The organism is Lewinellaceae bacterium (genome assembly GCA_020636135.1).
Taxonomy (GTDB): Bacteria; Bacteroidota; Bacteroidia; order Chitinophagales; family Saprospiraceae; genus JAGQXC01.
Genome location: JACJYK010000001.1, coordinates 2,674,017 through 2,904,702 on the forward strand (window position 1 = coordinate 2,674,017; position 230,686 = coordinate 2,904,702).

Annotated in this window: 171 protein-coding genes, 1 other RNA gene, 1 pseudogene and 1 riboswitch (2 of these 174 only partly in view); of the genes and pseudogenes, 83 read left to right on the forward strand and 90 right to left on the reverse strand. The window is 47.3% G+C overall.

Annotated features, from left to right (window positions below; genetic code table 11):
- Nucleotides 1-18 carry the beginning of a glycoside hydrolase family 65 protein gene (locus H6570_10265; protein MCB9319657.1) on the reverse strand. It extends 2,016 nt beyond the left edge of the window, so the window shows 18 of its 2,034 coding nt (coding positions 1-18); it begins with the start codon at nucleotides 16-18; the stop codon falls past the left edge of the window.
- Between the two features lie 127 nt (nucleotides 19-145).
- On the opposite strand from H6570_10265, the gene H6570_10270 reads away from it, so the two are divergent.
- The 3 genes from H6570_10270 (at nucleotide 146) to H6570_10280 (ending at nucleotide 4,813) form a co-directional block, all read left to right on the forward strand.
- Entirely contained in the window at nucleotides 146-2,455 is a 2,310-nt protein-coding gene (locus H6570_10270; GenBank protein MCB9319658.1) for a PSD1 domain-containing protein, read from the forward strand.
- Between the two features lie 5 nt (nucleotides 2,456-2,460).
- The gene (locus H6570_10275) at nucleotides 2,461-3,918 is read left to right on the forward strand and encodes a DUF1501 domain-containing protein (GenBank protein ID MCB9319659.1); all 1,458 of its coding nucleotides are present in this window, start codon (nucleotides 2,461-2,463) and stop codon (nucleotides 3,916-3,918) included.
- Between the two features lie 103 nt (nucleotides 3,919-4,021).
- A complete protein-coding gene (locus H6570_10280; protein ID MCB9319660.1) occupies nucleotides 4,022-4,813 on the forward strand; it encodes an arginase family protein in 792 nt (263 codons plus the stop codon).
- A gap of 41 nt (nucleotides 4,814-4,854) precedes the next feature.
- Here the strand turns inward: H6570_10280 and H6570_10285 are convergent, their stop codons facing one another.
- A complete protein-coding gene (locus H6570_10285; protein ID MCB9319661.1) occupies nucleotides 4,855-5,649 on the reverse strand; it encodes a polysaccharide deacetylase family protein in 795 nt (264 codons plus the stop codon).
- Between the two features lie 93 nt (nucleotides 5,650-5,742).
- Here H6570_10285 and H6570_10290 point away from each other — a divergent pair, with 93 nt between their 5' ends.
- The 3 genes from H6570_10290 to H6570_10300 all read left to right on the forward strand — a co-directional run bounded on the left by H6570_10290 (nucleotide 5,743) and on the right by H6570_10300 (nucleotide 8,696).
- Nucleotides 5,743-6,579, forward strand: a complete 837-nt coding sequence (locus tag H6570_10290; protein ID MCB9319662.1) for a serine acetyltransferase — start codon at nucleotides 5,743-5,745, stop codon at nucleotides 6,577-6,579.
- Entirely contained in the window at nucleotides 6,579-7,460 is an 882-nt protein-coding gene (cysM, locus tag H6570_10295; protein MCB9319663.1) for a cysteine synthase CysM, read from the forward strand. The genes H6570_10290 and cysM overlap by 1 nt, the downstream gene beginning before the upstream one ends.
- Before the next feature lie 102 nt (nucleotides 7,461-7,562).
- Nucleotides 7,563-8,696 carry a hypothetical protein gene (locus tag H6570_10300; GenBank protein MCB9319664.1) on the forward strand — a complete coding sequence of 378 codons (1,134 nt, stop codon included), beginning with the start codon at nucleotides 7,563-7,565 and terminating at the stop codon, nucleotides 8,694-8,696.
- Nucleotides 8,697-8,833: 137 nt separating this feature from the next.
- On the opposite strand, the gene H6570_10305 is transcribed toward H6570_10300, so the two are convergent.
- A complete protein-coding gene (locus H6570_10305; GenBank protein ID MCB9319665.1) occupies nucleotides 8,834-10,570 on the reverse strand; it encodes an APC family permease in 1,737 nt (578 codons plus the stop codon).
- A 259-nt stretch (nucleotides 10,571-10,829) separates the two neighbouring features.
- Here H6570_10305 and H6570_10310 point away from each other — a divergent pair, with 259 nt between their 5' ends.
- The 3 genes from H6570_10310 to H6570_10320 all read left to right on the forward strand — a co-directional run bounded on the left by H6570_10310 (nucleotide 10,830) and on the right by H6570_10320 (nucleotide 13,681).
- Entirely contained in the window at nucleotides 10,830-11,741 is a 912-nt protein-coding gene (locus tag H6570_10310) for a sugar phosphate isomerase/epimerase (protein ID MCB9319666.1), read from the forward strand.
- A 7-nt stretch (nucleotides 11,742-11,748) separates the two neighbouring features.
- A complete protein-coding gene (locus tag H6570_10315) occupies nucleotides 11,749-12,006 on the forward strand; it encodes a hypothetical protein (GenBank protein MCB9319667.1) in 258 nt (85 codons plus the stop codon).
- A gap of 277 nt (nucleotides 12,007-12,283) precedes the next feature.
- The gene (locus H6570_10320) at nucleotides 12,284-13,681 is read left to right on the forward strand and encodes a metallophosphoesterase family protein (protein ID MCB9319668.1); all 1,398 of its coding nucleotides are present in this window, start codon (nucleotides 12,284-12,286) and stop codon (nucleotides 13,679-13,681) included.
- Nucleotides 13,682-13,793: 112 nt separating this feature from the next.
- On the opposite strand, the gene H6570_10325 is transcribed toward H6570_10320, so the two are convergent.
- Nucleotides 13,794-14,762, reverse strand: a complete 969-nt coding sequence (locus H6570_10325; protein ID MCB9319669.1) for a helix-turn-helix domain-containing protein — start codon at nucleotides 14,760-14,762, stop codon at nucleotides 13,794-13,796.
- Nucleotides 14,763-14,855: 93 nt separating this feature from the next.
- Here H6570_10325 and H6570_10330 point away from each other — a divergent pair, with 93 nt between their 5' ends.
- The 8 genes from H6570_10330 (at nucleotide 14,856) to H6570_10365 (ending at nucleotide 26,056) form a co-directional block, all read left to right on the forward strand.
- Nucleotides 14,856-15,218, forward strand: coding sequence for a DUF1304 domain-containing protein (locus H6570_10330; protein ID MCB9319670.1), 363 nt, complete (start codon nucleotides 14,856-14,858; stop codon nucleotides 15,216-15,218).
- A gap of 242 nt (nucleotides 15,219-15,460) precedes the next feature.
- Nucleotides 15,461-16,519 (forward strand): T9SS type A sorting domain-containing protein, encoded by a 1,059-nt coding sequence (locus H6570_10335; protein ID MCB9319671.1) that lies wholly within the window; start codon nucleotides 15,461-15,463, stop codon nucleotides 16,517-16,519.
- Between the two features lie 140 nt (nucleotides 16,520-16,659).
- Nucleotides 16,660-18,132 (forward strand): sulfatase, encoded by a 1,473-nt coding sequence (locus tag H6570_10340; GenBank protein ID MCB9319672.1) that lies wholly within the window; start codon nucleotides 16,660-16,662, stop codon nucleotides 18,130-18,132.
- Nucleotides 18,133-18,220: 88 nt separating this feature from the next.
- Nucleotides 18,221-19,774, forward strand: coding sequence for a long-chain fatty acid--CoA ligase (locus tag H6570_10345; GenBank protein MCB9319673.1), 1,554 nt, complete (start codon nucleotides 18,221-18,223; stop codon nucleotides 19,772-19,774).
- Between the two features lie 17 nt (nucleotides 19,775-19,791).
- The gene (locus tag H6570_10350) at nucleotides 19,792-21,231 is read left to right on the forward strand and encodes a sulfatase (GenBank protein ID MCB9319674.1); all 1,440 of its coding nucleotides are present in this window, start codon (nucleotides 19,792-19,794) and stop codon (nucleotides 21,229-21,231) included.
- Nucleotides 21,232-21,470: 239 nt separating this feature from the next.
- Nucleotides 21,471-24,158, forward strand: a complete 2,688-nt coding sequence (locus H6570_10355) for a histidine kinase (GenBank protein ID MCB9319675.1) — start codon at nucleotides 21,471-21,473, stop codon at nucleotides 24,156-24,158.
- Nucleotides 24,140-24,889, forward strand: a complete 750-nt coding sequence (locus H6570_10360; protein ID MCB9319676.1) for a response regulator transcription factor — start codon at nucleotides 24,140-24,142, stop codon at nucleotides 24,887-24,889. Before H6570_10355 ends, H6570_10360 begins: the two co-directional genes overlap by 19 nt.
- Nucleotides 24,890-24,985: 96 nt before the next feature.
- Nucleotides 24,986-26,056 (forward strand): Gfo/Idh/MocA family oxidoreductase, encoded by a 1,071-nt coding sequence (locus tag H6570_10365; protein ID MCB9319677.1) that lies wholly within the window; start codon nucleotides 24,986-24,988, stop codon nucleotides 26,054-26,056.
- 187 nt (nucleotides 26,057-26,243) lie between these two features.
- On the opposite strand, the gene H6570_10370 is transcribed toward H6570_10365, so the two are convergent.
- Together H6570_10370 and H6570_10375 are read right to left on the reverse strand one after the other, a co-directional pair.
- Nucleotides 26,244-26,597: a LytTR family transcriptional regulator gene (locus H6570_10370; protein MCB9319678.1), complete on the reverse strand. Its 354-nt coding sequence runs from the start codon at nucleotides 26,595-26,597 to the stop codon at nucleotides 26,244-26,246.
- A 116-nt stretch (nucleotides 26,598-26,713) separates the two neighbouring features.
- Nucleotides 26,714-27,061 (reverse strand): LytTR family transcriptional regulator, encoded by a 348-nt coding sequence (locus H6570_10375; GenBank protein MCB9319679.1) that lies wholly within the window; start codon nucleotides 27,059-27,061, stop codon nucleotides 26,714-26,716.
- Nucleotides 27,062-27,446: 385 nt separating this feature from the next.
- Here H6570_10375 and H6570_10380 point away from each other — a divergent pair, with 385 nt between their 5' ends.
- Nucleotides 27,447-29,111, forward strand: a complete 1,665-nt coding sequence (locus H6570_10380; GenBank protein MCB9319680.1) for a formate--tetrahydrofolate ligase — start codon at nucleotides 27,447-27,449, stop codon at nucleotides 29,109-29,111.
- Nucleotides 29,112-29,367: 256 nt separating this feature from the next.
- Here H6570_10380 and katG read toward each other — a convergent pair whose 3' ends face one another.
- The gene (gene katG / locus H6570_10385) at nucleotides 29,368-31,581 is read right to left on the reverse strand and encodes a catalase/peroxidase HPI (GenBank protein ID MCB9319681.1); all 2,214 of its coding nucleotides are present in this window, start codon (nucleotides 31,579-31,581) and stop codon (nucleotides 29,368-29,370) included.
- A gap of 336 nt (nucleotides 31,582-31,917) precedes the next feature.
- Here katG and H6570_10390 point away from each other — a divergent pair, with 336 nt between their 5' ends.
- Nucleotides 31,918-33,216 carry a Gfo/Idh/MocA family oxidoreductase gene (locus H6570_10390; protein MCB9319682.1) on the forward strand — a complete coding sequence of 433 codons (1,299 nt, stop codon included), beginning with the start codon at nucleotides 31,918-31,920 and terminating at the stop codon, nucleotides 33,214-33,216.
- A gap of 169 nt (nucleotides 33,217-33,385) precedes the next feature.
- A complete protein-coding gene (locus tag H6570_10395) occupies nucleotides 33,386-34,294 on the forward strand; it encodes a sugar phosphate isomerase/epimerase (protein ID MCB9319683.1) in 909 nt (302 codons plus the stop codon).
- 883 nt (nucleotides 34,295-35,177) lie between these two features.
- On the opposite strand, the gene H6570_10400 is transcribed toward H6570_10395, so the two are convergent.
- Both H6570_10400 and H6570_10405 read right to left on the reverse strand, forming a co-directional pair.
- Nucleotides 35,178-35,657, reverse strand: coding sequence for a DUF4440 domain-containing protein (locus H6570_10400; GenBank protein ID MCB9319684.1), 480 nt, complete (start codon nucleotides 35,655-35,657; stop codon nucleotides 35,178-35,180).
- Nucleotides 35,658-35,735: 78 nt separating this feature from the next.
- Nucleotides 35,736-37,082: a c-type cytochrome gene (locus tag H6570_10405; GenBank protein ID MCB9319685.1), complete on the reverse strand. Its 1,347-nt coding sequence runs from the start codon at nucleotides 37,080-37,082 to the stop codon at nucleotides 35,736-35,738.
- Between the two features lie 298 nt (nucleotides 37,083-37,380).
- On the opposite strand from H6570_10405, the gene H6570_10410 reads away from it, so the two are divergent.
- On the forward strand, nucleotides 37,381-38,256 hold the full coding sequence (locus H6570_10410; GenBank protein MCB9319686.1) for a hypothetical protein: 876 nt from the start codon (nucleotides 37,381-37,383) through the stop codon (nucleotides 38,254-38,256).
- A gap of 78 nt (nucleotides 38,257-38,334) precedes the next feature.
- Nucleotides 38,335-39,003, forward strand: a complete 669-nt coding sequence (locus H6570_10415) for an SDR family NAD(P)-dependent oxidoreductase (GenBank protein MCB9319687.1) — start codon at nucleotides 38,335-38,337, stop codon at nucleotides 39,001-39,003.
- Between the two features lie 479 nt (nucleotides 39,004-39,482).
- On the opposite strand, the gene H6570_10420 is transcribed toward H6570_10415, so the two are convergent.
- From H6570_10420 to H6570_10465, 10 genes are all read right to left on the reverse strand, one after another.
- Nucleotides 39,483-41,387 (reverse strand): cellulase family glycosylhydrolase, encoded by a 1,905-nt coding sequence (locus H6570_10420; GenBank protein ID MCB9319688.1) that lies wholly within the window; start codon nucleotides 41,385-41,387, stop codon nucleotides 39,483-39,485.
- A gap of 318 nt (nucleotides 41,388-41,705) precedes the next feature.
- Nucleotides 41,706-42,260, reverse strand: coding sequence for a hypothetical protein (locus H6570_10425; protein MCB9319689.1), 555 nt, complete (start codon nucleotides 42,258-42,260; stop codon nucleotides 41,706-41,708).
- A gap of 190 nt (nucleotides 42,261-42,450) precedes the next feature.
- Nucleotides 42,451-43,083 carry an RHS repeat-associated core domain-containing protein gene (locus H6570_10430; GenBank protein ID MCB9319690.1) on the reverse strand — a complete coding sequence of 211 codons (633 nt, stop codon included), beginning with the start codon at nucleotides 43,081-43,083 and terminating at the stop codon, nucleotides 42,451-42,453.
- Nucleotides 43,084-43,313: 230 nt separating this feature from the next.
- Nucleotides 43,314-43,577 carry a hypothetical protein gene (locus tag H6570_10435; GenBank protein MCB9319691.1) on the reverse strand — a complete coding sequence of 88 codons (264 nt, stop codon included), beginning with the start codon at nucleotides 43,575-43,577 and terminating at the stop codon, nucleotides 43,314-43,316.
- A 16-nt stretch (nucleotides 43,578-43,593) separates the two neighbouring features.
- Complete coding sequence (locus tag H6570_10440) at nucleotides 43,594-44,559, reverse strand: RHS repeat-associated core domain-containing protein (protein ID MCB9319692.1); 966 nt, start codon at nucleotides 44,557-44,559, stop codon at nucleotides 43,594-43,596.
- 155 nt (nucleotides 44,560-44,714) lie between these two features.
- Nucleotides 44,715-44,918 (reverse strand): hypothetical protein, encoded by a 204-nt coding sequence (locus H6570_10445; GenBank protein ID MCB9319693.1) that lies wholly within the window; start codon nucleotides 44,916-44,918, stop codon nucleotides 44,715-44,717.
- A gap of 124 nt (nucleotides 44,919-45,042) precedes the next feature.
- Nucleotides 45,043-45,366 carry a hypothetical protein gene (locus H6570_10450; protein MCB9319694.1) on the reverse strand — a complete coding sequence of 108 codons (324 nt, stop codon included), beginning with the start codon at nucleotides 45,364-45,366 and terminating at the stop codon, nucleotides 45,043-45,045.
- Between the two features lie 59 nt (nucleotides 45,367-45,425).
- Nucleotides 45,426-45,584, reverse strand: coding sequence for a hypothetical protein (locus H6570_10455; protein ID MCB9319695.1), 159 nt, complete (start codon nucleotides 45,582-45,584; stop codon nucleotides 45,426-45,428).
- A 720-nt stretch (nucleotides 45,585-46,304) separates the two neighbouring features.
- Nucleotides 46,305-47,174: a hypothetical protein gene (locus H6570_10460; protein ID MCB9319696.1), complete on the reverse strand. Its 870-nt coding sequence runs from the start codon at nucleotides 47,172-47,174 to the stop codon at nucleotides 46,305-46,307.
- Nucleotides 47,175-47,315: 141 nt separating this feature from the next.
- Nucleotides 47,316-50,954: a fasciclin domain-containing protein gene (locus tag H6570_10465; protein ID MCB9319697.1), complete on the reverse strand. Its 3,639-nt coding sequence runs from the start codon at nucleotides 50,952-50,954 to the stop codon at nucleotides 47,316-47,318.
- Between the two features lie 353 nt (nucleotides 50,955-51,307).
- On the opposite strand from H6570_10465, the gene H6570_10470 reads away from it, so the two are divergent.
- Nucleotides 51,308-52,537, forward strand: a complete 1,230-nt coding sequence (locus H6570_10470) for a beta-lactamase family protein (protein MCB9319698.1) — start codon at nucleotides 51,308-51,310, stop codon at nucleotides 52,535-52,537.
- Nucleotides 52,538-52,573: 36 nt separating this feature from the next.
- Nucleotides 52,574-53,545, forward strand: a complete 972-nt coding sequence (locus H6570_10475; protein ID MCB9319699.1) for a threonylcarbamoyl-AMP synthase — start codon at nucleotides 52,574-52,576, stop codon at nucleotides 53,543-53,545.
- 31 nt (nucleotides 53,546-53,576) lie between these two features.
- Here the strand turns inward: H6570_10475 and H6570_10480 are convergent, their stop codons facing one another.
- Nucleotides 53,577-56,132, reverse strand: coding sequence for a glycoside hydrolase family 95 protein (locus H6570_10480; protein ID MCB9319700.1), 2,556 nt, complete (start codon nucleotides 56,130-56,132; stop codon nucleotides 53,577-53,579).
- A gap of 110 nt (nucleotides 56,133-56,242) precedes the next feature.
- Between H6570_10480 and H6570_10485 the strand changes: the two genes are divergently transcribed.
- From H6570_10485 to H6570_10495, 3 genes are all read left to right on the forward strand, one after another.
- A complete protein-coding gene (locus H6570_10485; protein ID MCB9319701.1) occupies nucleotides 56,243-57,658 on the forward strand; it encodes a TIGR00341 family protein in 1,416 nt (471 codons plus the stop codon).
- A gap of 44 nt (nucleotides 57,659-57,702) precedes the next feature.
- The gene (locus tag H6570_10490) at nucleotides 57,703-59,076 is read left to right on the forward strand and encodes a tryptophanase (GenBank protein MCB9319702.1); all 1,374 of its coding nucleotides are present in this window, start codon (nucleotides 57,703-57,705) and stop codon (nucleotides 59,074-59,076) included.
- Between the two features lie 84 nt (nucleotides 59,077-59,160).
- Nucleotides 59,161-60,105: a phosphoribosylaminoimidazolesuccinocarboxamide synthase gene (locus tag H6570_10495; GenBank protein ID MCB9319703.1), complete on the forward strand. Its 945-nt coding sequence runs from the start codon at nucleotides 59,161-59,163 to the stop codon at nucleotides 60,103-60,105.
- Between the two features lie 426 nt (nucleotides 60,106-60,531).
- On the opposite strand, the gene H6570_10500 is transcribed toward H6570_10495, so the two are convergent.
- The 3 genes from H6570_10500 to H6570_10510 all read right to left on the reverse strand — a co-directional run bounded on the left by H6570_10500 (nucleotide 60,532) and on the right by H6570_10510 (nucleotide 62,624).
- Nucleotides 60,532-61,731 carry an alanine dehydrogenase gene (locus tag H6570_10500; GenBank protein MCB9319704.1) on the reverse strand — a complete coding sequence of 400 codons (1,200 nt, stop codon included), beginning with the start codon at nucleotides 61,729-61,731 and terminating at the stop codon, nucleotides 60,532-60,534.
- Between the two features lie 178 nt (nucleotides 61,732-61,909).
- On the reverse strand, nucleotides 61,910-62,308 hold the full coding sequence (locus H6570_10505) for a hypothetical protein (protein ID MCB9319705.1): 399 nt from the start codon (nucleotides 62,306-62,308) through the stop codon (nucleotides 61,910-61,912).
- A gap of 127 nt (nucleotides 62,309-62,435) precedes the next feature.
- Nucleotides 62,436-62,624: a hypothetical protein gene (locus H6570_10510; protein MCB9319706.1), complete on the reverse strand. Its 189-nt coding sequence runs from the start codon at nucleotides 62,622-62,624 to the stop codon at nucleotides 62,436-62,438.
- Between the two features lie 181 nt (nucleotides 62,625-62,805).
- On the opposite strand from H6570_10510, the gene ssrA reads away from it, so the two are divergent.
- Together ssrA and H6570_10520 are read left to right on the forward strand one after the other, a co-directional pair.
- Nucleotides 62,806-63,175: a transfer-messenger RNA gene (ssrA, locus tag H6570_10515) on the forward strand.
- A gap of 287 nt (nucleotides 63,176-63,462) precedes the next feature.
- Nucleotides 63,463-65,661: a beta-galactosidase gene (locus H6570_10520; protein MCB9319707.1), complete on the forward strand. Its 2,199-nt coding sequence runs from the start codon at nucleotides 63,463-63,465 to the stop codon at nucleotides 65,659-65,661.
- Nucleotides 65,662-66,068: 407 nt separating this feature from the next.
- Here the strand turns inward: H6570_10520 and ppsA are convergent, their stop codons facing one another.
- Nucleotides 66,069-68,465, reverse strand: coding sequence for a phosphoenolpyruvate synthase (ppsA, locus tag H6570_10525; protein MCB9319708.1), 2,397 nt, complete (start codon nucleotides 68,463-68,465; stop codon nucleotides 66,069-66,071).
- 372 nt (nucleotides 68,466-68,837) lie between these two features.
- Nucleotides 68,838-69,536 carry an NUDIX hydrolase gene (locus H6570_10530; GenBank protein ID MCB9319709.1) on the reverse strand — a complete coding sequence of 233 codons (699 nt, stop codon included), beginning with the start codon at nucleotides 69,534-69,536 and terminating at the stop codon, nucleotides 68,838-68,840.
- Between the two features lie 295 nt (nucleotides 69,537-69,831).
- Here H6570_10530 and H6570_10535 point away from each other — a divergent pair, with 295 nt between their 5' ends.
- The 9 genes from H6570_10535 (at nucleotide 69,832) to H6570_10575 (ending at nucleotide 80,953) form a co-directional block, all read left to right on the forward strand.
- Nucleotides 69,832-71,832 (forward strand): glycoside hydrolase family 127 protein, encoded by a 2,001-nt coding sequence (locus H6570_10535; GenBank protein ID MCB9319710.1) that lies wholly within the window; start codon nucleotides 69,832-69,834, stop codon nucleotides 71,830-71,832.
- Nucleotides 71,833-72,427: 595 nt separating this feature from the next.
- Nucleotides 72,428-72,976, forward strand: coding sequence for an RNA polymerase sigma factor (locus tag H6570_10540; GenBank protein ID MCB9319711.1), 549 nt, complete (start codon nucleotides 72,428-72,430; stop codon nucleotides 72,974-72,976).
- Nucleotides 72,977-72,985: 9 nt separating this feature from the next.
- The gene (locus H6570_10545; protein MCB9319712.1) at nucleotides 72,986-74,308 is read left to right on the forward strand and encodes a hypothetical protein; all 1,323 of its coding nucleotides are present in this window, start codon (nucleotides 72,986-72,988) and stop codon (nucleotides 74,306-74,308) included.
- Nucleotides 74,309-74,499: 191 nt separating this feature from the next.
- On the forward strand, nucleotides 74,500-75,420 hold the full coding sequence (locus H6570_10550) for an SMP-30/gluconolactonase/LRE family protein (GenBank protein MCB9319713.1): 921 nt from the start codon (nucleotides 74,500-74,502) through the stop codon (nucleotides 75,418-75,420).
- 16 nt (nucleotides 75,421-75,436) lie between these two features.
- A complete protein-coding gene (locus tag H6570_10555) occupies nucleotides 75,437-76,675 on the forward strand; it encodes an amidohydrolase/deacetylase family metallohydrolase (protein MCB9319714.1) in 1,239 nt (412 codons plus the stop codon).
- Between the two features lie 5 nt (nucleotides 76,676-76,680).
- Nucleotides 76,681-77,766, forward strand: coding sequence for a bile acid:sodium symporter family protein (locus H6570_10560; protein MCB9319715.1), 1,086 nt, complete (start codon nucleotides 76,681-76,683; stop codon nucleotides 77,764-77,766).
- 24 nt (nucleotides 77,767-77,790) lie between these two features.
- A complete protein-coding gene (locus H6570_10565) occupies nucleotides 77,791-78,267 on the forward strand; it encodes a RidA family protein (protein ID MCB9319716.1) in 477 nt (158 codons plus the stop codon).
- Between the two features lie 30 nt (nucleotides 78,268-78,297).
- Nucleotides 78,298-79,518 (forward strand): selenocysteine synthase, encoded by a 1,221-nt coding sequence (locus H6570_10570; protein MCB9319717.1) that lies wholly within the window; start codon nucleotides 78,298-78,300, stop codon nucleotides 79,516-79,518.
- A 214-nt stretch (nucleotides 79,519-79,732) separates the two neighbouring features.
- On the forward strand, nucleotides 79,733-80,953 hold the full coding sequence (locus H6570_10575; GenBank protein ID MCB9319718.1) for a pentapeptide repeat-containing protein: 1,221 nt from the start codon (nucleotides 79,733-79,735) through the stop codon (nucleotides 80,951-80,953).
- 59 nt (nucleotides 80,954-81,012) lie between these two features.
- Here H6570_10575 and H6570_10580 read toward each other — a convergent pair whose 3' ends face one another.
- The 4 genes from H6570_10580 to H6570_10595 are packed head-to-tail and all read right to left on the reverse strand — an operon-like array spanning nucleotide 81,013 to nucleotide 86,227.
- Nucleotides 81,013-81,999 carry a hypothetical protein gene (locus tag H6570_10580; protein ID MCB9319719.1) on the reverse strand — a complete coding sequence of 329 codons (987 nt, stop codon included), beginning with the start codon at nucleotides 81,997-81,999 and terminating at the stop codon, nucleotides 81,013-81,015.
- A gap of 13 nt (nucleotides 82,000-82,012) precedes the next feature.
- Nucleotides 82,013-83,527, reverse strand: coding sequence for a glycoside hydrolase family 28 protein (locus tag H6570_10585; GenBank protein MCB9319720.1), 1,515 nt, complete (start codon nucleotides 83,525-83,527; stop codon nucleotides 82,013-82,015).
- A 46-nt stretch (nucleotides 83,528-83,573) separates the two neighbouring features.
- Nucleotides 83,574-85,613: a hypothetical protein gene (locus H6570_10590; protein ID MCB9319721.1), complete on the reverse strand. Its 2,040-nt coding sequence runs from the start codon at nucleotides 85,611-85,613 to the stop codon at nucleotides 83,574-83,576.
- 50 nt (nucleotides 85,614-85,663) lie between these two features.
- Entirely contained in the window at nucleotides 85,664-86,227 is a 564-nt protein-coding gene (locus H6570_10595) for a hypothetical protein (protein MCB9319722.1), read from the reverse strand.
- Nucleotides 86,228-86,335: 108 nt separating this feature from the next.
- Here H6570_10595 and H6570_10600 point away from each other — a divergent pair, with 108 nt between their 5' ends.
- The gene (locus H6570_10600; GenBank protein MCB9319723.1) at nucleotides 86,336-87,460 is read left to right on the forward strand and encodes an esterase; all 1,125 of its coding nucleotides are present in this window, start codon (nucleotides 86,336-86,338) and stop codon (nucleotides 87,458-87,460) included.
- Between the two features lie 37 nt (nucleotides 87,461-87,497).
- Complete coding sequence (locus H6570_10605) at nucleotides 87,498-89,459, forward strand: sulfatase-like hydrolase/transferase (protein MCB9319724.1); 1,962 nt, start codon at nucleotides 87,498-87,500, stop codon at nucleotides 89,457-89,459.
- A gap of 34 nt (nucleotides 89,460-89,493) precedes the next feature.
- Here the strand turns inward: H6570_10605 and H6570_10610 are convergent, their stop codons facing one another.
- Complete coding sequence (locus tag H6570_10610; protein MCB9319725.1) at nucleotides 89,494-90,048, reverse strand: hypothetical protein; 555 nt, start codon at nucleotides 90,046-90,048, stop codon at nucleotides 89,494-89,496.
- A gap of 222 nt (nucleotides 90,049-90,270) precedes the next feature.
- On the opposite strand from H6570_10610, the gene H6570_10615 reads away from it, so the two are divergent.
- Together H6570_10615 and H6570_10620 are read left to right on the forward strand one after the other, a co-directional pair.
- The gene (locus H6570_10615; GenBank protein ID MCB9319726.1) at nucleotides 90,271-91,899 is read left to right on the forward strand and encodes a DUF5597 domain-containing protein; all 1,629 of its coding nucleotides are present in this window, start codon (nucleotides 90,271-90,273) and stop codon (nucleotides 91,897-91,899) included.
- Between the two features lie 144 nt (nucleotides 91,900-92,043).
- Nucleotides 92,044-93,360: pseudogene (locus H6570_10620) on the forward strand (glycoside hydrolase family 140 protein).
- A gap of 32 nt (nucleotides 93,361-93,392) precedes the next feature.
- Here the strand turns inward: H6570_10620 and H6570_10625 are convergent.
- Entirely contained in the window at nucleotides 93,393-94,724 is a 1,332-nt protein-coding gene (locus H6570_10625; protein ID MCB9319727.1) for a hypothetical protein, read from the reverse strand.
- A 380-nt stretch (nucleotides 94,725-95,104) separates the two neighbouring features.
- Between H6570_10625 and H6570_10630 the strand changes: the two genes are divergently transcribed.
- From H6570_10630 to H6570_10695, 14 genes are all read left to right on the forward strand, one after another.
- Complete coding sequence (locus H6570_10630; protein MCB9319728.1) at nucleotides 95,105-95,428, forward strand: winged helix-turn-helix transcriptional regulator; 324 nt, start codon at nucleotides 95,105-95,107, stop codon at nucleotides 95,426-95,428.
- A 6-nt stretch (nucleotides 95,429-95,434) separates the two neighbouring features.
- Nucleotides 95,435-95,905 (forward strand): SRPBCC domain-containing protein, encoded by a 471-nt coding sequence (locus H6570_10635; GenBank protein MCB9319729.1) that lies wholly within the window; start codon nucleotides 95,435-95,437, stop codon nucleotides 95,903-95,905.
- A 45-nt stretch (nucleotides 95,906-95,950) separates the two neighbouring features.
- Nucleotides 95,951-96,319, forward strand: coding sequence for a DoxX family protein (locus H6570_10640; protein ID MCB9319730.1), 369 nt, complete (start codon nucleotides 95,951-95,953; stop codon nucleotides 96,317-96,319).
- Between the two features lie 64 nt (nucleotides 96,320-96,383).
- Nucleotides 96,384-96,944, forward strand: a complete 561-nt coding sequence (locus H6570_10645) for a DUF4256 domain-containing protein (protein MCB9319731.1) — start codon at nucleotides 96,384-96,386, stop codon at nucleotides 96,942-96,944.
- Nucleotides 96,945-96,971: 27 nt separating this feature from the next.
- The gene (locus H6570_10650) at nucleotides 96,972-97,547 is read left to right on the forward strand and encodes a YdeI/OmpD-associated family protein (protein ID MCB9319732.1); all 576 of its coding nucleotides are present in this window, start codon (nucleotides 96,972-96,974) and stop codon (nucleotides 97,545-97,547) included.
- Between the two features lie 193 nt (nucleotides 97,548-97,740).
- Entirely contained in the window at nucleotides 97,741-99,654 is a 1,914-nt protein-coding gene (locus H6570_10655; protein MCB9319733.1) for a monovalent cation:proton antiporter family protein, read from the forward strand.
- A gap of 28 nt (nucleotides 99,655-99,682) precedes the next feature.
- Nucleotides 99,683-101,605 (forward strand): beta galactosidase jelly roll domain-containing protein, encoded by a 1,923-nt coding sequence (locus H6570_10660; GenBank protein MCB9319734.1) that lies wholly within the window; start codon nucleotides 99,683-99,685, stop codon nucleotides 101,603-101,605.
- 93 nt (nucleotides 101,606-101,698) lie between these two features.
- A complete protein-coding gene (locus H6570_10665) occupies nucleotides 101,699-101,836 on the forward strand; it encodes a hypothetical protein (GenBank protein MCB9319735.1) in 138 nt (45 codons plus the stop codon).
- A gap of 80 nt (nucleotides 101,837-101,916) precedes the next feature.
- Nucleotides 101,917-102,447 (forward strand): hypothetical protein, encoded by a 531-nt coding sequence (locus tag H6570_10670; protein MCB9319736.1) that lies wholly within the window; start codon nucleotides 101,917-101,919, stop codon nucleotides 102,445-102,447.
- Nucleotides 102,448-102,526: 79 nt separating this feature from the next.
- Nucleotides 102,527-104,932 (forward strand): TonB-dependent receptor, encoded by a 2,406-nt coding sequence (locus H6570_10675; protein MCB9319737.1) that lies wholly within the window; start codon nucleotides 102,527-102,529, stop codon nucleotides 104,930-104,932.
- A 57-nt stretch (nucleotides 104,933-104,989) separates the two neighbouring features.
- Nucleotides 104,990-105,865, forward strand: a complete 876-nt coding sequence (locus H6570_10680; protein ID MCB9319738.1) for an ABC transporter substrate-binding protein — start codon at nucleotides 104,990-104,992, stop codon at nucleotides 105,863-105,865.
- The gene (locus H6570_10685) at nucleotides 105,849-106,883 is read left to right on the forward strand and encodes an iron ABC transporter permease (GenBank protein MCB9319739.1); all 1,035 of its coding nucleotides are present in this window, start codon (nucleotides 105,849-105,851) and stop codon (nucleotides 106,881-106,883) included. The genes H6570_10680 and H6570_10685 overlap by 17 nt, the downstream gene beginning before the upstream one ends.
- Before the next feature lies 1 nt (nucleotide 106,884).
- Complete coding sequence (locus H6570_10690) at nucleotides 106,885-107,658, forward strand: heme ABC transporter ATP-binding protein (protein ID MCB9319740.1); 774 nt, start codon at nucleotides 106,885-106,887, stop codon at nucleotides 107,656-107,658.
- Between the two features lie 98 nt (nucleotides 107,659-107,756).
- Nucleotides 107,757-108,275 carry a hypothetical protein gene (locus H6570_10695; GenBank protein MCB9319741.1) on the forward strand — a complete coding sequence of 173 codons (519 nt, stop codon included), beginning with the start codon at nucleotides 107,757-107,759 and terminating at the stop codon, nucleotides 108,273-108,275.
- An 861-nt stretch (nucleotides 108,276-109,136) separates the two neighbouring features.
- On the opposite strand, the gene H6570_10700 is transcribed toward H6570_10695, so the two are convergent.
- From H6570_10700 to H6570_10750, 11 genes are all read right to left on the reverse strand, one after another.
- Nucleotides 109,137-109,502, reverse strand: a complete 366-nt coding sequence (locus tag H6570_10700) for a hypothetical protein (GenBank protein MCB9319742.1) — start codon at nucleotides 109,500-109,502, stop codon at nucleotides 109,137-109,139.
- A gap of 118 nt (nucleotides 109,503-109,620) precedes the next feature.
- Nucleotides 109,621-110,511 (reverse strand): helix-turn-helix transcriptional regulator, encoded by an 891-nt coding sequence (locus H6570_10705; GenBank protein MCB9319743.1) that lies wholly within the window; start codon nucleotides 110,509-110,511, stop codon nucleotides 109,621-109,623.
- A gap of 188 nt (nucleotides 110,512-110,699) precedes the next feature.
- Nucleotides 110,700-112,106, reverse strand: a complete 1,407-nt coding sequence (locus H6570_10710) for a RagB/SusD family nutrient uptake outer membrane protein (GenBank protein ID MCB9319744.1) — start codon at nucleotides 112,104-112,106, stop codon at nucleotides 110,700-110,702.
- Nucleotides 112,107-112,151: 45 nt separating this feature from the next.
- On the reverse strand, nucleotides 112,152-115,154 hold the full coding sequence (locus tag H6570_10715; GenBank protein MCB9319745.1) for a TonB-dependent receptor: 3,003 nt from the start codon (nucleotides 115,152-115,154) through the stop codon (nucleotides 112,152-112,154).
- A gap of 386 nt (nucleotides 115,155-115,540) precedes the next feature.
- Complete coding sequence (locus H6570_10720; GenBank protein MCB9319746.1) at nucleotides 115,541-117,004, reverse strand: RagB/SusD family nutrient uptake outer membrane protein; 1,464 nt, start codon at nucleotides 117,002-117,004, stop codon at nucleotides 115,541-115,543.
- Nucleotides 117,005-117,024: 20 nt separating this feature from the next.
- Nucleotides 117,025-120,003: a TonB-dependent receptor gene (locus tag H6570_10725; GenBank protein ID MCB9319747.1), complete on the reverse strand. Its 2,979-nt coding sequence runs from the start codon at nucleotides 120,001-120,003 to the stop codon at nucleotides 117,025-117,027.
- A gap of 37 nt (nucleotides 120,004-120,040) precedes the next feature.
- Nucleotides 120,041-122,314, reverse strand: coding sequence for a beta-glucosidase BglX (gene bglX / locus H6570_10730; GenBank protein MCB9319748.1), 2,274 nt, complete (start codon nucleotides 122,312-122,314; stop codon nucleotides 120,041-120,043).
- Nucleotides 122,315-122,376: 62 nt separating this feature from the next.
- Entirely contained in the window at nucleotides 122,377-123,762 is a 1,386-nt protein-coding gene (locus H6570_10735) for a Tat pathway signal protein (protein MCB9319749.1), read from the reverse strand.
- A 70-nt stretch (nucleotides 123,763-123,832) separates the two neighbouring features.
- Nucleotides 123,833-126,565, reverse strand: coding sequence for a T9SS type A sorting domain-containing protein (locus H6570_10740; GenBank protein MCB9319750.1), 2,733 nt, complete (start codon nucleotides 126,563-126,565; stop codon nucleotides 123,833-123,835).
- A 31-nt stretch (nucleotides 126,566-126,596) separates the two neighbouring features.
- Nucleotides 126,597-128,462: a T9SS type A sorting domain-containing protein gene (locus H6570_10745; protein ID MCB9319751.1), complete on the reverse strand. Its 1,866-nt coding sequence runs from the start codon at nucleotides 128,460-128,462 to the stop codon at nucleotides 126,597-126,599.
- A gap of 256 nt (nucleotides 128,463-128,718) precedes the next feature.
- Nucleotides 128,719-131,469, reverse strand: coding sequence for a hypothetical protein (locus tag H6570_10750; protein ID MCB9319752.1), 2,751 nt, complete (start codon nucleotides 131,467-131,469; stop codon nucleotides 128,719-128,721).
- Between the two features lie 146 nt (nucleotides 131,470-131,615).
- Here H6570_10750 and corA point away from each other — a divergent pair, with 146 nt between their 5' ends.
- Nucleotides 131,616-132,662: a magnesium/cobalt transporter CorA gene (gene corA / locus H6570_10755; protein ID MCB9319753.1), complete on the forward strand. Its 1,047-nt coding sequence runs from the start codon at nucleotides 131,616-131,618 to the stop codon at nucleotides 132,660-132,662.
- 4 nt (nucleotides 132,663-132,666) lie between these two features.
- Nucleotides 132,667-135,156, forward strand: coding sequence for a cation-translocating P-type ATPase (locus H6570_10760; protein MCB9319754.1), 2,490 nt, complete (start codon nucleotides 132,667-132,669; stop codon nucleotides 135,154-135,156).
- A gap of 38 nt (nucleotides 135,157-135,194) precedes the next feature.
- Here H6570_10760 and H6570_10765 read toward each other — a convergent pair whose 3' ends face one another.
- Nucleotides 135,195-136,031, reverse strand: coding sequence for a DUF1080 domain-containing protein (locus tag H6570_10765; protein MCB9319755.1), 837 nt, complete (start codon nucleotides 136,029-136,031; stop codon nucleotides 135,195-135,197).
- Nucleotides 136,032-136,053: 22 nt separating this feature from the next.
- On the reverse strand, nucleotides 136,054-136,671 hold the full coding sequence (locus H6570_10770) for a hypothetical protein (protein MCB9319756.1): 618 nt from the start codon (nucleotides 136,669-136,671) through the stop codon (nucleotides 136,054-136,056).
- Nucleotides 136,672-136,910: 239 nt separating this feature from the next.
- On the opposite strand from H6570_10770, the gene H6570_10775 reads away from it, so the two are divergent.
- The gene (locus H6570_10775; GenBank protein MCB9319757.1) at nucleotides 136,911-137,423 is read left to right on the forward strand and encodes a hypothetical protein; all 513 of its coding nucleotides are present in this window, start codon (nucleotides 136,911-136,913) and stop codon (nucleotides 137,421-137,423) included.
- Between the two features lie 165 nt (nucleotides 137,424-137,588).
- Here H6570_10775 and H6570_10780 read toward each other — a convergent pair whose 3' ends face one another.
- The 4 genes from H6570_10780 to mazG form a co-directional block, all read right to left on the reverse strand.
- Nucleotides 137,589-138,458 carry an RNA polymerase sigma factor RpoD/SigA gene (locus H6570_10780; protein ID MCB9319758.1) on the reverse strand — a complete coding sequence of 290 codons (870 nt, stop codon included), beginning with the start codon at nucleotides 138,456-138,458 and terminating at the stop codon, nucleotides 137,589-137,591.
- A gap of 374 nt (nucleotides 138,459-138,832) precedes the next feature.
- A complete protein-coding gene (pnp, locus tag H6570_10785; protein MCB9319759.1) occupies nucleotides 138,833-141,142 on the reverse strand; it encodes a polyribonucleotide nucleotidyltransferase in 2,310 nt (769 codons plus the stop codon).
- Between the two features lie 103 nt (nucleotides 141,143-141,245).
- Nucleotides 141,246-141,518, reverse strand: coding sequence for a 30S ribosomal protein S15 (gene rpsO, locus H6570_10790; GenBank protein ID MCB9319760.1), 273 nt, complete (start codon nucleotides 141,516-141,518; stop codon nucleotides 141,246-141,248).
- Between the two features lie 92 nt (nucleotides 141,519-141,610).
- Nucleotides 141,611-142,393, reverse strand: a complete 783-nt coding sequence (gene mazG, locus H6570_10795; GenBank protein MCB9319761.1) for a nucleoside triphosphate pyrophosphohydrolase — start codon at nucleotides 142,391-142,393, stop codon at nucleotides 141,611-141,613.
- 59 nt (nucleotides 142,394-142,452) lie between these two features.
- Between mazG and H6570_10800 the strand changes: the two genes are divergently transcribed.
- Nucleotides 142,453-142,674, forward strand: coding sequence for a hypothetical protein (locus H6570_10800; protein MCB9319762.1), 222 nt, complete (start codon nucleotides 142,453-142,455; stop codon nucleotides 142,672-142,674).
- Between the two features lie 458 nt (nucleotides 142,675-143,132).
- On the opposite strand, the gene H6570_10805 is transcribed toward H6570_10800, so the two are convergent.
- Genes H6570_10805 through H6570_10820 form a run of 4 tightly spaced genes read right to left on the reverse strand, consistent with a single transcriptional unit; the run spans nucleotide 143,133 to nucleotide 147,068 of the window.
- On the reverse strand, nucleotides 143,133-144,221 hold the full coding sequence (locus tag H6570_10805; GenBank protein MCB9319763.1) for a bifunctional 3-deoxy-7-phosphoheptulonate synthase/chorismate mutase type II: 1,089 nt from the start codon (nucleotides 144,219-144,221) through the stop codon (nucleotides 143,133-143,135).
- 6 nt (nucleotides 144,222-144,227) lie between these two features.
- On the reverse strand, nucleotides 144,228-145,073 hold the full coding sequence (locus H6570_10810; GenBank protein ID MCB9319764.1) for a prephenate dehydrogenase: 846 nt from the start codon (nucleotides 145,071-145,073) through the stop codon (nucleotides 144,228-144,230).
- A complete protein-coding gene (locus H6570_10815) occupies nucleotides 145,070-146,242 on the reverse strand; it encodes an aminotransferase class I/II-fold pyridoxal phosphate-dependent enzyme (protein MCB9319765.1) in 1,173 nt (390 codons plus the stop codon). The genes H6570_10810 and H6570_10815 overlap by 4 nt, the downstream gene beginning before the upstream one ends.
- Nucleotides 146,232-147,068: a prephenate dehydratase gene (locus H6570_10820; protein ID MCB9319766.1), complete on the reverse strand. Its 837-nt coding sequence runs from the start codon at nucleotides 147,066-147,068 to the stop codon at nucleotides 146,232-146,234. Before H6570_10820 ends, H6570_10815 begins: the two co-directional genes overlap by 11 nt.
- A 558-nt stretch (nucleotides 147,069-147,626) precedes the next feature.
- Between H6570_10820 and H6570_10825 the strand changes: the two genes are divergently transcribed.
- Complete coding sequence (locus tag H6570_10825) at nucleotides 147,627-153,152, forward strand: S8 family serine peptidase (protein ID MCB9319767.1); 5,526 nt, start codon at nucleotides 147,627-147,629, stop codon at nucleotides 153,150-153,152.
- A gap of 139 nt (nucleotides 153,153-153,291) precedes the next feature.
- On the opposite strand, the gene H6570_10830 is transcribed toward H6570_10825, so the two are convergent.
- The 6 genes from H6570_10830 to H6570_10855 all read right to left on the reverse strand — a co-directional run bounded on the left by H6570_10830 (nucleotide 153,292) and on the right by H6570_10855 (nucleotide 158,773).
- Complete coding sequence (locus tag H6570_10830; GenBank protein MCB9319768.1) at nucleotides 153,292-153,669, reverse strand: DUF3088 family protein; 378 nt, start codon at nucleotides 153,667-153,669, stop codon at nucleotides 153,292-153,294.
- 92 nt (nucleotides 153,670-153,761) lie between these two features.
- On the reverse strand, nucleotides 153,762-154,130 hold the full coding sequence (locus H6570_10835; GenBank protein MCB9319769.1) for a DsrE family protein: 369 nt from the start codon (nucleotides 154,128-154,130) through the stop codon (nucleotides 153,762-153,764).
- Between the two features lie 199 nt (nucleotides 154,131-154,329).
- On the reverse strand, nucleotides 154,330-154,806 hold the full coding sequence (locus H6570_10840) for a hypothetical protein (GenBank protein MCB9319770.1): 477 nt from the start codon (nucleotides 154,804-154,806) through the stop codon (nucleotides 154,330-154,332).
- Nucleotides 154,807-154,915: 109 nt separating this feature from the next.
- A complete protein-coding gene (locus H6570_10845) occupies nucleotides 154,916-155,026 on the reverse strand; it encodes an AraC family transcriptional regulator (GenBank protein ID MCB9319771.1) in 111 nt (36 codons plus the stop codon).
- Nucleotides 155,001-155,768: a helix-turn-helix transcriptional regulator gene (locus tag H6570_10850; protein MCB9319772.1), complete on the reverse strand. Its 768-nt coding sequence runs from the start codon at nucleotides 155,766-155,768 to the stop codon at nucleotides 155,001-155,003. The genes H6570_10845 and H6570_10850 overlap by 26 nt, the downstream gene beginning before the upstream one ends.
- Before the next feature lie 590 nt (nucleotides 155,769-156,358).
- Nucleotides 156,359-158,773, reverse strand: a complete 2,415-nt coding sequence (locus tag H6570_10855) for an ABC transporter permease (GenBank protein ID MCB9319773.1) — start codon at nucleotides 158,771-158,773, stop codon at nucleotides 156,359-156,361.
- Nucleotides 158,774-159,161: 388 nt separating this feature from the next.
- Here H6570_10855 and H6570_10860 point away from each other — a divergent pair, with 388 nt between their 5' ends.
- The 4 genes from H6570_10860 (at nucleotide 159,162) to H6570_10875 (ending at nucleotide 161,289) form a co-directional block, all read left to right on the forward strand.
- Nucleotides 159,162-159,641, forward strand: a complete 480-nt coding sequence (locus H6570_10860; protein MCB9319774.1) for a hypothetical protein — start codon at nucleotides 159,162-159,164, stop codon at nucleotides 159,639-159,641.
- Nucleotides 159,642-159,669: 28 nt separating this feature from the next.
- On the forward strand, nucleotides 159,670-160,047 hold the full coding sequence (locus tag H6570_10865) for a VOC family protein (GenBank protein MCB9319775.1): 378 nt from the start codon (nucleotides 159,670-159,672) through the stop codon (nucleotides 160,045-160,047).
- A gap of 80 nt (nucleotides 160,048-160,127) precedes the next feature.
- Nucleotides 160,128-160,799, forward strand: coding sequence for a hypothetical protein (locus H6570_10870; protein ID MCB9319776.1), 672 nt, complete (start codon nucleotides 160,128-160,130; stop codon nucleotides 160,797-160,799).
- Nucleotide 160,800: 1 nt separating this feature from the next.
- Nucleotides 160,801-161,289: a GNAT family N-acetyltransferase gene (locus H6570_10875; GenBank protein ID MCB9319777.1), complete on the forward strand. Its 489-nt coding sequence runs from the start codon at nucleotides 160,801-160,803 to the stop codon at nucleotides 161,287-161,289.
- Between the two features lie 56 nt (nucleotides 161,290-161,345).
- Here H6570_10875 and H6570_10880 read toward each other — a convergent pair whose 3' ends face one another.
- From H6570_10880 to H6570_10895, 4 genes are read right to left on the reverse strand one after another with little or no spacing between them, the layout of a single operon-like run.
- Nucleotides 161,346-162,866 carry a DUF3570 domain-containing protein gene (locus H6570_10880; GenBank protein ID MCB9319778.1) on the reverse strand — a complete coding sequence of 507 codons (1,521 nt, stop codon included), beginning with the start codon at nucleotides 162,864-162,866 and terminating at the stop codon, nucleotides 161,346-161,348.
- A gap of 11 nt (nucleotides 162,867-162,877) precedes the next feature.
- Nucleotides 162,878-163,090 carry a DUF4266 domain-containing protein gene (locus H6570_10885; GenBank protein MCB9319779.1) on the reverse strand — a complete coding sequence of 71 codons (213 nt, stop codon included), beginning with the start codon at nucleotides 163,088-163,090 and terminating at the stop codon, nucleotides 162,878-162,880.
- Entirely contained in the window at nucleotides 163,080-164,075 is a 996-nt protein-coding gene (locus tag H6570_10890) for an FAD:protein FMN transferase (protein ID MCB9319780.1), read from the reverse strand. Before H6570_10890 ends, H6570_10885 begins: the two co-directional genes overlap by 11 nt.
- On the reverse strand, nucleotides 164,072-164,497 hold the full coding sequence (locus H6570_10895) for a thioredoxin family protein (protein MCB9319781.1): 426 nt from the start codon (nucleotides 164,495-164,497) through the stop codon (nucleotides 164,072-164,074). The genes H6570_10890 and H6570_10895 overlap by 4 nt, the downstream gene beginning before the upstream one ends.
- A gap of 125 nt (nucleotides 164,498-164,622) precedes the next feature.
- Here H6570_10895 and H6570_10900 point away from each other — a divergent pair, with 125 nt between their 5' ends.
- The 3 genes from H6570_10900 (at nucleotide 164,623) to H6570_10910 (ending at nucleotide 166,086) form a co-directional block, all read left to right on the forward strand.
- Nucleotides 164,623-164,772 carry a hypothetical protein gene (locus H6570_10900; GenBank protein MCB9319782.1) on the forward strand — a complete coding sequence of 50 codons (150 nt, stop codon included), beginning with the start codon at nucleotides 164,623-164,625 and terminating at the stop codon, nucleotides 164,770-164,772.
- Nucleotides 164,773-164,857: 85 nt separating this feature from the next.
- On the forward strand, nucleotides 164,858-165,286 hold the full coding sequence (locus H6570_10905) for an META domain-containing protein (GenBank protein ID MCB9319783.1): 429 nt from the start codon (nucleotides 164,858-164,860) through the stop codon (nucleotides 165,284-165,286).
- Nucleotides 165,287-165,288: 2 nt separating this feature from the next.
- Entirely contained in the window at nucleotides 165,289-166,086 is a 798-nt protein-coding gene (locus H6570_10910; protein ID MCB9319784.1) for an META domain-containing protein, read from the forward strand.
- Nucleotides 166,087-166,122: 36 nt separating this feature from the next.
- Here H6570_10910 and H6570_10915 read toward each other — a convergent pair whose 3' ends face one another.
- The 11 genes from H6570_10915 to H6570_10965 all read right to left on the reverse strand — a co-directional run bounded on the left by H6570_10915 (nucleotide 166,123) and on the right by H6570_10965 (nucleotide 182,777).
- Entirely contained in the window at nucleotides 166,123-169,581 is a 3,459-nt protein-coding gene (locus H6570_10915) for a pyruvate carboxylase (protein MCB9319785.1), read from the reverse strand.
- A 111-nt stretch (nucleotides 169,582-169,692) separates the two neighbouring features.
- Complete coding sequence (metX, locus tag H6570_10920; protein MCB9319786.1) at nucleotides 169,693-170,775, reverse strand: homoserine O-acetyltransferase; 1,083 nt, start codon at nucleotides 170,773-170,775, stop codon at nucleotides 169,693-169,695.
- Between the two features lie 69 nt (nucleotides 170,776-170,844).
- Entirely contained in the window at nucleotides 170,845-172,167 is a 1,323-nt protein-coding gene (locus H6570_10925; protein ID MCB9319787.1) for an O-acetylhomoserine aminocarboxypropyltransferase/cysteine synthase, read from the reverse strand.
- A 230-nt stretch (nucleotides 172,168-172,397) separates the two neighbouring features.
- A riboswitch (SAM riboswitch) is annotated at nucleotides 172,398-172,497 on the reverse strand.
- A gap of 128 nt (nucleotides 172,498-172,625) precedes the next feature.
- On the reverse strand, nucleotides 172,626-174,230 hold the full coding sequence (locus H6570_10930; protein ID MCB9319788.1) for a family 10 glycosylhydrolase: 1,605 nt from the start codon (nucleotides 174,228-174,230) through the stop codon (nucleotides 172,626-172,628).
- 98 nt (nucleotides 174,231-174,328) lie between these two features.
- Entirely contained in the window at nucleotides 174,329-174,886 is a 558-nt protein-coding gene (locus tag H6570_10935) for a hypothetical protein (protein ID MCB9319789.1), read from the reverse strand.
- Between the two features lies 1 nt (nucleotide 174,887).
- Nucleotides 174,888-175,862 carry a YHYH protein gene (locus tag H6570_10940; GenBank protein MCB9319790.1) on the reverse strand — a complete coding sequence of 325 codons (975 nt, stop codon included), beginning with the start codon at nucleotides 175,860-175,862 and terminating at the stop codon, nucleotides 174,888-174,890.
- A gap of 148 nt (nucleotides 175,863-176,010) precedes the next feature.
- Nucleotides 176,011-178,014 carry a T9SS type A sorting domain-containing protein gene (locus H6570_10945; protein MCB9319791.1) on the reverse strand — a complete coding sequence of 668 codons (2,004 nt, stop codon included), beginning with the start codon at nucleotides 178,012-178,014 and terminating at the stop codon, nucleotides 176,011-176,013.
- A 73-nt stretch (nucleotides 178,015-178,087) separates the two neighbouring features.
- The gene (locus H6570_10950) at nucleotides 178,088-178,579 is read right to left on the reverse strand and encodes a hypothetical protein (protein ID MCB9319792.1); all 492 of its coding nucleotides are present in this window, start codon (nucleotides 178,577-178,579) and stop codon (nucleotides 178,088-178,090) included.
- Nucleotides 178,572-178,865, reverse strand: a complete 294-nt coding sequence (locus tag H6570_10955; GenBank protein ID MCB9319793.1) for a hypothetical protein — start codon at nucleotides 178,863-178,865, stop codon at nucleotides 178,572-178,574. Before H6570_10955 ends, H6570_10950 begins: the two co-directional genes overlap by 8 nt.
- A 10-nt stretch (nucleotides 178,866-178,875) precedes the next feature.
- Nucleotides 178,876-179,391 (reverse strand): RNA polymerase sigma factor, encoded by a 516-nt coding sequence (locus H6570_10960; protein ID MCB9319794.1) that lies wholly within the window; start codon nucleotides 179,389-179,391, stop codon nucleotides 178,876-178,878.
- Between the two features lie 269 nt (nucleotides 179,392-179,660).
- Entirely contained in the window at nucleotides 179,661-182,777 is a 3,117-nt protein-coding gene (locus H6570_10965; GenBank protein ID MCB9319795.1) for a DUF5107 domain-containing protein, read from the reverse strand.
- 210 nt (nucleotides 182,778-182,987) lie between these two features.
- Between H6570_10965 and H6570_10970 the strand changes: the two genes are divergently transcribed.
- From H6570_10970 to H6570_10980, 3 genes are read left to right on the forward strand one after another with little or no spacing between them, the layout of a single operon-like run.
- Nucleotides 182,988-183,485: a sigma-70 family RNA polymerase sigma factor gene (locus H6570_10970; protein MCB9319796.1), complete on the forward strand. Its 498-nt coding sequence runs from the start codon at nucleotides 182,988-182,990 to the stop codon at nucleotides 183,483-183,485.
- Nucleotides 183,466-183,732 (forward strand): hypothetical protein, encoded by a 267-nt coding sequence (locus H6570_10975; GenBank protein ID MCB9319797.1) that lies wholly within the window; start codon nucleotides 183,466-183,468, stop codon nucleotides 183,730-183,732. Before H6570_10970 ends, H6570_10975 begins: the two co-directional genes overlap by 20 nt.
- A 23-nt stretch (nucleotides 183,733-183,755) precedes the next feature.
- Nucleotides 183,756-184,406, forward strand: a complete 651-nt coding sequence (locus H6570_10980) for an ATP-dependent Clp protease proteolytic subunit (protein MCB9319798.1) — start codon at nucleotides 183,756-183,758, stop codon at nucleotides 184,404-184,406.
- Here H6570_10980 and H6570_10985 read toward each other — a convergent pair.
- On the reverse strand, nucleotides 184,403-186,100 hold the full coding sequence (locus H6570_10985; GenBank protein MCB9319799.1) for a sulfatase: 1,698 nt from the start codon (nucleotides 186,098-186,100) through the stop codon (nucleotides 184,403-184,405). The genes H6570_10980 and H6570_10985 overlap by 4 nt on opposite strands.
- Nucleotides 186,101-186,585: 485 nt before the next feature.
- Between H6570_10985 and H6570_10990 the strand changes: the two genes are divergently transcribed.
- A complete protein-coding gene (locus H6570_10990) occupies nucleotides 186,586-188,148 on the forward strand; it encodes an alanine:cation symporter family protein (GenBank protein MCB9319800.1) in 1,563 nt (520 codons plus the stop codon).
- Nucleotides 188,149-188,323: 175 nt separating this feature from the next.
- Here H6570_10990 and H6570_10995 read toward each other — a convergent pair whose 3' ends face one another.
- On the reverse strand, nucleotides 188,324-190,840 hold the full coding sequence (locus H6570_10995) for a PIG-L family deacetylase (protein MCB9319801.1): 2,517 nt from the start codon (nucleotides 190,838-190,840) through the stop codon (nucleotides 188,324-188,326).
- A 257-nt stretch (nucleotides 190,841-191,097) separates the two neighbouring features.
- On the opposite strand from H6570_10995, the gene H6570_11000 reads away from it, so the two are divergent.
- The 4 genes from H6570_11000 to H6570_11015 all read left to right on the forward strand — a co-directional run bounded on the left by H6570_11000 (nucleotide 191,098) and on the right by H6570_11015 (nucleotide 195,252).
- On the forward strand, nucleotides 191,098-191,382 hold the full coding sequence (locus H6570_11000; protein ID MCB9319802.1) for a TfoX/Sxy family DNA transformation protein: 285 nt from the start codon (nucleotides 191,098-191,100) through the stop codon (nucleotides 191,380-191,382).
- A 67-nt stretch (nucleotides 191,383-191,449) separates the two neighbouring features.
- Complete coding sequence (locus H6570_11005; protein ID MCB9319803.1) at nucleotides 191,450-191,884, forward strand: DUF2007 domain-containing protein; 435 nt, start codon at nucleotides 191,450-191,452, stop codon at nucleotides 191,882-191,884.
- An 86-nt stretch (nucleotides 191,885-191,970) separates the two neighbouring features.
- Nucleotides 191,971-193,170 (forward strand): MFS transporter, encoded by a 1,200-nt coding sequence (locus H6570_11010; GenBank protein MCB9319804.1) that lies wholly within the window; start codon nucleotides 191,971-191,973, stop codon nucleotides 193,168-193,170.
- A gap of 45 nt (nucleotides 193,171-193,215) precedes the next feature.
- Entirely contained in the window at nucleotides 193,216-195,252 is a 2,037-nt protein-coding gene (locus tag H6570_11015; protein MCB9319805.1) for a S9 family peptidase, read from the forward strand.
- Nucleotides 195,253-195,346: 94 nt separating this feature from the next.
- Here the strand turns inward: H6570_11015 and H6570_11020 are convergent, their stop codons facing one another.
- The 13 genes from H6570_11020 to nagB all read right to left on the reverse strand — a co-directional run bounded on the left by H6570_11020 (nucleotide 195,347) and on the right by nagB (nucleotide 217,246).
- Nucleotides 195,347-197,470: a gliding motility-associated C-terminal domain-containing protein gene (locus H6570_11020; GenBank protein MCB9319806.1), complete on the reverse strand. Its 2,124-nt coding sequence runs from the start codon at nucleotides 197,468-197,470 to the stop codon at nucleotides 195,347-195,349.
- A gap of 61 nt (nucleotides 197,471-197,531) precedes the next feature.
- Nucleotides 197,532-198,092: a hypothetical protein gene (locus H6570_11025; protein ID MCB9319807.1), complete on the reverse strand. Its 561-nt coding sequence runs from the start codon at nucleotides 198,090-198,092 to the stop codon at nucleotides 197,532-197,534.
- Between the two features lie 491 nt (nucleotides 198,093-198,583).
- Nucleotides 198,584-200,644 (reverse strand): gliding motility-associated C-terminal domain-containing protein, encoded by a 2,061-nt coding sequence (locus H6570_11030; protein MCB9319808.1) that lies wholly within the window; start codon nucleotides 200,642-200,644, stop codon nucleotides 198,584-198,586.
- A gap of 92 nt (nucleotides 200,645-200,736) precedes the next feature.
- The gene (locus H6570_11035) at nucleotides 200,737-201,312 is read right to left on the reverse strand and encodes a hypothetical protein (GenBank protein ID MCB9319809.1); all 576 of its coding nucleotides are present in this window, start codon (nucleotides 201,310-201,312) and stop codon (nucleotides 200,737-200,739) included.
- A gap of 622 nt (nucleotides 201,313-201,934) precedes the next feature.
- Entirely contained in the window at nucleotides 201,935-203,740 is a 1,806-nt protein-coding gene (locus H6570_11040) for a gliding motility-associated C-terminal domain-containing protein (protein MCB9319810.1), read from the reverse strand.
- An 82-nt stretch (nucleotides 203,741-203,822) separates the two neighbouring features.
- On the reverse strand, nucleotides 203,823-204,377 hold the full coding sequence (locus H6570_11045) for a hypothetical protein (protein ID MCB9319811.1): 555 nt from the start codon (nucleotides 204,375-204,377) through the stop codon (nucleotides 203,823-203,825).
- A 25-nt stretch (nucleotides 204,378-204,402) separates the two neighbouring features.
- Nucleotides 204,403-205,383 (reverse strand): IS982 family transposase, encoded by a 981-nt coding sequence (locus tag H6570_11050; GenBank protein MCB9319812.1) that lies wholly within the window; start codon nucleotides 205,381-205,383, stop codon nucleotides 204,403-204,405.
- A 521-nt stretch (nucleotides 205,384-205,904) separates the two neighbouring features.
- On the reverse strand, nucleotides 205,905-206,309 hold the full coding sequence (locus tag H6570_11055) for a gliding motility-associated C-terminal domain-containing protein (GenBank protein ID MCB9319813.1): 405 nt from the start codon (nucleotides 206,307-206,309) through the stop codon (nucleotides 205,905-205,907).
- A 361-nt stretch (nucleotides 206,310-206,670) separates the two neighbouring features.
- Nucleotides 206,671-209,982, reverse strand: coding sequence for a glycosyl hydrolase (locus tag H6570_11060; GenBank protein ID MCB9319814.1), 3,312 nt, complete (start codon nucleotides 209,980-209,982; stop codon nucleotides 206,671-206,673).
- A gap of 222 nt (nucleotides 209,983-210,204) precedes the next feature.
- Nucleotides 210,205-212,478, reverse strand: coding sequence for a DUF4838 domain-containing protein (locus H6570_11065; GenBank protein MCB9319815.1), 2,274 nt, complete (start codon nucleotides 212,476-212,478; stop codon nucleotides 210,205-210,207).
- 82 nt (nucleotides 212,479-212,560) lie between these two features.
- The gene (locus H6570_11070) at nucleotides 212,561-213,568 is read right to left on the reverse strand and encodes an SRPBCC family protein (GenBank protein ID MCB9319816.1); all 1,008 of its coding nucleotides are present in this window, start codon (nucleotides 213,566-213,568) and stop codon (nucleotides 212,561-212,563) included.
- A gap of 129 nt (nucleotides 213,569-213,697) precedes the next feature.
- Nucleotides 213,698-215,236 carry a carboxypeptidase gene (locus H6570_11075; protein MCB9319817.1) on the reverse strand — a complete coding sequence of 513 codons (1,539 nt, stop codon included), beginning with the start codon at nucleotides 215,234-215,236 and terminating at the stop codon, nucleotides 213,698-213,700.
- Between the two features lie 99 nt (nucleotides 215,237-215,335).
- The gene (gene nagB, locus H6570_11080) at nucleotides 215,336-217,246 is read right to left on the reverse strand and encodes a glucosamine-6-phosphate deaminase (protein ID MCB9319818.1); all 1,911 of its coding nucleotides are present in this window, start codon (nucleotides 217,244-217,246) and stop codon (nucleotides 215,336-215,338) included.
- Between the two features lie 1,546 nt (nucleotides 217,247-218,792).
- Between nagB and H6570_11085 the strand changes: the two genes are divergently transcribed.
- The 4 genes from H6570_11085 to H6570_11100 all read left to right on the forward strand — a co-directional run bounded on the left by H6570_11085 (nucleotide 218,793) and on the right by H6570_11100 (nucleotide 225,239).
- On the forward strand, nucleotides 218,793-219,533 hold the full coding sequence (locus H6570_11085) for a hypothetical protein (GenBank protein ID MCB9319819.1): 741 nt from the start codon (nucleotides 218,793-218,795) through the stop codon (nucleotides 219,531-219,533).
- A gap of 201 nt (nucleotides 219,534-219,734) precedes the next feature.
- Entirely contained in the window at nucleotides 219,735-221,426 is a 1,692-nt protein-coding gene (locus tag H6570_11090) for a hypothetical protein (GenBank protein MCB9319820.1), read from the forward strand.
- 229 nt (nucleotides 221,427-221,655) lie between these two features.
- Nucleotides 221,656-223,878 (forward strand): carbohydrate binding family 9 domain-containing protein, encoded by a 2,223-nt coding sequence (locus tag H6570_11095; GenBank protein ID MCB9319821.1) that lies wholly within the window; start codon nucleotides 221,656-221,658, stop codon nucleotides 223,876-223,878.
- A 260-nt stretch (nucleotides 223,879-224,138) separates the two neighbouring features.
- A complete protein-coding gene (locus H6570_11100) occupies nucleotides 224,139-225,239 on the forward strand; it encodes a DUF5009 domain-containing protein (GenBank protein ID MCB9319822.1) in 1,101 nt (366 codons plus the stop codon).
- 44 nt (nucleotides 225,240-225,283) lie between these two features.
- On the opposite strand, the gene H6570_11105 is transcribed toward H6570_11100, so the two are convergent.
- Together H6570_11105 and H6570_11110 are read right to left on the reverse strand one after the other, a co-directional pair.
- The gene (locus tag H6570_11105) at nucleotides 225,284-226,360 is read right to left on the reverse strand and encodes a fatty acid desaturase (GenBank protein MCB9319823.1); all 1,077 of its coding nucleotides are present in this window, start codon (nucleotides 226,358-226,360) and stop codon (nucleotides 225,284-225,286) included.
- Nucleotides 226,361-226,492: 132 nt separating this feature from the next.
- Nucleotides 226,493-227,605 (reverse strand): ATP-dependent 6-phosphofructokinase, encoded by a 1,113-nt coding sequence (locus H6570_11110; protein MCB9319824.1) that lies wholly within the window; start codon nucleotides 227,603-227,605, stop codon nucleotides 226,493-226,495.
- Between the two features lie 186 nt (nucleotides 227,606-227,791).
- Here H6570_11110 and H6570_11115 point away from each other — a divergent pair, with 186 nt between their 5' ends.
- The 3 genes in view from H6570_11115 to H6570_11125 are tightly spaced (at most 8 nt apart) and all read left to right on the forward strand, a layout consistent with a single transcriptional unit that may run on beyond the window.
- The gene (locus H6570_11115; GenBank protein MCB9319825.1) at nucleotides 227,792-228,523 is read left to right on the forward strand and encodes a glucosamine-6-phosphate deaminase; all 732 of its coding nucleotides are present in this window, start codon (nucleotides 227,792-227,794) and stop codon (nucleotides 228,521-228,523) included.
- Nucleotides 228,520-230,190, forward strand: a complete 1,671-nt coding sequence (locus H6570_11120; protein MCB9319826.1) for a sodium:solute symporter family protein — start codon at nucleotides 228,520-228,522, stop codon at nucleotides 230,188-230,190. The genes H6570_11115 and H6570_11120 overlap by 4 nt, the downstream gene beginning before the upstream one ends.
- A gap of 8 nt (nucleotides 230,191-230,198) precedes the next feature.
- Nucleotides 230,199-230,686, forward strand: partial view of an amidohydrolase family protein gene (locus H6570_11125; GenBank protein ID MCB9319827.1) — the beginning only. 850 nt of this gene lie beyond the right edge of the window; only the first 488 of its 1,338 coding nucleotides appear in the window; it begins with the start codon at nucleotides 230,199-230,201; the stop codon falls past the right edge of the window.

Below are 230,686 nucleotides of genomic sequence, written 5' to 3' on the forward strand. Positions count from 1 at the left end.
AAAAATCAGTCTATGCATGGTTCCACACTATTTATAAAACAGAAAGATATTAATCCCGGTACAAAATGTAATAATCTGGAGTTCAACACACCAGTAGGATGATGAAATTATTGCTTGCTTCGCGCTGAAATTTTACCTTTAAACCATGCGCAAGGTATTTTTCATTGCTGGACTTACCGTCATAAGCCTCTTGTTTTATGTGACGGCGTGCCGTACGGATACAAACCAGATGGCTACCGGCACCATTGATTTCAATTATCAGGTCAGGCCCATCCTGTCGGACAAATGTTTTAAGTGTCATGGACCGGATGCCAATAAGCGTGAAGCCGGCTTGCGTCTGGACCTGAAGAATGCTGCCTTCGCGGAATTGCCGGAAGATTCCGGCAAATATGCGATCGTTCCCGGCAGTCTCGAGACCTCCGAACTCTACCACCGCATCATGACCGCGGACAGTGCAGAGATGATGCCCCCGCCGGAATCCAATCTTGCATTGACCGAAGAAGAAAAAAAGATCCTTACCCGCTGGATTGAGCAGGGCGCCGTCTACAAACCGCACTGGGCATTTATCCCGCCAGAATCACCGGAAGTACCCGGCATGCTCGGAAACACCTGGGCTGTAAATGAAATCGATGACTTTGTGCTGGCTAAAATGCAGACGGTAAAGCTAAAACCCAATGATCAGGCTGATAAAGAACGCTTGCTGAAAAGAGTCTATTACGACCTGACCGGGCTACCACCGGATATCGCAGCCCAGAATGCTTTCCTGGCCGACGATTCTCCTGATGCTTATGAACACGTGGTGGACCAGCTGCTGCAAAATCCCCATTATGGAGAAAAAATGGCTATGCACTGGCTTGATGTAGCGCGATATGCAGATTCGCATGGTTACCAGGACGACGGCCCCAGAACGATGTGGCCATGGCGAGACTGGGTTATTCATGCATTCAACGACAACTATCCCTACGATCAATTTGTCACCTGGCAGCTGGCGGGAGACCTGATGCCACATGCGACCAAAGAAATGATCCTGGCCACCGGATTTAACCGCAATCACAAGATTACCCAGGAAGGTGGCGTCATTGATGAAGAATACCGGGTCGAATATGTAACCGACCGGACCAACACTTTTGGAAAAACGTTCCTTGCCCTTACCTATGAATGCGCGCATTGCCATGATCATAAGTACGACCCCATCTCCATGGACAGTTATTATGGTACGTTCGCATTCTTCAATCAGGTCCCGGAGAAAGGATTGTACGGGGATATCTCTGCTAATTCGCTGGCAGACCCGCCCTACATGACCATCACCGCCGCAGACCGGGATTCGTTGCTTAATTTCATCGACAATCAGGATTCAGTAGATGTACGGGTGATGATCATGAAAGACTCCTCCGTAATCCGACCGACCTATATTCTGGAGCGTGGCGTCTACAGCGCACATGGCAAAGAAGTGGAGGTATCCACTCCCAGGGCCATCCTGCCCTTCGACACCCTGGCCTATCCTAAAAATCGCCTGGGACTCGCCGAATGGCTGTTTAATGACGACAATCCTTTGACTGCACGTGTTTTTGTCAACCGGATCTGGTCCCTATACTTCGGCAGGGGCCTGGTGAAGACCAGCGGTGACTTTGGCATGCAGGGTGAACTGCCTACTCATCCCGAACTGCTGGACTGGCTTGCTGTGGACTTTCGGACTCACGGATGGGACATCAAACGGCTGGTACGTCAAATGGTGTTATCCGCCACTTATCGGCAGTCCGCCCAAATCAGCAAAGAAGCACTGGCCACAGACCCGGAAAACATCTATTTATCACATGCGCCACGCATACGCTATGCCGCAGAACTGGTCCGTGATATGGTTTTGGCATCCGGAGGATTGCTCAACGATAAGATTGGTGGCCCCAGTGTGAAAACGTATCAACCGGACGGAATCTGGGAAGCAGCAACCTCTGGCAGAGGTCCGTTGGCTACCTATGTCCAGGACCATGGCGAATTGCTCTACCGGCGCGGTATGTATCAGTTTATCAAACGCACTGTGCCTCCGCCGGTCATGCTGACCTTTGACGCATCCAACCGCGATCAATGTGAGGTACAGCGCATAAAGACCAATACACCGCTGCAGGCGCTGGTCATGCTCAATGATCCGCATGTGATAGAAGCATCCCGGGTAATGGCAGAGCGGTATGTAACCCAAAATGAGCCTGTCGAAACCAGCCTGAGTGATGCCTTTCAGCGCATCGTTTGCCGGAAAGCAAAGGATAAGGAACTCACAGTTTTGAATGAAATTTACCAGGAGCAGGTCAAGCGGTACCAGCAGGACTCAGCCGATGCAAAGGTATTTCTGGATAGCGGTGAGTACCCACATCTGGAAAATGCAGATCCTGCCCGCGTAGCTGCTATGATGGAAGCCATCCAAACGATTTACAACATGGAAGAGTCCATAACCAAAACCTGAGCCTTATGTCCAATCCATTTTTTGAAAACCGGATGCAAGTCACCAGAAGGCATTTTCTGGGTCAGATGGGTGCCGGACTGGGCACCATCGCCCTGGGCTCGATCCTGCAGCCTAATTTAGCCAAACAGGCAGCTTCTCCAGTGGGAAGTATGGGTCTTGCGGGCATTCCCCATTTCGCCCCCAAGGCCAAACGGGTAATCTATCTTTTCCAGAATGGTGCTCCTTCACAGCTGGAGACCTTTGATTACAAACCATTGCTGAATAAAATGATCGGTGAAGATCTGCCGGAGTCGATCCGGCAAGGTCAGCGACTCACTGGTATGACAGCAAACCAAAGCCGGTTTCCACTGGTAGGATCCTATTTTAAATTCCAGCAATATGGTAACTCCGGTGCGTGGATCAGTGAACTCTTTCCGCATATGGCACAGGTGGTAGATGATCTTTGCATTATCAAGACCATGCACACCGATGCCATCAACCACGATCCGGCATTGACATTTATGCAAACCGGAGCTCAGCAAGGCAACCGTCCCAGCATGGGTGCCTGGCTAAGCTATGGATTGGGTAGTGAGAATGCCGACTTACCGGCCTTTTGTGTTTTACTTTCCCGTGGCAAAGGGAATGGTCAGGGTGTGTACTCCAAGCTCTGGACCAATGGATTTCTGGACAGCATCCATCAGGGCGTTCAGTTCAGCAGTGGTGAAGATCCCATATTATACCTGAACGACCCGAATGGCATGAACCGGGAAAGCCGCCGTTCCATGTTGGACAAGCTGAATGTCCTCAACAATATGACCTACGATGAATTTGGCGATCCGGAGATCCAGGCTAAAATCCAACAATACGAACTGGCCTACCGGATGCAAACCGCTGTACCGGAAATTACAGATATCAAAAAGGAACCGGACTACATCCTCCAGATGTACGGGCCGGATGCCCTGGTTCCCGGTACTTATGCGGCAAACTGTCTGCTGGCGCGTAAACTCTCCGAAGCCGGCGTTCGGTTTATACAGCTTTATCATCAGGGTTGGGATCAGCATGGCAACCTGCCGACAGAAATGCCGATGCAAGCAAAAGATGTGGACCAACCTACCGCCGCCCTTATTCGTGATCTGAAACAAAGAGGCCTGCTGGATGAGACGCTGGTGATCTGGGGAGGTGAATTTGGACGTACCAACTACTGCCAGGGCACATTAATGGCCAATAACTACGGTCGCGATCATCATCCGAGAGCCTATTCCATCTGGGTTGCCGGAGGAGGCATCAAACCGGGGATCGTTTATGGAGAAACCGATGACTTTGGCTACAATATCATCGAAAATCCGGTGGACATCCATGACTTTCACGCCACGCTGCTGCGGTTACTGGGTATCGATCATGAACGCTTAACCTACAAACATCTGGGACGGCGGTACCGCCTGACTGACGTCTCCGGACAGGTGATCAATGGCATCATGGCATAAAGTAGAGTTAATCTGTAACAGGCATTTGACCTAACCAACAATCCTCCATCGACATCATTGGAATGCGAGAATAGCATTACTTTCAGCCGCAACAATCAAAAGCATGGTACGTATCCTGCCAATACCTCATGATGTAAACAGTTCTTACCTCCGTGGCACAGCCGGGGGACCGCCACGGATCCTTGCCCAGGAACATACCGGATCCGCTAATGTCTATGCAGAGGGCGGTCGCGCAATCCGCCTGAATGAGGACTACCGTGTATTACCGGAAATTCAGGTATCTGGCCTGCAAGGCGATGAGGCTTTCACCGTAATCCGCGATCGCGTCCGTCATGAAATGACTCAGCCGGATGGATCGCTGTTCTGTTTCGGTGGGGACCATTCCATCACCTATCCGGTCCTGGCGGGTTATGCAGCAGTCCAGCAACCGGTACATGTGCTTCAGCTGGACGCCCATAGTGATCTGTATGCCAACCTGGATGGGAATCCTTACTCACACGCCAGTCCTTTTGCCAGACTCCTGGAACAAAATTTAATCGCCTCTCTGACACAGGTGGGCATCCGGTCACTTACTCCCCATCAGCGAGAACAGGCCGCCCGGTACCAGGTCCGAATCATTGAAATGAAAGAACTGAATCAACCGTGGATCCGCGATCTGAGGCATCCTCTGTATTTATCGCTGGATCTTGATGTATTGGACCCCGCATTCGCTCCAGGCATTTCGCACTATGAACCAGGGGGTATGAGCAGCCGGCAATTGCTGGACATTATCCAGGCGCTCCCCTCGCTGACAGGCGCTGATATGGTGGAATACAATCCTGACCGCGACATCCATGAAATGACCGCTATGGTCGGCTACCGGTTGATGAAAGAGATTATTTGCAAACTGGTCTGATCAAATGCCCGGAAAGCAGGTGATGATTTTCCAACAAAAGATTAGAATCGATATCCCATTCGTTGTAATTCCGTAATCATCGTATCCAGCTCCCAGTATAGCTTATTGGTGCGGTAAGGACTACTGCCAACATGAATAAGTATAAAAGCTCCATTCAGGGCACCGTTTCGCGCATCCTGCAGTGTCTTCCCCACAATTTCCATGGTAGACCGGTAATTTTTATCATCCGGCACAGTATAATCTGCCTGGGTGATCAATCCCGGGGTGAAATTTATTAGGGTTAGTCCTTCCTCTTTACACCATTCACTGATGGACTGGTTGTACCACTCGTAGGGAGCCATAAATAAGGTGTGTTCTTTCCGCCCAATCCCGAATGGTTTAAGCGCCAGGTAGTTGCTGTCCAGATCCTTTTTCCACGCATCATGAGTCACCAGCAATGAGTCCCTCTTCGACCAATCCGCATACAACAGGTGACGATTGGAGTGGCAACCAATGTAGTGGCCAGCATCCTTTATCTTTTGTATAGCCAATGGATAAGCCCTGATAAAATCTCCGGTAAAGAAAAAATACCCTTTGATGCTGTGGTTGTCCATAATGTGGAGTATGCTGTCAACCCCATCCGCATATTCATGTCCGGTGAACAACAGTCGAATACGCGCTTCGGTGCTATCACCCCGGGTGATCGCTCCCCAGGGATCTACGGTGTAATTCTCCAGAGTGTCTCCTGCCCAGAGTGCTACTGCGGGTTGGTGGGGTGTCTCCATCTGCTGGCAAGCCGTAAGCAGAAGCAGAACCAGTGAGATACCTGAAAAAAAAGAAACCCGATTATTAACCATAGTTGGAAAAATATTTGTTAAATATATCATAGGAAAACTTAACCCCGCATCCATTTGCAGGGAATATTGTTTCGGTGAAGAAGTATTGTTGCTATGAACAAAGCATTTTTACAAAAGATATTTGAACTCCATCAATCGTGTGACCGCTGCCCGTCACCACAGGTGGTCGCAGAATTTTTCAATGATCTCCTTGGTTCTTTATTTCCGGACTATACGCAGCATGCATACCGCAATGTGAAGGAACTCGAGATGCACCTGGAGAAGTTGCAGCTTTCGCTGGAAGAGTTGCTCTACTTCAACATTGGCCCTGAAAGGGATCATGCCGAAGCCCTGGCAAATCATTTCTTTAATGCACTGCCTAATGTCCATGATTTGCTGGAAGGTGACATCCAGGCCATGTTTGAAGGAGACCCCGCCGCTCGGTCAAAGCATGAGATCATCCGGAGTTACCCCGGTTTCTTTGCTATTGCTGCCTACCGGCTGGCGCATGCATTACACGACCTGGGGGTCAAAACCATACCCAGGATCCTCACCGAGCATGCACATGGCAAGACCGGGATCGATATTCACCCGGGAGCCGAGATTGGACCCAATTTCTGTATCGACCATGGTACCGGAGTGGTTATCGGTGAGACGTGCATCATCGGGAGTCATGTCAAAATATACCAGGGGGTAACCCTGGGTGCATTGAGTGTAGATAAAGTCGATGCTGATTCCAAGCGGCATCCTACCATCGAAGATCATGTGGTCATTTATGCCGGCGCTACCATATTAGGTGGGGAGACGACCATCGGACATCACTCCGTGATCGGAGGTAATGTGTGGCTTACCCGGAGCATACCTCCCAACAGTAAAGTCTATTACCAGGCTCAGATGAATATGGGGGATTCCGGAACCTCTGACATGATGGTATTCAAACAATACAAGTAATGAAAAAACTGACGGAGCTGATCGGCAATACCCCACTGGTGGAGATCCAGCATATATTTCCATCCCGCCAGGTAAAGATCTATGGCAAGCTGGAAGGCAATAATCCGGGAGGAAGCGTGAAAGACCGGGCTGCTTTTGGTATGATCACCGGGGCACTGTCACGGGGAGAGATCAAACCAGGCGATCAATTGGTTGAGGCAACCTCCGGAAACACCGGGATAGCACTGGCCATGATTGCCCAGCTGATGAAGGTCGGCATGACCCTGATCATGCCGGATAACAGCACGAGGGAACGGGTCCTGGCGATGGAAGCCTATGGCGCAAAAGTCATCCTGACACCTGCTGCAAAAACGATCGAATATTCCCGCGAATTAGCCGAAGACATGGCCTCCAATCAGGGTTATTTCATGCTGAATCAGTTTGCCAATCCCGACAATTACGGAATGCACTACCGTACCACCGGACCTGAGATCTGGAATGATACGCATGGTCTTGTCACGCATTTCGTATCCTCCATGGGAACCACCGGTACAATTATGGGTGTATCCCGGTCGCTTAAGGAGCATAATCCGGACATACAGATCGTGGGCACCCAGCCCACCGAAGGTTCTTCGATTCCGGGTATCCGGCGCTGGTCTCCGGAGTTTCTCCCAAAAATTTACGAACCCAGTCGTGTCGACCGGTTGATTGATGTGAGTGAAGACGATGCACGAACCATGACCCGGAGAATGGCCAAAGAAGAAGGCATACTTGCCGGAATGAGCAGTGGGGGCGCATTGTACGCTGCTGTCAAATTAGCACAGGAGCTGAAATCCGGTCTTATCGTGTTCATCATTTGTGATCGTGGAGACCGCTACCTGAGTTCTGATCTTTTTGGTTGAACCATACAGGCTGAAATACCCGGTATGCAGGGGATTCACAGTGAAAATCTGGGTGCATTACCACTTTCATTTTATCTTTGAGCAAACCAAAAACCGGAACCAATGAAGCTTTGGCATCTTCTACTTATGATCTCTCTGGTTGCATTTGTACAATGTAAATCCGGGAAAAAAGCGCTGCGGAAAGGCAATTACGAACATGCCGTATATGACGCTCTGGATCGCCTCAAAAAAGCACCTAATAATGATAATGCCCGCGAAACACTGGCAAAAGCCTACCCAGCCCTGGTCAACTATTACCTGAATCAGAATGATCGTTCAAAGGCATCATCCGATGTGCTGAAGTGGGATAAGATCTATGACAACCTGACTGCACTATCATCGGTTTATGATGAGATCCTGCGAACACCGGCAGCTCAGGAGGTCATCACCCCGACAGATTATACCCGGGAGCAGGAGGAGGCAAAAATAAACCTGATGGCTGCACGGTATAAATTGGGTACCGATGAACTGGCCAAAGGATTCAGGGAAAACGCTAAAATTGCCTACGACCATTTCCTGAGGATCTACTCCCTTGACCCTACCTATAAAGATGCCGAGGACAAAATGTATGAAGCCCAGAGTGCGGCCACGATCTACGTAGAGGTCACTCCAATCCCGATGCAAAGGGCCTATTCCCTGTCCTGTGACTTTTTCCAGAACCAGATCCTGGAGTTTGTGCGAGCCGAGAACCTGAGTCCATTTGTCCAATTCGTTTCCAGTGCTGAAGCCAGAAGCCGCAACCTGCGTATTGATCATGTGCTGCACATGGAATTTGATGATTTTGTGGTTGGTAATGGCTATGAGAAAGAAGTCATCAACAATGTTACCAGGGACAGCGTCATCGTAGGCACTGTCAAACAGGCTGATTCCACAATAAACGTCTATGGCACCGTCAAAGCGGAAGTCCATACGTACCGGCGCACAATAAGCTCCAATGGAACACTGGACCTGAAGGTTATGGAAAACAACACCAATAATCTCTTGACCCAGCGCAAGTTCAGCGGGGGGTATGACTATGTGGATGAATGGGGCTATTTCAATGGTGACGAACGAGCTCTGGACAAAACGCAAAAAGACATCTGTAAGCGCAACAAGCGACTGCAGGACCCAACCCCGAACGATCTTTTTATCAAGTTTACCGTTCCCATCTATGACCAGGTAACCCGGTACATCCGTGATTACTACAAGGCTATTTAAAAGTACCCAGGTTAAAAGCTGGGGCTATGGGGTGTTATGCTCCTATTTTGGGGTCCCCAAATTAAAACCTGGGGTTATGAGGTGATATGCTTTTACCTTTGCTACCTCTTTTACCTCTTTTACTTCTTCTACCTCTTCTATATGATCAACCGCACCCCGCCCAGTTGTTCGATGCGATACGGGAACCGGTCGGTAGGAGAACCGATGAACATAAAATTGATGGGTATCCTCCATTTTTTAGAAAGGTCCTTGATGATTTCCGGCCCGAACGTGCCAGGGATCTCGATGTATTCGATCTTCACTTCGGGGTATTCGCGGTCCAGGACTTCAATATCGGTCTTAAGTCTGTCAGGAGCCGTTTCACCATTTTCAACGATGGTGACGATCTTCAGTTTGCGGGTATGTTCATTGCGGGTAATGTATTGCATCACTTTGTTCAGAACCGATACGTCATCACCTTTTGCGAAGAATACAAACTCCTGAGAGTTGATTTCATCGATCAGGTTCAGGATGCCCTGATTGGTCCTGCGGACGAATTTTTGAATGGGGGCAAACAGGTATTTGATCACTTCCAGGACGCCCCAGAGTATTTTGGTTCGGTTTAGCATGATTGTCACCAGGATCAGCGCCGGAATGAAATACTCCAGGAAGACACCGAGGTACTGTGGATTCATGATTGCATTACCCACAATGGCCGCTCCCACTGCGGCAACCGCGATGATGATGGAAATCGGGGAAGCGCGCTCCGGACGCGGCAGTTTGCGCCGTTTTATCTTCAGCAGTATATTACCAAAACCGAAGAGAGCCATGACCAGCAGGAAAGAAATTGTGTAAACACCGGCTAAAGCTCCCAATTCTCCACGGGTGATCGTGAGAATCGAAACACACAGCAGAAAAAACAGGATGATAATGCGGTAAGCCGCACCACGGCGGTTCTTGCTTAACAGAAAATTGGGCAGGATACGGTCCAGCGTCATCCTTTCGAGCAGTCCGCTTACCCCTACATAAGCAGTAAGGACTGCACCGCTAAGCACCAGCGCTGCATCCACGGATACCAGAGTCGACAGCCAGTTACCTCCAATTTTACTCCCCATAAAGGACAATAAAGCTTCCTGGTTAGCATTTACCTCAGCGACCGGGATGATCGATAAAGCCAGGAAGGCCATCAGCGGATTAAAGATGCTGACGACTATCCACATATTGCGTAGCGTCTTTGGAAAGACCCCTTCTGCCTGTTCTTCCACAAAATTCGCAGAACTTTCAAAACCAGAGATCCCTAACATGGCGGCGGCGAAACCAAAGAATAACGCCTCTTTAATTCCGCCCTTGACAGGCAATTGGTAGTTTGCAGAAAGGACATCAAATCCATTGGTTAGCAAGTAATATCCACTCACCAGAACCAGGAGTGTCAGGGAGAATAAATGGAACACAAAAATGCCGATGGCCACTTTGGAGGACTCTCCGATCCCCAGGATGGTCAGACCCATAAATAAAGCCAGCAAAACGATGGTGGCTATGATCACCGGAAATCCATGCCAGATGCTGTGTACATAATGCATGGCTTCACTGGCTGAAATGACCGCCGTTGCCATATAAGACAACAGGGTCAGCGTAGCAGCCAGGGAGGCAGTGGATTTCCGGGTCGTGTTCAGAAGTGCATTGTATGCACCACCATTCAGGGGGAGCGCCCCAACGACCTCACCATAGATCCTGCGAAACAAATACAAAACGCCGGCTACAATGAGTAATGCAAGCCATGCATATTGTTGTGCATAAATGATTGCTAACGCTGAAACATAAAGACAAGAAGAACTGATATCATTCCCGCAAATAGCCGTTGCAGCTATTTCATTCAATTTCTTAGTAGTACTCACTTTCGATACTTATTTCCTCAATTTAAAACAAGATGTAAGCCGTAATGATCTAGAGATCAGGCATATTCTTCAAACCTGGATTATTTGGGATGTAAAATCCGGATATGGATTTTTACCAGAATTCGATTAAATATAAGGGCTTTGTATCTATTTCATTTGCTTTCAAAGCCTGGTTGATAAATTTCCGAGGATTTTTCGCAGTTTTTCCATGCCTACCCTCTTCCATTTTTTACTTTTAATCGGAACAAAGTAAAGTCACATGCAATTAGGGTTTGTTTCAGCCATATTACCGGATCTCAGTCTTAAGGAAATACTGGAATTTGCTGCTTTCAGTGGCTACGATTGTGTGGAAGTCATGTGCTGGCCACAGGGTCAGGACAACCGGCGATATGCCGGCGTTACGCACATCGATGTAGCCGGACTTACCAATGCAGAAGTCAGCAGTATTAAAAATCTGCAGGCATCGACAGGGGTCTTGATCAGTGGTTTGGGTTATTATCCAAACCCCCTCGCCCCGGATCCGGTAGAAGCAAAGGTCTATACTGATCATCTGTACAAGGTTATGGACGCTGCTGCTGAACTGGATATCCGGAACGTAAACACTTTCATTGGCAGGAATCCATCGCTTTCGGTAGAAGAAAACTGGCCCCGGTTCCTGGAAGTCTGGCAGCCGCTGATACAATATGCAGAAGAACGCAAGATTTACATTGGCATAGAAAATTGCCCCATGTCTTTTGGCCGGGATGAATGGCCTGGTGGAAAGAACCTGGCTACCAGCCCTGCGATCTGGAAACAGATGTGGATGGACATTCCCAGCCCCTATTTTGGTCTGAACTACGATCCGTCCCATCTGGTGTTGCAATTCATGGACTATACCTTGCCCATTCGAAATTATCCGGACAAATTATTCCATGTACATGCCAAAGATATGCGTATCGATCAGGACAAACTGGACCGGCACGGTGCATTCAGCTACCCTCATTTCTGGCATACGCCTAAAATACCGGGATTGGGAAGCATTGACTGGGGAAGATTCTTTTCCTATTTGACGGATTCCGGATATCAGGGAGCCGTTTGTGTTGAGGTGGAAGACCGCGCTTTTGAAAAAAGCCCGGAACTGCGAAAATTGTCACTTGAATTGAGTGCGCGTTATTTAAGGCAATTCATATAATCCAGATATGACCTTAACGGACTGGATAGGATTTATTGGAGTGGCGATATTGGTTGCCGCGTATTTTCTGAATCTTATCAATGTGATTCAGAAAGAAAGTTATGCTTACCTCCTGGCAAATACCTGCGGAGCTGCCATTGCATGTTTCGCTTCCTACCTGTTGCATTACTGGCCTTTTATCCTGCTAGAAGGGTGCTGGACGGCTGTATCCTTTGTCGCCTTGATTCGTTTTGCTTTCGCCCGGAAATCAAGCCTTGCGGAATAATGACGCAATCAATTACCAGTCAATAAATAGCTCCTTAGCACCGAACAAGGAATACACCATCGGATACTATAACTACAAGTCACTGGTTTACAGAATATTAGATCAACAAACGGGTACTTATTTTTAAGCAGGCCTGCTTTGCTGGACAATTTGATTTTGTACCAGGCAACTTCCTGAGGCTCAAGTGATCAAGTCAAAATTAGCGTGGATACTTCCTATGAATTGCTAACTTTAACCTTTGTGTTCCGAATTTTCTGCTGCAGCCAATAAAACAATAATGAATCGTCTGTCAGGGATTTTCATTGGTTTACTTTGCTTTGCCGGAGCAATTGCTCAGGAGTATGATCCATTTCCACCTTCGGGCGTACCGGACCGGATCATGTTAAACCTGACCAGTTCGCCTGCCACCAGTATGGCTGTTAACTGGCGGGCTGCCGTCTATGTTAAAGAAGGTTATGTAGAAATTGCTCCTTCTGATCCGACACCTAACTTCCCTATCAATTCCTGGTCCATCCAGGCTGAACGAACTACGTTACTCACCAATCAGAATGCTGCCAATTTTTTCTCTGCTACCATGGATGGACTGCAACCGGCGACGACCTATGCTTATCGTGTGGGGGACAGCCTGAACTGGAGTGAATGGAATCAATTCACCACGGCCTCCACCGAGGCAAAACCCTTTTCATTCATTTACTTTGGGGATGCACAGAATGATGTTAAATCACTCTGGTCCCGCGCAATACGGGGAGCATTTCAACAAATGCCCAAAGCCCAGTTTATGTTGCATGCCGGAGACCTGATCAACCGCGCCAATAATGATGATGAATGGGGTGAGTGGTTCTATGCCGGAGGCTGGATGTATGCCGTTATTCCCAGTATCGCCACTCCCGGCAATCACGAATACCTCCGTACCAAGGAAGGAAATTATGTTGTAAGCGATCATTGGCGGCCGCAATTTAATCTGCCCCTTAATGGCCCGGAGGGTTTTGAAGAAACCACCTATTACATTGATTACGAAAATACCCGGATCATTTCTTTTGATGCGCCGGCATTTTACCGGTCGAGGGAAGACAGCACAGCACTGGTCCACTGGTTGCGGGAAGTCCTGGAAAGCAATACGCAACAATGGACCGTCCTTACACTGCATTATCCACTTTATTCCACAAAATATGGCCGGGACAATGCCGAATTGCGTAGCGCATTACAACCCATGATCGAGGCCAATCATGTCGACCTGGTCCTGCAGGGCCATGATCATACCTATGGACGGGGTACCAATATTCCGATTGGAATGGAACACATTCTGGATGGTCCCATTTATGTGGTAAGTGTAAGTGGACCTAAAATGTATGACCTGGGCTTTGACGGATGGATTCAGCGTGCCGGATCAAACATTCAACTTTATCAGACCATTTCCATTGATGGGAATCACCTCACCTATCAGGCCTATACTGCTGACAACAGGTTGTATGATGGCTTTGAATTGTTTAAGGAAGACGGCCACAATCTCTTCTTTGACCAGGCGCCTGCAGACCGCCCGGAAATACTTGCCCCTCCACCCCACTTCGAACGCATCTGGAATCGTGAATCGAAAAAAGATTATGAAACCCGCTTCAAAGCCTATATTAAGCGCCAGGGCCTAGACGTTAAGAAATCCGGTGGTAAAAATCGATAGGTTACTTCAGCCTTCCATAATTGCATTGGCAATCTTTCTCTGATGGTCAGATCCCCCTATTTAGGTTGATTAAGCCGGGTATTGCTGCCGGTAGATGTTCAGTTAAAGTCAATCAACCTGTCTTCTGGTATTTGTTGCGGTATTCGATGGGCGTTAATCCGGTGATTCGTTTGAATAACGAACGGAAAGCCTTTGTATCAGAATAGCCAACATCATACATGACTTCGGAAATGTTTTTCCGGGACGTTTCAAAATCACGCTTAGCCGCTTCAATCTTTATACGTTGCAGATATTCCAGGACGGTATTGCCGGTTGCCAGTTTAAATCTCCGTTCAAAACTGCGTCTGCTCAGTGCGACCTTCCGGGCCAGGTCATTGACAGTCAGCTTTTCGGTGAAGTTCAACTCGAGGTATTCCTGAATTTGGAGAATCTCCGGATCGTTGTGGTCTTTCTGACCCGTAAAAATGGCAAAAGCACTTTGATTATCGCGGTCAATGTCTATGGCGAAATATTTGGCAGCTAATATGGCGACTTCACGACTGGTATATTTCTCCAGTAAATACAGCAACAGGTTCCAATAGGAATTTGCACCACCACTGGAATAAATCCCCTGCTCATCGGTAATGATCGTCCCGTCCTGTACATCAACATCGGGATACGTATCCCTGAATTCCTGGTAATAAGCCCAGTGGGTAGAACATTTCCTCCCATCCAATAATCCTGTCGATGCCAGCAGGAATGCTCCGACACATAAAGAAGCGATCTCTGTTCCCTGCTCGACCTGATTGAGAATCCAGGGGATAAATGCACGATTGAGGTTGACAGCCCGCTGCATGTCACCAAATAATGCCGGAATGATAATCAGATCGGAAGGGTCCGCCTCTGTCAATACCCGATCCACATGAATGGTATAAACTTCATCCAACCGCACCTCAGACCTCAACCCAACCAGTTGAATCTCAAAAAGTGCCGGTTTACCCTGGGAGACAAGAAAATGGTTGGCCATATTGAACAGGTAGCGAGGATCTGCTATTGCCTCCATGACTGCATGTTCGGGAACCAGAATAGAAATTCTTTTCATGATTTAAAGATAAACAGATCATAATGACAATGTTCCAAAGATCCTTGGATCCAATTTCTGATATTTTATCTACCTTCCTCTAAAAGGAGGCTGATGAAAATAGCTATTGATCTGATAACAGCATTGGTCGGGATACTGCACCTGTATTTCATGTATTTTGAAATGTTTGCCTGGATGACAACCGGAAGGCGTATTTTCAAAAAATACCCCACTGAATTTTTTAAACAGTCCAAATCCTTGGCTGCCAATCAGGGATTGTACAATGGCTTTCTGGCTGCTGGTCTGTTCTGGACCTTTCTGATCCATGACGACAACTGGCAATCGAACATCCGGATATTCTTCTTAAGCTGTGTTGCAATCGCCGGAATTTACGGGGCATTGACCGCAGACCGGAAGATCTTTTTTGTTCAGGCATTGCCAGCGCTAATTGGCCTGATTCTACTCGCATTTAATTGATTGTTCAAAAGCTGGTTCCCCCCGCCGACCATCGAATTACCACAGATGGCAGTTCAGTATATACATATATTAAATACAGATCAGCTAATATTTACCCCTGAAGGAGGAATTATTCTTTGGAATTATAATTATCTTTTGATTTCCTGGTACTAAGCATGCGTTTTTTTCACCGACCAATACACACAAAATCGGACTCCTCAATTTCCATTTTGCCTGAATTGGTCCACTAAAAATTTAACCCGATGAAACCATCCAAATTACTGTTGTCTTTATGCTTATTATTTGCAGGACAAACGCTGAAAGCCGGTTGTGATGCTGAAGATGTCACACTATTTGTGGATTGTGCAGCCATTGGTGATCATTTTACCGTATCAGATGATGTTGCTGAGCTGGTGATACTGGATGAAGATGGTAACCACGTACCGAATCCGATTCCTCTGGTTCCACTGTATTTTTGTAAAACCCTCACTGTACTGGCTATTGTAGGAGATGACACCTGCTCTTCTACCATATCCATTCAAACTACCGGTCCCGAGATCCAGTTAGCGGAATTTGAGTCCGTAACTGCCCAAAATTATGCAGCAGATAATGTACCGCCCCCCATCATCATGGATTGCACCCAGGGTATCCGCGTTTATGATTATCATGATGACATTATCGGTGCCTGTGATGAAGTTCCACGGGTAAAACGGACCTACACAGCCTATGATAAATGTGGAAATACTTCTACTGCCGTCAAATATTTTAATGTAATTCCAGAGTTAGCCTGCACCATCATCGGGCCTTCCCGGATCTCTGCAGGCGTGCCGGTTGAATTCAAATTGCAGAAAGACCCGAAAGGAATATTTACAAATCCCGTGTGGAATATCAAAGGGAAAGACTGGATAATTGATTTTGACAAACTCAACGATGGCGAATCAAAAATCAGGGTTTTGGCTGGCCCGAATGCTGCTCCGGAAGCTGAGCTTGAATTGGACCTTTTTGATCTCTTTGGTTGCCAGCGGTCTTGCTACAAGGTCATCAACGTCATCCGGAACAACCGCTTCCTCGGCATGCAAGAAAATAGTGCGGATAATTATCAAATTAGTTTTGGTAATGAGTACATCCGATTGGCTGACCTCAAGCAGAATTTCGTCAGTGCATATCGCATATTCGATCTCTCCGGACGATTGGTAAGCTTTAACCGTACGCTTCCCGGCGGCAATATTGATATCAGTCTGGCAGGTATTCCACAGGGACTTTTCCTGATCTCATTACAAACGCAGGATGGCCCGGTGACTTATAAGTTTACCCGGCTCTAGACCACATTGTGACGTTTTAATGCAGGCCGGCCGGTCATATTTCGCAAAATAAAATGATAATGACTTGAGAATGTTATCTTAAATCCATGAAGTCAATGGTCAAGGTCTTTCGTCCGCTTAAGGTCTGCATCTGCTGTGCTATGACCTGGATAGCACTCTTAACTAATTCCTTACCGGCATCCGGGCAAAGTACATCTTCCAGGCCCAATATCCTTTTTATCCTCTCCGATGATCACACCTCGCAAGCGTGGGGTATCTACGGTGGTATCCTAGCGCCCTATGTCAAGAATGATAACATCAAGCGATTGGCAGCAGGTGGATCTACCCTGGACAATGCCTTCTGCACCAACTCCATCTGTACACCTAGCAGAGCTGCCATCCTTACCGGCCAGTACAGTCACCGCAACGGCGTCTATGAGCTCGATGATGCACTTGACCCGGATACCATCAGTGTTGCCAAACTTTTACAGCAAGCCGGGTATGCGACTGCATTATTTGGTAAATGGCACCTGAAGAAAAAACCAGCTGGATTTGATGAATTTCTGGTTCTGCCCGGACAGGGTCGCTATCACAATCCTTTGTTGAAAGGACCGGATGACTGGCAGGATGCCAATGCGGGAGGCAAGGAATATCCCGGCTATGTCGATGATGTCATCACCGACAAGGCGCTTAACTGGCTGCAAAACCAGGATCACCGGAAGCCATTCTTCCTCTGCACGCAGTTCAAGGCGACTCACGAACCATTTGATTACCCTGACAGATACCGGAATTTCCTGGAAGGGGTGGAACTGCCTTACCCGGATAACCTCATGGAATGGGGAGCCGCAGCTACCGGCCGCACCCATGATGGATGGCCTCTGGAAATTCTTGGCCAACGTTTTGAACAACATGCCGGCACGACTTATCCCGGGCCTCCCTTCAGTCTTGAGGGACTGGATTCGGTGGAGGCCAGAAAGAAAATCTACCAAAAATTCGTGCACGACTTTCTTCGCGCAGGAGCCGCCATTGACGACAACATTGGCAAGCTGATCGACTACTTACAAAAGGCCGGACTATGGGAAAATACCGTCGTCATCTACACAGCTGACCAGGGATACTTCCTGGGTGAGCATGCCTATTTCGATAAACGATTCATCTATGAGCAGTCCCTGCGCATGCCCTTTGTCATCAGTTATCCTCCGGAAATACCAGCTGGCTCGCGTCTGGAAGACATGATCCTCAATATTGATTTTGCTCCATTAATGCTCGATTATGCCGGTTTGCCAACGCCGGAAGCCATGCAGGGAAGGAGTTTTAGAACCAACCTTGAGGGAAAGACTCCGGGCGACTGGCGCAAAGCCATATACTTCCATTATTGGAGCAACCAACCGGAACGCCCAGCACATTACGGTATCCGCACCGAACGTTACAAACTGGCCTACTTTTATGGAAAAGCCCGCCCGGGTAAACACCAGGATGTCATGCCCTACCCTCCCGGATGGGAATTTTATGACTTAAAGAAAGACCCCGGTGAATCAAACAATTTGTACCTTAAAAAGTCGAGTACGCGAATTGTGCAAAAATTAAAAGGGCAATTAAATGCCCTGCAAAAAGAAACCGGTGATATCTGGTAACACAAATGGATTAACCAACTCATGATAAAATTGAGATCTCCCGTATGAAATATTTTATTGATCAATAACCAAAAAACCTTTAGAGTCAATGTTAAATTTAGCTGTCATCCTGGAAGATAGTGCCCGCCGGTACCCGAATAAAATGGCCTTCCAATTTATGGACACCGCACTCACCTATGCACAAGTCAATGCAGCTGCCAACCAGGTAGCGAATGGCCTGAGAAATCAGGGTATACAACCAGGAGATAAGGTCGGATTAAGCTGTTTGAACCTGCCCTATTTCCCAATCATCTATTTTGGTATCCTTAAAGCTGGAGCTGTCGTTGTGCCATTAAGTGTATTATTGAAGCAGGATGAAATCGCCTATCATCTGAGTGATTCCGAAGCAAAGGCTTATTTCTGTTTTGAAGGCAATGAAGCTTTGCCCATGGGTACAGAAGGAAAAGCCGGATTCGATCAGGTCGCCGGTTGCCAGCAATTTTACCTGATCACGGCTAAACCTACCGATCCACCCTCCATACCAGGAGTTTCCACCCTGGGAATGTTGATGAAGGGGCAGGCACCAACCATTGAGACAGCTCAAACCTCTGCGGAAGATACGGCCGTGATTATTTACACCTCCGGAACAACAGGCCGCCCGAAAGGCGCTGAACTTACCCACTCTAATTTATTATTGAATGCCATCTTGTCCGGTGACCTGATTAAGGCAGATCATACTGATGTTGCATTAACGGTTCTTCCGCTATTTCACATCTTTGCGATGACCGTGTGTATGAATTCAGGGATCTACCGGGGCGGCAGCAATATCTTGTTGCCCAAATTTGACGCTGATACCGTACTCAAATTGATGATTAAGCATCAAGTGACAGTCTTTGCCGGCGTTCCTACCATGTATTGGGGTCTGTTAATGCATGATGATCCCACGGTTGACATTGATCAGATCACCAAAACACTGCGGATCTGTGCTTCCGGTGGAGCTGCTTTACCGGTACAGGTATTAAAAGATTTTGAAGCTAAATTTAATGTGCCCATCCTGGAAGGTTATGGCATGTCAGAAGGATCACCAGTCGTCACATTTAATCACCTGGACGTAGGCCGTAAACCGGGTAGTATTGGTACTCCAGCCTGGGGAATTGAAGTAAAATTGGTTGATGAACACGACCAGGAGGTTCCCATCGGAGAGAAAGGAGAACTCCTCTACCGGGGGCATAATGTGATGAAAGGTTATTACAAAAAACCAGAAGCCAATAAAAGCACCCTTAAAAATGGTTGGCTGTATTCCGGAGATGTTGCGATCAAGGATGAGGATGGATTTTATTACATTGTCGATCGGACCAAAGACATGATCATCCGCGGTGGATTTAATGTATATCCCAGGGAAGTGGAAGAAGTCATGATGAAAAATGAAGTCATCTCGATGGTTGCAGTCATTGGTGTACCGGATGAAAAGCTGGGTGAAGAAGTAAAAGCCTTTGTCGTATTGAAAAAAGGTGCAGCCATAGACACGGATACGTTGATGCAATGGACGAAAGACCATATTGCTTCGTATAAATACCCCAGAATCATTGAATTTGTTAACACCTTGCCGATGAGCGCAACTGGGAAAATCCTAAAGAAAGAATTGCGCACTCGCCAAGCTTAAATCATCAACACTTACCTATGAATCGTAAGATCCTGGCCCTTGGCTCCTGGTTGCTAGTATTCGCTACCGGAAGCTTGTTTTATGCTTTTCATGATCGCCATTCTACACCGGTCGCAGACTCGCCCAATATCATCCTGGTGTATTTTGACGATATGGGATTTGGAGATCTTGGTCGTACCGGCGCGGTGGGCTACCAGACACCCAATCTGGATCAGATGGCAAAAGACGGCATGGTCCTTTCCCAGTTTCTCTCACCGCAGGCTGTTTGCTCTGCATCAAGGGCTGGTTTACTGACCGGCTGTTATCCCAATCGGATCGGCTTCAGCGGAGCCCTGGATCATACCGCCAAAGTCGGGATCAGCGACAAGGAGGAAACCATTGGTCAAATGCTCAAGAAGCAAGGATATGCGACTGCCGCCTTCGGGAAATGGCACCTGGGACATCTGCCTCAGTTCTTACCACCAAGACACGGCTTTGATGAATTCCTGGGAATCCCTTATTCGCATGATATGTGGCCGAATCATCCCACTGCTAAAAATTATTACCCTCCATTGCCATTGATTGAAAATGAGACGGTGATCGAAACCAATCCGGATCAGAGCCAGTTCACCACGATGTTTACCGAGAAGACGATCGATTTCATCAAACGACACCGGGAAGGTCCGTTCTTTGTTTATCTGGCTCATCCCATGCCCCACGTACCACTGGCCGTTTCGGATAAATTCAAAGGTAAGTCCGAGCAGGGCATGTACGGTGATGTGATCATGGAACTCGACTGGAGCATCGGTCAGATCCGCAAGACCCTGGATGAAATGGGACTTGCTAAAAACACCCTGATGATCGTCACTTCCGATAATGGTCCATGGATCAACTATGGCAATCATGCAGGCAGTACCGGTGGTCTGCGTGAAGGTAAAGGCACCTCCTTTGAAGGAGGACAGCGAGAGCCCTGTCTGGTAGTATGGCCTGACCACGTACCCGCCGGAGTGATTTCCAACCGGTTAAGTTCTGCCATCGACGTGTTGCCGACCATTGCAGAGGTTACCGGCGCAGAACTACCCGCGCAACACATCGATGGTGTGAGCATCTGGGATGTCCTTAAAGGCGATCCGGATGCCAACCCTCGCACGACATTCTACTATTATTACCGTCGCAACAACCTGGAAGCCATCCGGCACGGAAACTGGAAACTGGTATTCCCCCACCCCGGGCGCACCTACGAAGGATTCACGCCGGGTAAAGACGGTATGCCGGGCCCCAACAATGAGAATTTTAATTTCGAAGGGGGGCTTTATGATCTACGCAGAGATCCGGGAGAGCGCTATGATGTAAAATTTGCCAATCCGGACATCGTAAAGGAACTGGAACGGCTCGCTGATGAAGCCAGAAAAGATCTGGGTGATGAACTTACCGGAGCGGAGGGTGAGAACCGGAGGCCGATCGGAAGAGTGGAATAGGGGGAAAAAGGAGAAAGGACAAGGGACAAGGGAGAAGGGAGAAGGGAGAAAGGAGAAGGATGGAGGGAGAAAGGAGGTGTAGGTATGAGGTTTGAGGTGCGGGATGGTTGGGATGCGGGGCATAAAAAATACGTAATCTGAGGGCCTTACCAGATTCTCGATAAGGCGTACCGGCTTCTCATCGGTGCTGGACAACCCGAATGGAATTTTGTAGATTAGGGATACCTAATCACTCAATTATGCGGAGTACATTATCCATTATTACTGCAATTCTGATTATCGGTTTTGGAAATGCTCTTTCTGCAAAGGCACCAGTATTCCCATTGCTGCCGGGGATTAAATACGAATTGAACATCACATTTTACCAGGGATCGATTTCTTCGGAGAATGCCATTCCTAACGAAAGGGATTTGAAAGATTTTGAAACCTTCATCCTGACCTATCGCGTCGAGGTGAATCAACTGGATGCATCGCAATTTGAATTGATGGCAACCTGGCAGAATCTAATTCCTACACAAATAAATACTCGACTATTCCGACAGAACCACCAGTACACCTTCGCCCGCGAAATAGGGATGCATGAAACAGTACGTATAATCATCGATTCATCGGGCAAGTTGATCTCTGGCGACCCGCTCCTGCTGGATACAATGACCCGGCAATATTTGTCCGGTTTTCATACGCGTATGCCAAATCAATTGCTTCCCTTTTCCCTGGATTTATTCAATCCATCCAACGCTACCAATTGGAGTTCTCCAGCAGAAGCAGGTAAAGAGTGGCAACGGTCATTACAATTAATTACAGAGAACAATCTGTTTCCAAGCCAAAAGCTATACATACGATTTGACTATCAATTTAAACCTCTGCCGCAACAGGCGTTAACCCTTAACATCCAGGAAACGGAAGAAAATTATCAAATTCAGTTATTTAAAACAGACCCAACCCTGGATGGTCAAAATCTGGAGATCAGTCACAGTTTACAGGCTACTTACGCCATTGAGGATCCATCGCTAATAAATATTAAAATTTATAACCAAAATAAAACATTACTGCTAAAACGGCTCTTTGTCAGACCTGGAGATCATTGGGATATTACCTGGGAAGGAATACAACCTTCCGTACATACCCCTTACGATCCATGGAATTCAGTACAACTTGGGCAATTCTGGACTAAATACAGGGGCAATCAATTTATGTCCATTTCAGGTTATTATCGAGTAAAATTAAACGCATTGGGACCGGGGAATTTTCTCAATTGGGTTGCAAAACAATACCGGCTGGAAATGAATTGGCTTGAAGAGAATCCTGCTCCTGATCCCTTGGCTCAAAAGTTGGTTTGGAATGACAGCTATTATACACATGCCCTCTATAGCCAATTCCCTTTTAATGACATAATACGTTATCAGGACTTTGGCTCTCATTATAGCGACTCCACAATGCTTTACCAACCCCATTCGGAAGAAGTGGTTGTTTATGCTCAATACCTGGAAGCACTTGTAAATCATAAAATCCAAAACAGGGGTTTAAATTTTAATCCCCTAAACAATCTTCCATCCTATCAGCCACTTACAGGCTTTTATTATGCCATTGAAAACTTTAAGGATTATGCACGAAATCATTTGATGTTTAAATACGCACGAATTATTTTATCCAACACCCTATTTGATATAAACACCTGTCAACATGTACTCCGGATATTCCAGGATTTAGTTCCCGATTCGGTTCAAAATAGTGCATTAAATGCGCTTTATGAGAAAAGAGAAAGTCTGGAGAAAGGCCAGTATTTTACCAACCTCCTGGTCAAAACACCGGAGGGTAACCGGAGCTTACAATCTATTATTCCCGGCCCACTATTGATTTACAGTCAATACCGCGATTATCCGATAAACCCTGATCTTATCATCAATTTGGACAAAGAAGCGTTGGCAGACCTCCGAATCGTCATCCTGTCCAAAATGAATAGCCCTAAATTAGCCGCCATAATATCCAACCAAACCGGGATACCCGTAGAACATATTTTTGTTTTCCAACCGGCAGGAGGAGAAACCATTTTAGACACATTATTCATTGCTGAGAATGACGTGGAAAGCAGTGTTTTTTCGATGTTGCTTGATAATCATCAAAAAATTTATTACGCTGGCCCTAATCGGTTTGCCCCATTATACAGGGGATTACAGGAATTAAAGCAGGATCTGGAACTTCAAAATTCAAAATTGCGGCAAAATTTGATTCGCTACTCGTTGATGGGGTTTGTATTGCTTTTGCTAATCACATTAATTGTCAGGGCCCGGGAGCGATACATTCTTCAGGCTAACGCAAGAAAATATCAACAATTGAATCTAAAATGGCAAGCCCTGACCGGGCAATTAAACCCTCACTTTTTATTTAATAGTCTGGCATCTATCCGAGAAATGATCAGCCAGAATCATACACAACAAGCTGCCAATTATATTCAGACCTTTTCAAATTTCCTTCGTAACATTCTCAAAGCAAACCGATTGAAGCGGATTTCCCTGCAACAAGAAATTGAATTTTCACGTAATTACCTTGAGCTCGAACAAATGCGGTCCCCTTTTCTGGTCAAATGGAATATTGATCCGGACCTCGATCTTCCGAGCATTGAAATTCCACCACTATTAATCCAACCCTATCTGGAAAATGCCATCAAACACGGCATCTCTGGTCAGCAGGATGGGATAATAACGCTAAATTTTACCCGAAAAAACCAATGGGTCCATATTATCATAACGGACAATGGACGTGGCCTACCTGCAAATATGAATCCTGGCGGTGTGGGAATGGCATTGGGTAAAGAAAGGATGGAGACATATTATTCACACCATGCACGCATGCATTATGCAACGGCTTTCCCTGAGCGGAAAGAAAACCCAGGAACAATGATTGAATTATGGTTACCGATCGAATAATTCGTGCAGCCTGGGTGGATGACGAAGTGTTTAATCTGGAGTTTGGCAAGCGTCAGATGAATACCCATTTCAATCATCTTCCGTGCCAGTATTTCGAACACCCTGCACATGCACTGGAAGCTTTTCAAAACGATCCTTTTGATTTATTATTTCTGGATATTCAGATGCCTGAATTAAATGGGTTTCAACTGCTGGAAAAACTCTCCCCTCCCTTACCAGTGGTAATATTTATTACTGCTTATGACGAATATGCTATCAAAGCCATCCGTTTCTCAGCACTGGACTATTTATTGAAACCAGTTGAGGTCCCCATGTGGAAGGAGGCAACGGAAAAAGCCATTAAACTTATCAATCTAAACAGACAAACACTGCAGCTTCAATCCATGATTGAACAGCACCGCAGGAATAAACTTGAGACGCTGGCGTTACCATCCCACGATCGGATTGACTTTGTAGCTATCCATGATATCATACGTTGCGAAGGTCAGAACAATTATACTCATATCTACACAGCAGAAGGCCATTACCTGGTCAGCAGAACATTAAAAGATTACGAGGAATTGCTCGCCGACTCCGGATTTATACGGGTACACCTTTCACATCTCATACAGATCAGACAGGTCAGAACATTAAGGCGCAAAGACGGGATCCAGCTGATCCTGAATGACGGTACTCGTATCCCGGTAGCCCGTTCGCGCCGGGACGAAGTATTAGCTGCACTTGGATTATGATGAATTGACAAACCTTGTTCCTGTCGGTTCATTTAGAGGATTAATAGACAATTCTTTACCTTCACCACTTTAGAGACCAAACAAAATAAGACAGTCATGAAGCCTTTACGTGTCCTGGTAGCGGGATGTGGAAATATGGGAACTTCCCACGCCCGAGCTTATCACCAAATGCCGGAATTTGAAATTGTAGGGTTGGTAAGCCGTACACCGGCCAGCCGGGAGCGTCTGTCCAAGGAGTTAGGCGGATATCCCACTTTCGGCGATTTTCACGAAGCCCTAAAGTCGATTCAACCCGATGTTGTATCCATCAACACCTATCCGGAAACACATGCCGAATATGCCATTGCCAGTCTGGAAGCAGGGGCACATTTGTTCATGGAAAAACCGCTGGCAAATACGGTTGAGGAGGCTCAGGCCATAGTCGACCTGGCCAAAAGTAAAAAACGTAAACTGGTCATCGGGTATATCCTGCGGGTCCATCCCGCCTGGACCAAATTCATCGGCATTGCACAATCTCTGGGTAAACCTCTCGTGATGCGCATGAACCTGAACCAGCAGAGTTCCGGAGACCAGTGGAAGACTCACAAAGAATTAATGAAGACGATGTCACCGATCGTGGACTGCGGCGTACATTATGTGGATGTTATGTGTCTGATGACCGGAGCAAGCCCGGTCAGGGTGAGCGGCATCGGCGCGAGGCTGACGGATGAAGTAGCACCGGACATGTACAACTATGGACACCTGCAGGTGACTTTTTCGGACGGGTCTGTCGGTTGGTACGAAGCAGGATGGGGTCCCATGATGAGTGAGACAGCCTTTTTTGTCAAGGATGTGATCGGCCCAAAAGGCTGTGTCAGCATCGTAGACCAAAGTGGTGAGCGCTCTGATGATTCAGCAGATATTGACAGTCACTCCAAGACCGGAGGCTTGCTGGTACACCATGCAGATCGCGGGTCTGACGGTCAGTTCAGCAAAAAAGACGAATGGTTCAGCACCAAAGATGAGCCTGATCACGATGCATTGTGCAAACTGGAACAGGAAGTATTATTGGATGCCATTGTCCATGATAAAGACTTGAGTCAGCATATGGAAGATGCCATCAATAGTCTGCGTATCGTACTCGCAGCAGATGAAAGTTTTAAGACCGGAAAGACGGTGGAGCTGTAAAAAAAATTTAGCCACAGTAATCGGGTAGATCACTATGGCTTTGTTCATGAATTATCTAACTGACATGGGTACAAGAATCTAGCAGTTGACATTTTCATGTCAACCCTATAGGAGTAAGCTCCACTACTTAAATAAACACCATTCTAAAATTCTTAAACAAGTTGTTTATTAATCAATATTTCGAGTTCTACAATATGATATAATGATCTAGCAAGGACCTTTTTTTTCGTCGGCTCACATTAATACGGGAGCCATTGCGCAATTCCACAATTGGTTCAGGTTCAACCAATAATCTGAGTACATGATCCAAATTAACCGCATAGGAATGATGGATGCGTACGAATTCTTCAGAAGGTAATAGATTTAGTATCTGCTTGATGCTCTTGGCAGTTGAGAGTCGCTGACCATCATCAAGGTATAGGTGTGTATAATTACCTTCTGCCTCACAATACAAAATATCTTCGGTAGCGATAAAACGGTAGCCAGTACTCAAAGCAACGGCTACCGTGTTATTGGGATTGTTTGGCAATATTGATCTCAATGATAAATGGTTGTTCCGTTTAGTAAATTAGTTGTCCTTCATTTACTTTAAATCCAATTTTGGATAATTGGATGTATTTATTAGATTTGTGGTATAAATTCTCCACAATCGGTAATTCATTCACTTTTCACTCTCTGAAAGTAATCCAGGATTTCCTGTTTTTTATTCCTGCTGTAAGTTAGTTCTTCCCCATTTTTCATTACCACCTGGTGTCCGGTTAGATTGTTTACCTCCTTGACATACAACATATTTACCAGATGGGACTTGTGAATACGGATGAAGTTTGCCTCTGAAATCAATGCTTCAATTTTGCCTAACGACTTTGTACTCATGTACTTGCCTTCGGGATGGAAATACAACCGGCAATAACTACCATCTGCCACACAATACATCAAGTCACTGGATGACTTGAACACATATCCATTTCCATTGGTGAGGGCTATTCTGACACTGGGTACCGGCATTCCATAGTCTTTGGTGTTTGTATTTTATGCAAGGTCCGCTAAAAGGTAACCCCCTACTTGACCCTAAAAGAGTTTCTTCAGGCGTAATTCCAGGTATTCCTACATTTTCAACCAGGTGGTCAAAACCAGATTAATACACCTGAATTCCACATCACATGGTGTAGTTAAAAAGTATTTTCCGCATAAGGTCCCCAAATTGATATCAGATTGATCACATATTGATCTTCACAGAAATAACCGACCCGATTGAGTCTCCTGAGGTAGCTACAGAAGCCCCTCGTCAAAACAATAGCGGCATCATCTTTGCCCCTGACAGAGATTATATCCGTCAAGACATGCCTCTACTAAAATGTCTTTATCTTAGCAAACCAAAATAAACATAGCCATGACCGATCTGGAAATCGCCCGTCAGATTCCCCTTAAGCCTATCCGGGAAATCGCACAAAAACTATCCATCCCGGAATCCGACCTGGAATATTACGGCCACTACAAAGCCAAACTGCCCCTGTCACTTATCAATCCGGAAGCTTACCGGAAAAACAAGCTGATCCTGGTTTCTGCCATATCTCCCACGCCGGCAGGTGAAGGAAAGACAACCGTGACCATCGGGCTTACCGAAGGGCTGAACCGGATCGGCAAACAGGCGACTGCTGTGCTGCGGGAACCGTCCCTTGGCCCGGTCTTTGGCATCAAAGGTGGAGCTACCGGAGGCGGCTACTCACAAGTGGTACCGATGGAAGACATCAACCTCCATTTTACCGGTGACTTCTCAGCAGTGGAGAAGACTCACAATCTCCTGGCAGCACTGCTGGACAACAACCTGCAAAACAAAAAATTCAGCCTGGGCATCGACCCGCGCACCATCACCTGGAAGCGGGTCATGGATATGAATGACCGAGCCCTGCGTAAGATCGTGATCGGACTGGGCGGCACCACCATGGGCGTACCCAGGGAGTCTGGTTTCGACATTACCGTGGCTTCCGAGATCATGGCCATCCTGTGTCTCTCCGATGACTTCGAAGACCTGAAACGCCGCATGGGCAATATTTACATCGGCCAGACATTCGATGATCAGCCGGTATTTGCCCGCGACCTGAAAGCCCCCGGCGCTATGGCGGTACTTATGAAAGATGCCATCAAACCCAACCTGGTGCAGACACTGGAAGGGAACCCCGCCATCATTCACGGAGGTCCTTTCGCCAACATTGCCCAGGGAACCAACACCGTCATCGCCACTCGCATGGGCCTTTCTCTGTCTGAATATGTGGTCACGGAAGCTGGTTTCGGTTTTGACCTGGGAGGAGAAAAATTCCTGGATATCAAATGTCAAAGCGCTGGACTGACACCATCTGCCGTAGTGTTGGTGGCCACGGTCCGCGCTCTGAAATACCACGGTGGAGCTTCTTTGAAGACCCTGACAACGCCTGATACAGGGGCTCTGGAGAAAGGGCTGCCCAACCTGCAAAAACATTTGGAGAATGTCCGCCAGTTTGGCCTTACTCCAGTGGTAGCCATCAACAAATTTATCAGTGACAGTGATGAAGAATTAAACCTGATCCAGACGTTCTGCGCTTCCATTGGTGTGAAAGCCATCGTAGCCAATGTCTGGGGAGACGGCGGTGCCGGTGCCACCGGACTTGCTGAGGCGGTCCGGGATGCCGCTGAACAGCAATCTACCTTCAAACCGCTTTATAACTGGACTGATCCGGTGAAGAAGAAAATCAAAACCATCGCCACCAGGATCTATGGCGCCGATGATGTGGAATATACCTCTCAGGCCAGGAAGGACCTCAAGAAGATCGAGCAACTTGGCCTTTCTGACCTGGCCGTCTGTATGGCAAAAACACAAAAGTCATTGTCCGATAATCCGGCGCTCATTGGCCGGCCGGAAAACTTCAACATCACCGTACGGGAAATCGAAATCGCCGCAGGTGCAGGATTTATTGTGCCCATCACCGGGGATATGATGCGCATGCCGGGATTACCGGCTATTCCCGCTGCCGAAGGTATGGACATCGACAAGGACGGCGTGATCACCGGACTATTCTGATTATATCAAATACCACTGTCAATCGGGTCAGTCTACAGATCTGTTCTCTATAGATTAAAAGGATGGGCTTGGGTTATCGACAGCAGGCTGAACTTTACGTACGCCCTTGTCTTGACTTCTGTTGAATAATGGTCGTTGCGAATGACCCGCATATCACACACCTGGAGATCCGTATTACCCATCACAGAACACACCAAACAAAAAGCGGCCCTTTCGGACCGCTTCATAATTAATTATTCTCTGATCTTAATGCAGATCACTTTAGATCAAACCGGTCTAAATTCATCACTTTGGTCCAGGCAGCAATGAAATCTTTCACAAATTTCTGCTTGCCGTCTGCACTTGCATAAACTTCTCCGATAGCACGAAGCTCTGAATTTGATCCGAAGATCAAATCTGCCCGTGTAGCGGTCCATTTTTTAGCGCCGGTCTTACGGTCTCTGCCTTCAAATACCTCCTGCTCTCCTGAAGTATCAGCCCATACGGTTCCCATATCCAGCAGATGGACAAAAAAGTCGTTCGTCAACTGGCCGGGATGCTTCGTAAATACTCCGTTTTGGGAATGATCGTAATTCGCACCCAATACACGCATCCCACCGACCAGCACCGTCATTTCGGGAGCTGTTAAGGTCAGGAGTTGGGCACGGTCTACCAGTAATGCTTCCGAAGGAACGGCATATTTGGTTTTCAGGTAATTACGGAATCCATCGGCCACCGGCTCCAATGGTTCAAAGGCTTCTACGTCGGTTTGTTCCTGGGTAGCATCTGTGCGGCCAGGAGTGAATGACACCTTTACGTCAGATCCGGCATCCTTTGCGCCTTTTTCTACAGCTGCGCAACCGGCCAGGACGATCAGGTCCGCCAGGGACACTTTTTTACCACTGGTCTGAGCCGCATTAAACTCCTTCTGAATTCCTTCGAGAGCGGTCAAGACTTTAGCCAGTTGCTCGGGGTTATTCACTTTCCAGTCTTTCTGCGGTGCCAGGCGAATGCGGGCGCCATTGGCTCCTCCCCGCATATCTGATCCTCGGAAGGTAGATGCTGAACCCCAGGCTGTTGCGACCAGTGTTCCCACGGGAATGCCAAGACCCAGAATTTTATGTTTCAGGACATCGATATCCTGTGCATCGATCAATTTGTGATTGACTTTAGGTACCGGATCCTGCCAGATCAACGCTTCTTTGGGAACTTCCGGTCCAAGATAACGGGCAATCGGTCCCATATCCCGGTGTGTCAGTTTGAACCAGGCACGGGCGAAAGCATCTGCAAACTCATCCGGGTTCTCATAGAACCGGCGTGAGATCTTTTCGTAGATCGGATCAAAGCGCAGCGACAAGTCGGTCGTCAGCATGGTAGGCACATGCTTTTTGGATGCATCAAAAGCATCCGGGATCTTACCGGCGCCAGCACCACCTTTAGGTCTCCATTGATGGGCACCTGCCGGGCTTTTCATCAACTCCCACTCAAATCCGAAGAGATTTTCGAAAAAGTCATTACTCCATTTCGTCGGCGTCTCGGTCCAGGTAACCTCAGGTCCGCCGGTAATGGCGTCGGCGCCCTTACCAGAACCGTAACGGCTTGCCCATCCGAGTCCTTGCTCTTCAATACCGGCAGCTTCCGGCTCCGGGCCAACGAGTTTAGCGTCCCCGGCACCGTGGGTCTTACCAAATGAGTGTCCTCCGGCAATGAGAGCAACTGTTTCTTCGTCGTTCATCGCCATACGTTTAAACGTCTCGCGGATGTCAATGGCTGCAGCTACCGGATCCGGATTTCCGTTGGGACCTTCCGGGTTTACATAGATTAGTCCCATCTGAACGGCTGCCAGGGGATTTTCCAGGTCGCGCTTTCCACTGTAACGCTTATCGCCCAGCCATTCGCTTTCAGCACCCCAATACACATCCTCTTCCGGTTCCCAGATATCTTCCCGGCCGCCACCATATCCGAAGGTTTTGAAGCCCATGGATTCGAGGGCAACATTACCAGCCAGGATCATCAGGTCGGCCCAGGATATGTTCTTGCCATATTTCTGCTTGATCGGCCACAGCAACCGGCGCGCCTTATCCAGGTTGGCATTATCGGGCCAGCTGTTAAGCGGAGCGAAGCGCTGGTTACCGTTTCCTCCTCCTCCACGACCATCACCGATACGGTAGGTTCCAGCACTGTGCCAGGCCATCCGGATAAATAACGGTCCGTAATTTCCAAAGTCTGCCGGCCACCAATCCTGTGAGTCGGTCATCAGGTCACGAAGGTCTTTTTTCAACCCTTCATAATCCAGTTGCTTAAATGCTTCAGCATAATCAAACTGCTCATCCATCGGATTGGACAATTTGCTGTGCTGACGCAAGATGTTCAATTTCAGCCGGTTTGGCCACCAATCCTGATTGTTGGTTCCTCCTCCCGCTGTGTGGTTAAATGGACACTTGCCAGCTCCATTGGTAGAAGCATGGTGTGCATGTGATGTATTATCCATAATTTATTATTAAGCTTTAGTTCAATTAACAACCCAAGTTACGACAAATCGACTGTTAACTTTCATCAATATATTTTATGTATTGATCGATGCCGTCTATATCGTACTTCAAATTCCTTACCGCGTTTGAAAAACCAGAATGTGCACTATTCAAGAAAGAGACTGGAGTGCAGGATAATTACCACATCATTCGTCCTCATCTCTAAATTCCAGACACCAAATGTTCGCGCACACATTTTTCCATACTATTCAAGACTTTTTCATGCCATTTGTTTACTCACGGACTAAAATCCTTTAAATTGGATGACTTAATTTTTTAAACCCTAATCAAACAACATGCAAGGTTCAAAAACCGATCGCCGGACATTCGTAAAAACTTCCGGTACCCTCCTGGCAGGATCTACTCTTGGTTTTCAGGTTTTGACATCCAAAAACCAACGACTTTTCAACAACAGTGACACGCTGAAGGTCGGTTTGATCGGCTGTGGCGGCCGGGGTTCAGGTGCTGCCCTACAGGCCACCCGCGCCGACGACAACGTCCTGTTGACCCACATGGCGGACCTGTTTCCGGATAACCTGCAAAAATCACTGGAAAACCTGCAAAAGGAAAATCCATCAAAAGTGCAGGTTCCCAAGGAAAATCAATTCCTCGGATTTGATGCCTATAAAAAGTTATTGGCCACCGATGTAGACGTGGTCATCCTGGCTACCCCACCCTGCTTTCGCCCCGGTCATCTGGAGGCCGCTGTAGCAGCCGGGAAACACATATTCACGGAAAAACCGGTAGCCGTAGATGCGCCCGGTGTCCGCAAGGTGATCGAAGTGGCCAATCAGGCCAAAGCCAAAGGCCTGGCCATGATGTCCGGTTTTTGCTGGCGACATGATGATCCCAAGCGTGCCACATTTTCACGCATCCTGGATGGTGACATAGGGGATATCAACTCCATCTACAATACCTACAATACCGGGAATGTCTGGTACCACGAACCACAAGCCGGCTGGTCCAAATTCGAAGAGATGATGCGCAACTGGATCTACCGTAGCTGGATGTCGGGTGATCACATCGTCGAACAGGCGATCCACAGCCTCGATATGATGTCCTGGGCCATGGGTGATGTACTTCCGGTAAAAGCTACCGGCACCGGAGGCAGACAAAGCCGGACAGGAGAAGAATACGGCAATGTATTTGACCATTTTGCAGTAACCTATGAATACCCCAATGGAGCCCGCGGGTTCCACTTCTCCAGACAACAGGAAGGTTGCTCCCGGGCATATGGCCTGGAGATTACCGGCACCAAGGGACGCTGTGACATTGATGTCTGGAATCGCCACGAGATCTCCGGCAAGAAAAACTGGAAATGGGAAGGCGAAGGCAAGGACATGTATCAAAATGAGCACGATGAGTTATTTGCTTCCATCCGCAGTGGCAAACCATTTTTTGATGGAGTTCGCATGGCACATTCAACCATGCTGGCGATCTGGGGAAGAATGGCCGCCTATACCGGCAAGACACTGACCTGGGATGAAGCGCTCAATTCGCAGGAGGTATTAGGCCCGACGCTGGATGAATACCATTGGGATATGACCTGGCCGCTGGCCCCGGTACCTCAACCCGGCAAAACGCCATTCGTCTAAAGATTTATGTTATTGAGTTAAATCAGGCATCGCGTATAGCATATACAATAATTGCTATGGCTTGAGCATGCATACTCTATTCAACGCATTAACTTATGAACATGAGGTGATTAAGGTGTGTGGTTAGAATAAAAGCCTAATAAACAGATCTACAAATAAACAATTTTGAATGAAACAACCTCGTCGTACGTTCATCAGGCAATCCGCTTTGCTTACCGGAGGAGCCCTGGTACCCGGCTGGTATCGCGGTAAAAATTTATTCACCCAGGATCAGCCGCTTCGGTTTAAGAGCCTGAAATACGGCATGATCCAGGCCGGAGATTCCGTGCTGGAAAAATTCCAGATAGCCAAGGATGCCGGATTTCAGGGTATCGAATTAGATTGGCCCAACGATCTGAATACCGATGAGGTGCTCGAGGCCAAAGCAAAAACCGGTCTGCAGATTCCCGGCGTGATCAACTCTGTGCATTGGAAACAACCGCTTTCCGATCCGGACCCAGCAGTGCGGCAGGCATGTGTGGACGCGACCATTGAGGGTCTGAAAATGTGTAAAAAATATGGAGGCACAACCGTTCTTGTCGTACCAGCTGTAGTCAACGATCAGGTACGCTACGATCAGGCCTGGGACCGGTCCATTCCGGAAATCAAAAAAATGTTGCCTACTGCCCATGAGACCGGAGTCCGGATTGCCATTGAGAATGTATGGAATAACTTCCTCCTGAGCCCTCTGGAAGCAGCCCGGTACATTGATACTTTTGATGATAACATGATCGGCTGGTACATGGATGTCGGCAACCTGGTACGATATGCATGGCCGGATCAGTGGATCTCGATCCTGGGTAAACGTATTTTAAAGGTAGACATCAAAGGCTATAGCCGCAAGAAACAGGTTGAGGAAGGCATCTGGAAGGGCTTTGAGGTTGAGATCGGTGACGATGACTGCAACTGGGCTGCCGTAAACAAGGCACTAACTGCTGCAGGATATACCGCCGGCTGGGGCAGCGCCGAAGTGAAAGGCGGTGACCTGAATCGCCTGAAAGACATCAACCGCAGGATGGACGACATCTTTGCGAGATGATATAGGTGCGTGGGGCATGGAGCATGGGGCATGGAGCATGGAGCATGGAGCATGGAGCATGGAGCATGGAGTAGAGAGCATGGAGCATGGGGCATGGAGCATGGAGCATGGAGCATGGAGTAGAGAGCATGGAGCATGGGGCTTGGGGCTTTTGTACCTTGGTGGTTACTCTCCCACGCTATAGCCATTCCTTGTTTGGTAAATGTAGATTTGTTAGTGACATCCACCATTTGCAGCAGCAAATCCCTACTGCTCTTCGTGTCCTTCGTGCCTTAGTGGTTACTCTCCCTCGCTATAGCCATTCCTTGTTTGGTGTATGAATGTAGATTTGTAAGTGACATCCACCATTTGCGCAAGCAAACCCCTACTGCTCTTCGTGTCCTTCGTGCCTTAGTGGTTACATATGCGCAAGCAAACCCCTTAGTGCTCTGCGTGTCCTTCGTGCCTTAGTGGTTACTCTCCCACGCTATAGCCATTCCTTGTTTGGTATATAAATGTAGATTTGTTAGTGACATCCACCATTTGCACCAGCAAACCCCTACTGCTCTTCCTGTCCTTCGTGCCTCAGTGGTTACATTTGCGCCAGCAAACCCCTTAGTGCTCTTCGTGTCCTTCGTGCCTTAGTGGTTACATTTGCACCAGCAAACCCCCTAGTGCTCTTCGTGTCCTTCGTGCCTTAGTGGTTACATTTGCGCCAGCAAACCCCTTAGTGCTCTTCGTGTCCTTCGTGCCTTAGTGGTTACATTTGCGCCAGCAAACCCCTTAGTGCTCTTTGTGTCCTTCGTGCCTTAGTGGTTACATTTGCACCAGCAAACCTCTTAGTGCTCTTCGTGTCCTATGTGCCTATGTGGTTACCCTTTCAACACGTCAACACCTAAACACGTCAATGCGTGCTATCCATCACGATCTTCCAGTCACCCTGGAAGCGCTGCAGGACCAGGACAAACAGACCCTCGAGGTTGTCCAGCCCCTCCCGGTCCAGATGATACTTACCGACGAGGGTGATGATATTCTTCGAACGACGATCGGCACGGTTCAGTGTAAAGGTTAGTTTACCCATCGCTTGCCGGTCCGGATAGGTGCGATGGTACCGCTCTATCGTTGCTTGCCATCCCTGAGCCATGCCATTGCTGCTGATAAACTGCAGGTCCGGTGATTTCCAGTAGGTCTTCATAAATGAATCGATATCTCCCTGGTTCCAGGCATCTGCTTGTACATTTAGCACGGACTGTGCGATGGATAGCGCATCATTCTTTTGCCCATAAACAGGCTGAACCAGGGTCCACATAATCAGCAGCAAACTTCCACTACGCGTTAGACCCTTCATGCAATGATTCAATATTTCCATTATTATATACTTCATGGTGAAGAAGTTAAATAAAAAAGTGGTTTCCAGTACGAGACCAGAAACCACCGTATTCTATCGGGATTACATGTTCACTTAATTACACCCAATATCCTGTTTCGACCATAGGTCATTATTTGGAAAACAATTGCCGGACATGACCTGATCGGGGACAAACCGCTGAAATTCAGGATCAAACAAGGCCGTTTTCAGGAAAGCGGTCAGGTCTTCGATCTCCTGATTCGTCAGGTTGAGTGGTATGAAATTGGATGACAGTTGATCAGCCGGGACATTGGGATTTTCTGCTTTCCCGGCATTAAAGTATTCGACGACTTCCCGCAACGTATTTTTACTGCTGCCATGGAAGTAGAAGTTCGCATCACGCAGGTTGTACAGTTGAGGCACTTTAAACCGGTAATTGTCGCGCTCATCTTTGGTAAATCCACCACGACCGCGGTTGCGCTTATCGGCAGATCCGGTATTGAGTGACCCATCAATTTCGTACAAATCTTTCACCCCTACAGCCTGGAAGGTATTGGCATTAAATGCTGGTCCGTTGTGGCAGGAGGTACAGTTTGCTTTGGTAAAGAAGAGCATGGCTCCTTTCTTTTCCTGGTCATTCATCGCGGTCTTCTCGCCGCGCAGATAGCGCTGGAAGGGAGCCTGATTGGTGATCAGTGACCGCAGATAGGAACTCAACGCAAAGCTACCACCGATGGGTGAGTACCGTTGTTCTTTCGGCAGATCCGGAAAAGCATTATCAAACAGTTCCTTGTAACCCAGCTTGGTAATGGTTTCCTCATTGATGGTCATCCGGTGGATGGTATAGTTCTCGATGTTCTGTGTCTCCAGGGTTTTGTAGCCAAAGTCGTTGACGTAGGCTATCGTGTCGGCTCTCCAGATGGCTTCCAGCCCGATGTTGTTATCCTGGCTGCCGAACGTGCCGCTCCACAAGGAATTCGTTACGTAGGCCGTATTGAACATACTTAAAGCGCGTACTCCCTGGGCATCAACATCCGTACTTCCATATTGATCTTCCTTGCGACGCATCTCTCCGGAATAGCCGAAACCGATGCCACCATCTGCAATCCCCTGAAAACGTCCCGGGGTAAATCCGGCGCTGGGAACGTGGCAACTGGCACAACTGTAGGTGCCGGTTAGTTCATTGTACCGGGGCTTCAAGCCAAATCCGGTCTCAAAAAACAACATCTTACCCAAGGCGATTTTCTCCTTGGTCAATGGATTTGCAGGGTCAATATTGGGTAAGGATGTTAACTGGTTATCGGCAGGTAATACATAGTGCTGGTAGGATCCTGTAATAGAAGTCTTGCTGATCGCAGCAAGGAGCTGCTGATCCAAAACATCTTCGTCACTGATTTGCTGATCAAGACATCCTACCAATAGGACAGTCACACACAATCCGAGAATATGCGTATACTTCATAACCTTTCGTTTCGTTCCGTTGCCACAACAAAGATATAAAGAGACCTGTATTCTCTTTCCTTGTCATCGCCATTTAACAAAAAAAACGCGTTAGCAAACATATGGAATAAATTTTTAATTTGTATTTAACTGAATGTTAAAATTATACACTCCACATTTGGTATTAACATCTCATTCAGGCACCACCTCGATTCATCAGCATCCAGTAACTGGTATGACCGTACCATACCTGATCCCCTTAAAAAAATGTGCCAATCCATTTGTTATCATGTGATTTCGCCGCAAATTAGCGGAGCTTATGAAAGCACATCTTCAGAAAACAGGATTCATTCTGGTTGCTTTGGTATTTCTATCGCAGGGCATCCGGGCTCAGCGATTGGTGTACGGCACCTTCCGGGACACCCGGGTGATCAATGCCCATTCGGTGGAGGTCCTGCCTTTCCGCAAGATGGATGTACGCATCAGCCATCGCTTTGGGGATATGTTCGGCCCTGATGGTGGATGGCCTACGCTGTATGGCATCGAAAATGCAGCAGACATCTTATTTGCTTTTGATTTTGGAGTGAGTGAGCGTACCACCGTTGGCATCAGCCGCTCCAAGGGAGCCGGACCACTGCAAAAATTGGTCAATGGAACGGTAAAGATCAATTTGACCCAACAGACGGAAGATGGGGAAACGCCATTTACCTCTACGATCCTCGGTCAGGTCTCTGCATCCACCATGGCTAAAAGCAACAGCCCGGAAGACCTGAATTATTTCAACCACTTTTTACAACGATTTGTATTCCACACGCAGCTGATGGTGGCCAGGCGTTTCTCCCCGCGCTTTTCATTGCAGCTCAGTACGGGTTACACCTACCGCAACCTGGTACCGACCGGTGATGCGAACGGCTTGATCTCCCTGGGTTTGGTCAGCCGCTTGCAGGTCACGCGCAGGATGGCCTTCCTGGTAGACTACACCTACCCCATCTCCTCCTTCCGCACCCCAACCAACGGATTTTATCAGCCCCTGGGATTAGGCCTGGAGTTTGATACCGGAGGGCATATATTCCAGATCAATGTGACCAACTCCAAGGCGATCATCGAAGCGGATTACATCCCTTACACCTATTCCAACTGGATGGACGGCCAGTTCCGGCTGGGCTTTACCATCAACCGATTGTTTAACATTTGAGCCGGGCGTCACAGCGGCGGCAAGGAGTCACGCTCCGAATTGCGAAAAGCGAATGGCGTATACCAAAAAAATTAAACGATGACTAAAAACTGTCTCATCACGGGCATCAACGGTAACCTGGGCCATGCGGTAGCCAAAACCTTTACCGATGCCTCCTATTCGGTTTGGGGTACAGCCCGTCCCGGCGAATCCACGGATAATAACCCTCAGATCATGACCGGAGACCTGACCCGACAGGATGCGGTCGAAGATATGATGATGACATTAAAGAAGAAGCTGGACCATATGGATGTCGTGGTCTGTACCGTGGGCGGTTTTTCGGCACGGGATATTGCAGATGTCCAGATCGATGATGTCCAGCGGATGATTGAGTTGAACTTCCACACTGCCTTTTACATCTCGAAAGGCATCTACGACTGGATGCATGGCAGGGGACCGGTACATTTTTTCTTTATCGGCGCCAAACCGGTATTGGAGCCGGATACGGGTACTGGAGCCTCCTCCTATACGCTCTCCAAGTCTTTGCTTTTCCATTGGGCTGACCTGCTCAACGCCAAAGGCAAGACCGACCAGATCCGCGCTACGGTGATTGTGCCAGGTGTTATCGATACCCCGCAAAATCGCCAGGCTATGCCCAATGCCGACACCAGCAAATGGGTCACTCCGGAGGCGATCGCGGAAACCATCCTCTTTACCACCCATTCTGCCGGCGAACGCATGGCAAACCGGGTGATTCGGATGTATTGAGATAGTATTCAGTATGGAGTATTCAGTATGGAGTATTGAGACAACTTCTGATTACTAACTACTGACTACCGATTACTGACTACCGATTACTGACTACTGATTACTAACTACTGATTACTAACTACTGATTACTGACTACTGATTACTGATTACTGACTACTGATTACTGACTACTGATTACTGATTACTGACTACTGATTACTGATTACTGACTACTGATTACTGATTACTGACTACTGACTACTGACTACTGACTACTGATTACTGATTACTGACTACTGACTACTGATTACTGACTACTGATTACTGACTACTGACTACTGATTACTGACTACTGATTACTGATTACTGACTACTGACTACTGACTACTGATTACTGACTACTGATTACTGATTACTGACTACTGATTACTGACTACTGATTACTGACTACTGATTACTGACTACTGATTACTGACTACTGATTACTGACTACTAACTCACACCTTCTGCATCTTCACCATATTCCACCGTGAGCCATCCGTCACCTGGATGAGGTAATTTCCGGCAGGTAGATTGCTGACATCGATCTGGCGCTGGTTTGTATTTTTCTTCTCGATCCAGAGTTTGCCACTGAGGTCCCAGATCTGAAAAGATAGCAGATCATCTCCAGGAGTTTGGATCCGGATTTGATTGGCAAATGGATTTGGAGTCACCCGGATTTCAAGCGGAAGGGTGAAAACCACATTGGCTGAAGTCGCCTGATCATTGGTGACCTGCAACTGATCCACCGTCAACACTCCCTGATCCAATGGCTCGATGTCCGTGACAATCTCGAAGCGGTCAATGCTCGTCCAGTCAAATGCCCCGATGGGGTTATGCCATTCCCCGTCCCAGGCGCCCTGTTCGTAAAAATTGGTCAATGGAATGTGTACATGGTACCAACCATTTTCCTGAGGCCAGTTTGCTGGATTGATCTCATAAATGTCGCGCCAGGGTAGGTCCTCCCCACCCTCGTCGGTATCGACAAAACGCACCACATATTTGAAGCCCGGCTGCGTACACTGATAATAAAAGTCGAGTGCGAATCCGCTGGAAGCAAGCCGGCTCAAATCTTTATCGGGAACAAAATCAAATCCGATGGCACTATACAATACGGCGTCCTGCCAGGTCAGGGCATATTCGCCATTCCAGATGGATCCGGTGGCATAAAAGTTTTGTTCGCCACCGTAGCCCCCATCGATAATATTAGGCCCGATGTAATCGGTATAAACCGGAAATCCCACACTATCAGGACGAATCACCAGCGGTGTCTGCGGTGGAACGTTGAGTCCCATGGCCTCTAACAATCCGACATTCAGATCGTGATCAAATAAATCATTGCCTCCTTCCTGAAACAGACCAAAACCACCGTGATAATCCCAGCTGGTCCAGGGGATACCGTGGTCTTCCAGATATTTCCTGACCACCTCATACCAGGAGATCCGGTCATCGTTATTGCTGTTGGGTATAAATACACCGTATTCACCACAGAAGATCGGCACCTGCCGCTGGTCCCGGAAGTCTATGGCGATATCCAGTAATTCTTTGACGTGCGCCACCGTCCCGTCATTGGAATAGCCGTTGTAGGTATCGTTGACCCAGCTACCCTGTAAACTGGCCGGCAAGGCGGGCATCGATGCAGCATTATAGGGAAAAGGTACCCCTGCCAGCGGTGCCATGGATGGCTCTACCCAGGTCGCTCCCTGATGGGTGAACAGGAAAGGATCGTAGAAATGAAAGGTGTAGACCAGCTTGTCGTCCCCCAGATCGGGAATAGCACCGAGGTTCCAATAACTATTGAAACCAGAACCGCCTACCACGATCCAATGGCTATTGTCTTTAGCGCGGATGGTCTGGATCACCTGCTTCTGGATGGCATTCCAGTCTGCATCGGATATGCCGTGGGGTTCATTCAAGATTTCGTACAGGATGTATTGGGAGGCGCCGGAATAATGATCTGCCATCTGCGACCACACCTTCTGGAGTACAGGCCCCACCGACAATTCCGTATTGGCTAGCGGGTCAAAGGTATGATTGTCCAGGATGAGATACATCTTGAGTTCGCTAGCCCACTGCACGACCTGGTCCAGGAAATTCAGGAACAACGGGTCCAGTGTATAGTCCGGCGCTCCGGACGTCATATAATGCAGATTGATGGGCAACCGGACCACATTGCAGCCCAGGCTCCGGATTTGCTCAAAATCGGTTTTGGTATAGCGTGTAAACTGGATGGAATGGGCCGACCCGGCCTGAAACCAACCGGTCAGATTGACACCACGGGTGAAATCGGGCGCCTGTGCAAAAAGAGCAGCAGAAACTCCTGCTATCAAAAGGCTCAGGAGACAGCGTCTTGTCGTTATCATAGGGTAATCGTTTAAGCATTGAAGTCATTAGGATAACGCAAGGATGCAGGAAAAAAATATATAGAAATGTTGAATTTTGAAGGTTGAAAATTCAAGTCACTGATTAATATTACTGATGTCCTTGCAGGTATCTGTTCTCAGATTGCCATTGGCATCGTAGGTGTAGCCGGTGCCGCCGGATCATACCAACTCGCCCGAAACAGATAGGCAAGGCATTCTCTTCGCCCTTGATGCACTACTCAGATATGCTAAGGCTAGATTGGCGTACTCTTAATCATTATTCGGAGCAGGAGGAGTAGCTGGAATTGGCCATAGTTCTCAAAAATCTACATCTTGTTTAATCTCTTTGATTAGTTTGGGTTTCCATCCCTCAGCCACTAGATATCTCCCTTGATTTAGTTTAACCATGATAATTCCATGGTTTTGTACCCAAAACATAGTTGAACTCTTTAGGTTAGAGACTCCTATCTCGTTAAATATTTTAAATATTGTGTATTCATAATTTTCAACAATATATTCTTTTTTATCAAGTATAGTGATCCTTTCGCCTATGAATGGATACATTGGTTTGCAATTAATGTCCTTGACCTCTCCAACTTTAAGGGCTATTATTGTACCATCACTGCAGTTTTCTGGAATGAAAATTAGGGACCCAATGTCTTCACGAATTTCAAAATGAATATTTGTGTTAACATTTCCAATATTGATAAAATACTCGTCCTCTTTAACATCAATTTTCATTGAGTCAATTGCAACAGGGTCACCAATTTTATATTCCAATAATGTATAGCTGCAAATCTCTTCAGTATTGCACCCAACTATGAGCATATAGGCAGCTACTACAATGATCATTCTTAATTCGAGAAACTCCATATCTTATTCCATAATTCAGTTCTTGAATAACCTAATTTGTATTTATTATTTACGCTTTCTAATAGTCTTAGTCCTTTTGTCGCTAAAGGATGAGTTGATGACGCATCCGATTTATTATGAAACATCAGATGATGTCGACTGCTCGGACTTATAGTTGTTGTGTTATTGTAAAACGGATCACTTGAATAATCTACTTATTGTTCGAATAATCCGAAGAATATTCTTGAACATGTAAAAATGACTCGTGAGTAACGGCAGTGACCTTGTCTATGAGAGAAGATTCTCCTGCTGTAGTGTTTATTGAAACACCAAGTTTAAGTCTTCCATCAGAAATAGTCCCACCTTTGTTGCCACCTGTTGTTTCTGCCCCAGTATTTTCCTTCCCACCACCAAAATCACGATCACTATAAGCTAGATCAATTCCATTACTATGATACTTGCCATCAGTCTTGTAGGTGTAGCCATTGATTGTTTGACCTTTGGCTGCAAATTGTCCAATAAATTCCTTTCCTTCATCGGTTGCAAAAAAAGCATTAAATGCTTCTTGAGATGTAATATTCAATATGTTTACTCCAATATTATCACCGTTGACATCCAGAAACTTAACTGGATTGTTAGCAGCATATGAGTACGGAGATTGGAAAGCATATTTTTCAGCAAATGCATCAATTGTCGTAAACCTCCCTACACTCGGGTCATAAAACCTCGCCCCATAATTATACCACCCCAATCCATGATCCGTCAACTGTTCCTTACCATTATACTTATATCGATTGTCAATATCCGATGCGTCATTGATCCAGACCGGCCCTTCGTAGGCCATCCCGAAGGGATAATAATGATTTTCGGAGAGTATCTCGTTAGCACTCGTATTGGTAATGTCGGATGGACTCAGTAGATATCCCAGTATTATTTTTTGCTAGTATAACAATTGATAAGAAATTATCTCACTTATTGTTTGACAAAGGATTTATTGAATCTTTTGATTATGTAGGTGATGAAACTTCCTTTAACATCGTAAATTATTACTGCCACATTTAAAATCTCTGTAAATCACTCTTCTTCCCATTCCTCAGGTTGGACACCAAACTCAAAATCAGCTTGCTCCAAGGCATCTTCAATTGTCTCGTGATAAGTATCAGTCATCTCCTTTCCTTCTTTATCGATATGCAGCAAATAATATCCACTACAATCTTCATACTTTGCTATAATTAGTTGTGTAGGTTTATCAACCTTAAGTCCAGCATTGTAGTGTATGGTTTTTCCGGTTCTTTCATGAAGAAGAGTTAAATACACTCTTTTAATTTTTTTTAACATCATAATTTTTTGCTTTCTAATCTTTGATAATAATTGCTAAGGCATTTTCAATTACTCTGCCTCCAGCTTTATCATAAGCTTCAAAATGGGCATGGTGTGATGCACTTCTTGTTTCATGGGCACCATATCTCACTTGACGTAATCCATCAGCAGACAAGTACCTGCCATTAGAGAGGGACCTGTATCCCGGCCCAAGAAATTTATCAGCAGCTGATAAAAACTGTGTTTCAGTGAGCTTGCCACTTAATATTTCAGGAGCACGTTTGGAAATGGTCCTTAATACTTGAGAAAGATTTATCGGCGTTTTCGCAAAAAATGCTGCAGGATCATTGCCTCCAAGGAAAAGACTAGAAACACTTAATACATCTGCACCATTCTCAAGTAAACCTTGTAAAAAACTAGCTTTACCAGCTATTGTGATTTCTCCATCTACCTTTCGTAATTTAACATTATCTAGCAAGTTATCATTGCTAATTGCAGAAAAGTCTAAACCTTGTGAAATAGCTAATTTCCTAATTAATTTGACCTTAACACTTTCGGGTAGTAATGGTAGAAGAAATAAGTTTCCAACACCATCCTCAATGGATGTCCAAATACTATATCCAATTTTAACGCCAATTAGTGGATCATCTATCGGGTCTCCAGGATCACCACCCCCCGCATTATACTGACCTTCTAAAGATGCTTGGAGGTCTCCAAAGAAATTCTGAGCAGCTATTCCAGTATAGGTTATTGCGAGTGCACCATCAGGATCAATTACTCGTACTGGATTATTTAACCCATAATTAAATGGACTTAAACAATTAAATTTATCAGACTTGGGGTCGACACTTGTCCACCTCCCCACACTCGGATCATAAAACCTCGCGCCATAATTATACCACCCCAATCCATGATCCACCAGCTGCTCTTTCCCGTTGTACTTGTAGCGATTGTCAATATCCGTACCGTCATTGATCCAGACCGGTCCTTCGTAGGCCATGCCGAAAGGATAATAATGACTTTCGGAGAGTATCTCGTTAGCACTCGTATTGGTAACGTCAATGCCCACCCTCCTGCTGCGCGGTTCCTTCACTTCGATGTCCCCCGGACATCGACCCTGCGGGATCGCTCAGGAATTGTTTTTGTCAGTGAAAGTTATTCTTCCCTCCCACCCGCTGCGCGGTTCCCTCGCTCACATGTCCCCCAGACATGTGGCACGAAGTGCATCGCTCGCTCATCAATGTGATCCCGGATGGCATATTCGATACGGATGGACTCCGTAGAGATTCCCGTGTTCACATTAATATTATAGCCACCCATCCGCTTCGCGGTTCCCTCATTCCGATGTCTCCCAGACATCGGCCTCGCTTTGCTTCGGAACATTCAGTCACCTTCAGCATGAGCGATGGACTCCAGCTTACGGGTTGCTCCCACGGTACGGTATTCAACTCCGTGCTAACCCACCCCTTACGGGTTCACTACGTCAGGTGTCCATCGGACATCTGGTGACCAGAGTCACTACACTTCGTTCATCCTGTTGATAGTCGAGCGTAACGCCGGTGTACACTTTCCGGGTCAGTAAGGTACCCTGCGCATCGTAGGTAAATTCGATCTTTTTGGTCGTACCCCACTCGATGGCTGACGGCAGGTTCAGATAGTTGTAAGCGATGTTGGTGATGCCTTTGTAGGTATCTGTCTTAAGATTGCCATTGGCATCGTAGGTGTAACCGGTGCCGCCGGCGCCCGGGTTGAAGCCGAAAGACTTTTGATTATTAGTCGCTGTAGCTGCATCGGCGATACTGGCCAAACGATTGGTATTTATTCGAGATAATTCGGGAAATTCGTGGCTACCTTAAAAAACATTACTCAAAACCCCAACCCCTGCTTCGGCTTTTTGTGTTTCTTGACCTTAGTGGTTTTCTGATTTTCAGCGGGGCAGCCGTACTTGGGGGAGCAGGAGGGCAAGGTGGTGGCTACCAGGACGAGGATGCTGGCGCCGATAAACCATTTGATCAGTGACTTCATTGCAAATACATTTATACCTACGAACGAGCTTTTACCGTACTCCGGGTATGGCTTGATCCAATTTAACCCGTTATTAACCGAAAATACCCGATTGATTTAAGGAAACGCAAACATCTTGCCATACTGACGCTCGCCTGAACGGACGGGCAGGCTCTACTGACGCTCTACTGACGCTCCTTTAAGTCTACTGACGCTCTACTGACGCCCGCCTGAACGGACGGGCAGGCTCTACTGACGCTCCTTTCAGTCGGTCAGCATTCGGTCAGCATTCGGTCAGCGCTATAACCCTACTTACATCTACCTACTTACCGAAGATACCTATAGGTTTCTCCATTCTGGAGCATCGTAGGTCTTTAATGCCGGCTGAGGAACGAGCGTCGGCACGAAATGGCAGCACGTTATGGAAAGCGATCTTCCGGATAGACTCACTACTGTGTACTACATAGTGATTACTGCCTACCGATTACTGATTACACATAGAGATTTCTCCATTCTGGCTTATCCTACGCTTTCAATTCATTTATGCCGGACGAGGAACGAGCGTTGGCACGAAATGACAGTACTTTTTGAAAAGCGATCGTTTGGATTGACTCACTACTGTGTACTACATACTGATTACTGTCTACTGATTACTGCCTACTGTGTACTGCCTACTGTGTACTGCCTACTGTGTACTGACTACTGACTACTCAAAAAATCCAGACATCGCGAATGCGATCGTTAGTGCTTTCTCTTCGTATAAAACGGAAACGTAATCCCCAGCCACGGGATCAGGATAAACCGGTCAATCTCCGGGCTGATGGGTAAAATCCCCCCGTAATCCAACCCAATGCGGCGGATCAGGCTCCTGCCTCCCAAAGACATCAGGAAGAGCGACTCATCGCCGGTGGAGAGGTAATAGTTTTCGGAGAGGAGGAAGCTACGAGGTCCCGTCTGGATCATACCACTCAGGCTGATCGCCGGCCGGTCAGCCCAGGAACCATCGGCAAATCCGTAGCCCAGGCCCAGCGTTAGATTCTTCGAACGGCTGCCTACCGTACCGGTACCATAAACGATCCCAAAGCCGGAGTTTGACTCGCCGAGTATCGTACCGATGAAACCACCGGCCCCCACCTGAAATTTATCGCGGACAACCGGTACCGACACCTTGGGCGTCATCCATACCGGCGTCGCATCCGCACCAAAAAGGAAAAGAGGCACCACCCCCACCCCAAGGGAGACGTTATTGGTTATTCCAAAACTGACCTGATTGTAGAGCACCCACACGTTTTGGTAATAAGCCTCTCCCGGGTGCAGCCCATATCCGTTGGGACTGAAAAAGTATCGCGCGGACTGGGTATTGTAGAAAGGCATCGAGCCAGGGGTTTTGATAATGGGCTCCAGAATGGCCAACTGGTCATTGCGGACTACAATGCGCCCCAACTGATCCGTCTGCATCACGATGCCCAGGGAGTCACGCGATAGTACCGTTCCTGTAAATACGTTACCATCCCGCATTTCCAGGCGGTAACGGGTGGTGTCCACCGTCTGCCCGTGCAGAATACATGAGAATCCCATCAGTAATAGTGCGATTCCAACGATCTGTTTCATCCCAATGATTTACTTGAAAAATAAGGTAAATCATTCTGACCGGTTTAATTATTCGACAAGTACCCTCCTAAAAATGCAGAAACCCGGTCAATAATTCGACCGGGTTTCTATTACAGATTCGTAAATGATGTGCTAAAGGATTTAATGGGTTACCAGCAAACGTTGCTGATAGGTTGTTTCTCCTTGCCGGATCCGTAACAGGTATGATCCTGCCGGCAATTTGGTGACCGGTAACTGCTGTGCTCCTGTTTGGCCAGACCAGGCCCCTACCTGTTGTCCCAGCTGGTTGTAAAGTCTCAATTCGGCACCATTTCTCCAATCCGCAGGCCAGGTAATAGTCACCTGGTCGTGAACCGGGTTCGGAAAAATACGGATGCCCCGCTGCCCGGCATCGATGGCGTGAACGGCAACCGTTCCTTCCGGGAGTAAAACCTGGTCGATCACGTGAACGACACCGTTATCGGTAAGGATATTGGCAAAGGTGATGCTGGCCTGGTTGACTTTTAATCCCTGTGTGTTGACTGTGAAGTTAACATTTTGACCTTCCAGCGTCATTTCAGAAGTGCCGTTCATAAGACTCCCGGTGCGGAATTCTCCATTAAGAATATGATATAACAACACATCCCGCAATAAACCCTGAGGATCCGCTGCCAGGCTGTCCATGACCGCTGTCGGCAAGGCAGCAAAGGCTTCGTCCGTCGGGGCAAAAAGTGTATAAGGTCCTAGCCCATCCAATTGTGCATCCAAACCAGTCAGTTGAAGCAAAGAATCCAGCGTCTTGTGCACAGGACTGGCCTTCACTGCATCGAGGATTGTGAAGGTATCCTCAACCATGACCGGTAACAGGACAGCGTCGATAACCTGTACGACCCCATTCGTCGCTACCAAATCCGATACGGTGATCAGCACGCCATCGACCAGAAACGAATCCATAGTGTTGGTCACCTGCAATGAATCACCCAATAACGTACGCACTTTCTGGTCCGGGCCAAAACCAGCACGCAGGTAATTACCGTTCACGATGTGATGACGCAATACATCCGCAAGTGCACCGGCCGGGTCCGATAAAAGCGCCAGCAAGGTTGCCGAGGGTACTTTTGCAAGGGCAGCATCTGTAGGAGCGAAGACCGTGTATGGCCCTTCCTCTTCCAGAATAGCGGACAAACCGGAATCATCCAGCGCCGCCTCAAGGCCCTGATGGTCCGGGCTCTTGCGGATCAAATCCATTATTGTGGTGGTATCCTCAGGAATCCTGAGCACGACATCGATGAGATGGACAATGCCATTACCGGCAGTGAGGTCCGCCATGATGATCTTGGCGTCATTAACCCAAATGCTCGAATCCACCCGGGTGATGGACAAGACATTCCCCTCCAGACTGGTGAGCAGGTCGCCATCCATTAATGACGATGCAGGATGCAACCCTGCCGTGGCGTGGTACCTCAACAGTTGACTTAAAACCTGCGGCAGCTGCATCAACGAATCCAGGGCACCGGAAGAAAGAGCCGCAAAAGCGGCATCCGTGGGGGCAAACACCGTCAGTTTCGAGGCCCCGGCCAGGGAGCCCGCCAATCCTGCCGAGTCTATCAACTGATTGAGGATCAGCAGTTCCGGGCGCTCGCGTATCAAGCCCAGGATCGTCGTCGTATCTGCCACCGGCGCCATCAGCACCTCGTCCAGGTAATGCAACAGGCCATTGTCAGTCTGGATGTTGGCCATGGTGATCAGCGATTGATTGATGTAAATGCCGGTATCCGTGCGGGTTACATATAGTGTATCCCCGCTCAGGGCAACCAGCTTCTGGCCATTCTTGAGGGTGTTGGTAGGCCAGGATCCGTTTACTACATGATAAGCCAGGAAGTTGTATAGTTTTTGCTCCGGGTCGGCATTCAGGCTATCCAGAAAGCCAGCCGGCAGGTGAGCAAAGGCCGAATCATTGGGTGCGAAAAGTGTAAATGGCCCATCGCCATCCAGAATGGTATTTAATCCGGCAAGGTTAATCTCTTCCAGCAAGGTTTGATGCATCGGGCTGTTCTCCAGCATATCGACCAGGGTGACACGCGTATCGGCTTTGGGTGGAAACAGCACGGCATCCAACACATGGACAACCCCATTCGTTGCGACCAGATCGGTTACGGTCAGGGCAACATCATTGATCAGCACCATACTCCCGGAAATCTGGATCTGGAGCAATCCGCCCTGTCTTGTCGACAAGAATCCATTCACAAAATCGGTGGTGCCATAAGTGCCGGCCACGATGTGGTAGAGTAATACATTGGCCAAATCACCGGTTGGATCCGCATTCAATGAGTCCAGTACTCCGGGTAGCAAGGCCGCAAAGGCGGCATCCGTCGGGGCAAATACCGTATACGGCCCGCCGTTTTCCAGATCATTGTCCAAACCAGCCAATTGCAGTTCCTGGGTCAAGGTATTCAGTTCCGTACGGCCGGCAATCAGGTCCCACACGGTCGTGGTATCCTGTTCTACCACCTCTGGAATCAGCACTGCATCGATGCCATGTATCACGCCATTGGAAGCCATCGAGTCCATAGCAATGATCAGGGCACCATCGATGTGAATACCACTGCTATCCACCTGGACCTGCAGGGCATCACCCGCCAGCGTAGTTAGCGTCTGGCCATCAAGCAAACTGGCGGAGGGAAGTTGTCCGCTGACCACATTATGACGAAGCAAGTCTTTTAAAGCGCCATTGGGGTCGGCAAACAAGGAATCCAGCATGGTGGACGATAATGCGGAAAAGGCAGCATCCGTTGGAGCAAATAAGGTGTATGGACCCGGCATGGCCAGTTCTGCGTCCAAACCAGAAGCGGTTAATGCCGAATCCAGCAGACTGTATTGGGCATTCCTGCCGACCACATCCACGATGGTAACCGGCTCCACCATGGTATCCACCGCCGGCAGCTCTAAAACGGCTTCCAGGAGATGGATGACGCCATTATTCGCGGTCAGGTCCGTCATCATAATGCGGGATCCGTTGATGGTGATACCAAGACTGTCCACAGCCACTTCCAGAGTAGCTCCCTGCCAGGAAATCAATTGTAGACCATCAGTCAGCTCGGCAGCCGGCAAAGAATCGCTTACCAGGTGCAGATCCAGTAAACTCTGGAGGTAACCGGCTGAGTCGGTAATGAAGCTCCAAACTTGCGGGCTCAACGACGCAAATGCTGCATCGGTTGGAGCAAAGCAAGTAATGGGACCCATCCCGTCCAACGATGCATCCAATCCGGCCAGGGTGATCAATGAATCCAGCACCGTCGTCTGCGCATTGCCGGCAATCACATCACGGACCGTAGTCGTATCCGCAGGAAGCTGGAGTACCGCGTTGATCACATGCACGATCCCGTTACTTCCCCTCAGATCCTGGATGATGATCCTGGCCTGGTTGATGTATATACCCGTAGAGTCCATTTTTATGGATAGCTCCTGACCGGCTAGTGAGAGCACCATGGATTTGGTTGCCAGCTGCATGGCAGACAAACTGTCATCAACCAGGTGATTCCGCAGGAGAGGCCCCAGCTTCATGGTATCCAGCAACCATGCCTCCAGCACACCCGGTGGCAGGTTAGCAAATGCACTGTCCGTCGGCGCAAAAACCGTTACTGGTACCGTATCGTTCAACCGGGCATCCAGTTGGGCGGTGAGTAATGCGGTCTCCAGGGTGTCGAGATCCGGATCATTGGCGATCAGGTCCCACACTGTCTGGGTTCGTGCCGTAAAAAGGGTGATAAAAAAGAAAATCGGTATTAATAATGTTCTCATAAGGCAAGGATTGATTGCTTTTGAAGTGTGTTATTAGAAGACCTTGGCATTCAACACGTAATACATGCGAATGATTATTCAAGTCCAGATAAAGCCTGGAAATCAGGAAATGCTTGGGAATGCTTCAACAAAAAAATTGGTACGGAAAATGGTAATGAAGTATTACCTCGGGGTGTCGTCGGAAGTATAACGGGAATTACATGGGTAAATTGTGTCATATACTGCCGGAAGCATCTGCACACATGAAATGGAGCCTGTAACACAGGGTATTCCGTGGCGAAAAAGAATTAAGATTTGGAATGCAATGCAGGTATAATAGAACGCGTTTAAAGTTATTCTTATATATTTAGGTCATGGCGGGATTAAAGAAGGGTGTTAAACGACTGATTTTTGCGGGGGTTATCGGTGTCTCAGTTTTCCTGGCCAGCAGCTCCAAAACCTCTACCGTTGATGCACCACCGCCGGTTGAGCCTTTACCCAGTATAGAATCTCTGCATCTACCTATCGCAGATTTTAAGCAAGAGGTCAGTTCCTGGCTCGATTCCGTCTTTGTGGCTGAAAAATTGCCGGGTATGGCCGTTGCCGTTGTATATCGGGACTCGGTCCTTTTTTCCGGGACCTGGGGTTATACTTCGGTAAAAACAGAACAACCACTGAGTCCCGACTCTCCTTTCCGGCTGGGATCATTATCCAAAGGTGTTACTGCTGTGCTGACCGCACGGTTGGTGGCCGCCGGGTTGCTGGATTGGGACGATTGTGTATCGGATTATGTGCCACATTTTCAAATCGGTAAATATGGCGATATCACGATCCGGCAGTTGTTGTCCCATACCACCGGATTACCTTATCACGCGCATACCTCTCTGATCGAAAGCCGCTGGTCACTGGAAAAATCATTGCCCTACCTGGCGCAGGTCAAGACCATCTCAAAACCAGGTCAGCTTTACAGCTATCAGAATCTGGCCTATAGTGCCATCCAGCCAGTGCTGGAAAAAGTGACTGGTAAACCGATGCCCGAACTACTGAAAGAATACGTTTTTGACCCTATGGGCATGCAGCGTGCCAGTTGCGATCAGGCTTCGATGCTCGAAGACAGCCTTGCCGCCCTGCCTCATGTGCACACCCGCCGGGGCTGGGTGCCCAAAAAGATCAGCGAAAAATACTACAATGCCATACCCGCTGGCGGTGTAAATGCAAGCATCAATGACATGGCCTCCTATGTCAAAAACCTGATGGGTTACGGAGACCTGAATGTTGCTGAATTCAAACCGCTCTTCAAGCCTGAGATCGTCACTCCCATCGAACGCCGTTATTTCCGGGACTGGGACCATCTGGATGAAGCCTATTATGGCATGGGATGGCGCATCGTGGTTAACCAGCAGGACACAGTGTATTATCACGGAGGATTTGTCAATAACTTCCGTAGTGAGATTGCCATGCGTCCCTGTGATGGGTTAGGCGTTGTGTTTCTCTTCAATGAATTCACCCCTTTCGCCAAAACTGCCGTACCTGAATTCTGGCGTCTGTCCAACCGCTACCGTTTCGCTCTCGAGCCATGGCCGATGCCCATCGCAAAATCCTGAAATCTCTGACCCCGCGAAAGTGTTACTTTTGCAGCCATGCAAGGTTTTAACACGCTGATATCGGACGATATTGATCAGGCAGTTTATTGGCTGAGAAAAGGTGAGCTGGTGGCCATACCCACCGAAACCGTCTACGGATTAGCCGCGAATGCCTTGAACAGCATTGCTGTACGAAAAATATTCAGCACCAAAGGCCGGCCCGACTATGACCCATTGATCGTACATACCGACCAGGTGGATAAAATAGCCCATTGGGTTACATCCTTCCCTGCACCTCTCCGGCAATTAGCAGAAGCTTTCTGGCCTGGTCCCCTGACCTTGTTACTCCCTAAAAATGAGTCCGTACCGGATCTGGTGACGGCCGGATTGCCCCGGGTTGGCATCCGGATCCCCGATCATGCGCTGACCAGGTCATTATTGTCCCGTCTGGAGTTTCCACTGGCGGCCCCAAGCGCCAATCCCTTTGGGTATGTTAGCCCGACCACTGCACAGCATGTTGACAATAACTTTAACGGAAAGATCCCGATGATCCTGGATGGCGGCGCTTGCACCAGAGGCATCGAATCAACCATCGTCGGGATGGAAGGTGAAGACCTGATAATTTACCGGCTGGGTGCGTTGGTAAAAGCGGAAATCGAATCCGTGGTGGGCCCGGTACAGCTTCGTCCCCACTCTACCTCCAAACCCCTTGCCCCGGGCATGCTCACCAAACATTACGCCCCCAGCAAACAGGTCATTGTCATCGGCAGTCTCGATGAAGCCATTCCGCTTATAAAGTCGCCAAATGTTGCCTTGATCACTTTCAGCCATGCACTGGACCAGGGATACCGGTCAGTTTGGCTGTCAACCAGAGGTGATCTGGACGAAGCCGCTGCAAGATTTTATGCCACCCTGCAGCAGTGGGACCACGATCCGGCCATCGAAATCATCGTAATCGAGCGGTTTCCAGATGAGCACATCGGCATGGCTCTGAATGATAAACTGCAGCGAGCATCCAGTAAATCATAGGGATCAGGAACCCTGCTTTGACACTAAGTCCTCAGGGATGGATACGATAAGTCTGTCCTTTCTCAACCGGGAATCCAATCAGATAACCGGCATCCGGAATTACGACTGCCAAGGAATCTACGGCAAGTATGACGGGATCCCCTACTTCCGGAACATGGAATACCGGATCATCGGGAAATTCACTCTCATTGGTGACTACTTGTACACCATCGACCTGCACCGGAATCCATGTCCGGATCCGGCAGAATCCATCTTTCGCTGCGGTAATCCAGGCATCCTGAAGCTTTCCATCCCGCCAGGAAATATCTACCGTATACGCCCCGCGTGCTTTCAATCCAAGGACATTCCCTTCCTTCCACGACGAGGGCAAGGCAGGTAGTAGCTCCACGGCACCGGAATGGCTCTGTAACAACATCTCTGCGATCCCTGCTGTAGCACCGAAATTCCCGTCGATCTGGAAGGGAGGATGGGCATCCAACAAGCTGTGGTAGACGCCGCCTCCCGGTCCGTAGCTGTACCTTCCGCTGGCACTCGGCTCCACTGGATTTAATTCATTGTTGATCAGGAGCAACGTGTGGTCACCATCTTTCTGACGTGCCCAGCAATTGATCTTCCAGCCCATGGACCACCCGGTGGATGGATCGCCGCGTCGTTCCAGGGTCTTTCTCACAGCAGAGAATAACTCAGGTGTCCGGTAGGGATCAATTTGATTCCCAGGATAAAACCCATACAAATGGGAAATGTGCCGATGGTGTACGTCGGTTTCCGGGAAGGGCTGGCTCCACTCCAGCAACTCACCATGATTGCCGACCTGGTAAGGAAACAAATGAGCTTGTATCTCTGCCCAATCTTTTGGAGGCTCAATCTTCAATATCCTGGCTGCAAGCAGTGACCGGTCCAGTAGTTCACGGGTGATGGCCATGTCCATGGTAGGACCCATACAAACCGCCGTGGCCGTATCGTGCCATAAAAATTTATTCTCGGGTGATGTACCAAAGCGGGTCAACCAGTGTCCCTGATCGTCCTGGACAAGCATGTCCTTTACAAAAGCGAGCGCCTCAGACATGATCGGGTAGACCGTGGTCCGCAGGAAATCTTCATCCCGGGTGAAGAGGTAATGTTCCCACAAATGGGATACCAGCCATCCGGCTCCCATATTCCAATTGGCCCAGACCGGATCCCCTTTCCCGTAATCTCCCACCGGCCAGGTCTGTCTCCAGATATCGGAATTGTGGTGTGCAACCCAGCCATCCGCATGGTAGTTTGTACTGGCCGTTTTTTTGCCGGGATCCACCATTTCCCGGATCATACGGATGAAAGGCTCGGTGAGTTCAGAGAGGTTGGTATTCTCGGCCGGCCAATAATTCATTTCTGCGTTTATATTGATCGTATAATTGGAACTCCATGGCGGTCTCAACTCCTGGTTCCAGATACCCTGGAGATTGGCCGGTTGGCTTCCCGGCCGTGAGGAGCCTACCAGCAAATAACGCCCAAACTGGAAGAGCAGGGTGACCAGGCCGGGATCTTCGGCTCCTGCTTTGTAGTCTCTTAACCGTTCGTCAATGGGCTTATCCTTTTGCGGTGTTTCACCCAAATCAAGGACCACCCGGTCCATCAGGCTCCGGTGGTCTTCCTGATGCCGATTCCACAATTCGTCAATGGAATGAGTGGAAGCTGATTGCAAGATCTTGCTTGCCTGGTCAGCAGGGTTTAACCCATCCGCTGACGGTGACTTGAAAGGCCCGTTGAAGCTGGTTGTCGCAGTAAATAAAAGCACAATCCGTTCGTCGCCATGCACCTGCAGGACCGAGTCGGTCACCTCACCCTGTCCATCAAGGACCGTAAGCCAGCTTTCAGCCTCCATTCCTTTTCCTCCCCATTTATCAAATCGTACCGGATCCGGCATATTACCCCGGTAACTGGGCTCTGCGTGGTACGGCGCTTTACAGCGCATCACCAGCGTTTTAGCGCCTTCCTGCCGAATACGATGAGGAGTTTGACTGGTCATTGATGCAGCCATGCGAATGCCAGCCGGATCATTGGTTGTAACATCGATCATGGCAACCTGATCCGGATAACTGATGGCAAACCGCTGTATCCAGTGGTACCCATTGCGGTCAAATTGGATCTCCACGCTCCCTTCCCTTAAGTTGAGCGTACGGCGATATCCTGACACTTCAGAAGTATCCTGAAAGTCCAGCCACAAATCACCCAGCGGTGCATACGATTCGGTGAAGCCTCCCTGCATATTCCGGATCAGTTGATCGGCCCGGATCAGGTCTTTGCGCTGCAGGCTGTGCACGATCGTATCAATCCATTTTGGGGCATCAGGATTATCACCTGTGGCGGGCTCTCCTGCCCAAAAACTATCTTCGTTTAGTGGTATGCGTTGCCGGTCAGGATCTCCCAGGATCATCATTCCAACCCTTCCATTTCCGATCGGAAATCCTTCCTCCCAATAATCCGCGGGACGATCAAAAAAATAAGTCAGTTCCGAAGCTGAGGGACTGTCCTTTTTAACGGATTTTGAACAGCTCCCAACAATTAGTAATAAAGCAAGTAAACCTGCATAGCGGAAACAAAGCATAACGCGACAGAATTTAGGGCATAAGATAGGGACAAAAAGGGAGATAGGTCTCCTGCCGGCGCACCATACTTATTAAAACAAATGATTATATTTGAGCAAATGATGGATCCATGAGTCGCCGAGTACCTACGCCTGCTATGATCCTCCGGATGATCCGTGTATTCTTTCAGGATTTATTCAATCTGAATCTGGATAAAGCTGCCGATCAGGACACCATTGAATACATCCGTAAAGGGGTCATCTTCCGGGGCGCCAATCTGTGGATCCTCATTTTTGCCATCATGGTGGCGTCCATCGGCCTGAATAAGAACAGTGCTGCGGTCATCATTGGCGCCATGTTGATTTCACCCCTGATGGGACCGATCATGGGGGTCGGATTGGGCATGGGCATCAATGACATTCCCCTGATTCTGAAGTCTATAAAAAACCTTTCAATTGCGGTGCTGATCAGTATCGTCACCTCGGCATTGTATTTCGCCATTTCTCCGCTTAACGATGCGCAATCGGAGTTGCTGTCGCGTAAATCTCCCGACCTTTTTGACGTTTTGATCGCCTTCTTCGGAGGTCTGGCCGGGATAGTAGCCGGTTCGCGGCAGGAGAAATCGAATGCCATCCCGGGTGTTGCCATTGCCACGGCGCTGATGCCTCCATTATGTACCGCTGGATTTGGCCTTGGCACCCTGCAATTTGATTATTTCTGGGGTGGGTTTTACCTCTTCTTTATCAACGGTGTGTTCATCAGTCTCGCTACCTGGATTATCGTGCGCTTTCTTAATTATCCGCATGTTGAATTTCTCGATCCCAAACGCGAGCGGCGTACGAGACAATTGATCTTCCTTTTTACTTTAATCACGATCACACCAAGTGCCTTTACAGCGCTACATGTGGTCAGGGAAAGTATTTTTAAAAACAAAGTCAGCCTGTTTATCGACAATGAAGTCCGGAATGGCATGCTAAAACGATCGGTGATCACGCGGGATATCTATTATACCAGGGACAGCAGTCATATTACCCTTTTTCTGAGTGGGGAAGCGATCCCGTCTGCAACGGTAAAAGCGCTGGATAACCGCCTCCGTGAAGATAAAAGTTATCTGTTGAGGAACTTCACGTTGGAAGTGCATCCTGAAGCAGGGAAACAGGACACCGTCAATTACACCAACATGATCAAGGAGATGAGCGCCCAGTTGCAAACGGAATTTTTCCAGAATACGCTGACCCGCAATCAGGAAGAACTCACGCGCAAGGATAATCAAATTGAGACACTGGAAAAGCAGTTGGCATCCTTCAAAGGCCAGCAATACCCGCTGGATGAAATCGCCAGTCAGTTAAAGGCAATGGACCCGAATCTCAAATCCGTTTCCATTGCCCGGTTGCCAAAATTTGAAGTTGATTCGACACGACTCGATTCCATAACCGTAGCAATGGTCCGGTTTGAGCGCAAACCCAATACTGCCAAGCTAAACGAGATCAAGAGCTTTTTGGCCGGCTGGACCAGAACCACCGATCTGAAGTTAATCGTAAATTGACCCCCGGGTGCGGCACCTAATTATTTAAGCAATTTTGAATTTGTATGAAAACCATCATTGAGCCTTTTAAAATCAAATCGGTTGAGCCTATCTATTTTACCACTTTCCATGAGCGTAAGGAATTACTCAAAGACGCCCATTACAATCCCTTCCTGCTCAAAGCCCACGATGTCATCATTGATTTGTTGACAGATAGCGGAACTTCTGCTATGAGCAGCGCCCAGTGGGCCGGTATCATGCTGGGAGATGAATCCTATGCCGGTGCAGACAGCTTTTTCAAATTTGAAGCTGCAGTTAAAAAGATAACCGGACTGCCCGTAGTGATTCCCACCCATCAGGGACGGGCAGCAGAGAAAATTCTGTTCACCATCCTTGGCGGTACCGGCAAGACTGTCCTGAGCAATACGCTGTTTGATACAACGCGGGCCAATGTTGAATTCACTGGAGCAGAAGGAATTGATCTGGTCTGTGCCGAAGGAAAACAACCCGGATTGATCGCAGACTTCAAAGGAAACATCGATTTGGCAGCACTTGAAACCAAAATCCAGCAAATAGGTACAAAGAACATTCCTGCCGTCGTCATCACCATCACCAACAATTCGGGAGGCGGACAGCCCGTCTCCATGGCTAATATTCAGGGTGCCCGGGCCATCTGTACGAATTACGGGATCCCGCTGATCATTGATGCCTGCCGGTTTGCCGAAAACTGCTATTTCATCAAAATGCGTGAACCCGGATTCCGGGACCGTTCTGTCCTTGAGATTGCCCAGCAGCTCTTCTCGTATGCCGATATGGTTACGATGAGCGCCAAGAAGGACGCGTTTGCCAATATCGGAGGATTTTTAGCGCTCCGTGATGAAGAGCTGGCGCAGCAATTTCGTAATCTGCTGATTGTCACCGAAGGATTTCCCACTTACGGTGGATTGGCAGGCCGGGATCTGGAAGCCATTGCCCAGGGCCTGGAGGAGATCGTGGATGAAGATTACCTCAAATACCGTATCCGCAGCATCGAATACATTGGGGATAAATTATCCGAACAAGGGATACCGCTGGTTCTGCCTACCGGGGGGCATGCCGTCTATCTGGATGCTGCTTCCTTTTTGCCCCATATCCCACGCCACCAATACCCGGGACAGGCGCTGGCCTGTGCGTTGTATCTGCACGGTGGCATCCGCGGTGTCGAAATCGGCAGCGTCATGTTTGGAAAATACAATAAAGAGGGTGGTCTCATCTCCCCTCCCCTTGAATTGGTACGACTGGCCATTCCCCGTCGTGTCTATACGCAGAGCCACATGGATTATGTCACGGAAGTCATCACGGACGTCTTTCACCACCGCAATACCATCCGCGGCATGAAAATAACCTACGAAGCACCGATGCTCAGGCATTTTACGGCGCGGTTTGAAATGCTGGGATAATCTGATTTCAATGGTGTTACCCTGGTGATTGATGCATTGCGTCAGGAATCAATTCGTTAATTTCGCGCAGAACAAAATCTTGACATGGACGGTATTCAAACCACCGATTTTCATTTTCATCCGGATCAGGTCGTATATCACGGCAAAGTACGGGACGTTTACACGATCGGAGAACGGATGATCATGGTTGCCTCTGACCGCATTTCTGCATTCGATCACATCCTTCCCCGGCCCATACCTTATAAAGGACAGGTACTTAATCAGATGGCCGCTTTTTTCCTGGAGGCAACCCGTGATATCGTGCCCAACTGGATGGAGTCCTGCCCGGACCCCAACGTGATGATCGGTAAAAAATGCGATCCTCAGCGCGTCGAGATGGTTATCCGCGGATACCTGGCCGGCCACGCCTGGCGGCAATATAAATCCGGCGCCAGGATCCTGTGCGGCGTGTCTATGCCCGATGGCATGAAGGAATCCGATAAGTTTCCTGAGCCCCTCATCACCCCGGCGACCAAAGCCGACGAAGGTCATGATGAAGACATCACCCGGGAAGATATCCTGGCCCGCGGCCTGGTGGATCCCGGTCACTATGAGCTTATGGAGAAGTATACCCACGCTCTTTTTGCCCGTGGCAGCGCGATGGCGGAAGCCCGTGGGTTAATCCTGGTTGATACGAAATACGAATTCGGCATCTACCAGGATGAAGTAGTGCTGATCGATGAAATTCACACACCCGATTCATCACGATATTATTACCTGGAAGGTTATACCGAAAGACAGGGCCGCGGTGAGCACCAAAAGCAACTTTCCAAGGAGTTTGTCCGCGAATGGCTTATGGATCACGGTTTCCAGGGTCTCGATGGCCAGGTCATGCCGGACATGCCCGACGATTTTGTGCAGGAGATCAGCGAGCGGTATATCCATCTCTACGAACTGATGACCGGCACTTCCTTTGAAAAAGCCGACTACGGCCAGGTGCTTAACCGGATCCGGCATAATGTGGAAGCGTATCTGGGCAGTAGTCAGTAATCAGATTAAGGAGTTAATAAGTTAATGGGTGAATAAGTTAATGAGTTGGTCTACAACACCACCTTTTAAGTTAATCAGTTAATCTGAATATTAGTTAATGAGTTAGTCCACACAACACCACAACACCACCTCTTGAGTTAATAGGTTAATGAGAAAATAAGTTAATGAGTAAGTCCACAAAACCACAATACCTCCTTTTGAGTTAATCAGTTAATCTGAGAATAAGTTAATGAGTTAGTCCACAACACCACAACACCACAATACCTCCTTTTGAGTTAATCAGTTAATCTGAATATTAGTTAATGAGTTAGTCAACATTTCCAAAGAGCTCATAAAACCACAACACCACATAACCATAATACCACAATACCATAATCCCAAGCCCATCCCACCGTAAACACGTAAAAACGTCAACACCTAAACACGTTACCCCACATAATCTTCCAGGTACCAGAAGTTCTCAGTCAGTAACCCATCCCGGGCGATCGTGGCCCGCTTGAGTATATTTCCTTCGTCGCCGTTAAAAAACTGGGGTAAGATGTGATTGATGAATTGATTGCCAAAGGTTTGTGAGGCGTCTCTCGGCAGCTCATTAGGCAGGTTATCGATGGCCATGACATCAACGCAGTCAGGCATATAAGGTGCGGTCTCCTGATTCGTGACAGGATCATACCCATAAACCGGCTCCTCGATGGACGAAGCCCGCAAAGTACAGGGCACGGAGGCTTGCGGCGCAATGTCACAACTGATGTCGGCGATCACCTGAATGCGAAAATCAGGCAGGAGCATCTCTTCCCTGGTAAAAAATGCCGGTGCTTTCGGATCCCAGTAAATGCCGTTGATCAGGATATCGCACACCCGGTAATAATCTGCAAAAACGGTCTTAAATCGTTGCGGATCCGTATAGTATTCATTCTTATTGAAAGGAATGCCTTCCCGGTGCTCCGCATAGTCTTCTGCCGAAAGCTGTGTAAATACGGTTCTGCTGTATTCATTTTCCAGAAAATCTTCAGGAGAAACCCGGTGGAACCCCATGTCCTTCAAGACCTGAACCGCCCCGGTGCCTACCCTGCCCGTACCAGTGACTATGATTCGCAAAGGTGGCCACCGGACGGCTTCAAACTGGCTCCTGGCCTCCTGGTAGTCCCTGCAATCCTTCATGCGCTTCAGGGCAAAGAGCCCGGTGCGCTGACCATACGTCCAGATCCCATTGTAAGCTCCAACCATGCCGGCAAAATGCCCGAAAGCGATCAGCCGGTTGTTGTATTCATCGGTGAGCACTTCATAGTCGATCAGGGTGATCTTTCGTTCCAGAATGGTCTGGAGCATTTGTCGATTGTAGGGTTGCTTTTTGATGGTATGGGAAAAAAACATGAAGATCTTTTCGGGAATCAGGTCCCTGATTTGTACTTCCTTGACCCCCATCAATACATCACAAAATTCTACATCATCAACCACCGGAACGCCAACATCCATGTATTCGTGGTCCTTAAAGCATCGATTGGGTGATCGCTGCACAAATACCTGTATACCAAACTTTTCGATCACCAGGGCACATTGGAAGGGTGCCAATGGAACCCGCGTGTCCGGAGGTATTTTACCTTCTCGAACGATACCAATTTTCATATTTCGGCTGGGCTTTTAGACCGGAGCGACAACCAGTCCTCCGGCAAGGCCGAATATACAGAGAATACCCACGCACGATCACATGATACGAATCAAATTTTATCCACATCACCCGTGATCGGAAAGACATACGGCCATACCTCTTATGCTTATCCCAAATTTGAATAGTTGGTAATGTCTAATGCTTCCTGCCTGTATGGATCTCTTCGTCCTGATTAATGAACACGACTGAGAGAATCAGAACGAGCATGCCGATGACAAAGTAACTTATATGCAACCAGTGAACCGACTGTAAAAGCATGGTCTGGATCAATATCCAGCCGATCAGTATCACGCCACTGGCCATCGCCAGCCGATATTGATATCCAGAGTTTCTAAACATCGCAAAGGTTGCAACAAGGGCAGAGCCACCTACCATCATCGATAGGAATGCTCGGGGCAAAAAGTAATCCCGAAAGGGGGTGTGTTCAAGCAAGCCTGGCGGAAATTGAAAAATCCTCCCATCAGGATAAAGCATTAACAATACCCCTGACGGAATGGCTGTCAAAGCGTTAAAAAGACAAAGAATCCGGATCATTATTCGCATAATATCTGGCTTATGGAAAATGGAATTCAACTCATCAGGAACTCGTACACTGACCGGACTGAAGTCACCGCAGCATAGGAAGGACGAACGTTATTCCATCAGGCAACCAGGCAACTGCTTATGGCCCCTCACCCGGGACAGGAGGTTCATAACCCGGAGACACAAAGGAATCTACTTCCTGCACTTCTTCCAGTTTATCTTCTTCTTTGATCAGAGGCTCTTCCGGATCCGGAAGATTTATAGAAACCTTCTGTTCATGGTCGGCCGGTTCGTGCAATTTTCTGACACTGCTTTTATGCTTGATCATCAGATTAAATTTTAGCCTGTGCTATAGATACACTGGACCTGCGGGTGAATCAATGACCGTGATCAGGAAACACTTTGATCACAATTTGTAGTGTGGTGGATCCGCAAGGAACTTTTCATGGAATTCATTAGTTTTGTCTCATGATGGTTCAACGGACCATCCCGCTCGAACCAACAACTATGGGGCTGACTGGATTTGACAGGAAATGATATCGGTAAGTAAGCATGCCGTAGAATGATCGTCTAACTACGTTAATCCACACGATCGAACAATAATTGGCGACTACAATTACGCCTTGGCAGCCTAATTCTAGGAATTAGAATGCCTTTATGCCGTACGTTTGATTCCTGATACACAATGTACCGCGTATAACAAACCCGCAGGATAGCCTGAGCGACCGTTCCGACGACCAGGCGAAATAAAGGAAACCGGATGACTGCACGTCCGTTTAAGAGCCGGCAGTTGTCCTAAATTCAAATCTTAATCTAAGCATGTAGAAAGCTTATGGGTACTTTCTCTGGACCCGGGTTCGACTCCCGGCAGCTCCACTAAGTGCCTTGCAGATGTTTGCAGGGCATTTCTTTTTCCTGATAACCTGCCATTATCCTTTCACAGTAGTACTTCACTTTTCGTCCTGCCACTTCTCACCGGCCAAATATTGGGTTTTACCGTCCGTTTCAGCCTGTGAACTAAGATCAATCTGACCAGAGGCATATTGTTATGCCCTTCCGATTAGCCAGCTTTTTTGTCTTTATTCATGAAGGCGGTGGCTTTCTGGTAGTATATTGTACTCCTATTTAATCAGAAACCCACTTGTAAGGAAGCATAAACAAATCAAATGCGAAACCTGTCTTTAAAGGTGGTATTCTGTCTGGCTTTCGGTGTTTTGTTAGTGGTATTTACCTTTGGTCAATCTCCCCGCTCAGCCGAAGTGAAAGATTATCTTGGCAGACCAACGCTGATGATCGACGGTGTGCCGCAGACCCCGGCGTTTTATGCCCTTACGCATGCCTATGGTGGCAGATGGAGCTGGGAAGAAGTGCCAGCACGGAACATCCACAATTTTGCAGAAATCGGCTTTCGGCTCTTTCAGGTCGACTTATGGCTGAATGATATCTGGAATCCCCATGTAGATACCCTGAATATGGCACTAGCCAGAAAACAGGTGCGGGGTGTTTTGGACCAATATGCAGACGCCAATGTGGTAATACGGATTCATGTAAATGCACCTTTCTGGTGGAATGAGGCTCACCAGGAAGAATGCACCCAATTTGCCGATACACCGGTGGATACCAGCCTGAAAGCAGGCCCGCCCTACCATAATGAAGAGCACGATATTCATGCGGCATTACGCGCCAGTCTGGCTTCTGCTTTATGGAAAAAAGAAGCAGGAGAGCGGCTTAGGGAATTTTGTCAGAAACTGGCAAAAACACCAGAAGGGAATGCCGTAATCGGGATGCACGTGGCCGGAGGTATTTATGGCGAATGGCATTATTGGGGCTTTATCGACCATGACCCAGATACCGGCCCTGCCATGACCACCTACTTCAGAAATTGGCTTAAAGAAAAATACAAGACCCAACAACGTCTTCAGGAAAGCTGGAATACCAAAGCCTTTTCATTTGACAACGCTACCGTACCGGGTGTTGAAGAGCGGATGAAAACGCACGATGGTTTCTTCAAAGATCCGGTGCAGGACCAACGAACCATCGACTATTTTACCGCCCAGCAACAGGTCGTGGCAGAAGACGCCCTGTATTTCTGTAAACTGGTGAAGGACAACTGGCCCCGACCTATTATTACCGGTATCTTTTACGGATACCTGCACATGACTTTCAACCGGCAAACGGTCGGCGGGCATCTATTTATCAAACAAATATTGGAAAGTCCGTATGTAGATTACCTCTCAGGTCCGCAAACGTACTGGCCCGATAGCCGCAAGGAGGGCGGCTCTGGCAATTCCCGCGGGATCATAGAATCAAACCTTATTCACGGAAAACTTTGGCTCGATGAAATCGATAACGGATACCTGCACGCCAAAACCGATTATGATAATATCCGGTATTCCGAACGCTATGATCCGGTTTTTGCCAACATCATGAAGCGAAGCACCATTTTGCCGCTGATGCGTGGTATCGGTTTTTGGTATTATGATTTCGGTTTGCAAAAAGCTTTTGGCTGGTGGGACAACCCGAAATATCTGAGTCAAATGAAAGAAGAAAGGGATTTTTTCCAGCAGCGATTCAGGAATCCGTATCAATCTGAGGCCGATGTACTCTATGTGTGGAGCCAGGATGTATTCTATTATTTGAAATCGACTGTTTTGCCCATCACCGTCAACGTACTGGATCACAGTATAGAACAAGCCCTGAGAAGTGGAACCGTGGCCGATCATATTTACGATTTTGACCTGGATAAAGTGAACCTGAGTCAGTATAAAGCCGTGGTGTTCATGAATGTGTACAAACTATCGGACGATCAACGAAAATTCATCAAAGAGAAAGTAGCCGCTGACGGGCGCACCCTGGTTTGGAATTACCTGACGGGCTATACCAATGGACAAAAGTTGGATGTAAATTTTGTAAAATCACTGACAGGTTTTGACCTCAAAAGGCTCGAATTGAATGAAGCTCCGGAAGTACTTTTTTTAAGTACCGGTGACTCCTACAAATTCAGTGGTCCAGTGGCTCCGCTATATGTCGTTGCCGATGATAAATCCCAAACTCTGGCGACTTTGCCGAACAACCAAGAGCCGGTCATCGCAATTAAAAAGTTTGAAAAGTTCAGTTCAGTATTTTGCGGCCTCCCCCTTAATGGGACTGATAATTTCCGGGAAATCTTCAAGATGGCAGGTTGCCATATTCACAACCAAAAAAATGACTTCACCTACGCCAATTCGGGATTATTGATGCTGCATACCAGCACCGGGGGCCCCCGTGACATTCAATTAAAAAATGGCGGAACCGTTCATTTTGATCTTACGGAGGGCAGCACCATTCTGATGGACAGCCAGACAGGGAAGGTTTTGTTGAGGTAAAATAGAGAGGATTAGGATATACTAAACAAGATTGTTTTTGCCTTCACCATCCGTAATTAAACCCTAATCATCCAATAGAATTCGTAGCCTGGCGCATTTGTGGAAGATTAGTAAGTGATTCGCTGAGGAGTCATAGCAAGCTAAGGCGACGACGTGAAGTGCTTGATAATGAAGCAGAAATGCGCACCTGCAGAATACTTTAATGGCTTCAATACAGCATTAATTTACAATTTATTCGGCCCTCATTTAATCCATGAAGTGTGGTTAAAATTCTCACAACACTTTCTAATGCAATGCATTAATAATACCCTGATTTCAGTCCTTTGAATTCTTAATGTAGTCCGAATGAAAGGGTCTATTGCATGATTTGGATTAATTAGTAACGCTCATTCCATCCGGTTTTGCTTTCATATTGATTGCAAAACCTTGGCTTCTGCTTGCTTGATATTTTCAATACCCTTGAGCAGAGCGTCCGGGTTAAATGAAATGCTATCGATGCCCTGCTGAACCAAAAATTGAGCAAATTCCGGAAAATCACTTGGCGCCTGGCCACACAACCCGATTTTCGCCCCTGACTTCTTCGCCTTCCGGATCACCGATCCAATGAGTTGTTTCACCGCGTCATTCTGCTCGTCAAACAGATTACTAACGATCGCCGAATCCCGGTCAATGCCAAGGGTAAGCTGGGTCAAATCATTGGACCCGATGGAGAATCCATCAAAAAGTTCAGCAAATTCCTCGGCCAACAGCACATTACTGGGAATCTCCGCCATCACGTAAATCTCCAGGCCCGGATCGAGATTCCGATCAAGGCCATTAGCCTTCATGGCTTCGATGACTTTCTGTCCTTCTTCGATGGTGCGACAGAAAGGAATCATCACCTTCAGGTTCGTCAGGCCCATCGCATTCCGAACCGTTTTGATGGCCTCACATTCCAGCTTGAATCCCTCCTGGTAACGCTCATGATAATAACGTGAAGCTCCGCGGAATCCCAGCATGGGGTTTTCCTCGGTGGGCTCGAACGCCTTTCCTCCAAGCAGATTAGCATATTCATTCGTTTTGAAGTCACTCATCCGAACGATGACGTCTTTGGGGTAAAAAGCTGCAGCAATCGTTGCGATGCCTTGAGCAAGTTTATCGACGAAATAAAGTTCCTTCTGCGGATAATGGTGGGTCAGGTCCTCAATCTGAGCTTTCGTCTGATCGTCTTTGAGACTGTCGAATTTGATCAGGGCCATCGGATGCACCTGGATAAAATGGGTAATGATAAATTCCATTCGCATCAGACCCACTCCGTCATTTGGATAAAAGGACAATTTGAATGCCTGGTCCGGATCACCAACAATCAGCATCGCCTGGGTATCATCCGGTTTTTTCATATCCGTAAAATCGTAAACTTCCTCCTCAACTTCTACCTTTCCCCGGTAGATGTATCCGGTCTTTCCTTCGCAACACGATACCGTGATCGTTTCGCCATCGCGGATGTTGAGCGTGGCATTACCGCAACCTACCACCGCCGGCACTCCCAACTCTCTCGCCACAATTGATGCGTGACTGGTCCGGCCTCCTTTATTGGTCACAATGGCGGCCGCTTTCTTTAGTACCGGATCCCAATCGGGGCTGGTGATGCTGGTGACCACAATCTCGCCCGGCTTCAGCTTATCTGCTTCCTGAGGGGAAGGCAACAACCTGGCGACTCCGGTAGCTACTTTGCTACCAATAGCCTGCCCGGTAGCCAGGGTAGTTCCTTTTTTATTGATCTTATATGCGGTAACCCGGTAAGGGTTTCTTTGGGAATGTACGGTCTCAGGTCTGGCCTGGACGATAAACAATTCACCGCTCTCTCCATCTTTGGCCCATTCAATATCCATGGGTTTCCCATAATGATCTTCAATGATCAATGCCCAGCGGGCCAGTTGCTCAATTTCAGGATCACCAAGTACAAAATGCGCTCTTTTATCCGGAGGTGTCGACGTATTTACTACCGGCGATTTCGAATGTGCATCCGGGGCATAGATCATCGTCTTTGCTTTTTCACCCAATTTTTTCTGAATGACCGCCTTTTTATTCTTCCGGAGTGAGGGTTTAAAAACAAAAAATTCATCAGGAGTCACTGTGCCCTGAACGATATTTTCTCCAAGCCCCCAAACACCGCTCAGGTGAACGATATCCCGGAAGCCTGATTCAGGTTCCAATGTAAATCCGACACCGGAACATGCCAGATCCGAACGAACCATTTTCTGCACACCTACCGACAGCGCTATGCTCTCATGGGCAAAGCCATTGTCCTCCCGGTATTTTATAGCCCGGTCGGTGTATAGGGAGGCAAAACATTTCCTGACGGCAGTAAGCAGGTGTTGCGTCCCCCGGATGTTGAGGTAGGACTCATGTTGACCGGCAAAGCTGGCCTGCGGCAGGTCCTCAGCGGTGGCACTACTGCGCACGGCAACAGCAAATTGATCAGCCGTACCGCCTAGTTCCTGGTAACCTTTGGTGATTGCTTGGGCCAGATCAGCAGGAAGATCAGCATCAAGGATCAGGTTCCTGGCTTGCTTTCCGATTGCTCCCAGGTTGGTGAACTGTTTCTTATCCAACTGTTTCATCAACTCAATAAGTGGCTGGCGGAGACGGTTTGTATCTAAAAATTCCCAAAAGGCCAATGCCGTTGTGGCGAATCCATCAGGAACCCGCACACCCTGCGCAGACAATTCAGAAAACATTTCACCCAATGAAGCATTTTTTCCACCCACCTGAGGAACATCAGCCAGATGAATATCCCGGAATTTCTTAATCACTGAATTCATGATATCGGATTTGAAGAAGTATTAATTGGAATGACAATGAACCCATCAGGATACACCTGACAGGGCATGACCAGATACACGTATATTTTATTTCGGAAAATGAAACGGAGTGGATAGTCGATTGTCCTATTTCACTATAAGATTTCATCTTATCTCTTCACAGAACATCCACTAACTTAACTATTCAACACATTAAGTCTGAAGAGTGTTCGGGGCAGCCCAGCATTTGAAGGACGCATCGCCAAAATTGTCGACTTATTTTGCTTCTTCCATTTTTTATCACTCTATTGGAGCTTATCGGACTGTCTGCATTCCTGAATGAGGCTTCAGCTAAACATCCGGTCGAGAGTTTACTGGCAGACTATTGAAAAATTATTTCATCTTAAAAACAAAGCCGTCATCCATCTTGCGCAGGTATTTTTCCTGGTTAAAACGGTAGAGGAATGACCCTTTTCGTGAGGAAGTTTTGTCCTTTTCATCCAGCTTTTCGAGGACATCCAGGCTATTGATCTTCTTATTGAAGTTGCGTTTGTCCAGTTCTTCGGAATAGATGGCTTCATATAACTTCTGTAACTGGCGCATGGTGAATTTTTCCGGCAACAGTTCAAAGCCAATCGGATTGGTAGCCGCACGACGCCGCAGCCGCCGGATTGCTCCTTCCACCATCTGGTTGTGGTCAAAAATGAGAATGGGTTTGCGGTTGATGGAAAACCATTTGGCACCGTAATTCTGAATGAGGTGCTTGTCGTGATCTTCGATGTTGATCAGAGCAAAATAAGCCACCGATAAGGTCCGGGCTACCGGGTCCCGATCAACTTTACTAAATACCCGCAATTGTTCCATGTAGATATTCCGCAGACCGGTCAGATCATACAATACCCGTATGGCAGCATCATCCAGCGTCTCATCGTGGAGCATAAACCCGCCCATCAGGGACCACTTGCCCAGTTCGGGTGGAATGTCGCGTTTGACCAATAATAGCTTTAACTCTTCTTCCTGCTGATCGAAACCGAAAATAATACAGTCGACTGCTACCAGAACCTTATTCTCAGCACCATAGTAGTTCCGCATGGGATGAATCCTTGATTTTATATTGTTTTGCCAGTTCTAACCTGATTGCCATTCCAGCGAATGGAATTTCTTACTGACCATGAATATAAAGGTTTCCGCTAAACGATTTCCCTCCAGTCAGGGTGAAATACCGCAGTATAACCATAACCGGAACCAAATCGAAACCCCGGAGTCCCTGGAATACATAATCTGACCCGAAAACCCAATGACCCAATTTGGACATTTCAGCATTTACGAGTACTTTGGTTAATTGTCGTTCGCACACTTTTAATCCTAGTCCAAACGAACCATTTCAATGCGTCCTCATCCCGAACTGAAATTTTATCGTGCCGTCAACTTCCTGTTGATTACTGTTTTCGGCACATTTATCTCCTGCCAGCAAGCCGATCAAAACCAGCCACCTGAAGGAACGGCAGTTCTGGCAGATTATCCGATCCAGCCGGTGGACATCCGACAGGTCAAACTGACCGACCAGTTTTGGTTACCCATCGTGGAACGATTGCAAGAAAAAACCATCACTTACGCGCTTCAAAAATGTACGGAAGAAGGCCGTCTGGATAATTTCCTGATCGCCGGAGGTAAAAAAGAAGGTACCGTCCGGGGTGCCATGCCCTTTGACGATTCCGATATCTATAAGATCATTGAAGGAGCTTCCAACTCTTTGATCAGTTCCCCGGACCCGCAGTTGGAATCACTGCTGGACTCCCTGATTGCCATCATTGCGATCGGACAGGAAGCAGATGGATACCTGACGACCTGGCGTACCATCAATCCCGCAAAACCACCTGCCGAGTGGGTCAGTGTCAAAGAGGGGAAACGCTGGGAATCTCTGGGAGCCAGCCATGAGTTGTACAACGCCGGGCATTTGTACGAAGCAGCAGCGGTTCATTTTCTGGCCACCGGGAAGCGGAATTTTCTTGACATCGCCCTCAAAAACGCCGACTTGATGGTTCAAACATTTGGTCCCGGCAAGCTGGAGCAAGTACCTGGCCATCAGATCATTGAGACCGGATTGATCAAGCTGTACCGGATAACCCATAAAGAGGATTACCTCAAACTTTCCAAATATTTTCTGGATGCTCGAGGCGATTCGACCATGCATCATCCGTTGTATGGCGAATATTCCCAGGACCACATTCCGGTTACCAGACAGGATGAGGTCGTGGGTCATGCAGTACGGGCGATGTATATGTACGCCGGAATGACCGACATAGCAGCCATTTATCGGGACACTGCATATGGAGCAGCCGTAACCCGGCTTTGGAACAATATGGTATCCAGGAAAATGTATATCACCGGTGGTATCGGCGCCCTCCATCAGGGGGAAGCTTTCGGTGCAGATTACGAATTGCCCAATCAAACGGCTTACAATGAAACCTGTGCATCCATTGGAGATGTCTACTGGAACCAAAGGATGTTCATGCTCTTCGGAGATAAGAAATATTACGATGTCATCGAACGCACCCTGTACAATGGACTGATTTCTGGAATTTCACTGGATGGCACCCATTTCTTTTACCCGAATGCATTGGAATCTGATGGCGTTTATACGTTCAACCAGGGAGCATGCACCCGCAAATCGTGGTTCGACTGTTCCTGTTGTCCGACTAATCTGATCCGGTTCCTCCCGGCTGTATCCGGCCTGATCTATGCCCGGAAGGATCATGACCTCTACGTAAATCTTTTCATTGGAAGTGAAGCAACCATTGAAGTTGATGGTCAGCCGGTCCACATTACCCAAACGACCAATTATCCCTGGGATGGCAAGGTAGAACTTAAAGTAACCACAGAAAAACCGGTTGATATGCAGCTAAAGCTTCGCCTCCCGGGCTGGGCCAGCGGCGAAGTCTTACCTTCCGACCTATACCATTACACTACCACGGCACCCGCGCCTCCCGTGATCATCTTTGACGGAAAGCAAGTCCCCTACGACCTGACTGAAGGCTACATCAGCACCCGGCAGGTCTGGAGTGGCACCCATTCCATACAGGTTGAATTCCCGATGAAAGTCCAGCTGGTCAAAGCAAATGAAAAGGTGGAGGCCGATCGTGGCAAAGAATCTGTGGAATACGGACCTCTGGTCTATGCGTTGGAGCAGGCCGACAACCCTAGCATCGACCAATTGAAATTAAGCCCGCAGGAGCGTTTCGAAGTTACGTACGATCCCACCCTATTAGGTGGAGTGAATACCATTCAGGGTGAGAGCGCCGCGGGAAGATTTACTGCAATACCTTATTATGCCTGGTCTAACCGCGGTGTGGGAAAAATGAAAGTGTGGTTACCCTTTTCCGACTAATCCTGATCTGCTGTCATCCAGCATAATCAAGTCCGTTACTTCAAAAAAGCGTAAGCAAATTCCAGCTCAATATCATGATCTCCTAATGATCCAGTCTACTATACCCTCTCTTGGTAACGCATAGTAATGGAAACTCAAATTTATCCTGTGGCTTGCAACCAAAAGCAAAGCCTCCCCGGTAGTTAATTCCGAATAATCAGGGCATTAAAAGTAAATGCCTGTAAATGATGTAACCATGTCACCAATATGCAGCATTTCTACTGACATAATGTTTAACCGTCTTATTTATTCTTATTCGGTGGGGCTTTGAATAGTCAGATCCCCACCCTTTTGAATTTATTGTTTAATCGTTGGCACCAAGCGAAACCATTTGCGTGCCTGTTCCCGAATGAACCGGAACGAGGTTTAAGTAAAACTTAAGGTCATTTCGGAGGTAATAGAAAGCTTTGATCTTAATTTGGTTGAGTAATTTGCAGCTGTGAAGGCGCTTTCCGGAAGAAGCCGAAAGCCTTCCTGAACAGTCACCCGATCGCTTAACCAAAGGTTTTCTGCCTGTAACCTATCATTTGAAAGGGCAATGTAATCTGGTTTGAATGTGAGTCCAACCAACCGACAACTGCAAGATTGGATCAACAAATGCTTACAGGGATCCCGGAAACATCACCGGCTCCTCTTTGAAGCATTTTACAGCGATGGTATGAACATTGCCTGCCGGTATAGTCGCAATGAAGAGGAAGCGAAGGAAATTCTGAGTAATGCATTTATCAAAGCATTTAAGAACCTCCAATCATTCAATACTTCACTCCCATTCATGCCCTGGTTCAGGACAATCATCATCCATAGCTCCAGCGATTATTACCGATACGATCATCCTATGGTCAAAGATGAAATAGGCAACGGTGGAATGGACATCGCGGATACAGCCGGCACTCTGGATCAGTTGCAATACGAGGATATCCTGCGGCTGTTACAACAATTGCCGGATATACAACGGACCGTATTTAACTTGTATGAAATAGAAGGGTATAAACACGGAGAGATCGCCCAGATGCTCGGCATCATGGAAGGCACTTCCAAATCCTGTTTATCACGGGCTAAAGCAACTTTAAGACAACTCATTGAACAACTTAATTCATTCGAATAACGGGAACATTTGGAGCATTTCAACAAAATAATCCAGCTACTGAAGAAAGGTAAAACCTACCTTCCCGACGAAAATGTATGGGAAAAGGTCTCCGCACAACTTCCTCCGGAAAAACGTCCTTTCTTCCTCCCCTGGTGGTTTATTCCCGGCTTCCTCGTTGCCCTGGGGACGGCAGGCTGGCTTGGATACTGGTTAGCCATATCTTCCACATCTTCCCTGGCCAGTCCTTCATCCGCTGGTGAGAAGTCTGCCGGGCAAAGCAAGGGTCCGGCTAATGAAACCAACTACCGGGATACCATCTACATCCACGATACCCTGCTTCTTAATTCGTCTGTACAACAGGCTAATGCATGGCAGGAGAATGAAAAGCTGACACAAGAGCTGTCCCGATTGAATCGCCGGCTGATGGACCTGCAGGAACAGCTGGAGGACAAGAACATTCAATTAAGATCAACTCAATCTCAACTGGCAACCAGTGAACTCAATCTCTCCAACCTGATCCGGACAAATCAATCAAATGATCAGCAGTCAACCACTGCTACGCTGGCCCATTCCGATCAAATTAAATCCAGTGTGTCTGATCCCAATTCAGACCAATACCGCCTCACCCTTTCAGCACCCGGTGCGTTGCCATCACCCTCTATCTATCCGGCCAGGCAACGCATTTTGCATGGTCCTCCTTATATGGTTCATTATACAGAACCAAAGTTACGTCCATCCTACCTTCCGAAAGCCTACCGCCTCGGGCTCCAGTATGGCGCCGGGCCGATACCTCTCGAACACGAGATCCAGAATGGCCGGGAACCATCCGGAGGGATTACGCTTGAGCTTATTTTTTCCAAAAACTTTAGCCTGGTAAGCGGCGCTGGCCTTCGACGATTCAGCGGAAAGTTAGGTGATCACGAAGATGAATACATCGGTGTTTATCCCGCTTCGCCGGTTACCGACCCGAACCTGCAGTTTAAGGAACTCTACATCAGGAAGAAGTATTTTGAAATTCCGTTGATGGTCAAATATGCTTTGCCACTCAGTGAAAGCCAGTTTTTCAGACCTTACGCTGCGGCAGGTGTCTATCTGACAAAATCCCGGGGCCAGGAATTCACCTACGAATACGTGCAGGGAGGTTCAGATGTTTATGTGCCGGTAAAAATCCCGGCCGGCAAATTGTCCCTGAATACCCTGGGCGGACTGCTTGGTGTGGAAATCAACCCGCTGTACCATCTTTCCACGTTTGCTGATTTTTCATTCCGGTACCAGTACAGTCTGAATGATAATGAATACGGATTTCTGCACGGGATAACCTTCCGGCTGGGTGCAAGTTTCGAGTTTTGAATGTACTCGCCGGGGGCCTCCATGTTGAGCCGGTGATCAAGATGTGAAATCCCGCGTCAGCCATTCGCTCCATTCATCGCTCTCATGGCGATTTCCCTGACAGAAGCTCAGTTGGACAAATTGCCTAATTTTTCGATACTGGTTATGGGTATCATGTAAAATTATGTATTTTTCCAGCGATGAAACATGGAATGAAATTCGGTTATTGGGTAGCAGGATGTCTGTATCTGGCTGCATGTTCAGCTCCTCAAAATGATCAAAATACTGGTGCCGGAGAGGAAACGGTTTATCAGGCCAGCGACCTGACTGACAGTGTATTCACCTCTGGCATTGAAGGTCCTGCGGTTGACAAGGATGGCAACCTGTACGTCGTCAATTACCTGCGTCAAGGCACCATAGGCGTCATTCATCCTGACGGAAAAGAGGAACTCTTCGTTACGTTGCCGGACAGCAGCATTGGTAACGGTATCCGGATCAACCAGCAAGGCACCCTATTTATTGCGGACTATACCCGCCATAATATCCTGGCCATTGACCCTATTTCTAAAGCGATTTCTGTGTTCGCACACAATGACCAAATGAATCAACCGAATGATGTGGCTATTCGCGAAAATGGGACGTTATTCGCCAGTGATCCCAAATGGTCGGCAAATACCGGTCAGCTGTGGCGTATCGACACGGATGGAAGCATGACCTTACTGGCTGATAGCCTAGGAACAACCAATGGCATCGAAGTTAGCCCGGATGAAAAGACCCTGTATGTCGCTGAAAGCGCCCAGCGTAAAATTTGGGCCTATAACCTCGACCCGGCCGGCAATATCTCCAATCGCCGGCTATTCCATGAGTACGATGATTTTGGCCTGGATGGGATGCGGTGTGATACGGAGGGTAATCTTTACGTATCACGTTATGGCAAAGGGGTGATTGACATTTTGAATCCGGAAGGCAAATCGCTGACAGAGGTGCCCCTGAAAGGAAAGAAAACATCCAATATTGCATTCGGCGGCCCGGATGGAAAAACCTGCTATGTAACCCTGCAGGACCGGGGTGTCGTCGAGACATTCCGCGCCGAGCATTCAGGTAGATCCTGGAAGATGCTTCAAGCTAACTGACCAAAAAAACATTAAAATGAATAAAAAACTGTTCGTTCTTCTTGGTTCACTTTTGTGGTCTGTATTTCTGGTGGCCCAGCCCATTGACATCCTCATCAAAGGAGGGCGGGTAATTGATCCGAAAAATCATCTGGATGGCATCATGGATGTCGGTATCAAAGATGGCAAGATCAACAGAGTAGCTGCCAACATCCCTGCCAGTGAAGCATTTCGTGTTGTGGATGCTACCGGGAAACTGGTCGTTCCCGGACTGATTGACATTCACGGCCACCATTTCTTCGGGACAGAAGAGAACCGTTATCTGCGTAACAGTTTCACGGCTTTACCCCCGGATGGATTTACCTTCCGGGCCGGAGTTACCACCGTGGTTGACGCCGGGTCGCCCGGTTGGAGAAATTTTGATACTTACAAAGCACAAACCATTGATCATTCCCAAACCCGTGTCCTAACATTTCTCAACATCGTAGGCTCAGGCATGGCCGGAGGACCAATTGAACAGGATCTATTGGATATGGATCCCAGGCTGACGGCCATGGAAGCCAAGGCAAATTCAAAATACATTGTAGGGATCAAGCTCGCTCATTTCTCCGGTCACAACTGGGAGCCAGCCATGAAAGCCGCTCAGGCGGGACGCGATGCCGGCATACCGGTGATGATTGACTTTGGCGGCGCCACACCTACCCTGCCCCTTGACTCCCTGCTCCTGGATGTACTGCGTCCCGGTGACATCATGACCCACTGCTTTGCCCACGTAAGCGGACGCGATGCCATCGTCGATGATCATCGCAAAGTGCGTGATTGCGTCTGGGCGGCGCAGAAGAAAGGGATCATTTTTGATGTAGGCCATGGCGGCGGCAGTTTCCTCTGGGACCAGGCCGTGCCAGCCTTCGAGCAGGGCTTTCATCCAAATACCATCAGTACGGACCTCCACACCGGCAGTATGAATGGCGGGATGAAAGATATGACCAATGTCATGTCAAAGATGCTCATCCTGGGTATGAGCCTACCGGATGTCATCGAAGCCAGCACGTGGAAACCAGCCCAGGTCATTCAAAGGCCGGAGCTGGGAAATCTGGATGTCGGTGCAGAAGCGGACATTGCCATTATCTCCGTGGAAAAAGGAAACTTTGGTTATGTTGACACCAAAGGCTGGAAATATCCGGGAAAGGAGAAATTGGTTGCTGAGGTTACTTTCCGGGCCGGGAAGATTGTCTGGGACCTTAATGGGATGACCAGCCCAACCTGGGAAAAATAATGGCCATGTCCCTAACCAAACCACAATATCAATGGATAGCACGGATCAGTATCGGCCTGATCGTCGTGGCCGTCGTATTGCTTTTTATCAATATTAAGGTTGCTGGTCCTTTTGCCATTACCGGTTTGCTGGGCCTTTCGGTTGGAGTTCGCTCTCATCCTTTTCTGAAAGGGTTTGCCTTTACCATTCTGATCTTTGCAGCGGTAGTTGCATCGCTGTACTATCCCCGGTATTTCCAGGAAATCGGCGGTTTTAAACTAAGTAAACTGATTGTTCCGTTGCTCCAGCTCATTATGTTTGGGATGGGAACATCCATGAGTATCAAGGACTTTGCCGGTGTCATAAAAATGCCAAAAAGTGTTCTGATCGGTATTGTATGCCAGTTTACCATCATGCCTCTGGTGGGATTTGCGATTGCCTACTTATTTAAGTTCCCCCCGGAGATAGCTGCCGGCGTCATTTTGATCGGTGCATCACCAAGCGGTTTAGCTTCCAATGTCATGTCCTATCTGGCCAATGCCAACCTGGCTCTTTCGGTGACACTGACCGCAGTGGCAACTTTGCTGGCGCCGATCATGACCCCGTTCTTAATGAAAACACTTGCCGGTCAGTTGGTGCCGATCGAATTTTGGGCCATGATGTGGAGCATCATCAAGATTGTTATCATCCCCATTATTGCGGGTTTGATTTTTAACTTTTTTCTGCACGGCAAAGTTAAATGGCTTGATAAAGCCATGCCTTTACTGTCCATGGGTGGAATTGCCATCATTATAACCATCATTACGGCTGCCGGAAGGGATAGTTTGCTGGAGATCGGCATTGCATTATTTTTCGCAGCCATCCTGCACAACCTGGCAGGCTATGCGCTGGGTTATGCCGCCTGCAAAGCACTGCGTATGAAGGAACGGGATTGCCGGACCATCGCCCTGGAAGTAGGAATGCAAAATGGAGGCCTGGCCTCAGGAATAGCATTGGAAATGGGTAAAGTGGCAACGGTCGGGTTGGCGCCTGCCATTTTTGGACCCTGGATGAATATCTCCGGTTCTTCACTGGCTACCTGGTGGCGGGAACGCCCCATCAAGGTCGAATAATTTTCGAATACTAAATATCATATCATGCAAGAAAACAGAAGATCCATATTTAAAAAATTAGCCGTGGGCGCAGCAGGCATATTCGGTCTTTCATCCGTTACCCGGCTTCAGGCCAGCCCTAAGGCAGAGACCAAACCGGCAAAAGAAATTGTCGGCGACGTAGTCTATGACCAGGATGTGCCTTTATTTTCCGGAGCTGTGAAATATGGAAATCTATTATTCATTGCCGGCAAAGGCGCACATTTTGAAGGCGATATCACAGCCCATACCAACCATGTACTGGATGAATTGCAGAAAGAGTTGGAAAAGAATGGCTCTTCCATGAATAAAGTATTAAAAGTCAACGTCTATCTGGCGGACCTGAATGACTACCAGGCCATGAATAACGCTTACCGCGGCCGATTCGGGGATCACCCGCCGGTAAGAACAACGGTAGCGACATATGGTGGCGTACCCGGTAATTCTCTGGTAGAAATAGATTGTATCGCAGCTGTCGAGTAATATCCTAAATCATCAATCAAACGAGAAATTATGATCTCCAGGAGAAAATTGTTGCAACATATGGGTGCCGTGCCGGTTGCGGGCTCTTTATTGGTTTTACCAAAATCATTGCAACCGCAACCATCACCGGAAACCGGCACATCCAGGGATTTCTTTAAGGAACTGGGAGTCCGGACCTTTATCAATGCCGCCGGAACCTATACCGCGCTCACCGGCTGCATGATGCATCCCAATGTCGTGGAAGCCATCGAATATGCGTCCAAGCAATACGTCACCCTGGATGAGATCCAGGATAAAGTCGGCGAGCGAATAGCCGAGTTGCTGCATTGTGAGTACGCAACAGTAACTGCCGGCTGTTTCAGTGCCATTACGTTAGGCACTGCCGGCGTGCTGACCGGGCTGGACCCTAAGAAAGCAGACCAGCTGCCTAACGACTTCACCGGTATGAAGTCGGAAGTCATCCTGCAGAAGGCACACCGGGTAGGTTACGACCATTCCATTAAAAATACGGGAGCAAAAATCGTGGAGGTGGAAAGCCGTGAAGACCTGGAAAAAGCAATTGGTGAGCAGACGGCTATGATGTGGTTCCTTAATTATCATTCCGATGAAGGACAGATCGGACCCGAGGAATGGGTAGCCATTGGAAAGAAACATGGCATCCCGACCATGAACGACTGTGCAGCGGATGTGCCACCGGTGGAGAACCTGTGGAAGTACACCAAAATGGGATTTGACCTGGTGTGTTTCTCGGGAGGCAAAGGAATCCGGGGTCCCCAGTCAGCCGGCTTGTTACTAGGGCGTAAAGACCTGGTCAAAGCAGCCCGGCTAAGTGCACCACCGCGCGGTTCGACGATCGGTCGTGGTATGAAAGTCAACAAAGAAGAAGTTCTTGGCATGCTGGTGGCACTGGAGACCTACCTGTCACGGGATCATGAGGCAGACTGGAAGCTATGGGAAGGACAGATCAAACAAATCAACGACGCTGTGGTGAACATCCCCGGTGTCGAGACCGAGATCCACGTACCGGAAATCGCCAATCACGTGCCATCGATCCGCGTACGCTGGGATCAGGAAAAAATAGCCATGACGCCCAATGAGGTCCGGGAAGCACTACGGCAGGGGCATCCCTCCATAGAAACCGTAGGCGGTGGTGAGTCCGTAGACATGACCACCTGGATGTTACAGGCCGGGGAAGAACGTATCGTTGGCAAGCGATTGGCAGAGATCCTCACCGGCGCCACCAAAACCTGATCACAAGGCCTGCTTTCGTGGCGATACCAGCAAACGAAGTAACCCGATTAAGTCTATACAAGCCAGGCCAGCCGGTCTGGCTTTTTCATTTTTCTGAACGAATGTCATTATATTTCAGGCGATGGGGTTAAGCCATTAAATTAATCATCGATCCAGTCCGATGCGTTTATCAAAGAATCGTATTTACCCGGCACATCTAATTTTGTTTTTTAGCATGATGCTGGTTTACCTGATCCTGCCATTTGTATGCTCCAGCACCTTCTGGATCGTTGGCCTGTATGCATTGGTAGCCATTCTGGCCCTTTTGATATTTCTGCGACTGAACAGAGATGCATCCGGACCGGATGACACGTCCGGTAATTCTTCAAATTTACTTTCACATTTTCTCCTTAACCGTAATTTCCGGGTATATGGATTTGTAATATTTACCATTTGGTCCACAATAGGAAGCATGATCCTGTTTCAACAGGAAAACATTCGGATTGGTCAAATCAGTTATTATCAACTGGAAATTGAAGCCAAAAAGAATTCAGATGAAATTTTACGTAAGTCCGGGCTGATGAGCCTTATGAGTCAGACATTGGATCAGGTCAGCAATGAATTAAGTCAGCATAATAGCCATGGGCTGAGCGAAGGAATCATTCAGAGAATATCGCGGCTAAGTTACGCCTTTCACCCTGAGCCCTTCCAGTACCTGGAGCCGGATTCTGGAGTTTATTGCATAGAGCGGGGGTTATTATTAATCGCTTTGGCAAGGATGCCTATTGACTCTGCTTCTTTTTCCAGAATTAAGCAAATTACCGATTTTTCAGGCGCTGATCTGAAAGCTTCAGATTTACATGGTTTGAATCTTAGCGGCGCACAACTTATTGGTGCCAATTTTCAGGAAGCAAATTTAAGGAGCTCCTTATTTAAGCATGCAGACCTGCGTGGAGCCAATTTTTGGGGAGCTAAAATGAACAAGGCGGACTTATCCTATGCCTTTCTAAACCGTGCAAATGCTCAGTGGGCTGAGATCAATGATGCACGGTTAATATGGGCCACGCTGAAGGAGACAGACCTGAGTAGTGCTAAACTGAGAAACTCTGACCTAAGCTATGCCATTATGGATCTGGTTGATCTTGGTGGTGCTTCACTGAGGGATGCTCAAATGGTCTGTGCATCTTTGACCGGCGCAAATCTGGATCAGGCTAACCTGACAGGAGTCAATTTGGATCAAGCCGATTTGAGACTGGCTAATTTATGCGATGCCAATCTATCTGGCGCTCACCTTAATGAGGTTATACTTAATAAAACAAGAGTACGTGAACCCAATTGGTTGCAACAGCTGAATCTGTGGCAAGTACAGGGAACCCCTGCAATGTTGGACGACCTGGAAGTAACTGCCGATGAAGGCGGAAAGAATCAATATTTAATTACGGTTAAGAGAAAATAACATGTTATGCTGCACCACTTGCAATAAATGTATTTCCCTCTATTTAATTGCCTATTTCTTTATCGGACAAGTGGTGTTTTATTCATGACAGAATTTAACTTTTGTGCGAACCGAACGACTAATTCATCTTCCGGGTGGAATGGCTTAAAACCAACCTGGAACGCCCAGCCAAAATATCGCTGTACGTCATTTAGATAGTCCGCCAATAATTTATCGGTCCAAACTGTCCTGCGTGTAATTGCATATTTTTTTCGCAAGGTTTTTCCTAATTCCTGCCCCCATTCATTATTGATCAAATCAAGGTAATTATCAGTAGCTCCATTAGCGAGGTCATCAATTTGTTTTTGCGAAAATTTACCATCGACCAATTCAGGAATATACCTCCGCTCATGCGCATCCGCAATAAAATCTGCCAGCTTTTCTGAAAAAATGGAAGTAATAAAAGCCTGCGTGGTCACATGTAAAAATGTATTCAAATAGCCTTGTTCTGTCAGGTCTTCCGGCTGCATCAACCGTCTATCTTCGGTGTTGATGCCGTACATCATCCGGGCAGCAAGATCATAAAATGCAATATCTCCTTCGCCAAAAGTCACTTCCCTTCTCCGGGACAAAGCAAATGCACGCCGCAAATCTTTTCTAACCCAAATCGCATAGGGCGAAATAAGGATCAGCCACAACCTTTCATAATATCCCCCGTCCTGGGCATTTAAAAAATCAAGTTCATTGACCCCGGTACATAATTCACTGATAACTGTCCTGCCTGCACTGACGTGAGTTAACCGGACTTTGGACCGGTCAAAAAAATAGCCGTTTCCGTCCCGGTTGAAATACTCAATTTTTACCACTTGCTTAAAGGCATCAAAGGAATTAAACCGGGTCAGCAATAATGCACCCTGGCCAGCATCGATATTTAGTCCATTGATAATATTCACTTGTTCCTGATCGCTGTTCACCTCCGGATTTATCGCTTCTGCACATGGTTTTACCCACTTGCATCCAAGGAAAAACAATCCAACCAGAAATATGCTATAACGAAGTAAATTCAAACCGATAAAGAAATTACATTTTCAAAACGCCGGGTATTGTCTCAAGTGAAACCTTATCCGATTGACGCACAATAATCCGGTTCACCTTCTGATCTCCATCAATATTTAATCTTTGAATGGTCAGATCATGCACATCATCAAATACCATCGCCGGACGGTAGTCAGGTTCTTCGATTCCCATCCGGATATTCTTTAAAATGAGCCCTTCAACATGCCTCACATAGAGTCCCCACGCAGGCAATTCACCAAACATTGAAAATTCAGGATAATCACTGATTTTTTCGGGGATAGATCCCAGTCTTGAAAGCGGCCGGTTGGCAAGGCCATTATTTCCCCGGCCGGGATAATTTATGGTTATGTTTTCCAGCACGACATCCTGAACTTTGCTTCCCGGAATTCCGGTTATGGAAGCAGGAAATGTGTTGTGAAAAAAGGGCAAATCAGGGCCACGAACCTCATAGGCATAATCGGGTCGCTCAAAAGCAACATCCACATTAAGATCCCTGATAGTGACATTTTTCAAATAGCCTGCCGGTCTGTTCTGATACCGCCAACCTAGCCTGATAAACAGCGCATTTCCGGTATTGGTCGCGTCAATATTTTCGAATGTTACATTTTCCAAAAATCCGCCATCTACATTTTCAATGGCTATGGCAGATCGAAAGGTGTCATATATTTTGATATTCCGGATAATCACATTTTTAAATCCACCACTGGACCGTGTGCCTAATTTAAGTGCACTCGCGCTGGAACGCACAGTACAGTCGGAAACAAAAATGCTGTCACAAAAGGCCTCATTCAAATGGGACTTCAGACAAATCCCGTCATCTGCTGAATTAACCCAGCAATTGGTAATCCGCACATTTTTACAATCGGAAATGTCTATTCCATCATTGTTCCAATAAGCGTCACTTTCCACCCGCACACTGTCAATCTCAAGATGATCACACTCACTGTAGTTCTGTACCCAGCAAGCCGCATTTTTCAGGGTGACCCCTTTTATCAGGATGGAGGAACATTGCACAAATTCAATTAATTGAGGCCGCAAATAATACATCGGCCGCATCTCCACGAAATTGTAGTCGGCACTATCGATCTCCCCTGCATAAAATAAACTGTCTATATGGAGCGCTAAATCCCTCCCCTGCCCATCGATTTCACCTTTACCTGTGATTGAAATATTTTTTTGATTGTCGGATAATATCAAAGCCTTCCACCGGCTGAGTTTCAGGTAATGATCGGGATCTGTACTTCCCAATAGGACAGCACCCGTCAGGAGATGTAGTTCGACACCTGATTTAAGCAGGATGCTCCCTGACAGAAATGTCCCCTCGGGAATAAGCACTTCGCCTCCACCCCGGGAAGATGCCTGGTCAATGGCTTTCTGGATCGACAGGGTATTCAGGGTAGTTCCGTCTCCCACCGCACCGTAATCGACGATATTAAAGATCTGACCGGATGATGGTATCCACTGACAAACGAAAAAAACACTCAAACCGACTATCCGGACAAATCCAGAAACAGACATTCTTTCACCAGGCCAATATGATCGCATCATCCTGAGCATTTAGGCTTTAAAAATACATTCTTTGTTCTTCCCTGGGTCTTACAACCGGATCATCAGGAATAAATGAAATATCAATCAATTCTACCCTGCCCTCCTGGCTTACCCTAAGCATAAGGGACTGATAAGGTTTATATTCAAGACGCCGGGCGATCTCATGACCATGGATGTATAGATTTATCTCCCTCGTTTCACTTTCCTTCATGGACGACTGACCTGAATAGACCGGGTAAACGACATCTCGCGCTTTAGGCTGTGCAAGAAAAAGATAATACGTACCGTCCGGCTCAACGCGACACCAGTAAGGAGGTAAATCCTGTCCCTGGATCAATGGCGGATGATCCATCAAGGACTCAAAATCCTCACTGACATTAGGCAACCCGGCCAGTGCTTTTAATAGTAGACCAAAGTCTTCTGATTTGTTCCTTCCCGGCTGGGCCGGAGTTCGCTTAAGACACACCTTCAAGCCTGCTTTAGCCAATGTATGGATCCGTCTCAAGGTCCTGAGATCCAGATAATTCACATCGAGGTAAAGCATGGTAAAACATGCATCTCCAACCACCAGGTGTCCGTCCCGGAACACTGCTTTGTCAAGAAAATGCCGGTTGATCCACAGTGGATGATAACCTTGTAATTCCACGGGAATGTCGACATACCGCATTTCGTACTCTCCCCAAACCCACACGCGCTGACGCTCAGGAGGATATGCTCCCCGCATGACTCCATCCTCGTAAGGTATGTATACCGCTACATCGGAATAAGTCCTGCCCCTGTTCATGATGCCCGATACTTTTTCTATGTAGGCATTGAAGGCCGGCAGTTCTGAGGTCAGACTTCCCCCGGGGCCAAAATAAGTAGTGGCAAAAAAATCGATGGTATCCGAACCCGCCGGATTATAGGGAGAACCATGGTAAACAAGATGATTTACACCCTGTGCAAACAAAGCATCGGCAACCATTTTTAAGTCTGCAGTCTGTTCCTGTCTTAAATACGTGGCAGGGAAGCCATACATGCAGGTGAATGCCTCACAGGAAACGACTTTTTTACCGGCAAGACTTGCTGCAGAACTGACGATGCGGGAATAAATCGGATTATTGAGCATGGCTTCGGTCTCCGGAATATCTACCAGGGCGTAGGTGGACATGACATCCGTGGGTGATGCCAGGCACTGGACCCGTGACCACGCACCCAGTCTCCGGCATTCGGCTAAATAAGGCTTGTAAAATCCTTCGGTGACATAAAGGTCAAGATGTAACATGTAGTCGTAGCGAACATCCGGAAAGGAATCCAGCCCCGCTTCCATAAAAGGTATAATATCGTATCCGAAAGTGTCGGCGAAGGTCCTGGCAAATCCCGTGGTCCAGATCTTGTTGGTAGCATTTAATTTGATCTCCCAGGAATCCGTAAACAGAGCTGACTTATTGCCCGACAACGCCGGTTTCAATGCCTCGGCGACCGGCTGCGCAAAGCGATAAAAAGCATTGCTATCCAGGTGATTGATAACAACCTGGTTTTCCGGATAGGTCCAGGCAAAGGTCAATAACTGCTGGAAAGCAGTGTCTCCATAAATCTGTGTTGCATGAGCCTTATCGATATTACTTCCTGCCACCGGCCAGGCACTGCCAAATGTAAAATCACATCCAAGCCCTAGGGAATCAGCATAGCTTTTAGCATAGGCAACCACATCCGTCCACTCCGGACTCAACCATTTTTGGGCAGATGTGTCCACCGGGTAATGGCGGCCATAACTACGGGCATACATCGCCTGGTACCGGTACAAAGGATAAACCCAGGCGATCTCAACCCCTCCAAAATTATTTTTCTTAAACCAGTCCAGCTGATACTTAATGTCTTCTTTTTTGATCTGCGTTGCAAACCACCACCACCGGGTATAGGGTTTGGAACTGGTATAAAAAGTCACCGGTTCTTCATTCGAATAGTTGGAATTTATCCGTGTGCAGCCCGCAAAAAATAAGATAGCGCATGGGATCAGCCACCACCCTGCCGGGACGATCCGTTGAAAATTCTTCTCCTCTTCCTTTGCTCCCATAACCGAAAATGTAGTAAATATTATTCCTTCCACAGCCTGATCCACCGGCTTTACAATAACGAATAGCGAATCCCGATCATCACATCTGACATGATGACCGGATAGCTGCCCACTCCTGCAGCAAAGCCATGAATATACCGGGCGGCCAGCTGAAGTACCAGGCTTTCAGAAAGATTCCAACAGGGTGAAATTGTCAATCCAATTTGTGGGCTAGCATCAAAATATGTATTTCCTCCACTTCCAAAACCGCTATGGTACCGGACAAATCCGGCCCCACCGGTCAACATCACCGGGACAAATACCTGTGCAGACACCGGCACCTTGTAGCCCAACGAACCGTGAATGGCGTAACCGCTCTCCAATTTATCGTTATCAACCGTACCTGCCAGCACGTCAGTAAATTGCAGCCTGGCAATAGCCCGTGCATATTCAATATCGCCGAAAATCGCAATTTCTGCGCCAGCTTCCCTGGCGGTGCCATAATTTAAGACGGGTGCATATCCCCCGGACAGACCCATGGCCAGGGAAAGGGACTGGGCTCCGGACTGGAATATCCCGATCAGGGTGACAAAAGCAAGGGTCAGATAAAGCAGCGGGAAGACTCGAACCGGCATATCACATGTTTTAGTCCTGAAATGGCGTGCAACCATGACTAAAATAGAAAAATTATGCCTATCATCTCTCCTACCGTATATTCAATGCCTGGTATAATCACAAAGCATATGAAATATCTGATGATACAGCTGGTGATAATGGCTTGCCTTGTACAGTCTTCCGCCCAGCCATTTCAACGAAATCCCACTCCCAATGATACGTTACAACCCTATCGCGTTATGAAGGACCATGCAGTGGTTCTCCAGATTTACGCACCACAGGCCAACACCGTTACCGTTTTGGGTGATTTCCTCAAGAATTATCAACCTCTGGCGCTTGAAAAAGCGGATAATGGCGTCTGGTCAGTAAAAACCGATCCACTCCAACCGGATCTGTACACGTACGATTATACGGTAAACGGAGTTAAAACCTTTGACCCAAAAAACCCACAGTACAAGGAAGGAGAGAATGGTCTCTCTAATTTATTATTCATTCCAGGTCCGGAAAGCGACTATTGCTCGATCCGGGATGTACCGCATGGCAATCTGGAAACAGTATGGTTTACTTCTCCGGTGATGAAAAATGTGGGCCGAATGCATGTCTACACCCCTCCCGGTTACGAACAGATGTCCGGACCACTGCCTGTACTGTATTTACAGCACGGAGGCGGGGACAACGATGCTTCTTGGTCTACGGCCGGCCGGGCGAACTTCATTATGGATAATTTAATGGCAGCAGGCAAAATAAAGCCAATGGTGGTCGTTATGCCAATGGGGCACCCGGAGCCTGGATTTCATATGGATCCCGGGGTGAAGAAAGATCCCTATTATGACCAATTGTTTGAAGATATCATTCCCTTTATTGAAGCACATTACCGGGTTGGGAAGACACCGGACTTCAGGGCATATGCAGGCTTATCCATGGGAGGTCTCCAGGCCCTTAATATTGCATTGTTCCGTCCCGATGTTTTTGCGTATGTTTTGCCTCTCAGTACCGGATATTTCCCGGAGCAACTCAAGACCATCCGGGAAGAATATACTGCTGTTTTAAAAAATCCTGCCATCAATCAGCTGAAACTGTTTTGGATCGCCATGGGCGGTCAGCAGGATATAGCCTATCAAAACGGCCTGAACACCTTACAACTTCTGGATGAAAACGGGATCCAATACCAGACCGCAGATTATCCGGCGGGGCATACATTCATAACCTGGCGGCACAACTTGTGGGATTTTGCACCACTATTGTTCCGTTAATTTCAATTATCCCTAGAGCCCTGATCAAAACTCCGATATGAATTTTATGCGATTCCTGTCCCAAGTCTGTCTTACCATTTTCGCATTGCCCGTGATGGCGCAGCAGATGCCCAATATCGTGCTGATTTTTCCGGATAATTTAGGAATAGGTGAAGTAGCTTCATACGGTGGTGTGCGGAATGTTCCCACGCCGAATATTGACCGCATAGGCAGTGAAGGGATCAGGTTGACCAATTTTAATGTAGAATATTCCTGTGTCCCTTCCCGGGCTGCCATCATCACCGGGCGTTATGCCACCCGCACCGGCGAGAATTATTTCAATGGCCTTACCCTCTGGGAACAGACATTGCCGGAGGCATTGAAGTCTGTAGGATATGCGACCGGTCTTTTTGGCAAGTATGATATGGGAGGAGCCAGCTGGCTCGGCAAAAAAGAACCGACGCAGCAGGGTTTTGACCGGTGGTATGGTATCCCAGGCACCAGTCATCTCTCGCAATTCACTTCCATGGAGGGATTTGATCCGGAGCGCAATGAAGTCCCCTATGTATGGGAAGGTGTGTCTGGAAGCACCTCAAAGAAGGTTAAGCCCTTTGATCTGGATGCACGTCGAACACTGGACCGGGAGGCAGCTCTGAAGGCAATTGATTTCATAAAGGAACAGACGAGCCTCCATACACCTTTCTTTGTCTATTATCCCATGACGCAATTACATCTCCCTGCCCTGCCCAATCCGGATATGGCAGGCAAGACCGGCGCCGGTGATGTGGGCGACGCGATGGCAGATGTTGATTACAATACCGGTTTAATTCTGGATGCATTGCATCAGCTTGGGCTGGATGACAACACTCTGGTGATCTGGTGTACGGATAATGGCGCAGAAATGCGCCGCCCCTGGCGTGGTTCGCCGGGCCCCTGGCGGGGCTATTACAATTCCGCCATGGAAGGCGGCATCAGAACACCCTGCCTGATCAGGTGGCCTGAGCACATACCTTCCGGCCAGGTGTCCAATCAAATCGTACATCAAATCGACCTGTACGCCACCATTGCAGCTGCTACCGGACATCCGGAAATCATCCCCGGCGACCGTATCATGGACAGCAAAAACCAGTTGCCATTTCTGGAGGGCAAACAGCTCGCCTCGAACCGCGATGCCGTACTGTATATGAACGGGTCCGGTCAATTGATGGCTGTAAAATGGCATGACTGGAAACTATGGTATTATTTCCAGACTGAAATGCCGGATCCGGAGCCTGACAATCTCGTGCGGCTCTTTGACCTCCGGGTTGATCCGCAAGAAGAAAACGATGTAAAAGACTATTATCCCTGGGTGATTGGCATTGTGGACAGCATTGTACAGGATTATGAAAAATCGCTCATCCAGGAGCCCAGGGTTCCCGCTACCGCTACCGATCCTTACCTGCCACCAAAGCCCGGCTCCGGGAAGCCGGTATCTGTTTATACACGGACCGACAGGCAACCATTGCCCGTGCGGGGAGAGGCTCTGCCTAATCCGGATTTCTCAGGATCCTGGTCTACAACCCCGGTCGATTCTCGGTCACCACTTGGCCGGCCCTATCAACCGCCTATTCCTGACCTGGGTAGTGGATGGGGTGACAAAATATCCGTTTTACAAAAAGAAAATCAGTTGGAGATTGAACGGGTTGTCTTCCTTCCGCGCGAAATCCAGCCATTGGTGAAATACCGTTATGCACTCGATGGAAGCAGATCGGAAAACAATGTCAATATGGGACGTACCCTGCCAGCCATTGTTTCGCATGGTTCATGGATAAATAATCGTCTGGTCATTGCTTCCGAATATCCCTGCCAGGAACTGAAAAACGAGAAATGGACAACGGCAACAGTTGTCCAAACACTTTGGCTTCAGCCAGCTTCGGGAACACCCTGGGAGCCGCAGCTGGTCATTGAAACCGAAAGAAAAGGCGTCTTTGGCGGAGAGACCATAACCACCAGGACCCTGTACAATCGCGGGTACCGGTAGCATGGAACTGCCTACTCCTAAGGGTTAAGTCTGCTTAATTCAAGGTATACCGGATACCAATCAATACATCCGCCATATCGATCGGATCACTGCGGCGATCCGCAATGAATCCCTTGATGTAACGCAGTGATAAAAAAGCACTGAGCTGATCCGTAAATTTATAATACGGGGCTATCGTCAGGCCTAATTGGGGACCAGCATCAAATTGAGTACCTGAGCTTCCGTAAGCGGTGTAACTGATAATGCCAATACCTCCCGTCAGCATGATAGGCACGAAGATTTGATCCGATACACGGGCATTGTATCCCAGCGAACCGTGGAAAGCATACCCACTCCTGAGGCTACTGCTATTCACCGTTCCGGCCAAAACATAAGTGAACTGTAATCTGCCGATAATCCTGCCATATTCGAGATCTGCCAATAGTGCCAGCTCAGCCCCGGATTTCTCTGTTGATCCGTAATTGAGTAATGGAGTATACCCTGCTGCGGCACCAAGGGACAAGGATAGCGACTGAGCAAATAAATTATGCACGACAGTGCCTGAAAACAAAATTATCCATACCGATAATAGTAAGCATTTGAATTTCATGAGGTTCAACATGATTTTATTTTTTGTTATGCAATGAAAGCCAAAATAATCAATGCATCACGGGGAGATGAATAATCCGGGTGGACATAAAGTGGACACCCGGCAGGGCTTTATTGGCTTTGTTATTAGCCTTACATTCAGGATTGACTTCGTATTTGTATCTTGGGTTGACACCATACTGGCGCTGTTCTGCCAGATTGCAGGCTCATCAAAAGCATCCAGATGCAACGATATATTTGGGTATTAACCTGGATCTTCCTCTTCTTTTCAGCAGTTACCGTCATAGGACAATACCCTATACCCCATCTTACGAGATCCCAGCATGCCACTCAATTGTTTGTAGATGGCAAACCATTTCTTATTTGTGGCGGAGAACTGGGCAACTCCACGGCTTCAACCATGGAAAACATGGAACCGGTCTGGCCCAAACTGCAATCGCTCAACCTGAATACCGTCCTGATACCTGTCTATTGGGAATTGGTAGAACCTCAGGAGGATCAATTTGACTTCAGCTTGTATGAGAGCCTGATCATGGAAGCCCGGCATCGGGATCTCAGGATCGTCTTTCTTTGGTTTGGTGCCTGGAAAAATTCAATGTCCAGTCATGCTCCCGCCTGGGTAAAACTGGATCAGGTTCGCTTTCCACGATCGCAGGATGATAAGGGGGTAAGTCAGGAAATATTGAGTTGTTTTAGTCCAGAAGTTCTGGCATCCGACCGGAATGCATTTGAGGAACTCATGGCATTTATCAAGAGGGTGGATGAACAGGATCATACAGTAATCATGGTCCAGGTGGAGAATGAGATCGGCATGTTGCCTTCTGCCCGGGATCACCAGTCACTCGCAGACCAGGCTTTCCATGCTCCGGTGCCAGGTGAACTTTTAAAGTACCTGCAAAAAAACAAGGATGGATTGGTCCCTGAATTTCGCGCATTCTGGGAAACCAACGGATTTAAAGATCACGGCACCTGGGAAGAAGTATACGGCAAAAGCGCTGCTACCGATGAAGTTTTCATGGCCTGGCACTACGCCAGCTTTGCCAACGAACTCGCACGTGCCGGTAAGGCCGTCTATCCCCTACCCATGTACGTAAATGCTGCGCTCAACCGGCCAGGCTGGCAACCGGGACAATACCCGAGCGCCGGTCCGCTGCCTCATCTGATGGACATCTGGCAGGCAGCTGGATCAAGCCTGGACTTACTGGCACCGGACTTTTACTTCCCTGAGTTTCAACTCTGGTGCGACCGGTATGTCCGGCAGCAGAATACACTCTTTGTCCCGGAACACCGTTTTGATGAATCGGTATCAGCGAAAGCATTGTACAGCGTCGCTCATTATCATGGACTGGGCTTCTCACCTTTTTCCATTGAATCCAAAGAAAATCCATCGGATGAGCCGTTAGGTAAGATGTATGCTATGATCCAAAACATCAGTCCGCTATTGACCAAAGGTATTGCAGAAGGAAATGTGGAGGGCGTTCTCCTGGACAAAGAACATCAGGAAATGATCCTACGCATGGGGCATTATGAATTGACCTGCCGCCATGACTATACCCTGCCCTGGACACCCGGCGCGACAACCGATGACTGGCCTGTGACGAGTGTAGCCATTATTCAAACCGATTCCAATTCATTTTATTTCGCGGGTTCCGGCGTCGTTATTACTTTCAAAGCAATCGATGATCCTTCTCTACGGGTTGGATTGTTAAAGGTCGACGAAGGCCGCTTTGATGATGAGCAATGGCACATCACCCGACACCTGAACGGAGACCAAACCCATCAGGGGAGGCATATTCGATTACCTGCCCGCGAAACAGGTGTCCAGCGCGTTACACTTTATCATTTTAAGTAGCCGTGTTCCAATTTTCATACGCTGATAATCAAGATGACCACGATCTGGAAAACGAATAACCCTATCTGCAAAAAGCAGTACTCTGCCAGGCAGTGGATTTGGATAATGATGCTATTATACCTGGTTCCTTCCTTCGCACAACGATTGCCACGTCTTGAGGTTTCGAGTAACAATCCACACTACCTGCAGACCAGTAAGGGAAAACCATTTTTCTGGTTGGGTGATACAGGCTGGTTGCTTTTTTCAAAACTCAACCGTGAAGAAGCCATTCAATACCTGGATGACCGTGCTCAGAAAGGATTTAATGTACTGCAGGTCATGGTACTTCATGAACTTGATGTCACCAATTATGACGGGCGTCCGGCATTAATCGATAAGGACATAACAAAACCCAATATCACCAGAGGCAGCAACCCCGGTAACCAGTTAGCTTATGATTATTGGGATCATATGGATTTCATCATCACTCAGGCCGAAAGGCGGGGAATTTACATGGCTTTGGTTCCTATCTGGGGTGATATAGTAAAAAAGGGTGTCGTTTCGACTTCTCAGGCAGCAGAATATACCACCTGGCTGGTAAAAAGGTACCGGTCAAGGTCCAACATCATCTGGCTCAATGGTGGTGATGTCCGGGGAGATCAATATACCATCATCTGGGATACCATCGGACGTGTGATCCGCAAGTATGACAACCAGCATTTAATTGCATTTCATCCCTTCGGCAGGACCAGTTCGTCCTGGTGGTTTCAGCATGCGGAATGGCTGGATATCAATGAATTTCAATCAGGACATCAAGACTATGATCAGGACAAAAGTGAACCGGCCTACGGTGAGGATAACTGGAAGTACATCCGGGACGATTACTCCAAACTACCCATAAAGCCTACCCTTGACGGAGAACCTTCCTATGAAGCCATACCCCATGGACTTCATGACGGGAATCAGCCGTATTGGACGGCCGATGATGTAAGACGTTATGCATACTGGTCCGTTTTCGCAGGTGGGTGCGGGTTCACTTATGGGCACAATGCGATCATGCAGATGCATAAACCGGAAGATGCCAATCCTGCCTTCAGTGTCCGTGAATACTGGAACGAGGCACTGAACGCCCCAGGAGCTGCACAAATGCAGTATCTGAAAAAACTTATTCTTTCCAAATCGTTCTTTGACCGCATTCCGGATCAGTCTATATTGGTTGAACCGGAACGATTAAAGCACGGTTACCAGGCCGCAACCCGGGGCGAGGATTATGCATAGATTTATAGTTATGATGGGAGCTCAATTGAGGTTTACCTTGGAAAGGTTTCCGGAGGTCAGGTTGTGGCAAAATGGTTAAATCCCCGCACCGGTGAGATCACCTCCATAGGGAAATATGAAAATTCAGGCTCCCGGATATTTAAACCCACCGGACCACAGGGCGATGGAAACGATTGGGTGTTGATCCTGGAATCTGTTGAATGAAAATTCCTAAACCAACACCCCTTATTTTCAGGTCAGTTATCCTGTTTATTATTCGACTTGCGGGCTGGCGTAGTCTTATTGCCTGACTTCGCCCTGTTGCTGCTTCCTGAGCGCGTGCTGCTACCGGGTTTAGTCCCGGTCGACTTGCGAACATTGGAAGACGATGGCTTATTGATCGGTTTCATGGTCTTCTGTGCGGGCTGAGTGCTGGATTTTCTAGGTGATTGTACGTTGGATCCGGTTCTTCCGGTCTCCTTTCTTACCGGTGGATTGTTCCGGTATTCTGACGAGCGCGGAGCTGTAGTTCGATTTGTGTTGCGGTTCACTTCAGTGCCGGAATTCCGTGGTTGGTTCACTTTGGGAGTAGTCCTCTCGGATGGTTGAGAGCGGTAATTCGGTTGATTGGTGCGCTCAGAAGGACTGGCACTCCTGTTAGGGGCTGAAGTCCTTTGCCGGGGCTGGACTTCCGTCCCTGGCCGGTCCAATTGGCTCCGGTTGGGAGCTTCCTGACGAGGCCGTTCCTGATTACGGTTAACTTCCCTGCGCGGATCTGCCTCCCTGGTATCTGAACGAAGCCGGGCGGGATTGTCTCTTCCTGTTGGCTGATTGTAATTGGGATGATTTCGCCCCTGGTATTCGCGCACCCTTTGATTCCGGACATGGACATCATTGCTGTACCGGCGATACGGGGTGTAAAAATGATGCACTCGCGGCGCCCGGTAATAGTTCACGACATGACAATACCGGTGATATGGCCTGACCCTGTTGATGTAAATATTCCAGGTAAACGGACGCCAGCTAACCCACCAGGTCGGATAATAGTGCCACCGGTAGGGTGAAGCGTAGACGACGTAATCGCGACCGAAGATCTGTTGTACGACCGGCCAGTAATAAACATTTACGTAATTATCGGAGATGTACTCGCCGTTGCCAGCTGAACGGCTGCCTTCGAATGGCTCGACAATCATTTCAGGCCCGTACAAGTCTTCATCACCGATGATTTGCAAAAGGGCGCTTCGTGAGCCGGTACGTTCGATTTCTATTACTGCAACATCCTGTACATCATACCGGCTGACCGGATCCTGCAGGATGATCAGGTGGTAATCCCCTTGTCGGCGGTGTTCAACCCGGATGTAGTCGATCCTTCCATCTCCATCCAGATCAAGATTATTGACATACGCATCCTGGGAGTTGATCCTGCGTTCGAAGTCGCTGAGAGATCGTGATGCCTTAAATACTTCAATCGTACCTTCCAGGCTGAAAAAATCACCGTCGTAACCGGTGCGATCATCGTAGGCATATTGTGCATGGGTTACTGCAAGCACCATAGCGGATAATATGGCGGTAACGATTAGCCTTTTCATATCTTCAGTTATTTAGTCAAGTTGGCAGGAAAACATCCCTACTAATGATATTAAGGCTATTGAGGCTTAGGAAGTTAGCTATGTAAGAGGGTTTAGTTAAAGCTTAACGTGTATGTTATGAAAATGTGATCGGAATGGTCTTTATTCGGGCTTTCTTATCACGTGAAACATCCGCTATCCTCCCTGTAAATGGGATCGTCATGACTCAACGGCCGGTTGAAACAAGGAAATCCGTTACTTCCAAAACATATTCCCTACCCCCCTGCTGAACGAGGCTTCGGCCCGATGAATGGTAATAAAGCGGTTCATAAACAAAAAAACACACCACCTATTGTGTAGTCACATAACTACATATATATTTGTAGTCAAATGGCTACATTATGCAAATGAGACGAGATGTTTTTCAGGCCATCGCCGATCCGACGAGACGGGCCATCCTGTTGTTGGTAGCTACACAATCGCTGACCGCCGGGGCCATCGCAGCCAATTTTGATACTGCACGGCCTACCGTATCCAAGCACCTCCAGATACTCACGGAATGCGAACTCCTGAACCAGGAGCAGCAGGGACGAGAGATCTATTACCAGCTTAATCCTCGAAGAATGAAAGAAGTCGCCGACTTTATCGAACCCTTCCGGTTATTCTGGGATGACCGGTTCAACAAACTGGAATCCATTATGAAAAATCATCAATCCAAACAATAAACACTTATGGAACGCAAAACCCAGGTACATGCCGAAGACGGCAGACAGGAAATCCTGATCACCAGAGAATTCGACCTGCCCGTTGATTTACTTTTCAAAGCTTACATCGAACCGGAGATCGTAGAGCAATGGATGGGCACCAAGGTGCTGAAACTGGAAAACAAACGTCAGGGAGGCTACCTGTTTGAGACCACCGATCCCATGGGAAACAAACACCTTTTCAGCGGCGTCATTCATGAAATAGAATCCGGCAAGAAAATTACCAGGACCTTTGAAATGGAAAATACTCCCTTTCCGGTGCAACTCGAATACCTGGAATTTGAAGCCTTAACCGAGCAAACCAGCGTATTAAAGATGCAGATGGTTTTTAAATCGGTTGCATTCCGCGATCAGCTTCTGAAAATGCCATTTGCCCAGGGAATTAACATGGCACATAATCGGCTGGAAAAAATTGTCCGCTCATTAAATGCTCAATAATTCGTCATCAAGCAATCTTTAAAAATCACCTGAAAATCAAAACTTATGAACATTGCATTATGGATTTTACAAGCATTACTCGCCTTGCATACCCTCGTAGGCGCCATCTGGAAGTTCTCCAATTCTGAACAAACCGTGGGCCCGCTGGCGGGCATTCCGCATGGTATCTGGCAAGCCCTGAGTATCGTCGAAATTATTGCAGCCATCGGACTGGTCCTGCCAGTCATCAACAAGCGTTTTGGCCGTTATGTCCCCCTGGCTGCCCTGTTTGTTACTGCCGAAATGATATTTTTCTCGATTGTTTTGCTGGCTTCCGGCGCAACGGATTATAATCCCATGTATTATTGGCTGGTGGTGGCCGCCATTTGTATTTTTATCGCCTACGGCAGAATGCGCTTAAACCCGATCCGTTAATTTCAACCAGGTTTTAATCTTACATAAAATTCACACTTTATATCTGATAAATAAAATTGAAACCATGAGCCATCCAGAATTAACCAGCGAGCAAAAAACCGCATTAATAAAAATATTGCAGGCACGATTTAAGAAAAACATGCAGCGCCATGAAGGCCTGGAATGGCTAACCGTTCAAAAGGTACTGGAAGCCAACCCAGGTAAATTATGGTCGTTGTTTCAAATGGAAGAGACCGGAGGAGAACCTGATGTGGTGGGCGTGGATCCTGCATCCGGATCCTTCCTCTTCAACGATTGTGCAGACGAAAGTCCCAAAGGACGCCGAAGCCTGTGTTATGATCGCGCTGCCTGGGACTCGAGAAAAGAACACAAACCCAAAGACAGTGCCATGGAGATGGCCGACGCCATGGGTATTCAAATACTTACAGAGGAAGAATACCGTGCGCTTCAACAATTGGGAGCTTTTGATCTGAAAACGTCCAGCTGGGTCAAAACTTCTGAAAAAATCAGGAAATTAGGGGGTGCCCTGTTTTGCGATCGACGTTTTGATACCGTTTTTTTGTACCATAATGGTGCAGAATCGTATTATGCGGCACGTGGATTCCGAGGTAAGCTTATCGTCTGATCAAGACTGTTAAACAAAAATATTTGTATGAATAAAGTCGATGCGTTCCTGTTGAAAGCCAAGCAATGGCGCGATGAATTCGAAGCATTACGGGAAATTGTCCTTGCATGCGACTTAACTGAAGACTTCAAATGGATGCATCCCTGTTATACGTACCAGGGGGCCAACATTGTGGTGATCCATGGATTTAAGGAATACTGTGCCTTACTCTTTTTTAAAGGAGCGTTGCTGGAAGACACCCATAACCTGCTGATCCAGCAAACCGAAAATGTCCAGTCCGCACGTCAAATCCGCTTCACCGGTCTGGATCAGATCAAAAAGTTAGCACCGGTACTGCAAACCTATATTTATCAGGCAATCGAAGTGGAAAGGGCGGGTCTGAAAGTGGAATTAAAAAAGACCTCAGAATATAATATGCCTGAAGAATTCCAGGACAAACTGGATAACATGCCGGAGTTAAAAAAGGCATTTGATGCGCTGACGCCGGGCAGGCAGCGAGGCTATCTCTATTATTTCTCTCAGGCGAAACAAGCCAAAACAAGGATAGCAAGGGTCGAAAAATGGATCCCGCAAATATTGGCCGGAAAAGGAATAGACGACTAAGTACGAATTAACCAGGATTTTTCAGACACTCTTTTACCCAGTTCCTCTTGCATCCGGGAGCTATTATTGATTGCCACGCCTGAAAATGGAGTCACCTATTTTTGGGTCTCCCTGGCCACAATTTCTTTGTCTGGCCGGACTGGCCTCTCATTCTTCCAATAATCACTATCTTATGCAACCAAGCCAGTAATTGATGCTATTAAACATTTCTTTTCATTTTGATTACTTTCCACTGCTGGTTGTAGCGGCAATTGCCTGGGGCACCCCTATCCTGCTCACATTATTCAAATTAAAAAAGATACCCTCGGTCATCTTCGAGATTATTTTCGGGTACTTTATTGGTAGAATTCTGCTACAGGACATCGACCATGAGAGTATGCGGATCCTGGAGTATTTTGCGCTTACGGGGTTTATTTTTTTAATGTTTCTCGGTGGCCTGGAGATCGATGTAGACCAAATCCTGGCCTCGCTACCCAGGAAGCGTTTTTCGTATAAACAATTTATCCAAAACCCGCTTTTGGTTGGCCTCACGTATTTCCTGCTTTCTATTGTGCTGGCTTATCTGGGGACGGTATTGCTTGCCCAATACATCAACATTCCTCACATCTGGTATTTTGCGCTGATCATGGTGACCACATCTGTTGGTATTGTAGTACCCGTACTCAAGGAGCGGGATGAGATTAAAAATCACTACGGGCAAATGATCATCATCGCTGCAGCCATTGCCGATATTTTCAGCATCATCCTGTTCACCTTCACCGCATTTATCATTAAAAATGGGTTTCAATTAGAGCTTTTATACATCCTGGGATTATTTGTCATATTCGTTATTGCCTACCTGATCGGCAACCGGCTGAAGAATATTCCAGTCATGAAAAAGCTCGCTTTTCAATTGTCGCACGCGGCATCCCAGATTCGCATCCGGGGCAGCATTTTGCTGATCATGCTTTTTGTGGTGGTCGCACAGTTTATCGATGAAGAGGCCGTGCTCCTTGGAGCATTCCTGATTGGGCTGATCCTCTCATCCATGCTTCACCGGGAACGGTCCGTCATGCTGCTCAAATTGGATGGTATGGGCTATGGATTCTTCATTCCCATCTTCTTCATCATGGTAGGTGTCGAATTCGATCCCAGCGCATTGAAGGAATTTGATCAGTCGCTCTTTGGGTTCCTGGCTTTGCTGCTGATCACCTTGTTCCTGGTCAAAATCATCCCTTCCATCCTGTGGAAGCCTGTATTCGGGACTAAACAAGCCATTGCCGGAGGCTTTTTAATGTCTTCCCGCCTAAGCCTGATCATAGCGGCCTCGTCCATCGGATTGGAGATGGGAGTGATCACGCCCGGTATCAACGCCAGTTTTATCATCATGGCCATCATCACCTGTTTCTCATCTCCATTTATTTTCAACTGGTTGTCCCCGGTTAATTTACTGTTCGGTGACAAAACGATCATTGTAGGCGGTAGCAGCACTGCAGTTGTATTGGCAAGAAGGTTATCGATGAATGGCAAGAAATCCATCATTCTGGAAATTGATTCCGTGCGAGCCGCCGATATCAAAAACAAAGGGCTACAATGCTTGCAGGCAGATGGTGAAAAAATCACTACCTATCAGGATCTAAAGCTTCGGCCATCTGATTTTGTGATTGTTGAAACCGGATCCCCGGAGAAGAATTATAAAATATCCAAGATGTTGCGCAATGAGCTCATGCACGACAACATCATCACACGTTCCAGCACCTCAGCCATCGAGCATAAATTAAAAACGCTGGGTGTAAAAACCATCGATGTGGTTGGCGTGGTTGCAACAACATTTGAAAATCTGATCCTGCGACCCACCACCTATCATGCATTGGTCGAATCTTTTGATAACTTCAGTGTGGAGGAAGTGCTGATCACCAATCAGGAAATTGACGGGCGTCAGCTCAAAGAAATACCATTTCATAAAGATGCCATTCTGATGATGGTCAAGCGCGATAAAACGTTTTATATTCCCCATGGTGAAACCTACTTCCGGACTGGTGATATCATGCATGTGTTTGGAACCCAGACCGCGCTGATGGATACACGGGAGAAGATGGGGATGGAAGATTTGAGATGGAAGATTTGAGATGGATTTGTGATTTGAGATTTGAGATATGAGAACTTATGCATTCGTTTTTGGTGCCTTGATTTTAACAACGCTGGCAGCTGCTCAGGTCCGTTTGCCCCGGCTGATCAGCAATGGCATGATCCTTCAACGCGATGTGCCGGTAAATGTGTGGGGTTGGGCTACACCAAAAGAGAAAGTTAGCATCAGGATGGACCAGGAAACCTGGGACGTCCAAGCGGATGATCAGGGCAACTGGTTATTATCCTTACCAGCCCATACCGCCGGCGGACCCCATCAGATTACCTTTACAGCCAGCAATCAGATCATCCTGCATGATGTTTACTTCGGCGAAGTATGGTTGTGCAGCGGACAGTCCAATATGGAGCTGATGATGGACCGGGTGAAAGATAAATATCCCGAGGTCATAGCGACCGCAGACAATTCATACATCAGGCAGTTTACCGTACCCGATGAATACGATTTCAAAGCAGAGCGAAAGGATTATCGTGAAGGATCCTGGGTTCCGCTAAATCGTCAGTCCATTGCTTCTTTTTCAGCCGTTGCTTACTTTTTTGCTGATAATCTCTATCAAAAATACCATGTCCCCATTGGCCTGATCAATGCGGCATTAGGTGGCTCACCCGTACAATCCTGGATGAGTGAAGACGCCATCAGGTCCTTTCCCGAAGACTACGAAGAAGGGCTGAAATACCGCGACGATCAGTTGATCGAAAGGACAGAAAAGATGAACCGGAACAACAGCAACACCTGGTTCAGGGATTTGAATCAGTCCGATAACGGCCTTAAGGAACATTGGCAGGATCCGGACCTCATGGATGCTTCCTGGCCTGAAATGCAAGTTCCTGGGTATTGGACAGATGTGGACCCGGCTATTCATACCGGCGCTGTGTGGTTTCGAAAACATTTCAACCTAGCCGGAAATCTTGCCGGTCAAGCCGGAAGACTTTTCCTCGGACGGATCGTTGACGCCGACTCTGTCTATTTAAATGGCCGTTTCGTCGGTACCACCGGATACCAGTATCCACCCCGTAAATACGATATTCCATCCGGGCTGTTGAAGCAAAATGACAATGTTATCAGCATACGTGTTATCAGTCAATCCGGTAAGGGAGGTTTTGTGCCGGATAAGCCTTATGCCATTTATTTTCCCCATGACACTTTTAACCTAATGGGTAACTGGAAGTATCACGTAGGCACTCAAATTGCACCGATTGCCCCCACTGTTTTTGTTCGTTGGAAGCCTATGGGGTTATTCAATGCGATGATCGCACCGCTACTCCCCTATTCCATCAAAGGAGCCATCTGGTTTCAGGGCGAATCAAATACGGGCGATCCAGGCAATTACCAGGCTCTTCTGACTTCTATGATCCGGGACTGGCGCAAACGATTCGGTCAGGACAGTCTGCCATTCATCATAATCCAACTGGCAAATTTCCTGGAAGAAAGCGAACAACCTGTCGAAAGCAACTGGGCCGAACTGCGTGAAGCACAGCGCAAGACGGCACAATTACCCAAGACCGGATTGGCCGTCACGATCGACCTGGGAGAATGGAATGATATCCATCCTCTGAATAAAAAAGATGTAGGACACCGGGCTGCTTTACAGGCATTTCAGGTTGCTTATGGAGAAAAAATGGTTGCAGCCGGACCAATGCCGATCCAGGCTGTCCGGAAGGGGAAAAAAGTGCGTATTGACTTCACAGGTACCGGCACCGGAATGATTGCGGAAAATGGCCTCCCGCTAAGTTATTTTGCGCTTACCGGGCCGGACAATCATTGGGTTTGGGCAACCGCCAAAATAAAAGGCACCCGGATTACCGTCTGGAGCCAGGACGTTAAAAACCCGATCAAAGTGCGCTACGCCTGGGCGGACAATCCTGCCGCTGCCAACCTCTGCAACAAAGAAGGGCTGCCTGCCTGCCCTTTCGAAATGGACGTTCAGGAATAAAAGGGTAAACCGGACCGGCCCTTGTTTAACCGGAATTTTATCCGATCAAATACCGATATTTCCAGGAATGAACCTGTTTTAAACCCATATCACATGAATTCGCTTGTAGATGATTACATCGACAGGTATTTTTCGGAACCAAAACAAGCCAAGACCAGGGTAGCACGAATTGATAAGTGCCTGAAACAGACCCTCTCCGGAGCCGGGTTAAATGACCGGTACCGGTGCTGATTGGCTCCATCCAAATTGCCATGCGAAAATAAGTTGGAACATTGCTTATATTTCGGTCCATTAAATTCAGGTTCCATCCGTTGAGGTTGAAGGTATCAGGCATATTTCTATTGATCAGCCTAGCCGCGCCACTGGCTACGTCTTATACCTTTTATTACCTGCAAAAGTGGGTCATCCGTAAAGAAGTCAAGACAAAGATCCTTGCCGGCATGCCCAAAGATTCTCTCGTCTGTCTCAAGCTGGGTAAAGTGGAAGCCAGGCTGGCTCTGGACTGGGAATACGATAAAGAATTCACCTATCAGGACCAGAAGTATGATGTGATCGAGACCATTGATTTGGGAGACAGCATCGCATATTGGTGTTGGTGGGATCACAAGGAGACGCATTTATCCAGAAGGCTGGACAAATTATTGGAGCTGGCAAATTCCAGCAACCCCTATCAGCAGAAAAGCCAAAAGCGACTTGTTCAGTTCTTCAATTCGCTTTATTGCACTGAATTGCCCTACTACACTACAAACCAACCAATCTATCAATCCACTCTGCTCATGATGGACTCACTGTTTACCTGCTGGAGTTCAAAACCATTGACTCCCCCACCACAGTCGGTGTAAGACAATAATGGTATTAAGAGTCTGCCTCCCATACAGAGGCGGGCTAGAGTTGTTTTGTCTAACACAAACTTTTTTCATCATGAAGAACTTTTTCATATATGCATTGGGCATTATGGCATCTCTTTCGATCCATGCCCAAACAAATTCATTATCAGGTAAGATCGTAGATCAAAATACCCAGTTGGCACTCCAGGGTGCAGATATTATCACGGATGATGGCAAAGGGACAACCTCGGATCACCATGGAGAATTCAGCCTGAGCTGCCACGGGTCTTCCATCACGGTTACCATCTCTTACATTGGTTATGAATCCCTCCGGAAGACATTTGCCTGTGGTGCCGGAGAACAGATCACCATTGGTTTAACGCCGGGAATGCACAACATCAATGGAGTGGAAGTGACGGCTTCCGCTTTACCAAAGAATACCCTGGCAGACCAATACAGGCCTCTGGCAACGCTGGACAAAACCGACCTGAACAGAGGTACCGGTCTCTTCCTTGACGATGCCATCAACTCCAATATTCCCGGGGTAACCATGGAACGGAGAACCCATTCTGCCGGCCAGCAAATCAGTATCCGGGGGTATGGCAATGGCATTGGATTCCGTGGAGCCAATAATAATTTTGATATGCAGGGGCTAAAGGTTTACCTCAATGGCATTCCCATTACGGACGCTGAAGGAGTAACTGCCATGGATGATATTGATTTTGCGTCTCTGAATAATGTTGAAGTTTTGAAAGGGCCTGCCGGCACCCTTTACGGGCTGGCTATCGCGGGTGTGGTCAATATGCAAACTCAGCGGGCTCCTAAAAATTCATTCACACTGGGCCAGGATGTGCTGGCTGGAAGCTACGGCTTGTTGCGTACAACGACCCGTCTGGCCATTGGCGGAACGAACTCTTCTTTTCTCGTCAACTACGGCCATCAGAATTATGATGGTTTCATGGTTCATACGGCTTCTCATAAGGACTTTGTCAATGTCATGGGCGATTTTGATCTCAATACCAGGCAAACCCTGACCACCTATTTTGGTTACAGTGACAGTTATGATGAGCGCAATGGTGAGCTAACCATTGACCAGTACGAATCCTTCGACTATTCGGGAAACAGCAGATACATTGCTAACAATTCCCATTCGGCCGCGAGGACCTATCGTGCCGGCATCGGACATACCTATACCTTTAACCGGCATATCGCCAATACGACCTCATTTTTCGGATCAGGTCAAAGTCTGGACAATAGTTCTGCTGGCGGATGGACGGACAAGTATCCCCTGAATTACGGACTGCGTTCAGTATTCAATACGGATTTTGCCATTAATGAAAGCCTTCGATTGACGGGAATCACCGGACTGGAATTGCAAAAAATGAATGCCCAAACCATCGGATACGGCATGGGGGCAGATAGCACCAATTTAGGCGGTTACAACATCATCACCACCTTGCGGTCCGATCAGGCGACAACGAACAGCACCTCCTCGTACTTTACCCAGTGGACACTGCATTTACCTGCTGATCTTAAAATAAATGCCGGCATCGGCATCAGCAACATGTCAATCCGTTTGGAAGACCGCCTGTGGGGCTTGTCGAACAACCATCCTTCCAATAAAAAATTACCAACCTATGCCACCAAATACACCGCCCTGGTCTCACCAAATGTGACCATTCAAAAAGGATTTGGCGAGGCAGCATCGGTATACGCATCTTACTCGGTGGGCTACAAAGCTCCGGTCAGTTCAAATGTCCTGATCTCAACCACCGGGCAGTTAAACACCGGACTCAAACCGGAGCAGGGTACGCAACTGGAAATCGGGGTTACCGGCAATCTGGCAGACCGCAGGATGTACTATTCGGTCGCATTGTTCCAGACCAATTTCAAGGATAAATTCACCACCCAGACCGTGCAAAACCCGGATAACACAGCAACGCTGTATTCCTATATTGTCAATGGCGGCAAATTGGATAATAAAGGGCTCGAACTGCTTCTACGCTATGACCTGATCTCTTCCGGGGATGGATTTATGCGTTTACTGAGGCCATTTGTCAATGCCACCATATCGGATTTTACTTATGTGGATTATGCCTTTGAAACAATTGGTAAAGATGCTAACGGCAAGGATATAACCGTGGTCTCCGATTATTCGGGTAATGCAGTGGCCGGAGTAGCTCCAATCGTATTTAATGCAGGAATAGATGCGGTCACCAATCCCGGGCTTTATGGCAATATCAATTTGCACTACCAGAATGAAATGCCTTACACCTCGGATGGTGAAAACAAAGCAAATGCTTACAGCCTCCTGAATGCCAAAATTGGGTTACGGAAAGCAATCAGGCAACTGGATCTGGATGTCTACGCTGGCGCACAGAACATCACCGGTGCACAGTACTTTTACATGGTATTTGTCAATCAATTACCGGACGCATACATCCCAGCTTCGCAGGATATTAATTTCTTTGGGGGAATAAGCCTGAATTATCATTTTTAATCCATCTTAGCCCGGGTAGTTCCGGAACTACCCGGGCTAACCATTAATATCAAATTCATGAAAAACATAATTATACTATGCTCTCTGCTGGTTTTATCCAGCGCTTGCGGGCGCTTTGGAAATGAGGATAAAAAACAGGATGAAGAAACGCGTATTGTCGTCATAGCCAAGCAATACAATGAGATCATCTGGGCACTGGGTGCCGAGCAAAATGTGGTAGCTGTAGATGTCTCCAGCACGTATCCTCCTGAGCTCAAGGAGCTGCCGAACATCGGTTATCACCGGGCGCTGAGTGCTGAAGCGGTATTGGCAGCAAGGCCGACCCTGATCATTCACGACAACAACATCGGTCCCGAGCACGTTGTCCGGCAGCTGGAAGATCTGAAGATACCCATGAAAGCCTTTGAGACATCCGCTACGGACATCCCTTCCACCAGGGAGCTGATCATGGAAATGGGCCGATATTACAACAAGGAACAACGTGCCCGGGAGTTATGCGATCAACTCGACAAAGACATGGAAGCAGCGCTTGCATCGGTACGTACAGATTTGCCCCGGCCGAAAATCCTGGTCATTCACTATGGCCAGGCATCCAATATTTATCTGGTGATCACCTCCAACAGCACCGCGGCCAGGCTCATCGACTGGGCGGGAGGTGATATGGCTATTACCGGGGAACGCGGCATGGTTCAACTTTCTGCTGAGGTGGTAGCTGCTTCGGATCCGGATATCATCCTGTTGACGGACTTTGGTTACGACAGGCTTGGCTCCAAGGAGAAGATATTGGAATTACCGGGTGTAGCAGGGACAAAGGCCGCAAGAAATAACCGCATTTATCGCACAGAAGAACACGATATGGTCTACCTGGGTCCCCGTACTGGACAAATTGTACAATCGTTGCAAAAAATCATCCAGGATGACCAAACAAAGTAGTCACAAAAGACTGATTTACATCACTTTAATTATTCTGGTAGCCCTGATGGCACTTGTTTCGGCACGGTATGGTGCAGTGCGACTGGAAGTACATGATATCATTGACTCCATTGGCAAGACCTTACGCCAAGACCCGGACATGACCCTTAATGAGCGGATCTTCATGGATATCCGGTTTCCCCGGGTCCTGTTATGCATCCTCGTCGGAGCCAGTCTGGCCGTGGGAGGAACCTTGCTTCAGGCTTTATTCCGCAATCCGATCGTAGAACCGGGATTGGTTGGGACTTCCAGCGGAGCGGCACTTGGAGCGGCCTTGTATTTTACACTAGGAGCGAAATTCCAGATCAATGCAGGTGAGTGGACATTACCCATTGCCGCTTGCCTGGGTGGTGTATTGGCAACCTGGCTGGTCCTGGCACTTTCTCAATCGCGAGATACCGGTAAAAGCGCCATTGTAACCATCCTCCTCACCGGAATTGCCATCAATGCACTTTGCATCAGCGGTGTAGGATTCATGTCCTACATCGCCCGTGATCCACAAGCCCGGTCCATAACTTTCTGGGGACTTGGGACCCTAAGTGGCGCGAACTGGCATTCGGTCATCATTGTAGGCATCTCAACCAGTTTAACCGTATTTGCGGCGATGCGTTATGCCAAACAGCTCAATGCCCTGATGATCGGAGAAAGTGAGGCCATGTTCCTGGGAGTCAATATCCGCCGGTTGAAACTTCACGTATTAACCATCAATGTGATCATGGTTGCGGTTGCTACAGCTTTCGTCGGAGTGATCAGCTTTGTAGGCCTGATTGTGCCTCATTTATTGCGCATGCTGGGTGGCTCGGACAACCGGTATTTGATCCAGGCCAGTGTATTAATGGGGGCATTGATCCTTTTGTCCGCCGACTTTATTGCACGAATGACCGTCGCCCCGGCAGAATTACCAATCGGAATCGTCACCTCGGTGGTGGGTGTACCTGTTTTCATCTTCCTGTTACGCAGGAATAAATACTTGTTCTGATATGATCACGGTAGACAATGTCCAGTTCAGGGCCGGAAATAAATATTTGGTGCAGGCAATTTCTGGCCGTTTTGAAGCCAGAAAAATCCATCTGATCATTGGCCCGAACGGCGCCGGCAAGTCGACACTGATCAAACTTATTGCAGGCCAGCTTCCACTCCATCATGGTCATGTCCGGTATGGCGACACCGATCTTGCCCGGCTTTCGGTATCACAACTGGCCAGGATCCGGGCAGTGTTGTCACAAAATGTGGATCTGGCATTCCCCATGCGCGTAGATGAGGTGGTGCTGTTAGGCCGTTATCCGCATTTTTCAGTGCGTCCGACCTCCCGGGATCTGGAGGCATGCCGGCTGGCCATGGAGCGATTTGATGTTCAGGATATGAGCGACAGGGATTACATGACTTTAAGTGGTGGAGAAAAACAGCGGGTTCACTTTGCCCGGGTAACCGCTCAATTATGGGATCCCAAGTCCATAAATGTGCGTTATCTGCTGCTTGACGAACCGCTAAATTCACTGGACATCTATTACCAATACGACTTCATGGAAAAAGTGAGGCAATTGTGTACCGAGCAGAATCTCGTCGTCATCGGGGTCATCCATGATCTGAACCTGGCAGCTAAATATGCGGATGAGCTGACATTATTGCATCAGGGCAAACTTTTGTCAACGGGGACCCCGGTAAAAGTTCTGACCTCCGAAAACATCAAACATGCCTTTCACATGCATGTCAGGACGCAGGATGAAGGTGGTATTGTGCGTGTATTGTTTTGAAGTTTTCCTCTGCTGAAGTTCAGATATGCATCCATCAAAGGAAAGCTTGTGACATAATTATTTATTGGTTGTCTTTCTCAAAGGAATAAACTAATGTCATGACCCGGTTGAAACCTTACCATAAATGCATCTATTGTCTTTTGGCATTCGCTATACTGACCTCCTCGTCCGGTTGTTCTGAAGCCGCTGACTCATCCGTAAAATTACAAGCCCGGATAGACAGCCTTGAAACACAATTGGCGCACACGTATAAACCCGGTTTTGGGGAATTTATGAGCTCAATACAAAACCATCACACCAAATTATGGTTTGCAGGTAAAAATGCGAACTGGGACCTTGCTGATTTTGAAGTCCATGAGCTCATGGAGATCTTTGATGACATTCAGACCTATGAAACCGACCGGGTAGAATCCAGATCAATTCCTATCATCCATGCTCCATTGGACAGTATTAATTTCGCCATTCAACAAAAAGATCCCCAACTTTTTCAACGGGATTTTAATCTTTTGACCAACACGTGCAATGCCTGCCATCATGAGGTGAATTTTGGATTTAATGTGGTAACCATTCCACAATTCAATCCATTTGCCAATCAGGATTTTAGTCCAAACGATTAATTATTAATTTTCATTTATAAGGTAATGCCTTGAGTGGTTAGCTTTCCAAATCATATTTGGTTCTTAGGTACTATTGTAATTACTCTTTAACGAGTTAGGAAAGAATTTTTATGTAACTTCTATTGTTCCGAAATGTAATTCTGATTGCAAGGGTCGCTGCTTACCGTATTCGTTCATTTTTGTTCCGGCAAACCGCGCCCCGACAAGCTGTGGCGGGCGGGGAACGAACCAAAAACCTCGATTCACGCAAAACCCGCCCGAACGACATTCAGTCGGGCAGGCTCACCTTGGCGTTCGGTGCAACTGTATGGGGTTCAGGATATTAAGTTCGGCATCCCATTCGCTTTGCGGTTCCTTCACTTGAATGTCTCCCAGACATTCATTCCGCCATTTGGCGAAAAACGTTCAGTCAGACCATTTTTGCGGCATGCGCGCACCTCACCGTCTTTCGACGGCAGCAAAAATGCTGTTTTTGAATTGTTCGAACAGTTGCGTGAACCCTCTTAAGAGACGGTTGTATCTAAAAACAACCACTTCGAATAAAAGAAATACAAAAAGCCGTAGCTTTTAAAAGTTTGGCTCAAAATTGTAAACCCAAATGGATGACAATTAGTAGAACTTCGAAATATTCTTTGGCCTAGGCCTTGAAAGCCTAAGTAGTTTAGTGATAAATTAGCGCTGGCTACAGGATTGGAGGGCTGCTTTAATAGGCAAGATTCTACATAATTCACTGATAGTCTATAGATTGCGCAATCACGATTTAACCACTCAACGCGTTATAAGGCAATAAATAAGCAAGCCGGGCAGGTAATAAAATGCCTTCGTTTTTTACCACCCCACCCCGGCTGACTTTCAATGAGGTTATTTATCGCCTTTAACATCCACAAGCAGCATTTTTACAGGCTTTTCGCTGTTGTTTATCACCATATGCGTTTCCGCTTCGCTCCAGAGCGTCGTGCCTGCTTTTACTGCAATGTTTTGTGTCTGTCCTCCTTCAACGGTCAGAGACACCGATGCATCCGTAAGTACGATGACAAGATGCGGATAATGATGATGAAATCCTGCCCCACAAACATTTTTTCCTGGTGTACTGACATATTCAGTCACCTTTAATTGTGCATTATCGACAAGAACCTGCACGGTATCCCTGGATGATTCACCGACCTGTCCAAAAACATCTGAGTGGTATGCAAAAAACAATGCGACCAGGATAATAAGCTGTTTCATAAGTACGAGATTTTAATGATTCCGAATGAATTAACCATTCAAAATTATTACTGTACTACGATACCGACTTTGCTCATTGGTTCAATTGCTTTACTGAATAATCCATTAAATCTTACAATCAATTATTGTATTGAATCGCCTGGAAAGGATTTCGCTGATAACTTGCCGGGGATACTCCATACACCTGTTTAAATACGCGGCTAAAATGAGAAGCATTTTCAAAGCCACAATCGAATGCAATTTCCCTGATGGTTTTCTGGCTTGCAGTCAATCTATTTTTAGCCAACTCCAATCTTCTGGTTGTGAGCCATTTTGAAGGAACCATGTTGTAATACGCTTTAAATTCCCTTTTGAAGGTCGACAAGCTGCGATCCGCTAGTTTTGCAAACTCCGGGATCGTTAAATTATACATGTAATTGGATTCCATAACTTGCCAGATGGGCACATGATACTGATCAGAAACACTATAGGCATACGAAAGGAATTCTTTATTAACCGGATCAGCCAATAAATTATAAAGTAATTCCCGGAATTTCATTTCCAGAAGTTTCTCAGGCAATTTGTGATAATCCTCAAAGTACCGGATCATGGTTCTAAAAAATGCAATCGAGGTTTCATTCGCATTTAACAGGCTTAGCATCCTATTACCCGTAGGGCTATCCAATACATTTTGGGATAAATATTCGCAGTAATCATTCAACACACTTCTCAGAAAATCGTCCTTGAAACTGAATGAAATGGTTTCCCATCCGGCAAACTCATACATTTCTTCGGTATATGCCATTGGCTGTGCAAAAATGCAGCTGCCCTCTGTTGTCGTGAAAGATTTACCACCATGGTGATACGTTTTCTTCCCTCTGAGGGTGTACGCGATGGTGTTATAGTGTGACCACAATTTAACTTGTTTATCCTTCTGGGGACAGATATAATGGGCAAACAGCATATCCTTTACCATCCAGGTTTTGAAAACTTTAGGATGTTCAACCTTATAATCGTAAGCGTTAATCACAGCAATGGGGTTACGTTTGCCGATTAATTTATTAAAACCTACATGAAATAGCCAAGTTTTCACCGTATTAATCACTCAAATTGAATGGTAAGTTGTCCGGCATATAAAATAAAAAGCCGGTAACCCTTGCGGATTACCGGCTTTAAGCCGATCAGCTATGATTAAAAGTTATACTTAATCCGGATCGATCAATAGCCCGGATTCTGATTCATATTGGCATTCGCATCCAATTCCGCCTGAGGAATCGGCGCAACAAACCGGTTGTTTGGATAGGCAACATCGCAAACCAGATTGGTGCAATCGGTACGGACCAGGCTTTGTTTGTGGCGCATCAATTCCCACAGACGCTGACCTTCAAACATCAACTCAATCCGTTTTTCTTTCTCGATTTCATCCAAGAGGGTCTGGCCGGTAGCCGTGACCGCCTCCGCCGAAGGAAGACCTCGCTGGCGTATCACTGTAACATCAGCCTGTGCGCCTGTTTCATTGCCCAACATTGCACGGGCTTCCGCACGGATCAGGTACATCTCCGAAAGTCGTAATACCGGTGTATTGTTCTGATACTGCGTATTTGGATATTTATTCACCCGCAAGTTTCCATAAACACCCCCAATGGTTTCATCGATTTTAAACAATTCTCCTCGGACATCGCCTTCCGGGATAACACTAAGCAGGTCGGCGGAGGGCAAATAGTCCCCGTAGCCTTCGGGAATATACATTCTACCCAACGCATCCGAGCCATTATCATCATCCTGACGGAAAATCACTTCAAAAATGGACTCACTGGATAATCCCTGGCCCCAACTAGCTACATATTGATCGGTAGATACCAGGGAATAATTACCGCTCCTAATGACTGCCGAAGCCATTTGGTCTGCCATTTGGAAATTACCCATGTATAATGCTACTCTTGCCAGCAGGGCCTGTGCAGCCTCCTTGGAAATCCTGCCTGCACTTGGCGGTTCAACCTTGAGCAATGGAATTGCCGTCTGCAGATCGGATACGATTTGTTGATATACTTCTGCGACCGTATTCCGGACTGGCTTGGAGTTTTGATCAAATACGGTTACCACAGCCACACCCGGATGTGAATTATCCGCAGTAAATCCATAATGCTGAGCAAACATACGTACCAGGTCAAAATGTGCCAATGCCCTTAGCGCGTAAGCCTCTCCGACATACTCATCTTTCTGGTCCTGAACGGCAGAGGTTACTTCAACATCGGCATTGATCACAACATTGGCACGATTGATAACATCGTACATAATTCCCCACATGCCCAAGGCGATTCCATCGAGAGCCGTCGCCTGATAATCCGAAAAATCCCTGGCACGGTTTGCCTGTGCATTCTGTTTGACGTCATCCGACATTACATCCGGTACCAATACAAAATATCGACCGTAGTAATTGGAGGATTGAAGTCCGGAATAAATCCCGTAAACAGCAGCTTTGTAGTCATCAATTTCTTTGATAGCATCTCCTAATGCTACCGACTGATATGGATTGAGATCCAGAAAATCTTTTCCACAGGAAGTCGCCAAGAAGATCAGCAACAGGGAAAGGATTCTTGCATATTTATTTATATTCTTTTTCATTCTTTCTTTGATTTTGAGTGAAACAACTTTACAAACTCTATGGAATTAAAATCCCAGGTCAAGTCCGAAAGAAATTGTTTTCATATTTGGTACCGGTGATGAAACAATACCGTTAATGGATGCTTCAGGGTCCATGTACAGATTCTTTTCACGGGTGTACGTCCACAAGTTGGTTCCACGAAGATAAACACTGGCAGAACGTACTTTCACACGATTCAGGATATCACCAGGAATCCGATAGCCCAGCGTAAAATTGCGCAGACGCAGGTAGGATCCATCGTGCAACCACCTGGTCATATTTGCAACGTTTGAGTTGTTGTTACCTCCCCAACGGAAATAGGGTACCTCCGTTACATCGCCAGGTTTTTCCCAACGGGTCAAATTGAGGTTGGTCTGTGAACGCGGTGTCAGAGAACCATCACCCTGTAAAAAGCGAGCTTCGGTGTCATACAGATAATTACCCCAGCTGTAGGAAAACTGGGCATTCATGAATAGCCCTTTCCAGCTAATATCAGCATTCAGACCACCGAAGAAATCCGGGGTTGCACTGCGTCCCGAGGTAAAGCGTTCTGCTGCGTTAATGTCCCCTGTAATTTCTGTCTTGGTGCTGTCAACATACCATTGCGGTGTACCATCTGCGCTATTTACGCCAGCCCACTCATACAAATAGAAAGTTTGGAAATCATAACCTTCTTTCCGCAATTTGGTATCGTCGACGATATCTTCGTCCAACTTGGTGATGCGGTTTTTAAGGAAGGTGATGTTTGCACCCAAACTGATGGTCAGATCATTTTTCCTCAAGACATCTGCATTCAGGGTTATTTCGATCCCGTTATTACGCATTGCCCCAAAGTTCTGCGTCAATGAGGAAAATCCTGTGGTCCTGGAAATAGGCCTGTTCAACAACAAGTTACTGGATTCGCGATCAAAATATTCAATCGTACCATTCAGGAAGCGCATTAATTCGAAATCAAGACCGACGTTAAAGCTTGACGTGGATTCCCAGGTCAAATCGATGTTACCGATATTGGATGGCGCTCCACCAGGAGTTCCATCGTAATCCTGGCCAAATCCAAACAATGGAATGTGCTGGTAATTGCCAATTCCGGCATTTCCATTGGTACCATAGGAAGCACGCAATTTTAAAGCATCGACGAAAGATAGATTATCGATAAATGCTTCCTGGTCCAAGCGCCACGACGCTCCGATCGACCAGAAGGTACCATACCGGTTATTGATTCCGAATCTTGAAGACCCGTCCCGCCGAATCGTTCCTGATAAATAATACTTCAGATTATAGTTGTAGTCAACGCGTCCAAAGATGGACTCAAAAGAGTATTCGGCAATATCGCTGGATGCCTGGGTTGGCGTAGCTGCGTTAGCCAGGGTGCGAAGCGTGGGATTAGGATAACCTTCTCCGGAAAGCTCAAGGCCTTTACGTTTGTTCTTTTGAGCCTCATAACCAGCCAATACGGTAAAGTTGTGCGTATTATTCAGTGATTTGGTATAATTCAATGTTTGCGTACCTATCCAGTTATCTTCTCCAATGTTGGTTTCCGTGGCATAACCGCCTACGTTCCTGCCATCTCCGTAACGGGGATTCCGATAGAAGAACTCCTGAACGTCAATCAAATCGATTGCCCATGAGGTCCGGAATTTCAAATCCTTGAGAATTTCGTACTCTCCGGATAAATTATCGATAATCCTTAACTGGTTGAACATACGCGCATCATCACCGGACAAGCTACCCACCGGATTGTTACCTCCCATGAAGAAAGATTTGTGTTCGCCATAAAAACGACCCTGATCATCGTACAAAGGAATAACCGGTGCCAGAAAATATCCGGTATACAACGGGTTTGCCCAGAAGCTACCGTCACTCATACCAAACTGATCCATGCTGGATGCAAAAAGGTTATTGGTAAATTTCAACTTGGATGTAGGCGTTACCGTAATATTTACCCTTGATGATAAGCGGTCAAGTCCGGAATAGATAACCGGCGCTCCCTGGCTAAAGTAGGAGCCTGAAATGTAATAATTCACAAAATCATTACCACCGCTGGCGCTTAAGTCATAACTCTGCGTCTGACCGGTCCGCGTGATTTCGTCGATCCAATTGGTTTCGACATTGATCTTTTGAATTTCACCGTTCGCGCCAAAATCGACGGCTCCCGGATAATAACCCTCAAACCGGCTAACCGCCTTGTCAATGGTCTCACCTCGATTTAACCATCCTTCCAAGAACATCTGGGTATACTGCTCTGAAGTAAGCCCTTTCAGTCTTTTCTTTTCAGAAACTGCCCAATTGTTGAAACCAAATTGGGTCCGCAGATCGATTTTAGGCTTGCCTGTCCGGCCGCTTTTGGTGGTGATCAAAATCACACCATTAGCTCCCCTCGATCCGTAGATAGAAGTTGCTGCCGCATCTTTCAGGACGGTGACCGACTCAATGTCATTGGGGTTCAGCGCCGCCATGGTATTTGCTGTCGTATTGGTACGGGTGATATCACCTGCAGTGACCGGTATCCCGTCGATGACATAAAGTGGTTCACTGGATGCACTGATGGAGCCGATACCGCGAATCCGAACCTGAACATTCGCACCCGGTTGTCCATTTCCCATTACAGCCTGCAAACCAGCCACATTACCTTGTAATGTCTGTTCGACAGAAGCGAGCGGTACTTGCTCAAGCTTGTCGGATTGCAATTTCGAAACGGCACCGGTCAGCTCTTCCTTCCTCGAAGTACCATACCCTACAACAACCACCTCATTCAGCTGGGTCGTCGCGTCCTCCAGGGTAATTGTCAACATGCCGGATGCAGAATTAACTGCCACTCTCTGCGTTTCATAACCAATGAATGAAACTTCAAGTATGACCGCATTATCGGGGACTGCCAGGGAGAAAGATCCATCAATCTCCGTTGTAACCCCTATCGTGGTCCCTTGGACGACCACACTGGCTCCAATCAATGGATCACCAGCATTATCTATGACAACGCCTTTAGCTGTAAACTGGCCGTAAGCCGACGCAGTCACGAGGCAAAGCATAGAAAAAACTAATTTGAGATTAGTAAATAACTTCATAAACTCGATTTAGAATAGGTTAAGAAAATAGGTCTTGGCTCAATGTTAGGCTATCTATTTTGTAACGCATCCGCACTGGAATCTGCTGTTTTTTCGTTTGAAATGAAAAAAGCGAAAGAGTACATGTACTTACTCTTTCGCTCTTCCATAGTGAACTCTAAATATAATAAACGAACTAATTAATCCTCCTTAATTAGAGACAATTAAGCACAAATAATACCCCGAATCTCATAATCACCTGCTTTATGTTAATTTACACATTAAACATTTATTCTATTTCTAAAGAAAATTCTATAAAAAAAGCCAGATGAAATTCATCTGGCTTTTTTGCCACAATATTGAAATTGGCTTTAATAACCAGGATTTTGTGTCATTTGTCCACCACTCAGGTCAATTTCTGATTGCGGAATAGGGAATAATTCATTTTTACCAGCCGTGAATTTAGGCTTTAGCTTGGCCATCACCTGGTCCACCCTGCCCTGCCGCAACAAATCAAACCAGCGGTGCTGTTCCATCCCCAGCTCGACCCTGCGTTCGTGCCAGATAGCGTTACGCAGTGCTGTCTTATCGGTCAGGGTCACGTCAGGAAGCACAGCCTTTCCACCCCGGGCACGGGCACGAACCATATTCAGATAGGTAAGAGCTTGAGCAGTATTGCCGTTTTCGTTCAATGCCTCCGCAGCTATTAATAAGACCTCAGCATAACGGAATAAGCGGATGTTACCCGGGCCATTCCCATTGCCACCAGTATGTTCAGGTACCCAAGCCTTCTGGTTGTACCGCTCACCTACAATCTCTGGATTGTCCTGGACATAGGCGGATCCATCAGGCAGCACTTCACCTACATACAAAATGGTAGCATCCCGTCTGGGATCTCCCCTTTCGAACTCAGCAATCAGGTCATCAGAAGGGCGGTTGAACCCCCAACCCAGATTTGGAACACCGCGGACACCCTGCACTTCGTTGTATTGGGATCCGGCGCCTCCGATATCCAGTGCTGTCGACTGCACTTCGAAAACCGATTCGATGGAATTTTCCCCTTCGGGTAAAAATAACTTCGCATAATCCGGGTACAAGCCATAGACTCCTGAATTAATCACCTTCATGGCATATTCCTCCGCTTTCGCAAAATCGCCAATGGTCAAATAAACTTTGGCCAGATAGGCGTTGGCGGCACCACGGGTAGCCCGTCCCGTTTCAGTAGCCGGATAAGAGTCTGGCAGGACTCCAGCTGCATCCTGCAGATCCTGGATGATGGCTGCGTAGATGTCGGCAGCCGGCACACGGGGCTGCTTGTACTCATCCGGAGATAGCGGCTTGAGGATCAGAGGCAGGTCACCAAACCATTGGACCAGTGTGAAGTAGAAATAGGCTCTAAGGAATTTGTTCTCCGCAATATAGCGGGCTTTCAGGTTCTCATTCATATCGATATTCGGGATGTTCTCAATGGCCAGGTTGGCACGATAGATCCCACGGAAATAACCAGACCAAACCGTACTCATCGCCAGGTTACCGGCGTCGTACGTAAAGTCATCGATCTCCAACAAAAAGTTGGCGTCATTTGGGGTACTTCCTTTGTCTGCATCATCGGAAACAATGTCGGTCATGCCGATGTAGGAAAAGACGTGTACTTCCCAGTTACGCAATAAATTGTAAACCGCATTGGTAGCCCACAATGCGTGTGTTTCATTTTGAAAAAAGTTATCGGAGGTCAGTTCTCCCAGAGGCTTCTTCTCCAGTAAGCCCTGGCATCCCTGTAACGGAATCATCAAGAGAATCCCGGCTAGAATAAGGCATTGATATATCGATTTCATTGCTTGCTTCATTTTAGAATTTAGAAATTAGCGTCCAGTCCAATAGTAATTACCTTGGCGATCGGGTAGACTCCCATATCAATGCCCACTGCGATGATCGAGCTGGCATTCGTGATCTCCGGCGTGTATCCGGAATATTGGGTCCACGTAACCAGGTTGGTTCCGCTGACATAAAAACGGACGGAGCTGAACTTGATCCGGGAAGTGGCCTGATCAGGCAGGGTGTAGCCAAGCTGAACAGTCCTCAAACGCATGAATGATCCGTCCTCCACAAATCGTTCCGAGAACTCGTAATTATGTCCTCCGTTCGTAACCCGGGGTTCTGTATTGGAAGTGCCTTCTCCGGTCCATCGGTCCAGGTAGGACGCCTCAAAATTATAGGTACCAAAGCGGGCCATCTTCTTGGCGTTGATGACCTTGTTACCATATTGTCCGTTGAAATCCAGTGCAACGTCGAATCCTGCATATCCTGCGCTGAGATTGAATCCGTAAATGAGCGTCGGGATCGGGCTGCCAATGTAGGTCCGGTCGGCAGTAGTAATAACCCCGTCGTTATTGGTATCCACAAACCGCAGATCTCCCGGCACTTCAGATCCCTGCACGGGATACGACTCCAGGTCCGATTGATTCTGATAAATTCCGTTGACTTTATATCCGTAATAAGCTCCGATCGGCAGTCCTACGACCGTCCTGGTTCCCAGGAGTCCACCAACACCAAGTCCGCCACCAAATATTTCTTCCTGCCCTTCACCAAGAGCCAATACTTCGTTATGTACGGTAGAACCCAGCACGCCGATCTCGTAATCAAATTTCCCACGCGTCTCCCTCCAGGATACATTGAAGTCCAGACCCTGGTTGCGGACTTTAGCCGCATTGATAACCGGGCTGGCATCGGCTCCGATGTATTCCGGGATCGGGACATTGACCAGAATGTCATTGGTCGTCCGGACATAATAGTCTATGTTCCCCTGGAGGCGGTTGTCCAGGATGCCGAATTCAAAACCGGCATTGGACTGTGTTGTTTCTTCCCACCTGATATCCGGGTTCGCGAGGCTGACGATGGATGCTCCATTCTGGATCGCTTCATTGCGGCCAAATACGGCGATCAGGTTTGAGGTCACCGTTGGACGGCCGGCATATGCACCAATCTTATCATTACCGATCTGCCCCCAGCTGGCACGCAATTTCAATCGGCTGAACAAGGGTATTGAAGACATAAATGGCTCATTCGTAATATTCCAGCCCACCGCAAAGGAAGGAAAATAGCCATAACGGTTGTTCTTTCCGAAGCGGGAAGAACCGTCTGCCCGGAAACTGGCGGTCAGAAGGTAGCGATCCCTGAAAGTATAATTTATCCTGCCCAAGTAGGACAACATGGCCCATTCGTAACTGGTGTTGTAATTGGTCTGTCCATCGGTCTCACCGGCGTTCAAATAGTAAAATTCCGGGGTATCTCCGGGAAAGTTGATCCTTGATCCACCCAGGCTCTCAAACACATATTCCTGTGCGGTTACCCCCCCCAGGACATTGAGCCGGTGATTCGTCCACTCCCGGTAGTAATTGAGGGTATTTTCCCACAGCCAGGAATTGGACCGGTCAGAATTGACGGAAAGGCTGCTTTGTTCATTACGCTGTAAACTGGTTGGTGTAACCTCAAAGACAGGTGTGTAACGTTTACTTCTTCCCTGCTGCAAATCCAGTCCAAAGTTGGATTTAAAGGTGAAGTATTTCAGCACACTGGCTTCAAAGTAGGTATTACCTACCGTACGAAGCCCATTGCCTTTATTGTAATTATAAAAGATGGAGACTTCCGGGTTGCCCACCGGAATCCGCACGGTAGCATCTGCGAAATTACCCAGCGAGTCAAACACTGGTATGATGGGCTCTGCCTGATAGGCCATGCCGATCACGTTCGCTTCATAATCGTTCTTACTGGCAATCAGGGAGATATTATGCCCTACCTTGATGTTTTTCCTTAGTGCATATTCATTGTTGATCCGCACGGTTGTCCGCTGGTACCTCGACCCCCTTACAATCCCTTCCTGGTCAAAATGATTCACACTGATGTTATACAATACGTTTTCATTTCCCCCATTGGCGCTGATCTGATAATTCTGGATCGGAGCTGTCTGGAAGATGACGTCCTGCCAGTTAGTCCCTACCCCATACTTTTCCGGGTCCGCAAAGAGTGGCTTCCGGCCTTCATTGGTAGCGACCTCGTTGGCCAGTGTGGCAAATTGCGATCCATTAACCATATCGATCTCCCGTACCACCTGCTGGGATGCATAGTAGGAAGAGAAATTAAACCTGGCCTGGTGGTTTGCTCCCTGATTGGTACTCACGATAACAACCCCGTTCGCTCCCCTTGAACCGTAGATGGCGGTTGCAGAAGCATCCTTAAGAACCTCAATGGATGCGATATCATTCGGGTTTAGAAAAGAAATATCATCGAGCAGCATTCCGTCCACGACATAGAGCGGTGAAGCATCGTTCAGAGTACCTACACCCCGTATACGTACTACAGCTCCTTCGCCGGGACGCCCGGAAACCGGAGTAACCTGGACACCGGCTACCTTCCCTTGCAGGATCTGTTCCACGTTCGCACTTGGGACACGCTTTACATCATCCGACTTTATGGTTGAAATGGCGCCCGTCAGGTCGCTTTTCTTCTGGGTTCCATAACCAATAACCACTACCTCATCAATGAGCTCGACATCTTCATCCATCACAACATCCATAGTGGTTTGAGCCCCCGGAACTATTTCTTTGCTTTTAAACCCGGTATAGGAAAAAACGAGCACGGATTTCTCATCCGGGACACTGATGGAATAACTGCCATCAATATCCGTCGCGGTCCCGTTGCCTGTTCCTTTGATCAGGATGTTGACACCGATCAGGGGTTCTCCTGTAGTACTGGTGACCGTACCTGATACAGTATGCTGACCCCACAGGGCCCCCATACTGAATAGTAAGCTTAGAATGGTACATATTGATTTCATTGAAATAGGATTATAGGCTTTAAAAAAGTTAATACGTTTATTGCAGCGTAAACTGTACGTAATCGGTAACCGCCGAACTACCTCCAAGGAATACCCGGAAGTCTCCCGGTTCAGTCCGGTAATTCAAGTCTTTATCGTAAAACCGGAGGTCATCCGGTGTAATGGTGAACTGGACTTTACGTGTTTCTCCCGGCTTAAGGGTCAACTGCTGGAAACCTTTCAGTTCTTTAACCGGTCGCGTCACACTGCCGACCAGATCACGGGTATAGGACTGAACAGTCTCTTTCCCCTCCATTTTGCCCGAATTGGTAACGTCGATGGAAACCTGAATGGACCCTCCGCTCCGCAAGACGTCACTGGATAGTTCAGGCTTGCCATAGGTAAACGTGGTATAGCTCAATCCAAAGCCAAATGGGAACTGGGGAGTATTCGGTATATCGAGGTATTTGCTGGTATACTTATTATTCGGATCCATCGGTCGTCCGGTATTTTTCATATTATAAAATATTGGTACTTGACCGACACTGCGCGGAAAGGTTACCGTCAGCTTTCCACTCGGATTGTAAGCTCCAAATAACACATCACTGATCGCTGGTCCGGCTTCCGTGCCCAGGAACCAGGCTTCTACAATGGCATCGGCGTTTTCAGCCAGCCATGGTATGGCTAATGGCCTTCCGTTCATCAACACCACGATGAGGGGCTTACCTGTAGCCTTCAGCGCTCGTGCCAGGTCCAATTGTGGCCCGGGAACGGTGATATCCGACCGTGAGGCTGCTTCTCCACTCATGTAGGCCTTTTCACCAATAGCCAATACCACCGCATCGGATTTCTTGGCCAGCTCGACGGCGGCATTAAATCCGAAACGGTCGTCCTGATCCACTGCACAGCCCATGGTATATTCGGCACGGTCACCGATAACCTCTCTGATCCCTGATATTAACGTGGTCACATGCCGGGCCTCTCCGGCCCCGGACCATGCACCAATCATGTCCAGTTGGTCATCCGCCAGAGGACCAATCACGGCCAACTTGCGGATAGCTGAGTTCAATGGCAATGTCTGATTTTCATTTTTGAGAAGGACAATCGATTTACGAGCCACATCCCGGGCAGCTTGCCGGTTGGCGTCCGAAAGGATTTGCGTCTTTTCACGCTGTTCGTCACTGTAACGATAAGGATCATCGAACAGCCCGAGCAGAAACTTAATGCGCAATATCCTGCTCACGGCATCATCTATGGTCGTCTCTTTGACTTTACCTGCTTTCACCAGGTCGACAAGATGATTGTAATAGGCGGCACTCTGCATGTCCATATCCACGCCTGCATTGACTGCCTGTTCTGCAGCCTGGCTCTGGTCGGCAGAATAGCCGTGGTTCATCATTTCGTCGATCGAGGTGTAGTCGGTGACAACGAAGCCAGGGAAATTCCATTCTTTGCGCAGTACCTCATCAAGGAGGAACTTGTTTGCAGTGGCCGGCACGCCATCCAGTTCATTGAAGGAGGTCATTACAGTCCCGCAACCGGCATCGATGGCTGCCTTAAACGGTGGCAGGTATACTTCCCGCAAGACCCTTTCTGACATATCCACTGTGGAATAATCCCTGCCAGCCTGAGCAGCGCCATAAGCAGCGTAATGTTTAACACAGGCTACCAGTGTATTCGTCGCGGCAAGGTCGTCTCCCTGAAAGCCTTTCACCCGGGCAGCGGCAATTTTACTGCCGAGATAGGTATCCTCTCCGGCACCTTCCATGATACGGCCCCAGCGTGGATCGTGCGCAATATCAACCATTGGTGCAAACGTCCAGTGCAGACCGGCGGCAGCCGCTTCAGTTGCAGCTATTCTTGCAGAACGCTCCATCGCAGTCAGGTCCCAGCTGGAAGATTCTCCAAGCGGAACCGGGAATATCGTCTTGTAACCATGGATCACATCGTATCCGAAAATCAGGGGTATACCCAACCGGGTCTCTTCGACAGCTATGCGCTGCAGCTCACGGTTGTAATCAGCCGTGTGTGCATTAAAAATGGCTCCCACTTTACCTGCTTTGATATCCGCCTTATAGGTGGAACGCATGGTAGGGCCTGTGACATCCCAGTCACTGGTAAACAAGGTCATCTGTCCGACCTTCTCTTCGAGAGTCATCAGGTGCAGGACAGAATCGACCCGGTCTTTTAATTTATCTTCCGTTTCATCCGGCTTAGCTGAAAAGTACTGCTTATTCAGCCCGGAAAAATTGATGCTCCAGACGATTACCAAAAGTCCAAGTCCGTAGAGGTATTTGCTAAATCTTTGTTTGGTAAACTTTCGCTTTGTCATTCGTTGTAAATTAGGTTAGGGCACTTGGCAATTGTGTTCATTTTTAGGCTCAGTAGTATGGATTATAGTTTCGATGGTTGATCCAGCCACCCACCGCTGAATCCGGCTTTCCGTAATCCCTCCCTGATATAGGGGTTTCTTTTCATTACGTTCCATATCAATCCGGTCTCATAGTTCTGTATCTGGATAGCTATCGGTCCCTGATCAATACCCAGGTAGTCCACATCAAACCACCCTTCAGGATGATCTTCCTGATAGGTTAGGTTAAAAGCATCTTTAAAGCCGAAGGTATCGACGAGCTCGTTATAGTAAGTATTCCATAAATGTTCGACAGCTGGTATGCAGGCTTCGGGAGCAAATGGTATCGAGCCTCCGGCCGCTGTTGGCGCAATCGTTCCATCGTCGTTCATCTCCCAGGCGCAGGCGCCACGGGCCCAATAATCGCGGAAGCGTATGGATTTACCGTTCTGTATAATGGTTTTACTGGCTGGTCCATCACAGGCGGTGAGCCCCCACTGGTTGGCATCATAGCCCTTGAAACCTCCCGGGTTTTGTATGCAGTAAGCCCGGTTCGCCAGCGTAGCTCTGCGGGCATTTTCAAAGTAATCAATACCCTTCGAGCGCATGTATTCGTCCTGAATGCCCCGGAAATCGATGAACATCTGGCTGTACTGATGTCCAAACAGAGGTGCAAAATTGACTTGCTCATAACCCTGAAAATCCATCCACCGGTAAGTTGAACACCAGGTATCCCACACCTCGGTGGGAACGGGATGCGTCGGTGATCCGATTGCCATAATCAACAGGACCATAGCCTCATTGTATCCCCGCCAATCACTGGCGATAAAACCCTTCTCCGGATGCCATCCCATGGACAGCCGCATGGAGTCATTGAGCATCCAGTCCCATTCAACCCGGCGATACAGAGAGTCCGCCAGATTGCGTATGGATGTCTCATCACCTTCCGGTCCGTCGTAATAAGTCATAGCACTTAGGATCCCAGCCATGAGCAGACCGGTATCAATACTCGAAAGTTCAACTTGCTTGAAACGCACAGCTTTATCAAGGGTCAGAAAGTGATAAAAAAATCCTTTGTATCCACTGACACCACTTTCTTCCGGTCCCTGTGGCATATTCCAGAGGGCCTGCAGAGTCATCAGTGTTCGTCTAGCACCTTCCTCACGTGTTATGTATCCGTTTTCGATACCGGTGATGTATGTGCTCAATCCGAATCCGGTAGCTGCTATGCTCGAAAAAGTAAGTGAAGGATACCGGTCAGGCACCTGCCCGAATTCCGGATCCGCCAGATCCCAGAAATAATGGAAGGTCCTTTGTTTCAACTCATTCATGCTGAATGGCACGATAACGGAACCTTTGGTCCTCGTGGAATCAGCACAAAAAGTGGCAATGAAACAGATTAAGAAAACAGCAAAGGCTTTCTTTATCATATGTCTAGGCATAACCAGAATAAGTTATCTGCCGGCCGGATGACCGGCAGATAACCTCTTGAAATTCAAATTATTCTTTCACGAACTTGGCATTTCCCTGCAGTCTGCCTGCTTTGTCATATGCCGTCAGAACGTATACTCCAGCGCGCAAGTCAGTCACATCAACACTCAATTCATAGGGAGAATTGGTCTGAATGACGCGTAGTGTTTGACCCAGCAAATTGTGGATTTCGAAGCGGGAAGCTTCATTGGTATTGCTGATCAAAAGAGAATTCCGTACTGGGTTCGGTGCAATCTGGATCGGTTTCAGATCGTATACCCGGAAGCTCGATACGGCACCACAGTCCGAAGAACCTATCGCAATGTCATCAAAGAAATAAGTCTTGTTCTCTGATGGAACATTGTTGATATCAAAGATCAGGGTAAGCCGGCCATACAATCCACCCGGGGTGGTATTGGCTGAAAAATCCCAGGTCAGTTCCTGCCACTGATTTGGCGTGGTGTATTCAGCAGGCGTATCACCTGAATTTGCAGCACCATTCTGGGCGCCTTCCATCTTCATAACAACCGTGGCAGCATGGTCCATATATACTTTGGCACGTATGGTCATGTTGTCGGTCGGAATCGTATAGAAAGCAGGGAAGTCGGTATACATACCTGCCCATACCTGTCCGTCACTGGCTTCAACAGCAACTCCTACACTATCGCTGCTATTGACATCATCCGGTGCCGGATTCTGAACGACAGTAAAGGCAGTTCCATCCAATGAACCGTTACCGAAGTAGGTCCAAACAGAGGGGCTGGCATCCGGTGTCTCAAAATTAGCCAGACATCCGGTGATCGGCTGGCGTTTCCACTCGACGTCGTCGATGTAATAGACGTCTCCTGCTTCCGGATCCTGACCAGCATTGAAGAAGATGGCCAGACGGGTGTGGTCAGTTCCTATGGCACCGCTGAAGTCAATGGCATATTTAACCCATGCTCCAGTAGTTTCAACAGCACTCCAGATTTCTACAGCCGCTGCTGTACCTCCTTCGAGTTTGAACAACAGTGGAACAGCTTTAGGAGACCAGATCTTAACTTCCAGTTGGTTGTAAACAGACAAATCAATGGCCGATCCTACATTGTAAACGAGCGCACTCCACTGATCCTGAGGATCGGTGTACTTACCTACCTTATCCAGTGGGTCGTTATTGATTCCGGTGGGATCCGGATTCACAACAACTTCCAATGCGTTGGCACCACCGGTGATCTCAACGTTGCGCTGACAATCGAAATCATCAAAAATGGTTGGGATCGGTGTCACATCAGCACATGGATCAACGGTTGATTCACCCTGGGTGATGTTATCAAAGTACCAGGTATCGCTGCTGGCAAGTGCTTTGTCAAATACGATTTCCAGGCGCTCAAAGTCGTTGATGGTCTGGAAGTCAACAAAATTGAAATTCAGATCTACCCAGGCACCGGTTTCGGTAACGTCGGCATCAACTTCTTTCAGGCCTTGTGACGGGCTGAACAACTTCATCGTAACAGAGGTAGCTCCTTCTGGTGCCAAAACCTGCATATTCAATTGTGGATTGTCACTGAGGTTGAAGTCCAGGGGCAGGTCCGCCTGCAAACCACCAAACTCACTACTACCTTTGGTGTAGGAACCAACGTTTGCACTCGTGTTCAAACCGGCATCATCCGGGTTGGCAACGGCACCATCAAAGGTTCCAAACACGGCTTCGTCTCCCAGGGATGACCAGGTCAGCCGCGGTCCGTCCTCAAAATCTTCGAGGGCTGCTGCTGCTGGTTTTGCTACCAGTTTGATGTCATCCAGGTAATAGATATCACCTGCTTCAACGTCCACACCGGCATTGAGGAAGAAAACGATCCGCTGCTGGTTCGCGTTGGCCTGATCGGAGAAATCCATGCTGATCTGGATCCACTGATTCAATTCGTCTTCGGTGACCATGTAATCTTTCTCAATGGCTGCAGAAGTACCACCTTCCAGTTTGAATTTGAATACACCGGCAATGGTTGAATACAATTTTACCTGGATCTGATTACGTTCGGCCAAAGGCAATGCGGTGCCATTGTCAATAACCAAAGCATCCCATGCTCCTGCGCCATCGGTATACTGACCTACTTTCGCACTCGTATTAATGCCTTCCGAGAAAGGATTGTCGATGGCCTTGATGTTTTGGAAGCCAATACCATAGGTGGCATTGCGCTGACATTCGAAATCATCCAGAATTTCAGGATCGGGTGTGGTACCCGAACATTCATCAGCAGGCAATTGAGTTAGATTATCAAATAGGTACGTGTCACTCGATTCTGCCACTCCCGGATCAAAAAACAGGATGATCTTGGTCAGGGTGGTCATGTTCGCTGCGGCACTGAAATCAAAGGAATACTCAATCCATCGATTGGTAACCGCAATGTTCTGTTTCTTCTCGATAGCTTGTCCGGTTCCTTCCAGTTTAAGGATGAAACTGGTTGCTTTGGATGCAAAAACCTGAACCGTGAATTTATTCATGGTTGTCAGGTCTAGGGTGTCATCCAATACGGCGATCAGCAAGCTGTAGGCTTTGCCTTCCACTTTGTCGTACGAACCCACTTCTGCACTTTCGTTGATCATCAACGGGTCCAGGGTTGAGTCCGCCAAAGCGGGGTTGGCAACAACCTGTAGTGTGCTGTCACCAAAAGCCTGATTCCAGGGAAGCTTCATACCTCCCTCGAAATCCTCTAATACGACTTGAGTCATGCCCAACAATGGGAGCAGACTAAGCCAAATAAGGGGGAATAAACGTCTTTTCATAATAATATCCTGGTTTTTAAGTGAACATAATTTAATTCGGAATATGTACAATTTTGAATTGATGCCACAATCGATCCTCCCGAATCCGTAGTAAATACAGCCCGGCAGGAAATGCATCCAGGGAAATGTTCAGGGATTGTTGCGTAGTACTTCCTTTTAAAACGGAATTTCCCGCAGAATTGATCAATTCCCACCGCATTTTAACGTTCCCTGGCCTTTCAAAGGTGATGATTTCCTTCGCCGGATTTGGATAAACGGTATAAGGTGACGGATCCAGGGCCTGGACTGCCGTAGTGGTATCTGTAACAAACCCAATAGCTTCCAGCGCCGGTCCGATTTCCGGACAGGTCATAAAGGTATTCCACAACAATTGCGACCGGTAATTCTCTATCATGCCAACAATGGGTCCCTGGTCTATGGCCAGGTAACTGGATGCTACCCAATTCTCACGATCACTGAAGGCGTCGTAAAATCCCATGGGCCCCCACAGCCGGTCTCCCCGGACCCGGTAGAAATTTTTCAATGCTTCCAGTGATTCCTGTGGAGTATAGGGCGTACTGGAAAGCGCTGCTGTTGGGGTGATGGTTCCATTATCGTTGGTCGGTGAATGTGCGGAATAACCGTAAGGATCATCACTGGCTGTCAAACCCCAGCAAGATGCATTGTAACCGGTAAAGTGCTTTGGATTGGCTGCACAATACTCCCGGTTAATCAGGCTCTGCCTTTGGTTGTGGATAAAATAATTGGTGTATTCGTCACGCAGGGATCGAGGATCCAGTCCCAGATAAGAATAATGGGTGAAAAATAATGGACCTCCGTAATCGGGACCGATATCGAGATGATATCCATAATGATCCTGGGGATGCACATAGTTGCTACCGGCCCATCCACGCTGATACAATCTTGCCGGCACCGGGTGGGTCGGTGATGCGATAGCCAGAATGTAGATGATCATGGCTTCATTCCAGCCGCGGATAGGGAGGTTGATAGCAAATTGATTGGTCGGTGACCAGTGCCAATACAATACATCAGCAACCGTCTTCCGGTACCAGTTCCAATCGACTTCCTGATATAACCTGGTGATCTTTTCCCTTAATACCACTTCATTGGGCGTATTTCCCTGAAAATATTGACGAGCAGTAAGGAGTCCTTCAAATAAAAAGGCGGTCTCCACCAGATCTCCGCCGTCATCCTTGGAGCTGAAGGGAACAGTTCTTCCGGTGTTACCATTCATCCAGTGCGGAAAAGCGCCTCTAAACCGGTCTGCACTCTCCAGGAAAAGCACCATCTTAACCAACCGTTTCAGTCCCGCTTCCCGGGATATCCATCCCCGGTCGATACCAACCAGTATGGCCATGACACCAAATCCGGTGCCTCCGGTCGTTACGATATCACCACTGGAATTCCGTTCCCTGGCCATTCCGGAAACCGGATGCCCGAAGTCCCAAAAATATCGCAGGGTGTACCTTTGCACCATCTCCAAAAGAGCATCATCATCAGCAGTAATGGTGTGGACGGTAAGGGTATCCGATGTCTCAAGGATCGCGCCGAGGAAGTCAACTTTGGCTACAAAATAATCATACTGGTTGCTCTGCTGGTCTGGGCCAACAAAATCCAGAGCCAGGGTATCAGAAGGAAAATAGCTTTGCCGAATGATAAATCCTTCCTGGTTGACTTGCCGGTATATATTATAATACTGAAATGATCCCGGGGTATCATCCGACCAGCGTAATTCAATGTGACTGTCGTAGGCCTCAGGAATAAGGTTAATGCTTGCGGAAGCACGGGGAAGTATCCATAACAGCAAAACGGCCAGAATAAACAGATGCAAAGACAGCTTATTGACTAAGACGGCAAAGTTCAAATTCCTGATCTTGCGTAGTAGACTTTTGGCCATATTGTTTTAGCTCTTATCCAGGAAACAACTCAATAAATGTAGTTGTTCATTTCGCCTAAACCAACAAAATCACCTCACTCTGACTACGCCATTGATAAAAAAGTGCTATACATAACAGATCAGGTTTTAACCTTCAATTTTGTTTTGAATATCCACAATCCCTTTTCTTAATCAATACTTATACATTTAAAATTATTATATCTATAAGTAAGGCAGACAAGTACCAAAAAATGTGCACCTCACCAACGAGAAAATATCAAATTTGCAGAAGATACTCGACAAGGTTCTCATCATTGGCCAAACCCAGTTTGCTTCTGAGCCGGTAACGTTTGTTTTCAACGCCACGAAGACTGATATTGAGGAGGGGTGCAATTTCTTTGGAAGAAAGATTCATCTTCAGGTAAGCTGCCAAACGCAGGTCCCCGGGAGTAAGTTCGGGGTTGCTATCCAGGAGCTTTTTTAAGAAAGCTTCATGAACCTGGTTAAAATTGGATTCAAACAATTCCCAGTCCTGCTCATTGGCCAGGTGATGATCAATCAGATGGAGCAAATGTTGTTCATGCCGCAGAAGGCTGGAGTGAGGTTCCTGATGCATCTCCTGGATCTCTTCCTTTAACTGGGTGAGAATCTCATTCTTGCGGATCAGGTTAAAGGTGGTATTCGCCAACTCTTTACTTTTATTGATGATGGCCGTTTGCAATTGCTCATTGCGTAATTTGATTTCCTGCTGCTGGAGCTTCCGGGATTTCTCTAGTTCCATCTTGCGTCTCTGTATTTCCAACCGGTAAGCATGAAACCGTTGGAGCCCGAATAATACCATTGTTCCGGCTAAGAGAAATATCAGTGCGGCCCAGGCGCGCTGATACCAGGGTTTGAGTATGGTTATTTGCGTCGACGTGATCACCGGGGAAGCATTACTCAAAACTTCAAACCAATAATCACCAGGCGGAATATTGGTTAGAAGGACTTCAGATTCTGGCTGCCATTCCGACCAGGAAGGCAGATTTTCCCGGGCTCCAAACCGATACCTGAAATAAGGAGCCCGACGATAATAGGGTTCATGAAACACCACCCGCAGATTATTCAGGCTGTAAGGAATGGACAATACTCCCCCATCAACCTGGCCGAACCGGTAGCCGGGATTGTCCAGGGAACCTATGTAACTGATGCTTGGAGACAACGTTGCTACGGTATTCGTGACAACAGAATTCCGGTCAAACAGGGCGTAACCGTCTTCCAGACAAAATAAATAGCGACTGGCATCAATGGGCACAATGCGCTCATACCCAGGTATCAGTCGAACCGGAAATCGCTGCACAAGAATCGTATCTTTCAAATAGGCAACATAATCGCCAAAATCCATGAAGTTATCATTACCCATACCCTGCAGATAACTTACGTACTGATACTCCGGCTCAGGTAAGAAGCGACCCTGTTGCTCGGACCAGTAAACCCAATTGCGGTCGGCGCCCACCAAAATACGCTCTCCCCGTTGTTGCAATTGCAACTGATACTCCGTTGGCAATCCGTCATCCTGGGTAAACGACTGGAACTTCAAAACCTGACCCAGATCCTGATCTAGCCATATGCGGTACAATCCTTTGGTTGGACTTGCCGCCCACACCGTACCAGCATTATCCATTACCAGTTGATTTACCGGATCAGCAAATTTGCCGACACGCTGCTTAAATTGCCATTCATACCCATCCCAGCCATACATTGCGAGACCGGTATAGGTAGCCTGGATCAGATGATTCGCATCACCGCGCACCGGAATCAACAACCATCCTCCGGCTTCGCCGCTTAATAGTTCCCATCGTCCGTCTTTGAGTGTGAAGGTGCCATCGTTGTGTCCCACCAAAAGTTGGCCTTTATAAACCTGGACATCCCACACCTGTCCCTGGGATCCTTCCACGAGGTCAAATCCCGAGGAAGATTCTTCCGGCCATGGTCTAAAGAACAACCCGTGATTGGTTCCGATGTACAGCTTGTTCTGAAACACAGCGGCCGCGTAAACCGTACCCAGCCCTCCCTGTTTATCCTGGAAAAATGAGAGCGGGTTATTGATCGCAACCAGGTCAACTCCTTTGTCCATCGCCACCCACAAATCATGGTAATAATCTTCATGCAGGCTCAAAATGGTATTGTTTTGCAATCCATTCTCCTGATGTATAACAAATTCAACCGAAAGATCCGGCCGGAGCACGTATACCCCATGACTGATCGTGCCAATAGCGATATTACCATTGGAAAGTTTGATACCCAGGTTGATCTGATGCGTCTGAAAATTTTGATTTACCGGTGCAGTTACGGGCTGGATCATCCCATCATACAGTGTGTATAACCCGGATTGATTGGTCCCGATTAACCAACCATCCTGAAAGCCAAGGATAAACATCACCCGCTTTTCTGCAAAAAAGGAAGTATTGGTTACCGGCAGAAATTCATCGTTCACAAGCCGGAAAAGTCCTTTATGGATTACCGGTAATATGAGTTCATCACCCACTTGTTGCAAGTACATGATATTACCAGGGGCATTCAATACGGTGATCTTGCCTTGCCGGTAGACATAAAGCGTCGAAAAGGATTGAAAATAAATCCCTCCGGGAGTAACCAGGATCTTCCAGATCTCTTCCCGTTCAAACAATGGGTAATCGATGAGCGAGTCCAGGGGGTGATATTTCAACCTGCTTTCAGCATCTTTTTCCCAAAACCCGAATGCCGCGTAGCCACCGATGAATAATCTTCCATCTTCCGTACTGACCACAGCGCGGACAGTTTGCTTATGCGGCAGGTAGTGCAATATCCAGCGGCTACCATCAAATTCCAGTAAACCTCCATTATTGGCAACGAACATACTGCCGTCCGGCCCGGAAGTCACCGACCAATTTTGATACTGGGCCTGGTAGTCTTCTTTGGTAAAATGGCGTATTAATGGAACGTCAGCCAATAAAATACCCGGCATCAGGGCCATAGCGAATTGCATTGCAATTGTTCGCCAACACATATCGGATCTGTGATTAGGTTGAAAAGATAATAAATTATCGCGCACAATAAGGGTCGGGGATTCTCGCATGAACCTGGTTTGATTCCGGTAAACGCATCCCTATAACTACTCTTTTTTACCTATTTTTCGGATTACAATCCAACACAATGAAGACATCCAAAAAAGGCTTACCACCTGGCACTATTGTCTACACGGGAGATCAAAAGGTAGAAAAAACCATTATCAATGTTTTCCTGTACAGTGGTGAGCGTATCGAAGTCGTACGTGAAGTTCAGCTGGACGACCTTGACCATTTGCTTAAAAGGGAAGACTGCATCACCTGGGTCGATATCCGTGGATTACACGATGTTGAATTGCTTCAGCGCATCGGGCAGGAAGGAGATATCCATCCATTGATCCTGGAAGACATTGCGGACGTACATCAGCGGCCAAAATACGAATCATTGGAAAACGGAGCATTCCTGGTGTTACAAGCCATGTATTTCAATAAGCATAATCTGTTTAAAAGTGAGCAGGTTTCGATGTATGTCACCCCCTATTACCTGATCAGTTTTCAGGAAAAGAAAGAAGATGTTTTTGAAGCAGTCAAGTTAAGGCTGATTGAAAATCGCGGAATAATTCGTCAAAAAACCACCGATTATCTGGCATATTCTCTGATTGATGTTATCGTCGATGATTACTTTGAGGCACTGGATAAGCTTGAAAATGACGTATTTGCCATCGAGCAGGACATTCTGGACAACAAGACCGAAGATATCAAGGAACGTCTGCATGCCGCCCGGCATATCCTGGTCCGTATGAGCAAGTCTGTCCTTCCGTGGCGGGATGCGATGTTAAAGACCATGAAACTGGATGACCTCACATTTGGTGAATCCGTCCTACCCTATTTACGGGATCTTTATGATCATACGGTGCAGGTTATTGACCGTCAGGATACATTGCGGGATATGATCAACGGTTTACGCGATCTCTACCATTCGGAATTAAATCTGGCCATGAACAAAATCATGCAGGTCCTGACCATCATATCAACCATCTTTATTCCACTGACCTTTCTGGTTGGTGTCTACGGGATGAATTTCGATAATATGCCGGAACTGAAATGGCAATATGGTTATCCGCTGGTTTGGGTTGCCATGGTCATGATGGCTTTATTGCTGCTCCAATGGTTTAAAAAGAAGAAATGGTTCTAATATCATGATTGAGGACTCCATTCCTTTATTACCGGAATACCCCGGTCTTACTTCGGATGAAGTAGCCAGACAACAACAATTGCATGGCTACAACCGAAGCGTAAAAGCCCCAAACCAGGCCTGGGAGCTGATTATCGCTATTCTGAAAGAGCCGATGGTGTTGCTCCTCCTTGTCGCTTGTTCGATTTATTTTATCCTGTCTGAGTGGTCCGAAGCATTTACCATGCTGGGCGCTATTCTGTTTGTGGCAGGCATTTCTCTTTTCCAGGACTACCGTAGCCAACGGGCTGTCAAGGCACTTCAGCAGATGACCATGACAAAAGCGAAAGTGGTCCGAAATAAGATGCTGACAGAGATACCATCCGATAACATCGTTGTCAAAGACATTGCGGTTATTGAAGAGGGAGACCTGATCCCGGCAGATATGCATCTTCTCACCGAATACGACCTGGCAGTCAACGAAGCGGTACTTACCGGCGAGTCAACCGATGTAGTCAAGCAACCTGGTGATCAGCTTTACCAGGGAACTATGGTGTTACGTGGATATGGCTATGCCCGTGTTTCTGCCATCGGCACCGGGACACGTCTTGCCGCCATTGAACATTCGTTAGGCTCGGTACGCCCGGTCGAAACACCGCTACAGTCACAGGTACACCGATTTGTACGACTGATGGTCATTGCCGGTTCACTTGCATTTCTACTGGTATGGGGTTACAAATCCTGGGAAACCGGCAGTATCATCCACGGTTTACTGCATGGGTTGACCATGGCGATGAGCGTTATTCCGGAAGAGATCCCGGTGGCGATGACCACATTCCTGGCTCTGGGAGCTTATCGTTTATTAAAGCTGCAAATCATTGCCCGCCAGCCCCAGTCTGTGGAGACCCTGGGCGCAGCAACTGTGATCTGCGTGGATAAGACCGGCACACTGACCAAAAACCTGATGCAGGTAGCCAAAACCTGGGAAGCCCAATCCGGTAAGGTGACCGATTTTATCACCGCCCCTGAATTCAACGAGGTACTGGAATATGCAATGTGGTCCAGTGAACGGTCTCCTTTTGACCCCATGGAAACCTCCATTCATCAGTGGTATTCCACCTTGAACACCCGTGATATCCGTGCTTCAGCAACCATGTTAAAGGATTTTCCGCTGGCAGGATCGCCGCCCGTCATGACCCATCTCTTTGATCTTCCCGGACAGGGTGTCATTACAGCCATTAAAGGCGGGCTGGAGACCGTCTTAAAACGATCCCAGGTGAGTGCTGAAGAGGAGGCTGAAGCTATGTCGATCAGTAAATCCTTCGCTTCCCTGGGTTTCCGGGTATTGGGTGTCGGTAAAGGAACCTGGGGTCAGGAAAAGATGCCGGAGAAGCCGGAGGACATGACTTTCACCTTTCTCGGTATCATCGCATTTTCCGACCCTCCCGAGACTCATATTCCGGATGTGATCAAGTCCTTCCATGAGGCTGGCGTTGAGGTCAAAATGATAACCGGTGATTACCTGGAAACAGCCCGATCTGTTGCTGCAACCGTAGGAATAACCGATACACCTTATCTTACCGGTTCCGAAATGCAATCCATGAGTGAACCGGAATTAACCAGGATAGTAGGAAAAACAAATGTCTTTGCCCGTATTTATCCTGAAGCCAAACTGCGCATCGTACAAGCACTGCGCAAATCCGGCGAAGTTGTGGCTATGACCGGTGACGGAGTTAATGACGCACCGGCACTCAAGGCTGCAGACATTGGAATTGCCATGGGTAAACGAGGCACTGAAGTAGCCAAAGGTGCGGCAGGCCTTGTCCTGGGTGATGATGACCTGGCACATATGGTTGATGCCATCTATCTGGGCCGCCGGATCCATGCCAATCTGAAGAAAGCCATCCGGTACATCATCTCGATACACATCCCGATCATTACCCTCATCGTCCTTAATCAGTTCCTTCCCTTTTTGCCGGAGACTCTTTTTTCACCCATACACGTCATCTTCCTGGAATTAATCATGGGACCGACCTGCTCGATCATCTATGAAAATGAACCGACCCGTAGAAACGAACTGGTTCATCCTTCCCGCCAACACCGGAATGTATCCCTCCTCCAGGGAAAACCATTGACGATCACCATTCTTCAGGGGTTACTGATCACCATCACCTGCTTGATCACAGGTTACTGGGCGACCCGGCATGGATACGATGATGATACTCAAAGAACGCTGATCTTCAGTACGCTGGTTTTTGCCAATGTATTTCTAACGCTGGTCAACCGGTCCTTCCGGTTACGCATCTGGGAAACCTTTACACGCGGTAACGCTTTGATCCCCTTAATCCTGATAGTCTCATTATTGTTGTGGGCCTGCACCGTGACGATACCTGCTGTACGTCATATCTTCGAGTTTTCCGCTCTGAGACTTTCCGATTTGCTGATTCCGGTTATGATGGCCATGCTGGGCACCTTATGGATAGAACCATTTAAGGGGACCTCACTTATTGAATAAGATCCAAGCACCTTTCCTGGCGGGGCCGGTTTTTCAGGCTAATAGGTGCAATCTTCTGGTACATGCCGGATGTAATACGACTTGTAGTTCTTAGCCGCAGGATCCTTACATCCCGCCAGATTAAGTAACCGGATGTTACGAAACTGGACAGGATGACTTTCGGCCTGGAGAGAAAAAAATCCATGATCAACCGGTGCACCATCTTTAAATAGTGATGACAGTGCCGGGTCGATGCCGGACCCGTCTATGGTGGGATGGTGATAACTCATAACAGTCTCTCCATTAGCCTGGTGTTCAATCAATGAATCACCGTAGACAATATAGGTGGCTTTCACCCACTGATCCCCTTGATAAGTCTCAGAGGTTGAATTCGTACAATGCCTTTTGATCAGGTCTTCACCGAAATAAATATTGGTGCCTGGTGTGCATACATTCTGGGTAGGGCGATCGTGCGTTCCATCTCCTCCCAGCAATTGACCTTCGATAGAAATAGGGAAATCCTGGTCTTTCGTCATCGTTTTGGGATCCTGTCCATGCAGCATGGTACCGCTGTTACGGAACGCCCAACCTGGCCCGCCAGGTACCTGCTCCCCACGGAACCGGTATTCCAATTCCAGTATGTAATAGGAATACGAGCGATTGTAAAACAGGTGTCCGAATTCACCATGAAAATCCTTCCATTGATCATAGTTTACGGTCAGGTATCCGTCTTCTACACGAAAGGTATTCCGGTAGTTAACTCCCAGGTCTGAGCCGGTAAACTTTGGTATCCATCCGGTCAGGTCTTTCCCGTTGAAAAGTATTTCCCAGTCGCCTGTCTGCTGCGCCAGGAGACTTTGTGTGAATAGAATTGCGAACAGGAAGATCTTTTTCATTATTGAGGACTATTTTACTTTATCAGTCTTTAGGCAATATCCTTTGTGCCATTTCCCAATAAGCCAGGGTCAGGAAAAGAATTTCTACATCCCCTTCCGGATCCTTCATGAAGCTGAATGCACGCGAGACATATCCATTGGAACCGTTGGCTGCAGGTAAAAGCTGTGCAATCTCATCTTTGCCTACTACAACGGAGGGATAAGGAGGATGGGGCGTTTCCTGTGATGCAAGCACCCGGCGCGGTTTTAACGAATACAATTTATTTCCCTCGATCATGGCGGACAATGTACCGTTAAAGACCACTTCGACCTGGCTGCCACGTACCTGATACAAATATTCATCCCGGCTATTGCGAATCAAAATAAGCGACTTATTCCCCGCGTATTTCCTGCGGGCGAAGATCAACAAAGGTTCATGATAAATGGAAGTCACCTTACAGCGCACGATTTTGGCATTCCGTGCCCACCTTTTGGGATGTTGTTCCTGAATATGATAGGAGGTCAGTGCACGTTCTTCATCGTCCCAGGTTACCAGTTCCTGAATCCAGGGATAAATATCCTTTCGCAACAACTCAGCGTCCCGCAGCATGCGGTTGCGTACCGGTTCCAGGTTCAGAAATTCTAAAATGGTGCGGATCATAACCCAAAGTTAAGGATTTACACCTGGTATCCGGAAGTGTTCCGACGAGCTATTGTTTTTGTCAGGCTAAAGTGTTGTGATTATGGATAACATGAGCTAAAAATCTCTTACAGGCCAATTCATAATCATTCCATTTTCAGTCAGTTCGCAAGTTTAGTCTAGAAAGAACTTCCAGGAAACAACAGCAAATTTTGAGTAATTTTAGTTGGTATAAATCCGTACGCTAAATATAATTTAATATGCATCACCGTTTCATTCTACTGCCATTCGTCTTATTCACGTTGTCCATCTCCGCCCAGCAATTGGTAACCCAAAATGGAGGCCATTGTTACACCCTGGATATTCCGGATTATATGATTAAAACCTATGAGCTGAATGATGTGGCGACTTTGCAGTATCAAAATGCTTCCCGTGAGGCTTATGTGATCGTCATTGAAGATCCTAAGGATCAACTGGAGGATCTGGGTATGCATTTTACCAGCGCTTCGGATTTCATTGCGTCCTTTATATCGGACTATAAGTCGGAAGCAGAATCTCGCAGCGCCACCGATCTAACTGCATTCGATGAAGGTTCAAATCATCTGGCGCAGGCTGTCATCTCCTGGAAGGACGGTGAGGACGATTTTTACATGCTGGTCACTGCTGTGGAAACAGAAACCCACTTCTATAAAATACTGTGCTGGTCTGTGAATGATCACTGGGAGACTCTGAAGGAAGATTATTACCGCTTATCCAAAACGTTGAAAGACTGAGTATATGCCGCATTGATTCCACTCCGGAAATTCATTATGACTGTCACCCCGCACCCGATTGAACGTCGTTCGGGCGAGAATGAGAGTATGTTATGGAAATGTGCTTTTCCAGAGTAGCCTCAGCATTCAACACTAAATAATCAACACTCGATATTCCTGCTGGTCCTACCCCATGTAGTAGCGGGACTTGACCTTGTTGAAGGATTTGCGCAGGCGACGGAGTGCACGTTCTTTGATCTGACGGACGCGTTCACGGGTAAGGCCGTAGAGTTCGCCGATTTCTTCCAGGGTTAGAGCCTTGTTCCCATTCAGGCCGTAATAAGCAGCCAGGATTTCATATTCACGGGGCGACAGGACGGACATGCCATAGCGGACTTCGTCTTTCAGCGATTGCTCCATCAATTTCAGATCAGGACGCAACTCGTCTTCGAATGTCATCAGGTCGAGCATGGTGACACCATTTTCTTCGTCACTGCTGATAGGCGCATCAAAGGATACATGCCGGTGTCCGCTCTGCATGATCGAGTCCACTTCCTTCACGGTCATATCAAGGAGTTCTGCCAGCTCCTCACTGGAGGGTTCACGTTCAAATTCCTGGATAAATGACTGATAGGCCTCATTCACCTTGTTAAAGGTGCCCACCTTATTCAGCGGCAGACGCACAATACGTGAGTATTCCACAATGGCTTGGAGAATAGACTGGCGTATCCACCATACGGCATAAGAAATGAACTTGAATCCCTTGGTTTCGTCAAAGCGTTTGGCGGCTTTCATCAAACCCACGTTGCCTTCATTGATCAGATCCGAAAGAGACAAGCCCTGGTTTTGATATTGCTTGGCCACTGAAACCACAAATCTCAGGTTGGCTTTAGTCAGTTGCTCCAGGGCATCTTCATCACCCTGCTTGATACGACGCGATAGATCTGCCTCCTCCTCAGGAGTCAGGATATCGATTTTACCGATATCATTGAGGTACTTATCAAGAGATAAACTCTCTCGATTGGTGATTCGATTGGTAATCTTGAGCTGTCGCATCGTATTTTATCTGCTAATATCTTATACAATGAAAGGCTGGAAAAAGTTTCTCGACAAATGTTGCACCTACAACAAACCCCGGTCAGCATGGAAATACTGCGCCTCAATCTGGCCAACGATTTGCAAAACCTGCTCCATTACAACAAGTACCTCTGAAAGAAGTTCTTGGTAGCAATTGCACATTTCGATACTGAAACGCAAAAATACCCGGTAATGATACCAATATAATGAAATTATTCCTTGCTGCGATGCGTAAATCCGTGTAAAGCAACAAAAAAGGGAGGCCTTGCGGGCATTTCAGAGCGCATATCATATCCCGATCATGCATTCTGCAATGCTTAAGGTCTCCCCTATTAAATGCAGTTTATTTCGTATCAGTCACGGTTGCGATCGTGATCGTGATCGCGGTCCCGGTCTCGATTGCGGTCACGGTCACGGTCGCGGTTGCGGTCATGACCTCCGCGGCGGTCTCCTCCGCCTCCACGCTGATTCCTTCCACCACCCTGGTAGCGGTCTGAACGGCGGTCATCGCTGCGCTCCGATTCGCCTTCCGCACGCGGTGGACGAGGGATCAGTGCTTTCATGGAAAGTTTCATCTTACCGGTCTTCCGGTCCAGATCCAGTAATTTAACCCGGACCTGATCGCCTTCCTTCAGCACATCTTCAACATTCTCGACCCGCTTGTGATCGATCTCCGAGACGTGAAGCAATCCACTCTTCCCTTTGAAGTCGACAAAGGCGCCAAAGGGCATCAACTGCCGGACGACTGCATCGTACACTTCACCTACTTCAGGAACGAATACGATGTCTTTTACCCGGGCCAATGCTGCTTCGATCGAAGCTTTATTTGAACTGGCAATGTTCACAAAGCCTTTACCTTCCTTTTCTTCAATGGAGATCACGGTACCTGTTTTCTCCTGGATATCCTGGATGATTGAGCCTCCAGGGCCGATTACTGCACCAATGAATGACTTGTCGATGACAATCTCCACGATACGTGGTGCATGCGGTTTGTAATCTTCCCGCGGCTCGGCGATCACCTCGTTCATTTTGCCCAGGATATGCAACCGGCCTTTGCGTGCCTGGTCCAGCGCTTCGATCAGCAGATCGTACGGCAAACCGTCGATCTTGATGTCCATCTGGCAACCACAAATTCCGTTCTTGGTGCCGGTCACTTTGAAGTCCATATCACCGAGTGCATCTTCATCACCCAGGATATCGGAAAGGATGGCATATTTATCACCTTCTTTGATCAGACCCATGGCAATACCTGCGATCTGCTCGCTGATTTGCACACCACCGTCCATCAGGGCCAGTGAACTGGCACAAACGGTAGCCATCGAGGAGGAGCCATTGGACTCCAGGATGTCGGAAACAAGCCTTATCGTATAAGGCAAGCCCTGGGGCATAACCTGACGCACCGAACGTCCGGCCAGGTTGGCATGACCAACTTCGCGCCGTCCGGGGCCACGCATAGGCTTCACCTCTCCCGTACTGTACGGAGGGAAGTTATAATGCAGTATGAAATTATCGTCGTACGACCGCAACGCCGTGTCAATCAGGACTTCATCCTGTTTGGTACCTAACGTTAAGGTAGTCAGCGATTGCGTTTCACCACGCGTAAATACCGCTGAACCATGCGCTGCTGGAAGGTAATCCACTTCACACCAGATAGGCCGGATCTCATCCGGGTCACGGCCATCCAGGCGTTTTTTGGTGTCCAGCACCATATTGCGGATGACTTCCTTCTTTAATTTGTCAAAATAAGCATCCAGCAAAGCTCCTTTTTCTTCCAGGTATTCTTCTCCGTGCAGTTCGGTCAGTTTGACTTTGGCATCATCCAGGATTGCAGAAAATCCATCTTTGCGTTCCTGCTTTGGTAATGAACCGGCGGCCAAATCAAAGATCCCCTGTGCTGCAAATTCCTTGATCCAGGTTTTTAATGCCTCGTCTTCTTCCTTCTCCGGTAATACCCGTTTAACGGTAGCCTTCTCTCCTACTTTCTGAGCCAGATCCAACTGGGCCTGACACTGGATTTTGATGGCTTCGTGGCCAATGCGGATGGCTTCAACCAGATCAGCCTCGGAGCATTCTTTAGCCTCTCCTTCGACCATGGTTACATCTTTCATGGTTGCAGCAACGATGATATCGATGTCGGCATTCGCCAGGGCGCTGCGGATCGGGTTAACTACATATTCTCCGTCAATACGTGCAACACGTACTTCGGAGATAGGGCCGTCCCAACGAATGTCGGATACGACAAGGGCGGTAGATGCTGCCAGAGCTGCCAGAGAATCCGGCATCTCATCCTGATCTCCGGAGACCAGGTTGATGATGACCTGTGTTTCGTTCATGTAGCCATCGGGAAACAGCGGACGGATCGCACGGTCTACCAGGCGGCAGATCAGCACTTCATAATCCGAGAGCTTTGCTTCACGGCGGAAGAAGTTGCCGGGGATACGTCCGGCAGCGGCAAATTTTTCCTGATAGTCTACAGATAGTGGGAAGAAGGGCTGACCTTCTTTGGCTTCCTTGTTGGAAACGACGGTGGCCAACAGCATGGTTGAACCTACCCGTACCAAGGCAGAACCGTGTGCCTGGGCTGCAAGTTTGCCTGTCTCCAGTGTAACTTCCCTCCCATCCGGCAATTCGAATGAGGACGTAATTGGAATTTGATTTCCCATAAAATAGAATTTAACAAATGAATAAAGACCCTGTTGCAAGGCAACGGGCTGAATTAGGAAGGATCACACAAGGAGGGAAAAAAGAAGGTGGGTATACGAAGACTTACTTCCGTATACCCAATTTCTCGATCAGACTACGATATTCGCTGATATTCTTATGCTGCAGATAATTCAGCAGTCTTTTTCTTTTACCTACTAAGGTCAACAGGGTCCGACGACACTGGTGATCTTTTTTGTTTTCACGCAAGTGACTGGATAGCAGATTGATACGCTCGGTAAACAGCGCAATCTGTGCATCCGTTGCACCGGTATTGCTGGCTGCTCCTCCGAACTCTTCGAATAACTTAGCCTTTTTTTCTTTCGTTAATGCTGACATATTTGTCTTTCTTAAATATCTAACTTCGAATAATAAGGCTGCAAAGATAATGCTTTATCCATTTATTACCAGTAGTTCATGCAGATTTTATTTTACGAGTCCTGCTCCCCCGTTTTGGCTTCATTCCATAAGGCATCCATCTCCTCCAGCGTCATTTCCGGCAGTGGCCGGGGTGCCTGTGCTTCAATGTATTCAAATCTCCTTTTGAATTTTCGGTTACACCGCTCCAGGGCCGTCTCCGGATCGACGCCCAGAAATCGCGCGTAATTCACCAGGGCAAACAGCACATCGCCAAACTCATCCTCCACACGCTGATGATTATCCGGTGACTCTCTCAGGACTTCCTGCAACTCCTGCATTTCCTCCTCCACCTTTGCATAAACCTGGTCTGTCGTCTCCCATTCAAAACCTACTTGCTTGGTCTTTTCCTGCATCCGGTATGCCTTGACCATAGCCGGCAAAGAATTGGGCACTCCGGCGAGGATGGACTTTTTCCCCTCCTGCAATTTGATCTGCTCCCAGTTCCGCTTGACATCGTCATCATTCCGGACTTTCACATCCCCGTAGATGTGGGGATGCCGCTTGACCAGCTTATCACACACCGCATTCAAGGCATCTGCTATATCCCATTGCCCCTGCTCACTGGCAATGCGGGCATAAAAAACCATGTGCAGCAGCAGATCACCGATCTCTTCCCTGATGCCCTCCCAGTCCTCATCCAGGATGGCATCGGCCAGCTCATAGGTCTCTTCGATGGTGAGATTCCGCAGGCTGTGGATGGTTTGCTTGCGATCCCAGGGGCATTGTTCACGGAGCTCATCCATGATTCGCAGCAAACGTCCGAACGCGATCAACTTTGTATCATCAGGCATCATTATGGAACTTTTAGTTTGTACCTTTGTTGCAAAGATTAACAAAACAACCTTACATCCTGATGGAATTCTTATATGTTTTAGCAATCATCTTTGGAGTCTTCCTGATCTCCTTCGGATTGATCAACATTCGTCACATACTGACGGGAAATGAATTTAGAGGAACCTGTGCTACCAATAATCCATTGTTGAAAAATGAAATCGGAGAATGCACAGTTTGTGGCAGGGTAACGGGTGAGGCTTGCAAAATGCCCGAAGTTAAGGAGGGAAAGGCGGTATCCTGACCACCATAATCCACTGCTTAAACAATTTCGTCGTTGGTAAAGTCTATCGCTTATCGATAATGCGAGAACCTACCATTAACGAAACGCTCATAAATATAGCCAGACCCACAATCGTCAAAATCAACATACTTATCCGTTTTACACTTCGTCTTGCTCTATGACTTTACGGCTTCGGATTTGGGATGGCCTAAAGATGCTACAAATAATAGTAACCTATAAAGTGTATGACGGAGAAAAATCACATTTTTTTAACTCCCATACATAAGCCAAATATAAAAAACTGCTTATATATTAAGCAACATTATATTAAATTTTTTTCACATCTTTTTCCGTCTGCTGCAACCCCCTAAAAGAAAGACCTGCATCGTGTCCACATTCGCCCCGACACCATGCAGGTCTCTTAACCTATCTATGTTCTTTACTATGGCTCAGTCCAGGTAGCCTGATGGTATTTACGCTCAGGACTTCACCTCGATGGTTTCGTTCATAATTTTTGCCTGGTGGTTGATGGACTCTTCATGAATCGCCGTGAACACCTTGCGGATAAAGTCACCGCTCAGCCCCTGGTCCTCTCCTTTTTTAACCACCGTCTCGATGATCTCATTCCACCGGTCGGGCTGATAAATGGAGATGTTATTCAGTTTTTTATAATTGCCAATGTCCTCGGACAATTTCATCCGGTCACCCAGTAAATGCATGATTTCCCGGTCGATGTTGTCGATCTGGTTACGCAATTCATGGATATTCTCCTGGTATTCCTTGCTGTTGGACTTCAACTCGCGAATGATCAGCCGGTCTACGATCTCCTGGAAACCCAATGGTGTGACCTGCTGGGCTGCATCACTCCAGGCATTATCCGGATCTATGTGCGTTTCCAACATCACCCCGTCGTAATTCAGATCCAGCGCCTGCTGCGAAATATCTCTCAGCAATGTCCGGTTTCCACAGATATGACTGGCGTCAACGATCAGCTGCAAATCGGGATAGCGTCTTTTTAGTTCCAGGGCAATTTCCCACCGGGGCACATTGCGATAAACGGATTTGCCATAGGTGCTGAATCCACGATGGATGATCCCAATACGGCTTATGCCGGCTTTGTACATCCGTTCGATGGCACCAATCCAAAGACTGAGATCCGGATTGATGGGATTTTTAACCAATACCGGTATATCGATACCTTCCAGTGCATCTGCGACCTCTTGAACGGAAAATGGGTTGACAGTCGTCCTTGCCCCAATCCAGAGCACATCGACACCTGCCTTCAGGGATTCGAAGACATGCTGCGTGTTAGCAACCTCGACTGTGGTCTTTAGTCCATAGGTTTCTTTTACCTGCTTTAACCAGCGTAATCCATCCCTTCCGATCCCTTCGAAAGAATTTGGCCGGGTGCGCGGCTTCCAGATACCGGCACGAAACAAGTCAATGTTTTTATCGGCGAGCTGTTCGGCGGTGCGCATCACCTGTTCTTCGGTCTCGGCACTGCATGGACCGGCAATAAGTACGGGTCTTTTCAGATTTTCAAATACGGGTTTGATGTTCATTTCCATGATGGCTTACTTTAATATTTTGCGAATGTGATTTGCCTGATCAATTAATTCGTGGAATGTATTAAAATCCTTTTTGATTAGAAGGCTGCGAAAACGCGACAGGACATTGATGTGTTCATCCAGAACATCCAATACGTTGTCCCGGTTCTGCCGGAATATTGGAACCCACATCTCCGGTGAACTTTTAGCAAGGCGGACCGTCGAATCGAAACCGCCACTGGCCAGCTGAAATATCCGCTTCTCATCCTTTTCCTTCGCCAAAACGGTCAGAGCCAGTGCAAAGGAAGAAATATGAGAGATATGAGAAACATAGGCTGCATGCAAGTCGTGCTCGTGGGCTTCCAGCTCAACCATCCGCATACCCAATGCCTCATAAAGATCAATGACGGTATCTACCGCATCAGGAGCACTCCCCTCACGATTGCAGATCACCGAACATTTTCCCTCAAACAATCCACTGATGGCCGCGCCAGGTCCGGAGTTCTCCCTTCCGGCCATCGGATGAGAAGCCACATAACGGCTGCGCATGGGATGCTCCCTGACTGCCAAGATCAGTGCCTCCTTCGTAGAACCGGCATCCATCACCGTTTGGCCTGGTTTCACAAGATCCAGAATCTGCGGCAACACCTGCAACATGGCATCTACCGGTATGGTGAGTAAAATCAGGTCGGCATCGGCCAATGCCTCGTTCAATGGCATCACCTGGTCAACCAATCCCAGTTCCAAAGCCTGGCTGGCATGGCTTTCGTTTGCCTCCACTCCGACTAATTTACCGGCAATACCCCGTTCTCGGATATCTTTTGCAAAAGAGCCGCCAATGTGCCCCAGACCGATAATTGTTATCTGATTCATGACTTAATCGCCGCAGTTGTTTTTAAACGCTCCAGAGCAGTATCAAATGTGGACACCGGTGCACATAACGATATCCGGATATAGCGGTCACCCTGGGAACCAAAGATCCCTCCCGGAGTAATAAATACATCATTTCCATACAGGATCTGATCCGATAATTCGTATCCATCCCTGACATGATCCGGCACTTTGCCCCAGACAAACATCCCGACCGAGTCAGGATCGTAACTGCATTCCAATGCATCCATCAGTGCATAAACCCGCTCTTCCCGTTCACGGTACACCTTATTCAGATGGTCAAACCAATCCTGACCCAGTGAAAGTGCCTGGGCAGCTGCTGACTGCGACGGGGCAAACATCCCGGAATCCATATTGCTTTTAAATCGAAGGACATCACTGAGGATGGCTGGACTGCCCGCCATGACCCCCTGACGCCATCCGGCCATATTATGACTCTTGCTCAGGGAATTCAACTCGACGGCTACCTCTTTCGCTCCCGGCCTTGAGAGCAAACTGATGGGATGCTGGTTACGTATGAAGCTATACGGATTATCGTGGGCCAGGATCAGGTTATGCTCGCGGGCAAAGCGGATACAGTCGTCAAAAAAGGCAGGGGTAGCAAGTGCACCGGTAGGCATATGCGGATAATTGATCCACATAATTTTTACATTGCTCAGGTCCTCCCGGCCCAGGCTTTCCAAATCCGGAAGCCAGTTATTTTCTGCATCAAGATCATACGTCCGAACTACTCCCCCGGCCAGTCGTGAAGCGGATGCATAGGTCGGGTAGCCCGGATTAGGCACTAAAACTTCATCTCCGGGATTGATAAAGGCCATCGATAAGTGCATGATGCCTTCTTTGGATCCCATGAGGAGCAGAACCTCCGTAAGCGGATCCAGTTCTGCCTGGTACCAGGTTTGATAGAACGACGCCCAGGCTTCCCGCAAGGCGGGCAAGCCTATGTACGATTGATAGGCATGCGTGTCCGGGCGGTTGCTCTGCGCACTCAGCACCTCATTGACCGAAGCATCGGGTGCCAGGTCAGGGCTGCCGATACCCAAATTGATAATAGCTTTCCCGGAGGACTGCAATTTGGCGATCTCTTTCAGCTTGAGGGAGAAGTAATATTCCTCCACTCCCTGCAGGCGATTGGATGCTTCAGTTGGCATAGTATGCTCCTTTAGGGTAATTGCCTAATATTTTCATACGTCCTGTAAATGGCTTGATGGAATCCAGGGCAAATTTCATGTGAGCCCGGTCTTCCAAAATAAAATCTGCAAAGAAAAGGTATTCAAATGGCTTTCCCAGCAGTGGTACGGACTGAATCTTGGTCAAATTGGCGTGATGGAATGCCAGAATGGATAATACTTTGTGCAAGCTGCCTATTTCATGGGACACCGTGAAACAAATGGATATCTTATTGTACATAAATTCCTGCTTGCGTGGTTTACGGTCCAGAACCAGGAAGCGGGTATAATTTTGTTTGTTGGTCTCAATGCTCCGTTTAAGGATATTCAAACCGTACATATCGGCGGCCAGGGTACTGGCTATCGCTCCCACCTCCGGCTTTCCCCAATCTTTGACCATGCGTGCGCTCAATGCGGTGTCAATGTGTTCGATAATTTTGATGTTGGGATAGTTCTCGAAAAACTCGCGGCACTGAGCTATGGCGATCGGATGGGAATAAACTTCTTTAAGGTCTTCAATTTTGACACCCGGTAAAGTCAGCAGGTTTTGTTTTATACGCAGGTAGACCTCCCCGATAATATTCAGTTTGCTATTATAGAGCAGCATGTAATTCGATAGCAGGGATCCGGATATGGTGTTTTCAATGGCCATCATCCCTATATCACAGTCTTCGTGGGATTCGGTTCGTTCAACCACTTCTTCAAAAGTATCGCAAGGAATAACCTGAATCTGCTCCGCCGGATAATAGGTCCGGGCAGCGATCTCGTGGAAAGCTCCTGGATAACCTTGTATACTCACTCGCTTCATAACAATCATTCGTTTAAATAAAAAAGGAGTCTCGACTTCGGGACTCCTTTATTTTTTCAACCAAAACGGCTTCAAAATCAACTGGAGTCCCGTGATTTTCTAAAATAAAAGCTAAAGTAAAACTGATATGTGTACGCTCTGGTCATGTATTTCTTTCGGTTCTAAAACAAAAAAGGAGTCTCTTTTTCGGGACTCCTTCATGCTGCAAACGGCAATGGCACGCTAGGAAATCCCGGCATGGTCGTTAAAAAAGTAAAAATAAAAGGCGCGTATATGCTGCATGAAAGGCTTGTTAACGAAACAAACCTAGCACTTTTTACCGGAGATTGCAATGGACGGGTCTATTTATTTAATCCAAATTTCTTTTTCAAGATCCATTCCAAGCAGAAAATACAGTAACCCTATCCCATTGCCATCCATACCGGAATTATCCCGATGCATTTATTGCCCTGCTGTATATACTTGCATTTCTCGCTAAAAATCAATAATTTAAGTGTTCCGGCGCCCATAAAGTACTTCTTATAACCACTCCATAACCGGAAAGAACATCGCTGCCACATGCCAAGCCTGCATTACAATCTCAGCCGAACCAACGATCTGGAATACATCCCGTCACCCGATCTGATGATCATTCGGACGGAAGCCCCTGCGGAACCGGAATCGATTCTCGTAAAGGCCGGGTATATACGGGACATCGATTACCTTCCGGTCGATGACTATCCGGAGGCCAGCGCGGAGGTCTTCAGGGTAATGGGACCAGAGCCAGCTACAAGCAGGGATCAGATCAAAGCAACTGTCCGGGCCATGGCTGACGTGAGCCTGATATACATTGGTACCATCCTCCAGCGCAGCGATACCGGAAGCTACCAGATCTATACGGGGAATATTTACATTCAATTTACGCCTGAAACGACATCGGCATTTATCCAGGCCATCTTTTCAGAATATGACCTGGAGGAAAAGCGACGTCTTTACATGGCTGAGGTCGCCTATTTTGCCCGGTTCAAGGATGAGCTGGAGCTGGGACGGGGAATATTTGACCGTTGCCGGCAGCTCCTGACCTTACCCAACATCATCAGCTGTTATCCTGAAATGGTGGTGAAGCGGAAATCACTTCCCAATGACGCAGTCCGCAGTTTATTGTCAGGTATCGATCCTGGTTGGGCCGCCAGTATGATCCAGCTGGATATCGCCTGGACCCTGACCAGAGGAAAAGGAAGCACTATTTGCATCATCGATGATGGTATTGACCTGCACCACCTGGCTTTTCAGGGTGATAAGATCGTTGAGACCATTGACCTCCTGGATACCAGGCAGGATGCGTCCCATAAATACATGACCGAATGGCACGGCACGGCATGTGCCAGTATCGCCGCCAGCCGGGACGACAAAGCCATTGGCGTGGCTCCGGAAGCGAAATTGATGATCGCACGCTGCAAAGGATTAGGATCCGTCCATGAGGCTGAGGCCATCCTGTGGGCTGCTGATAACGGAGCGGACATCATCAGTTGCAGTTGGGGTCCCCCGGATGGACAGATCAACGATATCACAGATGACGCAATTTCCTACATCCTTCCTGATCACACCCGGCTGGCCTTGCAAAAAGCAGCAACCTATGGAAGAAACAGTAAAGGCTGCCCTATTTTCTTTGCGGCAGGCAACGGTGCGGAGCCCGTAAAATACGACGGTTATGCCAGCAATGAATTCGTCATGGCCATCGGCGCAGTTAATAAGGAAGGATACCTCACCCGGTATTCAGACCGGGGTGATCCGTTATTTTGCTGCTTTCCCAGTAGTGAAGTGTTGCTGGGACGTGATGGATCGATAACGACCATCTATGGATTATCAGCAGCCGACCGGCTGGGTCCTTCCGGAATCGATCCCGGCGATTATACCAACAGTTTCGGTGGCACATCGGCATCCGCGCCAGGGATGGCTGGCGTAACCGCGCTGATGCTTTCAGTAAATCCGGAATTGTCATTAACAGAAATCAGGAACTTACTTCGCCAATCCTGCCAAAAACCTGCCGCTCCATCCGGCACCCGGCACGGAGACTACGGATCCGGGATCATCAATGCATTTCAGGCTGTGACCAGGGCTCAAAATACATCTTCCACATACCACAAAAACAATAATAATATGGATACCTCAACCGTCAACCGCTTTGCCATCCATCTGGCCCTTAATGAAGTCGATCCAAGTGCATACCCGCAAATGCCAAACACGTTATTTGGATGTATCAATGACTCGAATTATTATGCGTCCTTAACCAGCCACTTCCCGGAAGGGCAAAATTTTATCCTCCACGGAACTGAGGCTACCCGCGAACAATTCAGGGAGGCATTGCTGCGCGTTGCCAATTTGGCTCAACCCGAGGATGTCGTCATCATAACCTATGCCGGCCATGGCGGGTTCATCGAAGATTTTAATGGCGATGAATCAGGGACCGGTGACGGAAGACCCTTTGATGAAACCATGGTCCTGTACAATGGGATATGGATCGACGATGAGACCTTTGCGTTGTTGGCGCAGTTCAGACCGGATGTCAACATCATTTTTTTCTTCGACAGTTGCCACAGTGGTACCGCATCACGGGCTTTTAACCCTGCCGGACAACGCTCTTTACTGCGGACCCGTGAAACCAGTCTTGCCGTTATACGTCAGGCTTATGAATACAACAAAAAATATTACGACCAGCAGTGGCAAGCCATAAATCGTGGACAGAGCCGGACGAACAAAGCCGGTGTAAAAGCCCGCGTGATCTGTTTTGCCGCCTGTACGGACACTCAGCTGGCACAAGAGACCGACAGCAGCCGTGGTCTATTTACCTGGGTTCTGGAAAACAGCTTTGACCACAGTCTGACGATCCAGAATTTCAGAACCAAACTAACCGGGGAAATGGCGCGGTTAATGGTGCCGGAAGTCCAAAGACCTTTCTTTGATCAATATGGTGACAACCCTTCCTCATTGGATACGTTTACAATCACTGCCCTATTCGGGAGCTCGGGAACGGATTCAAAAAGCACGAATTCAAATTCCTCAACCAACGATCAGGATGCATCTCAGATGCTTGGCACCCTGTATCATACGGGCTTATTGCTCACCCGTGATGGCGCAGCCACAAATGGAACCGGCCAGGAGAATCGTCTACAGGAAGTACTCATCCGGCATGCAGCGGGAAGAAGCCTGCGTGCCGCAAATCACTGGGATCTGGCCTATGAAACCATTGCTAGCAAAACGGACTTCAAAGCCGGTGACTTTGCCGAGCCCGACCTCATTTCAATCATCAATACCGATCCTGCCGAAGCGATAGAGCGGAGCGGGGACGAATACCTGGCTACCTATCCGCATCCGGGTCCCGGCGACCGGCGGAGGATATCCTGGCATCTGGATGATGAACATTCCCAGCTGCGTTCGGCAGCCCTGATCGCTTGCCCGGAATTGGCACTGGACATTCCCGGAGATGCTGATACCTATCCGCTCATTGCCCATATCGACACCGGCATTCTTCCCGGCCATCCATCGCTGCCATTGCATTTTGACCAGATACAAAGCCGCGAGTTCACGGACCCCACTGACCGTGATATCTGGTACAAATTCGGCGGATTGGAGCAGCAGGGTCACGGACAGGGTACGATTAGCTTATTAGCCGGAAGAGCCTGGCGGAACATGGCTCTGGATAGTGATGAGTTCAGGGACACTTATCTGGGGGCATTCCCCTATGCCAGGGTGATCTCCTTGCGCATTGGTGACAGTGTAGCCCTCCTGAGTGGTAAAAACTTTGCCCGGGCAGTTGATTATGCCATTCGACAAAAGGTAGACGTCATTACCATGAGCATGGCCGGTGCGCCCAGCAAACTGATGGTGGATGCCATCAACCGGGCCTATGAAGCAGGAATTGTGGTCGTGTCAGCAGGCGGCAATAAATGGTACAAAGGGTTGAAAAAATTATTGCCGGATAGCCTGATGTATCCGGCAATCTGCCGGCGGGTAATCGCTGCTGTGGGTGTAAATTATGGTCATGAGCCGTATCAAATAAAATTTGACAAGGCTACGCGTGACGCGGGAAGTCCGTATATGGAAAGTTGTTACGGGCCGAAGGAAGCCATGCAGTATGCACTGGCAGCTTATACCCCGAATGTGGTCTGGACCGGTACGACCTCCGGCAAAATGTTTAGCAGAACCGGAGGTGGCACCAGCAGTGCCACGCCCCAGATCGCCGCAGCTGCTGCACTTTACATTCATCATCACCGAAATTACTTCTCTCAATTGAAGCCGAAGGAAGCGTGGAAAAAAGCTGAAATTGTCCGGCAAGCCCTTTTTAGAGGAGCTAATAAAAACACCGGGTACGAGAAATATTTCGGGCAGGGGATTCTGAAGGCAAAATTCGCTCTTGAATTATCGCCAAAAGTACTCGAGGCTTCCATCACCAAACCGGAAGCTGACAGCATCGGCAGGAGTGGCCTGGACGAATTGGTGGCCATGTGGTTCAATGCTTCCCGCAGCGGGGCAGGCGCCGTATCCCCCGATGCCAAAATACAGACCATCTGCGATATGCTGGCCCTGGAAATAGAACAATTGATTTACACCCAAACAGATCTCGCTGAATTTGCCGGCCAGGATGGCATCAACTCTCAATTGGCTGAAGCGTTGTGTAAAAATCCACTTGCATCCGGTTTTCTGAAAACCATGATGCACCTGCAGCTGCGTAACACTTTCCTAGCTGAACCTACCCGGTCTGCCGATTTTTCCATGTTGTCCGCCATCCATGTACCTATTCATGAAGTGCGGACAAAAGAAGAAGGGGAATATGTACGGATATGGACGAATTCATTGGAATATCAGATCAGTGAAGTTAAAAAAGAGCCGGCAGAAGCAGCCGGACAGGTTATTGAAATGGTCAAAATTGAACTGCCTGACGTCCCGCTAACCCGTGGAGACCTGCCGGCAGATGTACAGATCTCACACACGCTTACCAATGCAAATGCCATATTGCATCAGGTAGAATATGAAGACGGCGAAAAAATAGCGTTCTGGAATTTTGAACAAAAAGACCAGAATAACCGGGGTGTGGGTGAACAGTTGATCCTCCGGCCCGGTGAGCAGATTTATTCCATCCATTCCGAAGCCGGTAATGCCAGAGGCCGGGGATTCTTTAAAAAGATTAAACAAATTGTGGTAGCCGTTGTCAGGACTATACTTGACAAACCACTGGCCGGCGATGAAGGATTATATCTTATTTCCGCCGATGATCCCAAGAACCCGACATTAATTAAAAAGGAAGCTGACCTTCCAGCACTCGGCAACAGGAAATTATTATTTCTGCATGGGACCTGGAACCAGTTTTCCGGTTCCTTTGCCGATTTGATTGATGATGCCCGCTTCATGGCCAGTTTAAAATTCACCTATGGAAATTATTTCCTGGCATACGAAATGTCAACCATTCGCTCCAGTGTCTTTAAAAACGGAAACGCCTTGAAGCAGCATTTGGAGAAAAAGCTAAAGCTCAACCTATCCGACATCGACGTGATCTCATCCAGCCGTGGATGCCTGGTCGCTAAATTTGTTTTTACCAATGCCAACCGGATGGTGCTTACGGCAGGACCGCATTTCGGTACACCTCTGGTAGAGCCGGACAATATCCCTGGCCTGGTGAATCGGGTTACAACCCTCTTGTCGCTGATCAACCCGTTAGGGCCTGTCACCAAAGCTATTCTCAGTGCGGTCAGCTTTGTGTTGCGCGTTATCGTGGAGGCGCCCGGTCTGGCTGATCAACGGGAACAAAGTGATCTGCTGCAAAAGGATTTGAAGGGCTGGGCATTCACCGCAAACCAATTGTTGATCGGAAACGATTACGAGCCCAATACCTCTTTTGATGATTTTTTTGATGACAAGATCATGTTTGGATTACCCAATGATTTTATTATCCCGATCCGGTCAACTCTTGGCGTCGGTTCCGGAAGCCAGAAACCGCCGAATTATTATTTCATTGAAGACAAGGCAATCAATCACTTTAAATATTATTCCAAAATCTCCGTGAAAAATAAAATACTGGAACATCTGGGATGCCAGCAATTGCCATAAGCGCATAGATCCTATTCAGCATAAGGAAGGCAATTCAGCTCAGTTATTTACTTACCCATATTGCCTTCCAGCGAATGGTTTGCGAATTGGGTTAAAGGCAGGCCTGGATAGCAATAGATGGGCAGTAAGGCCATGCCGGTTAGGGATGAATAAGGGCAATGCCATATTTTTCTGCCAAATAAGCAGCAATCCCTTCCGACCCGTGGATAAACCGGTTTTCACGATATTGCTGTACGGGTAATTGAGTTGAATGCTCCTGGCCGGAGGGCAAAACGAGTACCGGCGTACCTTGATTTTCTTCACCCAAGAAATGAATTATTGGCTTTCTTGGTCTCGGAAAATCAACGTATGTAATGTCCAGTTTGTCTTTTAATTCAGGGTAATAATGAAGAACACCTTCCAGCATCGCGTTGAAAGGGCAAAAGTAAAACTGAGATTCGGCTCCCAGTCTTTCGTCTTTGAAATTGGGGTTCAACAGAAATAAGCGGTCTTTATGAATTGTTGCTTTTAAAGCCATTGGAATTGATTTTTTTTGCTTTCGGAAATGCTGAAGTTTGGTTAGTAATCACCAGACAATGCTGGTGATTACTAACTTCAAACTACATCTTATTAAAAGGAAAGGGTGGATGCTCCTTCTTTGATGGCTTCGTGAATGAATCCTGAGCCCACGATCTGAACACCATCGATCAGGTCTTCTTCGCTGTATCCACGGACTTTGGCGCATGGGGGGCATACTCCGACGCCACCACCGGCATTGATCACGGTCTGGATCATGTCTATCATGGTAGGATCCAGCGGATTCAGATGTACCAGGTCAGCTGCTCCTTTACGAACCCAGTCGACTGCCGAGCTGGCCAGGAATACGCGGACCTCCAGTCCATTTTTAATTCCGCCATTGGCAATGCTCCAGGCTACGGAAGCTCTTTCATCGTGTAAGCCATGAGTGATAACTACTACTAATTTTTGATTGTCAGTCATAATAAATTGTTGTTTGAATTAGAAATGAATAAAAATTGATTTGATGGTTTAAAGTCAGACGATACCAGGTGTATAGGCATGTAAGCTGTATGCATAATCATCTGAAGGATTCCCGACAGCATGAAATGCCATGGTATCATCCAGATAAGCCATACTACCGCTCTGATATTGACATACTGCCAATTCTTTACCTCCTTCTTTAGGACCTCCGCTCCTCCAGTGCGCCTTGCAGCACCTTATAGACGCAGCCTCCCTTGGCGTGTCCATGGATTGAGCTGAATTTTCCGGGTTCCCAGCGGATTAGTACCACCTTCATGTATCTGTTCTGGACCAGGATATATCTGTGATCCGGGCTTTTCCTGAACTGCTCAAAAATGGTTGGGTCATTAAATACCACTTGCTGCAGTACCGGTAAAAATTGAGTCGCATTGTAGGTGCCGTTGTGATCTGTGAACGTCTTGAACAAATCGCGGCAAACTGGTTCCAGATTTGGTATGATGCCTTCGGCGATGGCAACAGAAGCCTCTTCAGTCAGCAGGCCGGATACATTGATCCCTTCGCCCACTGCAAATGAACGGGGAAGCCAGCGTATTACCGGTGAATATTGCTGTTTTTGAATGTTAGACAGAAGTGGAAGTACTGCGATGTTGGTGTTTGAAGTTACATTGAGTTTCATAATTCTTTGCTTTTGTATGATGCAAAGATGGCCCTCAATGCAGGCGTAGGGTTTTGCCTAAAAGTTCAAGAATTTGACAATTCGGCTCAAATACTTAAATACTGAGCTTTTAGTTGTTTTTATAATCTGAAGGTGACTTGCCGATCTGCTTTTTAAAGGCTCTGCTGAAATGGGACAAGTCCTCAAACCCGGATTCAAAGGCGATCTGGGTTACATTCATAGTAGTGTTCTTCAACAAATTGGCCGCGCTCGACGCGCTTTTTCGTGAGCCATTTTCCAGGAGACTCACCAAACTGCTGTTGAAAGTCTCTTTTGAAAGTAGATAAGCTGCGATGGCACAGCTCGGCATATTCCTCCAATTTCAGATTAAAGCAAAAATTATTTTCCATAATCCGCTCCAGCGAAGGTCTCTCCTCATCGGAAATTACGGCAAAATAAGACACCAGGTCAGAATCACAGTTCATCAGGTTTATCAGCAATTCCTTTAATTTTAGGACCATGATGTCATCGGTTGGGCGGTCGACACCCCGAAAATAGGAGAGCATCGACAAAAAATAACCTTCCAGAAAAGTTGAAGTTTCAATTTCAAAAGCGGTTGTCTGATCTTTGCTGCCGGATTGATTCAATCTTCGTTTACCCTGCAATTCCTTAAATGTTTCCCGGATCAGATCATCCGACAGGAAAAAGCCCAGCATACAATACTCATCATCGAAATACTGATGAATTATTTCTGCTCCTTTTTTAAGATAAAGGCTTTGACCAGGCTTTAATGTCCATTCTCCATTTATCGTCATATACGTCTTCTTTCCACTCAGGACATAGACGAGATAGTCGTTTCTGGAGAAGATGCCGACTTCTTCAGCATCAATCGGACAGGTATATTCAAGACAAACTGTATCCCGGTATTGAAAGCGGTTGAATCGCAGATTCTCCTTTACGATTTGATAAAAATTGAGGATCACAAGCGCTGGGTTTTATTAAAACTAATAAAATGACGCCATACCCCTTGTCAAATACACCACAGAATTTCATTTCTTAGCGCATATAAATTGGTTTTTCAGGCCATTTTGCCATTAAAAGCAAAACATCTCCATTATTTGACCACATTGCAACGAGATCCGTCAGAGAATAACAACTGCCGGTCCGTAAGCCACACTCATCAAAAGTCAGGTCAGTTTAATAATTGTTCCATCATTTATTTTTGACCGATCCGACTGTCCCGATGAATGCATGGCAAATACCCTTATATTGTTACCACGCTACATAAAAACCGGATCTACTGTCCGATGTTTTTTTGATTTTATGGGTGCAACCCAAATCATGCAATAGAATTCGTTGCGAGGCTCATTTATCCAAGATTAGCAAGTGATTCGCTGAGGAGTCACAGCAAGCTATGGCGACGAAGTGAAGTGCTTGATTAATGAAGCAGAGATTGATTTAAATTCTTACAACACTATTCCAATGCAATGCATTAATCATATCCTGATTTACAGTCACCTGGAGCTCTTACTGTATTTTAATTGAAAGGGTCTATTCCATGATTTGGGTTCAATTACTGTTCTGATTTCAAAGCCTCGATCGGATTATCACGTAACGCCTGTACAACTTGCCAAAGAATCATCAGAAAACTAAAGGCGACCAAAATCAGGACCGCAGGCGCTACATTATACATTGAAATTGGATTTCGCTGTGCGAGATTATTAATCCATAATCCATTGACCCAAATGGCCAATGGTATAGCCAGGATCAGTGAAATTGCAATTAACCAGATAAATTCTCGACCGACCGCATAAAATAGATGCGAAGGTGTTGCTCCAAGTACTTTCCGGATTCCAAGTTCCTTGATATGACTGCGTACCCGCATGCTGATCATCCCCAGTAAGCCCAGGCCGGTTATGGAAATGGCCATGAGGGCGATGAGCATCAGGATCTTGCTGATATCAAATAAAAAGGTGTAGAATTTATCCATTTCCTGGCTAAGGAAACCACCTTTGAATTCCCGCAGAGGGTCAAATTCTTTCCATTCCTTCTGAATATTCCGCACCACATCTCCGGGTTGGGGGCTGCTGATCTTAAGGTAGGCATACTGATAATCAGCCGGCTTTACCCGCAATAACATCGGAGTCAAAGGCATCAACATAGGTTCCCAGTGGTAATTTTTTATGATTCCGACGATCTGCACCTGATTGACACTATCCCTGAAAAGGTGCTGGCCTACGGCATCGCTGACCGGGTCAAAACCCAGGCGCTCTGCGGCTAATTCATTGATGACAACCTGCTGTTGATTACCCAGTGCCGCGGCACTGAACCCGGTGCCTGCTACCAGCTGCAATCCCATGACCCTGAGATATCCGGTATCGACACTAAAATGGTAGATCGTCAAAGGTTCATCTTCCTGGTGGAGCCGGTAACCTTCACCTAGTGCCATACCTGTCCCGGGATTATGTGAAGTTACCGTCATCTCCTGCACGCCGCTGATCTGACCGAATCTGGACCGCGCCTGGTCAAAGTCATGGCTTTGCAGTTCCATAAAATAGATCTTTTCATTGTCAAAACCATAATCGGCATTGGTCAGAAAGCGAGCCTCATCACGAATCAGGAATAAGGAAATAAGCATCAATACGGAAAGTCCGAATTGCACGCCCATCATGACATGCTTCATACTTAACCTTCTTCTACGCCGGCGCACGACCGGAACAGCGGATCCCTTCATGGTGGCCACCGGGTCCATCCGGGAGGCGTATAAAGCGGGACCTACGCCGGCTATCAATCCCAGGAGGATGGTAAAACCGAAGAACAGCCCATAGGCTACCGGTTCATCATGCAAGTGGATGCCTACCTGGTTAAAAATCCACATCGCATTGAACTGTGACAGCAGTATCCGGTAAAAGAGGATGGCAAAGAGCAGGGCGAGCGTGGACATCAAAACTGATTCAATCAAAAACTGGCCAATGATTTCCCGTTTTTCGGCTCCGCTGGATTTGCGTATGCCGATCTCCTTAAAGCGGTTCAGGGTACTCGCAATGGTGAGATTAGCGTAATTGATGCTGGCCGTGATCATCACGATAAAAGCCAGCAATCCAAAAAATGCCAAAATGAGTTTAGGAAGCGCAAATCCGATCTCATTGCCCAAAAAGCGCCCCGGCACAACTTCCGTGATCCCTTGCAGACTGAATTCATACCCGGGATGTTTATCATCCAGTTTGATATTCTCGGCAGCCAGTTTATTGATGGCTTTTTCAATATTCTCTTTTTCACTGGCATCCTTCAGCACCAGGTAATTGTAATTATTCCACAGGTTATCCCATGCGTCAAAATTTTCCTCGATATACCCTTCCGCTTTCAACCGGGCCAAGGAAGCAAAGGAAGCCAATGCATCAAATTTGATATGACTATCCCCGGGCGGGGTATTCAGGACACCAGTCACCGTAAATGCATAAGTATCATTGAGCTTGATCAGTCTTCCCAGAGCTTGACCGTCCGGAAATAGTTTTTTTAACAAATCCTGAGTGACCACAATACCGTTCGGATTTTTTAATGCCGTTTCCGGGTCACCTTCCTGCAGGGTAAATCCAAAGACTTTAAAAAAGTTCTCATCGGCAAAAAGCGACCGATCCAGTTGGATGATGCGATTGTCCGACCGCAATTCACCTTGAAAACGATGATTCAAATTCGTCATCATTTCAATGGATGGGTAATGGCTTTCCAATGCAGCTCGCAGTGGCAATGGCGACGTTGCAAAACCGGATTCAAACAAGTTATTCCGGCCACCCTTCTGATGACTTAAAATACGGTAAGTACGGTCACCAAATGGATGGAATTTGTCGTATTGATAATGATTGTAAATCAGCAGTATGATCAGCAGGCATACCGACATACTCAATGATAATCCAACCAGGTTGATCAGGCTGTACAATTTGTGCTTAAACAAATTACGCCATCCAAAACGGATAAAGTGTTTATACATAGTCAGTCAGGTTTATACGTTAGCAATGGAACTATTCGGTCCGGGAATGAACGCAATAATGCCTGTTTACCGCCTGCTTTGACCTAAACCGCGTGAATATGCAATTCAGATCAAGTCTGCCGGTAGCATCACTGCACAGCCAGCCTCCCTTCGTATTTAGTTCTTGCATACGACAAACAAAGTGCTGCCTTGCGTTACAGAAAATGATTATTTTTTTCAGAAAAAAAATGAACCGCTTACCAGACGATGAGTACCCGAGGGAATAGCTCATTTCCTAATGACGCTGGTCCTGTTCTAAAAAGTTACCTGCAGGAACCTTGTGTTGCAGCCCGCAGCTGAGTAAATTGGGATAAAATTTCTCAGGCATATTGATCACACATTCTCAACGATGGCAAAATCACACTGGAGCAAAGGCAGAGGTAAATTAGGCATCCTAAAACCACTATTAGGACACTGGAAAGCCGAAGCCGACTCACCGATGGGCCGGATCAAATGCACCCGGGCGTTCACCTCCACCCTGGGTGATCACTACATTCAGATGACCGTTCACTGGCAGTTCACCAGCTTTGCCTATACGGAGCATGCTATCCTGGGTATGGGTAATGGTGTACTCACGTTCTGGTCATTTACCTCCGACGGTAAAAATTCCACCGGAACCCTGGCAGATGGTACCGATATCCATCCGGAAGCAATCTGTTTTGAAGCACAGATGCCGGCCGGACTTGCGAGGATGATTTACTGGCCGGATGAGTCCGATGGTTTTTACTGGGCCGTCGAATCAAAAAATAAAAAAGGATGGAAACGATTCACATTACATCATTATCTGCCTGAGCAACTGAGTCAACCGGATTATTCCATTGTGGATTGATCCAATAAAATTCAAAAATTCGAATAATATGACAGCGTTGTCCGGAATAGCCCCTCAAATTGTAGTGGAGGACGTGGTAGCAACGGCAGAATACTATCAGGATAAACTTGGTTTCCGGCTCATAGGCTATTTCCTCGATCCACCGGTTTACGCCATGGTAGCACGTGATGGGATACAAATTCATTTTGGAAAATCCGATGGAGCAGAAGTACAAAGATCAAATGTTGCCCTTCGCAAGGTGGGATTTGATTTTTATCTATGGACCGATAACCTGGACGAGATGTTTGAGGAAATATCAGCGCGGGGTGCACAAATAATCCAGCCTCCTGTTGACCGGGTTTATGGAAACCGGGAGTTTTCCATTACAGATTGCAATGGTATGGTGCTTACATTTGGTCAGATCTAATTTTTTAGCAGTGCTGCGAAAAAGATAAATCGAATTATTAAGCATCAAATGCCAACATCTCATCCATTTCAACCATAACAATGAATCAATTCATACGTGCCATCCATGCATTAGACCTCATCGTTGTAACTGAATTATTAAAACAACCACGCTGGCAAAAATGGGAAGAGAAGACTGGTAGGAATGCATTGCATTACCTCGGTGATGTCCGCCCGAAGGACGATGCTGAAGCGGATAACAGCATCGCCATGCTGAATTTACTACTCAGGGCGGGCCTTGACATTAATTCCATCCACCGTATACCGGACCCGAATTGTGAATTCCCTGCTACTCCTCTCTGGCATGCCTATGCAAAAGGAAGGAACAAAAAATTATATACCCAATTAATCCTGCTGGGTGCAAAGCCGGATAACTGCATGTATGCCATCGCCTGGAATGACGATGTCGATGCGGCCGAACTTTTTACCCACCACGGTGCTGGAGTGGTCCCCGGAGTATTACCGGCGGCTTGTCATTGGAAGAGATGGAATATCGCTGAATGGTTTTTAAATCATGGTGCAAATGTTGCTGAAACCGACGACCAGGGAAATAGCGTACTGCACCTTACATTACGAAGAAACGGTCCTCCTGATTTTGTGCAAAAACTACTGGATGCAGGTGCCGATTTACATCAGAAAAACCAGAAAAATCAAGCCCCGGCTGCATTCATTGAAGCTTATTTACGGAAAAACAAACCGACGAAACCTATTTAACGTGACCTCACCACTCTTTTCCATTGAATCAGCCGTATCAACCACCGATTTCGACGTGGCAGCGCAATTGATCCGTCAATATGTTGGTGAACTGGGTATAGATCTCTCCTTCCAGGATTTCAATTCGGAGCTAACCCATTTGTCTGCACAATATGGTCACCCACATGGAGCGCTGTTGCTGGCCAGGGATACCCTTGGTCAACCTGCCGGGTGTGTGGGTATCAGACGGTGGGAAAACGACATCGCGGAGCTAAAAAGAATGTATGTGCCTTCTGACTTTCGCGGAACAGGTATAGGATCCGCACTGCTGGAACACGCCATCCGGTCCGCCCGAAATCTGGGATATCGCCTTCTTCGTCTGGATACCCTGGCTTCGATGAAATCCGCTCAGAAGCTATACCTGGCACAGGGATTTTATGAAATACCACCCTATCGCTACAATCCCGTACCGGACACTCAATATTTTGAACTGAACCTGGTTGAATTTTAAATGATTTAATAAAAAATATTATCCTGTCTGTCCAGTCCAGGTGAATTACCTTTTTATCAACGGTCTGTCACAAATTTAATTCCAAAGGAAACGATCTGGGCATGGAGTCCGGTATTTCGCTGGTAATAATTATAATCCAGCGAAATGCTTTTAATACCCAATACTCCAACATGTGATTTCAAAAAGATATCGGTGTATTTGAGCCCCAGACCGTATTGGTTTGCATTAAATGCAGACAGATCGTAATCACTGGTATAATACGTATCAGTAGAAAGGTGCTGCTCATAAGGAGCAAAATAGTTTGCTGCCGTCTGGGTATAGAAGCGGTAATTCGGATAAAGCGTGAATTTGCTCCCTAATTTGATGGGCAACTCAAGGTTTACCGTGTGTGATTGAATGCCCCAGTCGTCGTAATAATACCGGTAATAGGATTTCACCACCAGATATTCATTGATGTAATAATGATACCGCAGACCTACCGGAATTTTTAGCCGTGACTCTGGCAGTCGCTCGATATCATCGGCCAACTGAAATACACCGGTATTCAGGGGAGACGTGTAATAAGGAATATCGGCGGCAGTACCAATGTAATAATTAGCAACATCGGAGAAATAAACCCGCTGCATCGGATTGGCCAACCAGCCACGCTGCAGGACCAGATCCGAAAAGATCGAGAATTGGGAACGTTTGCTGAGGATCTGTGAGAAGCTCAGCGATAACGAATACGTGTTGCGGTTGGTATTATCGATCAGGCTTAAATTCGACGGTTGCCAGGTTGTAGAGCCCGTCTTCGAGATTTTATTTCCATTGGCATCCAGGATATCGACACCGCTGAAAAATCCTGCGTTCAGATTTCCACCGGTCTGGTAATAGGTCTTGATCTCGGTGGGATATTGTGGATACCATTTATCCAGGTATACTGAGCCCTGCACGCCAATTTCGGTGTTTTTCTGATTGAACTGCCTTACAAAACCCAACCCTGCCCCGAAGGAACCATAGTCAAATTCTTTCGAGACATTAAGATGACCGCTGTAGATCTTATTGCGGTCATCCGAAGAATGGCTGTAATTCAGACCTCCACTGTACCAGACATCTCCCCGAGACGCACCGGATGCAGCCACCCACGGCGAGCCCCGCACCACAGTGGTGGCAGATGTTGACTGTGAACCAAACGGACCCCGGGTACGGCCTCCCCCACTCCGGGAAGCGCCGGACACGACCGTACCATAACTGTAATTGGTCACTCCGGTGAATGGGTTCAGATTGCTGGACGAAGCTGAAGTATAGGCCGAAACGGTGGCGTCGATGGTCAGCACATCGTCGTCATTCAAGGGAATGGCCACATTGATGTCCGTGGCAAAGTCAGTCAATTTCTCACTGCCAATGCCCCCAGTTACCGAACCATTGTTTCCATCCTGACCATACAAGCTGGTCAGAAGATCTATTTCGGTATTTTCCAATACCCGGTTTTTGTATTCCTTCTCCGATTTCTTGTCTACATCGGTAGCCTTCTTTGTGGCCTGTGCATGCACCCAGACCGGTAGGCTCAGCAGGATAATCCAAATAGGTGTTCTCATCGTGTTTCTCCTTAATTGCATCCGCAACCACCACCACTTTTTCCGCCGTTGGCACCGGAGGCGCCTTCACGGTAAACCTGGAAACTGGTTTGAAATTTTTTGTCTTTACGATCACTCAGCGCCATATCCGGGTCGTTCAGGTTTACCTTCTGGTATTCCTTGACTGTGACACAGGAGGTGGCCAGCATAAATAATCCGAATAAAGCCAGTGCTTTAATTTTCATGATGATTATTGATGTTTATGTTATCCGAGGTATGGATATTACCATCCTCGTCAATCAGTATGCATTCGACATGGGGTAGCTGATTGATGCGTGCAATGCCTACGTCGACACCCATGACAAAAAGTGAGGTCGCCAGTGCATCCGCCAATTCCGCACTTGGCGCAAAGACCGTAGAACTGATGATGCCATGAGCAGGATACCCTGTCTTGGGGTCGATGATATGAGTGTACCGGATGCCATTAAACACCACGTATTTTTCATAATCACCGGAAGTTACGACAGCGCCCTGCTTGAGCGGTACCAGCGCAAATGCCTTGCCTTTATCCATAGGATTGGTGATGGCCACTTTCCAGTCCTCTCCGTCCGGTTGGTTGCCCCAGGTATTCATATCCCCTGAAGCATTGATGATTCCTGCAGTTACGCCATAATCTGAGAGGAGTTTTTTAGCCTTATCGGCTGCATAGCCCTTGCCGATGGCTCCAAAGGCGATCTTCATACCCTCTTCAGGCAGGAAGACAGAGTGATTTGCCTCGTCCAGTATAATTTTTTCAAAACCAACCCGAGCCACCGAGTTTTTGATCGCCTCTTCGGACGGCATTTCGGTCATGGACCCATCGAACTTCCAGATCTTGTCCATGGAGGCATAGGTAATGTCAAAAGCGCCGTCCGTCAATCTGGAAATGGCCATAGAGCGCTTGATGAGATCAAACAGTTCCTTATCCACCTGAACCGGTTCTTTGCCGGCATTGCGGTTGATCTGGGACGTTTCCGAAGCCGGGTCCCAGGAAGATATCAATTTCTCTATCCGGCTGATTTCTTTCACCGCAAGGTCAATGTACACATCAGCCTGCACCGAGTCACCGGCAACCACGGTAATATCAAATCGGCTGCCCATCAACTTCATCGTACGGTTGAAAATGGCTTGCGACGACAGCCCCGTCGACAATGCAGACAGGACCACCAGGAGGAGGGATTTCGTTTTCATTTGAAAGAATCGAGTATTTCGATGTATTCTTCGGGTGATGTCTTTTTATAGCCGGTGGTACCCAGGACTTTACCTTTGGGATCCAGGACGACGACCAGCGGAAAGAAGCCCTGTTTGTTATATTCTTCGGCCAGCCTTTCGTTTTTCTTTTGTTGAGCCGGAGATAGTTGATTGGCTGATTTGCGTGGAAAATCGGCCTTTAAAAGCACGGCTTTCTCATCGGCATATTTTTTAAACACGTCCGATTGCCATATTTCACGGTCAAGTTTGATGCAGGGAGCACACCAATCGGAGCCCTGGAAGACCAGGATGATGTGGCAATTGCGGTTAGCAGCTTCCGATTCGGCATCCTTGAGGTCGGTAAGCCAATTTTGTCCGGACGCCCAGGATAACTGGAAAAAAAGGCCGGCAAATAACGCCATCCCTCTGATAACTGCTTTGGGTGTTACATGCATTATGGTCAGATTTTGCTGTTCAATAAAACTATACCACCATTCAACCCTAATAAGTTGCAGAATGTCTTTCTGTACTCAACAAATCTTGGAAAATGCGTACCCGAACCCAAAATACACGTGCTGAACAGGAATTATCCGGGTCCGAACAACTGCTGCATGGCAGCCGGTATCGTTTACCCCGACGCGAACCAGATCCTGATTTTAGGCCGCCGATCCTTGCGAAAAACCCGGATTATCCTTAACTAGTCTATTCTTTCATTTGGCTAATGCCATTTGAAATGCAGATTGGCTGACCCCGCAATCTGTTTATACCATTAAAAATCTCGTATGAACTACAAAGTATGCTTTGCAATGCTTGCACTATATCTGGGTATCTTTATCTCATGTTCCACCACTAAAAATAAGGGTGCTTATACTTTATACGGGCACACCTGGGAACTGGACTATATTTCCGGACCACGTATTGCTTTTGAAGGACTTTTCCCGGACCAGAAACCTCAGATAACCTTTGACCGGACAACCCAAAGAGCGGTAGGCACTGATAGCTGTAATGGCTATTCTGCTCCGTTCAAATCCAAGCGGAATCACCTGTCCTTTAGTGATCCCTACCCTACCACCATGCGCTATTGCGGTGAAGGAGAAAAGCAATTTATTTCCATGATGCAAAAGGTTAATGCATACAGCTTCTCTCCGGATGGCAAACTTAATTTGAAGTTGGACGATGTCACAATACTCCGTTTCAAGAAAATCCTTTGATCGTGAAAGAAATCCTGATCACCACTACACTGATCCTGATAACCTTATCCTGCAATGGCCCCGGACAGGCTGATTCCGGAGAGCAGCAGGATACGACCACTACGAAAATCATCACCCCTGGTATCACAGCAGATGGTGAAGGACAGCAAATTTATTTTCAGGCTTCCGGTCATGAACCCGTGTGGAGTCTTACGATGAGTGATCGGAACATTTCCGTTAAATGGATGGATGACTCACTCAAAACTCTGACACCAGAACCTGTGCTGGCGGCAGACCAAAACATCAAACGCTATGATATCCATGCCGAATCACGGGATGTGATCATTGAGATCAGCCAAAGGATATGCGCCGATGCGATGTCCGGAGACTCTTCACCATACACTGTACGCGTCCAATACCAAAACACCGCAGAAAATGACGCGAAGACCCTGGAAGGCTGTGGTCATTACCTTACCGATTACCGGCTTCAGGATATCTGGGTGCTGGAACGTTTGAATGGTAAACCAATGAGTAGTTCGGATTTTGGCAGGGAACTGCCTATGCTGGAGATAAACAGCATTGAAAATACATTTTCCGGATCGACCGGTTGTAACCGGATGAACGGCGGCATTTTTTACGAAAAAGGCAAGCTGCGGTTTATCAAGATTGCCACCACCAGAATGATGTGTCCCAGGGGGCAGGAATTGGAACAGCAATTTGTACGGGCTTTAGAGTCATCTACTTCTTACCAGATCGCGAACAACCGGTTAACACTCTCTAACCCGGACCAAACCCTGATAGTTTTCAGGAAGGCAGACTGATAAATCTTAAATCCCAACGACAGCGGTTTGTTCCGGCTAAGCAGGGTATTCCATTTCAACCACCAGGTCATTCTGTTCTACCAGGGTCTTCTCATCCAGGAATACTTCTTTCACTTTGCCCGGCCTGGGCGCCGCAATGGTCGATTCCATTTTCATGGCTTCAATGGTAAAGAGCGGTGTGTTCAAATCTACTTCATCTCCCGGCTTGACCAGAATCTTCGCAATACTGCCCTGCAATGGAGCTCCGATCTGATTAGCGCCACTGGCTTTGCGGTTTCGCTTGACTTCTTTGTGCAGTGACTTGTCGTTTACTTCGATGGCGCGCGCCTGACCATTCAGCCGGAAGAACACCAGGCGATTGCCCTGTTCATTGGCTTCGGTTACATTGAGGAACTTGATGATCACCTGCTTTCCTTCGCCAAGCTCTACCATGATCTCCTCGTTCGCCTTCAGTCCATAGAAAAACGGCAGGGTAGGTATCTTGGACACATCTCCAAATCGGTTGATGTGCTCATAATATTGCTCAAAGACCTTATCGTACAACAGCCAGGACAGCAGGTCCAGTTCGGTGACTTCTTCACCCAGCTTGGCTCTCATAGCCTCCATGCTGGCATCAAAATCGATGGGTTTGAGATGCGCATTCGGATGCTCAGTATACGGTTTCTCCCCCTGCAGGATGATCTTCTGAATTTTCCTGGGAAATCCTCCTTCGATTTGTCCCAGGTCACCCCGCATCAATTCTTTAGCACTCTGGGGAAAGGCCAGGCTTTCGCCCTTGGTCAATATGTCTTCGGCTGTAAGATTATTTGCCGTCATGAATAAGGCCATATCACCAACCACTTTGGAGGATGGAGTAACCTTGACGATATCACCGAACAAATCATTGACAATGCGATAGTTCTTCTTGATGATGTGGAATTTCTCTTCCAGTCCCTGCGCTCTGGCTTGGGGTCGCAGGTTGGAGTATTGCCCGCCGGGGATCTCGTTTTCATAAACCTCCGCAGTACCAGCCCTTAACTCCGTCTCAAATGGATAATAATAAGTACGTACTCCTTCCCAGTAATCGGCAAACTGATTGAGTGAGTCCAGGTCCATTGACTTTTCGCGCGGGTGGCCATTAAGCATCGCTACGACAGCATTGAAATTAGGCTGGGAAGTGAGCCCCGACATCGAACTGATCGCCACATCGATGATATCCACTCCGGCATCAATGGCTTTAAGATAAGTGGCTGCCTGGATGGAAGAGGTGTCATGGGTGTGAAGGTGGATGGGAATGTCGATACTCTCCCGCAAACGGCTGATCAGTTGTTCCGCAGCCAATGGTTTGAGCAGGCCGGCCATATCCTTGATTGCCAGCAGATGAGCGCCGGCATCTTCGATCTTTTTAGCCAGGTCCAGATAATACTGCAACGTAAATTTCTTGCGTTCCGGGTCAAGGATATCACCGGTATAACACATGCAAACCTCTGCCAGCGCATCTGTTTCTTCGCGCACAGTACGCAAACTGGGGAGCATTGCGTCCAGCCAGTTTAACGAATCAAAGATGCGGAATACGTCAATCCCGTTCTCCCATGCTTTGATGACAAAACGCTCGATCAGATTGTTGGGATAGGCTGAATAGCCTACGCCATTCGACCCCCTGAGCAGCATTTGCAACAACACATTGGGCATGGCCTGACGCAACTTTTGTAATCGTTGCCAGGGGTCCTCCCGCAAAAACCGCATGGCCACATCGAAGGTGGCGCCGCCCCACATTTCTACAGAAAACAGATCTCCCCCGTGCATCATGGCATAATTTTCTGCCGCTTCCAGTAAGTCCTGCGTACGCATCCGGGTAGCCAGCAGGCTCTGGTGGGCATCCCGGTAAGTGGTGTCCGTGTACTGAATGGTTTTCTGATCCCTGATCCACTTCAGGAAGTCCTCCCTGCCCAGCTTTTTCAGGATATCCCTGGTTCCTTCCGGGAAACGCTTCCGGGAGGTTTCCGGGACATTAGGTTTGAGAAATGTTTTAGTTGGATCTGCTCCCTTGATATCCGGATTACCGTTGACAATGACCTCGGCCAGGTATTTAAGCATTTTTGTGCCCCGGTCACGCCATTTGGGTGGTTCGAGCAATTCCGGGTGTTCCCTGATGTAATTGACCGTGGCCGCACCCTGTCGGAAGGTTTCATCCTTAAGTAGGTTTAGCAGAAAACCAATGTTGGTTTTGAGGCCCCGGACGCGGAATTCACGCAATGCCCGGTGCAGCCGGTCAGCCGCGTCTGCCAGCGTCCTGCCACTGGCAGTAACCTTGACCAGCAGACTGTCAAAGAAAGGAGAGATGATGGCGCCCGGATAGGCAGATCCGGCATCCAGACGGATGCCAAAACCTCCTGGAGACCGGTAAGCGATGATGCTTCCGTAGTCAGGCTTGAACTCATTGGACGGATCCTCCGTGGTTACCCGGCATTGGATCGCATAGCCTTCCTTATGGATCGATGCCTGATTGTAGATACCGATCTGGGGGTCATTGAGTGCTACCCCCTGGGCTATCAGGATCTGGGAACGTACCAGGTCGATTCCGGTTATTTCCTCGGTTATAGTATGTTCGACCTGGATCCGCGGATTTACCTCGATAAAATAAACGGACTGATCCTGATCGACCAAAAACTCGACAGTTCCGGCGTTATTGTAATTCACCCCCTGCCCTATGCGAATGGCGTAATCATAAATTTTCTCAAGAGTAGCCGGAATGATCGTCAGTGACGGCGCTATCTCCACCACTTTCTGATACCTGCGCTGAACGGAACAATCGCGCTCAAAGAGGTGTACCAGATTTCCGTGGTGATCACCCAGGAGCTGAACTTCAATATGCTTGGGGTTCTCGATGAATTTTTCAATGAATACGGTATCGTCACCAAATGCGGTCTTTGCCTCGCGTTTAGCCGTTTCCAGGGCAGCAGTCAAATCCTCTGCCGACCTTACCACACGCATTCCGCGACCACCACCTCCAGCTGCTGCTTTGACAATGATTGGAAAACCAATCTGCTTTGCCGCCTCAATGGCTTCTTTGGGGTCATCGAGGGAAGAGATCTTGCCCTCAATGATGGGCACCTGCACTTTTTGTGCCAGCCGTTTGGCTGCGATCTTATCACCCACATTTTCCATGACTTCCGCCGCGGGCCCCACAAATGCGATCCCTTCCTCCTGACAGCGTTTGACGAATTGAACATTTTCACTGAGGAAGCCATAGCCCGGGTGGATGGCATCTGCACGGCAGAGCTTAGCAATGCGCAGGATCTCTTCAATATCCAGGTACGGCCGCAACGGATCATCATCTTTGCCTACCTGGTAAGCTTTGTCCGCTTTGTACCGGTGCAGACTGTACCGGTCTTCAAACGTATAGATCGAAACCGTTTCGATGTTCAGCTCCGAAGCAGCCCTAAGGATGCGTATAGCGATCTCACCACGATTCGCGACCAATAACCTCTTAAATTTTCTCTTCTCGGGTCCCATTTGTTTCACGGATTCTACGATTTACGATTCTTTGGTCTTGGCCAGGGCTAAATTAAATGTTTGAAAGGTAAGGAAGATACCCTTCGTTTTTTCTCTGAGTAAGCACCGGGCTCAGGAGGTGCTATTTTGCATAAAGTTAAGAATCAATGGGTGTAAAACATCGTATTCCAGCAAAAACCCGTCATGACCATAATCACTATGGATCAGTTCAAATCGGGCTTTCGGAATACCATTTGCCATCGTCTCCAATTCGGCGGACGGAAAGAGAATATCGGTATCGATACCGATGACCAATGTTTTGGCCTTGATGGAGGCCAGAGCGGCAGCCAGGCTCTCCCGGCCACGCGCCAGGTGATGGCTGTCCATGGTCCTGCTGAGGGACAGGTAAGCCAGGGGAGTAAAACGATTACTCAACTTCTGACCCTGATAGCGCTGATAGGTTGCCGCACGGTGATCCTGAAGGACCGGGACGATGTCACTTTGAGATAGCTGGTAGGTCTGAAAATTCCGGTAGGAGATCATGCCTATCGATCTGGCTGCGATCAGTCCTTTTTCTCCGGCATTCGGGCTTTCGTGCAGGTAGGTAGGGTCAGCTGTCACTGCCAGTCGCTGTGCTTCGTTAAAGGCGATACCCCAGGGAGAATGGTAGGCATTCGTGGCGATCGCGCACAGATGGCTCATCGCCTCAGGCTCCTGCACAGCCCATTCCAAGGCTTGTTGTCCTCCCATGGAGCCTCCCAGGATCAGCCCGATGTGGCTGATACCAAGGTGGTCTCTGAGTTTGCGGAAGGACCGGACCACATCACCGATGGTTATCAGGGGAAAAGTACTGCCATAACGGGTTCCGGTTTCCGGATTGAGATGATCAGGGCAGGTAGAACCATAACAGGATCCGATGATATTGGCGCACACGATAAAATACTGCTCAGCATCAAAGAGACGGCCATGACCCCAGAAGCCGTTCCACCAATCCTGGGGATCTGAGTTCGCAGTCAGGGCATGACAAATCCAAATTACATTATCTGCACGATCATTCAGTTTGCCATAGGTACAATAGGCAATTCGCAACTCCGGCAAATAATCTCCTCCTTCCAGTTCGAACCGCTCTTTCAGATCAAAATACTGAATCGGTGCCGTCACATTCGCTTTCCACGCATTTCTTCCCTGCGCTGTCGATACTCCGTTTGCTGACATGGATGTTTGAGTTAGAACAGGATCCCCATGTCTAATGGGGATCCTGTATGGATTTTTTTATCAAATCGATCAGGCTACCCCTGATGCAGCATGAACTTGTGAAAAAGCCTGTTCCAGATCGGCTTTGATGTCATCAATATGTTCGATGCCAGCAGAGATACGCAACTGATTAGGCAAAACGCCGGAAGCCTTTTGCTCTTCATCGGACAGCTGCTGATGGGTTGTCGCTGAAGGTTGGATGATCAGAGTTTTGGCATCGCCCACATTAGCGAGATGGCTGACCAGCTTCAGACTATCGACAAATTTGGTTGCATTCTCCTTGCTTCCCTTGATGGTGAAGGACAAAACGCCGCCAAAACCATGACGCAGGTATTTTACAGCATTGGTATGAGACGGACTGGATTTTAATCCCGGGTAATAAACTTCATCTACCAAAGGATGGGCTTCCAGCCACTGGGCCAGCGCCAGTGCATTGTCCACCGTGCGTTGTACACGCAAAGACAAGGTCTCCATTCCCTGCAGTAGCAGAAACGCATTGAACGGACTCAGGGCAGGGCCAAAGTCCCGCAGCCCTTCGACGCGTGCCCGGATGATAAATGCAATATTGCCAAATGGTCCGTCGGTGCCGAAAACCTCCCAGAAGTTGAGACCATGGTAGCCTTCGGAAGGCTCGGTGAACTGCGGATATTTACCGTTGCCCCAATTGTAATTTCCACCATCAACAATCACTCCACCGATGCTGGTCCCGTGTCCTCCGATCCACTTGGTTGCGGATGCAGTCACTATATTTGCACCCCACTCGAGAGGACGGAAAAGGTATCCGGCAGCGCCAAAGGTATTGTCCACGACCAAAGGAATGTCGTGTTGCTTGGCTACTGCACTGATGCCTTCAAAATCCGGAATATTGAAGCTTGGATTACCGATGGACTCCAGGTAGATGGCTTTGGTATTTTTATCGATCAGCCGCTCGTAGTCGGAAGGCTTCTCACCGGCCGTAAAGCGCGCTTCAATACCCAACCTTTTGAAAGCGACCTTAAACTGGTTATAGGTACCGCCGTACAGATTGGATGAGCTGACAAAATTATCACCTACCTGCAGGATGTTATTTAAAGCAAGGAACTGGGCAGCCTGGCCTGAAGCAGTAGCCAAAGCAGCCACACCGCCTTCCAGGGCGGCGATACGCTTCTCGAATACATCGGTCGTCGGATTCATGATCCGCGTATAGATATTGCCGAACTGCTTTAGTGCAAACAGGTTAGCACCGTGCTCGGAATTTTCAAAGGTGTAGGATGAAGTTTGGTAGATGGGGACAGCCCGGGAGCGAGTCGTTTGCTCCGCTTCTTCATAACCGGCATGGAGCTGGAGGGTCTCAAAGTGAAGGGAATTTGACATAATTTTTTGATTTAGAAATGTTTATTAAAAGGTTAATTGAAAGTCTTAACAGGATCATGCCTTACGGGCCAGTGGTTGTCAGAGACACTTCGGACTCTATGGACGCCATACTGACCAGCATTGGCATTACATACAACAACAGTAATCCATAGCCATCACAGGATGAACCGGATACTGTTTTACCAACTTATTTTCAGGAAAAATTGACTTGCTGTGGAACATGAATGATTGCTTTATATGCCCAAAATTATTGGCGGGATGTAGCACCTTGGGTTTTCCAGGTTGCTAGGGTTTCACAGAGCCCGATCTCTCCACCCTTCGTTATAAACTCAATCTTATAAGAAAGATCAATAGTACAATATTACAACCACTTTCAGGATCGCGCAACAATCAAAGTGAATTATTTCAATATTGTCAATAATTAGCCCGTTTTTTGCGAATCATTCACCAGAAATGGCTTAATAATAACGGAAAGGGCCAATCTTTAGTGCCCGTTTCATTTCCGGGGTCAGGCTACCCCATTCATACACCACAAATCCGTCGAGACGTTCGGAACTGATGACATCGATTTGCTGAAGTAACGTCATCGCATCGTAATGTAAATAGGGCGCTACCACCGGCATGGTTAAAGTCCCGCTCCGGGAATAATCCTGCATGCCGTGTGCCTGTATACGAACAACTCCGGTATCCGCAGTCCAGTCCATCGGGAACAGGGCCTGTATCCACCCCCGTTCATTCCAGTAAGGCCAATCCTGTTTTCGACTGGACAATGAAACTCCTTTATCCGGAAGTATGTCTACGCCGATGCGCCACTGAGGAAAGGTTTCGTGAATATGGCGGATCATCCGATTAACCTGTTGTATGCGGTATGTGTTCCAGTTTGACCACATGGTGGTATCTTCTGGAGTCACCGCGATGGGCTCCACACCAAACTCCTTTTTAAAATTACGGGAACAGCGGTCACAATAACAGAAATCCTGCTGCCAGGAGTCACTTTCCGGGTAATGAAGGTAATCCAGCAAAATCGCTCTGATGCCGTAGCGCCTTTCCATTAACTGGTAAACTTCAATCCAAAAAGCATCTACCGCCGGCTCCGAAGGACAGAAAAAACGGGAATCCGGCTCCGAAGGACAGAAAAAACGGGAATCCGGCTCCGATACATTCCCTGGATTTCCAGTTCTGGATCTGGCCAGCCATCCGGCTTTTTCGATAGCAAGAGGGCTCGCAGCACTTCCGATGGAATAGACTTCAACCCAGGGAACAAAGCTGATCGGATATTGTCCGGATAATTTCATCAGAAATTCCAATGGATCCCAACCGGTAAATTGAGGGTTCTGTGTCAAGTCAGGATGTGCTTCCGGGTAAATGGCATAACCATCATAGATTACATGCGGAAAAACGACCTGTATGCCGGAACCAACCATTTCAATCACAGACTGTCGCATAGCCGCGGAATCCTGATCCACGATATTCCAGTAGGCGCCATGGATTCCAAAATAAGGAAGACCTCCGGAAAACTGATAGTCACGGGCAAGTGCATAAGCGGAATCCAGCAAAACATCCTGCCTATTGCTCTGGTAGGCCCTCAGGACACGCTCGGCTTCATCGTGAAACCGGGTGGTCGGAGTGCCATAAGGAAGGTCCAGTAAGTATTGAATCTGCCCCAGCTTGGACTCACTGCTCCTGTCGGCATATACTGAATCCCCGTCGAGCCGGAATTTCACCCCGGGATAAAGGTTCCTGTTCATCCATTCGGCAGCTTCACCCATGCCAAGGATAACCCAACCACCGGGAGGCACATTTTCAATGGGATCATTCATGCGACTCACAATGCCATCTTCGATAACTGCGAGAGCACCCCACCTTCTTACTGCAGGGACCTTACCATATTGGGGAGTGAACAGGATAAGACGATCCGCCATTCCTGATAAAGTGTCAACGGATGGGTCTGTCTCAACCGCATGAACCACTTCCATGGCCCTGTCTTTCACCTGCCGGCAATTCTGAAGACCAGCAATAAAAACGAGTAGGATTAAGTACCGGATGAGCAAATTATCGATCATTAATCAAAGATATGACTTCATCGCCGATGGTTCCTGATTTCCTTGTGCCTGTGAACAGGAACCACTGAGGTTAATCCAAAACCCACCCGTCTACAGATTTACCAGAAAATACACTGAAATAAAATATTCAGAATTAACCATAGCGATTGACCGGATGAGATTGCAACCGGGATTTCCAGCGTACAATCCTCTTCACTTAACATACGCTCACCCATGAGATTCTTATTTTCCAAAACTGTCACATAGTTTTTTTGATCATCGCCAAATAATTCCAATAAATTCAGATTTTCAATGATGATATTACCGGCTTTATTTATTGGATAATCAATTCGGTATTTAATACTGTGACCATGCTCCAAAGGTATTTCTTCCATCTTTAGCGGAATCAGGTCTTGCTCATTTTGGATAATGTGAAAATGGCTTAACACATATGCCTTTAAATATAAGGCCGTTTCTGCATCTGAAATTAAGTCACCTTTCTGAATTTGGTAGTATAACCGTGCAGCTTCATTTACAGTCCAGGGCAATTCCACATCAACGACCAGGTCCCTATCATTAATGAGAATCAATGAGTGGGTCTCCATCGGATTATGACCAAACAAATACGCCAGAACATAATTCATAAAAAATAGTACGAGCAATGATTTCTTCTTCACGTTAGCGCAGTTTAAAATCATTGGAAGGTGTGCCGGTCAGACAACGACTGATGAACGGGTAAATATCAGTGATCACATAATAATATGTGCCTTCCGGATATTCCGGGGTGACACCGGTCCGGCCATTGCATTCATCCAGGTCTCCCAGATCACGTACATATTCATAGTCTGCCGTATAGATGCCTGTATATTTTCCGCAAGGTGCCGAAACGCCATCACCAGGACGCTCACCCGACTTCAACCGGTAACTGGACGCCAATTGGATCAATCCGCTGTGAGGATTGTCAGCGTCAGCATAACCATATTTGTAATAAACCGGAAATCCGTCTGCCGCATACCCCACCAGGGACATTTTATTTGACGAGGCATTCAATTGCGCCAGATACAACATGGGACTGCCATGATAATGGTATTTACCAGTAGGCTGTACATGGGCATTATTACAATCCAGTCCCAGATTCACCGACATGGCATCCAGGTTCCACGCCCAGTTTACGGTATTAAAATTAATCGGCCGTGTATGTGGCCACGGTTCTGCCGCTTCCGGATCCATCTCGACACCGTTTAGCATGATCCCAAAAGAATACCGGGGTCCTGAAGAGGAATCATACAACCAGGTCAAACTACCCTTTTCCTGCGGCTCCATAGTGATCCGGTAAGTCGACTGCTGGGCACGAATGGCATTGGGATTCAGGGATCCCGGCTGGCTGCCAAACAAGCCGACCAGGTGACCGGGAATTCCATTCGAAGCAATGATCCTGGTAGCCCCGGAGACAGAAATGTTCACTTCACTTTCCCATCCCAATGTTTCGGTACAGGATCCGCGGGAAAGATCGTAATCCTTCACATCTGCACAGGAACTGGATCCATAAACGCCTGTCACCTGGCCAAGCATCATGTCATTTAATTGTTGCTTATTGCAAGCCTGCTGCAGCATTGCAATAAAAACCAATCCCAGATAAATCGAAAATTTCATAGCCTGCTAATTTTAGTTTTAGTCAATCGCAAACCGTATCAGGTTATTTTTATTTACTGACCGGCTTCTAATGAATGGTCGACCTTTTGGTCTTTTTCCTTCGGCCGGGACTGACAAAACCTAAAATTATCCGGGATTAACGCATGGGTTAATTAATTTTCAACAGACGGATGGTGTCGTGTACTGTTTGGCTGTCTATTTTTAATACATAAATTCCTGAATGCATACCTGAAATATTTATTTGACCAATCGATTTATTCTGCCATAAAACTTGTTTGATCAATTTCCCGGTAACATCATAAACAGACAGGGTTACTTCACCGCTAATTCCGCTCAATTCAACCGTAAGGTTTTGATCAAAAGGATTTGGATAAGCCTTGATGACATGGGCATTTTCTTCTTCGGTACGTCGCTCCAGTTTAACCTCGCCGGACACTTCACTGCAGTTTTGAGCATGGAAAACGTCACGATCAATAAAGCGGGCACTGGTATTTCGTTCAATGATATCTGCAAGCATCGTCGCTTCAATCCGGTCACGGTCTTCTTTTTTCAAGTATTTATCGTATTTATAGAAATAGCGGTCACCGTCCCGCAGATTTACAAATTGTTTTTTCAGGATTTCCTGCAGTGTCTTGCCCAATGAACTCCCTTGCTGTTTATCTTCTGTCAACAGACCTACCCACAAGTCAATATCATCCACTGACGTATACATCTTTTTAAGCCCTTCCTGTAAAGTCTTGTCCCGTGTGATATCCTTCCAGTCGTTGGCCTTGCGACCGGTATAGGCATTACGTACGGTATTGTAATCGGGGAGTCCATGATCACGCCCCCGCTGAATGTTCAAACTGGCCAGGTCCAGTCCGGTAGCACTGGTACTGGTGGGATCTCCAAACAGCAAATTGCGCAGTTGGTCGACAAGGAAGGGATCCACTTCATATTGGGTTTCCAATGCCATCCCTTCCAGCAGGGCATCGATACCATTCTTCGACACGACCTGAGGATTAAAAAAACCACTCACCAGATCGACACTGCCATCGCCTACAGCATTACATTGATCATCGCGCAACCACAGGTCCGGCGTAACCATCGTATGGCCAAGGCGATAAGCAGCTGTTGCAAATAAATTGACAATGTCCGGCTGAATCTTGTCGTCGTAACCTTTTGGCCCGGGCAATCTGACACCCAATGCAGGTAAGAATTCCTGATAGGTTATTGCCTGGATCAGTGCACCTACCTCTTTGCGGGCCTCCTGGTAGATGGTCTCATCATCCTGTTTACCCTGGCTTACGAGCCGGTCACAGATCGCATTGTGCTCCCTGAGGAACAAAGTATGCAGGGCAGTGAGACCTGGCTGTTCAGCGGCACGCACATCCCCGGCAACGAACGTCTTTAGGGTGCCACCGCCATCTCCGGCCATGGAGGGCGCGTCCGGGTCGATGGGAGAATTGTATTCTCCGGTCAGGGTATTGTAAGGCAACAGGTTTCCGGTCGACATCTTCATTTTGCCATGTTCGTGGGTGCGTAACCAGGCAGCCCGGAGTGCATTCGAACCATACACATTCGATGCATCAATCCAGGAAGTAATCAGGTTGGCTTGTTGCCGGAAGTCATTTATTCTCGAACCATCGTAGGCTTCCGACCGGAAAAAAGGAATTTCACTTTTAAACCAGGTTTCACCATCAGTTAAAGGGATAGGTACGTATTCGACATGGCCTTCCGGTGTCAGGTCGATGTCATGATCGATGAATTGTCCCCAGGCAAAAACCAGCGCACTAAGACCTGCTTTACTCAATATTTCAGACTTCTGTACACAAAGCGTATTGGATATGGCACGAGGTGACGGACGTCCCTCCCCTCCCATGGCATTCCATTGATCTTTTGGACCATAAGCTGCGGGTAGTGCTCTAAATAATGGAATGTCGGTGGCCCCCCATTCCGCGTGACCCTGGGTTAAATTGTTACACGTGCCGTCAAGTGAGCGGTAAGGGTCATCGGGACAGCCCTGTGAATTATCACGGGATTGCCTGGGATTGTGCATTACCGGCTGTCCATTGACCGACACGGGATGCCTCTTTTGGGCCAACAGTGACAGTTGGCAGAATACCATTCCCAGCAATAACAGGTTTCGACCTGCGATGTGCGGTTGTTTCATTTTACTACGAATTTTACCCCAGGAAGACATGCCACCTGAGCGGATGATTGAATAAAGAAAGTCCAAGTAAAAATTAATTCATATCCTTAGTTCTTGCTGGAGAATTTTTGCCCCGGTTACGCGATTCCGGTGGCCGCCTGAGAAGATCTATGATCAGTCCGTCAACATGAGGCAATTGTTCCGGCCGGCAGATCTGGCGGATCTCATTAAAATGGCGGTCATTAAGGAGGTATATCTGCCGGGTCAGGTCATTGATCGAATCCAATAGGATGGATTTCTTTGCTGCGTCAGTATCAGCCATCAGATAATAGCGCTCACTGCTTTGCTGCAATAGATTCTGCACTTCCCGGATAGCCTCACCATGCCTTTTTTTGCTGGCCAAAAATGCCTGCATTTGCTGGTCGTCAAAATGAAATATTTCCCGGATCTGGCGATCTTCCCGCGCACGCTGGACATCAGGGTTCCTGTTGCCTGCTATAACCGATGAGAATACAATGGCCAGCAAGACGACGTTGAGTACAGTGAGAATGCTCACAACAAGTACCAATAATCTGACTTTACTCATGATAGATGGATTTTACCGGGATCAATTCGTAATCCTCAGTCGCCTGGACCGAGGTGTGGGTTGGCATTTTCATCCGGTACTGTATGAGCAAAGCATTGACAGCTATCAAAAGCAGCAGTCCGGCGGCAATACCAAAGATGGCGTTACGGCTAAAGCGCGATTTGCGCCGGTTTGCAAAGTGCGCAGCCTGAATCTCCAGGTTTCGCACCATTGATTCCGGTGCTGCCGCCGGCCTGGCATTTTCCAATGCATTCACGATTCGTTCATCAGGTAAATTTTCATCCATTGTTTTTCATTTAGGTATCCGGTCCATCCTCCGAAAGGATCTTGATTAAATTCAATTTTGCTCTGGCCACCAGGCTTTCCACCGCTTTGGTTGAGATTCCCATATAGTCAGCAATGTCCGTATGGCTTTCATGATCGATTTTCGCTAAAATGAGCGCGGTTTTTTGGTTCTCCGGCAGTTGATTGATGGCGGCAAAGAGGGATTGCATGGCTTCTTTGCTTTCCAGCAGGATACCCGGATGTCTGAAATCACCGGGTTCTACATCACCTATTGGGACAACGGTGCCACTTCTTTTCAAGCGTCGGCGTGCTTTGATGTGATCGCGTGCTTTATTCATGGCAATCCTGTACACCCAGGTTTTAAGTGAAGATTCACCCCTGTACCGATGAATGCCATCCAGCGCTCCGAACAGGGTATCCTGAACCAACTCTTCCGCATCCTGTTCATTTTGAACATAACTCAGCATGAAATTATAGATCCATGCTGCCACGCACCGGGCAAATCGCTGGACTTCTCCCGTCTCCAAAGCCCTCAATTTATCGATATCAATAGCCTGTTTGATTGAAACTGCGGTTGTTAAAGCTCCATTTTATTGTGTTAGTAGACAAACGCAGGCAAATCCCTCGTTTGATACACCTATTTGAAAAATAAATAAATATTATAGGTAATATCTTCCAATGAAAAGGTTGATGGACGAATCCGGGCGAAGGATCCGGCTAGTGAGGCCACTAAAAACTTTCAGGAATTAATATTCTACATGGATTACTACCGGCAAAGTATGCATTGCCCGGGACATCAATTAATTCCGGTCAATAGTTCCTGCACCATTTTCAATTGCCATTGTCTGGCTACCGGCAAATCTGTCATCGACTGCCGGGAGGATCTACTGATGGCTTCTTCATTACCCTGCATGATCGCTTGCATCCATTGCGCCAAAGGATTTGCTTTGTTCTCTTCCAGGAGGTGCATCCATGCCGGATCCTGCTCCCAGCCAAAATCTTTGGCTACCTGCCAATTCAGTACATCAAGGATGTTGAGATTTTCATGCTGCATTTCCTGGGAGAATACTTTCCGGGCATATGTCCCGGCTGTGGCATTTCCCTGAGCAGCAAGGACCCGGTACTTTAAATAATTACCCAGGCGTTCATCCGGATCATGGGGTTTGCCGATACCCAGATTTTCCGGCCACAACAATGCCTTATCTACCCAGGATGCCGCCTGGCTGTATTGTTTGGCTTTCAGAGCACGAAGACTTAAACTCAGCGTGGCCTGATCCCACAGAGTTTTTCCATAATGTGCACCTTCAAAAGGCAGAATGGTGGTTTTCTGAAGCAGATCATAAGCTTCCTGATATTGGTTATTCAGGAGGTAAGCCTGGACAATGGATGGTATCAGCCGGAAATCGTCCGGAAATTTTTGCAATGCTTCTTTAGCATAACTAAGCGCCTGACCTCCATTGCCTTCATCCAGATAGTAATCCAGTAAAGCGGCATAACTACGCCAATCCGGAGCCATCTTAAATGCCCGCATCAGGTCACTCTCCGCCCCTCCCGATTGGGTTTCATCAAAATCATAGCGTGTCAGGTAAAATGCTCCGTTGTCCGCTGAAGAACCGCAGGCGTCAAAGTGTCGCTGTGCAATAACCGGATTATCCATGTACCAGGCTATGAGAGCCCGGTAATAATGCAGCTTCCAGTGATTGTTGTAAGACAGCATCCGGTCCAGCTGTACCGCGGTTTCCGGGCGGTAAGGAAATACGTATTCCGGTGAAGCCAATAAAAAAGCAGTTTGATAGCGCTCAGTCGTCTGTCCCGATTGCTTAGCCCACCCATCCAGATGCAAGGCAACCAGCGGATCGCTCATATAAGGTTTTGCGATTGCCATGGCCTGGTCTATTTCACCTAATTCCGCATAAGCAAGGGCCATTTCCAGGTAAGTATCCGAAATAAACTCATTCGAAACAGCCTGGCTGAGCCGCGCTGCTTCTTGGTTATCCGGGTCGATCATTTGCAACTCAACCCGGGCCAGGTGGAATAACGGAAATTCTGCGATGAGATCTTCCAATACCAGTACCGCGTCTGGATCTGCGCCTGACCGATGCAATGCTTTGGCTTCCAGCCAGCGTCCCGTTGCGTTGAACCCATCATAACGCAAGGCTTTCCGCGCAAAATCCAGCGCTTGCCGATAGCTACCGCGGGCATAGTGGATTTTTGCCATCTGGAGATTTGAGGTCATCGCATACGCAGGATCCTTAGCAGCTACGCTGAAACCATCCAGGGCGTCGTAAACCTTACCGGTGGTTTTGGCCAGTACACCAAAAAGGTAGTTGGCTTCTCCATCGTAGGTATTCCAGGCCATCGCTTTGCGAATCCAATACCGCGCTTCATCGTAACGCATTTGCTTCAGGTGCAATTCGCCCAATGCATTCATAGCCGGAACCAGCGTCGAATCTTGCTGCAGTGATTGCTCAAGTGTTTCACGGGCATGATGGTAATCCTTTGCCCGCAGTTGTTGCAGGCCCCAGAGGTAGGTTGCGTAAGCCGACGACGACCGGATGCCATCCAGGGGGCGGCTTAAAACCTTTTCTTCTTCCTCATCAGGTGCATAATACAATTCTCCGTTTTTGATATCGATGGTAAACTGGTCTTCAGCTGCCTCAACAGTCCAGCTTTGCACTTCCATCGGTTTGAAAGGTTTCGTTTCGTTGACCACAACTGTACTTCCCATGGATATACGAACCGGGAAGTCACCTCCTTCTGCCGGACAAAACTGCACCTTGAGTTTGCCATCCCGCTGATGGACATATAAAGCTCCTATCGCATTGGCATAGGTAAGTCCATCCATCCCGCTGATGGGGTACCAGTGTTCCTGAAAGCGTTCGGTGGCCTGGGGAGCAAAGGCTTCGACAATAAATGGTGAATGGGAAGGCAGCGTCTGGTTGTAGCCCAAACCGCTTTGTAATTCCGTGTATTGGCCTTTGCCTTTATCCGGATCCGTCAGCAAATCAACCCAGATGGCACCATCCCGCGCCAGAGACCAGTACCAAATCTTTTTACCCAGTTTGTCTGAAAAAGGAGACCAGTGGACCATGCCCCAGTTCCCGGACGGGTAATAGGCTCCATAAAAGTCTGTAGCCTTTCCCAATACATGGTAAGAATGACTGCCTCCATAATCATTATTACGGTAATACGAAAGATCCACGCCCTGCTCATTGACCGGATAGGGCCCCGGCAGACCATCATGGAATATTTCATGCGTACCTGGATAGTTGACCTGCAGATCATCGGCGACATCAAAGGCGGCATTCGACCAGTGGTAGGATAACACCGGCAGTTCGTTTTCGTTATGCCAGGTACCATTGGTTTCGAACCATGCTTTATCCGCGGGCAACCGAATTTCGACCTGCCAATAGGTGTGGCCGGTTCGATTGGGTGCGCCCACAAAACAGCTGACGCTACCGTCATCATTATTGGTTGTGAGAAAATCCACCGGGGTGGCGGTATTAACTGTATGGCCATAAGAACCAAAATTGAACTCTATACCTCCTGACGTCCAGGGACCGCGGGAGGCAATGTTCCGAAACTTCACCACAGGGTTGAAGTAGACAAAATCTTTACCCGTGGACTTCATGAAAGCGCCTAAAACCTTACCACCGATCTGCGGAGCCACGTAAACCTTGATGTATTCATTCTCCAAAACCACGATCTGCCACGATGTCGGGGTAGCCGTTTTAGCGTATCCGTCAAAATGATAATAAGGGTAATTGGCATCCATTTTAGCTACCGGATTCGGATCGTCATAGCCGTAGGTGGGAATAGTCATCTGTTCCACCCGGATCGAGGCAGATTGGGCATTTGCAAGGCCCAGGCTTACCTGGATCAGCAAAAATGCAATGAATACTTTGCGGTACATGGATCTTAAAGTTTAGCCCAAAATAATCTTACTCCATCAGTTAACCAAGATCGCCATTGCATTTGGTTACTACTTCACCGGTTGATGCAAACGATATGTCTTACCCTGAAAAAAAGTTGGGCAAATTGGGTGATATCCGGGTAACTTATGGCACCTAATGGAAAGAAACGTATGACAGTTCATTCGGAACCAGATGCAAAACGGCAACGCATGCACCGGTTTGAGGGTTGCTACCGGGAGGTATTTCCTGCTTTCGCAGCATTTGTACACCAACGGGGTGGACAGCTGGATGATGCCCGGGATATCTTTCAGGAAGCTTTGCTGGTCTATTACGAACAGGTGCTCCGTCATCAAGAGGCCGTGAATCATAACTATTTGTTTGGCATTTGTCGTCATCTCTGGCACCGGAAAAGTCGGCATGCGACCCGGCAAACAGCCGAACTTGCCCCTGAGGACATCCCGGACCCCGAACCGTTTTATGAGGAACCATCGACGAATAAACTCCAGGCTTTGCTTTCCCGCGTTGGGGAACGGTGCATGGATCTGCTGACTTTATTCTATTACCACAACCAAACCATGCAGCAGATCGCACATACCTTTGGCTTCTCCGGCGAACGATCGGCTACTGTCCAGAAATACAAATGCCTGGAAAAAGTCCGGGATCATGTTCACACGCAAAAAATGATTTATGAAGACTTCCTGGCGTAGACTCCGGCAGATCGAGGATTTCCTCAGTCATAAAATGTCCTCTGACCTCCTGGAAAAATTCCGGCAAGGACTCCTGGATGGTGACAATTTGAGGACTGATATCAAGGGCCAGCAGCATGCTTACCGGTTGATCCGGAACTATGGGCAGAAACAAATGCGAAAGGAAATTTCCGGTTTGGATCATTATTTATTCGAGGATAACCTTAACCGCGATTTTCAACAACAAATCCGGCAAATATTTACCTGATTACATAACCAGATAACTCATTTATGCCTTCATCATCGGTCATCCCAATGGTTATTGACCATATGGGATCCGTCGAACGCGTGTTCGACATCTACAGCTTATTGCTTAAAGAAAGGATCATCTTCCTGGGTTCAGGGATCGACGATCAGATTGCCAACGTGATGGTCGCCCAGCTGCTGTACCTGAACAGTCAGGATTCGTCCCGCCAAATTGACTTGTACATCAATAGTCCGGGCGGCCTCGTCTACGGAGGTATGGCTATCTACGACGCGATGCAGATGATAACTGCACCGGTAGCTACCTATGCGGTGGGATTCACCGGCAGTATGGCGACTGTGCTGCTCTCAGCCGGTCATCCGGGCAGGCGCTATGCTTTGCCCCAGGCAACCATACATATGCATCCTACCGGAGGTGGATCAAAAGGTTATACGGAAGATGTGCGGATAGCTACCCGCGAACAGGAACGGCTGCAAGCACAGCTGTTTCATCTGATGGGAAAACACTGTGGTCATCCCGGGACTGAGATTGAACAATATTTTCTCCGGGACCGCTACCTGAACGCCCTCGAAGCCAGGGAATATGGCCTTATAGATGAAGTCCTGGGCGATGTGTCCAATCTCGTCTTTATTGAACCCACCCTGCCCGTATTCCGGTTTCCGCAGTCTCCCAGTTAATGTTCGGTGGTGACAACCGGACTGGCCTGGTATCCAATACGATGGGCTATCACTTCCCAGGGTCCGTTTTGATCATCCACCGGATGGAGATAGGGCATCCAGGGTCCGGAACTCCCTTTTTGCCGGTAACCGATCTGAGCTCCGTCTGTCGTACAGGTGATTGACCACCCCTGGTTGGTCTCTGCGATGTCCGGTGCGGCGGTAACCGGTTGTTTTCTCCCAGGCCAGAAACGCTCCAGCAATTCGCCCTCCGGAATCAGGCCAAGGTCACCATCTTCAGACTGCCATTCCGCACAGGCCTGACGCAATTCTTCCAGTTTGGAATCATAAGCCGGATCTCCGGCCAGGTTATGGAATTCATTCGGGTCCTGCCTGGTATCAAATAACTCCTCACGTGGCTTCGACGTTCTGAACCATTGCGCCTGCCATTCATTCAGCGTACCCGCATCCCGGCCCTTAAGCAGGGACTTCATGCTGTTCATATTTTCACGATAGGCAACCGGAAGGTAATAACCTTTGTCAGGCATCAGGTTAAGCAGATACTTGTACCGGTCGTCCCGAACGGCACGTATACGGTCATACTCTGAGTCAAATCGGTCAGAGGCTGCATAGATGTATTTTCGGGGAGATGCCTGATATTTCCCGTCAAATGCCTGGCCCTGGATCCAGTCCGGTGGTTGTACACCTGCCCAGGAGAAGGCGGTGGGTGCCAGGTCCACAAAGCTGATGAGCTGACTGTCTATGGTTCCGGCACCGTGCTGGTCAGGAAAGCGAATGATCATGGGTACGCGTAACCCGCTGTCATACAACAACCTTTTCTCTCTGGGCAAGGGCCCGCCGTGGTCGGTGTACCAGACAATGATCGTTTGATCCAGCAGATTGTCGTCCTCCAATTGTTTTAGGATGACCCCTACCTGCTTGTCCATTTCGATGATGTTCGAATAATTCCGGCGGATGTCCACCCGCGTCAGTGAATCGTCTACCAGGTAGGGCGGAACCTTGACCGGAAGATCCTCGGGCACATTCAGATACCAATCTGCGGAATCTACGTCGCCCTGGTATTTCGGGCCATCGGTGTTACGGTCACCCGGAAAATTTTCATTGTAGCGCAATACGGCCCGGTGGTAAGGGCCGAAGATCTGGCTTTCATGGGTTACGTCGAAATTAAAGACGGCGAAGAAAGGTTGACCTGATTCACGGTTGCGCCAGTGGGCAAAATTGCTGCTCTCATCCCAGGCTGTTTCGTTGGGTACAAACTGATAATCCGTTTTGCTGTTATTGGTGCAGTAATAACCATTTTCGCGCAGGATCTGGCTCATCATCTTTACCTGAGGTGGTGGCACACACTCGTACAATTGTAATCCCAGGTCCTCAAGAAATTGCTTATTCCACTGTACCCGCATATGATTTGCACCAATACTGGAAGGATACATGCCGGTACAAATAGCGGCGCGGCTGGGCGCACAAACGCCATTCACAGAAAAAAACCGGCTATAGCGAACGCCCTCAGCCGCCAACCTCGATAAATTAGGCGTCTCAATGGTGGAATCGCCAAAGGATGGCAGATAAGGACTCAGATCTTCAGCAACCAACCATACAATATTTGGATGGGCTACGGCAAGAGATTTTTCATCCTGATTTTGACAGGAGAGTAAAAGCAATACAAAGCAAACCGGACTAAGGATATGGCGCATGATCGTAATATTGTTTTCCTAATGTAAGGATTTCCGGACGATGTTAAAGTGTCCGGCTTTTCTGTTTCCTATTATACTAAACAGTCATTATTCCGAGTTAGTATCCCATAAGCTCTCTTGAAGTTTCTGTCCACTGGCAATGGTCACGAGTAATTAATTAATGCTTGGGTAACATTGCCTTAATCTTCATGAATTAATCTTGTAGCATAAAAATCACCCTGAATGTTCAGGGTAACATGATAGCAGGCACATTGACTGTTATTGCTTGAAAGTTTAAACGCAACACTATGTTATACACTGGATTATACGTTCTCTCCCTTGGCTTTGTCATTTTCATACGCTCACGGGTCAATCGACCCCGTAATGTACTTTGATCATCCAATTTATTGTGACGTGCAGGAATTACCCTAAAACTGCAATTTTTTACCTGCTAACTCGGGTGACCTGCCCATGAAAAAGCAGTCTGATCAGGATAACGATCAGCCATGGAGTTCCTCTTCTTCTCAAATTCAATAGATACCACACTCGTCCAGTCACTCCCTAAGCAGGGGCTGGATGATTTGATCAATACGGCATTTGATCCGGTAGCGTCAGCCTGGGAAAGTCTGGTATTATCCGGTTTTACCGGTCCCGGAGGTATCAGTATCCCGATTGTGTTGTGTCTATTGGTTGGAGGCGCCACCTTTTTCACCCTGATATTCGGCTTTGTGAACATCCGCTTGTTTCCGCTTTCTCTGAAAGTGGTGCGTGGCCATTACGATACCATAGAGCATGCGGACGACCCCATTATTGCAGAAGGTATTCGCAAGATTGACGGGGATATCGTGGACACCATTAAAGTAGAGGGGCATACTGGTGAGTTAAGCCATTTTCAGGCGTTATCTGCGGCCGTATCAGGGACTGTAGGGCTGGGGAATATTGCCGGTGTTGCAGTAGCTATTGTGTTGGGCGGGCCAGGAGCGACATTCTGGATGATCATTGCCGGGCTGCTCGGAATGACCTCAAAATTTGTGGAATGTACCCTGGGTGTCAAATACCGTGATATCGATCAGCAGGGTGTGGTTTACGGTGGCCCGATGTATTACTTATCCCGCGGACTGCAATCCCTGGGATGGAGCAATTTTGGCAAAGGTCTGGCCATTTTGTTTTCCATTCTCTGTGTCGGCGCGTCTTTTGGCGGAGGCAATGCATTCCAGGCTAACCAGGCTGCCAAACAAATCATCAGCCAGTTTGGTATTCATTCCAGTTTTGCCGGCTCCCTGCTTGGTGCAGTCATGGCAGTTTTTGTTGCGCTGGTCATCATCGGCGGGGTCAAACGCATTGGCAGGGTAACCGAGAAACTGGTGCCATTTATGGCTATCATTTACGTCGGCGCTGGTCTGATCATCCTTATAGCCAATTATCATCAGATCCTGCCCTCCTTCAGCCTCATACTGCAATCTGCATTCAAACCAGTTGCAATCCAGGGAGGAATCATCGGAGTTCTGATCACCGGATTCCGCCGGGCTGCTTTCTCGAATGAAGCAGGTGTCGGATCAGCGGCCATCGCCCACTCTGCAGTAAGTACCCGTTTTCCAGCAAGTGAAGGTATTGTTGCATTACTGGAACCTTTTATTGACACGGTTGTAATTTGCACAATGACGGCCTTGGTCATTATTGTAACTGGTAACTACATCAACCCGGACAATCTGAATGGAGTGGATCTGACTACACGTGCCTTTGAACATACCATACCGGGATTTTCATACGTGCTCACGCTCGCTATCCTGCTATTTGCTTTTTCCACCATGATATCGTGGTCCTATTATGGCCTGCAATCGTGGAAATATCTTTTTGGCCGGTCACGGACTTCGGATATCACCTACAAACTGTTATTTCTTTTATTCGTGGTGATCGGGGCAGCCGCAACGCTGGATGCTGTCATTAAATTTTCGGATGCGATGATCCTTGCTCTGGTTTTTCCGAATATGATCGGATTGTTGTTGCTTTTTCCTCGCGTGCGGGAAGAACTGCGAAGGTATTTAAAGGCCATCAGGAATGCACCGTAACAGTAAGCATCAGCCATCCCATGCATTCACCACCTGGACAATAAATCAACAGTGGTAACCTGATGATGAATAAAAAAAGGAATTGGATTCCTGCTAAATATTGATAATTCTGACAGCGCCCACAGGTATAACCCTACGACCCGGATTAAGCCGTCATAAGATAGTCCTGGCCTTCCTAAGGCCTTACCTCCTGTCCCAGGGCGATCATATTGGCGAATAACCGGTAAGCACCCGGAACACCGGCCGGTAATTCCCGGAAAAAGGATAAGCCTGTGTAGACAAAATAACCTTTACCATAGGGAGCCACCAACAGGGCGCCATTGGTTGCTGCATCATCACCCGAGTCCTTAAAACGCAAAATGGGTGTGTAAGCCTTATCCCAGTCCGACGGGAAATACAATCCCCTTTCCTGGACCCACCCGTCAAAATCGGCCATCGTGATCTTATTGGGCACATTAAGAACGGGATGATCAGGCGCCAAAAATTGCGGTTTGGCGTCCTCTTCAGTGATGCGGTCATGGCTGAGAGTAAGCGGATAAGGGCCGTATTCGTTGACCTTCAGACCGCTGGTCGTATTGTACTGGACGATGAGCGTCCCACCATTATTGACGTACTGGAATAATTCCGGCATCTGGAATGCCAGTTTGTCAACGGTATTGTAGGCACGTATTCCCAGAATGGTCGCATCGTAATTGCTCAATACATTATGATCGATCTGATTTTCGCTGATCTCCGTGATGTTGTATCCGAGCTGTTCCAGGTATTTAGGCACTTCATCTCCGGCACCCATAATGTACGCGATACGCTGTCCGATGCGGTGGGCATCCATGCGTACCAGGCGTGCCACCGCCGGCTGAGTTACCGTTTGCGTAGGAATATGATCATAGCTGATTTGCTGCCAGCTGCGGGCAAATCGTCCCTGGTCGGTCGTGACATAAGCTTCCACTTCATCAACCACTGGATGGTCAGGTGGTGTGACTAAAAATTTGAACCGTGCTTCCCCACCCTTTCTGTCGATGGTAAACGACTGTTCCTGCGGGTCAACAGTCCAGCCGTCCGGCACGGCCAACCCTACCTTTCCGGACAGGTTTGATTCACCGGCTTTAACCGTAACCTCGATATCCTTGGCATGATCATCGGGAAACATAACCGCTGGCTCTTGCAGGTTCACGTAGGCAGGGGCAATGATCTCAAAGGGCTGGTAAACTTCCGCCTTGACGGGATCCCGGTGTTTGTGCACGATGGTCCTTTCAACATCCCAGTCCTGCCCCGCCAGGTTCAGGTGAAACACAACACGGAATGGGTGGGGTGTCTCCGGCAGACCGATGAGCGTGGTATCTTTGACCTGGTAGCGGCCTACCAGTGGTTCTTCATTCAGCCAGTAGGGATTGGTTGCCTGCAAACCCGCAGGGATTTCCACTTTCCAATTCATGCTGAAATCCTGATTATTTTTCAATTGCATCGAGAACGTGCTGTCCACACCATTGGGTTGGATCTCGATGCCTTTCAGGATCAACGGAGCATTGCTCCGGTTTATGGCTTCAATCGAGAGGCTTACGGGAGTACCGGGAACACCGCTGTCATCGTCTGTAGTAGCCTCCAGGAATAAACCCATGCAGGCCGCTAGGATACGATCCACTTCCATGAGTTTACGTGTCTTATAATAATGATCCGGAATACGCTCGATGGCTTGCTTTAATTGAACCAATGCTGAAACCGAAGCTGCCGGATTGGTCGGATCAAACTGCTTCAACAAGGATTCCACCATGGGCTGGATGGATGCTCCGCCGGGAATCCTGGACCAGGTCGTGTTGATACCGCTCATAAAGTCGTCGCCTTCCGGGGCATTGCCCTTCACGAGTTCAAGGTATTCTTCCTGTTCACCGCGGCTACCCATTACTCCGAAACCCTGACATTTATGCATGCTCCGGCTGGCAGCCGAAATCTCCGTATTCGAAAGACCTCGCAGCGGATAATAAACGCCAATGTCTACACTGCTCAAATCTTTGTCCTTTGCGGCAGCTTCCATCGCTTCCCGGCTGCCATAAAACCACCAGGAAGTATTCCAAAATACCCGTTGCGGTTGCCAGACACTCGTATGGCTTAATTGCTGGGGAAATTGATGGGGATCACCCACTTTATCAAATGCTTCGACACTCAAGATGGCTGAAGCAGTATGATGTCCGTGATTCGGACGGTCGGTCGAGTTCGAAAACCGGTTGATGACTACATCCGGCTTAACATTGCGCCAGGCCCAGATGACGTCATTGAGGATCTCATCATGGCCCCAGATCCGGAAAGTCTCTTCCGGGTTCTTGGAATAACCAAAGTCATTCGCACGGGTAAACCGTTGATTACCTCCATCGATACGACGTGCTGCCAGTAGTTCCTGTGTACGGATAACACCCAGTCCTTCGCGGATTTCAGGCCCGATCAGGTTCTGCCCTCCGTCTCCCCGGGTCATGGATAAATAATAGACATCGTATTTGCGCTCATTGGCCAGATAAGCGATCAGGCTGGTATTTTCATCATCGGGATGCGCCGCCTGGTAAACTACCGTACCCAGCACACCCAATTTTTCCATCATAGCATAAATATCACCACTGGAATATCGCTTGGGTGCCTGTGCGTTAGCGGCAATAATAAAGAGCAGGAGGCTAAGGATAAAAAATAATTTCCTTTTTACAATCATGGTCATGCGATGTTTGTGGCTAAACAAATGTACCGCAAATCGATAACTATTGTAAATCGTTCTTATCAATTACCCCTTTCTTAACATAGCTTTAACCGAAGCGGGACATAAACTGCAGACACCCGGCTTGGAAATAACGCAAAAAAGTTTTCAAACAAACGTATATCAATAAATTATGAATTATTATTGTTCAATATATTAAAGCCAGATTGCCGGTCATATTCAGCTCAGCCCGGTCTGGCCATAGAAAAGTAACAATGACAAACCAAAAAGAAGTACTCAAGAAATTACAAACGATCCCCAGTATCGGCAAAGCCTGTGCTCTGGACCTCTGGCAATTGGGAATACGGGATCCTCAGGACCTGGCACACCGAAACCCGGGCATATTGTATGCAAAACTGAATAAACTTACCAGTAAAACACATGACATCTGCATGCTGTATACTTTCCGGTGCGCGGTCTATTATTGCACGGAAAAAACGCACGAACCAGAGAAATTAAAATGGTGGTACTGGAAAGATAAATCGTATATGGAAGGTTGATCCATAACTAAATCCTTAGGTTAGGATCATCAAAAAAAGCTTTAACCCGATGTAATTGAATGAGCTGGTGAGTATACATTCTGATAGTCATCCTGAAGATCAACCCGGCTCACGGGCCTTTGAATGGGTTCATCTCTATGAATGCCATGATGTGGTGACACTTGATCTGATCAAGCATGCACTCGATCATGCGAATATCCCCTGCCGGATCCTCTTTGAACACAGCCTGAGGATGGGCAATGCCGTGATCATGGGCTACCAGGGAGCCATCGTTCAGGTGGATGTCTATGACTGGTATGAAGCTGAAGAATTGTTGGATGAATTAAATTTACGTCCAGATAAATCGTCATTAAAACCCGTAAATCCATTCGTTCGTTTTGCCGAAAAATCAACCCGGAATATTCCATTGATTAACCGGTTACTTATACCCTATCGAATACTAATCCTGGCGGCATGCTTCTTTATTCTCCTGTACCTGACCCTCGTCTTTATATCGTTGTAACAAATCGTGTGCATCAGGCCCAAAGATCCACCCGGCAATTTTTTACCTGCACTTATTTATTGCTTCCAATGTAGTATTTTACCATCATGGAGGAACCAGGTAAAACTGTGAGATATACCCATGTATTGATCCGCATCGTCCTTGCGCAATTTTTATGTACTTCCCTCTGGTTTGCGGGCAATGCTGTTCTTCCGGGATTAACTGCAGCTTTTGATTTGGGGAGCAAAGCGTTAGGTCATTTGACATCCGCGGTACAATTGGGATTTATAGGTGGCACCCTGGTATTTGCTGTATTGACCATTGCGGATCGTTTTTCACCTTCCCGTGTATTTTTTGTCTGTGCGGTCAGCGGCGCTCTTACCAATGTACTGATCACGCTAGGCCATCACAATCTGGCCAGCCTGTCCGCCCTGCGATTTGCTACCGGATTTTGCCTCGCCGGGATCTATCCGGTGGGGATGAAAATTGCTTCTGATTATTTTGAAAAGGGACTGGGAAAAGCGCTGGGCTTTTTAGTCGGAGCGCTGGTTCTGGGGACGGCATTTCCCCATGCGATCCGGCAATTTTCGGTCGGGCTGCCCTGGAAAGTAGTCTTCCTGACAACCTCGGCGCTGGCACTATTGGGCGGTATCATCGTATGGATATCGGTGCCGGACGGACCTTACCGAAAACGGGCACAACAACTCCATTGGGATGCCGTGTTTACCGTTTTTAAAGTCAATAAATTTCGTAACGCCGCTTTTGGATACTTTGGTCATATGTGGGAACTATACACCTTCTGGGCCTTTGTTCCGGTGATCCTTTTAGCCCATCAAAAAGCCTTTGATTACTCCCTGGCAACATCAGGAGTCTCATTTGCCATCATCGGCATAGGCTGTCTTTCCTGCATCGCAGGAGGCCTCTGGTCCCAGTACGTTGGTCCCCGGGAAGTCGCATCCAGGGCGCTCGCAGCATCCGGTATTTGCTGTCTGATCTCTCCGTTGATCCTTCGCCAATCCAGTCCGGTTTTGCTTGTATTGTTTATGCTTTTCTGGGGAATCGTAGTGATCGCTGATTCACCGATGTTTTCGACCCTGATTGCTACCAATGCTCCTCAACAGTCCCGCGCAACCGCTTTGACCATCGTAAATTGCATTGGGTTCTCCATAACCATCGTAAGCATTGAGCTGCTTAACTTTCTGACAACCGTATGGGACTGGCGATGGATATATATCGTGTTAGCTCCGGGACCCTTATTGGGATTATGGGCTTTACGGAATAAGACACCCGACAACAAACAGGTTTAAATGAACGCTTCAATCCATATGCCGTTGACAATGAAAAACTGTAATATGAACTATTTACCTTTTCTGTTCCTCCTTATCATTCAGGTTGGCATCGTGAATGGTCAAGAGCCGACTGTGCCCTCCTTTGAAGCCGTGTTATCCTTGCAGACCGTACGCAATGTCTCCATCTCTCCGGATGGCCATGAGGTGTTGTACGAAGTAACCTCTACAGATTGGGATGACAACCGGTACGATACGGAACTTTGGTTGTCGAAGAATGGTTCTGATCCCTTTCCATTGACGAATAACGAAAAAGGCAGCAGCAGCAATGCTAAATGGTCCCCGGATGGACAATGGATTGCCTACCTTACCAAAAAAGATGAGCATACCCAGATATACGCCATGCGTCTTGCCGGTGGTGAATCCTTTCCGGTCACCAGCTGTCAAGGCGATGTGCAGGATTTTGAGTGGTCGCCGGATGGGAAACAAATGCTCTTCCTCCTCGCTGAAGACAAAGAAAAAGAACAAAAAAACCGGAAATCCAAATACGGCGATTATGCCGAAGAAGATGCCGAATACCTGCTCTCCCGCTTATGGATGACCTCATTCGATCCGTCTGATTGGGAAATTCAATCCTGGCCAGGCAAAGTTGTTGACAGTACTAAAATGAAGGATAAAACGCACATTTTACTGGATAGTGTGCCCTATACCATCAGTCGATTTCTTTGGTCTCCGGATGGAACCAAAGTAGCCATCCAGCATCAGCCTGATCCGCTGATCAACTCATTCTTCCATTCAAGCATTTCCCTGCTGGATGTCGCAACTCGTATGGTGACACCGCTGATCAATCATCCCAGCTCAGACGGGTTGATTGACTGGTCCCCGGATGGCCGCTCCATTCTTTATCAAACCGCCGGCAATGACTCAATCGCCAATTATTACCGCAATGGCGAATTGTATATCACCGACCTGACCGGTGAAGAACAAACCAGGGTCGCGGCAAATTTTGACGAGGAGTTTTCCAATATGCATTGGGTAGATAATGGAATCTATGCTACGGCCTATCAGAAGACTCGAAGCATGATATGGCGTATCGACCCGGCCCATCCGGACCAGGTGCAGGAATACCTGAGCAGGCCTGACCGTATCAACGATTTTTCGATCACCGATGATGGTCAGCATCTGGCCTACATAGGCACTGGCCCGGATCAGCTGGATGAGGTCTATCTCAAGTCGGGTGATCAACCGGCGGTGCAGCTCACGCACAATACCGGTCAGATCCGTGACTGGCAGGTAGCGCAGAGTGAAGTCATTCGGTGGGCGAGTAAGGACGGTGCAGAAATCGAAGGCATCCTGATGAAACCAGTGGATTACAATCCATCCAGAAAATACCCTTTGCTGGTCGTGATTCACGGTGGACCGACCGGCATTTCACTACCCTCGCCGGTGATGTCTTACGTTTATCCCATCACCCAGTGGCTGGCTAAAGGGGCGCTGGTCCTCATGCCCAATTACCGTGGCTCTGCAGGTTACGGAGAAGCTTTCCGGTCTCTGAATGTGCGCAATCTGGGTGTCGGCGATGCCTGGGATGTCCTTTCCGGCGTAGACTACCTCATCGGCAAGGGTATGGTCAATCCGGACAGTATGGGTTCGATGGGATGGAGCCAGGGCGGTTATATTTCGGCCTTCCTGACCACCAATACCGACCGCTTCAAAGCCATTTCCGTAGGCGCCGGCATCTCCGACTGGATGACGTACTACGTCAATACGGACATTCATCCCTTTACGCGTCAGTACCTGAAGTCTACCCCATGGACGGATCCGGACATTTATGCCATGACCTCTCCCATCACGAACATCAGCGAGGCCCGAACCCCTACGCTGATCCAGCACGGAGAATTTGACCGGCGTGTTCCCATCGCGAATGGGTATGAACTCTACCAGGGACTCCAGGATGTCGGTGTCCCCGTTAAAATGATGGTTTACAAGGGTTTTGGCCACGGCATCACCAAACCAAAAGAGCGTCTGGCAGCCACCTGGCACAACTGGCAGTGGTTCGGGAAATACATCTGGGGTGAAGAACTGCCGATGCCGGAGAAGTAAGTGTCTGCGTGCAGGGGTGGTCAACTACCGGCTGAATTTTGGGCGTACTGACAAGCTCCCAGCGTGGTTGGACCTCAGGTCTCCAATTTGCCTTTCACCGGATCAGGGTAATCGTCCCCTGGTCCCGCACCCCACCATCAGGAGTCAAGCCATTCATCCGGAATACATAAACCCCTACCGGTGCCATCGACTGCCCTACCCTGCCATCCCACGAAGCGGAAGGGTCCCGGGTAGAAAACACGAGGGTGCCCCAACGATCCCAGATCTGCCATGAAAAAGTGGATAACGTACAGTTGGTTTGAATGGCCAATACATCATTGTGTCCATCCCCATTTGGGCTAAAAATATTGGGTACATAAACGCGGCAATCTTCACAATATCCGGCTACTACTTGCATACTATCCCGGAATAGACATCCTTGATCCAGGTAATCCAACCAATAAACCCCAGGCCCGTCCAGAATATGGTGAGGATTTATACTGCCATCATCCCATCCCACGATATCATATGGGATGTCAAGCTCTAATGTCTCACCTTCACACAAAGAGAGATCATCAGGTAGTACCGGCTGAAAAGAAACCTCCTGAACAATGGTGGTATCCTGAACCACACACCCACTGTCCTGGATGGCAACCCAATACGTACCCGCCTGACGGATGGAATACGGATTTTCCAGCGACCCATCCTGCCAACGAAAATCAAAGTCTCCGGGAAGTGAAATAACGATGGAATCCCCCGGGCACAACAAAGTATCCTGAGGTATATCCAAACCCTCAACCCACTTTGGTTCTACAACCATTGTATCGTAGAAGGTGCAATTACCGCGCTCTACCTGCGCCCAGTACTTCCCGGGTTTAGTAATCGTATACAGCGCATCCGTGGATCCATCCTGCCATAAAAAACGGTCACCCAGCAATCCAAGGTCCATCCGGATGGCATCTCCTGCACATAGAAGGGTATCGGAAAGTAAAAAAGTCGAATCCTTGGATGAGGGTGGGTCGGGAAGTACGAGGGGATTGTTTAAGGAGTAACTAAATCCACTTACTATCTTAATATCCGGATTTTCTAAATAAAATCTATCTACAAATTGACAAAGTTGAGCGGTTTCATTCGGCCTTAATATCGCACTTAATTTTCTACTATTAGATATATATACTAATCCGTCAGGGCCAATAACCATATGGGATCTTAAACCTACACCAAAACCTTTTTCAATAAATTGTTTTGATCTCAAAATCGAATCCTGATTTAACACATTTACATTATACTGATAATATAAAGTGCTTGTATCATACTGTGAAGCAGACAATGGGTGAGCTGTTTCACCAATATACACTTTAGATCCATCCGGAGAAAAACAACCAAAACTCTGAGATAAACTGTCCTGCGCAACTTCCAACGAAGCTAGAAATTCTAGTTTCCCAGTATTCTTATTAAATGAAAATAGTTCAGCGAAATTATCTTTTCCTCCACATGTTAATATTCTACTCTGATCTAATGATACACTTAAGCTTCCTTCGGGAAGCAACGTTTTATAAGTCATATTTGTCCCTACTATATATGATCCAACATCAGAAAAAACAGGTTCGTGAATTCCCTTGTCATCAATTTCAAATGCAACGTATCGATTTGAATTCATTTCGTGAGAGAGTAACCAGATAGAACCACATACTCCTCTGACTAACACTAATTTACCAACAAGACCTGAGTATAATTTTACGAATTTCTTGTCTTCAAGCATTCCACCCTTACCATTATTCAAACCCATATCTATGATAGAAAAATATAATTCTCCTGGAAGATATTTTATACTATAATCTGAACCATAGCTTACAAAGCCATTTTTAAGGGAAAACAAATAATATTGATTTACTTCTCCCGGTATCTTAGCGCTAACACAAGGCATCGGAGAAAAATTGGATATTTCTAACGATTCAGATCCTTGCATAATTTGGAATGAACTATCAAAAACCGTATAGCCATTACTTATGTAAAGTAGAGATCCATTCGTATCACTTACGACAGAATTTGGGGCATCAGATTCAACCTGAAACAATGTTGCTCTTACCTTTTTATCACTTATATAACTAATAGTTGGAGGTCTAGTATTAAAATTTACAAAATTGCCAAAACCCAAATACCAAATATTGTTTTGCATTTGAGCAAATCCAACGATTGGGACTAAAAACAAAACCAAAACGAAGCAGACTCTCAACATTTCGAATTAAATATGCATGCCCGAAAAACGGGCATGCTTTAGATACTTTAATTTAAAATGATTACCAATTACAATAATATTGCATCCAATAATAATTCATGACTGCAATGTCATATGTTGATAACAACGGATCATAACTTTCAAGATAATATGACAATGTTCCATAATTTTCTGATTCATTTGATGGTGGATCATATTCAAGTATCACCTTCCTTGCTAAGACTCCATCCCCTGAATCTGAATAACCATTACCATTCATGTCGCAGAGGAATTCATACCAAGGATCAGGATAACATGCATACGTTCTAGCTTCCAAGTTAGCTGGTTTAGGAATTCGTTGACCTGCCAATAAAAGTTGATAGTCTGAATCAGATATTTGAAGATCTGTAGCACTCAAAGGATCTAAACCAGACTGTATCAAAGCTTCATTCAACTCTTTCAATGTTGGAGGCTTAACTTTTATATCCAAATTCTCCCGATTCTTCTTCCACGCCTCAAACTGCGCTTGTAAGTCTTTATTTCCTATTTGCGGTTCTGTGGTCTTTCCCACTTCATTTTCCTTTGTACATGAAGTGACTGCGAGTACCATCGCCAAAATCATTAAAATTAAAACGTGTCTCATAACTAGAATATTTAAAAAGCGACATAACGACCTACTCTATTCACGGATTTTCGGTGACCTCCGTAGCTATGAAACTGGCCAGTATCCGATTAGCTATCTCTTCAAGACGCTTATCCGGCGCATCCTGGCTGCTTACTCTTTTTTAGTTGAGGATGTTGGGCTTCTTGATTCGCAGGTACACTTCTATGACGCAAAAAAAAAAAAAAGATATTGTAAGTCTGTAATTATTTAACATAAATCAGTGGAATACCGTTTAGCCAACGCGAAAAGGGCTCGTTTAAGGCCTATATCGCTGAATTTCAGACAACAGTGTAGAAACAGAAGGATGGTTATTTATACCGATATACCCTGCCAAGGGGATAAAGATCATTTCGAAAGACCACTTGTCCTTGATCTCAATGCAGTCACAAATGGATTGAATAGGGAGTAAGAGATCATTAGGCCTCAGGAGAGCCACACCTGCATCCCCACCTAAGGCAACTTTATTCATATCACCGGATCAGGGTAATCGTCCCCTGGTCCCGCACCTCACCATTAGGAGTCAAGCCATTCATCCGGAATACATAAACCCCTACCGGTGCCATAGACTGCCCTACCCTGCCATCCCACGAAGCGGAAGGGTCCCGGGTAGAAAACACGAGGGTGCCCCAACGATCCCAAATCTGCCATGAAAAAGTGGATAACGTACAGTTGGTTTGAATGGCCAATACATCATTGTGTCCATCCCCATTTGGACTAAAAATATTGGGTACATAAACGCGGCAATCTTCACAATATCCGGCTACTACTTGCATACTATCCCGGAATAGACATCCTTGATCCAGGTAATCCAGCCAATAAACCCCAGGCCCGTCCAGAATACGGTGAGGATCTATACTGCCATCATCCCATCCCACGATATCATATGGAATATCAAGCTCTAATGTCTCACCTTCACACAAAGATAGAGCATCAGGTAGTACCGGCTGAAAAGAAACGTCCTGAACAATGGTGGTATCCTGAACCACACACCCACTGTCCTGGATGGCAACCCAATACGTGCCCGCCTGACGGATGGAATACGGATTTTCCAGTGACCCATCCTGCCAACGAAAATCAAAGTCTCCGGGAAGTGAAATAATGATGGAATCCCCCGGGCACAACAAAGTATCCTGAGGTATATCCAAACCCTCAACCCACTTTGGTTCTACAACCATTGTATCGTAGAAGGTGCAATTACCACGCTCTACCTGCGCCCAGTACTTCCCGGGTTTAGTAATCGTATACAGCGCATCCGTGGATCCATCCTGCCATAAAAAACGGTCACCCAGCGATCCAAGGTCCATCCGGATGGCATCTCCTGCACATAGAAGGGTATCGGAAAGTAAAAATGTTGAATCCCGGAATGAGGGTGGGTCGGGAAGTACGAGGGGATTGTTTAGGGAGAACCATCCCCCAATATATGCGCTGTCTACGTTTTCAATAAATTGAGGATATTGGTCATTCGGATTTTGAATAGCCCCTAACCATCCGCCTGTTATAAAATATAAATTACTATCAGGCCCCACTTGAATTACACCATTTCTGGAATTTCTTGCTGACTCCCCAATATATTTCTTCGAATTAACTATTTCCAGTTCTGTATATGTCTCCAAATCATACTGCCAAAAAGTTGTTGTCGTATCGTCCTTCTCTAACTTATGATTTGTTTCTCCAATATATATTTTTCGTGAGTCAGGTGAAAAGCATCCAAAATTATGTGACAAACTGTCTTGTTTTACTGGAAGTGAAATGGGATTAGACACGACACCTGTTTCTTGATCAAAAGATAGTATTTCTGCAAAATTATCTTTTCCTCCACAAACCAATAATTTTTTATAATCAGGTGAGACACTCAGTAAGCCCTCAGAAAATTTATACAAGTTTTCTTTGTTTGGTACTGAACTTGTTATTAAATGTCCAACTTCTGAAACAACAGGATTATGAATCCCAATATTGTCTATTTTGAAACTCAAAAAGTTTCTTGAATCTACTTCATGCGTAATCAACCAAATACCTCCGCAATTTGCTCTAGCCAGAACCATTTTGCTTGTAAGTCCACCTCTAATAAAGTCCGATCTTGCCGTATCGACAATCCCCAATCCGTTATTTCCCGACATATCAATGGTGACTCGATACAGCTTACCATCAATATATTTTGCTATGCCATTTAGGCCGCTAAAGGATCTTCCACCTTTAAGTTGAAACAAATAGTACATTTGCGCCTCTCCAGGCATCTTCAAACTAACCGCTGGCATCATTGGATTAATGGTCACATCAATAGAATCGCTATTCTTCATTCTTGTATAAGTCCGATCAATTATTTGATAACCATTTGTCAAGAAGAGCAAATCTCCAGTTGAATCACATACTACTGAATTCAATCCTACAGTCTCTATGTAAGTAATCTTTTTGCGATTATTAAGTTCAGTCTCGTAAATTGCATCCGCTGGCACGTTATTAAAATTTAACAAATGAGCTCGCCCGATATACCAAATATTATTTTCTTTTTGAGCAAAAAGAGAATACGCCATTAAAAGAAGGCAACAAATATTAGAGCATTTCCACATACACAATCGAAAGAAAAGGAGCGGCTCATTTCTTGAACCACTCCTTTCATTATTCATTAACAATATGTATTCAAATACCGAAAATTGTATGCGACTGCAATGTCGTATGTCGACAAATATTCATTGATGCTTAATATCTCATAAGACACATAACCAAAATTTTCAGATTCGTTAGATGGAGGCACTTCTCCTAAGATGACATCTCTAATTTCCGTAATATCATCTTGATCAAAATCTCCATCTTGATTGTAATCAATCAGGAACATGACCCAATAGTCCTGAGAATTCACTGGTGGATAACAGTAGGATGTTCTCAATGAAAGTTTATCAGAATTATCTTCTAATGGAAAACCATTCATTAAGCGATTAAAAGCTTCTTCTGAAACCCCGAATTCCTCTGCCGAAAATGGCGGTTGCCCGTCTTCGACCAGTTGGTCATTAATTTCCTTCAAACTCATAGGTGTTGCATCAAATGTTTTGTCCTTGTATTTATCCATCCACGCCTCAAACTGCGCTTGTAAGTCTTTATTTTCAATTTGCGGTTCAGTGGTCTTTCCCACTTCATTTTCCTTTGTACATGAAGTGACTGCGAGTACCATCGCCAAAATCATTAAAATTAAAACGTGTCTCATAACTAGAATATTTAAAAAGCGACATAACGACCTACTCTGTTGACGGATTTTCGGCGACCTCCGTAGCTATGAAACTGGCTAGTATCCGATTAGCTATCTCTTTAAGATGCTTATCCGGTGCATCCTGGCTGCTTACTCTTTCTTACTGAGGATGTTGGGCTTTTTGATTCGCGAGTACACTTCTATGACGCAAAATAAAAGATATTGCAAAATTGAAATACTTTAACATATTTCCTCATTCTTAACAATGGTTAAACTACCTTGCAACTTTCCTTCGATCCTGTAATCTAATGCAATGTTCATTTTGATCCAGCATCGACCACAGTGTGGTCGTAGTAGGTTAGGCAATTATGTTACCCATGAATCGACCCAAGCGGGGTCGCACCTGTTGTTTCAAGCTTTCACGGATCTTCCCAATGGGTTGCCAATCATTACCAATAATGGGGTTCGACCCCGCTGGGGTCGGTAGGTCTCTTGGTTTCATCAACTAACCTACTGGGACTGCGCTGCAGTCCTTTGGTTCATGCATGGACAATCCTGTTTTCATGACATGCAAATAATTACCCAGCAATAGCTTAATAGGAAATGGCCTGAACGGCAGTAGGTAAGATCTAAAATGTTATCAGTATACCAATGTTACAGTTCCTTGTTCATTTAATTCTCCTTTTGCCGTTCGTCCTCGTATGCTGTACACATAAACGCCAAGTGGTGCCAGTCTATGTCCCATCATGCCATTCCAGGAGGTAGCTGGATCAGTGGTCGAAAATACCAGGTTTCCCCAGCGATCCCAGATCCGCCAGATGAATGAAGTAAAAGTGTCATTGGAAAAAACCTGAAGTTCGTCATTTACACCATCGCCATTGGGAGAGAATACATTTGGAATATAAATACTAAAACTTTCATTACAGTCTTCAGATTGATTAATCCAAATAGTAGCAGAATCTATACAAATACCAGATTGAACAGTCAATTTGTAAACTCCTGGGCTTTTAAAGAATCGATGAAAGGATGTTATTCCATCATTCCAACTCAAAAAATCCCAAGTATTTTCAACAAAGAACTCCACAGAATCCCCAAGGCAAATCTCATATTCATCAACAATATCTAATGGCTTAAAATTTGAAATATTAACATAAAAACTATCTCGCTGGGTACAACCATCGAATTTTCGTTCTAACCAATATTCACCAGGCACAGAAATTTCCCTATGAGAATCAGCACTTCCATCATCCCACTTATAAGTGGCCCCGTCAGCTTGAACATTTATTTTATAAACATTATTTGGGCATATCATGGTATCAGGAATTATCAATTTTGAAATTTCAAGTAACCTATTCATTACAATGAGATTATTAAATCTAGAAACTGAGGTTCCACAATTTGTAAGGTCAAGTCCGTCGACTTTATACTCACAATCAAGTCCTTGTCTATTCGGCATATTAATTACGCCAAGTAAACCCCCATTATCAGGATTAACATAAATCGAGCTATCAGGTCCATTTTGCATGTCCTGACCAATTGTTCCTGGTCCGTATTTAAATATTAAAGTCTTTGAGTTTTCAATTATTAGAGAATCATAGGTGCTAACATCATATTGATAGAGATTAGTTCCTAAATTATCCGTTTCCATAGTATATAATAAATTCCCATTGGGCGAAAAGCATCCTGTTAGAGCATTACCGATATGATCTAATATAATGGGATTAAAGATCAATCCATTTTCTGAATCAAATCTCAATATTTCAATTTTATTATTACTATGTACAACTAATTTATCTCCCTGTGGTGAAGCCTTAATATTACTAGTACCATTATTAACTTGGATCAGTCCAACATTTGATATGATAGGATCCATATCAACGCCATTTTCATCAATTCCATAAACACAATATTTATTAGTTTGACTTTTATTGGTAACCACCCAGACTTTACCGCATTCCCCAAGCACAGAAACTAAACGAATTGAAAATCCATCACCAATTTCGATCCCACTTTCTGTAACTTCGCCTAGTCCATTTCTTAGAGACATATCCACAACATTTAAAAACAACTTCCCTTGGAAAGCAGGCAATGTAAATTCTGTTGTAAATAGATAAAATTTATTGGGATCATTTACAAACGGCACAATAAGCGTTCCCTGTTGAAAATTTTGAGATCCTGGTAAGTTTGTACCATTGGGCATCACGCTATTGTTTTTATCCCAAACTTTGAACCCATCAGAATAAAACAATATTGAACCAGAATTATCACAAATAGTAGATGTTGCCAATGGAATTACTTCAGAAGGGATAGCGTTGCCATTTAATAATATAGGTGTCTTTTGATTAAAATCAATACCACATCCACCAGCAAAATACCAAATATTGTTAACATTCTGAGAATAGATAACATTACACAATGTCATCATTGTAAAAAATACAATCCTCATCTTCATTATTCAAGTTAGTATTTGAATTGGGCATTCACTAATAAAGAGTGAATGCCCAAGTAGTTATTCAATCTGCATTAAATCATGGACAAAGCAGACCTAAAATCGCCATGGATCCCACGTCTCTATCATGTACATCTAGCCAGTTGTATTCCCCAGGGAATAGATTATTGATATCACTCATATAACCCTCCTTATATATCTCATAGTCAGTAACTGGATCAGTAGGATAAATTCGATATCCATGATAGGAGTCGTAATAGGTACCTAAGACTCCATAATTAATGCTAATAAGCACCAGGTCGTATCCAGACAATGTTCCATTACCATCTGCATCTCCAAGATATGCAGCAAGATAATAAGCATTACAATTTGTCCCTCTCTTTTCAAGTTCAGATTTAAATTGCAATATTTGTTCTTCAGTATAAGGCCGAAGTCCATTTGCAATAAATATCTCATTCAATTCAGTTAATGTCGCGTGTTCAACATTAACATTAGCATCTATCGCTGCTTTCATCAGTCCTTCATACGTAACAGGCTTTTCATTTAATTTGGGCTTGGGATCTTGTCTTTGACAAGCATTCATTACCATCATAAACAATACGGCCAAGACACTAACAATTACTTTTGTTTTCATAACTACTAATTAACGCGTTGAGTGGTTAAGCTGCCAAAGCATGTTTGGTTTGGTTTATAGGACGGTTGTTTAAATAATTCCAGTATTGCTTAAAAGTTTTGGCTGCAACTTTCGTAATAATCCTGATTTCAAAACCATCAAATCTTTTGGCATAATTCTGTCTGATGGCGTATTCATCACAGTATTGAGAAAAGACCACTTCTATTGTTTTACGCTTTAATTTAAGGATTGGATTGTAAGCTTGATAGTCCTTTTGATTTCTTCGATACGGCACATGAACTTTAAGTCCGGTCTCTTCGAATAATCGTAATTGTGTGGAGTGTCCAATATATGCTCGATCTCCCAATAATTCTCGTCGATAAAGATGCTCATCGTCCATGGATATCTCTTTTAAAAAAGCATTGTCGTGGACGTTTGCAGAGGTGACTAAAAGATCTCTATATACACCTGATTCTGTGGTAATTAAATGGATTTTATAGCCAATAAAGTAACCACCCATAATCGCGTTGTAACCCTTATTGGCCAGTACCTCGTCCATTTCCGGTCTCCGGCAAGCTTTAGAAAACTTCTCCCGTATAATCTTGCAGGTAGGAACTGGGATGGAGTCTATAATAAAGGAATCATTATCGTTAACTAATGGTAATGCAAGGCGCTCCGTACATACCAAAAAGATATATCGAAGGGCCTTCTTTCTGCGGTTATACGAGGTGCGATGTACAAGGTTTGGAAATAGGAAAGGGTAGTCTTTTTGGATCTTGGACCAGAGAAGATTTTCAGAGGTTATCTGCAAGCTCTCGGCGGCCAAAGTCAGGCTTATTATCTCCAGATCTGACATGGATGGGGCATTGGGATAGTATCGATGGTTGCCGTCAGAATCAAAACAATCTTTGGCTACTGTCTTTAGAGTCCTGCGGATTTTTGTGTAAATTGACTTGAGATCATGCATATCAGTAGTTTTAAGATTTGTCGTTATTTCTTTAAAATACTGATTTTCAAACAAATGCATGATCTTTTTTATTAATATTTCAACCACTCAACGCGTTACTAATTATAAAACTAAAAAAACAGCCTACTCTATTCACGGATTTTCGGCGACCTCCGTAGCTATGAAACTGGCCAGTATCCGATTAGCTATTTTTTTATGATGCTTATCCGGTGCATCCTGGCTGCTTACTCTTTTTTCGGTGAGGATGTTGGGCTTTTTGATTCGCAGGTACACTTCTATGACGCAAAAAAAAAAAAAGATATTGTAAGTCTGTAATTATTTAACATAAATCAGTGGAATACCGTTAAGCCAACGCGAAAAGGGCTCGTTTAAGGCCTATATCGCTGAATTTCAGACAACAGTGTAGAAACAGAAGGATGGTTATTTATACCGATATACCCGCCAAGGGGATAAAGATCATTTCGAAAGACCACTTGTCCTTGATCTCAATGCAGTCACAAATGGATTGAATAGGGAGTAAGAGATCATTAGGCCTCAGGAGAGCCACACCTGCATCCCCACCTAAGGCAACTTTATTCATATCACCGGATCAGGGTAATCGTCCCCTGGTCCCGCACCTCACCATCAGGAGTCAAGCCATTCATCCGGAATACATATACCCCTACCGGTGCCATAGACTGCCCTACCCTGCCATCCCACGAAACGGAAGGGTCCCGGGTAGAAAACACGGGGGTGCCCCAACGATCCCAGATCTGCCATGAAAAAGTGGATAACGTACAGTTGGTTTGAATGGCCAATACATCATTGTGTCCATCCCCATTTGGGCTAAAAATATTGGGTACATAAACGCGGCAATCTTCACAATATCCGGCTACTACTTGCATACTATCCCGGAAGAGACATCCTTGATCCAGGTAATCCAACCAATAAACCCCAGGCCCGTCCAGAATATGGTAAGGATCTATACTGCCATCATCCCATTCCACGATCGATTACTAAACCCGGTAAGTACTGGGCACAAGTATCCTTAGTCCTGAGGCTACAGGGGAATGTGCAGTAACAGAATACTTTAATGGCTTCACCATCGGATTACTTTAAAATATAGTTGGGTCCCTAAGTTAAGCGATGAAGATTTGCATTAAATGCTTACACATTTCTGATGCAATGCATTAAGAATCTGCTGATTCACAGTCACTTGTAATCTCAATGCAATACGGTCACAAATGGATTGAAGATAGGACGTCAGAGATCATCTGGCCCCGGAGTGGCCGCACCTGAAGTCAGTACCCTAATAAGAAAAAGGCTGGACCACCTGGATGGCCCAGCCTCTGTTACCTTGATTTGTTTTTATTTTTTCAGCAATTCCAGCATGGCATCCGGCGTATAGGGCGCACCGGCATCAACCAGTTTCTGCTGCAACTGGGCAAAAGGCCCGCTGATCAAAGCCTTAAACTTCGTGTACCAGGGCCCGAATTGTTCCTTGGCAAGCATATAAGTATCCCGGTGGGTTTTTGTCGGCGCAGAAGTCGACGCTGAAGCTTCATAAAGCACACTGTATAAGCGATTGGTGAGCGACGGAGGGGTATCGATATCCAGCTGTGAGGCAATCCGGTCTCCGGAGATCTCGGTACGCAAGCTGCTCAGCTGCTGATCGATATCCAGCCAGGATTTCATCAGCATCTCCTGGTCCGCTTCGGTTGCTTTGATGGCTTCCTTCATCAGGCGCATCTTATTCTGAACCGATCCCATGGTTCGTTGCGCTCCCTGAACCACCCGGGCCAGATCCGTCACCTCATCCTGAAAAGCGACCAGGTCTTCACGGTTGGTGGCGGGCAGAGTGGTATTGTTCAATGCTTTGACTTCGAAAAAGACCGGGCCGGCAAGTGGGGTGATCATGCCATTTTCGCTCTTCGACAAGGATACCTGATAGCGACCGGGGTCCACCATCCGGCCCTGGTCGGGACCGGCAAATGGATTGTAAAAGCTCGGCCCGCCTAACGAAACGGGATCCTTGGGGGCATAACGCAGATCCCACTGGATACGCTGTACTCCGGTCCCCGGGCTGGTCGTCAGCTTACGGACCATGTTGCCATCCGCATCGCTGATTGTGAAGAGCAGGTAAGCGTCCGGTTGATCTTCTTCCGCTTTGAGTGCATCGTACGTCGGATACGGGTTATCCTTGCCATCTTTAGCGGCTTTCTTCTCTTCCCCTTGCCGTTTATCCTTGAGCGATTCGATTTTATCTTTCACATAATAGGTGATCAGCGCCACCGGACCAAGGTTATCACCCAGGTAATAATTATCTCCCTGGAATCCTTTTTTAGGTAATCCCAATGGCGTGGAAAGTTCGTATTGCAATGCGTCGCGCACGGGATACAGAGTAGCAGCTGCTGTCAGGTCCGCTTCCTTTGAATTGCGCAGGGCGCTGTAGTCATCCAGCACATAAAATCCTCTGCCAAAGCTGGCCAAAACCAGGTCGGTTTCCCGCTTTTGAATGGCGATGTCACGGATGGCAATGGTCGGCAGTCCAGCCTTGAGGGCTTTCCAGGACTGGCCTCCGTTATTGGAAAAATAAGCACCAAATTCAGTACCTACGAAAAGCAGATCCTTATCTACGAAGTCTTCTGCTATGGCATAGGAAGAACCGCGCTCCGGAAGATTGGAGGTGATGGACATCCATGTTTTGCCCAGATCAGTACTCTTGAACACATAGGGCTTGAAATCGCCTTCTTTATGGTGGTTATAACAGGCATACAACACCTGCTTGTCAAACTGCGAGCCCAGGACCATATTTACGTAGGTGTTTGCCGGAACACCAGCCGGCTGGCTGGCCTTCATCCAGGTTTTACCTCCATCGGTGGTGATCTGGATCAGGCCATCATCCGTGCCGATGAAAAGCAGGTCCGGATCCAGTGGCGATTCATCCATGGCGACGATGGTTCCGTAAGGCGAGGTGGATACATTCTTCGCTACGGCATCGATGCCCCAGACGCGGCCCATCACTTTCAGTTCATTGCGGTTGATCTGTGCAGTAAGGTCATCGCTGATGACATTCCAGCTGTTTCCACGATCGTCACTGCGGAATACCTTGTTGGCCGCAAAATAGATTCGCGTGGGTACGTGTTTGCTGATGACCAGCGGCGCATCCCAGTTCCAGCGATACGAGTTTTCATCCTTGCGTTCTTTCGGCTGAATACCAAGAGCCTCACCACTGCGGTGATCAAACCGTACCAGTCCTCCGTATTGGGATTGGGCATAGACGATGTCCGGGTTATTCGGATCAACCTGTGACTCAAATCCATCTCCGCCGTTGGTCATAAACCATTGTTCATTGGCTATTCCATTCCCGCTCACGGTCCGAGAAGGTCCTCCCATGGAAAAGTTGTCCTGTGTACCACCGTAGACATTGTAGAACGGCAAGGCATTATCCAGCGCGACTTTATAAAATTGGGTAACCGGCAAATTGGCTTTAAAGTCCCAGTTCTTACCGCGGTCCAGCGATTCATAAACGCCTCCATCACACCCGGACAACAGGTGATCGGTATCGTTGGGATCGATCCACAGGGCGTGGTTATCCACGTGTTTAAAATCTTCTCCAACATTTTTAAAATTACGGCCTCCATCGGTCGATATCTGCATCCAGGTATCCATCACATAGACGGTATTTTGGTCCTTAGGGTCGGCGATGATCTCCTGGTAGTAGTTACCGCTGGTGGAATATCCGCTGCGTTTTTCCCATGAGGCGCCGCGGTTGGTGGAAGCATAAACCCCGCCTTTGTCTTCCGCAGCTTCTACGATCGCATAGATAACCTCCGGATTGGCTGGTGAAATAGCCAGTCCAATGCGGCCTTTATCGACACCGGGAAGTCCTTTGTTAGCCTTATCCCAAGTCTTGCCACCATCGGTTGATTTGTACATTCCTGATCCGGGGCCGCCGCCAATGTAGGTGAATACCTTGCGCTCGCGTTGAAAGGCTGAGGCATACAGTACTTCAGGATTACGCGGATCCATCACCAGATCGTTGACACCGGTGTATTCATCGATGGTCAAAACGGCATTCCAGGTTTTGCCACCGTCTTCGGTTTTATACACACCCCGATCACCGCCACTTGACCATACCGGACCAATAGCTGCTACATAAACCACGTTTGAATTGGTTGGATCAACTACGATCTTACCGATGTGTTCGGAGTTCTTAAGGCCCATATTGGACCAGGAAGCACCTCCGTCCGTTGACTTATAGATACCGTCTCCATAGCCGACGCAACGCTGATTGTTGTTCTCACCGGTACCGACCCAAACCACATTCGGATTATTCGGATCCAGGGTTACACAACCAATGGTCCAACTTCCTTCCCCGTCAAAGACCGGATCGTAAGTAATCCCGGCATTGACTGTTTTCCAAACCCCGCCAGCAGCCGAAGCGACATAATAGATCTTGGGATGATCCGGGTTAACAGCAAAATCAGCAATACGCCCGGAGGTAATAGCCGGGCCTATACTACGGAATTTCAGCCCGCCAAATGAAGTCTTGTCCACCAGGGTGTCTTTCTTCATGACGGGAGCAGGTTCTGTGGGTTTCTTCTTTTGGCTCCATCCAGGATGTACCATCAAGCTGACCATCAGCACCAGACTAACGATTCGGAAAAGCTTATTCATGATCGGATTGTTTTTTCAAAGTTAATGAGTTCGCAAAGGAATAGCTACTGTTGCCCATGACATTCATCATTGAGAATGACCAATTGCGTACTGTCAACAGAATCAGGATGCATTCTTTGCAAATACCTTAAAGATCCCGGTGTATCAGAGACGATAATCCTGGATTTCAGATTGAACCAGGCCTGTTTTTAAGCCATAAACCTAGTTATACCAGACTATCGGTTATTTCACCACTATTTCGTCCACGAATAACCAGGCTGGAGTCTCCGACCCATTCACCGTTCCCGGATTTTCAGCGGTAATTTTAAAATAGCGCGCCTTTTGAGCAGTAAATGTAGACTTAAATTCTTTAATGGTCAATCCACCACCGGAACCCGCATCTGCGTTGGCAAATGTCTTCACCGGTGTAAAGTTGGCATTATCAAAAGATACGGAAATGGTAATGTTCGTTGGTAATACGATCTGATGATCCGGGTCCTGGAGAAAATGCGTTTCCACCGAGCTGAACACCGTGTCTTTGCCAAAATCCATAGTGGCTTCAACATTGTTACCCGAAAACCCCAGCCAGGAATATCTGTAATCTGTTAAGCCGGAAATTCCATCGACCAGATAGATGGGATCGCCTCCGGAAAAAAGCGGTGAGGGTGACTGCCCAAAAGAAATGGCCGACTTGCGGAAGAAGATGTGTTCCTGAACCGGCCGGTCCGCATAACGAAGCAAGTCGGTCTGATATGCCTGAGGAGTAGTTCCCGCCTCATTGAGATGCTTGATCCCTAGCCGGTCACATTCCACCACAAAATTATTGGCCAGATCCAGGAGACCTTCCACTTTGATCCATTTCTTATTCACATTTAGATAAAAGCCGCGCTTTTCCGTGCCATATGCTTTAGCCAGTTCCAGGCTGACGTAGACCAATGGAAGTCGGTCGCGCTGCAACCGGTCACGAAGTTGCGGATCATTGGAGATCAGCGGTTCAGCCTGGTTAAAAAAGTAGTTGTACTGATCCATGTATTCCGGACGCAAATAGGTATCCATACCTTCCACCGGGCTTCCCCGGGAAGTAAGAGGCCTGCCACTTGCTTCCAGCTGATTATGGAGTAACTCGACGTAGCGGTATACAAAAGGTCCGGCTGCACCGTAATAAAACGAACAAAACTCCTGAATCATACTGTCCACCTGCAGATCGGGATTCCAGAGCAACCGCGCCGTAACAAACTGTCGCAGTTCAGCCAATTCGCCCCCTGGCTCAGGGTCTCCCTGTGCAACAATTTGCTTCACACCCTGATCCCGGAAGTACTGAAAGTCCGACTGGATAGCACGCAGATTGGGAAATGGGCTGATATAATTACTGCTTTGTACCAGGTAATCCCGCACCATAATCTGATTGGTCAACTGAAGCCACGCCTGCAGGTCGTTGCGGAAACCAGCATTGACATCAGCCGTTGCGATTGGATGAGCATGGTCCAGATCGTCAGCAGGTAAGACGATCAGTACATTGCCTGCTGGCTTGGTTTTAGGGGCATGACGGTACATACCGCTCATTTCCGCTACAAGTTGCCGGCCCGTAAAATCAGGAGAAAGTTGATTCAGAAAGCGGATCAAGGTGCCGGCAGGGCTTCCCTCCTCCTCATTGATACGGCTGCAGGCTGCACAGGTACACATCCCATGTGCCGGATCTGGGCTAACTGACCAATAAATTGCTCCGGGATTCGCCTGAATCCGCAATGCGAGCAAATCCCTCACTTGCTTCTCAACATCGGAATTACTCAAACAAAGTCCCCCATTGTTGATACGCTTTCCATTGACTTCCGCATACCATTCCGGATGTTGTGCAAAATAAGAAGTGGCAGGCAGGAGCTTTTCCAGGGTAGCTCCGTGCATCCCCCATAGTTCATTAACCTTGCTGTTGTCCAGTTTATACCAGTCACTGAAGAACGTACTTTCAGCCCCTGCATAATCCAGCTGCCGGTAAATAAAAGGTGGGTTATAGATCTTGTCCATACCCGGAAACGTCAATTCAGTGCCATTTTTGAAAATGGTTGTATTAGCTACATATCGCCGGGCGCCCAGCATTTCGATCAAATCCTGATACCCGTATCTTAATCCGACCTCCGAACCGCCACGTAATAATATCCGCTGGCCCTCGGTACGCAATTCATAGCCCTGGGCGGTCAATTGATCCGATTTGCTCTTCCAGCGGTTGGTGTTCCCGATGCTGATCTCGCGTGCTTTCGGAGCATCCCCATCCGTAAATACCGGAATTTGCACGTTGGCCATTTTGCCAATGATAGACTTCAGATCTTCAGCAGTGGACTGCTCTACTGAGGTCGGATCCTGGGGAATAATGATGACATATTCCGATTTCCCGTTGGCTACCAAAGTGACAGACTTAGCTGCCGATTGAACGGATTCACCGGAACAGGAGTACAGGAATAAGGAACTCAGGAGTAGTAAAATAGCAAATGCGGTATAACTTACCGCAAACCGGAGTCTCATATGCATTTTTTATGAAGTGCAAATATGGGGAATTCTCAGATATGCTGCCTGATAATGCCGGAATGAAACGGCAGAATGGAGATTATTTCAGATCGCGTACAAAATAGCGAACCTGGGTGAGCCATTTAGAAGTGTCTGGTTCACTTCCAGGATCGGACAGGTATGCTTCCACGACGGGCGGTATAAACTCCAGATGGTGATCCTTCATATAAACCTCCATAGCCGCGTGCGCAGATCCGATAGCATCGTAGGCTCCATAATAGTCAATGGAAAGCATCCGGCTCGCCGGCAAATTGAACGAGGTAAGCCCTTCCACCTGACCTGAAACCGGTACCACTCCGGCAATATCCGTGCGCCGATTAGTCTCATCCCATACATACGTAAAGCTGCAAGGCATACCCACGGCTCTGGATCCGGCTTTCTCCATAACTAATCCAAACGTTTGTGTAAAAAAAGCAGTCAGATCGCTGATCGGGATCTCTTTGCGAATGCCTGCATATAATTGTCCCGGAAAGTCCGATTCCAAAATCTGGTATCCGGAATGACCCACGGATTTGTTGGCTTCGACCAGCGTCTTAAGTTTTTGCATACCTTTTTCAAAATCAGGGCCAATCATCGCATCCATATTCATAAAATTCATGAATATGCGGCTGATAAAACCATTTTCACCATGCATAGCCCAGGTCACTTTGGTCCCTCCGGACGTGTCCTGAACCGTCGTGGTGACATCCGCTTCCGAAGCCATCGGCTCTATAAATTTCAGGCGGGTCCCAACCAGTTCACCGGGCACGATCTCCATGATGGTCTGGGAACCCTTGCCCACCTTATCGTTTCCCTGCCAACTGTATTCAACACCCACCTGACCATCGGTACCTTTGAGTGAAGTGGTCATATTGGGATCCAGGTCCACCCACGGATTCCACCGGTTTATTTTATCAAAATTATCAATCCAGCCAAATACCTCCTGACGACCGGCGTCAATCACGATTGAGCGGGAGACCAGGTAGGTTTTAGGTCCGATCAATCCCAATACCACGGCTGCAACTAAAACCGCAATCAGGATGTACATTAGCCAGCGAAGTACCTTCATGGTAAAAGATTTGGGTCTGTATTAAAGTTACGATTTCGCCGCAACAGATGGCTCACTATTTTATAAATAAAAAGCGGAGGAAATCCATTGGTTAAGACTTCCTCCGCTCGTCCGATTGGCCTTACTATTTTAAGGCTGAGTTACCGGATGTAATGTTGAATCTATGAACGCTGCAAGGTCTTTTTTGAACATCTTCAAAGACTCATCATGCGTATACATCATATGTCCTGCTTCATAATATTTCATTTCTATATTCTTCTTGATCTCAGGAGTAAGGCCAAGGTGATTTATGGTATACTCCACATTATAAAAAGGAGTAGCCAAGTCGTAATAGCCATTCATGATCATGACTTTCAGGTTTGGATTATGCGACATAGCCTCTGCCATGTCCACTCCGGTATTGGTGCTACCGGAAGGAAAGCCACGTCCGGAACGGTGTTCCCAATTCCAGTTGAATCCTTTCCGTGCATAGGCTGACACGTGATAATAATTGGATTTATCAACACCCAACTGATTGTAAAAATAATCCATGAAAGCAGCGGTATATCCCGGAGAAATGGAAGCACTTTGCGGATCATACTGGGTATACTGACTCAGCAAGTCCTGGTTAATTCCCGTAAAGCGGCTATCCAGCCGGCCTACAGTCACACCTTGTTCCCGCATCAGCTGCTGTGAGAACTCCGGTTGCTTGACCCGCAGATCGGCACGGGTTAGATAATCTTCGCTCAGGCCGGTAAAATAAGCCAGTTTGGAGAGTATTTCCTTACGCTCAGCACCCTGTAGCTGGTCTCCCTTCATCAGTGCTGTTGCATAGGCTCCCCCGGCAAAGTCACGGGCGTCCTGCAGGAACTTGGTTAGCTCCGGCTTTCCGGGCACTTTATCGTGGTACCAGGCAGTTGCTGCATAGGTCGGAAGATTGGTAATGTATGAGATGTCGTCACCGGCAGCAAAAGCCAGCATCCGGATATCGAATACGGCAGAGACCATGATGACGCCATTCAAGGACATCCCCAGACGCTCCTGGAGATAGTTCATTACACCGGCATTCCGCATGGTGCCATAGCTTTCTCCCAATAAATATTTAGGTGCATTCCAACGATTGTGCTCATTCACAAACTGCTTGATGAATAAACTCACTGTGCGGATGTCCTCATCAACACCCCAGAAGTCAGTATTTTTTGCTTTTCCGATCGCATGACTAAGACCGGTTCCTACCGGGTCGATCATCACGATATCCGCCATATCGATTGGAGAATAGGGATTTTCTTCCAGGTTGTAAGGCGCCGCAGGTGTATAGCCAACATCATTCACTGCAACGCGTTTGGGGCCGATAACCCCCATATGCAACCACATCGATGAAGACCCTGGTCCTCCATTATAGGCAAACAGGATGGGCCTCTTTGAATAGTCTGTGACATCATCTTTAAAATAGGCTGTATATCCAAAGAGCGCGATAGGTTCATTTTCTTCGTCACGGAGCTGCAGGGTACCTGCCTCAACCGTATAATTCAGCACTTTGCCATCCATATGTACGGACCCTTTGGAGGTAGCAACCTCACCCTTGGGGGCCGGTCCTTCCGGTTTATCGGGTTTAGCCTGATCCTGGCTGAAAGCGGGAGCAATAGCAACGAGAGCAAACCAAAAGCTTGCTAGGAAAATTCGCTTCATGATACTAGTTTATGTTAACATTTTAATATACCCGGCATCTGATATCCTTTTTTCCAGCATCTGGTCACCGGATACAATTGCTAGGTACCAAAATTACAATCAATATTCAAATCGTTTAAAAGCTTCGATGGCTTCATATTCCGCGAGGCCCAATCGGTCATAAGCGGCAGCAGTGCCTCGGTTGCGCTCTTCAGCTCGTTGCCAGAACTCACGGGCATCGTTGCCAGGAAACAAGGGTCTGTCCTTCTGCGATTGGTGCTTAAAGATGGCGCGACGCTTCCTGAGCAGTTCCTCGGGGCTGATTGGCACGGCCATATCTATGTCTTCGATATCCCATTCCTGCCAGGCCCCCCGGTAAAGCCACAACCAACAGTCTTTCGTCCAGGGCCGGTCCTTCAATCGCTTCAGCGCTTCAAAGATGGCCTGCAGGCACACACGGTGCGTACCATGTGGATCAGAAAGGTCACCGGCGGCATAGACCTGATGTGGTTTGATGGATTCCAAAAGATCCATCGTCAACTGAATGTCTTCCTCACCAATCGGTTTCTTTTTCACTTTGCCGGTTTCGTAAAACGGCAGGTTTTGAAAGTGCATGTTTTCTTCCGGAATACCGACATAACGGCAGCCGGCTTTCGCTTCACCTTTGCGGATCAGTCCTTTGAGTGTTCTTATTTCCGCTGAATCGATCTCACCCGGCACCTTGGTACGGATCTGAGTGCGTATCTGGTTCAGCAATTCCTGCGTCTTATCCGGACTCAAACCAAATGCTTCATGGTAATCATTGACGAAATCTGCAAACCGCACCACATCGTCATCAAATACCGCAATATTACCGGAGGTCTGGTACGCTACATGGACTTCATGTCCCTGATCATGGAGCCGGATGAAAGTTCCTCCCATGGAAATAACATCATCATCCGGATGAGGGCTGAAAATGATCACACGTTTATGGGCAGGCACAGCCCGTTCAGGACGGTGGGTGTCGTCGGCATGAGGCTTTCCACCCGGCCACCCGGTGATGGTACGTTGCAGCTGATTAAAGACCTTAATATTGATGTTATAAGCCGATTCGTACTCCGTAATGATATCGCCCATACCGTTATCGGCATAGTCGCGGTTGGTCAGCTTAAGGATCGGTTTATCCAGATGCAGGGATAGCCAGATCACGGCTTTTTTGATCAGGTCTTCACTCCAGGAACATTCACCTACCAGCCAGGGAGTCCTGATGCGTGTTAATTTGGCACTGGCGCCGTCATCCACATAGACGGTAGCATTGGGATGTTTTTGGAGATAGGTCGCAGGAATCGAATCCGTTACGGGGCCCTCCACCGCTTTATGAATAATATTGGCTTTACCTTCTCCCCACGCCATCAGGATGATCCTTTTGGCATCCATGATCGTGCCCACACCCATGGTGATTGCCTTGCGTGGTACATTTTCCTCCCCAAAGAAATCACTGGCTGCATCGATGATGGTCATAAAATCCAGGGAAATCAGTCGGGTGCGGGACTCCTGCCCGGATCCCGGTTCGTTAAAACCGATATGCCCGGTGCGTCCGATGCCAAGAATCTGCAAATCCAACCCCCCGAATGATTGAATTTTCTCTTCGTAGGAAGTACAAAACTCACTGATCAGGTCGCGATTCAGGGTGCCATCCGGAATGTGGATGTGCTTCGGATCGATGTCTACATGATCAAATAAGTACTCGTGCATAAAGCGGACATAGCTTTGCAGAGCATCCGGAGCAATCGGATAATATTCATCCAGGTTGAAGGTCACGACGTTTTTAAAACTCAGTCCCTCTTCCAGATGCATGCGCACCAATTCATTGTAGAGGGTTTTAGGAGTAGATCCCGTAGCGAGACCCAGCACACAGTACTTTCCTTCTTTGGCTTTAGTGCGAATAAGTCCGGCAATATCCTGAGCAATCGCCTTCGAGGCAGCTTCAGAATGTTCAAAAATTTGGGTAGGTACCTTTTCAAATCGTTGATTACGAGGAGGTAATGCCATTGGAATGAGATTTTTCAGTTATTACAGTCAATTATTGCCACAAATATACATGGTGTGCGCACACAGCATATTTATTGCACTCATTTTTCGACTTGTAAGCTAGTCTAAGTCCTGTTTCATACAGTTGAACTAAAGGTAAAACTTCTCCGGCTCCAAGAAAAAGCTTTTTCTTTAAATGGGATTAACGTTAACGGTATGATCCTTTCACCACGTCATGCTGATCATTTCCATACTTTTGGATACCATGCAATCATTCCAATCAAAGCTCTTCACGGATCAGCTTTTTCATCTGAAACAATCCCTGAGGATCTTTTGACGATTCATAGAGCACCCCGGACAATGCATTGCTTGCTTACTTTAAACATGAACGCATCATCCAGATAGCCACAATCAATAAATTTCTTCCTTTTCACCATTTCTCCCATTCATTAACCAGGCATTGGGTATGCACCAAATGAAATAATCTGTTGCTGAATCTTTCAGTAACCGCGCATAAGATTATCACGACTCCCGGGTATTCTTATCATGGTCCCTATTGAGGTTCATCCTCGCATCAGGAATGTTTAATGGTGATCCAGGTGCTCAAATACAATTCAATCCCACCTACAATAATCCGCTATCCGAAGAAAGCAACTACTTGTTTCATAACCTGGGCTTAACATTAGTTTCGCACTTCGGTACAACAATATTGCATGATATAAGCTCATCGCAATATTTTGTTGCAGAACTTTAATCTATTAATGTGAAATATTTCCCTAGGAACATCATTGCATTTTACCGGCAAATAATACTGCCACAGGTGGTAATGCGTGGTGATTTGAACATATCCATATCCCGGATTTGGCACATATATTATCAAATTCGTAACAAGACCACTCCGGTTTTTATGATATTCCCTAGGTGACCTGCCTCCCCTTAGTCCGTAATGAGAGAAACAAGATTGCTTTTTTTGAAAATGGAATTTGAGTACGATTCAAACACATCAGCAACACTTTTAAAAATCATTCCGGGAATACATATACTTTTTTGAAACCTCGTAATAAGATTTTTGAGCTCCGGTTCCTGGGGAGTCGGGAAAAAGTATCAATGATCCTGGGCATCCATTCGATAAGCTCTAATCGTTTTTATAAAGCAATGATAAAAGCAAATACCGCCAACCATTACCTCCCTTCAGGACCTATCCGGCATTTTCAGATAGTACCATTGCATGTTTATCGACTGCAATTCATTTACAAAAATATATCCAGCCGAAGCCCAGAATATAAAACGTAGTATGATTAAAGTCACTTTGGAAGTACTGAAGAGGTGAATTCAGAGTGATTTTTTCCGCATATAGCAAAAATGTATTAATTCTTTCATCAGTTAACGCAACAAAATATCCTTCCATTCGGTTAGAAAGCCGAACTTTTTATACTTTTGCAGTGATTTTAATACGCGCACTATCCTTAAAGAAACCAAAAATATTAAGTTCGATCCATCGGTATGAACCTTGAGATTGAACTATTTGTAAAACACACCATTCTTATTGTCATAAAAAAAGGGTAAAATGAGTCTAAAATCTGAAGAAATCCAATCGTTATTAGATCACTATCAGAGTGAATCCAATAAACTGAAATTCCAGGCAGATCAAATTAAAACTGCCGTCCAGGATTTAAAGGAACAATTAAAGGCAGCGAAAGCTTCCGAAAAGACGCCTGCTGCCAAAGCACCTGCTACTCGCGGTAAAAAAACATCTACCACTGCTAAAACCACAGGTCGTCGTGGTCGTCCTGCCAAAGCAGCTCCCGTTGCTGAAGCTCCTGCTGCTGAAGCAGCTGTTACCGTAACCGAAGCTCCTAAAAAAGCAGGTCGTGGTCGTCCTAAAAAAGCTGCCGCTGCCGCTCCTAAAAAAGCTGCCGGTCGTCGTGGTCGTCCTGCAAAAGCAGCACCCGTTGCTGAAGCTCCTGCTGCCGAAGCAGCTGTTACCGTAACCGAAGCTCCTAAAAAAGCAGGTCGCGGACGTCCTAAAAAAGCCGCCGCTGCCGCGCCTAAAAAAGCTGCCGGTCGTCGTGGACGTCCTGCAAAAGCAGCACCCGTTGCTGAAGCCCCCGCTGCCGAAGCAGCTGTTACCGTAACCGAAGCTCCTAAAAAAGCAGGTCGTGGTCGTCCTAAAAAAGCCGCCACTGCCGCTCAAAAAGCAGCTACCGGCCGCCGTGGACGCCCTAAAAAAACCGAAGCTCCTGCTGAGACCAGTGCACCAGCAGATGCACCGGCTAAAGCACGTCGCGGACGTCCTAAAAAAGCCTAAAGTTTTAATAGGATAAAAAACAAAAAAGTCACTTCGATTCCGGAGTGACTTTTTTTGTTAAATCCGGGCCCTTAGACGGATAACAGCCCATAAATGCCCGTAAACGGGCTGCCCCGAGATGCGCTGATCCATTTAATCCGGAATCATTGTTTTGGCCAATCAAAATGGTTTCGTTATCTTTTGGTAGCAATTACCCAAAATATGACCCGGGCTACTCTTTATTTGTTTTTGTTGATATCCCCTCTTACCATCCTGGCGCAGGACGTCGAACAATCAATAAAAAAAATCAGGGAGCGATGGACTGACAAGCCGGTTCAAATTCACGGTCTATTTCAATTGGAAGGCAAGCTAAACCAAATTAAAGGTATCGAACGCCGCATCGACCCATTTTCGCTACAAATCCGGGCCAGTGCTATTTTGGATCTACTTGGAATACAGGCCCCCTTCCAGTTCACCTATTCCGATGGTAATACGCTCTACCGGCTGCCTTCATATATAATTACCGGAATAAGTCCATATTACCGTGGTTTCACACTGCATGCGGGTGACCGGTCTATGTATTTTTCAGATTATTCATTAGCCGGACATGGATTTCGTGGTATTGGCATGGAATATCACAAACCGCAAGGTGGCTGGTTTGCTTCATCTTTTTATGGCAGGCTAAGACGGGCATTTTCGGGAGATCTGGAAAGCCGGCAGTCTCTTGAACCTTCCTTCCGGAGAATGGGGTACGGTTTCAAAACGGGGTACCAAAATAATGGAAATGAAATTGCCGTGTCCTTGCTGCATATTAAAGACCGGGAAAGTGATCTGGTTAGCTCCGAGCACCCGGAAATCAGTCCGGCAGAAAATGTAGTACTGGATATCCAGCTAAAAAAACAATTTGGTCCGAAATGGAAAATGGAAGGTGAAATAGCCCGGTCCCTGCTCAACCGAGATACCAGATCATCCGAACTTATTTCCGGCTGGTGGGATCAGGCTTTCGGTTTATTTACTCCGAATTTGACGATGGAAAAACATCTCGCCTGGAAGGGCTCTTTTTCGTATCAGATACATCCACGTCATCAAATTGATTTTTACATAGATCATGTTGATCCGGGATACCGGTCGCTCGGCGCTCTGTTTTTTCAAAATGATTTTGAACGGATCGGAATTCGAACTCACCATGCGTTAGCCCGGCAAAAATTACAAGTGCATACCGACCTGGGCTCGGAACGAAATAATTTGCGTGGCTTTGAAGGAAACCAGCTTCGGCGATGGCGTGGATCTTTACAATTGCAGTGGTTGATGAATACGCAGTGGCAATGGGTGGGGAATTATTCCAATATTCGTCAAACCAATAAACTGTTTGCCTTTAATAATCCTTCCTTACCGGTTGATTCCATTTTTCTTGCCATCACCAACCAACAATCCCAGGTGCAAACCATTTACCAATCTCCGGATCATAAACACACCCTGAGCGCATTCATTCAATACCAGGACCTTCAACAAATCAACCAGGAAAAAATAACGGATCAAACCAGTTCTAACTGGCTGGCTTCTGTGCAATATGGAAGAAGCTGTCTGAGTAACCAGGCCATGTTATCCATTAATCTCACCTGGAACAATAACAGGATCAATGAGGAATTGCTGAGTTCCTGGTCACCCGGCTTGGTATGGAATCATCGCAAAAAGAACTGGAACTACACCCTCGCGTGGATCCCATCGATTTTACCTGCCAGTGGTGAGTGGAATTATATCTGGACATCAAGAGCGCAATGCAAATATCAATTATCGAAAAAACAATTTCTTCAGTTTACTTACCGCTATATTAACCGTACTGGTAAATCACCTGCTGGCTACCCGGTTTTCTCTGACCAAACAGCCCAGGTTCAATACCAGTATCAATTTTGACAAGGTGCAGGATTCTACTTTATGGGTGAGAAGTCCTCTGCAATTGAGTTATCACTTTTTCAAATTCGGGCAACGCTCTCATCCCTATCAATCCGGATTGTGTTGTTGGTTACTGAACTATCCTGCCCTGACACTGCTCCAAGGAAACCGTCCATGGGATTTCAGCTGTTAGCCAGTCAGTGGTTTAGTGAGGAATTGGTACATTTGCGGTCTATTTAAAATTGGCGTAATGAGATTCAGCTTTCGTATGGTAATAGTGGGTATTTTGATCGTCGTGATCGCAGGAAGTCAAAGCCTCTACAGTCAATCACAAGCCATCTTTACCCACAAAATTGATCAGGAACTGGTGCTGGACGGCAAACTGGATGAGCCTTTCTGGCAAGAGGTTGACGTCGCCGGAAATTTTTGGCAATACTTTCCGGCAGACACCATTCGATCGATTAATAATACAGAAGTTCGCCTCGCCTACGACGATGAAAATATTTACCTGGGAGCAATTATGTACCATCCCGCCGGGGCTGCCCAAAAATATGTGACGCCATCGTTGCGCCGGGATTACCGTGGTGAAGCAAATGATGGAATAACCATGGTTATTGACCCTTTTGAGGATCAAACCAATGCTTATCAATTTGGTGTTAATCCATTTGGTGTCCAACGTGAGGGATTGATCTCAGAAGGTGGATCCACACAAAACTCTTTGTCGTTATCATGGGATAACAAATGGTATTCTGAATCGTATATCGGGGATGGTTATTGGAGTGCTGAAATGATCATACCGTTTAAAGTCATCCGTTTTCCCGGAGGCATTAAAAGCTGGAATGTAAATTTTTACCGCATCGACAGTGAGACGGGGGAACGAAGCTCCTGGGCCCATATCCCAAAACAAATGCGTATCATCTCGCTGGCTTTTTCCGGCGAATTAATATGGGAAATCCCCCCTGTTCCCCAGAATGGTAACATCTCCTTAATACCTTATGTCCTTTTGGGAACAACTCGTGACTTTGAAACAGAAGACGCTTACCAAAAGGATTTTAATATCGGAGGTGATGCGAAAATCGGATTAGGCCCTTCACTGAATCTTGATCTAACCATTAATCCGGATTTTTCGCAGGTGGAGGTTGATCAGCAGGTAACCAATCTGGACCGGTTTGAAATATTTTTTCCGGAAAGGCGACAATTTTTTCTTGAAAACGGGGACTTGTTCGCCAATTTCGGAACCAATCGTATCCGTCCATTTTTCTCAAGACGTATTGGAATTGCTCTCGATGAGGCCAATGATGAAAATGTTCCCAACCCAATTTATGGCGGCGCTCGCTTAAGCGGGAAATTAAATGAAAACCTGCGCCTCGGACTTTTGTCAATGCAGGCGGCTCACGATGTAGGAATACAATTACCCTCTACCAATTACAGTGTGCTTGCTTTACAACAAAAAATATTCGCCCGGTCCAATATTGGGCTGATCGCGATTAACAAATCGCCTTTCAAAGATCAGGCACTTCCGGACCCGACGGACAGTTTGTTTCACGCCAACCGGCTGGTCGGTATGGATTACAACCTGGCAACCAAAGATGATCGCTGGAATGGAAAATTATTTTTTCACCGTTCTTTTGATCACGGTGTCAATGACCATGCAGCAGCAGTAGGCGCCAGCATCACCTACAACCAATTGTGGTGGGAAGTGGAAGCCGCCCTTTCACAGGTAGGAGCTAATTTCAACCCGGAGGTAGGTTATGTGCGCAGAACCGATTATACCCAGTCCACCTTCACAGCGTACCGTAATTTTTATCCGCAAAAAGGAATTATCAATCAGCACTCCGTGGGTATCGATTACGACTTATTGGGCAATGCAGCAAATGGACTTACAGATTATGACGTAAATATATTATACCGCATCAGTTTTCAAAATACTTCCCGGTTTATGCTTCGATTGCGGCATCAATATGTTTACCTGACTGATTCTTTCGACCCGACCAATACCGAAGGCGCTGAATTACCTGCCGGCACAGCTTATCCAAATAACCTGATCATTGCTTCCTATATGTCGGATATGCGAAACCGGTTTTCTTTTGAATTCATGACCCGTAGTGGTGAATTCTGGAATGGTACACGGTTAAACCTGGATGGTAATATTGCGTATCGCTTTCAACCCAAAGGCTCTGTGGGTATAGATTTCAGTGTGAACCAGATCAGACTCCCGAATCCCTACAACGATGCAAATTTCTTCCTAATCGGCCCGAAGTTTGATTTCACTTTTACCCGCAATTTATTCTGGACCACATTTATTCAATACAACAATCAAATCGATAACCTGAACGTCAACTCCCGGTTTCAATGGCGCTTTAAACCGGTTTCCGATCTGTTTTTAGTCTACACCGATAATTATTATCCATCCAGTTTTTCGGTTAAAAGCAGAGCGCTGGTATTTAAACTGACGTATTGGTTGAATGTGTAGTTTATTTGGTTTTATGGTTTTGTGGTTTCGTGGTGTTTCACAGGGCATCTTGTCATTCTGAACAGAATTACGAAGTAATTCGTCGTGAAGAATCCCTTATTATCTGATTCGAAAGCATAAATACCTTTTCTCTATACCGTACTTATGAATTCCAACCGGTGGGTTTCCATCCCTTCATTGATAGCCTGATAAAATACCAGCATGCCTACTCGTCGAACTTTAATATCTTGGAGATAACTAATCTCAAAAATTCAAAATCCATGTGGCTTGATAACAAAACCGGTCGATTGGTTTCCCTGGACTTCATGCGTGGACTAATCATGGTTTTACTCATGCTGGAAAGCACTTACCTCTACAGTCATTTGAATGACCTTTTTCCAACCGGGTTTTTACACAGCCTTTTTATCCAGTTTGAACACCATGCCTGGCATGGCCTCCGGTTTTGGGACCTGATCCAACCCGGATTCATGTACATCGCCGGTGTAGCCATGGCATTTTCATTGCATCGTCAAATCGAACAAGGCAAATCCTGGGGAGAACGATTTACGAAAACCCTAAAACGGAGCGGTTGGCTTTTCTTCTGGGGTGTGCTGGACTATGCAGTGAGAGGTGATCATTTATCCTTTGAGTTGTGGGATGTGCTGACACAACTCTCCTTTACCACCCTGGTAACTTTCCTCGTCTTTGAATGGAAGTACCGGAATCAAATACTGGCCTGTCTGGGCTTGTTATTGTTGACTGAATCGCTTTACCGCTATACCAATATTCCAGGATTTGATCAGCCGTTCACCGATCAGCACAATTTCGGAAACTACATAGACCTCCTTCTCATGAACAAGATCAATTCCGGAGGATGGGTAGCGATCAACGCCATTCCAACTTCCGTCCATACCATTGCCGGAGCCATGGTAGGCAAATGGATGATCGGAGCTAAGAGTGACCAGGACCGGATTCGCTGGATCATTTATGCAGGAGTGGCTTGTCTGACCATAGGCTATATACAGGACCTGACGGATATAACCCCGATCATCAAACGAATCGCTACGACTTCATTCACGCTGGTAACTGCCGGCTACTGTTTACTTGCAACCGCCTTATTTTACTGGTGGATCGACATGAAGGAACACCATAAAGGATTGTGGTTTTTCATCATTGTGGGGATGAACTCCATTTTCATTTACTTATTCTTCGAGATTGTAGGACATCGCTGGTTCAATGAATACATGTACACCATTACGGATAACCTGCTTTACTTCCTCCCGCATGGGTTAATGAAGATCATTGGTGCATTGGTCATTTTCGGCCTTGAATGGGGTATGCTGTGGTTTTTCTACCGCAAGAAAATCTTTTTTAAAGTCTGACCATACCTTGCTTCGTAGTCTGACGACTACTGTGGTAATGCGTATTACGCTACCAGCTCTTCTTTCTTGCGACGTGCTTTTTGAGCCTGGCTGGATTTCTTTTCCTGGCGATAAAATTCCCTGAATGAAATCATCCGTTCTGTGCTCTCGTCCCACAATTTATGGCTCATCAATTTCAGACTTTCCCAGAAGGTGATTTCGGTGGTATATTGATTGATCCACGGTGTGGCCTGTACGCAAGCAGCCAGATGGTAGTTTGGTATAGCCGGATTAAGGTGGTGCACGTGGTGGATCGCAATATTGCCCGTGAACCAGTTCATCAGGCGAGGCAATTTGTAATAACTACTCCCTTTGATAGCTGCCGAAAGGAAATCCCAGTTTACTTTCCAGTGTTTATAGCCATGTTCATGCTGGTGCTGTACATAGAAGAACCATACGGCTATGATGGCAAAGAAACCAAGGGTAATACCATGAACGGCAATGATCTTTTGCCAGTCCAATAACCAGCACAACAAGGCGATGATACCTATCAATACGCCATTATAAATGTAAAGGCTCCATTTGATCTTTTTGAATTCCGGGAAATTGATCAGTGGAAGCCGGTTGTGGATCATGACATAATAGATAGGTCCCAGAACAAAGAGCACGACCGGGGTGCGGTAGATCCGGTACAGAAACCGCTGCCAGCGATTCTTCTGCTTGAATTCATCTACGGTCAGGGTGTGGATATCCCCGATGTCTCTTACCTCAAGCATACCATTGTGCTGGTGATGAAAGTGATGTGACTTAGCCCAGTAATGATAAGGTATCGAACTGAACAACGAACAGCTGTATCCTATGACATTACGCCAGAAACCGGATCGTACAAAAGTGCGGTGACCGCAATCGTGCTGAATAATAAAGATCCGCACCAGGAAGAATGCATTCAGTAAGCCCAATCCGACAACTGCCCACTTACTGATGTCCCATAAAAGATACATCAAAATCCAGATGCCGATAAACGGCAGAAATGAATTCAGGATCTGGATAACCGCTTTTGTATGATTGGGTTTTTGATATGGGCGCCATTTTTTCAATACCTCCGATACCTTGTTGCGAACTTCTTTGCTCTGCAGCGTCATGCCATTAATTTTAGTCTTTGCGAAGATAATTATTGAACTCCTAAAACCAATAATTACCCGGATCAATACGCCAATGATGTGGGTCAATCTATGTTAAAACTCCATTAGCGCCGTTTCAAGTATAAGGAACAATTAATCCCCGAATGAAATTCCCAACTTCCGGGCTGTATTGATCAGATAATGGTCCAGGCGCACGTGATTGTATTCCTTAATGGCCTCTTCCAGTGGTACATAGGTGATTTCATTGTTGTGATAAGACACCATATTGCCAAAGAGGCCTGCCTCAATCAGTTCGAAAGCTTTCACGCCCATGGCGCTGGCAAGAATGCGGTCAAAAGCAATTGGAGTGCCTCCGCGTTGCACATGCCCGAGGATCGTTGTACGTACCTGTTGCTGAATTCCGGCATGCTCTAGTTGTGCTCGCAAAAAATTCCCGATTCCACCCAGTTTCACATGGACATCTCCTCTTTCGATGGCATGCTGACCAATAACCTCGCCACCCAATGGTTTGGCACCTTCAGCAACCACGATATTGACAAAGCCTCGTCCTTTCTCGTAGCGTTTGTTGATCTTTTCGACGATGCGTTCCAGATTATAGGGGATCTCCGGTATCAGACAAATTTCAGCCCCGCCGGAAATAGCGGTATGCAGGGCAATCCAGCCGGCATCACGGCCCATGACCTCCATAATAATGACGCGGTGATGGCTTTCTGCCGTCGTCACCAGTTTGTCCAGGCTATCCGAAGCTATCTGGACAGCCGTCGAGAAGCCAAAAGTCAGATCGGTAGCACTAAGATCGTTATCGATTGTTTTAGGTACCCCGATGACCGGCATTCCGGCTTTAAATAACCCATTGGAAATACGTTGACTGCCATCACCACCGATGTTCACCACAGCGGAAAACCCCAGGTCCTTTATTCTCTGGACCAGTTCATGCGAGCGATCGATTACCACCCATTCTCCCTGCTCATTCTGTATCGGAAACTGCAGTGGGTTTCCTTTATTGGTCGTTTTTAAGATGGTGCCACCTTTGACATGAATACCAGCCACCCGCTTGCTGGTCAGCTTGATGATCTCGTTGGGCTCGTTAAATACCCCGTTAAAAGCTTCTATGCTACCCCAAACTTCCCATTTACCAGATTGCTTGGCCGCTTTGCTCACGGCACGTATAACTGCATTTAATCCAGGACAATCTCCTCCTCCGGTGAGTACCAGGATCTTCTGCTTTTCAGATTTCTTTGCCATGCTATTCAATTACGTATTTCGAGTTCCAATTTTATTTGTGAGCTCTCTTCCTTAGGTAGAATCAGGGATCCGGTCATGTTTTAACGGTGCAAAGATAATGGCCTAAAATGCAGGAGCAATAAGTAAAATAGGTATTTTTAGTCGCAAGGGATGTAAAAGCATCTTCCGGCAGTAAACAATGACTTCATGAAGATCCATATCTTGGAAACACCCCCGCTACTGGGTGAGGCTGCCGGCTCACGAGCTGCCTCACTGATCGAGGCCGCCATCCGGTCACGTAACGAAGCAAATATAATTCTGGCTACCGGCAGCAGTCAATTTGCAACGCTCCGACAATTGATCGGCTCATCCCTGGACTGGAGCCGGGTACGCATGTTTCACCTCGATGAATACATTGGCTTGCCTGAGTCCCATCCTGCCAGCTTTCGAAAATACCTGCGTGAACGATTTATCAACCTGGTTCCGCCGCTGATGGACTATTACCTTATTAACGGGGAGGCTGCGGATCCGGTCTCTGAATGTGAGCGACTGGATACACTTATTGACAAGTACCCGATCGACGTGGCATTGATCGGTATCGGAGAGAATGGACACCTGGCATTTAATGATCCTCCGGCAGACTTTACTACGGAAGATGCCTTTCATGTAGTCCAGCTGGATCAGGCCTGCCGCCAACAGCAGGTAGGTGAGGGATGGTTCTCCAGTTGGGAGTCAGTTCCCGCGACAGCCATTTCCATGAGCATTCCTCAAATCATGGCGAGCAAGGCATTGATCGTATCCGTTCCCGATTCCCGCAAAGCCCATGCCGTAAAATGTACAGTACATGGTCTGGTGGACCCTGACTGTCCTGCTTCCATTCTTCAAAACCACCCCGATTGTGAACTATTTCTGGACCTAAATGCCGCTGTATTACTGTGAATACCATAGATCTGCTTGTTGTAATTATTTATGTGGTTGGTATTACGGCCTATGGCATCTGGATCTCCAGGCATACCAAAACAAGTGATGGCTTTTTCCTGGGTGGAAGAAAACTAAAATGGTGGACCATGATGGGTCAGGCATTTGGTACCGGTACGCATGCTGAAATGCCTGTGGCACAAACCGGGGCCAGTTTCAGCCTGGGGTTTTCAACCATCTGGTATCAGTGGAAAAACATGCTGATAACTCCTTTTTACTGGCTTATGGCCCCGTGGTACCGGCGAAGTGAACGGACCACCATTGCAGAAATGGTGACTGACCGGTATGGCCGTCAGATGGGTATGCTCTACACGATTTTTGCCCTGGCATTTCTCATCTTTGTCATGGGTGTCATGCTTCAGGGAGCTGCCAAGGTCATATTTGTGGCCAGTGGAGAGACCTGGTCTCCTAATCATATTGTGATTGCCATGACCGTTGCCTTTATGGTCTACAGCTATTTCGGTGGGCTGGTGGCTGCGGCAAATACCGAATTTATCCAATCTTTTCTGATCATCGTTTTATCCTTCCTATTGATTCCTTTTGGCATTCATGCAGTTGGTGGAATGACTGAGATGCGACATACCCTTGATCCTGGGTTTTTCACACTCTACAGCGATGCCAGTGGTCTGGATGTCTTCACGATCAGCATGCTGGCAGTCAACGGGGTGGTCGGCATCACCGCACAGCCCCATATGATGACCATGTTTGCCTCCGGAAATACCGAGCGAGCCGGGCGTGTGGGACAGACTTTCGGCAACCTCGTGAAAAGGCTGGTAACCATCGGGTGGGCATTGACTGGTTTGATCGTAGCTGTTCTGGTCATTCAGCGGGGTACCACCCTGCCAGACTCCGAACACGCCTTCGGTTATGCCATCCGTGAATTATTAAGCCCCGGCATCACCGGATTAATGATAGCGGCCATTCTTGCCGCCAATATGTCATCCTGCTCCAATTTTATGGTTAATCTGGGCTCCCTCTTTACCAGGGACATTTATCAGCCCTATCTCAGGCCAGAAGCATCGGACCGTGAAATATTGCGTGTGGGAAGATTATCCAGCCTGGTGCTCACATTGCTGGGTGTCTTCTTCGCACTGATCATCAAAAATGTACTTTCGGCCTTTCTTTTTGTAGAGACCATGGCGGCGTTTGTGGGCATTTCCATATTCGGAGGAATGCTATGGAGACGGGCCAACCGGTACGGAGCTATGGCTGCCATTTTACTGGCATTTGTGGTTTATTATGGACTGAACTATTCTGAGACGGGAACCCTGCAACTCATCTACAAGTGGCAACCACTACCCTTCTGTTGGGCGATGTCCCTGGGATTTTTAACACTCATCATTGTCAGCTTGCTGACTCCGCCGGAAGATGCCACGCGGATTGCCCCGTTCTTCGACCGGATGCAACACCTCTCTCGCGCTGACCGGCCCAGCGATTTGCCTGTTTCTGCTGGCAGCCAGGGTATGGAGATGATCCTGCTGGATATACCAAGTTGGTTCAAACCCGGGCGGTGGTCACATTTCTGGTCACGGTATCGGGAGGATGCCATGGGATTTCTCCTGGCCTGGCTATTTGTCGGTGGATTGATTGGTTTAGCGTGGATCATGCTGGCGTTCTGGGTTAATTAATGAATATTATGGAGTTGCCAACGATCAATAATACCTTAATTCGGAACGGATTTCTGGTGCTGCCAGAACAGGTTTTACAAGCCGATCTACGGCTCGCAGGAGGGCTTATACAAGCGCTCAATCCACATTTATCACCTTTGCCCGGAGAGCAGGTGATCGATGCCAAGGGCTCCTATATTTTGCCCGGATTCATTGATATCCACAACCACGGCGCTCTGGGATTTGACTTTACGCTGGGAACCTATCATGAACTAGGCGATCGTTTCGAAGAAGACGAACTGTCCTATCAGAATGGAATTACCCGGGTCCTGGGCTATTTCCTGCGACAAGGGGCAACCCGGATCCTGGCAACAACGCTGGCAGCTCCGGTACCTGATCTGTTGCAGGCCTTTCGTTCCATTGATCAATACATCAGAAGGGATCCATCCGGATTAGCTGCTGCATTGGCAGGTATCAACCTGGAGGGAACTTTCATTAAGGACGCAACATTTGCGGG

Bases quoted from the DNA above. Each gene is read 5' to 3' on its own strand.
- H6570_10270 (MCB9319658.1), top strand. From the start codon at position 146: ATGCGCAAGGTATTTTTCATTGCTGGACTTACCGTCATAAGCCTCTTG.
- H6570_10275 (MCB9319659.1), top strand. From the start codon at position 2,461: ATGTCCAATCCATTTTTTGAAAACCGGATGCAAGTCACCAGAAGGCAT.
- H6570_10280 (MCB9319660.1), top strand. From the start codon at position 4,022: ATGGTACGTATCCTGCCAATACCTCATGATGTAAACAGTTCTTACCTC.
- H6570_10285 (MCB9319661.1), bottom strand. From the start codon at position 5,649: ATGGTTAATAATCGGGTTTCTTTTTTTTCAGGTATCTCACTGGTTCTG.
- H6570_10290 (MCB9319662.1), top strand. From the start codon at position 5,743: ATGAACAAAGCATTTTTACAAAAGATATTTGAACTCCATCAATCGTGT.
- cysM (MCB9319663.1), top strand. From the start codon at position 6,579: ATGAAAAAACTGACGGAGCTGATCGGCAATACCCCACTGGTGGAGATC.
- H6570_10300 (MCB9319664.1), top strand. From the start codon at position 7,563: ATGAAGCTTTGGCATCTTCTACTTATGATCTCTCTGGTTGCATTTGTA.
- H6570_10310 (MCB9319666.1), top strand. From the start codon at position 10,830: ATGCAATTAGGGTTTGTTTCAGCCATATTACCGGATCTCAGTCTTAAG.
- H6570_10315 (MCB9319667.1), top strand. From the start codon at position 11,749: ATGACCTTAACGGACTGGATAGGATTTATTGGAGTGGCGATATTGGTT.
- H6570_10320 (MCB9319668.1), top strand. From the start codon at position 12,284: ATGAATCGTCTGTCAGGGATTTTCATTGGTTTACTTTGCTTTGCCGGA.
- H6570_10325 (MCB9319669.1), bottom strand. From the start codon at position 14,762: ATGAAAAGAATTTCTATTCTGGTTCCCGAACATGCAGTCATGGAGGCA.
- H6570_10330 (MCB9319670.1), top strand. From the start codon at position 14,856: ATGAAAATAGCTATTGATCTGATAACAGCATTGGTCGGGATACTGCAC.
- H6570_10335 (MCB9319671.1), top strand. From the start codon at position 15,461: ATGAAACCATCCAAATTACTGTTGTCTTTATGCTTATTATTTGCAGGA.
- H6570_10340 (MCB9319672.1), top strand. From the start codon at position 16,660: ATGACCTGGATAGCACTCTTAACTAATTCCTTACCGGCATCCGGGCAA.
- H6570_10345 (MCB9319673.1), top strand. From the start codon at position 18,221: ATGTTAAATTTAGCTGTCATCCTGGAAGATAGTGCCCGCCGGTACCCG.
- H6570_10350 (MCB9319674.1), top strand. From the start codon at position 19,792: ATGAATCGTAAGATCCTGGCCCTTGGCTCCTGGTTGCTAGTATTCGCT.
- H6570_10355 (MCB9319675.1), top strand. From the start codon at position 21,471: ATGCGGAGTACATTATCCATTATTACTGCAATTCTGATTATCGGTTTT.
- H6570_10360 (MCB9319676.1), top strand. From the start codon at position 24,140: ATGGTTACCGATCGAATAATTCGTGCAGCCTGGGTGGATGACGAAGTG.
- H6570_10365 (MCB9319677.1), top strand. From the start codon at position 24,986: ATGAAGCCTTTACGTGTCCTGGTAGCGGGATGTGGAAATATGGGAACT.
- H6570_10375 (MCB9319679.1), bottom strand. From the start codon at position 27,061: ATGCCGGTACCCAGTGTCAGAATAGCCCTCACCAATGGAAATGGATAT.
- H6570_10380 (MCB9319680.1), top strand. From the start codon at position 27,447: ATGACCGATCTGGAAATCGCCCGTCAGATTCCCCTTAAGCCTATCCGG.
- katG (MCB9319681.1), bottom strand. From the start codon at position 31,581: ATGGATAATACATCACATGCACACCATGCTTCTACCAATGGAGCTGGC.
- H6570_10390 (MCB9319682.1), top strand. From the start codon at position 31,918: ATGCAAGGTTCAAAAACCGATCGCCGGACATTCGTAAAAACTTCCGGT.
- H6570_10395 (MCB9319683.1), top strand. From the start codon at position 33,386: ATGAAACAACCTCGTCGTACGTTCATCAGGCAATCCGCTTTGCTTACC.
- H6570_10400 (MCB9319684.1), bottom strand. From the start codon at position 35,657: ATGAAGTATATAATAATGGAAATATTGAATCATTGCATGAAGGGTCTA.
- H6570_10405 (MCB9319685.1), bottom strand. From the start codon at position 37,082: ATGAAGTATACGCATATTCTCGGATTGTGTGTGACTGTCCTATTGGTA.
- H6570_10410 (MCB9319686.1), top strand. From the start codon at position 37,381: ATGAAAGCACATCTTCAGAAAACAGGATTCATTCTGGTTGCTTTGGTA.
- H6570_10415 (MCB9319687.1), top strand. From the start codon at position 38,335: ATGACTAAAAACTGTCTCATCACGGGCATCAACGGTAACCTGGGCCAT.
- H6570_10420 (MCB9319688.1), bottom strand. From the start codon at position 41,387: ATGATAACGACAAGACGCTGTCTCCTGAGCCTTTTGATAGCAGGAGTT.
- H6570_10425 (MCB9319689.1), bottom strand. From the start codon at position 42,260: ATGGAGTTTCTCGAATTAAGAATGATCATTGTAGTAGCTGCCTATATG.
- H6570_10430 (MCB9319690.1), bottom strand. From the start codon at position 43,083: ATGGCCTACGAAGGGCCGGTCTGGATCAATGACGCATCGGATATTGAC.
- H6570_10435 (MCB9319691.1), bottom strand. From the start codon at position 43,577: ATGTTAAAAAAAATTAAAAGAGTGTATTTAACTCTTCTTCATGAAAGA.
- H6570_10440 (MCB9319692.1), bottom strand. From the start codon at position 44,559: ATGGCCTACGAAGGACCGGTCTGGATCAATGACGGTACGGATATTGAC.
- H6570_10445 (MCB9319693.1), bottom strand. From the start codon at position 44,918: ATGTCTGGGAGACATCGGAATGAGGGAACCGCGAAGCGGATGGGTGGC.
- H6570_10455 (MCB9319695.1), bottom strand. From the start codon at position 45,584: ATGAAGTCACTGATCAAATGGTTTATCGGCGCCAGCATCCTCGTCCTG.
- H6570_10460 (MCB9319696.1), bottom strand. From the start codon at position 47,174: ATGAAACAGATCGTTGGAATCGCACTATTACTGATGGGATTCTCATGT.
- H6570_10465 (MCB9319697.1), bottom strand. From the start codon at position 50,954: ATGAGAACATTATTAATACCGATTTTCTTTTTTATCACCCTTTTTACG.
- H6570_10470 (MCB9319698.1), top strand. From the start codon at position 51,308: ATGGCGGGATTAAAGAAGGGTGTTAAACGACTGATTTTTGCGGGGGTT.
- H6570_10475 (MCB9319699.1), top strand. From the start codon at position 52,574: ATGCAAGGTTTTAACACGCTGATATCGGACGATATTGATCAGGCAGTT.
- H6570_10480 (MCB9319700.1), bottom strand. From the start codon at position 56,132: ATGCTTTGTTTCCGCTATGCAGGTTTACTTGCTTTATTACTAATTGTT.
- H6570_10485 (MCB9319701.1), top strand. From the start codon at position 56,243: ATGAGTCGCCGAGTACCTACGCCTGCTATGATCCTCCGGATGATCCGT.
- H6570_10490 (MCB9319702.1), top strand. From the start codon at position 57,703: ATGAAAACCATCATTGAGCCTTTTAAAATCAAATCGGTTGAGCCTATC.
- H6570_10495 (MCB9319703.1), top strand. From the start codon at position 59,161: ATGGACGGTATTCAAACCACCGATTTTCATTTTCATCCGGATCAGGTC.
- H6570_10500 (MCB9319704.1), bottom strand. From the start codon at position 61,731: ATGAAAATTGGTATCGTTCGAGAAGGTAAAATACCTCCGGACACGCGG.
- H6570_10505 (MCB9319705.1), bottom strand. From the start codon at position 62,308: ATGATCCGGATTCTTTGTCTTTTTAACGCTTTGACAGCCATTCCGTCA.
- H6570_10510 (MCB9319706.1), bottom strand. From the start codon at position 62,624: ATGATCAAGCATAAAAGCAGTGTCAGAAAATTGCACGAACCGGCCGAC.
- H6570_10520 (MCB9319707.1), top strand. From the start codon at position 63,463: ATGCGAAACCTGTCTTTAAAGGTGGTATTCTGTCTGGCTTTCGGTGTT.
- ppsA (MCB9319708.1), bottom strand. From the start codon at position 68,465: ATGAATTCAGTGATTAAGAAATTCCGGGATATTCATCTGGCTGATGTT.
- H6570_10530 (MCB9319709.1), bottom strand. From the start codon at position 69,536: ATGCGGAACTACTATGGTGCTGAGAATAAGGTTCTGGTAGCAGTCGAC.
- H6570_10535 (MCB9319710.1), top strand. From the start codon at position 69,832: ATGCGTCCTCATCCCGAACTGAAATTTTATCGTGCCGTCAACTTCCTG.
- H6570_10550 (MCB9319713.1), top strand. From the start codon at position 74,500: ATGAAATTCGGTTATTGGGTAGCAGGATGTCTGTATCTGGCTGCATGT.
- H6570_10555 (MCB9319714.1), top strand. From the start codon at position 75,437: ATGAATAAAAAACTGTTCGTTCTTCTTGGTTCACTTTTGTGGTCTGTA.
- H6570_10560 (MCB9319715.1), top strand. From the start codon at position 76,681: ATGTCCCTAACCAAACCACAATATCAATGGATAGCACGGATCAGTATC.
- H6570_10565 (MCB9319716.1), top strand. From the start codon at position 77,791: ATGCAAGAAAACAGAAGATCCATATTTAAAAAATTAGCCGTGGGCGCA.
- H6570_10570 (MCB9319717.1), top strand. From the start codon at position 78,298: ATGATCTCCAGGAGAAAATTGTTGCAACATATGGGTGCCGTGCCGGTT.
- H6570_10575 (MCB9319718.1), top strand. From the start codon at position 79,733: ATGATGCTGGTTTACCTGATCCTGCCATTTGTATGCTCCAGCACCTTC.
- H6570_10585 (MCB9319720.1), bottom strand. From the start codon at position 83,527: ATGTCTGTTTCTGGATTTGTCCGGATAGTCGGTTTGAGTGTTTTTTTC.
- H6570_10590 (MCB9319721.1), bottom strand. From the start codon at position 85,613: ATGGGAGCAAAGGAAGAGGAGAAGAATTTTCAACGGATCGTCCCGGCA.
- H6570_10595 (MCB9319722.1), bottom strand. From the start codon at position 86,227: ATGCCGGTTCGAGTCTTCCCGCTGCTTTATCTGACCCTTGCTTTTGTC.
- H6570_10600 (MCB9319723.1), top strand. From the start codon at position 86,336: ATGAAATATCTGATGATACAGCTGGTGATAATGGCTTGCCTTGTACAG.
- H6570_10605 (MCB9319724.1), top strand. From the start codon at position 87,498: ATGAATTTTATGCGATTCCTGTCCCAAGTCTGTCTTACCATTTTCGCA.
- H6570_10610 (MCB9319725.1), bottom strand. From the start codon at position 90,048: ATGAAATTCAAATGCTTACTATTATCGGTATGGATAATTTTGTTTTCA.
- H6570_10615 (MCB9319726.1), top strand. From the start codon at position 90,271: ATGCAACGATATATTTGGGTATTAACCTGGATCTTCCTCTTCTTTTCA.
- H6570_10625 (MCB9319727.1), bottom strand. From the start codon at position 94,724: ATGAAAAGGCTAATCGTTACCGCCATATTATCCGCTATGGTGCTTGCA.
- H6570_10630 (MCB9319728.1), top strand. From the start codon at position 95,105: ATGCAAATGAGACGAGATGTTTTTCAGGCCATCGCCGATCCGACGAGA.
- H6570_10635 (MCB9319729.1), top strand. From the start codon at position 95,435: ATGGAACGCAAAACCCAGGTACATGCCGAAGACGGCAGACAGGAAATC.
- H6570_10640 (MCB9319730.1), top strand. From the start codon at position 95,951: ATGAACATTGCATTATGGATTTTACAAGCATTACTCGCCTTGCATACC.
- H6570_10645 (MCB9319731.1), top strand. From the start codon at position 96,384: ATGAGCCATCCAGAATTAACCAGCGAGCAAAAAACCGCATTAATAAAA.
- H6570_10650 (MCB9319732.1), top strand. From the start codon at position 96,972: ATGAATAAAGTCGATGCGTTCCTGTTGAAAGCCAAGCAATGGCGCGAT.
- H6570_10655 (MCB9319733.1), top strand. From the start codon at position 97,741: ATGCTATTAAACATTTCTTTTCATTTTGATTACTTTCCACTGCTGGTT.
- H6570_10660 (MCB9319734.1), top strand. From the start codon at position 99,683: ATGAGAACTTATGCATTCGTTTTTGGTGCCTTGATTTTAACAACGCTG.
- H6570_10665 (MCB9319735.1), top strand. From the start codon at position 101,699: ATGAATTCGCTTGTAGATGATTACATCGACAGGTATTTTTCGGAACCA.
- H6570_10675 (MCB9319737.1), top strand. From the start codon at position 102,527: ATGAAGAACTTTTTCATATATGCATTGGGCATTATGGCATCTCTTTCG.
- H6570_10680 (MCB9319738.1), top strand. From the start codon at position 104,990: ATGAAAAACATAATTATACTATGCTCTCTGCTGGTTTTATCCAGCGCT.
- H6570_10685 (MCB9319739.1), top strand. From the start codon at position 105,849: ATGACCAAACAAAGTAGTCACAAAAGACTGATTTACATCACTTTAATT.
- H6570_10690 (MCB9319740.1), top strand. From the start codon at position 106,885: ATGATCACGGTAGACAATGTCCAGTTCAGGGCCGGAAATAAATATTTG.
- H6570_10695 (MCB9319741.1), top strand. From the start codon at position 107,757: ATGACCCGGTTGAAACCTTACCATAAATGCATCTATTGTCTTTTGGCA.
- H6570_10700 (MCB9319742.1), bottom strand. From the start codon at position 109,502: ATGAAACAGCTTATTATCCTGGTCGCATTGTTTTTTGCATACCACTCA.
- H6570_10710 (MCB9319744.1), bottom strand. From the start codon at position 112,106: ATGAAAAAGAATATAAATAAATATGCAAGAATCCTTTCCCTGTTGCTG.
- H6570_10715 (MCB9319745.1), bottom strand. From the start codon at position 115,154: ATGCTTTGCCTCGTGACTGCGTCGGCTTACGGCCAGTTTACAGCTAAA.
- H6570_10720 (MCB9319746.1), bottom strand. From the start codon at position 117,004: ATGAAATCGATATATCAATGCCTTATTCTAGCCGGGATTCTCTTGATG.
- H6570_10725 (MCB9319747.1), bottom strand. From the start codon at position 120,003: ATGAAATCAATATGTACCATTCTAAGCTTACTATTCAGTATGGGGGCC.
- bglX (MCB9319748.1), bottom strand. From the start codon at position 122,314: ATGACAAAGCGAAAGTTTACCAAACAAAGATTTAGCAAATACCTCTAC.
- H6570_10735 (MCB9319749.1), bottom strand. From the start codon at position 123,762: ATGATAAAGAAAGCCTTTGCTGTTTTCTTAATCTGTTTCATTGCCACT.
- H6570_10740 (MCB9319750.1), bottom strand. From the start codon at position 126,565: ATGAAAAGACGTTTATTCCCCCTTATTTGGCTTAGTCTGCTCCCATTG.
- H6570_10745 (MCB9319751.1), bottom strand. From the start codon at position 128,462: ATGGCCAAAAGTCTACTACGCAAGATCAGGAATTTGAACTTTGCCGTC.
- H6570_10750 (MCB9319752.1), bottom strand. From the start codon at position 131,469: ATGTGTTGGCGAACAATTGCAATGCAATTCGCTATGGCCCTGATGCCG.
- corA (MCB9319753.1), top strand. From the start codon at position 131,616: ATGAAGACATCCAAAAAAGGCTTACCACCTGGCACTATTGTCTACACG.
- H6570_10760 (MCB9319754.1), top strand. From the start codon at position 132,667: ATGATTGAGGACTCCATTCCTTTATTACCGGAATACCCCGGTCTTACT.
- H6570_10765 (MCB9319755.1), bottom strand. From the start codon at position 136,031: ATGAAAAAGATCTTCCTGTTCGCAATTCTATTCACACAAAGTCTCCTG.
- H6570_10770 (MCB9319756.1), bottom strand. From the start codon at position 136,671: ATGATCCGCACCATTTTAGAATTTCTGAACCTGGAACCGGTACGCAAC.
- H6570_10775 (MCB9319757.1), top strand. From the start codon at position 136,911: ATGCATCACCGTTTCATTCTACTGCCATTCGTCTTATTCACGTTGTCC.
- H6570_10780 (MCB9319758.1), bottom strand. From the start codon at position 138,458: ATGCGACAGCTCAAGATTACCAATCGAATCACCAATCGAGAGAGTTTA.
- pnp (MCB9319759.1), bottom strand. From the start codon at position 141,142: ATGGGAAATCAAATTCCAATTACGTCCTCATTCGAATTGCCGGATGGG.
- rpsO (MCB9319760.1), bottom strand. From the start codon at position 141,518: ATGTCAGCATTAACGAAAGAAAAAAAGGCTAAGTTATTCGAAGAGTTC.
- mazG (MCB9319761.1), bottom strand. From the start codon at position 142,393: ATGATGCCTGATGATACAAAGTTGATCGCGTTCGGACGTTTGCTGCGA.
- H6570_10800 (MCB9319762.1), top strand. From the start codon at position 142,453: ATGGAATTCTTATATGTTTTAGCAATCATCTTTGGAGTCTTCCTGATC.
- H6570_10805 (MCB9319763.1), bottom strand. From the start codon at position 144,221: ATGGAAATGAACATCAAACCCGTATTTGAAAATCTGAAAAGACCCGTA.
- H6570_10810 (MCB9319764.1), bottom strand. From the start codon at position 145,073: ATGAATCAGATAACAATTATCGGTCTGGGGCACATTGGCGGCTCTTTT.
- H6570_10815 (MCB9319765.1), bottom strand. From the start codon at position 146,242: ATGCCAACTGAAGCATCCAATCGCCTGCAGGGAGTGGAGGAATATTAC.
- H6570_10820 (MCB9319766.1), bottom strand. From the start codon at position 147,068: ATGAAGCGAGTGAGTATACAAGGTTATCCAGGAGCTTTCCACGAGATC.
- H6570_10825 (MCB9319767.1), top strand. From the start codon at position 147,627: ATGCCAAGCCTGCATTACAATCTCAGCCGAACCAACGATCTGGAATAC.
- H6570_10830 (MCB9319768.1), bottom strand. From the start codon at position 153,669: ATGGCTTTAAAAGCAACAATTCATAAAGACCGCTTATTTCTGTTGAAC.
- H6570_10835 (MCB9319769.1), bottom strand. From the start codon at position 154,130: ATGACTGACAATCAAAAATTAGTAGTAGTTATCACTCATGGCTTACAC.
- H6570_10840 (MCB9319770.1), bottom strand. From the start codon at position 154,806: ATGAAACTCAATGTAACTTCAAACACCAACATCGCAGTACTTCCACTT.
- H6570_10845 (MCB9319771.1), bottom strand. From the start codon at position 155,026: ATGAATGTAACCCAGATCGCCTTTGAATCCGGGTTTGAGGACTTGTCC.
- H6570_10855 (MCB9319773.1), bottom strand. From the start codon at position 158,773: ATGTATAAACACTTTATCCGTTTTGGATGGCGTAATTTGTTTAAGCAC.
- H6570_10860 (MCB9319774.1), top strand. From the start codon at position 159,162: ATGGCAAAATCACACTGGAGCAAAGGCAGAGGTAAATTAGGCATCCTA.
- H6570_10865 (MCB9319775.1), top strand. From the start codon at position 159,670: ATGACAGCGTTGTCCGGAATAGCCCCTCAAATTGTAGTGGAGGACGTG.
- H6570_10870 (MCB9319776.1), top strand. From the start codon at position 160,128: ATGAATCAATTCATACGTGCCATCCATGCATTAGACCTCATCGTTGTA.
- H6570_10880 (MCB9319778.1), bottom strand. From the start codon at position 162,866: ATGAGAACACCTATTTGGATTATCCTGCTGAGCCTACCGGTCTGGGTG.
- H6570_10885 (MCB9319779.1), bottom strand. From the start codon at position 163,090: ATGAAAATTAAAGCACTGGCTTTATTCGGATTATTTATGCTGGCCACC.
- H6570_10890 (MCB9319780.1), bottom strand. From the start codon at position 164,075: ATGAAAACGAAATCCCTCCTCCTGGTGGTCCTGTCTGCATTGTCGACG.
- H6570_10895 (MCB9319781.1), bottom strand. From the start codon at position 164,497: ATGGCGTTATTTGCCGGCCTTTTTTTCCAGTTATCCTGGGCGTCCGGA.
- H6570_10900 (MCB9319782.1), top strand. From the start codon at position 164,623: ATGCGTACCCGAACCCAAAATACACGTGCTGAACAGGAATTATCCGGG.
- H6570_10905 (MCB9319783.1), top strand. From the start codon at position 164,858: ATGAACTACAAAGTATGCTTTGCAATGCTTGCACTATATCTGGGTATC.
- H6570_10915 (MCB9319785.1), bottom strand. From the start codon at position 169,581: ATGGGACCCGAGAAGAGAAAATTTAAGAGGTTATTGGTCGCGAATCGT.
- metX (MCB9319786.1), bottom strand. From the start codon at position 170,775: ATGTCAGCAAACGGAGTATCGACAGCGCAGGGAAGAAATGCGTGGAAA.
- H6570_10925 (MCB9319787.1), bottom strand. From the start codon at position 172,167: ATGTCAAATTCCCTTCACTTTGAGACCCTCCAGCTCCATGCCGGTTAT.
- H6570_10930 (MCB9319788.1), bottom strand. From the start codon at position 174,230: ATGATCGATAATTTGCTCATCCGGTACTTAATCCTACTCGTTTTTATT.
- H6570_10940 (MCB9319790.1), bottom strand. From the start codon at position 175,862: ATGAAATTTTCGATTTATCTGGGATTGGTTTTTATTGCAATGCTGCAG.
- H6570_10945 (MCB9319791.1), bottom strand. From the start codon at position 178,014: ATGAAACAACCGCACATCGCAGGTCGAAACCTGTTATTGCTGGGAATG.
- H6570_10950 (MCB9319792.1), bottom strand. From the start codon at position 178,579: ATGAGTAAAGTCAGATTATTGGTACTTGTTGTGAGCATTCTCACTGTA.
- H6570_10955 (MCB9319793.1), bottom strand. From the start codon at position 178,865: ATGGATGAAAATTTACCTGATGAACGAATCGTGAATGCATTGGAAAAT.
- H6570_10965 (MCB9319795.1), bottom strand. From the start codon at position 182,777: ATGTACCGCAAAGTATTCATTGCATTTTTGCTGATCCAGGTAAGCCTG.
- H6570_10970 (MCB9319796.1), top strand. From the start codon at position 182,988: ATGCACCGGTTTGAGGGTTGCTACCGGGAGGTATTTCCTGCTTTCGCA.
- H6570_10975 (MCB9319797.1), top strand. From the start codon at position 183,466: ATGAAGACTTCCTGGCGTAGACTCCGGCAGATCGAGGATTTCCTCAGT.
- H6570_10980 (MCB9319798.1), top strand. From the start codon at position 183,756: ATGCCTTCATCATCGGTCATCCCAATGGTTATTGACCATATGGGATCC.
- H6570_10985 (MCB9319799.1), bottom strand. From the start codon at position 186,100: ATGCGCCATATCCTTAGTCCGGTTTGCTTTGTATTGCTTTTACTCTCC.
- H6570_10990 (MCB9319800.1), top strand. From the start codon at position 186,586: ATGGAGTTCCTCTTCTTCTCAAATTCAATAGATACCACACTCGTCCAG.
- H6570_10995 (MCB9319801.1), bottom strand. From the start codon at position 190,840: ATGATTGTAAAAAGGAAATTATTTTTTATCCTTAGCCTCCTGCTCTTT.
- H6570_11000 (MCB9319802.1), top strand. From the start codon at position 191,098: ATGACAAACCAAAAAGAAGTACTCAAGAAATTACAAACGATCCCCAGT.
- H6570_11010 (MCB9319804.1), top strand. From the start codon at position 191,971: ATGGAGGAACCAGGTAAAACTGTGAGATATACCCATGTATTGATCCGC.
- H6570_11015 (MCB9319805.1), top strand. From the start codon at position 193,216: ATGAACTATTTACCTTTTCTGTTCCTCCTTATCATTCAGGTTGGCATC.
- H6570_11020 (MCB9319806.1), bottom strand. From the start codon at position 197,470: ATGTTGAGAGTCTGCTTCGTTTTGGTTTTGTTTTTAGTCCCAATCGTT.
- H6570_11025 (MCB9319807.1), bottom strand. From the start codon at position 198,092: ATGAGACACGTTTTAATTTTAATGATTTTGGCGATGGTACTCGCAGTC.
- H6570_11030 (MCB9319808.1), bottom strand. From the start codon at position 200,644: ATGGCGTATTCTCTTTTTGCTCAAAAAGAAAATAATATTTGGTATATC.
- H6570_11035 (MCB9319809.1), bottom strand. From the start codon at position 201,312: ATGAGACACGTTTTAATTTTAATGATTTTGGCGATGGTACTCGCAGTC.
- H6570_11040 (MCB9319810.1), bottom strand. From the start codon at position 203,740: ATGAGGATTGTATTTTTTACAATGATGACATTGTGTAATGTTATCTAT.
- H6570_11045 (MCB9319811.1), bottom strand. From the start codon at position 204,377: ATGAAAACAAAAGTAATTGTTAGTGTCTTGGCCGTATTGTTTATGATG.
- H6570_11050 (MCB9319812.1), bottom strand. From the start codon at position 205,383: ATGCATTTGTTTGAAAATCAGTATTTTAAAGAAATAACGACAAATCTT.
- H6570_11060 (MCB9319814.1), bottom strand. From the start codon at position 209,982: ATGAATAAGCTTTTCCGAATCGTTAGTCTGGTGCTGATGGTCAGCTTG.
- H6570_11065 (MCB9319815.1), bottom strand. From the start codon at position 212,478: ATGAGACTCCGGTTTGCGGTAAGTTATACCGCATTTGCTATTTTACTA.
- H6570_11070 (MCB9319816.1), bottom strand. From the start codon at position 213,568: ATGAAGGTACTTCGCTGGCTAATGTACATCCTGATTGCGGTTTTAGTT.
- H6570_11075 (MCB9319817.1), bottom strand. From the start codon at position 215,236: ATGAAGCGAATTTTCCTAGCAAGCTTTTGGTTTGCTCTCGTTGCTATT.
- nagB (MCB9319818.1), bottom strand. From the start codon at position 217,246: ATGGCATTACCTCCTCGTAATCAACGATTTGAAAAGGTACCTACCCAA.
- H6570_11085 (MCB9319819.1), top strand. From the start codon at position 218,793: ATGAGTCTAAAATCTGAAGAAATCCAATCGTTATTAGATCACTATCAG.
- H6570_11090 (MCB9319820.1), top strand. From the start codon at position 219,735: ATGACCCGGGCTACTCTTTATTTGTTTTTGTTGATATCCCCTCTTACC.
- H6570_11095 (MCB9319821.1), top strand. From the start codon at position 221,656: ATGAGATTCAGCTTTCGTATGGTAATAGTGGGTATTTTGATCGTCGTG.
- H6570_11100 (MCB9319822.1), top strand. From the start codon at position 224,139: ATGTGGCTTGATAACAAAACCGGTCGATTGGTTTCCCTGGACTTCATG.
- H6570_11105 (MCB9319823.1), bottom strand. From the start codon at position 226,360: ATGACGCTGCAGAGCAAAGAAGTTCGCAACAAGGTATCGGAGGTATTG.
- H6570_11110 (MCB9319824.1), bottom strand. From the start codon at position 227,605: ATGGCAAAGAAATCTGAAAAGCAGAAGATCCTGGTACTCACCGGAGGA.
- H6570_11115 (MCB9319825.1), top strand. From the start codon at position 227,792: ATGAAGATCCATATCTTGGAAACACCCCCGCTACTGGGTGAGGCTGCC.